Origin of the sequence: Winogradskyella sp. A2 (assembly GCF_046762865.1) — a bacterium.
Classification (GTDB): domain Bacteria; phylum Bacteroidota; class Bacteroidia; order Flavobacteriales; family Flavobacteriaceae; genus Winogradskyella.
Window position 1 is genome coordinate 115344 of sequence record NZ_JBKQXM010000001.1, and the last position, 230686, is coordinate 346029.

The window sequence follows — 230686 nt, forward strand, 5'->3', positions numbered from 1 at the left end:
ATGTATTTAATATTTGATACCGAAACTACAGGTTTGCCAAAGCGTTGGGATGCACCAATTACAGATACGGATAACTGGCCTAGAGCTATACAAATTGCATGGCAGTTGCACGACTCAATGGGTAATTGCATTGAGCATCAGGACTATTTAATTCAACCTAATGGATTTAATATTCCATTCGATGCGGAAAAAATCCATGGTATTTCTACTGAATTGGCGCAAGAACAAGGAGTTCCTCTAAATAAAGTATTAAATAAATTCAATGATGCATTAAATAGAGCAAAGTTTGTTGTGGGTCAGAATGTGAAATTCGATCTTAATATAATGGGTGCTGAGTTTGTTAGAGAGGATATTGTTAACCAACTTCAAGAACTACCGGTTTTAGATACTTGTACAGAACATACTGCAGTACTGTGTCAACTTCCAGGAGGAAGAGGAGGTAAATTTAAGTTGCCTACTTTAACTGAATTGCATGAATATTTATTTAATCAACCTTTTGCAGAAGCTCATAATGCTACTGCTGATGTAGAGGCCACTACACGATGTTTTCTCGAATTAATAAGACGAAGAGAATACACAAAAGAAGAATTAGATGTTCAGCCAGATTACTTTCAAGAGTTTTCTGAAGTCAATCCTAAGCCAGTTGAACTAATTGGTTTAAAACATATTAATCTAAAACGTGAAAGTGCAAAGATAAATGAGCGATTGCAAAAAGAAGAATCTGAAACCGTTTCGATTGAAACGAGTCAAGAGACAAAACAACAATTAGCCAATGTTGATTTTATTCACCTTCATAATCACTCTCAGTTTTCAATTTTACAATCTACAATTAGTGTTAAAGATTTAGTTGAAGTTGCGGCCAAGGAAGAAATGCCTGCCGTGGCATTAACAGATCATGGCAATATGATGGGAGCATTTCACTTTGTCAGTGCAGTTTCCAATCATAACAAAAATGTTAGGCAACAACATAAGATTGCTGAAGAAAAGGGTGAAGAAAAAGAAGGAAAAATCATTAAACCAATTGTTGGTTGTGAGTTTTTTGTTTGCGAGGATCATAAGGACAAGACTAGAAAGGATAACGGCTATCAGATAGTGCTTATAGCGAAGAATAAAAATGGCTATCATAATTTGGCAAAGCTGTCTTCAGCAGCATTTACCGATGGATTTTACTATGTGCCTAGGATTGATAAGACATTGATTGAAACATACAAAGAAGATTTAATCTGTCTTACAGGAAATCTTTATGGTGAAGTACCGAGTAAAGTACTTAATGTTGGTGAAAATCAAGCAGAAGAGGCATTGATCTGGTGGAAAGCGACTTTTGGAAATGATTTATACATTGAGTTAATGCGTCATAATCAAGAAGACGAAAATCGTGTAAATCAAATATTAATTCAATTTTCTAAAAAACACGATGTAAAGTTGGTGGCTACAAATAACACCTATTACGTTGAGCAAGAAAATGCTAATGCCCACGATATTTTACTTTGTGTAAAAGACGGTGAAAAACAAAATACACCAATTGGAAGAGGAAGAGGCTATCGTTATGGATTGCCCAATCAAGAGTATTATTTTAAGTCTTCAGAAGAAATGAAGGCGCTATTTAGGGATATTCCTGAGGCCATAATTAATATTCAAGAGGTTGTTGAAAAAATAGAACCATACCAACTTGCGCGAGATGTATTACTTCCGGCATTTGATATACCAGAAAAGTTCAAGGATTCACAAGATTTGGAGGATGGAGGTAAAAAAGGTGAGAATGCTTACTTAAAGCACTTAACCTATGTTGGTGCCAAGAAACGCTACGGTGAAATAACTCCAGAAATTAAAGAACGAATAGACTTTGAGCTAAGCGTAATTGAAAATACAGGATATCCAGGTTATTTCTTAATTGTTGAAGACTTTATAAGAGAAGCACGTAATATGGATGTGTCTGTTGGTCCAGGTCGTGGTTCAGCAGCAGGATCGGTTGTGGCTTATTGCCTATGGATTACAAATATAGACCCAATTAAGTATGACCTACTTTTTGAGCGGTTCTTAAATCCAGACCGTGTTAGTATGCCAGATATTGATATAGATTTTGATGATGAGGGTCGAGGTAGAGTTATGCAATATGTAATAGATAAATATGGAGCTAATCAAGTAGCTCAAATTATTACATATGGTACAATGGCGGCAAAGTCTTCTATAAGAGATACGGCACGTGTATTAGATTTACCTTTAAATGAAGCTGACCATATTGCCAAGTTAATTCCAAATATGTCAAAATTGGGTAAAATATTTGGCAAAAGTGAAAAGGAACTAGCACAAAAATTTAGACAAGAAGAACTACTAAAGGTCAATCAACTTCTTAATATATCAGAAGGTGATGATTTACAGGCTGAAACTGTTAATCAGGCAAGAGTTTTAGAGGGTTCGGTTAGAAATACAGGTATTCACGCCTGTGGTGTAATTATTACACCAGGTGATATTACAAACTACGTACCAGTAGCAACAGCCAAAGACTCTGACTTGTATGTAACCCAATTTGACAACTCCGTTGTAGAAAGTGCTGGTTTGCTGAAAATGGATTTCCTTGGTCTTAAAACCCTGACACTAATAAAAGACACCGTTAAAATTGTAAAAGCAAAACATGGTATTGAATTAGATCCAGAGAATTTTCCATTAGATGATGAGAAGACATATGAATTATTCCAAAAAGGAGAAACTGTAGGGATTTTTCAATATGAGTCACCAGGAATGCAAAAGCACATGAAACATTTAAAGCCAACGGTTTTTGATGATTTAATTGCTATGAATGCCCTTTATCGTCCTGGTCCGATGGAATATATTCCAAGCTTTATTAATCGTAAACATGGTAAGGAGGAAATCATTTATGATTTACCTGAAATGGAGGAATACCTAAAGGAAACATATGGGATTACGGTTTACCAAGAGCAAGTAATGTTATTGTCTCAAAAACTTGCTGATTTTACCAAAGGTGAAGCAGATGTGCTTCGTAAGGCAATGGGTAAAAAGCAGAAATCGGTACTTGATAAAATGAAACCTAAATTCATTGAGCAAGCCGCAACAAAAGGAATGGACAAGGAGAAGCTTGAGAAAATTTGGAAAGACTGGGAAGCCTTTGCAAGTTATGCGTTTAACAAATCGCATTCAACTTGTTATGCATGGATAGCCTACCAAACTGCGTATTTAAAAGCACATTATCCTGCCGAATATATGGCAGCTGTGCTTTCCAATAATATGAGTGATATTAAGTCTGTTACGTTCTTCATGGAAGAATGTAAGCGAATGCGTTTGCCTGTTCTTGGACCATCTGTAAATGAAAGTTATTATAAGTTCTCAGTAAATAAGGACAATGCCGTAAGATTTGGAATGGGTGCCATTAAGGGTGTTGGTCATGGGGCAGTTAAAACTATTGTTGAGAATAGAAAAGAAGATGGAAATTATAAATCCATTTTTGATCTAGCTAAACGGATTGATTTAAGAGCAGCAAATAAAAAGTCTTTTGAAGGATTGGCTAATGCTGGTGGATTTGATTGTTTTGAAGGCACGCATCGTGCGCAGTATTTTGCACATGATGGAGATGGGATAACATTCCTAGAAAAAGCTATTAGGTTTGGTGCTAAGTATCAAGAGAATGAAAACTCTGCGCAAGTAAGTCTTTTTGGAGATTCCAGTGATGTTCAAATAGCAGAACCACAAGTGCCACCATGTGAAGATTGGGGTACCATGGAGAAGCTTTCGCGTGAGAAGGAGGTGGTTGGCATTTATATTTCTGGTCATCCGTTAGATGATTTTAAAATTGAAATGCAAACGTTTTGTAATGGAAATATTTCAGTTTTTAATAATCTTGAAACGATTCTCAATAGAGAAATCACTTTTGGTGGAGTGGTTACAGATGTTCAACACAGAGTAAGTAAACAAGGTAAAGGATGGGCTCTATTTACAATTGAAGATTATACAGATAGTCATGAGTTTAGGATTTTTGGAGAGGATTATTTAAAGTTTAGACACTTTTTTGTCATTAATTCTTTCGTTTATGTTAGAGCTTATGTTAAGGAGGGGTGGACAAATAGAGAAACAGGTAAAAAAGGAGAGCCGCGTATTCAGTTTAACAACTTCCAGTTATTACATGATGTAATGGATACCTACGCGAAAAAATTGTCAATACAATTAAGTATAAATGATCTCGGCGAGAATAAAATATCTGAACTAGAAGAAATGATTAAAATGCACAGTGGTAATCATGCATTAAACTTTGTGGTTTATGATAATTCAGAGAAGCTAAAACTTAATATGCCAAGTAGAAAACAAAAGGTTAAGATTTCGCAAGAATTATTGAACGAGCTAAAAGAAAGTGACATAAAATATAAATTGAATTAGCATATAACCAACCAATAGTTGCATTGTCAAAACAAATATAGCCCATGTAAGGATTGGCATTTTTTTTGACTAATTTTGTATAATTAAAGTAGAATACAATAAATAGTAAATATTATGGCATTAGAAATAACAGATGCAACGTTTGAAGAAACAGTATTAAACAGTGATAAACCAGTAATGGTAGATTTTTGGGCAGCTTGGTGTGGACCTTGTCGCATGGTAGGACCTATTATAGACGAAATAAGCAAAGAATATGATGGGAAGGCTGTAGTTGGTAAAGTAGATGTAGATTCTAACCAAGAATTTGCTGCAAAGTATGGTGTTAGAAACATCCCTACTGTATTGGTGTTTCAAAATGGAGAAGTTGTTGGACGTCAAGTAGGCGTAGCGCCGAAAAACGCGTATGCAGACGCTATTGATGCGTTATTATAAACGATACTCTAAAAGAAATGATAAAAGGTTTGTCTATACGGCAAACCTTTTTTAGTTTCGGTATGTCATGGATTTACGATCAGAATTAAATAAAGTAGGCGGATTTAAGAATCTAGAGTTGCTTGCAAAACAGGTTGTAGAGGGATTTATTGCTGGAATGCATAAAAGCCCTTTTCATGGTTTTTCTGCTGAATTTGCTGAACATAAAATTTATAATCATGGCGAAAGTACTAAGCACATTGATTGGAAATTATACGCAAAAACCGACCGATTATATACCAAGCGTTATGATGAAGAAACAAATCTAAGATGCCATCTCATCGTAGATAATAGTAGTTCTATGCACTACCCAAAGTCGGCTGGAGCCACAATAGATAATCTGAATAAAATCGCCTTTTCAGCACTAGCTTGTGCATCTTTAATGAATATACTTAAAAAGCAGCGCGATGCAGTGGGCTTGAGTATTTACAGTGATGACTACAATTTTTATTCACCTGAGAAAGGTAGTGAACGCCATCATCAAATGTTGCTAACAAAATTAAGTGAATCAGTTGTCGCAAAATCAAATAGCAAGACTACAGAAACATATAGATATTTGCACCAAATAGCAGATAAAATTCATAGGAGGTCGCTAATTTTTATTTTCACCGATATGTTTCAAACATCAGAAGATGATGAGAAGTTGTTTGAGGCACTGCGACATTTAAAACATAATAAACATGAGGTCGTTCTGTTTCATGTTTTTGATAAGGAAAAGGAACTCTCTTTCAATTTCGACAATAGACCAAAGCGTTTCATAGACATTGAAACAGGAGACTTTATTAATCTCTATCCTGACAATGTTAAAGATAATTATGAAAAGGCCGTGGCAGACTACTTCAAGAACCTAAGATTAAAATGTGGTCAATACAGAATAAAATATGTTGAAGCCGATATAAATTCAGGGTTTAATAATATCCTTACGACCTACATGATAGAGCGACAAAAATTTGTTTAGATAAATACCTATTTTTTCTCTTTTTTGTTTGTGAAATTAAAAATGCAATGTATATTTGCCCTCGCAATTACGCAACGGTCTGGTAGTTCAGCTGGTTAGAATATCTGCCTGTCACGCAGGGGGTCGCGGGTTCGAGTCCCGTCCAGACCGCAAAAAGCTTCTCCATAAGAAGCTTTTTCAATATTAAGACGTTGTGTTGTGCTCAGATTAATTCTGAGACGTAGTAGAAATCCAATAAAATTGGATATTTACCAATGAAAGGCTTTCCTTTTTTCTAATAGAAAATCGGGATGCTTTTTTGTTTTGAGACTATGCTTCTCTATAAAATGTTAAAAAAACATGTAATTCAACGAATATAAAAGCATTTTAACGATAAAATATAATATTATTGTTATGTTCGTTACTGTAACTATTTGAATAACCCTTAATTATAAAAAAGTATGTAATAATGATTTGAGAAAGTCCCCTAAGATTAACCGCTATGAAAAACTTTATCCTAACAAAAAGTTTTAAATTTCTATTTACCCTATTTTTGTTTCTCCCATTTTGCGTTCAAGCCCAAGTAATGCATATAGAAATTACAGGTGGAGCAACCGTAACTCAGGGTTCAACAGTTACAGTGAATTCTGGTAACTTTATTCAGTTTACAATAACAAATGTAGAAACTAATAACTGCAAGAAATTAAAGATCAAGGATGTTGATATTTCTAATACAACCGATTTTGATATTAACCCAAACAATCCAAAACGAAATATAAAACCCGCAACTTGTAATGGTGGCTGGAAATATTTAGATTTTGACATTACTAAAATATCGGGCTCATGTAGCTACGCCAGTACTTTAGTCACAGTTGAGATAAGGAATCAACCCGATTTTACTTTTACTCTTGAGTTTAACGGTTCGCCCGAGATCTATGTTTTAGGAGGAGATCCATATACTGATATTTTTAATGGCGATACTGCAACTGACGAGGCGAATGGAACTTTTTTTGGTGTTGTAGATGAAGGCGCTTCTGAAACCAGAACTTACATAATAGCTAATATTGGTAGTTGTCCTTTAGATATTAATGCATTAAGCAGTTCTAATGGAGATTTCGTAGTATCATCACCATATCCTATTCCATTTATTGGATTAGATCCCTATTACTACATAATTTTCAATGTCACATTTACAGCTCCTGTTGGTGGCACCGGTGTACAAACTTCAACTATAACTATTGATAATACAGATACGACAACCTTTACTTTTAATGTAGAGGCAGAAATGTTTAATGAAAATATTCCAGGACCTGGTGGAATTACTGCAGATTTTAGGCTTTGGTTAAAGGCTACAAGAGGGATTAACGAAACAGCTTCAAAAGTTTCTGTCTGGAAAGATTTAGGCACAAATGGTAAAGACGCAATACAACCAGTAGGAACAAATCAACCTACTTTTTTAGATGATGCAACTTCAAATATTAATTTTAACCCAGTTGTAGAGTTTGAGAATGATGGGGCAACTATTGAGCAGTTTCTATACAATACAACAAATGGTTTTTATAGTCAGGATATTTTTATTGTAATGATCCCTGATGCTACAATTGACAATACTTCGACCCGAAATACAATTTTTGCTGGTACTTCTTCTGGTAATGCCAACGATATAACAGGAGTTGGATTAGGAGATTATTCTACTGAATTTAATAATGAAGTTATTTCTTATAATCAAGATGTAGCAGGAGGAGGAAATTTTAATGGTTATGCAGAACTAAATTCATCCTATGCAAACGCCGGAATAATAAATATTAGAAACAATGATCCAACTACTCCAACGGGACAGGATATTTTATATAATTCAAATCTTTTGACAACCTCAAGTGTAGATGATATTGCCTTTGCAAATGTTGGTACACCTGGGCCTCCAGTTGTACTTGGGACACCATATTGGATAGGTAAAAACTTTGATCAACAAGGAAGTCTTAATGGTCGAGTCGGAGAGATTTTTACGTTTGCTGAGCGTGTATCTGATGCTGATAGAAACAAAATAGAATCTTATTTAGGTGTTAAGTACGGCATAACTCTAGGACTAAACCAAGAAGCTACTAAGGATTATATAAATTCCTTTGATACAAAAATTTGGGATATTACTGCAAATAGTGGATATAATTATCATGTTGCAGGTATTGGCCGTGATTCTATTTCCGACTTAAACCAAAAGCAATCAAAGACACTTAATATTTTAAACGAGGTAACTATTGGTTTAAATAATATTTACGCTACAAATAGTGAAAACCCAAATGAGTTTAAATATGATGGAGATTTTTTAGTTTGGGGAAGCAATAATCTTGCTTATAATGGTTCTAGTACAAATACAATTAGTCTAGATAATGCAATAACTACTACTTTAACAAGAATAGATAGAAAGTGGAAGATAGTTGAAAGTAAAGAAAATATAGATGGTGATGTTGGTTTTGTATACCTCTCTGTTCCTGAAGCAGCATTTTCAGGTTTTGCAAAAGGTGCAAATGAGGAATATGCATTAGTTGTTTCTAGTGACGATACATTTGCAAATGATAAAATAATTGATGTTATACCTCTAAAATCTGATGGCTCAGGGAATCTACAAGTATGGTACGATTTTGATACGACTAAGTTCTTTTCATTTGCAAAAGCGCAACAGACTGCTGCTGATTATGCCATGAACATAACATCTGGAAAATATTTGGTAGGTGAATCTAGCTTAAATTTAAACAGTGATAATTTTACAATTTCTGCTTGGGTAAGAAGCAACCCTACTAATCAGATTAGAACTGTCATGTCTAAGGGTGATAAGTTACAATTAAGGTTGAATGCCTCAAATCAAGTAGAAGTTCTTATTGACGATGCTACCACACCTAGGTTTACATCTACAATTCAGATTAGTGACAGTAATTGGCATCATTTAACTTTTGTTTATAGAAGTGGTACAATATTCTTATATATAGATGGTATTTTAGATAAAACTGAACTTGATGTAGTTGCGCCATCGCCTAACTTCAATAGATTCGCCGTTGGTGCATTATATTTAGATAAATCTAATATTATCAATCCATTACTTGGTGAGGTAGATGAAATTTATGTTTGGGATGTTCCATTGACTCAGGATCAAGTGAGGTATTTGATGAATCAAGAAATAGAACGATTAGATATTTTAGGTGTAGATTATGTGTCTGGTAAATCATTACCAGGGAATTCAGATAGCAATCTGGTAAAAGATGTTACTTGGAGTCATTTAAGAGCATATTATAATTTTAATTCTTTTTATGGTTCAACCACAGAAGGACAAACTGATGCACGAAACTTTCTTAGAATTAACTATTTATCAAACAACAAAGAAGTTGTAGAAAACCAAACAGCACCATTACCTTATGTTACTGCCTCCAGTGGTTCTTGGGATAATGCCGCAACTTGGTTGAATAATTCTGTTCAAGCTATTCCTAATACTTTAGGGTTAGATGGAGCTACAACTATTGATTGGAATATTGTAGAAATAGATCATGATATTTCTTCTGGCGATAGAGATATAGAGCTATTGGCATTAACTAATACTACTAAACTTACTTTGGCAAATCCAAATGAGAGTCTTGATGAAAATAATTCAGGCCATTCGTTAACTGTTACGAATTATCTCGAAATAGATGGTGTTATAGATTTGGTAGGTGAATCTCAACTTATACAAACGGAGGGCAGTATTTTAGATGCTGATAGTGGTGGTTTTATAGAACGTGATCAGCAAGGAACTGCAAATAGCTTCAACTATAATTATTGGTCGTCGTCTGTGGGTCCTATAGTGGGTAACGTTGTCACTAGAGGAACAGGAGTTGCCTTAGCAGGACAAAACTCTAGTTTAGAGGATGTTTTATTTGATGGAACAGACTCATCCGCATATCAAAATATTAATTTTGACTCTTCTGCTTTTGCTTCAGATGGAGGTGTTTCAGACCCAATTATAGTAAGTGCTTACTGGCTATATGAATTTTATGGCCCTACGGATGATTATGATTCATGGAACTCAATTAATGAAACATCGAGTATTTTGCCGGGTGAGGGCTTTACTATGAAGGGTTCATCTGGTGCTGCAGATATTCTGAACGATTTTCAAAATTATGTATTTAAGGGACTTCCTAATAACGGAGATATTACAATAGCATTGAATAAAAATGTAACAGCTCAAAACCCGTCGGGAAATGTAGATAGGTTAATAGGTAACCCTTATCCTTCTGCATTAGATGTATCCCAATTTATATTGGATAACATGAGCGTTGCAGATGGAGGTAATAATGAAAACGGAACCATATTTAATGGTGCCATTTATTTTTGGGATCACTTTGGAGAGGAAAACTCCCATTTCCTTGGTGACTATGTAGGTGGTTATGCTACGAGAAATTTATTAGGTGGTGTTGCTGCCATTTCAAATGAAGCATTAATAAATAATACTTCAGATGGAGGCAATCCTGCCACAGGTACAAAAATTCCAGGCCCATATGTGCCTGTAAATCAAGGCTTCTTGGTTTCTACTGCACTTGATGGTTTTGATAATGAAAATGAAACACTAATATTAACAGTAGATGGAGGTGATGTCGTATTTAATAATGGACAAAGAATTTTTGAGCGTGAGTCTGTTGGTAATTCATTATTTATGAAATCAAACTCTTCAGACCTAAACACTGAAACACAGGTAGAAGATACACCTATGATCAGGTTGATTTTTAAATCACCAACAGGTTTTAAGCGTGAGGTAGCTATAGGTCTTGATCCAAATGCTTCAAATGAGTTTGATCTTGGTTATGATGCTTTTCTTGCCGATTTAAACCAAGAAGATATGTATTGGATTGTGGAGAATAACAAATTTGTAATACAAGGAGTTAACAATTTTAATATTAATCAAGAATTTCCACTAGGGATTGAGATTGCAGAGTCAGGAGTATTTGCCATTAAGTTACAAAGCATTGAAAATTTAGATCAAGACTTACCTGTATATGTTAAAGATAATTTAACAAATTCTACATTTCAGCTAAACAATGGTAATTTTCAGTTATTCTTAGATAGTGGTAATTACGAAAATAGATTTTCAATAACCTTTGACAGTCAGGAGAACCTTTCTACGGATAGTAATGATTTTAATGAAAACTCGATTAAGTTGTTTTTTAAATCTCAAATTGAGTCTATAGGGATATTTAATCCAAACAGTTTATACATTTCTGAATCGATAATATATAGTATTACTGGTCAAGAAGTTTTGAGAATTCAGTTGAATAGTTCAGACAGTTTGAATTATATACCTGTTAGTATAGCACGAGGAACTTACATTATGAAACTTAATACTGATAAAGGTATTAGGTCTAACAAGCTAATTATAAACTAATTACAAAACAAAACAGGTATTACATCGATAAAAAATAGCATTTTATCGGTAAAATTCTTTTTTTTAATGTTTATTATTATATATTTGAAGTCCTTCTTAAGCCCTCAAATCACTTATCAAGGAAAAATTAATTCATTTTACTTTTAACAATCAAACATCCCTCGTTTGTTAGTACGATTTTAGGCATGGCCTACAATAGTTAATTATCCATACCCTTCCCTCATTGTAACGATTGTCGTTACACAATTTAATGTTGACTATTTACTTAACCCTAAAATTTAAACTTATGAAAACCCTAAAAATTACTTTGACTTTAGTAGCAATCGCTTTGCTAACTGTTTCAGGAGTACAATCGGAAGATATTGTCGCTTCAGAAAATAGTGATAAGAATCAACCTGCAAAGATTGATTTATTAGCAAGTGGAAAGAAAAAGACCGAATTGCCTACACAAGGATAAAATTAAATTCAATATAAATTGAAGCCCATAACAATAGTTATGGGCTTTAAGTGCTTTAGGACTTTTAGTTTAATTATTCAAGTCTCTTTGTATAATTTATTATAACTTTGAAAGTAAATTAAAAGTTTACTGTTGAGGTTAATATTTCCCATTTTATTTCTTTTAATAGCGATACCTCAAAATTTGCAATCACAGCAAGAACGAAGGTTACTCGATTCTATCTTTATTTTAAGAGATTTATCAGCTGATAACACTTTATCGAAAGATCTTCGTATTAAATATGGTAAACAAGCTGTAGAATTGTCAGAAAAAACAAAATCTGATACAACCGCATTAATTAGCCAACGTAAATTGGCTTTTATTTATTTGCTAGTTGGCGAATATGATCTTTACGAAATCAATTCCTTGAGGAATTTAGATAAGGCAAAAGAACTTAAGGATTCTTTAGGGATTGCTTATATTAATTCTGGTCTAGGATATCTAAACAATGAAATTAAACTTGATAAAGCTGAAGCTTTCAAATATTATTTAGAAGCATTGAAATATTTTGATGCCTTGAATGATCAATATCAAAAAGCACTTGTTTTAGCCAGTATTGCTTCTATACAAGATGACGAAAAAGATTATTTGGGTAGCGAACAAAATGCAATTAAGGCCTTAAGAATCTATAATACACTAGATTTAGAAAATATAGATTCTAATAAGTATACAATACTAAATCTTTTAGGATTAGTTTCTCTAAAACTTCAAAATTTTGAAGAATCAATAGCATTTCACAACCAAGCTCTGGAATTAACTAAAAATTTAGAAAACGGTAAACAGAGTGCCATTGAATCATTGAATAATATTGCGTTTACATATCGTGAGAAAGGAGACTATGATGAAGCACTTGAATTGTTTTTAGAAATTATTGAAAATCCCTTGTTAAAAGAAGATATGTCTTTTTACGGTTTGGTTTTAGGTAATTATACTTTTACTAAATTTTTAAGTGGAAAATATGATTTTAATGATGTCGAAACTAATCTCAAGGAGTCATTAAGAATAAGTGAAGATTTGGAGGATGAGTATACAAAATTGGTAGTTTCCACTGACCTTGCAAAGTTTTATGAGGCTAATAAAATACCTGATTCCTCATTAAAATATGCCAAGCAGAGTTATAAAATAGCTAAGGCTATTCCAATAAATGAGTATTATTTAGAATCTATGATGATTCTAGCACGTTTAACTCAAGGTGAAGAAAGTAAATCCTATTTAGAGCAACATATTAATCTTAGTGACAGTTTGCTCGGTGTGGAGCGTACAACTAGAAACAAGTTTGCCAGAATTGAGTATAAGACTGATGAGCTTGAGGCAGAGAATGAACAAATCTCTAAAGAGAATTTGTATTTATTAATACTGTCTATAGGACTACTACTAACAGCTATTATTATCTATTTGGTGATTTCTCAACGTGCCAAAAACAGGAAACTGAGACTCATTCAAGTACAATCAAAAGCAAATGAGGATATTTACAATCTTATGCTAGACCAACAAGATAAGGTTGATGAAGCAAGAACATTAGAGAAAAGACGTATTTCAGAAGAATTGCATGATGGTATTTTAGGCCGATTATTTGGAACACGTTTAAGCCTAGATAGCATAAACTTTAAGGATGGCAAGGAGGCTATGACCACGAGGTCTAAATATATAAGCCAACTTAAAACCATCGAGGAAGATGTTAGAAAAATATCACACGAATTAAATACTGATTTTGTTTCTGGTTCTGGCTTTATGGACATTGTTTCAGAGTTAATTACAACTCAGACACAAGCTTATGCCTTGCAGTATGAATTTGATCATTCTGAGGATATTGATTGGGAGCTGGTGAATAATAGAGTTAAAATAAACATATACAGGATTATACAAGAGTCCATGCAAAATGTGTATAAACATGCAAATGCAAAAAAAATAAAAATTAGTATTTCACTTCAAAAAAATGTAATTTGCTTAGACATCATTGACGATGGTGACGGATTTGATACTTCAAAGAATCGAAAAGGAATAGGTTTGAAAAATATGACTTCTCGAGTTGAGAATATTGAAGGTGAAATTGAGTTTTCGTCACAAAATGGAAATGGTACAGTTGTTAATGTTAAGATTCCCTATTTAAACCAATCAACATGAAGCATATAAGCATTTTAATGGTAGATGATCATCCTATAATTATAGAAGGTTATCAGAACGTTTTAATGGCAACTAAAGAAGATGATCAAACGCTCTTAATCGATACTGCAAATAACTGTGATACAGCGCAACTTATGATTAATAGGGCATCAAATGGCACTCCTTATGATGTTTGCTTTTTTGATATTAGTTTACCAGCATCAGAAGATGGTAAATACGCCTCAGGAGAAGATTTAGCATTACTAACGCAAAAGGTAATGCCAGATGCTAAAATTATAATTCTAACAATGTTTAATGAATCTTTTAGGATTCATAACATTATTAAAGAGATTAATCCTGATGGATTTTTAATAAAGAGTGATTTAACTTCTATGGAGTTAGCTGATGCTTTTCAGCAAATATTGAGATTCCCTCCATATTATAGTAGCACAGTAAGTAATTATATTAAAAAGACTATTTCTAGCGAAATATATGTTGATGATATCAATAGAAAAATTATTCATCTGTTATCTCAAGGCATAAAGACTAAAAGCCTTAGTGAATATATACCGCTTTCAACAAGTGCCATAGAAAAACGCAAAAAGCAGCTCAAATTAATATTTTCTGTAAAAGACGGAAAAGATGAATCATTGCTTCAGGAAGCAAGAGAAAAAGGCTACCTGTAGTATAAATACCTAAAAAATGACGGTTTTTTCAATTCGAAAAAACTCCTGTAACTACTATCAATCCTAAAAACTACGGTTTTTCCGCATCAAGTTTGCGGATTTACCACAACAAAAAGTTAATGATGTAATATATATTTACACAGTCAGCAAGAATTAATTAATCCCTCTTAAGTCATTGTTGAGTTAATAGCAAGAAAATAAACCTGACAGCACTCGCTGTCAGGTTTTTTTTATTTTGGGTCTTAGTCTTAATTAAAACCAAGCAGAATTATGTTCTGATAGCTTCACTATAAAGAATCCAAGAAATACAATTGCTACAATAAATTTAAGGAATGAGGAGGCGATGAATCCTATAAATGATCCAAAAGCTGCCTTTAGTGCTTTATCTAAATCATTTCTATGAATCATCTCACCAATTAGAGCACCAATAAATGGTCCTATTATAATCCCAAATGGAATAGGAGAAAGCAATCCTACGATTAAACCCAACGTTGTACCAATCATACCAGATCTACTACCACCAAAGCGTTTTGTACCTATAGCAGGTATTATATAGTCTAGGACATAAATAAAAACTGCAACACAAAGTGTAGTTATTAAAAAGGTTTGACTTAATTCTACACCTTTCGTAAAATGTAAGACTAATAGACCAACCCAACTGGTTAGAGGACCAGGAAGAATAGGTAGAAAACTACCGATAATTCCTAAGAGCATTAAAAGGAAAGCTACAAATACTAGAAATAATTCCATTAATAAAAATTTAATTCAATTGTATGACGTAAAATAGACCCTTATGTTACATTTCAAACTAAATAATTAGTTCAAACTAAATAATTAGTTATATTTGTTACAAATTATAACTAAAACTTTAGTTCGCTATGAAGCAATTAACCAAGGCCGAAGAAGAAATTATGCAAGCACTTTGGCAATTAAAAAATGCCAATGTAAAATCGGTATTAGAAATATTACCTGAGCCAAAACCAGCATATAATACTGTTTCAACTATAATAAGGATATTAGAATCTAAAGGTTTTGTTGATTATGAAAAGCAGGGAAAAGGACATATTTATTTTCCTTTAGTTAAAAAAGAAGCCTATAGTAATCAATCTATAAATAAATTGGTAGATAATTATTTTCAGGGGTCTTTTAAAAGTATGGTATCATTCTTCGTGCAAAAAAATGATGTTGATGCTAAAGACATAGAAGGGTTGCTTAAGGAAATTAATCAAAACAAATAATTATGCTATATAATATTATTCAGATTGTAGCTTTTCAAGCTTTGTTTTTATTGGTTTATGATTGGTTTTTGAGAAAAGAAACCTTCTTTAATTATAACAGAGCCTATTTATTGATAACATCAATTTTGTCCCTAGTGTTACCTTTTATTAAGTTTTCTAGTTTAAAAGCCTTAACCACCAAGGATATGGTTATTCAGTTGCCAGAAGTATTTATTGGTACAAAAATACCAACTCAAATTGATATTCAAATTGCAGAGCAAGCCGGTATTATTATAGAGCAACCATCTACACCACTTTGGCAGATTATTTTATCAGTAGGATGCGTTATAGCACTATCTATATTCCTATTTAAAATTATAAAACTTTATTGGATGAGGCATCAAAACCCTAAACGCTGGAGGGGAAATGTGCTTATAGTAAAGCTTATAAAAAGTAGTGCGGCGTTCTCATTCTTTAATACCATTTTTTTAGGAGAGCGTATTCCCGAGGAGGAGCAACCAACCATTTATAAACATGAGTTAGTTCATATAAAAGAATGGCATAGTCTGGATCTGCTATATTTTGAAGTTATGAGAATAGTACTTTGGTTTAATCCATTAGTTTATATGTACCAAAACAGAATTAAGGAACTGCACGAATATATTGCTGACGCTAAAGCCATAAAGCAAAATGGAAAATCCAGCTATTATCAGACTTTATTAAATCAGGTATTTGATGTAAACAATGTGTCGTTTACCAATACATTTTTTAAAAAATCATTAATCAAAAAACGAATCGCTATGTTACAAAAATCAAGATCGAAACAAATGAATCTTTTAAAGTATGCACTTTTGATTCCATTAGTTTTAGGAATGCTAATTTACACTTCTACTGAAGTGAAAGCACAAGAAAAAGTTGGTGCACAAGAAGAAACAATTTCTCAGGAATTAACAGAAGAGCAGCTCATTAAAAAATACTATGAAGAAATTATTGTAATGGAGAAAAAAGGAGCCGCTTTTATAGAAATTGCAAATTACGCTGGTATGAGTAAAAATAGTAGTAGCAAGTATGTTATTTCGAAAGAGCAATTCTTAAAATCTAAGGCTTACAAGAAATATTTGGCTGAAAAAATGATTGAGCGAAAGTCTCAAGATGGTACACTCGCAGATAGTGATCTTGATTTGGCCGAAAACATGAAACTAAGGTCTACCTATGTGCAACATAGAGAATGGCTTAAAACACAAGAGGCTAAGGAACATTGGGAATCTTATGCTAGAGATGGTGAGTTACGTCTCGTTGTTGATGATTTAGCAAACAAAACAGTTATGGAGCAAAAACGCTTTGATGCTTTATTAAAACAGCTTACTGATGATGAAATTTTTAATAAGCTCATTGTTTGTGAGGTAAAAGGTGCCTCAGGAGTAGTACTTTATGCAGAAGATGTAGCCAAAAGCGATATGCAAATTCCAATTGTTGATGAGTCTGTTGAGGTTCCTTTTTCTGTAATTGAAGAAGTCCCAACGACAATAGATTGTAAAGAACTTGCAACAAATGAAGAGCGAAAACAATGCATGAGTCAGTTTGTAGCAAAGCACGTCAACAAGAATTTTAATATTGGGTTAGCAGACTCTTTAGGTATAACAGGAAGGCAACGCATATTTGTTTCCTTTAAAATTGATAAAGAAGGGTATGTAACCTCGGCTAAGGCGAGAGCATCTCATCCAGCATTAGAAACGGAAGCAGTCCGCGTTATAAAAACACTACCGCAGTTTAGTCCAGGTAAACAAAAAGGCAAAGCCGTAATCGTACCTTATGCCTTACCAATTATGTTTCAAATAGCAGGAGGCGAAACTGATTCTAAATCGCCAAAAAACGAGAAACTAGTAGATTCTTTAGGCGGTGAAACATATATAGCGCTTAAAGAACTAACGGAACAAAGAGATAAAATATTACAGAATTCTAGTGATAAAAACCCAGTAGTTATTCAATTAAACAGTAAAATAGATTCCCTTCGCAAGGAAATGTTGAAGTTGTTTGAGGTATATATGGAACAACGCAGTAAGATGACAGAATTAACAACTACAGTTCTTATAAATCGCAATGATGAATTTCTTATAAATGATAAAAAAGGCGACCTAGAGTATTTAGATGAGCTTTTACAATCAATATCAGCTGATAAGAAACATCTTGTGCGTATTGTATATGATAAAGAAGCATCACAGTCTGCTATTGATGGTGTTGTTAATCTGACTAAAAAATACCCATATGTAATTTTACAGCAAGAGGTAGGCGGACCACTGTCTAAAGATAATAAGAAACATGATTTGTTAGAAGTACCATTTAGCGTTGTAGATGTATCACCAACACATCCAGATTGTAAATCAATTGATGGTAATGAAGAACGCAAAAAATGTACATCAGCTAAAGTAAGTATGTTTGTAAATAGTAATTTTAATACGAAGCTTGCAAGCACATTAGATTTGCCAGATGGTAGACAAGAGATTTTTGGAGCTTTTACAATAGATAAGCAAGGTTTTGTGAAGAATGTAGAAGTACGTGCACCTCATCCAAAACTAGAAGAAGAAACAGCGCGGGTACTTAATTTATTACCTCAGTTTGTGCCAGGTATGCATAAAGGCGAAAACATAGATGTGTCGTTCAGTTTACCGATCGTATTTCAGCTTGCAAAGGATAAAAAGAAGAAGAATTAGATGAAGATAAATCTTTCAATACTTTTATTTTTTACATTAACAATCCTTGTCTTCGGACAAAGCAATGAGCAAACAGGAGACGATCTTTACGCCTTAGGTAATTATTCAAAAGCTATTGAAGCCTATATGTCTGAGGACTTTTCTCAGGACCCTGTTTATGATAAGATCGCAAAAGCCTATATAGCCATTGGTAATTATGGTGAAGGGTTGAATAATTATCAGAAAGCAATTAAAGCAAATCCAGAAAATAGCCTTTTACAATTTGAGTATGCTAAGCTTCTTACACGTACTAAAAAATACGATAAGGCCGAGCAATTGCTCCAAAATCTATTAGTAGCAGATAGCTTAAATCCTAATTTTCATTACGAATTAGGTTTGGTTTTGGAAAAACAGAATGATTCATCAGCGATAAAGGCCTTTATAAATACGTTTGAGTTAGACCAAACACATCAAAAAGCCATATTTAAAATTGCAAAACGCCATATTGTAAAACGAAAATTTGAATTAGCTCATTCTTTTATTGATAAAGGACTAGAGAATTATGAAAGCAATATTGAGCTGATTAGTCTAAAAGCACAAGCCTATTATTATCAAGAATATTACACACATTCTGTAGTTTGGTTTAATAAACTGCTAGATCTAGGTGAAAAGTCCGAATTTATTCATGAAAAGTTGAGTTTGAGCTATTCACAGAATTCCGACTATGAAGACGCTATTTTTCATAGAAAAGAAGCACTGAAATACAATCCATATAATGCAGATGCCATATTTGTAATTGGGACTTATTATGAGCGTTTAAGCAATTATGAAAAGGCAGAAGAATACTATAAAAAGTCGCTTTTATTAAAAGATGTTTCCTTGTCTAACGAATATCTTAGGTTGGGTAGAATTTTAAACCGACAGAAAAAGTATGATGAAGCAATAAAAGCATTTCAAAATGCCATTAAAGAGGACCCAACGGATATAATGGCGGAGTTCTTTCTCATAAGAACAAAAGATGAATATTATGCCGATGTCGATACTAAAATTAGTCTGTATCAAACTTTTATTGAAAAGCACAAGGATAATCCTTTTGTAAACTTTGCTGAAGAAAGATTAAAAGAACTTAAGCAAGAAAAGTTTTTACAACAAGATAAATTCTAAAAATATTGTACTTTTCGGTATCTTAATTGTGCTAATGAAACCGACTACTTTTCTTTTGTTACTGTTGTTTGTTACCTCTTGCGACTATTTTGAAAAGAAAAAAGTATATTCAGAAGATTTACTGGAGGAAGAACTACAAACTTTTAATTGGAATGAAGTTGATACTTATCCAACATTTAGCACTTGCGACTCTCTTACTGTTAAAGCCGATAGCAAAGTTTGTTTTCAAAATACTTTAGTGACTTCTGTAAATTCGTATTTAAGCAAGCAAAATTTGATAGTTACCAATGACGTAAATGATACCATAAGGCTCAAAATCATAATAGATAAAAAAGGTGAACTAATGGTGGAATCTATACTTTATAAACCCGAAACCAAATACGAAATTCCAGAAATTGATAGCTTATTGCTACAAAGTTTAAAAACGATACCAAAAATATATCCTGCTATTAAAAGAGGTCAACAAGTAACCACCGCATTTGAATTTCCGATTGTTGTAAAAATAGATTAAGTGCTAATTACTAAAATCTAATGGCCAATTTTTGCATAAAACGCAATACTTCAACGTATAACCAAATCAATGTTGCAAGTAGTCCCCAAGTTGCTAGCCATTCTTTATATTTTGGAGCCTTTCCTTTGTAGCGTTCTATGTAGTCAAAGTCTAATAGTAATGCAAATGATGCTACAATTGCGGCAACTACATTAAACACAATGGCAAACCAAGAGGTGCCCCATATATAGGCTTTAATACCAAAGAAATTGAGTATAAATGAAATTAGATAGACTACCATGATACTAATGGTTGCAGTAATAATTATACTTCTAAGCTTTTTTGTTACTACAATTATTCTTAATTGATATAAAATTAGCATAACAAAAAAAGTAACGATGGTAACACCTATTGCTTGATAAGGTAGTTCAGGAAAATTTCTATGTGCATAAGATGAAAATCCACCTAAAAAGAATCCTTTGGCAATAACATAAAGTGGTACTAAGAAGTGAGCCCAGTGTTTTCTAACAGAAATGACAATACTGATTACAATAGCGCCTAACATCCCACCTAATGTAAACCAACGCATTCTCATACCATCTTCATTAAGTTTCCATAGGTATGCTGTAATTGTTGCAATTACCAGTATCCCAATCACTGACTTAATGAAAATACCTGCTACTGACATTGTTTTTGAAGAAGACTTATCATCTTCCCAGAAATAGCCATTAAAAACTGGGTTTGAGGTTTTAAAATTTCGAATACTCATTAAAGATTAAATTTATAACCTACTGAGATATCCGTTGGGAAGTTGCCTTGGTTATCTAGGAACGCAGCAAATAGTTCTCCATAGATAAGTGTAATAAAACTATTTTCTCCAACTTTAATATCAGAACCAACTCCAAAAATTAGAGGTAAATCAAATGCAGTTTCACTTATTTCTAATTCTGAATTATTACTACCAATAACTTTGGCATTAGTAAAGTTTAGCGTGGCAACCTTTACCTGACCATAGATAGAAAAAGCTGATTTGTTAATAAATCTGTATCTATAACCCAATGAGAATTCAGTAGTGCTGAATTGAAATTCGTCATTCTCAAAAGCATGTCTAGCTTGTAAAAATCCGGAGTGTCGAGGTAAGTTAGTTTCTTCAAAAACTTCGAGTTCTGCACCAATTAAGGGTGTAATTTTATTTTCGGGATTTCCTATAAAAGGGTTGTTGGTAACACCGCCAGAAAAACCTAGTCTAAATTTTATTTTGCTTTCTTTTTGAACAGATATATAACTACTATCAACAGAACTGTTATAATTATCTATATATTTTTTTAAATCATATATAGTAAGCTTAAGCTTGTCAGTAGACATTCCGTTAGTTAAGTCACTTAATACGGTTTTATATTCTTCTTGGTACTTGTTGCTTGATCCTTTTGTGTTTTTTAGTTCTATTAATTTGCCAACTTCTGTTCTAGCAAAATAGCGGTATTCACCATTAAATGTGTTCCATAGCAGGTCTAGCTTACCATCTACTTCAGTTTTTAGTTCAAGTTGTTCACCATTAATCGTATATGTGTTTTGACAGAAGTTGATTTGAAAAGCACAACAAAAAAGAAGTACAAATAGTATTTTTTTCATTTTAAAATGATTTGGTTTTAGTAAAGCTACCAAAAATATTCAATATGTTATTTTTTAAAAGTTCGCCCTTTCCATTTATAGGGTATAAAAAAACTTAGCATAGCGATATATACATTGAAAAAGGGATAGAGAAAACTTGAAAAAACAAAAGAGGACAATTGATTTTCTTGTTTAAAAAAACGTGCCGATTTAAATAGTAATAAAAAGTCGATACTAACTTTTATTACCATTAAGGAAACGGCAATTCGTGTATTGATTGTACCGAACAAAAGCAACGCTAATATTAAGATAAAACTCAAATTACCTAGTAAAACAACTAATCCTATGTATTTTGAAAACCAATTTGAATAATTACTCGTTTTAGAAGCCCATCTCAGTCGTTGCTGAACAATTGCATTGAAGTTTTTCTCTCCTTTAGTGAGCACTATGGCTTTTTCTGACTTGAGATACTGAATTTTACTTTTGTATTGATTTTGAAATTTCTCTAAAAGAAATAAATCATCACCACTGGCAATACTATCATTTCCTTTAAATCCATCACATTTATGAAATGCTGATTTCTTGTAACAAAAATTTGCGCCATTGCACATTATAGGTTTATTAATACCAAAACTTCCTATAGTAGCACCTTGAAGTGCTAATATTTCTAATGTTTGAAATCTATTTATAAAGGAATTTTGCGAGGTTAAAGTTACAGGTCCAACAACACCAACAGAATCGCTAGCTTGAATAGTTTCATCAAAGGTGTCTAACCAAAAGAAAGGTAAAATACAATCAGCATCTGTGGTTATTATCCAATCGTTTTGGGATTGGTTTATTGCCAAGGTTATGGCATCTTTCTTTGGTGAATTAGTATGTCTTACATTATCAAAAACTCTAATTGAATTTTTCGGAAATGACTTTTGTTTTTTAAGAAATGCATTAATAAATTCTAGGGATCTATCACTAGAATCATCATTTATAAGTATTACTTCATAATGTGATTTGGTATAGTTTAATCTTGCAATTGATTCTAATAATGCTGTTAAATTGTTTGCTTCATTTCTAAATGGGATAACGACTGTAAACTTAGTTTTTGCTGGTACATCTTTCAATGAAAAATTCTCTATTCTGTCAAACCCAATTACTAATAAGCCAATTGAAACTAAATAGATAATAGTGCATACTATTAGGAAAGTTGTAATTGTCATTGCTCAGTTTTTGGGAGTTTAAAATTTAAAACATAATAACTACCAAAAATGCTAGGTAAAACAAAATTAAGAAGCCACATTGAAGTCGTAATAGAGAGCACCGTGAGTTCATTTACTTTCAAATAGCTAAATAAAAATACTGCTACACTACCTTTTATTACAACATCAAATATTGAGATTGAAGGTATAATTGAAGCTAATAAATACATGCTAGAAATAATTACCATGGCATCAATATATTCAATATTAACTCCAAATACTTTCAATAAAAAATAAAATTGAAATGAAAAGATAAGATATCTAAGCAAGGAGAAAACAAGTGTTTTAATATGAACATTTATATCTATGGTTTTAATAAAGTCTATAATATCTACAAAAGAATGACCTTTTACTCTAAACCGTTTGTGCTTCACTCCAAAAAAAGATATTATAGCAATTGCCAATAGAATAAAAACAAATCGGGTTACTCTATAATAATTAATATCTACGTCGTAACTATTTACTAAAAGTATTAAACCAATTATTCCAAACACTGTAGTAATAGTCATTTGATAAATGTTTCCAAGAAGATTTAAGAGTACAATTTTCCCTCTTAACCTTCCAGTGAAGTACATTATTTTAGCACCATATTCTCCTATTCTGTTTGGCGTAATTAATGACGCTGTTAAACCTCCTAAACTTTGTTCTAAGGCATTCTTGAATGATATTTTTTGTAATACCTGTACTAATTTTTGCCATTTTAATATTTCGAAAAACCAGTTAAAAATGGTCAAAATTATCAAAAAAGCGACATTTTTGGCTGAAAATGGATCGTTTTCAACTAAAAAGGCAATAAATTTACTAAAAAGCAGATTCTCGTTTTTGACGAGTTTTGTGTAGATGAAAAAACCTGCCCCAACTACAATACTTAATTTAATAAGTACAAACAAGAAATGCTTAGTTTTGTAGGGCACGTCATAAAACATGTTACAAAGTAAACTAAAAACTTAAAAATGCACCATAACTTAAAAAATTACCTGCTTATTTTTAGTGCTATTATTATTGTTTCAAATTGTAATGCTCAACTAAAAGTAACGAGTAAATGGAAGGCGCTTATAGCATTAGGTTTTAATAGCCCAAATGAAAGTGGGTTTGTGGAAGGAGGTAAGGCACAATCCTTAAATTTCCCTATGGTAAATTTAGGAATTGAACACATGTTGAAACGTCATTATGGTGTAAGATTAGATTTTGGTTTTAACCGTTTTAAAAACGAAAATGACGTACCAGAATTTAAAGTGAACTATTCAAGAGTCAATGCTCAATTTGTGTTTGATCCCTCAGATATGATAGGTTTCTTGCCACAACGAATGCGAACTATATTACATGCTGGACCAGGTTTGTCATTTGTAAAACCCTTAGGTACTCTTGGGGACAACAAACAGACTTATTTGAATTTTTTAGGAGGTTTAGAAATTCATTATGCGATAAAGGAGAGATTATCAATTTATACCGATATTAGCTATATATATGGATTAACATCTTTAGATGATTATAATCCAGCGTTAGATGGTTTAGGAGCATTTAATGGGGATATTTTTAATATATCTATTGGTCTTTCAGTGTCATTGAGTGGGTGCCAATATTGCGATTGAAACTATGGGTAAAGAAAAAATAATATTAGGAATTGATCCAGGAACAACTATTATGGGATTTGGTCTTATAAAAGTGGTTGGTAAGTCCATGCAATTTATGCAACTTAATGAGCTTCAACTAAAAAAATACGATGACCATTATCTTAAATTAAAGTTGATTTTTGAGCGTACGATAGAATTAATTGACTCCTATCATCCTGATGAAATTGCTATCGAAGCACCATTCTTTGGTAAGAATGTTCAGAGTATGCTGAAGCTAGGACGAGCACAAGGTGTAGCAATGGCAGCAGGTTTGTCTCGCGAGGTGCCAATTACCGAATATTCTCCAAAGAAAATAAAAATGGCCATAACTGGTAATGGAAATGCAAGTAAAGAACAGGTTGCGAAAATGCTACAAAGTTTGCTACAATTAAAAGAGTTGCCTAAAAACTTAGATTCTACAGATGGTTTGGCTGCTGCTGTTTGTCATTTTTATAATCAAGGCAGGGTTACTGTGGGTAAAAGTTATACAGGTTGGTCGGCCTTTGTTAAGCAGAATGGTGATAGATTGAAGAAGTAAAATGTCTGGTATTTACATCCATATTCCGTTTTGCAAACAAGCATGTTATTATTGCGATTTCCATTTTTCTACATCTTTAAAAAAGAAAAATGAACTTTTAGAGGCTCTTATTAAGGAACTAGAGCTTCGAAAAGAGGAGTTTAAAGATATTACGGTAGAAACTATTTATTTTGGTGGAGGAACACCTTCATTACTTTCAAATGAAGAGTTACAGTTACTAATTGATTCTGTAAATAAGTACTATAGGGTTAGTGATTATCCAGAAATTACTTTAGAAGCCAACCCTGATGATTTATCTGAAGAACGTACAGTAGAACTTTCTGATAGCCCAATCAATCGTCTATCCATTGGAATTCAGTCGTTTTATGAGACGGATTTAAAACTAATGAATAGAGCACATAATGCCAAGGAAGCAAGAACGTGCATTGAAGTAGCAAAAAAATATTTCAGTAACATATCAATAGATTTAATTTACGGTATACCAGGCGCATCAAATGAGCAATGGGTAAAAAATATTGAAATTGCCCTTAGTTTTGGTATTTCACATATTTCAAGTTATGCGTTAACGGTTGAACCAAAAACTGCATTGGCTTCATTTATTAAAAAAGGAATAATTGAAGATGTAAATGATGACCAAGCACATGAGCAATTTCATATTTTAAAGGATAAACTAGAAGAAGAAGGTTTTATACATTATGAATTGTCAAACTTTGGTAAAGAAGGATTTTTTAGTAAGAACAATTCTGCTTATTGGCAAGGGAAACCATATATAGGTATTGGGCCTTCGGCACATTCGTTCAATGGAAATCAACGTGGTTGGAATGTAAGAAATAACACAAAATACATTAAAGCCTTAGCAAAAAATGAATTACCTATAGAAATAGAAACATTGACCTTAACAGATCGTTATAATGAATATATTATGACAGGGTTACGTACCATTTGGGGTGTGTCGTTGGTAAAAGTTGAAAATGATTTTGGAAAAACATTTAAAGACTATCTAATTGAGCATGCAGATGTTTTTATAAATCAACATTTGTTGTATATTGATGATGAACATATACGGGTCACCCGAAAAGGACAATTTTTGAGTGATGGGATTTCATCAGAATTATTTAAACTAAACTTGGCGTGATTGCACAAATTCAATTCAACTCTAGAAAACTTAAAATAGATTTAACACAACCACTAGATATTTCCATTCCAATAATGGCAAGCAATAAAAATGTAAACGCTTGGTATATTGGACCACCTAAGATAGAACCAGAAGTTTTTGATGGTGATACGATAAGTGTAGAAAAGGGTGCTTCGGTAAATTTCAATACTATAACCTTTAATCCGCATTCTCATGGTACGCATACCGAGACTGTTGGACACATCACTAAGGAAGTGTATTCTATTAATAAATATTTAAAACAATTCTTCTTTTTAGCAGAAGTAATTAGTGTTGCGCCAGAAAAGAAGGGCGAGGATTATATTATTTCTGCAAAGCAATTGCAATTTGCAATTGGAAACAAAAAACGAGAAGCCGTTATTATAAGAACCTTACCAAATACTAGAGAGAAAACTTCTAAACAATATTCTCACACCAATTGGACCTATTTTGAAGAAGACGCAATAAAGCTATTGGTTCGAAAAGGTATAAAACATTTATTGGTTGATTTACCAAGTGTTGATAGAGAAGAGGATGGAGGCGAATTAAGAGGCCATAATGCATTTTGGAATACCAAGGGGAAATTAAGAAAGGATGCCACCATTACAGAGTTTATCTATGTATCTAATAAAATAGATGATGGTATGTATATGCTAAATTTACAAATTGCACCTTTTGAGAATGATGCCTCACCGAGTAAGCCCATCTTATATAAATTAGTAGAATAGCAGTTGTGACGAAATCAAATATAAAAGTGTCCTAATAATTACATATGGAAACATTTTTAATAATAATCATTAGCATCTTAGTAACCTTAGGTATCGTTACTATTTATAAGCAATGGCGAACAAAACAAGTAACCAATGCCCAATCTTTATTGCTCTTAGATAAGGTAAAACGTGTTTGTAAATTTATTACTGTAGAGGGTGATTTTGCTGAGATCTATCATTATGAAGATGTAAAGGAAAAGTTTTTAAAGCTTATTTCTAGCAAAAAAAAGGCACTTGTAGTAATAAACGCAAAGGCTCATGTAGGTTTTGATTTGAGCAAGGTTAAAATGACTTCAAACCTTAAGACTAAATCTGTGATACTATCTCACTTTCCTCAACCAGAAGTATTGTCTATTGAGAGTAATATTAATTATTATGATAAAAAAGATGGCATGTTCAATAAGTTCGATGCCTCAGACTTAACAGAATTACAAGCACAAGCAAAGGAACATATAAGAGAAAAAATCCCAGAAAGTGGTCTATATAGCATTGCAAGAGGTGAAGCTTTAGAAGCGATTCAACTTATTGAAAATATAGTACAAACCATCGGTTGGACCCTAGATTATTCATCTTTAAAAATTGAAGATGAAGACAACAAACTTCTTAAATGAACATAGAAGATTATAGAAACTATTGTATAGTCAAAAAGGAAGTCACAGAGCATTTTCCTTTTGATGATGATGTATTGGTTTTTAAAGTCTGTAATAAAATGTTTGCATTAGCTTCACTATCTAAATGGGAAAAGGGTGAGGGTTTCATCAACTTAAAATGTGATCCCGAGTATGCACAAGAGTTAAGGGCAGAATACAATAGTATTAAACCAGGATACCATATGCATAAGCAGCAATGGAATAGCGTTCATATTCATACGGGAGAACTCTCCCAAAAACTCATCTTCAAACTTATTGATCATTCTTATGATATGATTGTTAAAAAGCTTCCAAAAAAGGAAAGGGAGAAGCTAAATTAGAAATATCATATTTTTAAAATGAAGGATAATTACTATTAGACCTTTACGGTAGTTATTGTATTAGTTGTGAACTGTATTTGCATAGCGTGCACCAACCCAAATTAGCGTTAGTACTGGGATTATAATTAGAGCAGTAGTGATTCTGTGCCAATTCACCATCTTATAAATCTGTATTAATACTTTCTATATCTATACATCTACTTAGTTTATAAAAAAGAATCGTAATTTGTATGCAATATAAATTCAATAATATGGAAAAAAGAGTAGGTCAAACGGCTTCATTTATGATTAGGTTTAACCAAATTATCTTTGAGGAAGAAGGGGAATCTAAAGTGCAATGGCGTGGTAAGGTGTCGCATGTACAAGGTGGTAACGATCAAAGTTTTTCAGATTTTAACGATGCTGTAAAGTTTATCCAAGAACGGTTGGCAGAGTTAACACTAGAAGCGACAAAACATAAATCTCAAGAACAACAAGAATCCTTATTAACAAAGAGTTTGTCGTTATGGAAAACGGTGACAAAAGAAGGTCCTAAGGTAATTATGGAGACCATTAAAGATCCAAGAAAGCAAGTCGCTCATCTTCAAGATCAGATTAGTGAACTAGGTGAAGATCTTATGGAGAAAGTACCGATTGACGATTGGAGAAATGCATCTCGATCAGATTTTAATACAATTAAAGAGTCAATCGCGGAATTAATGACAGAGGTAAAAAAATTAAACACAAAAGTAGATGCCATAAATAAACCTAGTAAAACAAGGAGTACTTCAAAAACAAAAAAGACGACCACAGCCAAAAAGAAATAATCTTTAATGAGCCATCTCCAAAACAAATTACTCGAGCTAAAACAATTTCGGGAGAATGCGAAAATTCGTATTCAAACCTTGGGACAGTTTAACCTGTGGCGTGAAAAAGAAAAGGTTGATTCTAAACAATGGGGAAGGGATAAAACTGTTCAATTATTGCAATATTTAATTTCAAACCGACAACGCCATGCACTTCATAAAGAAAGTATTATGGAGCATCTTTGGGAGGAGGGAGACGATCGTGATTTTAAAGTTGCCTTACATGGTGTCAATAAAGTTTTAGAACCAAATAGGCCATCTCGTACCGAACCCAGTTTTGTAATTAGGCAAGGGGTGAGCTATCAACTAGATTTAGACAAGATATGGATAGATGTAGAAGCTTTAGAGCAATATATTATTATTGGTAATGAAGCCTATGGCGATGATATAGATATCTCTAAAGAGGCATATAAATCTGCTATAGCGTTGTATCAAGGTGTGTATTTACCAAATCGTATTTTTGAAGATTGGTCTTCTGAAGAGCGCGAGAAAATCCAAATCTTAATTTTAGGTGCTTATGTTATTCTTGCAGAAATATTGCTTAATGAAAATCCACTAGAAAGTATTCGATTAGCTCAATGTGCCATTGCTATAGATAAAACCTGGGAAGATGCCTATCGTTTACAAATGCAAGCTTACCTTATTAAGGGTAATAGACCACAAGCCATAAAAGCATATCAGAAATGTGCGGATGTCTTAGATGAAGAATACGGAATAGATCCGCTTCCAGCAACAAAAAAAGTACTTCAAGAAATTGAAAGTATATAATTCCACTTTTTTATTTGCATATAAAAAACTTCAATAACCCTTATAAACAAAGGGTTTTTAAGAATAAAACAGCTCCATGTAATCTTATTTTTTCTCAAAAATTATAGTTTGAACTAGTTTTTGCAACTCATTTGTAACTACGTCATTGTACGTTTGTACCAGAAATTAGAAATAACGCATTAAACATATACTATTATGGCAACTAAGAAACAAACAACAATTATTGATAATACGACAAAAAGAGTATTAGGAATAGCAACTAAAGCTAATAATTTGGCTTTAAATGCAACCGAAAAGGTTTTTGAAAAGTCATTTGACCTTACAGAAAAAGGTATTGGGCTTTCTTCAAAAATTGTAAAAAAAGGGTTGAAGGTATCAGCTAAAAACCAAAATATTGTTTTTGATACTTTAGATACAGTTAAGGGTAAGGCAGTAAAATATTTACCAAAATTTAAATAATTTAAAATGTAATTACTTCGGTGCAACTCATTTGTAACTCACTGATAGTATGTTTGTACCAGAATTAAAATTTATAAGACATTAAAAAAATAAATCATGGCAACGAAAACAAGAAAAACAACTAAGAAAGCAACTAAAAAGGTTAACAAACCAAATGTTGCTAAGAAAGTAAATGAAAGTTTAATCAGTGCATCATTGGCAGCTATTAATACGACAATTGATAATGGTGAGAAGTGGCAAAAACTAGCTTCTAAATTAATCAAGAAATCAGAAAAAATCAGAGAGCAACAAATCAATATGATTTTTGATACTGCAGAAGCTGTAAAAGGTCAGTTTATAACTGGTACTGAAAGAGTGAAAGAATTAGTAGGTTATGACCCTGAATTAGTTGAGAAAGCTAAGGACGCGGTAATGAAGCATCCTGTGAGTAAAAAAGTAGTACATGTCGTAGAAGATATTACAGAGACTGTATCTGAAAATCCTATGGTTCAGAAAGCAGAAAAGGCGACTGAGGATTTGAAAAATATGGGTGTAGCCAAATACAGAGAGATAAAAGAGGATGTTTTAGAACAGGCTTCAAAAATTGTTGATATAGCAGAACATAAAATTGAGGACGCTATAGAAGAACTTAGAAAAGAAGGGAAAAAAGCAACTAAAACAACTAAAGTTGATGATTTAAAAATGATCAACGGTATTGGTCCTAAAACAGAAACTGTCTTTAATAAAAACGGAATTAAAACTTTTGCTGGATTAGCGAAGCTTGAGACACCTGCAATTGTAGCAATTCTTGAAAAAGAAGGTGTAAGATTTACTACCATTCAAGTTGAACTTTGGCAAAAACAAGCTGAAGTCGTTGTAAAGGAAGGTGTTGAAGGATTATCAAAATGGATAGAAAATTATAAAACCTCTTAATTGATTAAGAAGGCCATTACATTAAAATAATTTAAAATGAGCAAGAAAAAAACCATGCTTGATGCACCAAAGAAAATGGTCGTTAAAGCACTAGACAGAACAAAGAGCACTTTAAAATCTGCTAACGGTTATGCACTTAATACAACTGAAGAGGTTGTGTCTGAAGGAATACTTGTGGCAGAGCAGTGGCAAAAGGTTGCTAACAAAGCAATAAAAGGCGGATTATCTTTAGCAGCAAAGAACCAAGACATAGTTTTTGATGCCTTAACAGGTGTTAAAAAACATATGATCTTAAGTAAAAAGAGATTTAATAAACTTACAGCATAGCTAAAAGTTTGTTTTAATTAAGCTATTAAGTAAAAGCCAAGTTACCTATATTGTAGCTTGGCTTTTTTGCTTTATACTTCTTAGGTTAACTCAATTCATTTTGTATTTTTAACTGAAATATAGCGCTAATGGCTAAGAAGACTAAAATCACAGATTCAGAAATTATTACTTTTTACATGGATTATGTGGTAGAACATCACAGTAAACCAGAATCGGTAGAAGATTTTGCTCAATTGCACCAATTTGATGATGTCATTTTTTACGAATATTTTACTTCATTCAAAGATCTTGAAAAAACCATTTACAATGTTCTTTTTGAGAATTCCTTGGTCATTTTAAAACAAAGCCCAGAATACTTTAGCTTTAGCAAAAAGGATAAGTTGTTGAGTTTGTATTTCACGTTTTTTGAAAACTTAGCTCTTAATGAGGAATTTGTAAAACAAAATTTAAAAGGATTAGAAAACCAGCTCAAAGCACTTTCAACTTTTTCATTACTAAAGAAGAGTTTTATAGCTTTCATTGACGAACTCAATTTAGAAACCATTAGTTTGAATGTAGATAGCATTGAGACCATTCAGCAAAAAGCTATTAAAGAATCAGCTTGGATTCAATTTCTATTTATAATGAAGTTTTGGTTAGATGATACGTCTGATGCGTCAGAAAAAACAGATATCCTTATAGAAAAATCTATTAACACAGGTATAGAGTTGCTCGATACTAAATCGCTTTATAATATTATTGATTTAGCAAAGTTTTTATATAAAGAAAAAGTGAAGTAGCAGAAATATGAAAACGCTAAAAAAGATACCTGTCTCTAAAATTCAACGTGCATCAAAACTGGTACAAACTGGAGCGAAAGTTGGTGTAAATTATCTCAAATATTACGGTGATAAAATAGTGAATTCAGAGGTTGATGCTAAGGAGCGTTTAGATGAATCTAATGCGACGGATATTTATGATAGCTTAAAAGACTTAAAAGGAAGTGCATTAAAATTAGCACAGATGCTAAGTATGGAGAAGAATATTCTTCCCCAAGCTTATGTAGAAAAGTTTTCACTATCTCAATTCTCAGTGCCTCCATTATCTGCACCTTTGGTAATGAAAACCTTTAAAAGTTCATTTGGTAAGTATCCTCATGAAATCTTTGACGAATTTAATTCTGAAGCTATAAATGCGGCAAGTATAGGTCAAGTTCACAAAGCGTCTAAAAATGGGAAACAACTAGCTGTAAAAATACAATACCCTGGTGTTGCCGATAGTATATTATCAGATTTAGCAATGGTAAAACCAATTGCTATGAAGATGTTTAACATTAAAGGTGAACATTCTGATGTGTATTTTAAAGAGGTAGAAGGTAAACTCATAGAAGAAACAAACTATTTATTGGAAATTCATCAAAGCCAAGAGGTCGTTGCTGCATGTAAGCATATTCCAAATATAGAGTTCCCAAAATATTATGCAGATTGGTCGTCGCGGCAAATTATTACCATGGATTGGATGGAAGGTATACACCTTTCAGAATTCACTAAAATTAATACCAACCAGGATATTGCTAATACATTAGGCCAAGCATTGTGGGATTTTTATTTATTCCAGATACATAAGTTAAAAAAAGTACATGCAGACCCACATCCTGGAAATTTCTTGGTGTCTGAAGAAGGGCAACTCATCGCACTGGACTTTGGTTGTATGAAAATTATTCCGGAAGAATTTTACGCACCTTATTTTGAATTATTTAATATAGACGTTTTAGAAAACTCTAAATTATTTCACGAGAAGTTATTGGAATTAGAAATCTTAAGAGAAGACGATAGCGATGCAGAGGTAGAGTTTTTCACAAATATGTTTCATGACGTCTTAAGCTTTTTTACACAACCATTTAGGGAAGAGACTTTCAATTTTTCAGATCCGGAATTCTTTGATAAAATAGTAGCAATTGGAGAGCGTTATTTTAAAGACACACGAAGCAATAAAATGAATGCTAATAGAGGGTCAAGGCATTTTATATATATGAATAGAACCTTTTTTGGACTGTTTAATCTCATGTTCGATTTAAAAGCAGAGGAGATTAAAATAAGTAATTACAATAATATATAATTATTTATAAAATCAATTTAATTCTACGTAATTAATATACTATGCATGCATAGTATAATTATAAAATTTCGTATCTTGCAGTAATTGAAATTCTGCTTTTTAACAACTATTTTATTAGCGTGGTAGAATGTTTTAAGCCTAGTATAAATACAACTATAATTAATGGCAAAAAAAATAGATTTAAAGGAAATTGTTCAGGATGCATTTGGAGATTCTATACAGCAGGTGTCAGGATATGATGCAGCATTTTTGTATGCAGAATCGGCAACAAGCCCAATGCATGTTGCAACTTTGAATATTGTAGAAGGTTCTTTAAAATATCAGGACTTTAAAGAAATAATTGCTTCTAAGCTTCATTTAATTCCAAAGTTTAGACAGCGTTTGTTGAATGTGCCCATGAATTTGGATTATCCATATTGGGCGGACGATCCAAATTTTGATATCGACTTGCATTTAAATCGAATGAAGTTACCGGATCCACCAAACTGGAAAACGTTAAGATACTTAACATCAAAGTTGTTCAGTGCTCCTCTAGATTTAAGACGTCCTTTATGGTCGGTTCATTTTATTGAAGGATTAGATGAAATTGCACAAGTTCCAAAAGGATCGGTGGCTATTTTTACCAAAGTACATCATGTAATGATAGATGGTAGCTCTGGTGTAGGTATTATGAGTGTCTTATATGATAAAGACAAGGATGGTAAAGAAAAAAAACGTAATAAACCTAAAGCATTTAATCCAGAACCCCTACCAGATGATCTTAGTTTGTTACTAAAAAGTGGGTACGGGTTTCTAAAAAATCCTTTTAAAATTCCAAAAACAGTAGCAGAGACAGCGTATAGTTTTATTAAAAGTCAAGCCACAAGAAAATTAAGCATTCAGAAAGAATTTAGTTCAGCTAAATTTCCAGTACCAATTACTGTTTTTAATGGTTCAATTTCGGCTAAACGAACTTGGGGAACAGCACTTTTATCTTTTGATCGTGTTAACGCGCTTAGAAAGACTGTTGGTGGTAGTTTTAACGATATTATACTCGCAATTTGTTCAGGTGCAATCCGTCGGTATTTATTGGAGAAAGAAAAGTTACCAGTACATCCAGTAGTAGCCAATGTGCCAATTTCAATAAGAACTGGTAGTAATACAAAAATGAATAATCAGATTGCCAACATGATGATTCAGATTGCGACGCATATTGAAGATCCTTTAGAACGCTTAGAGTACATACAAGAACAAACCATGTTAGGAAAGTCCAGACACAATACTTTAGGTGCTAAAACACTTTCTAAGATGGCAGATGTTGTGCCGTTTGGTGTGGCAAATTTAATAGCCGGTTTATATAGTAAATACAACATAAAAGATTTACATAGGCCACCATTTAATGTAACTATTACAAATGTACCAGGCCCAAGTAGTGTATTATATTTAAATGGTCATAAAGTTGTTTCTATTTTTGGGTTAACTCCGGTTGTAGATGGCTTTGGGTTAATTATTGCGGCATTTAGTTATAATGGTCAAGTGAGCATCACAACCACTTCAGATTCTAGGACCATGCCAGATGCTGATGTGTTTTCAAGATATATTAGAGAATCTGCAAATGAATTAGAAGGATTAGTTCAAAATTTACAAAAGGGTAGTTCTTCTGCAAAATCATCCAAAAGGCAGGAGAAGAGTAGGAGCACACTGATGTTTACGACTTTAAAAAAGTACCTCAAAGCAAATCCTAAACAGGTTAAGGCGCATAAAGGCATATATTATATAGAAGTTGGTTTAGGTGATAAAACAGAAGGTTGGGAAATTGATTTAAGAAAAGCAACGGCAGTAATTAAGAAAAAGAAAAACCTAAACCCTAAATTATTGGTAGAAGTTGAGGACGAGAGTCTTTATGCACTCTATAAAGGGAATTTGCTTCTAGACGAATTAAAAATACAAGGCCGAATTAAATTAACAGGGACCGAAGCAAATAAAACTAAATTTCTAAACTTACTTAGCACATTTTTAGATCGATAGTTAATGTATTATAATACTAACATATTAAAATCTACTGATGGAGAATCTATTTGTTATTACAGATGGGAAGCTAATCCAAGTGTACCGTTTAAAGGTGTAGTTCAAATTGTTCATGGCTTAGGTGAACATGCAGGAAGATATAACCATATAGCACACCTTTTGCAAGAAGAAGGCTATTCTGTATATGCCAATGATCATCGTGCCCATGGTAAAACTGCCGAAATGAAACGCCTTTTTGGATATTACAATGGTTCAGAATATTTTGATGATTGCATTGAAGATATGCATACCTTATCTAATCTTATGAGATCTGAATATCCAAACTCTAAATTTATCTTGTTTGGTCATAGTATGGGTTCGCTATTTAGTAGAAAATATGTTATGAAATATGGCAAAGATCTAGATGCCTTAATATTATCCGGAACGGCCAGTTTTATTAAAGTATTAGGGACCATTGGGCTCGTAACAGCATCAACCGTAAAAGCCTTTAAGGGTAGAGAACGAGGTAATGCTTTTTTAAAAGATTTTTTCTTTGGTGAATTCAATAAAAAATTTAAACCTAATAGAACAAAATTAGATTGGATAAGTACTGACGAAGAGCAAGTAGATATTTTTGAAAAAGATCCTTATCGTACTGAAGATTTTTCACTAGGTGTATTTTTAGATATTATTAAAAACTCTAAGAAAGTAAATTCGCCCGAAGCCTTTAAAGCAACTCCAGCCGATTTACCAATTTTAATGTTTTCTGGTGATAAAGATCCAGTTGGTGAAATGGGCAAAGGTGTTACACGTGTAGCAAAGCAATACCAAAAATTCGGAATTAATGATTTTACGTTTAAATTATATGAAGGAGGACGGCACGAAATGCTAAATGAAACTAATGCGGAAGTGGTGAAGCAAGAAATAATCGACTGGTTGAATCAGCGCATTTAAGATTAATAGCAAAATGGAAGATACCCAAGTTTTATATATAATATTCACGCGTTTAGCAACAGCATTAGGTGTTTTAAATGGCCTGTCTTTAAAAGATGCCAAGGCGTTAACGAAAATGCAGTTTAAGGCACATCTTTTTGAAGAAGAAATTGAAGTATTAATAAATAGCATTGATACAGCAGAACATGAAGATATTGAAGAATTACTAGATGAAACCATTTTGGTTTGTGATGAGTTAGGTGCAAGTAGAGATTACATTGCATTGGTAAAAGTACTTGAAAACATTGCCAAAGCCATTTCTGAAGGGCACGATCAGGATGAGTATAAATACACAAATTCTATAGTAGAAAGATTTAAAAAAGAAATCGAATCAATTAATAAGAAAATTCCATTGCCACCACTGTTTAATATGGTTATGGAGAGCAGATCTTTACTAGAATGGTCTTCTATTTATGCGTTATATCCATTTATTCCAAAACGCATTAAGGGAAAAGGTAAACCTGTTTTATTAGTGCCGCCGTATTTAGGTGATGATTTCTCAACATCATTTGTTAGAAAGTATCTTAAATCTCTTGGGTTTACTACATACAAGTGGCAATTAGGATTTAATATGGTAAAATCCCATTATATCCCAAGACTAGAAGAAAAGTTAGCAGATATATATGAGCAACACCAAGAAAAGGTAAGTATTGTTGGCTGGAGTGGTGGTGGTATTTTTGCAAAAATCATGGCAAATAGACATCCAGACCAAATAGAACAAATTATAACCATTGGCTCACCAGTATGGGGAGTTATGGATATGAAGACACCTGTTTACGGTGTGCTAGAGTTTTTTAGAGGAAAATCTTTAAAAGAGCGTAATGAACGTTTTTTAGCCGAATTGGAGCCCATACCACAATTACCAGTTACCTGTATATATACCAAAACAGATGGTTTAATACCATGGAAGCATTGTATGGAAGCAGCCACACTTAGAAAAGACATAAAAAATATCGAAGTGTTTGGTAGTCACTCTGGTATGGGTGCAAATGTAAGTGTACTTTTAGTCACTGCAAATATGCTAAGCGCCAATATTCAAGGTAAAAAAATAAGAGATGTTGGTTCAAATATAGAACGCTATTTATATCCTAATTTTTGGAAAAAAGCGCGAAGGGTGTTTAAAGCAAGAAGAGCATTAACACAAGCAGCAAAACAATAAGTTATGGATCATATTATTGAGCATCATAAATTTCAGGAAACATTAAAACAAATTGCTATTGAGCAAAAGTTAGATGTTGAAGATGTAAAAAAGCAAGGTGCACGATGTGTTAAAGAGTTGTATGCAGAGCAACATCCTATGGCAAAATTATTATCTGTAAAGAGTTTTGAATATATACTTTCAAGAGCCTACAATGATAAAATTGACGTAGATCCAAAAGGCATAAAAAAGCTCATGAAATTGATGCAGAGAAATTCTGTAGCTTTTATTATGACACATAAAACCTATTTAGATACTCTAGTATTAATCTCAACATTAGCCCGTTACGGTATGCCAATTCCCTATGCTTTTGGTGGCAGTAATTTAGCATTTCCAGGATTAAAGCAATTAGGAAATAATGCAGGCCTTATTTTTATACGTCGCAGTTTTAAGGACGATTTAATTTACAAAGCGGCCTTGCGTCACTATATTTCTACAATAATAGATGCAGGCGATCATTTAACCTGGAATATTGAAGGAACGCGATCGAGGACAGGTAAGATTATATACCCAAAAATGGGGATTTTAAAGTACATAAAAGAAGGAGAAGCCCAGAGTACTAGACCTATTAAATATGTACCCGTTTCTATTGTCTATGATTTAATTCCTGATGTAAAGGAAATGACTGAAGAAGGCAAGGGGAAAGAAAAAAAGTCAGAAAATGTAAAGGAAGCCTTCAATTATATTAAAAAATTGGGTAATGATTATGGTCGAGCTGCCATTCGATTTGGAGATCCTGTTGAGATTGAAGAAGATCAGCAAGCTATTATTCCAGATATGGAAGAAGATAGTTATGCAGACAAAAATACCTTACCTCGTTTTGCATTTGAGCTCATACATAAAACAAATGCCATTACACCAGTAACTACTGTGTCATTAGTTTGCCATGTTTTATTAAATGATTTTGCATTAACTAAAAAAGAGATTGAATTTAAAGTCAACCGATTAATGACCTTTATAGGTCAGAAGAAAGAAGATGTATTAATTGATCGTGGCAATAAGATTGGAGTTATTGTCCAAAAAGCCTTAAACCTTTTACAAGGCGCTCATATTATTCAAAAAAGCAGAGCAGGTCAACGTGCGCAGTACAGTTTAGTACCTACAGAATATTTACCGGCAAATTACTATGCTAATATGGCTTCTGGTCATTTATATCATCAGGCGTTTATTGAAATGGCATTAGTAAAAATTAAAGATGATAAGTCTTCTCATAGAATTAAACATTTCTGGGAAGAAATTATGCGGCTACGTAATTTATTTAAGTTTGAATTTTTCTACACTAATAAACCCAAGTTTAGTAGCGAAATTGAAGCCGAATTATTACGATTTGATAAAAATTGGCGAGCGATTATTGCCAACCCAGAAGGAGATATTGACGCTTTATTAAAAAGACAAGATTTATTTGTTTCAAGGGCCATTCTATTATCTTATTTAGAAGCTGATAAAGTTGTTTGCCATACATTAAATAGCTGGGATACAGATGATGATTTCAAGGAGCACGATTTTTTAGATTTAGCAATATTTAAAGGAAAAGAGCTCCATTGGCAATCTAAAATTATACGATTAGACAGTGTATCTAAACCCTTTCTATTAAACGCACTTCGTTTCGCTAAGAATGCCAATTTAGTGCCTGTTGAGCGACAAATAGATTATAAAGGACTAGAGACTTGGAGTAAGTACTTAGATGATTTATCGGAACGATTATTTTACTTAAAACAAATCGAAATCGTTGAGGATAAAGAAGGTTCTTCTGAAAAATCTGCGGCACATCCTATAGTTACAGAACCTGTTAATGATCATGCCCATCATTTAGAAGAAATGGAGGAGGGGCCACATATCACGGCATTTTTTGATATGGATAGAACACTGATCAATGACTTCTCTGCTAAGAAATTTATGACAACCCGATTGTTTAGTGGAGAAACAACGATTAAAGAATACTTAACCCAGTTTGCTACAGCATTGGTCTTTGCGACAGGAAATAGAGATTTTGAAATACTCACAAAAATAGCAGCACTTGGTGTAAAAGGCATACCAGAATCTGCATTTGAAGAATTAGGGCAACATGTTTTTGAAGACTATTTAGAAGAAACGATTTATCCAGAATCTAGAGAGTTAATACAAAAGCATTTTGAAAAAGGGCATAGAGTTGTTATAATTTCTGCTGCTACAACCTATCAAATTAAGCCAATTGCAAAAGCATTAGGAATTAAAGATATCTATGCTACAGAGATGGAGTTACGAAACGGCAAATTTACAGGTCGTGTAGCTGAAATGTGTTGGGGAGAAGGTAAAGCTAGGGCTGCAAGAATATCTGCTAAAAAAAATAAAACAGACTTATCTAAGAGTTATTTTTATACAGATAGCATTGATGACTTAAGACTATTAAAATTAGTTGGAAATCCTGTAGCTACTAACCCAGATCAGAGATTGTCTCAAACAGCTTTTGAGAATAATTGGCCAATTTTAAGATTTGAAGAACCTGTTGAAAAACCTTTAATAAATGGCTTTAGAACTGCATTGGCAGCTGCTACTATTTATCCTTCTGCAGTGAAAGGAATCCTTAAAGGAGTTATGACAATGTCTAGGCAAGAAGCTGCAAATACCACCTTTGCCACTATAGGTGATTTGGGTTCTAAAATGGCAGGAATGGATATTGCCATAAAAGGCAAGCATAATTTAGAAGAAATAAGACCTGCAGTATTTTGTTTTAACCATCAAAGTGCAGCAGATTTCTTCATAGTGATGAAATTAATTAGACATGATTTCACAGGAGTTGCTAAGAAAGAATTAGAACGAACTCCTATCGGTCCAATTTTTAAGGCATTAGGAGCTATTTATGTTGATAGAGCAAATAAAGAAAAGGCTATTGAAGCCATGAAACCAGCTGTAGAAGCATTAAAAAATGGTGTTTCTGTGGCTATTGCGCCAGAAGGTACACGAAGTGGAAGTAAAACTTTAGGGCCATTTAAAAAAGGAGCTTTTCATTTGGCGATGCAAGCAGGTGTTCCGATAATTCCTATTGTAATAAAAAATGCCTATATGGCAATGCCAAAAGGTTCGAGTATGTTTAGACCTACACATATTGAAGTTGTTGTTCTCGATCCTGTAGACACATCACTTTGGAAACGAAAAAACCTCAATAAGCATATTGAAGATGTTCGAAATTTGTACATTAATGAATTAGAAAATTAGACGACACATGAAACTAAATTTTGGGATATTAGGTGGTGGTTCATGGGGAACGACTGTTGCCTCATTAACAGCAAAGAACAACAATACTATTTTGTGGGCTAGAAATGAAGAAACAGTTAACGAGGTTAACGATAAGCATACGAATTCAAAATATTTACCTGGTGCTCAATTGAATGAAAATTTAAAAGCTTCAAATTCAATTGAAGAAACCGTTAAAAATGCAGATGTAATTGTTGTTGGTATTCCATCTCAACATTTTAGAGACGTAATAAAAATAGCAAAACCACATATAAGGCCTTGGGTACCAATAGTGAGTTTAGCTAAGGGCTTGGAGCTAGATACCAAGATGCGTATGACAGAAATTATTGAAGAAGAGCTTCCTGGTCATCCTGCAGGTGTTTTAACAGGTCCTAATTTGGCGAAAGAAATACATTCAGGACAAGCTGCAGCTGCTGTAATTGCCATGGTAGATGATACTATTGCCAAGGAATTACAGCATTCTTTTAGTTCAGGATTATTTAGAGTATACACTAATGATGATGTGGTTGGTTGCGAATTAGGAGGCGCCCTTAAAAACATTATGGCCATTGCAACAGGTATGGGAGATGGAGCGAATGCTGGTGATAATACCAGGGCCGCTTTAATTACCAGAGGTTTATCGGAGTTAACCAGGTTAGGTACGGCTATGGGCGGAAAAAGTAGAACCTTTTCCGGACTTGCAGGAATGGGAGATTTAGTAGCTACTTGCTCTAGTTCAAAAAGTAGAAATCATCATGTAGGATTTCAACTAGGACGTGGTAAAAGTTTAGAGGCGATTATTGAAGAAATGAATGAAGTGGCTGAAGGTGTAAAAACAGCAAAAGTTGTTATGGAATTGGCGAAAGATTATAATGTTGATATGCCTATTTCGCACGAAGTGTATAAAGTACTGTATGAAGGTAACTCTGTACATGATGCCTTTAGAGGCTTATTAAAAATTGAAAGTGGCTCTGAGAAAGAACCTGGATAAAATAGTTTAGGCATAAAAATTAATCATTAAATCCTAACATATCCTTTTCTATTTCTGTGATTAAGTAAACCAATTTTCTTTGATCTTCTTTTGTTAGTTGAGTAAATAGTTTATCACCTTCCGTGAGCATTTCAAGCCCAATTTCAAGGCCTCTGATTTGGCTAAAGGCATATGATTCCTCATTTTTTTTCATTGCAAGGATTAAATATTGAATAATCTCTTTGATTTTTTCAATTTGAACTCTATCATGCAAGATTTCAAACAAGGATTGTGAGATATCAATAAATTTTTCAATTTCTTTACGTGGCAATAATCTTATAAGTGCATTAATTTTAGAGGCATCATATGGTGCTTCTATTTTATTTTTTATGGCTTCATCTACAAGACCGTTTTCAAATCGTTCTGCAGCCTTGAAAGTTTTCATGGCTTTAAGCCCAGAGGTGAGTATTTTGGGAAGATGTCTTCCGTAATTAAAGATGAGTTTGGTGGCATCCAATAAAAGCCTTAACAGCTTTTTAGGATGTTTTATAAAATCATCTAAACTTGTGAAAGCTTCGTTTAGTTCTCTACGTTTATTACAATCTGGATAAATGTAATTTAACCAGTAATTCCTGAGGATATTCACTGTTTTCTCATCTATTGATTCTGGAATCTCGTATTTATCCTTGATATTTTGGTATTGATATCTTTGATGAATAGAGTTTCGATAGCCTTCAATTATCGCTTCTAAAATATTCTCTTTATTCATCTACTTTTATTTTTAAGCTGTCCTTCCGAAGTGCTCAAGAGATTTCTATTAGAATAATAGTGGTTTGTGGAGTAAAGTTCTATGAAATTAGCCATGCCTTTATTTTAGTATAGACTTTAGGGTTGTTTAATAGGTCTAAATGTTTGCTTTCATATGCAATCCATGTATTTTTCTTTTTAAATTCTAATTTTTTAGAAGGATTTCTATGTTGTCCTAAAGCACTTTTTATATCAACTAAACTATCTCCTACTATTTTATGTGATATGGGTTCTGTTGCTTTACCGATAACGGCTGCTATGCTATAACACTCTATCTGTTTAGGCAATGGGATATGTTGTCTTGGATCTTTTTGTAATTGAAATCGGTCTTTATCTTGCCAGTCTTCATCGATTAAATTCCCATGTCTTAAATCTGTTATACCGGCACTTCTAACTTTACCCAATCGAGCAAATGGCTTTGCATAGGGTATGGATTCAAGAATAACATCTAAATAATTTCCAGTCCGTTCCAAGGGAGCTCCATGGTGTGGTGTTCCTAAAAATACTACCTTCTTAAGGTATTTGGTCCATGTATTCTTTCCTTGGATACCATAATGTATAGCACTACGTGACACTAAACCGCCCATACTATGGGAAACGATGACCAATTCTTGGATAGGTACTGGCCATGTCTGTACTAAATTTTCTAATAACTCGTTCAATTCTTTTCCATTTGTAGAAATATGGCGACCACTATTGTAATGCAAATAAACAGGTGTTTTGCCTAATTCTTTTGCCAGTGCCTCGCCGTGATTGTGTTCTTTTCGCGTCCATTGAAGATCGTTCATACATGCACCATGCACCATTAGAAGAATTTTACCATTAATAGTTGGATAAATAGCATTAAGACTTTTATGATTTAATGTTATAGCCTTTGATAAATATCTAAATTGCATTGTAATTTTTAACGGATTTTCATTTTCTTCCAAATAATCACCCACTATTCCATTAAGGGCAGAACGTATTGCTTCTTTTTCAATTGTGGTTTTTATTTCTCCCAGAACAGTTCCTAATTCTCCTAAAGCTTTATCTAAACTTCCACCAATAAGTTTAGTGCTCCATCTGATATTTTTATAAGTAATACCGGCAATATTGGTAATAAGGTGCTGAATGGGAGTTGATGGCAATAAAGGTGGATGAACGACACGTTTGTGCATTGTTTCTACCAAATTTGTAATTCCAATCGTGGTATCAATTATTATACGTGTAACACCCTGTAAATAAGAACTTGTCTGTTTTTTATTTGGCATTTAAAATTTTAATAAAAAAGTTGTTTAATGGGACAAATAATGTGGTTGCATTTTAGTTGAAATGACAAGAACCAAGTTAGCAAAAGAAAACGAGACAGAGTAAAATTCTAAGGGTTTTCCGAGTAGAAATGTGCCGAGCAATAATCATAAACGTTTTTGTAATTGTGTTATATAAGATTCAATTTTTAAAAGAAGGATAATAACCATCCATCGCTTCCAGATGTTCACTCAACGAAAAACAAAAAAAGCATGGTAGATCAAAATTAGTTTTGTCTTCAGAATTACAATTTAATTAATCTACATTTATGGAATTATTTATCGGATACACATTATTTAGTGTTTTAGGTTTCACTATATATTTAATTAGAAAAGAGTATTTAATAAAGCAAGATCTTCTTTTTGCAAGAGAAAAACTTCATAACAAAAAAGAATTAAAACATAGATTACAGAATATTGGTTTTTACCAATTTGAAGAATTAGATGAAAAAAACCAATTTATCCATCCCAGTACATTAATGTTAAAAAGTCTGAGGCATTTAGATTTTATGTCACAGCTCGAGGAATATCTTGATTCTTCTGGCAATACTAGTTTAAAGGCCAAATACCATCAGGAATTTATGCAGAATAAAATTGAAACACAGCAAACTGTTTTAAAATCTGCCGAATTACTTAGTAAAGGCTTAAATATCGCAGCATAAATTACAAAGTTGTAAAAATTACCATTCGTCGACACTTAACCGTCGTCCAGCGACACTTAAATACCTACAACCGAAAATTATCTCCTGTTTTTCTATTAAGTACTACTTTGCTTGCCCAAGCAAAACCGCTCAAATATGAAAAATCTAAAAATACTGCTCATTGAGGACGATATGATTGAAGTTATGAAACTCAACAGGGCAACAAGTTCACTTGGGCTTAATCATAGTATTAAAGAGGCAGGTAATGGTGAAGAAGCTCTGAAATTATTGGAGCAAAAGGATAACCTACCTGATATAATTTTATTAGATTTAAACATGCCTAAGATAAATGGCATTGAATTTTTAAAAATTTTAAAAGCAGATGATAGACTAAAATACATCCCTACAATAATTTTAACCACATCAAATAACCAACGTGACTTGTTAGAATGTTATAAGATTGGTATTGCAGGTTATATTTTAAAACCTTTAAAATATGAGGAGTATGTTTCTAAAATAGAAAAATTATTGGCATATTGGAGTATAAATGAATTGATTACAGCATAATGAAAGGTATTATATTTACTGAGTTTTTAGAATTGGTTGAAGAGAAGTTTGGCTTAGGGATGGTTGATAAAATCATTAGTCAATCAGAGCTCAAATCTGATGGCATCTACACATCTGTAGGTACCTATGAGTTTGGTGAAATGCTTCAATTGATAACTCATTTAAGTGAAAATACCGATATTTCTGTTGACGATCTGCTTATGGTCTATGCAGAACATCTTTTCGCGGCCCTTATTAAAACACATCCAAATTTAGTGGAACATTATAAAGACCCTATGGATCTTTTGGCATCCATAGAAAATCATATCCACGTAGAAGTACAAAAAATTTATCCTGAAGCTCAATTACCTACCTTCGAATTAATAGAACGTACGGATAACAAAATGATTATGATTTATAAATCTGATAAGGCGTTATATATGCTTGGTAAGGGGTTAATGTTAGAGACATTTAAACTATTTAAAGTACCAGCAAAAATTGATTTTGAAAAGTTAAACGAAGAAGGAACTGAGGTTAGGTTTATTATCAATAAAGGATAATGGGTCAAGAAGAAATAGATATTCTCAAAAGAGCACTCGAACGCGAGCGCGCATCGCGCAAAGCGGCAGAAAGGATTCTCGAAGAAAAGTCAGTTGAACTGTATAATGTTAATAAAAAGCTTGAAGAATCTTATCAAGAGCTAACCGTACTATACAACAAGACCTCTTCCCAACTTCAAGGAGTATTTGAAAACATAGTTGATGCCTATGTTATTATGGATTTAGGTGGTAATATTCTTAAAATGAATGATGCTGCGGTAGAATTATTGGGGTTTAAAACCGTCCATGATAATGAAAATCTCAACAAACTAGTGCATCCCTCTAACGTTAACCTTGTAGCACCTGCTTTTAAAACCCTTCAAGATGAAGGAAAAATAACAGATTTAAAGATTAAAATTTTAACCAAACAAGGTGAGACTAAATTTGTACATATCAATGCAAGTATTATTGAAGAAAACGGTCAAATTGTAGCTGCACAGGGTATTGTAAGGGATATTACTAAAGAAAAGGAAGCGCAAGAAAAACTCATTGAATCCGAGAACAGACTCTCTACATTAATAAAGAATTTAGATACGGGTGTTTTATTGGAAGATGAAAACAGAAACATAGTATTAACCAATAACAAATTTTGTAATTTTTTTGGTATACCCGTAGCACCAGAATTATTGGTTGGTCAAGATTGTTCTGAATCTGCAGAACAGAGCAAGGCTATGTTTGAGGATCCTAAAGGTTTTGTTGCTAGGATAGATGACATATTGAAACAAAAAAAATTGGTTGTAGGTGATGAGCTTAAAATGGTTAATGGGAAAATTTTAGAACGGGATTATATTCCAATTTTCAGAGACACGGAATATCATGGGCATCTTTGGAGCTATAGAGATATTACCTTGCAACATCAATATAGTAAAGGTATTGAAGCTGAACGTGAAAAGTATAGAAGTATTATTGCTAATATGAATTTGGGTCTTGTTGAGGTAAATAACGATGATGAAATTCAATTGGTAAACCACAGTTTTGCCGAAATGTCAGGATATCAAAAAGAGGAACTTATTGGCAAAAAAGGAGGAAAATTGCTACAAGCTGATCAAAATGATGATATTATAACCATTGAAAACCTAAAACGCCAAAAGGGTCTGTCAAACTCTTATGAGCTTAAGGTAAAAACTAAAAACGGTGAGATTAGGTACTGGTTAATAAGTGGTGCACCAAACTTTGATATTAATGGTAATGTAACAGGTTCTATTGGTATTCATTTAGATATAACAGAATTTAAGAATCTTCAAGTTCAAAAAGAAAAATTACTGACCAAACTAGAAAAGAGCAATGAAGAACTTGAAGAATATGCGCATATCGTTTCACACGACTTAAAATCACCTTTGCGCAGTATCGATGCTTTAGTGAGTTGGTTAAAAGAGGATAATAAAGATAAAATTGATGAAACGAGTCTTCAAAATCTTAACCTTATCCAGACCACTTTAGAAAAAATGGAGCAACTTATCACAGATGTTTTAAATTATTCTAGTGTGTCATCAGATAATACCATAGCAGAACCGGTAGACACTCAAACTATGTTAGATGATCTCATTTCTATTTTATTCATCCCAAAACACATAAATATTTCTATAGAAAATCCATTACCAATAGTTAAGGGAGATAAAATTAAACTACAGCAAGTATTTCAAAATTTAATAAGTAATGCGGTAAAATTTAACAATAAAGATCAAGGCGAAATTAAGATTAATGTCAAAGAAGAACCGCAACAATACAGGTTTTCCATTTCAGACAATGGAATAGGAATTGAGCCACAGTTTCACGATAAGATATTTAAAATATTTCATTCGTTAAATCAACGGAAAGATTCCTCTGGGATAGGACTCTCCATAGTCAAAAAAATAGTCAATATCCATGGTGGTAAAATTTGGTTAGAAAGTACACCAGGTAAAGGCACAACATTTTATTTCACGTTAAAAAAATAACATGCTCATTTCGTCAACAAACAATACAGAGATCGTAAATGCTATCTCAAACCATATTAAAAACAACGCTGCCCTGATATCTATTGGAGAGCATACGGCTATTGATATAAACGGTCTAATTTCTGACTTAAATAAAACTGGTATTAAATTTATTGGTGGGCTTTTTCCAAAGGTCATCCACGATAACTCAATTTTAGATAAAGGTATAGTAATCAATACGCTTAATGAAATAGAGACCTTGTTCGTAATAGAAAATATCAGTACCAAAAACTTCAGTATACCAAAAGTTAACTTTAAAGAGAATCAAGATTATAGTTTATTTACTTATGTAGATGGTTTAACCTCCAATATTTCAAATTATTTAGGGGAATTATATGAAAATTACGGTATGCAAACCAATTATTTTGGCGGTGGTGCAGGCAGTCTATCTTTAGAGCAAAAACCATGTGTTTTTACTAATAAAGGTATTTATCAAGATGCGGCGGTGGTTTGTATAATGCGTATGGCCTCCAGAATTGGTGTTAGGCATGGGTGGAATAAGGTCGATGGTCCTTTTATCGTAACGAAGGCAGAAGGAAACGTTATCAAAGAAATCAATTGGAAAAATCCTTTTGAGGTTTATAAAACAGTTGTCGAAAAACATTCAGGTAAGACCTTTACAAACGATAATTTTTTTGAGATTGCGAAAGGGTACCCATTTGGTATTTTAAAGGAAGATGCGGAATGTATAGTAAGGGATCCTTTAATGGTAAACGAAAACAACGAGTTGGTTTGTGTTGGTGAGCTAGAAGACAATATGGTAGTAGATATCCTTAATGGTAATGAGAAATCCTTAATTGAGGCGGCCAAAACCGCTACTGAAGATAGTATTAAACAAACCACAGCGCCACGTAAAGCAATTTTAATAGATTGTATATCGAGAATTCTTTTCCTTGAAGACAATTTTAACAAAGAACTTAATACCATTACAGAAACCATTAAAGCAGAATTTCCGGATGTTTCTATTAGTGGTGCTTTAACCTTGGGCGAAATATCATCTTATGGCGAAGGATTTTTAGAATTTTATAATAAAACCGTTGTGGTAGGAATGTTTGAGTAATGAAAATAGAAAATCACGTTTTAAACATATTGCAGCTGTATGAATATGCTATGGCTATAGGTAAATCCTTAGATTATAAGGAAAGTTGTAATCTGTTTTTAAAATTGGTATTAAAGCGTAAAAACCTTAATGCAGCTTGGATTTTAGAACATGATAAATCAGCAATAAGGTCAACATACGCAATCCCTTTTGGTATTGAAGTGAAGAGCAGCTATAATGATCCACTTCGTGAAATGCTTCAAGATATTGAAGAAAGTAAAATTATTAAGACCAATAGTTTAATTTCATCCATCTCACCGTTTAAAGTTGAGGGTGGCTACAATGCTATTTTTAATTTAAAAGGACAAGGTTTCTTATTTCTATATTCAAAAAAAGACAATTTATCGCAAAAGGATTTATCACAGCTTCAACCTGTAATTGACAAGTTTTCTATGAACTTAAAGGCATGTAAGGCATTTAAGCAACAACAGGTATTATTACATGATTTAGAAGTACAAAATCAAGAGTTAAGCGAATATGCTCATATGGTTTCGCACGATTTAAAATCACCACTTCGCAGTATTGATACACTTACGACGTGGTTAAAGGATGATTATTCGGATGAGATTGGTGAAGCTGGCAAAAAGCAAATCAATACAATAAGAGAGAGTGTTGAAAAAATGGATACCCTCATTAATGGCATTTTAGAATACTCTACTATTGGGAAAAACAAAATTGAAGCTTATCCCGTTGATATAAACCTTTTGCTAAACGACATATTAAAAATAATAGAAGTACCTAACCATATTACCATTGAAGTTAGAAAGCTTCCCATTATAAATGGAGATAAGTACAGGTTACAGCAATTGTTTCAGAATTTAATTGGTAATGCAATTACATATAATGATAAGCCAAAAGGCATGATTGTTGTCGGCTACAAGGAAGAAGACGAGTCTTATGAGTTTTATATTAAAGACAATGGTAAGGGAATTGATGAGATGTATTATGATAAGATATTTAAAGCTTTCGAAAAATTAGAAAATAATGCAAATTCTACTGGAATTGGATTATCAATTGTAAAGAAGATTGTAGATTTATATGGAGGTAAAATTTGGTTAGAATCTCAAGTAAATGAAGGCACAACTTTTTTCTTTACCATTAAAAAATAAGTATGGAACAACCTAATTTGTCGTATATACATAGCATGTCAGGGGGCAATAAAGACTTTGAACAAAAGCTCATTGGCATCATTAAACAAGAATTTCCACTCGAAAAACAAGAATACATAGATAACATTACAGCTAAGAATTATAAGCTCGCAGCGAATAACGTCCATAAACTTAAACATAAAATTAGTATTTTAGGACTTGAAAAAAGTTATGAGGTTGCGGTAAATTATGAGGATAATTTAATAGACCATAAAACGGATGGTCAAGATGATTTTGAGACCATTTTACAAATCATGACCGATTTTTTAAAGACGCTATAATCTAAAATTATGAATTGTATTATCATTGATGATGAAGCTACTGCCAGAGCTATAATTACACAGCTTTGCACAAACATCCCGGAATTAAATGTATTAGAAGAATTCCCTAATGCAATTCAGGCTATAAAATATCTCAATCAGAATGAAGTTGATCTCATATTTTTAGATATTCATATGCCAGATTTTACAGGTTTTGATTTTATTGAAACCTTGAAAAGTCCACCTAAAATTGTATTAACCACTTCAGATCCAAATTTCGCCATCCAAGCGTTTGAATATGATTGTATTGTAGATTATTTGGTAAAACCAATAGGTTTAGAGCGCTTTAGTAAGGCTATTGAGAAGGCAAAAGCTGTGAAATCACCTACCAAAAAACCTTCAACTACTGATAAAGTAGAAACAAGCTCAGGGAATGATCTTTATGTAAATATTGATAGACGTCTAATTAAAATAGATATTCCAAGTATTTATCTCGTTGAAGCCAAAGGCGATTATATCCATGTTAAAACCGAAGATAAAAACTACACGGTACATTCGACCTTAAAGAAAATAGAGGAGAAGCTACCAGAAAATCTCTTCTTAAAAGTACATCGTTCTTATATTATCAACGTCGATAAAATTATAGATATTGAAGATAACAGTGTCTTGATTAAAAAAGATGTTATTCCTGTAAGTCGTTCTAACCGACCAGAGTTAATGAAGCGATTAAATTTATTATAGAATTACCATTTGTCGACACTTTTAGATTAACCAACGTTCCAATTAGGCATAGTATCGAAATTCATTATATAGTAAATTGACTTCTTTTAAATTTGAAGTATAATCATTCACTAAGAATTAGATTAATAGCGGTTAAAAGGCTTTAGAGAAATCTATAGCCTTTTTTTATACTGATGTTTTATTTACAAGCCAAAATCCATTCATCGACACATATTTGTCAACCAACGTAATAATAATATAGTCAAGCGAAAATTCTTAAAATAAGCTTAAGCCCAGCGTAGATTTGTTCTCAACTAGAATGAAAATGAAAAATTATTACGCTATGAAAAATATTTTACTCTTAGTAACAATTTTAATTACAGGCCTCCAAATTAAAGCCCAGGATGTGCCATTTAATTGTGATTATAATGCCTATTTATTTCAATTTAATGATGTCTACTCCATAGACCTTGCTTCAGGCAACTCATATCTGGTAGCTAAAGATGTTACACCAGGAAACATTAATGCAGCAGCATATAACCCTGCTGATGGTTTTATTTGGGGATCTTTATCTTCACCTTCAAAAACTATTGTAAGAATTGATAAGAACTTTGCAACAACAACCTATTATATAGAAGAATTGCCTACTAATAATCGTTATGTCGGCGATGTTAATGCAGAAGGCATTTATTTCTTAAAAGGAGGAGGAACTACCTATTATAAAATAGATTTGAACCCAGATTCTACTTATTATACCCAACATCAAGCAACAGCATCTTTGTCCCAGAATATTAGCATTCACGATTGGGCTTTTAATGCAGTGGATGGACAATTATACACTGTAGAAAAGAATACTAATAAATTATATAGAATAAATCCTGTTAATGGGCAAGTGACGTCTCTTGGCGTTGTTCCAATTTTAGAAGGTAACAATTATACCTATGGTGCTGTTTATTTTGATGCAGATGGTCGATTTTATGTATCAGCAAATCAAACCGGTACTATATATGTAATACAAAATGTACAAAATGTAAATGATGTAGAAGATATGGATTCAAACCTATTTGCATTTGGTCCATCTAGTTCAAGTAATGATGGTGCACGTTGTCCAACAGCACCAGTGCTACAAGAAATTTGTGATAACGGTATTGATGATGATGGCGATGGCTTAATAGATTGCCAGGACCCTTCTTGCTCTGGTTATGGTATGTGCGATATCTTGCAACCACCCACATCTGGTGGTAATGATGGTGGATTAGAAAGTAATAATAGGTTGTCAGAGCAAATCAATAAAAGAAACTTTAACAGAGTAAAAACAGGTTACAGTTTTGATAAAACTTCAGCCCCACGCATTACCAAAGGTCTAAGTTATGCCAAACGTAACGGTGATTTCACAATAGAGGATTTTATCCCTTTAAACATTATTGGTGAGACAGAAACAATAAATTCAACACCTGCAGATCTATTAAGTATAACTAATGCAACGGACATCTTTGCGGTAGATTATATGGATAATGATATACCCTATGCCTCGATATTGGCATTAAAAACCGAAGATGGTGTCTATGAGCATACCAAATACATCTGTGACCGACTGTTAGGTGCAGAATTAATTTCGGTTTCTACCATAGACATCAACGAGCAACCGTTTATAAAGTCTATCATAAAAAATGTAGATGGTACCTATGAATTTGTATTGAGTCTTTCTGCAAAAGTGGTTAACAATGATACTAATTTTGCCATAGAAAGCCACTGGAATCTCGATCAGTATGAGGAGAATGTTACTTTTTACAATTTTCAGATTTGGGCCAACACCGTAGACAATTTATATCTGTTAGGTGAAGAAGTTATTAATCTTTTGACAATTGAAAAACCAATTTCTGGTTTCAATAACTCAGCTCCTCCTACAGTATTTGTTAGAAAAGGGAAGTACAATAATGGCAATTTAGAATTACAAATAGTGAACACAAATGCAACTGAATCGGTAAGCCTAGATGCAGGCTATAGAACAACAGAAACAAACGAATTTGAAAATTTAAATAGTACCCTAACCTTAGGTGAGCAATACATCACCAATCACACCATAGAAACAGGTGGTTTATTTGATATTGGTTTTAGAATTGGTGATGGTATTGCTACACCAGATGATCTTTTCATGTCTGATGGACCGTGGGGAATAGACGCCTCACAAGAAGGAACTAATGTAAGCCAGTATAATGTTACTCAAAACACAATTGACTTTGAGGAAGATGAATTTCCTATTGAGAGAAACGTTGAATTACGTGCATCAACAAATAGTTATGTTGCGGCCTACAGAGCTTTAACACCAAGATTTAAAGCTGTAGACCTTACAGATTATAACAGTTTAAAGTTGAGTGCTAAAGGCACAGGAAACTTAGAAATCACCTTTGTTAAACAAGGTATTTCACAATGGGAAGATCAGTATAAAACCATTATTGCACTTTCTGGGCAAATGCAAGATTATGTTTTGCCAATTTCAGAATTTACATCTGCTACTTCAAGTAATTTATTGCTAGATGATGTGGTTACCATTGTATTTACTATGGTATCAGAAGATGGTACAGCTGTTAGTAAGTATGTAAGTTTAAATAATTTGAGACTCTCTCAAGACACTGTATTATCCCTTGAAGAAGAAGCCATAGTAGCAAATACAATTAAGGTATACCCAAACCCAATGTCAGCTCAGGCCGAAATCCAATTTACGGTATCGCAAAATGAAACGCTTCAGTTTGTTATTTATAACCAATTAGGCAAACAAGTCTTTAGTACAACGTTTAATGCAGTTGCAGGTCATAATAGATTAACAATACACAGAAATCAATTAAGCACTGGCTTATATTTCTGTAAACTCATTAGTAATCAGAATAATTTTAATTCCCTAAAACTGATTATTAATTAACCCTTTGATTTGTAGGTTAATTCTAGGGGAGAGGCAAAGGCTAATGCTTTTGCCTTTTGGTTTTATATGATAACCAACTATAATCTGAGTTAGGATTGTATTGAGTTGAAAGTTTAATTGCAATTTCTTGACTATAGAATTAAATGAATAAAAATTAAATTAATTAAATACTTTGTTGTTCTCTGTTATTATTTACTCCCAATTATCCATTACTTTTCGTAACGCAGAGCCTTCAACTGCTTCGATTATTTCAAAATAAATTCCATTTAAATCTTTGGCATGTGCAATATTAACCTGAGTAAATGGACTAACCTGTGATTTGGTACATTCAATTCCCAAGTTATGAAAATCACTAACTAAGGCTTCATTGTTATGAGTTTCTAAACCAAAGTGGTCTATTCCTTCTGGATGTTCTTTATTCGCTGGCATCAACTCTATAAATGTTGACTTATTGATTTGGAAATATGCAAATATGAGTTGACCATTTTTATCGTCAAATTTGTAAATCATAGGGAAACCCATAGTATTTGTATAAAAATTTGATGCTTTATCAAAGTCGGCTACTCTGATCCCTACATGATTCAGGCCAATAATTTTACCTTCTTTATTATTTTCGAATCCAATATACTGTCCAGTTATTAATCCTGAAAAAAATAAAATTGGAATAGCGAGGATTATAATAATTTTTGTTTTCATATCATTTGGTATAACCCTTGTGCTTAGTACTTATTTTGTTTGCGTTGTTTTTTAATGTTTTTAATCATTTTCCCAAAGTCTTTGTCCTTTTTTCTTTTTTCCGCAATACTTGATTCAAAAAAGGATCTTTCTTTTTCCATTTTTTGGAAATTATCATATGAATCTGAATCAATTTCACAATTTTCTATTGCATTTTGTATAGCACAACCTTTTTCGTTAGTATGAGTACAGTCATTGAATTTGCAACTTTGAGATAATTCAACAATTTTATCAAATGTAATTTCAAGTCCAGCCGAAGAATCTGTAATACCAATTTCCCTCATTCCAGGATTATCTATAAAAATCCCTCCATTGTCCAAAACAATTAATTCTCGGTGTGTAGTAACATGTTTTCCTCTGTCAATACTTTTACTTATTTCTGCTGTGTTCATTAGTTTCTTACCTGATAGTTTGTTTAAAAGAGTAGATTTTCCTACTCCAGACGACCCTAATAAACAATATGTTTTTCCCTTGTCTATAGAGGATTTTAAATTATCTAAACCGATATTAGATTGAATACTAATAGTAATTATGGAAACACCTTTAATACGTTCTTTTATTGCATTTAGAAGTTCATTTAACTTCTGTTGTTCCACTAAATCTATTTTGCTGAGAATAATAATTGGTTCTACATTTGAGGTATTACATATTGTTAAATAGCGTTCTAAACGATTGATATTAAAATCTCTATTTACTGATTGAACTATTAAACCATAATCAATATTTGTAGCAATTATTTGAGTTTGTGTAGATTTTCCGATCGCTTGTCTCTCAATGATTGAATGTCTTGGAAACACAGCATGTATTAGCGCTTTATTTTCGTCATATTCAGAAATAGCAACCCAATCTCCAACAGTAGGTAAATCGTTTCTACTTTCAGAAGTAAATCTTAAATTGCCAATAAGTTCAGCGTTAAATTCTGTAGTGCTTGTTTTGACCACATACCTATCTTTATGTTCCAATATAACTCGTCCAACTTGGAATTCAGCTAAGTTTTGTTGTATTCTATATTCTTCTAAATCTTTATTATAACCTAAGTCTTCAAGTTTCATTTGAGGTTTTTCGTATTAAGAACGGTCTCGGCTATGATTTCGTTGCGTTGAAAATTCCAGCGGAATTTTCGACCGTAGAAATCCAGCCGTTTAAAGTTAAACTAATTTTGGAAATAGGCGAGTATTAGCAATGAATTATAGCCATTGTTGTGCATAGTATTTTTTATTCCACTATCCATTTTTCATTTCTTTTGGCTTGGTCATTTAACGCCAAATAATGAATTGCTAAAATCAATTGAATATTCGGGTCATTCAGGTCAAAATATTTTTTATTTTTTGATATTTTTGAGTAGAGCAATTGTAAGGAATTAAAGTCTCCTGAAGCATTAATCCAATGCGCATATTCCTCTATTTTAGGATTCTGTTTTCCCAAATCGAAAAGATAATTGTTATATTCTCCAATGGCATTGGCACACAGATGTCTTTTTTCTTTTTCTGTTTTATTTTCAGTTGAGTTACAGAACGACCAAATTTTATCAAACGTTGATTTTGATATTTTTTTGTAAAGTTCCTTTTGTTCTTCAAAGTCAATATCTGTCCAAAATCCATTTCCTGAGGCTTCAAAATATTCGTGAGGAATTCGCTCATAACAAGTTTTAAAATCAGAGTCCTTATTTAGACACATTTGATTTTTAAAAAAGACAGTTATTTTTTTTAAATCGGTTATTTGTTCAGACGTAAAGTTGTTGTTTAATTCAGTTACAGAATATTGAGATTTACAAGCGAAATTCAATTGTAAAATTGTAATTCCAAATATTAATATTATTGCTTTTCTCATATTATGCACAACGGTCTCGGCTATGATTTCGTTGTGGAATCATCCGCAGGATTATTCCGCTTAGAAATCAGCCATTGATTAATACTTATACTTAGGTAAGGCACAAAGCCACAATGAATTATAGCCATTGTTGTACGCAGTTTTAATTTACTTGTCTATAATGCGCATCTATTTCAGATTCAGATAAATTCAGAAATCGAGCAGCGTTGTTATAATAAATATCTCTTTTTTGTTTTTCAGTTAGCCATTCCAAATTATAGATTATTTCAATGTTCTTTCTCACCGTTCCAAAATAGTCAGATGCAAACATTAATCTGTCTCCAAGACCCTCATTAAACAACTTCTTTACTTTGGGTTCCCAAACCTTTTTTGGGGCAAACATACTCACAGCAGAAATCTCACAATAGATTTGAGGGTATAATTTCATAAGCTCTAATGACTGCTCTGAATATCCTCCTCCATAATGCATTAGGTAAATTCTTAAATTAGGATGTTTTTCTAAAATGGGTTTAAGTAATTCTGGATTTGCGTAATCTGGATTATAATTAGGTCTTTCTTCCTTGTGCTTCTCTGGTCTTGGTCTAGAATCTGCATGAATTCCTACAGGTAAATTAAATTCTTCAGCAATCTTCCAGTAAGGTTCTAATCTCTTATCGGTTGGTGGAATACCATAGTAATTAAACATTGATTCTCCAAGGCTTTTGAAGTTCCCCGTTTTGTAAATTTCTCGCAGTTTAGATTCGCTAAAGAATTCTTTGTCACATGGTTCATCTTGTTTCACAGTTTTTATGCAGGGAAAAACCAATCCAGCCCAAAAAATACTATCGGCTTTTGCATACATTTTAGCATATTTTTCTGTGCCTCCACCTAAAACCAACACCACATTATTGTTATTAAAATCTTCAATAACCCAATCTAGTTTTGCGCTATCAATGTCTACTTTTCGTTGATTGTAAGTTTCATTGTCATCAAACCCTTTTGTAATGTGGAAATGCATATCAATAATAGGTTGATTCTTTAAAAATTGATCGATATCTTCTTGAGCAAAAACAGAAGAAATTGAAAAAATTAAAATGAAGATTAATGTTATTGAAAATTGATTTTTCATGTTTTTATCAAAATTGCGTACAACTTGTTATATCACAATAAATATAACTAATTAATAGGTGCTATTATGGGATAACAAAACTTTTAAGCCAAATCTAATTATTTCTTAAATCTTGGCTTGCTGGTTAGGATCCATTTAAATCGCAACCCAATTTCTGTAAAGGTAAAACCAGCAGCAGTGGCAGAAGCAATATTACTATGTGTGCCATAGATATTTAACAAGGTTTGCTCTGAGAACTTATAACCAAATGCGCCCTGTAAACGGTAAGCGGTTTGTTTTGGGTCGTCCTCAATATATTGGTAACCAAATGCTGTAGTAGCATTATAAAACCATTGTTTTGGCTTAGCAATATTTTCGTCTTTAATTAGATTTATAAATATCTCGTAGGCATTAAACTTCTCTGGGCTGAAATAAATATCAGGTACTTGATCCTTAAACGTGATGTATTGGTAATTAAAACCAACTTTTAGACTAGGTTTTGCCGATAGGTTGTAATATAAAGAAGTGAATAACAGGTTTCTTGTATTACCATCGTTTTGGGAAGTATAGATGTATTGCGTATACCAACCCAAATTAAAATTGGTACTTAGATTATAGTTTGCGTAATAATTGTTTTGTACCAATTCACGGTCTAAAAGATCTGCATTAAAGCTTTCTATTTGGCGCTTGTAGCCAATATCCAAGGTTTGTAGTTTAAAAGTCTTAATGTTAAGTACTACATCTGTTAGAAATTGTGTAAAATCTGTTGATTCTGCTTTTGCAGTACTCAGACCTGCACTACCTTTTAAAGTAATGTTAGGTATTAGCTCATAGGATAAGCCAAATGACAAATCATTAGATGATGCCATATTTTTGGTTACTGTATTGTTAGTGTTTCTGTAATTATAATTACCCAATACATTAAGTTTACTAGACAGTGGATATATCACAGTAGTATTAAATGCGAATGCCTTGTTATCACCATTATCAAATGTGTGTGAAGCTCTGCTCTCTAAACTTGGTGATAAATTGAGATTTATTTTATTTATAAAGTTAACAGCATCCTTTTGGTTGTTATAAAATTTAAGAGTGTTATTGGCAGAAGAAAGAGCATCATCTGTGCGTCCTAAGGCTTTAAGTACATTAGCCTTACCCAAGTTGCCATCAAATGATGTGCTGTCGTTGGCCAATATTTGGTTATAGTCTGCTAGACTCTGCTTAAAATTGCTTTTATATACATTTAGCGTAGCACGCAATGCTAAAACCCAGTTTTGGTTGGGATGTTTTGCAATTAGTTTTCTTATTAGATGCTCTGCTTGCTTGTATTTTTTATTCCAGATTAGAGCCTGTACATAGCGCTCTGAAGTTTGTTGGTTTACCTTTTTACTAGTGTTTACAGTTAAACTTTGAAAGGCTTCAGTACTTAAATTTAAGGCTTCCTTTTCGTTGCTTTTTAAATGTGCTACCAATGCCAAACCATTTAACGCTTGGATTTTGTTTTCTGGCTGTGTTGCTAAACGTGCATAAGTAGATTTAGCATCATTGTATTTTTCCCATATAAGATAAAGATTGGCAAGGTTAAGCAGTGTGTCTTTATCGTCATTGAATACACTTAGGTTTTTAATTAATAGCGCTTCTGCTATATCATAGTTTTGTGTTTGCTGGTTTTGGTAGGCATATCCTAAATAGATATACTTTTTTGAAGTTAAAGCATTGGCATTTCCTGGAGAAACCTCTAAGGCTTTATTTACTTGTATTAATGCGTCGTCATAAGACTTTAAATTAGACAGTGTATTGGCGTAGCCTAATAACGCAGCAAAATTTTGTGGCTGTTCAGTTACCAATTTACTATAGTAGGTCTGTGCTTGTTTAAAGTTTTTGTTCCATAATAAAGATTCACCATAGTTGAGCTTAACTTCAAAATCATTAGGGTAATCGTTTAACAGATCACTAAACAATAGATTTGCATCTTCCGCTTTACCATTTAGACCAATAGCTCGTCCATAACACAAACGTGCTGTTTTATTATTAGGATAGTCCTTAAGTATATTATTAAAGAATGTTTCTGCTTGTGCATATTTACCAGTTTCTAAATAGGTAAATCCTTCTTGCATATTCTGAGCAGAAGCATTTAATACTAGGATTAAAAAACAAACTTTAATAAGTGATTTTAATGTTCTCATGATAGTTTCATTTAACTATTTGCAAGTTACGGACATGTACTGCTTCACTCATCTACAGCAAACTGCCATCCGTCGAAATAGAATGCTCATACATGGAATTACGCTTGATATTTGCGTCAGAAATGAACAAAAACTAATTTAAAATTTACAAGATTATGGCACTAACAATTACAGAAAACAACGGCATTTTTAAAGTAGAAGGTATAGTTAATTCTACGACTTCAAATCAGTTAAAAAACCATTGTAAAACACTATTAAATGTCTGTGGTGAAGTTATTATTGATTTGAAAAATATAGCATTTATAGACATTAATGGTTTATTGACTATTCGTTCTTTATATGCCTATGCAAAAGCGTCAAACACATCATTTTATGTTATTGGTGATGGCAGCAAAATTGATCCTAAAAACAAAAAATTTAAAGTAGCAGCTTAATAATTTATAAAATATAAAACGTCATGCAGTTATTAGCGACAATAAAATCTAAAAAACTAACACCAGAACAATTGTTTATGGTCAGTGTATTGGCCGTAAATGGTGGTAATTATTTATATAACCTTATTTTAGGACGTATATTAGGACCAACAGCATTTGCTGATGCTGCAGTACTTATCACGTTTCTTTTGGTGCTGTCTTTTATTGCCATGACATTTCAATTGGTTACGGCTAAATTCTCAGTCTTATTTGAAAATATTGTTTTTACAAGTTTTGTTACCAATGTTTATAAGCAAGCACTTGCTACTGGTGTTCTTTTAGGTATTGGCATTATTTGTTTTTCTGGTGAGCTTCAAACACTTTTTAATACATCGTCAAAATCTATGTTCGTGATTTTTGGATGTGGTGTACCGCTCTACTTTTTAATGAGTGTTAATAGAGGAGCGTTTCAAGGTAAAAAAGCCTATAAATCACTATCCATTACTTATCAAGGTGAAATGCTTAGTAGATTACTAATAACTCTAGGTATAATTTTGGTCTTTAATATTAAATCTTCTGCAGTTATTGCAATTGGGATTTTATTGTCTTTTGTTTTTGGGCTCTTTCCTTTTAAGACCAGCCATATCAATCTTAAAAGCACTATTGTGTTGGAAAAGACGCACAACAAACAGATTAAGCGTTTCTTTTTGCTAACGGCATTCTATGAGTTAACGCAGATTATTATTAATAACAGCGATATATTATTGGTTAAGCACTATTTTGAATCTTATGAAGCAGGTTTATACGCTTCGCTAGCACTAATAGGCCGGATAGTATATTTTATAGCATGGATGTTTGTAATGTTGCTTTTGCCTGCAGTTGTACAATTGAAGAAGGAAAACAAGGAAACGGCATCTGTATTGTTTAAATACGTTGGCTACGTTGGCATAATCTCAACACTCATTATTGTAACCTGTTTAAGCTTCCCGGAATTGATTATTCAAATTTTATTTGGTAGCGACTATTTGGCTATGGCACCCTTATTATGGAAATATGCTATTGCGACATCTATGTTTGCCATCTCAAACATATTTGTGTACTACTATTTGTCCTTAGACAAATATGTTCCGGTAATTATATCAGGCGTATTTGGGATACTGCAAATGGCACTGGTTGTTTTTTTCCATGATTCTTTAGACCAAGTTGTACATATGCAAATAATTGCCATGGTCTTGTTATTAGTGATTCAATTCGGATTTTTTCAACATGAAAACCGTATTCAAAAAAAGGTTAATCTAAAGTAAAAAACCATTCGTCTACAGTAAAGGGCAAACCGCCTAAGGACAAGCATTTTAGTGGTTTTTAAAATGCAAATTTGTACTGTAATTAAAACATATAAAAATGAAATTAGCAATAGTAACAGCATATCCACCGAGTAAAGTCACTCTTAACGAATATGCATACCATTTAGTAAGGCAGTTTAGACAAAAGCAAGAGGTGACAGAGTTAATCTTATTAACAGATAAGACTGAAGGTGAAAAAGATCTTCAGTTTACAGAAGCTGGTTGTAAGATTATTGTAAAAGAGTGTTGGTCTTTTAATAGCTACAAGAATATTTTTTCTGTAACCAAAGCCATAAACCAAACACAACCAGATTCTGTTTTATTCAATCTTCAGTTTATGAAATTTGGAGATAAAAAAATTGCAGCAGCATTAGGATTATTGTTACCATTGGTTTGTAAGTTGAAGCGCATTCCAAACATCGTTTTACTGCATAATATATTGGAGGAAGTAGATTTAGGAAGTGCAGGTTTTACTTCAAATAAAATAATGCAGAAGATATACGGTTTTATAGGTACATCTTTAACAAAGCTCATTCTACAAGCAGATACTGTTGCAGTAACCATGCAGAAATATGTAGATATTTTAGAAGCAAAGTATAATGCTATAAATGTAAAACTAATACCACATGGTACGTTTGAAATTCCTGAACAACCAGATTATAGTTTACCTGATGGTCCATTACAGATAATGACTTTCGGAAAATTCGGAACCTACAAAAAAGTAGAAGGTTTGATAGAAGCTGTTGAACGTGTGAGACAATCTACAGGATTGGATTTGGAAGTTGTTATTGCTGGCACTGATAACCCTAATGTACCAGGTTACTTGGAATCTGTAAAAGAAAAATACAATCATGTGCCTCAATTAAGATTTACAGGTTACGTTGAAGAACAAGAAGTACCTAAATTATTTAAGGAAAGTGCAGTGGTGGTATTTCCATATACATCTACAACAGGAAGTTCAGGAGTATTACATCAAGCGGGAAGCTATGGTAAAGCTGTTGTAATGCCAGATTTAGGAGATTTAGCATTGCTAGTCAAGGATGAAGGTTATATGGGTGAATTTTTTGAGCCAACCAGTGTTGGTAGTTTAGCAAATGCTATTGAAGCTTTAGTTGTAAATGATGCCTACAGATTGCGTTTAGCTAAAACAAATTATAAGGCTGCAACAGCGCATCCTATGTCTCAGATTGCAGACATGTACTTAGATACATTTAATGAAATCATTAATACTAAAAACAGGGTTGAAACCAATACCTCCAAGGAAGTTATTCTTTAGATGAGGAAATATATTTAAACGATGCTTTTTTCGTCCCATTTTTATCGATAAAACCAAAATGCTTTTGAGCATTTTGACGCCAAGGAAGTCCACCTACGACTTCCTTTGGTATTTCGGTAAAGTCATATAAAGTCCAAGACATAAACTGTATGTCATTTTCGTTAAATATGGTTTGGATGTTTTTATGATATTTTGCTTGGTCTTCTTCTGTATTACCTAGTGGATTCCAAAACCCATTATAAGAGGACAAACCATATTCAGTGATAATAATAGGTTTAGCTTTAATTTTAGATTTAAGCGCATTGTACTGTTGCGACAAATTATCTAAGTTGTCATAATAATGAAATGTAATAAAGTCTAACTTATCTGTTAAGAGCTTAGCACTTTCAATATTAGACCAGCCAATTGTAATAGGATGATTTACATCTATAGATTTAACATGGTCTATCATTTTATCTAGCCATACTAAGACTAATGCTTTTCCTCTATTTTCAAAATCAAGGTTTGGTTCATTTTTAATGTCCCAGCCTAATAGTGCTTCATGATCTTTAATATGACTTACTATGACTGTTGCATGACGTTGTGTTAATGACCAATCTAATACAGAGTAGTCGCCATAAAAGTCAAAAAGCGTAATTAACACCTTAAGTTTTTGTTCTGTAGCAAGATCTAAAACTGTAGTTAATTTTTCTAATTTTTCAAATTTAACATTAGACTTTCCAAAATCTTCATAAGGCACAAATATTCTAATACTATTAAGGCCAGAAGATTTAATAAGTTTAAAATCCTTTGCAATAATGGTTGGGTCAAAACTATCACCAAACATATTCCAAGGTGTTCCTTTTGGATAATAATTAGTGCCTTTTAAATCACTAATTTTAAAAGCATTTGATAATGCTTTTGGATTGTAAAAATCACTTTTGGTTTTAACTAGATGTCGTATTCTCCAGAAACCATCTTCTAATAGCATTGTGATTTTGTAAGTTGAAATTTCATTTATTTCTGAAATGAGTTGCTCACCTTTGAAGATACGTTTGTATTCAACAACATTGTTGTCTGTAAGCACAACCATTTGTCCATCTTCGCTAAAAAATTCTAGGTTAGGGTTATGTGAAAGCGTAGTACCTTCAATTGATACTAGACTTTTTGAATTGAGGTCAATGATATTAAATAAATTGAGTCGTGCACTTTTGGTATAGTAATCCTTAATACCTGTTTTCGTATTGGATTTAAATGAGAGATGTTTTACGTACCAAGCGTCTAAATAATCGTTTTCAATAGTTTTGAGAGTTTGCTCATCTATTGATCGGCCTTCATTATTAATGGGTTCCCAGTTAAATTCTGGCAGGTACTGTTCAACTTGTTTAATCTCCGTATGCAACATTGTACTTCTGTCTGCACCAGTGTTTAGATAAGTAAATATCGCAGCAATACCATAAATTACTAATGCCGTTAAAAATAAATAGATTAAGAGTATTACACCACGCAATATGTTTTTGTTATAACTATTCATTGGTGATGTTTGTAAATGATTTAGTGAGTCCGGCAGTTTCTATTTCGAAGTCGTATGTACCTTGTGGATATTCATCTGTACTTAAATGAAACAAAGCAAAGCCATTAGAGCTTTGTTTCATTATTTCATTAACTAAACTATTGTTTTGATATAATTTTAATGTAATGGACAAACCATCAGGTACGCGCTGTTTCATAAAGCTTTGCAATGGTCCCACGGTTATGTGTCTTTTGTCTTCAGAAAATGCAACTTCAAAATTAGAAATAGCTTGTTTGTAGTCTAAAGTAATCGTATCACTATTTGCCATGCCTTCAATATATGCTTTTACCGACCATTGTTCTTCATGATCTGGATGTAATATTTTAGCTGTTGCCATGCCATTAATTGTTGTGCCAAATGTTTGAGTCTTATTTCCATTTTGGTCGGTGATATAAAAGATTACAAATGTACCATCACTAACTAAGTTATCATACCTGTCTTTAATTTCTGATGTTTTGAAGATGGTGATTTGATTGCCATCAGCATAATTATGAACACGCTCTGCTTTAATTGTAAAATCAGTTGGTATAGCCGGCATTACATTAACATCGTATTCTTTAGAATTTAAATCTAAACATTCTGAGCTAATGAGTATGCGACCACTTTGTTTATAGGAATTTATTGTTTTGTAAGCGAAACCGTGATCCGTAAATACATCATTAAAAATTTCATTATCTAAAAATTGATGCTTAATCTGTACTTTAGTACTATCTGCCATAGGATTATCTAAATCATCTGTTGGTATAACAATAAGCATTGTATAATCGGTGCCACCTGCTTCTATGCTTGGAGGGCCTAGATAACTTTCAATGGAGTTAATGGTTGGTTTTGGTCTTATAGTTAATTGTCCTTTTATAGCTTCTGAATTTGAGAGGAGTTGCCAATTTATAACACCAGATTTTTTTGAAACAGAATCTGGGATTAGAAAATTAAGAATGTTATCATCAATTTCTGGCTCTATTAAAAGAGAGCCATAACTGTTTGAACAGTATAATTGTACATCTGAGTCTGTACTAAAACTGAATTCTAAGCTTACTTTTTCACCAGCAATAAACACCGTTTTATTAGTATTCAATGTATAAGTTGCCTTTAGAGTCTTATTCTGAAAAGACAAAGCGTAAATCAGTATGAATGCCAATATTGATATGTAAATAGATTTTGTAGTCATTTAATTTAGGTTGCCTATATAAGTATTAATTTCAAGTTTTACATAGTTATATTCTGAGTGACTAATATATTGGTGCTCTAAGTTATTATGGTTTTGTATCCTGTCTGCTACAATTTTATTTGAAATGGCATCGTTTGGTAAACCATTGACATAACAATTGCGCATATCTTCGCTAATAATTTCAATAGGTGAATTATCTATTAATTTATATTTAAAATATTGTTGCCGTTGTTGTCTTAGCCCTTCCTCAATAAATAAATGGTCTACCCATTTTAATTTTTTATCTGCTGTATAATAAGACACCAAAAGTTGAGGTATGGTGACTTCTTCTGTGCCAGTATTAACAATTTTACCGTATAATAAACCCTTGTCTTTTTTAGAAACTGTAACAGAAGTGTTTTTAAATAAATCAGAACCAGAGACATTACCTGCTGCTTGCAAATTAAACTTTGTAGGTTGCTCCTCTAATTCAATAGGTGTAAATTCATCTGGGTTAAACGTTTTAGGAATTGAGTCTTGAGTTTTAGACCATGCAATACCTTCAAAATTTATTCTAAATGAACTCACTTCTTTTGGAAATAATTTGTGCTTTACATGGTACTTAGCGTTGTATGTAGCTAATTTTTTATTGTCATCATTATACAAGGTTCCTTTTAAAACTACATCGGATGGTACATTGTCTATATTTTGTATTTCACCAACAATAGCATAACTATTTTTATACTTTACAAGCTTAGCGTCTAATATTTCTAAAACAGGTTGTTTTAAAACATCTTCATGATGTGTCTGCTCGGTAGTAATGCGTCGCCTTCCTTGGTTAAAGTATTTAGTTATATTATCAGAATATAATTGATCTGGTGGAAGATCTACATTAATATCATCAGGTTGCAAATACCACTTATCATTAATTTTAATGAGTTTTTTATAATCTGTTTTTTTTATTTTTTCGAGAGGTGTAATCCAGTCCGTAAATACTTTTAAGCTTGCTAGGTTGTCCGTTTTGCTGATAGTTTTAGTGCTAATAGCATCTAATTTTGCATAAGAACTTAATAAACCATCTGTTACTGAAACCTCTAGCATGTATTGTGCAATAGAGATATCACTTTTTGGGTTGATTAGGCTATGGGCTTTTTCAAATTCTTTGAAATCTAAAGCATCATAGTAGGCTAGTATGGCGTTTTCTGGTGAATGGTGAGATTCATTTTTAATGTAGAAAAGGTAAATCCCATAGCCTATAATTAGGGCCAAAATTATAGACCAAATATGCATTACTTTTAATACACCTCCAGAGAATTTTGAATAGCTATTCTGAAACTTCATATATATTGGTGGAGCTGTGAACTTAGTCTTTAACGCATGCACCAATAAAAACTGAATATTTAGAATAAATGCTATGATTACCGTTAAAAAAGGAATTGTACCCCAAAGTACTTTTTGCCAGGTGCCAACATCCTCTTTTGGAAGGATGGAAGACAATGGTGGCACATTTAATTTTTCCCATACCATAATGCCATTTTCTAATTGACGTAGGCGTTGCCAGCCACAGAAGTAGAGAATAGGGTCGTAAAACTTGTCATTAGAAAAGATATACTTTAAGTTATATTTTTCTGGTGTGGTTAAGAACTGCTGTAATGAACCAATACCTTCAATACCTTTAAATTTTGAATTTTCCAAACGCTCTATTGGTCGGGTTGTTAATTCCGGAAGCCGTCTTGCGGAATGGTAGTTGCCATCTACTGATAACGCATTAATTTGTGCAGAAAGCCATGCCATCTGATCACCAAATCCTAAGGTCATATATCGCCATTGATCATGCTGGTCTTGGTTAAGGAAGTTAACAATGGGCAACATTTTAATTTTTTGAGGCTGTGAAGGCTTAAAATAGCCCAGACTCATGGTAAAAATTGTCATGAATAATAAAAGGCCAGACAAAATACCACCTGAAATTCTATGAAACACAGCACCAAATCTTTCCTGAATCAAAGCTTTTAAATCACCTTCTACAAAGCGAAAAGCAAATTCTCCAAATAAGGGTAAAGACATTATAGAAGCCCATAACGTAAAACGGTCTAGAGTTAAAATATTGAATGCGGTTTCGCCAAGAACCAATCTAGGAATCTGTGTAGTTCCACCAGTACCTAAAACAAACAAAATGGTGATTGATAAACCAAAGAATAAATATCGTTTGCTGTAATATCTATAAAAAATATAAGGTAAAAGCACAAGTAAAACACCCCAAGGAATTAAAAAGAACACCAATCCTGAGGAGGTAATCTCAAGGAAATTATCCCGAGATCCATGAGGAATAGGTACTTGGGTAATTGGATTGTTTTTGGAATTAATCCAATAAGGCAAAATACATCCTATAATAATGATTAAGGAAAGCATGCCAAAACTAATAATCCGTTTAAAAAGCTTAAAAAAACTATTGACAAATACCTTAATTGTAACTTCTTTGATGGATTGTACTTTATCTCTGGCATCGTCCATAATGACCATGCCAATTAATGGAAAAATGAAGAATACCATACCGAATATTGGTGTCACATGATGCGAGGTAACTGTAACTGCAATGAGTGATAAGGATGTGGCTAAATAACGCCATTTACCCTTTTTGAGCCATAAATATATTTCTGGTAAGGCGTGCATTAGTACTGAAATACCAATAATACTAGGTAGCTGACCAAAGATATGGAGTGTTTCTACAAATGATGATGAAAACACAGCAAGGACAGAAGCATAACCGGCAACAGTTTTATTTGATGTAATAAGTAATGAGAAACGATAAACACCAGTTATAAATAAAATGACGCCTATTATAGCTACAGTAAACATCCCAAATTTTAAACCACCGATATAAGAGAGTGCAGCAATAGATTGGTGTACTAGTGGCGGATAACTCATTACCGTAAAACCTGTATACCATTTATAGTTCCATGGCTCGAACCAGCTACCTGAATAGTGGTCTGCAAAAAACAAATGTATTAATGCATCATAGGTAGTTTCTAGTGCAAAGAAAATAGAAGTACCATGAAATGCAATACCAATGAGTAAAGCTACAATCAGATATTTATTTGAGGCATTTTTCATGTAAGACCTTGATCCTAATATCAATGATGTAAAGATATATAATTAAAGAGGTCATTCCATTTTTAATCATCTAAACCAATTAGCCATTCGTCTATACTAATAAGCGCATTAGTCTAAATTAAAAATTTTCGAATGTCAATAACGATACTTTTGAACGTAGAAATTACATAAAACAATTAATTATGAAGGTTTTAGCAATAGACGATCAACAATTAGTCTTACTTCCATTACAGAAACGATTAATGGACTTAGGATATGAAGTAGCAATAGAAACAGATGCTATAAAAGCATTAGAGACATATAACGAATTTAATCCAGATTTGGTCATAGTAGATTTAAATATGCCTAACATTTCAGGTTTTGAAGTTATAACACATATAAGAATTACAAAGGCATCATCAACACCAATAATGATTTTATCTGGAAATACAAAAGACGAAGCCATTACAACAGCTTTTGAACTTGGCGTAAATGATTATATGAAAAAGCCATTAAGTCTTATTGAGATTTGTGCAAGAGTAAAAAATTTAATTGGTGCACCTAAGATGAATTCCACTATTGAATCAGAATCGAAAGTAATGATTCAGCAACGCTGTGTGGGTGTTGTAATTCCATGTTATAATGAAGAGGAAAGACTTTTAAGTGAAGAGTTTTTAAGATTTGTAAACACAAATTCTGGATATCATTTATGTTTTGTAAATGATGGCAGTAAGGATAATACAATGGCTGTGCTTAGAGATCTACAAAAAGGAAGAGAAGATTACATAACAGTTTATGATTGTGAAAAGAATGGCGGTAAAGCTGAGGCTGTAAGACTTGGAATGTTGCACATGGCCAAAAAAGAAGATTTGGATTATATAGGTTTCTTAGATGCTGACTTATCAACAGATTTAGCGGATTTTGATGATTTGGTTAAAACCATTGAAAAGTCAAATTTTAAGATCGTAAGTGGTTCTCGTATCTCAAGAATGGGAGCTGATATTACTAAGGAGTCTGCAAGAAAAATAATAAGCTTAACTATCAATTTTATCATAAGAAAGATTTTATCCATGGATTTTAAGGACACGCAATGTGGTGCGAAGATTTTCCATAAGGATGTTATTGATATTGCTTTTAAAGAAAAGTTTGTTACCCAATGGATTTTTGATGTAGAAATCTTTAAGCGTATGGCCATTCACTTTGGTTTGAAAAAAGCCAAAACGCTTCTGTGTGAGCAACCGTTAAAACGCTGGATTCATGCTGATGGCTCTAAATTATCCATGAAAGATTCTGTAAAAATTGTATTGCAACTAGCACAAATTGCATGGATTTATAGAAGCCGTAAAGATCTTAAAACTCATAGTTTAAATTCTAAGTTAGAAGTAGTTTAATCCATTTATCAAATAAAATATGAAAATAGGTGTAATCATTATTTTCCACAATAATCAAGATGAAATTTATACGGATGAGTTAATTCAAACTATAAAGTCTATAGATGACATAGAACTCTGTTTTGTTGATAATGAAAGCAGGGACAAAACTTTAGAAAAATTAAGAGAGATTAAAGAATCTTGCAATAATGTCTCTATTGTAGAAATAAAAAAACACATTACCCAACAAGCGGCAAAACGAGCGGGCGCTAGGTACGTTTTTAACAACTTTGACTTGAGACACATTGGATATTTAGATGTCAATGTTTTAAAAGCCCATCATTATAATTTTAATGAGGTTGTGAAATCACTAAGCCGTGATAAAGAGGTGATAATAGAGTTTAACAAAGAAATAAAACGTCAACAAACAGTAAAACCAACATTATTTAAAAGTGTTTTTTCTCTTCTGGAATTCTTGAGAAGTAAAAACATAGATAAAATAGGTGCAACAATAAATTTAATCAAAGTTTAATAATCAATAGTTATGGAGGCATATCCGATAAAATTTAGACCAATACTAAAAGAAAAAATTTGGGGAGGAGACAAACTTACCAAACTATACAATAAAGATTCAAACTCTAAATCTTTAGGGGAAAGCTGGGAGATATCAGGAGTAGAGAATAATGTTTCTGTCGTTGCAAATGGTATTTATAAGGGCAAAACCTTAAATGAATTAATTCAAAATTTTAAAACTGAATTTTTAGGATTTGCAAACATCAGAAGCTTCGGTGAGAATTTCCCACTTTTGATTAAATATTTAGATGCAAATAAAAACTTATCCGTACAAGTACATCCAGATGATAAAATGGCTGAAGAATATCATAATTCATTCGGAAAGACCGAAATGTGGTATATTATGGATAATGAAAAAGATGCTGAAATTATTTTGGGGTTAAAAGATCAACAGCTTGATAAAAGCAAACTTGGAGATATTAACGCAAAAAATGTCAGAGAGATTTTTAATTCTGTAAAAGTAAATAAGGGAGACAGTTATTTTATACCTGCAGGCAAAGTGCACGCTATTGGTGAAGGAGTTATGGTTGCAGAAATTCAGCAAACTAGTGATATCACCTATCGTGTATACGATTGGGATAGAGTTGATGATAGCGGTAATACAAGAGAACTACATACGGATTTGGCAACAAAAGCAACTAAGGTATTTCCGTCGACAGGCAAAAGTAACTATGCATTGCAACAAGGCAAGTCTAGTAATTTGGTGAACTGTAACTTTTTTACAACAAACATTTTTAAAGTTAAGGGTGAAGAAACTAAAGATTATTCATTCTTAGATTCTTTTGTAATCTTTATGTGTGTTGAAGGAAGTGCAGAAATAATTCAAAATGGTTTATCTGAAGTTATAACTATGGGAGAAACTATTTTAATACCAGCAAATTCAAAAGATGTTTGTTTTAAAGCTAATGATGCAAAATTTCTAGAAGTTTATATTGAAGGAAATAGTGCGAGTTCAAAAAAATTAGCTTCGTAGACAAGTAATTTTCGAAGAATTGCCAATTGCTATTCTTATTTTTGTTGGCATAATTATTTATATGTCATTAGAAAAACAACTTCAGCAACGCAGTAGCTCAAAATGCGAGCTATGTGGCCAACAGGAACAGCTTTCGGCATATACTGTGCCAAATATCAAAGAAAACAGTCTTAAAACAGCTTTGTATGCTTGTAACACCTGTATTGAGCAAATGGATGATTCAGAAAAAATTGATTCTAATCATTGGAGGTGTCTTAATGATAGTATGTGGAGCGAACATGATGCTGTAAAGATTATGGCTTGGCGAATGCTACAAAGAATAGAAGAGGATTGGCCTCAAGATTTGTTGGGAATGATGTACTTGGAAGATGAGCTATTAGAACTGGCTAAAGCGTCTGGTGATGGTGAAGATGACGAGAATAAGATTATTCATAGAGATGTAAATGGCGTGGTATTACATACAGGTGACTCTGTAGTGCTGATTAAAGATTTAAAAGTTAAGGGGTCTAGTATGGTAGCTAAACAAGGTACTGCAGTGAGAAATATTAGATTAGATCATGAAAATGAATCGTACATTGAGGGTAAAGTAGATGGCCAGCACATTGTCATTATCACACAATATGTAAAAAAGACCTAATCGGTATCTTTTTTCTTAAACAAAAAACCAATCGGAAACATCAATACAAGAAATAAATACTTGCCTGTTATGATTCCATAAATTGTAATCGTTGCAAGTATTAGCATTAAGAATACTTTGTAATTGTATTTCATAATGCAAAAATAATTGACTAATTTCAAATAGAGAAAATAAACTTCAATGCTAGAAATTAGGCCTTCTTGTGAACATTGTAATAAAAACTTACCTTTTGATAGTGATGAAGCTATGATTTGTACATTTGAGTGTACCTTTTGTAAAAACTGTGTTGAACTTTTACAGCATGTTTGTCCCAATTGTGGAGGAGGTTTTGAAAACCGACCAATACGTCCAAGTAATATGCTAGAGAAATATCCTGTTTCTAAAAAGGTGGTTCACAAACCAATAGATATAGAATTGCATATAAGAACAATTAATAAGGATCAATAATCTGTTGTTCATCGACAAAAATGACACCCATATTCAACACAACAATTCTATTTTGCCGTTTGTCGATTTTATCATAAAACCTTCCATAATTATTACGAAATTTAGGTAATCCCTTAAAGATTATTAGCACCCAATTTACTGATTAATAGCCTTGAATTATTATTAATGAATTAACATTTGTGTATTATGGATTTACAAATTACCAGTTACAATAACCGCTTTAGAATAAAAGGGACGTTAAACAAACTTAGTTTAAAAACGTTCGATGCTCACTTTTCAAATATTTTTCAAAAACTTGATGAAGTCATATTAAATATTGAACATATTGAGAGTATTGATAGAGCAGGGGTAATGGCTCTAGCAAAACTGCATAATGAGTCCATTAATAGATCAAAAAAATTATCAATAATCGGTTTAGGTTGTAAGGAATTATACGATCATTTTAAATCCGAAGAAGAAACAAATACGGCTTCAATACCTTCAGGTTCTATTGTAGCCGCCTGATTAATATAGCTTTTTGATGTAAAGTGCAGTACAGTCCGCTTTTGGTGACAGATAAGTGGCTTTATTGCACTTTATTTTTTAGCAAGACATATCCGCAACAATTTTCCATTCCCCATTTATTTGTTTAAATATTATAATGAATATTCCGTCTGCATCTCCAATGTTGCGTTTTAGATGATATTCTCCCATTACCCAATAATTGTTCCCTTCAATTTTAGAAATGTCATTAATAACAAAGTTTAATTCTCCACTTTCTGTTTTGGTAGGATATCTTTTCTTATAGTTTGCTAAGGTTTGCTCCCAGCCTAAAGTTAATCCACTAGCACCATAGAACTTTAATTGGTCGTTTCTCCAATAGCCAGCCATAAACCCTTCTAAATCATGTTTGTTCCAAGCTGTTACTTGCTGTTGCAATACCAATCTTATACCAGCTTCCGCGAGCTCATATTCTGTAGATTCTTGAGTAGTGGTATTAATATCAGCTTTTACACTAATACAACTTGTAAATAATAAGGCGGCAAAAAGACCATTTAGATATTTCATAAGATTGAAGTTTTATTTCAATCCTAAAAATAGCAACTAATTACTTAAAGTGCAGATTTTTGGTTTTTAAAAAATGCATCCGCTTGTAATTGCATAAGTTCTCGTGCTTTTTTACGCTTGTAGTTCATTACTTCTTCCTCGTCTGCAATTTCTGTGTAGACTTTGTTATTAATATCATTATCAGTTTTTAGAAGCAATTTGCGTTCTGCTACCTTTTGCATCGTCCATGTTTTCACTGTAGTTTCCTGGTCTTCTAATCTAAAGTCATATTCACCTTTTGGTGAAATTAATTTTGCAAAAATAGGTGAGGTTTCAATGGCTAAAAACAATAAGAAAATAAAAAATGATGGTAACCATGGCAGTGCGCCCAAAGCATTAACACGTGCCATTAAACCATCAAAATTATCAATGATAGGTTGCGAATCACTAACATTGGCTTTATAATCACCTTGCAAACTTACTATTTCACTTTCTAAAGTGGTTATCTTGGCTTTATTTTCAGTTTTTAACTGCTGCAATTCAGCTAGTGCAGCATCGTGCTTTTCTCGCTTCTCTTTGTAAACAGGACCTTTACCAAGTAACATGGTGCCAGCAGTTCCTTCAGCCTCAGTGATAAAGGTGTCATAGAGAGCATTAACTTCTGTTTCTTTAGTGTCAACTTGAGATTCTAGGGCCGTAATTTGATTTTGTAAATCTGATATTTTTGGATTGTATTGCTCAGCAATCTGGTTCTGATTTGCTAAGGTTAATTCATTTTTTTGCTCTAATAAGACCTGATTTATTTCTTTTTCAAAAATCTTAAGTTCTAAAGGTTTTGAGATAACAACCGCAATAATAACTGCTAAAAGTATCCTTGGTATAGCCTGTAAAAATTCGTCAATAGAACTATCTCGTTTCTTAATTGTAGATACGATATAACGGTCTAGATTAAAAATTAAAAGGCCCCAAATAAAACCAAAGAAAATCGAGGTTAATAGATTGTCAAAAACTGTATAGAGAGCATAACTAGCAGCAATTGAAGCCATGAGTGCTGTGAAAAAAACAGTGGCACCTATACCAGCATATTTGTTTTGTTCACCATTAGAGCATTCATCTAAAATTACAGTGTCTGCTCCTGAGCAAAGGATAAAGAATTGTTTTAGCATGATGTTTTCTGATTGATGTATAGAGTATTAGAACGCTAAAACAATGTTTTTGTTACACTTTTTATAAAAAAAGCCTCATTCATTTGAGGCTTTTCTAATTTATGCAAAGTTGTTAGTTCCTTGATTTTTCTTTTACTTCTTTAATCATAGGCTTTTTAGAAATATAAACTAATGGCTTTTTGGAATCTGTTTTCTTTGAGTATATATTTAATTTAGGGTTATTTTTCACCAGTTCAATGGCTTCTTTTTTAGAAATAGATTTTCCTTCACTAAAAAATTGAGCGTTGGCATTTACCATTCTTTTAACAAATACAATAGGTTCTTCTGCCTTAGGAGGAGGAGGAGGTGCGGGTACCTCTTTTAATTCCTTAACTGTTGGCTTTGGTGGTTTTGGTGGAGCTGGTGGTTCTGGTGGCGGTGGAAAACTTGGAAATGGTTCAGCGTTTTGCCTTTGCTTCATCGACATTAGATTGTAAATATATTTGAGTTTTTCAACATCTTTCATTTTAATTCTAACCTTCTCGTCTTCTCTGATCATGGCATTGTAATACTTTGCCAATTTATTATATTCAGCAATTTGCTTTTTTGAGGCAATTTGTTGTTTTGATTCTGTTGATAATGAATTTTTTTCTTCAGTATTTCCTGTATCAAGACCTGGAAATGGGTATTCAACAGATTGCTTTTTCTGTTGCACAGACATTCTGTTATATATGTCTGAGTATGTTTTTAAGTCTTGCTGATCTATTGGTGGATACCAGGTCGCATCGCTTGAAAGTTTTTTACTTTCAGCATGTATTTTTTTAGCCCACACATTATAAGAGGCAATCTCTTTTTTTGTTGGTGATTTTTGTTGTACTGAATTATTGCTCTCAATAGCAAATGGTGTATTACCCTTAGCTCTATTAATTTCTTGATTAGGTGTTACAATGCGATAAAATCCATAGTCTTTAAGTGAATTATAGATAAACCAGACTTCCTTATTAGAAATGTCCTTAGATGAACTTACATGGATATTCATAACATTTTTTCGTAATTCTGGTGAAATGTCCTGATGTAATTGATTGAAAACTTTAACGAAAGAATTCTTAGTTGCCTTGATTCCATCTATTAAATAAGAATTGTCATCTATAACTATTAGTTCAATACTTCTTGCGTAATGGTTATAAACTTCGTGGCTGTTTTCAACATTTGGACCACCTCTTGATTTTTTCACAGGCGGAGGAGGTGGAGGCGGTATGGTTGCTCTTTCTTCCTTGGTGAGCTCACTTTTTTTCTTAAAATAGGTTTTACCATTAAGGGTGATTTTTGCATAAGGAAGAATTGGTGCTGTTGGCCTTTCTACTTTAGACTTATTTGCTTTAGACATTCTAAAATACATACCACCAAGGGCGGAAAACAAAGTTTCCATTTTCATTTGTTCTTCACCTGTTTTATTGATGTAATGTGGTGGTGTGTCTTGAAGTTTCTTGTATGCTTCATATTTTTTAAGGTATGCCTTTATTGGGTCATTATTGTCAATTTCTAATAGCTGATTATTGTTGCTTTTTTTTAAATTCTCCTTAATTTCCAGAGCGTCTTTTTCTATATATTCTCTTTCAGCAAAGCTGTAAAAAAGAATAGCAATTAGTGGTAGGAGCATAAGTGTACTCAACCAAATTCTGGTTTTTGATGTTTGTGTTTTCATAACTGTAAATCGTTTTTTGAATGATGAATAATTGATGGCACTAGATAATTGATAATCATTTGTGCTTGATGAAAATTGTAATAATATGTTTAGGTAATTTTTAGTTTCTATACCATTATTAAGTACGGCTTGATCGGCTAAAAATTCGTGATTAAGCTTTATGTGATGTTTTAAAATATAAATTAGAGGATGAAACCAAAATACAATTTGTAATAATTCAATAATTAAGATGTCCAAACTGTGCAACTGCTTTGCATGGGTTTCTTCATGAAGTATAACCTCCTCAGGAATGGAATTGGTTTCGAAACCCGTTTTATGCAAAAAAATGTATTTAAAAAATGAATGTGGTATACGGTAGGTTTTTAGTAATACATAAACAAACGATCGTCTATGAATTTTTGCATTAGCATTAATGTGCTGATACATTTTATAGAGGTTTGAAATAAACCTTGTAGCAAAAAGTAGGACTCCAATACCATAGACTATCCAAAGGATCTGTTCTATTTTTATAAAAGGTTGGATTTCAAAACTAGTCTGTATATAAGAGGGTTCCATTGGTAAAAATGAAACTGCATTTTCAGTATTGGTTATTTCAATGGGTTCTAAATATTGTGTAATTGTAAGCAAAGGGATAATAACAGCTATTGCCAAGGTACCTAGTAAGTAAAAACGCTTAAATATGTGATTCTTTTGGCGCTCTAAGAGTAAAACATATACAAACCAGAAGACAAGCAAACAAGCCGAGAATTTAAAAAGGTAAGTTTCCATAATTACTTGTTTTTAATCTGTTGGTCAATAATGGTTTTTAGGTCTTCTAGCTCCTGTTTGGTCAAATCTGTTTTACGGGTAAAAAATGAAGCGAATTGGGATGCACTATCGTTAAAAAAAGTTTTAATTATTCCATTAACATGTTTAGAGAAATAATCTTCCTTTTTTACTAACGGATAATATTCTCTCGATTTTCCATAAGTTTTATAAGCAACAAAACCTTTGCCAATCATACGCTTCAATAGTGTTGCAACTGTTGTCGTTGCTGGTTTTGGTTCTGGGTATATGTCTAGTAGGTCTTTCATAAAAGCTTTTTCGAGCTTCCAGAGGTGTTGCATTAATTGTTCTTCGGTTTTTGAGAGTTCCATCTTCTACATGTTTAGAATGTACTCTACAAATGTAGAATAAAAAAAGATAAAAACAATTTTGGTTATGTTAAAATTTAAAATTTGTACTTTGGTAAGGTTGTAAAGTATAATATACCATGAGAACAAAATTCCTTTCTTTTATTGTTTTTCTAGTTGTTTTAAATGTAGCAAATGCGCAGTCTATTCAAGATTTAATGGATCAAGTAAATACAGCGAATTTAGAAACTATGATTAAGGAACTAAGCGGTGAAGAAGTGGCCTTAATTAATGGAACTAATCAGACTATTACAAATCGAATCCATAGTAATAATGACTTGGCAACAACATATATTCAAGAACATCTTGAGGCATTACCTAACCTAAATGTTGAGATTCAAAATTTTAATTCTACAGGCAAAAATGTTATAGCGACACAATTGGGTACAACAAACCCTCAGAACATTTATATAATATGTGCACATTATGATTCTGTAACGACCTATTGTGCAGATGATAACGCAACAGGTGTGGCTGCAATTATTGAAATCGCAAGAATTTTATCAACCCAATGCATTGATAATACTATTATTTATGCGCTATGGGATGAGGAAGAAATTGGCCTATTGGGTGCAAATTATTATGCGCAACAGGTCGCTGATGAAACAGGTGGAAATACTAGAGATAATATTTTAGCTGTGGTAAATATGGATATGATTGGTTACGATGGTGATGCGCCTGGTACTGCAGGTGATAATGACTTTGATATTGATGTACGAAACATTGCAAACTCACTTACTATTAAAGACGAATTACTAAATATTTTAAACACATATACTTTTGATTTGAACCCAATTGTGGTGGACCCTGGAACAACGGCTAGTGATCATTCCCGTTTTTGGAACCAAGGCTATTCGGCAGTTTTAGTTGGTGAATCTTGGGAAACAAATGACCAAACTCCAGATTACCATACATCAAATGACAGGTCTGAAGATATTGATTTACCATACATGACCGAACTCACAAAATTAGTATTGGCCTATACTGCGACTGAAGCAAATCTTATAGCAATTGATAATACAGTGACTGAGAATTCAACGAGTCTAGTTTCTAATGAATCCACTGGTTCTTATCAGTGGTATAATTGTGATACAGATTCATCCATTAACGGTGCAACATCTCAAACATTTACACCAACTACAGATGGAAATTATGCCGTAGAAGTCAGTAATGGTAGTTGTGCTGAGATCAGTGACTGTGTGTCATTCACGGTTTTATCTATAGAGGAATTTACGAGTAATGAATTAAGAATTTACCCTAATCCGGTTGCTTCTATATTAAAGGTTGAAAATTATCTAGAAGCAGATTTGAGAATTACAATTAATGATATCTCTGGCAAGGAGATTAACATTATCAATTCTAGTTTGCCTAATATCAATGTTGATTTCTCATCCTTGCCTAAAGGGGTTTACTTCATAAATTTTATTACGGAAAGAAAATCTTCCTCCTATAAAATAGTTAAGGAGTAATTCAGCTTTTTAACTCTGTGTAATATTTGTAGAACCACGGAATGGTTTCAATTCCTTTGAGGTAGTTTCCGATACCAAAGTGTTCATTTGGTGAATGTATGGCATCACTGTCTAAACCAAATCCCATTAGTATGGTTTTACTACCCAGTTCTTGTTCAAACAGCGCTACGATTGGGATACTTCCACCACTTCGCTCTGGAATTGGGGTCATGCCAAATGTTTTTTCATATGCCATTGAAGCAGCTTTATAACCATCAAAATTCGTTGGAGTCACATAGCCTTGACCACCATGATGAGGTGTAACCTTAACTTTTACACCAGCTGGAGCTATACTTTCAAAATGTGATTTAAATAATTCTGTTATTTCTTCCCAATCTTGATGTGGTACCAAACGCATTGAGATTTTTGCATAGGCCTTACTTGCAATAACAGTTTTAGCGCCTTCACCTGTATAACCTCCCCAAATACCATTTACATCTAAAGTAGGACGTATAGAGTTACGTTCGTTTGTTGTGTATCCTTTTTCACCATAAACCGCATCAATATCTAGTGCCTTTTTATAAGCGTCTAGTGAGAAAGGTGCTTTCGCCATCTCTGCACGCTCATTATCCGAAAGATTCTCTACTTTATCATAAAAACCTGGTATACTAATATGGTTGTTCTCATCATGAAGAGAGGCAATCATTTTTGTCAATACATTAATCGGGTTTGCCACTGCGCCACCATATAAACCTGAATGTAAATCTCTATTTGGGCCTGTTACTTCAACTTCGACATAACTTAGACCTCTAAGTCCTGTTGTAATAGACGGTATGTCTTTTGCAATCATTCCGGTATCAGAAATTAAAATGACATCGTTTGTCAGCTTATCTCTATTTGAAGCTACGAATTTTCCGAGATTAACACTACCCACCTCTTCTTCACCTTCTATCATAAACTTAACATTACAAGGTAATTCGTTTTGTGATGTCATATATTCCATGGCCTTTACATGCATGTACATTTGTCCTTTGTCATCACTTGCACCTCTTGCAAAAATTGCACCTTCAGGATGTAAGTCTGTTTTTTGAATTACAGGTTTAAACGGTGGTGAATTCCATAGATCTAAAGGGTCTGGTGGTTGTACATCATAATGACCATAAACAAGCACAGTCGGAAGGTTTTTGTCAATAATTTTTTCACCATAAACAATTGGATAGCCCTCTGTCTCGCATATTTCTACATGATCACAACCAGCATTTTCTAAACTGGTTTTAATTACGTCCGCGGTTTTTAAAACATCGTTTTTATAGGCTGAGTCTGCGCTAATGGAAGGTATTTTTAATAAATCGATTAATTCGCTAAGAAAACGGTCTTTATTGTCTAAAATATAAGATTTAATAGATTGCATAGTTGTTGTTTGGTTTCTAACAAAAATAAGAAAACTAACACCATTATTTTCTTAAATGAAAGCTATTTGAATATTGAAAGTATTGTTTATATTTGCAGTCCTAATTTGCGGGCGTGGTGGAATTGGTAGACACGCTAGACTTAGGATCTAGTGCCGCGAGGTGTGCGAGTTCGAGTCTCGCCGCCCGCACCAAATTAGAATAAAGCTTCTCATTTTTGAGAGGCTTTTTTAGTTTTTATCCCTAAGTTCGGCACTACGCATTGGCATACCATCAATTAGGGCAAACAATTCCGATTTAGTTTTAAAGGTATTCTGATTGAGTTTAATGCCACCGTCAAGTCCAATGAGTATAATTTTGAAAGCTTCGTTTCTAGTATTGTAAGTACTATATAAATTCTTACTTGGTTTCCATTTTTGTGAATTGAGTTGGTATTTTGAAGGTAGAATTTTAAATAAAACTATTTTCCGTTCCACTAATTCTAGCAAGTCTTTTTCTAAAGCATTAATTTGTTTTTTGAAAATTTTTGAATCTTCAGTATTAGAAATGATGAGAACAATCCGATTTTTCCATTTATAGTCTTTTAAATTTTGGCTAAAAATATGCGTAGAAGAAAATATGATGATCACTGCAGTAATTACCAACCTAAGGCTGGAATTACCAACTGAAATGTATTCGGCACTTTTATTCAATTCTAATTATTTAAAGCTTTATTGTAAAATTTAATTCCTAAAGTTGCTTTGCCAGAATTATCAAATAGCGTGGCATTATCCCAATGAGAGCCTTGTGCCCATTGGGTAAAGCAATTTGTTGAAACCCATGCTGGCTCCCAATAGACCAAACCTTGTCCTCCTGCATCCTTTATAATAATATAAAGCTGATTTAAGTAATCTAATTGACCTTGTTCTGATGCAGGAAAATCACCAGTGAGTGCCTCTTCCCCAAGTATATTATTAGCACTATCTGCATTGTTTAATGTAAATGGGTAAGCTGTCTCGACAATCATTAATTTTTTATTGTAGGTATTAATTAATGTTTCTAGAGGAACTTGTACTTCATCTAATTCATATTCAGACCATAAAGGATAATAGGATAATCCTATCCAGTCAAAATCAGTAATACCATTAGTCGTAGCTTGCTCAAACCACCACAGACCATTTTCTGGTTGAGCAATATGAAGCATAATTTCAATGGGTTTATTTTTTAATTCAGAAATATCGCGTATTGCTTTAATCCCCTTATTAATTAGATATGAGTTTCTTTGCCAATCAATTGGTCCATTAGTTTCATCCTCCTGTAATATCATAGTATTAATTTCATTACCCACTTGAACAATTTCCGGAAGTAAATTTTCTTGAGATAACTCATTTAATGTGTTGTAGGTATAATTATAAAGAAGTTCTCCTAAGGCTTCAGTATTATTTAGTTCGCTTAACCAAGCTTCCGGAATTAATTGCCTTGAAGGGTCTGCCCAAGTATCACTGTAATGAAAATCTAAAAGGACTTTCATATTTGAATTTTTAGCACGTTGAATGGCTTTTTTTACATCTGAATAATTGGAATAATCTGTCCAATCAGGATTATGCCACAATCTCAATCTTACAAGATTTGTACCTTCTTGTTTAAATATAGAATAGACTTCTTTTTCAACACCACTTTGGTCTTTATAAACCGCACCGCAATCTTCCATTTCATTAACGTATGAGAGATCTGAACCAAAATAAAATTCTATTGAATCATTATCAGTGTTATTGTTGGTTTCTTGATTGTCACTTTCACACGAAGCACAGGAAATAACAAGTATTGATAGTATTAGGCATTGAAGTATATAAAAAGAAAAGTAACGCATTAGCAGACAAAATATTTAAATATTCGATGAGTTCTATTGCTAAATTAAACAAAAAAGGCTTCTATTAAAGAAGCCCTTTAGGTCAATTAATTTTAGGGAATTAGAGTTTTACTAATTTAGTTGTCATTAATTGATTGCTGCTATTTTCAATTTTAATGATATACATACCAGAATTAAGATTAGAAATATCAAATTCATCTGTCTGAGTAAATGAACCATTAAATTCTTTAACCATTTTACCAGAAATGTCGTAAACTTCAATCTGTGAAACATCTATATTTATACTGAAAGATGTAGTTGTTGGATTAGGGTAAATCTTAAATGTATTAAAAGCTTCATCATCAATACTTAAGGAAGCCACAGGTTGATTTCCGAAAATTCTAAATTCACCAGGTGTTAACGTAATTGAGGATGTTGTTTGTGCTTCAGTTGTAGAACCAGTGTCATCCATTAAATCGTACCAAGTTGAAGTAATTCCTGCAGGAAAATCTGGATCAACAGATTGATTCACTACATCAAAATTGGCAATTACAACTACATTATTTAGTTGTGAATTAGGAATTGCATTATCAAATACTTCTATTCTTGGTGTAAAATCACTAGCATCAATATTGTAATCTCCTTTAAATACTGCCTCATTAATTTTCAGCGCATTCAGTCGAGACCAATCTTGGTATATCTGACTTCTATTCGGATCAGAGGTCCAATTGTTCACCCATTGTGGTTGTGGTTTAGTATCTAATTTATTTTCTCCTGGTATGGCACCACCATCTTGATAATCACATTGCCCATCAGGTGAATTTACAACGCCATCTTGTCTTGTGAAAATAGAATTTTCCATTCCTAGTTCTCCAAAATGCCAAATCATTTTTGGACCAGGAACTGTTAATAGCATAGCACCAATAGCAGACATTGTTTTGGTTCTAGATTCAAATGAAGTAGCATCAGAACCAAATGTATTACCATTTATTAATGCATGATAAAGAAGACGCTCCTCGTCATGACTTTCAGCATAACCTATTAAACGTTTTCCTAAAAATGAAGGTCTACTTTTATGGCCAACACCTGTGATATTACCGTTACCCATATTACATCCAGCAAATTGGCCAGTATTTGGGTCTGGGTCAGTATAATAGCCCCTAGCCAAAACAGAATATGGACTTGTCATTTTACCCCACATCATTACACCTTTTCCTTCTGCCAAGCGATAATTTGCCCATTCTTTTTCCTCGTTTTCACTACCTAAATGTTCAAAAATAGAGTAGTGATCAGGGTCGATAGCCCATACATAGTCTATATATTCTTTAAGAACGTCAATTCTATCTTGTTGGTAATTTTGAGTGCAACCAAAGTTGCCATTATTTGTTCCGTCCCCACAATTTTGCGTAAATCCTTTTGTAAGGTCCCAACGATAACCGTCAATTTTAAATTCTTCCACCCAATAGGCAATTACTTGTTTTACGTAGTCTCTTGTGAAAGTAGAACTATGGTCAAAATCGCTTCCAACATTGAAAGCATGTTGTGGAACTACATTAAAGTATGGGTTTTCACTTGAAGGTCCTCCCCAGCCATCACCATCAGGATCGTCCATCCACATGCGTACTAATGGATTTCTACCAAAGGCATGATTAAATGCAATATCCAAAATTACAGCAATTCCGTTTTGATGACACACATCAACCAGTTCTTTGAATTTTTCTGGAGTACCGTAAAACTTGTCAAGAGCCATATGAAATGCCGTATTGTATCCCCAACTTTCATTACCTTCAAATTCCATTACTGGCATTAATTCAATGGCATTGATATTTAAATTTTTGAAGTAGTCAATTCTGTCAATTATATTTTGGTAATTTCTATCAGCATCAAAATCTCTCACTAATAATTCATAAACAACTAGATCTTCTTCGTCTGGCTTGTTAAAGTTGGTTATTTGCCAATTGTAAGGTGTTTGACCTGTTTGAAGAACAGTTACCTCACGTTCTTGTCCTACTGGATAGGTAGGGATATTTGGAAACGAGCTACTTGGAATAAATGGATCGTCAAAAGGAGATAAAACTAGAGTAGAATAGGGGTCTGCAGCTTTTACCAAACTAGGTGAGTTTGCAATCGGACTAGTGTCAAAAACCCAATATTGATAAGTTTCTATTTGGCCAGAAGTTAACCCGTTAATCTCTAACCAGAATTTATCTGTTGATGGGTCTTTTTTCATTAAATCATTACTTCCAGGTGTATAGCTATTCCAGCTACCAGCAATTTGTATAAAATCTTTACCAGGAGCTGTAAGAACTAGTGTTGCTTTTGTTGGGTCAGCATCGTAATTTATACCATCTACTAAACCAGCCGGTAATGCTTCTTCCGTAACAGTTGGTATCACAAAAACTTCTAATGTGGCTTCTGCTGACTCACCATCATTTGGTGAAGGTGGAGTCCCAACTACTCTTACGATGCCGTATTCTGTAATATTATTTATTTGGCCACTACAATTGGGAAAACTACAATTACCAGAATCCACCAAAACATCATTAAAATAAATTTCAAATGATCCTTGTACAGTTGTAGACCCTTGAAAATTAATAATTGAAATTATGGACAAATTATCGCCAGAATTTACAAATACAGAAGCTGTAGTTGGATCAGTTATTTCCACCACTACACGTCCTACATCCTGGAAATTATCACCACTTTGACTACTACCATTTTGAGATTTTATTAGGAAACCAATAGTCGCTATACCTGTATTATTGAAAAAATCAGTTGGTAGGCCAAAATCATAAGTATATGTACCGTCACCATTATTGGTGAATTTTGCAGTCTCTGGAGAATTACCAAAGTCATTTCCTGTTGCTGTTGGGTTATTAAATTGAGTACCGTTAGTATCTATGTGCCAAGCCCAAAGATATATATCAGAAACTCCCCATGATGCGTTAGGATCAAAATTGGAAACCGTTAGAGTAACATTTTCGTCTTCATTAAAAAATTGAGGGTTCCATGTAAATGTTTGAGAACTTAATGTTTGGAAACCACATGCTAAAATGAAGGTTAAAAATAATTGTAGATTTTTATTCATAGCATAAAAGTTAAAAAAGGCTATGTCATAAATAACATAGCCTTTTATTCAATTTAAATAGTTAATATTTAGATCGTGAGACTATTCTAAAGTAATGGTCTTATTTAAGGTGTCAATAGTTGTCCAGTATTGTCCTGTTGTTCCAACAAACCTAAAATTAGTATCATCATCCATATTAGCTTCTAACTTACTATCAATAGTATAACCAGCATCAGCATAGAAAGTATAATTCTGTCCAGAACCCCAATCAGTTGCTGTAGTAAAGAATCTAAAGTTTGCATCACCTTCAGCAAGGTAATTAACCCAACCAGCATATACACCATCACCTTCACACATCAATTGAACTGGAGTATCCCAAGACCAACCTGCATCTGTTAATCCGGCGCCCACAGCCCATAATTGATCTAAATCACAGTTTCCTTGTGGTGTTGGATCATCTAAAGTTATTGTTTTATTGATTGCGTCAACAGTTAAAAAATACTTACCTGAAGGTCCTGTAAAAACAAAGTTCGTATCGTCATCGTCATTTGGTCCAAACATGTCATCTATAGTCCATCCATTGTCGGCAAAACCAGGATAGTTTATTCCCGATCCCCAGTCAGTTTCAGTAGTAAAGAATCTAAAGTTACCATCACTGTCAACATTGTTTAATAAATCAACATTCACTGTATAAACATTTGTTCCTGTACAAACAACACTTTGAGGCGTGTCCCAAGACCATCCAGTAAACTTAATTCCTGCTCCAACTAAAAAGTATTGGTCGAAATCACAAACTGCAGCTTGTGTATCCATAACCTCTTGCATAACCAATGTTAATGCTTGTACTGAACCAAAATTTTCTAATCCACCATCACCTACGTATGAACGTAATCTAAAGTATACGTCACCAGTATTTGGAGCAGGTGTCTCAGGATCTGCATCTAAACCAGCTTGAGCTGCGTATGAAAGCATATCACCAATAGTTATAGAAATTTCGTTACCTGTTGTTGCACCAACAGTTTCTAAATCAGTAAAATCACCTGATATAGATTTTTGTAATTGGTATGTAATATTAGTAGGTACGTCTACATCAGCATTATCCCATGTGAATCGCTCACCCAAGTTACTCGCTGTCTGTGGTGTCAAAATATATTCTGCTGAAAAGTTATTTGTAAAAGACAACTCTCCACTGTTATCTGTTGTGAAAACTACGTCATCTTCAGTTTCACAACTATTAAAACTTATTAAGGCAAAGATGAAAAGGCCTAAAATTGATAATTTTTTCATTTTTATTTATCGTGTTAATTAGTATCCTGGATTTTGAGTTAAATTGGTATTAATACCTAAATCGGTTGCAGGTATTGGCATTATGTCTCTAAAAGACTCAGTAGTTGCACCTTGAGGTACATTTCCTTTCCATTGCCATATACCTTGGTCAGAGAATTCACCAAATCTTATTAAATCAGTTCTTCTATGTGCCTCAAAGAATAGTTCTCTTGAGCGCTCATCTATAATAAAATCGAGAGTTAGATCAGATTCAGCAACATTACCGGCTACATTACCATAAGCGCGTTGTCTTAATTCATTAATGTAATCAACAGCAGTACTTATTGAACCACCTCCACCTCTTAATACGGCCTCCGCATACATTAGATAAGCATCTCCTAATCTAAACATTGGGAAATCAATATCTGTATGGTCACCAGAAGCATCGGAACCAGGATTGCCATTTACATCAACATTTCTGTATTTAGCAACAGCATAGCCTTGGTTAAATGGACCTACTTCTTCAATGTCTTTGTTTTGCCCATCAGTGTAAAGCAATTCTCGTCCATCTATTGATGAATCAATCGAATAAGTTAGCGTGTTTAAATCAAGAGTTACCTTATATAAACCTGCTTCCACAGGAATATTAGGGCCATCTTGTGCAAGGGCAAAAGGATTTTCACTACTGTCATCAAGACCATAGTTAAGTGACCAATCATTGTTAAATCTAAACTTCATTTCTCCATCAACAAGATTTATATAACCTTGGTATACGTTAGTATCAATCTCTGCCATCGGAATGTCTGGACCATCCCATCCATTCGGAGTACCACTACCAATAAGTCCCCAATCAGATAATGTTCCAATAGCACTTGTAGCTGTTGCTGAATCAAAATTGTCTAGGTTAAATTGGTCAACAAATGTTGGTGTTGTTCTAACACCAAACCAACCACCGTTAATTCCAAAATCAGCAGGATTCATAGTACCTCCAACAGGAGCGTGTACTAAGAAAGTCATACCTCCAAATGCTTGAGTTCTTAACCCATCAAAAGGAATGGTGAAAATAACTTCATCTTGTGCACCATTAGAATCATTATCTGCTAAGAAAGAATGATAGTATGGTATTTCTGGAATTGTATAACCTGCACCAATAATATTGTTGACTTGTGTGATTACATCTGAATAGCGAGACGTACCAACATAAACTTCAGCATTTAAGTACATTTTAGCAAGCACCATCCATGCCGCAGCTCTATCTGCTCTTCCATATTCATTTTGACGTGGCGCTGCCATATCATCAAGAATTGCTAACAACTCTGATTCAATGAAATCGAATAAATCAGCACGTTGAATTTGCTCTGGAAGAAATGCTCCTGTCGGATCATCTTCTGTAACAAATGGTGGATTTGCAAATAAATCCATGGCGTGCCAGTAAGTCAATGCTCTCATAAAACGAGCTTCGGCTCTATAGGTTTGAATTTCTGTTCTTAAACTAGTATCAACACCTCGGCTATCTAATTTATCATCTGTTGTTTGTCTCAAAAATTCATTACATAATGTTACCTGATACATTAATCTTGTATACATCGTTCTAATAAATTCATTACCTGACGTCCAAACTTGACCATGTAAATCTTGTATTGTTCCGTCATTCCAACCAATAATAGCCTCATCAGTTGTTAGTTCTTGCATTTTCCAATACAATCTTAAATAGTTGGAAAACCCTTCATCTAATCCAGCTAAATCAGGTGCGCCTGCAGGCCCTTGCTGGCCACTTAAAGATATACCAGCATAAATCTTTGCTAGAAACTGCTCATACGCAGCAGGATCTTCAAATGCAGAATCAGCAGTAAGACGCTCATCTTCTGGCTGTAAGTCTAGTCTATCTTCGCACGATTGCATAAAGAATGCAAGTGTGATGATAACTAATAGACTTTTAATTGTTCTTAACATCATAGCTCTGTTGTTTTTATAATTATTCATCATTTCTTTAAAAGGTAAAATTTAATCCTAGTACAACATCTCTAGTTCTTGGATAGAAGTTATTTTCTATACCATTTCCTATTTCTGGATCTAAACCGTCATACTCAGTAATAACAAATAGGTTAGTAGCTGTTAATGACGCTCTCAACTTAACTTTTTCAAATGGAATTGTATATCCAAGAGAAATATTATCTAATCTCACAAAATCAGCACGTTGTATATATGCATCTGAGAATAAATTTTGTCCAGTAAACTCTGTGTCTAATACACTGCTGTGTGCATTGGCATTATAACCTGGTTGTCCAACAATTGCATTTAGGTTACCACGATCTGATGCCACGTTGTTATAAACATAGTTTCCAAAACTTCCTCTAAATGTGAAATTTAAATCTAAACTTTTATAACGGAAGTTATTAGTAAATCCAATGAACGCATCTGGTGTAGCTTTTTTGTAAGCTTGTCTATCTGCTTCAGTAATTTGGTTGTCACCATTCACATCTACATAGGCACCTTCAATTGGGTTACCATCATTGTCATATACTTGTCTAAACACAAAGAAGGTAGAAGGATCATATCCAGGTTTCCATATTTGAATATTGTTACCAACACCACCTGAAATTCCTCCTGTTTGTATAAAGAAATTAGGATCATCACTTAAGCTTAACTTAGTAATTTCTTGTTCCTGGAATGTAACGTTAAAGTTAGTATCCCATCCAAAGTCATCCTTTTGAGCGATAATTCCATTTAAACTAAACTCAATACCTTTACTAGTAATTGCACCAACATTAGTAGTGATTAAATCAGTTAGGTTAGAACCTGCAGGAACAGGTACTGTTGCTAAAAGGTCTTCAGTTTCTCTGTAATATGCATCAACTGTACCAGTTAATCTGTTATTGAAGAAACCAAAATCTAAAGCGACATTGTATTGGGTTGTTTCTTCCCATTTTAAATTCTCGTCAAATCCTTCTGGTCTTAATGTTTGAATGAAAATTGGTTCACCATTTACATTTGTACCAAACTGAATAAAAGCTGCATCATTTCTAGATGGAGTATATAGACCTAAGTAACCATAATTTGGTCCAATTTCTTGCTGACCTGTTACACCCCAACCAGCTCTAACTTTAAGGTTTGAGAAGAAAGAATCTTGCATGAAATCCTCATTCATAACCTTCCAACCTACAGATACACCAGGGAAAGAACCCCAACGATTGTCTTCACTGAATCTTGATGACCCATCACGTCTAAAACTAGCTGAGATTAAATACTTGTCAGCTATATCGAAACTTGCTCTGGCAAAATAAGATTCTAAAGCATTTCTATTGATGTCAGTATCAATTGTGATATTTGGTCCAGAGGCATTATCTATATTAGACTGAATATAAAATTCTTGGAAAGCATGACCAGCAGTAATATCTAAAGTTGTGTTTATAGATTCAACATTTTTCTTGTAGTTAAAGAAAAAGTCTAATGCTGTGTTTCTGTTTAGTCCATCTGAAAAACCTCTAAAAGCAAATGCATCTGGATTATTTGGATTTGCAGGTGCAAATCTATAACCATCATTTTCTGCGTAGTCTATACCAGCATTTAAATTGAATTTTAAGTCTTCTAAGAACCAGAATCTATAATCTATATTAAAGTTTGAAATAACTCTTTTTATAGTTTGTCTATCATTAGTGTTTTCTAATGTGAATAATGGGTTTGCAGGTGCTAAAGGGGCACCTAACTGAGTATAATCGCCATTTTCATCAAATACACTTTGAGTAGGGTCAAAAGCAACAGCTTGACCAATAGCGCCACCATCTGCATAATTATATTCATCTTGAATACCTCTTGCAACCAAGGTCAATTTTAGATCGTTATCTAAAAATCTATGAACGAAAGAAGTATTGAAACCATTTCTTTCATATAAATCACCTAATAAAGGACCTTCTTGCGACACATGGTTAAAATTAACTCTGAAGTTAAAATTGTCATATCCTTTAGATGCAGTAATATTATGAATTGCACCAATACCAGTTGTATAGATTTTATCTTGCCAATCTGTATTAGAACTGCCAAAAGTTGCTGGATCTACGCCATTGTCTTCTGCTAATTGTTTGTACTGACTTGCGTTAAGAACATCAACAGTGTTAGTTATTCTTCTTGTAGAAGCTTGTAAACCATACTCCACTTGTAAAGGCTGATTTGCTGAACCTTTTTTGGTAGTAATTAAAATAACACCATTTGATGCTCTAGAACCGTAAATAGCTGTTGCAGATGCATCCTTTAAGACAACAAAGTCTTCAATGTCTGCTGGGTTAATTGCATTTAAGGCATTTCTACTTCCTTGTGAACCACCTCGTTGGTCAATAGGCAGACCATCAATAACGATTAAAGGATTGTTGGTAGCAGATAATGATGCACCACCACGAATTCTAATTTCTCCACCTTCACCAGCTGCACCACCACCACTTGTAATACGTACACCAGCAGCTTTACCAGCAATAAGTTGTTGCGGAGCTACAATTGCACCACGGTTAAATTCTTCATCACCTACTTTTTCAACTGCACCAGTCGCATCTTGTTTGGTTGTTGAACCATAACCAATAAGCACAACTTCATCCAATTGTGCTGCATCTTCTTCAAGTGCGACATCAACTGTAGATTGTCCGTTGTAAACAATTTCTTGTGTTGTATAACCTAAATAAGAAACCATAATAGTTTCTCCTTGATTAATCTCTAAAGTATACTTTCCATTGAAATCTGTGGAAGTACCTCTAGAAGTGCCTTTAATAATGACGTTTACACCAGGTAAAGGCATTGCGTTTGCTTTGTCTGTAACTGTCCCACTAACGGTTGATTGTGCCATAAGTATTGTGGGCACCATTAATAGACAAAACAGTAAAGCATTAAAGATTGTTTTCATACAGTATTTTTAAATTAATTGCTTTAGTTAATTGATTTATATTTTCACTTCTCGGGTTAAATCTATGTAAAATTACTGTGTTCGGGATGTTAAAAAACATGACATAAGTCACGAAAACGTTATAGTGTTAAAAACTTTTTAATTTTGTTTAACTTTCTTAGGATTTTACTGAAAAACTGAGAAATTCTCAATTATTTACTGTTAAAGTAAAAATATGTCAACAGTGAAAAGATTTAATTTTAGATTATATTCGCTTTAAAGTTGGTAATATCATTTAAATATGAATAGAAAAATAACCCTTAAACAAATTGCACGAGAACTAGATGTTTCTATTTCAACAGTGTCAAAAGCACTCAAGGATAGCCCAGAAATAAGTGATGATACTAAGCAGAAAATTCAGGCGTTTGCCAAGCTCTATAATTATAGACCAAATAACATTGCCTTAAGCCTTAAAAACAGAAAGACAAATACTATTGGAATCATTATTCCAGAGATAGTTCATCATTTCTTTTCTAAGGTGATTAGAGGTGTTGAGTTGGTGGCTAACCAAAGAGGTTACAATGTTATTATTGGTTTATCTAATGAGTCGTTTTCAAAGGAGGTAATTAATATGGAAATGCTGGCCAATGGAAGTATAGATGGTTTTATTATCTCTATATCAAAGGAAACACAACAAATGCAAGACTATCACCATTTTAGCGAAACCATGAATCAAGGAATGCCAATTGTAATGTTTGATCGTGTAGTGTCTGAAATTAACTGTGATAAGGTGGTTGTTAATGATTTTAATGGTGCGAAAAGAGCAGTAGAAAAGTTAATCGAGACCAATTGTAAGAGCATTGCTTTAATAACAACCAAAGATTATGTTAGTGTCGGCAAGTTGAGAACTCAAGGTTACCTAGAAGCACTTCAGAAACATGGAATTATACCAGAATCCAATCTAATTCTGAAAATGGATGATACATTGGACTATGAAGAACATCTTGAAATTTTAGAGTCAGAAATTGTGCAGCTTTTTAAGTCAAATCCTAAGATTGATGGTGTATTTGCTGTAAATGAGTTATATGCATTGTCTGCTATGAAAGTTGCAAAAAAACTCGGTTTAGACGTGCCAAATGATGTTCAAGTTGTTGGTTTTACTGATGGTGTTCTGTCAAAACACGCCACACCAAGTCTTACTACAGTTAGTCAGCATGCACAACAAATGGGTGAGAAAGCAGCACATCTATTAATTGATAAATTAGAGATACAAAACAATGATGAAGAGGAGCAGTATCAAACTGTTGTAATTACTACGGATTTGATTGAAAGAGAATCTACTAAATAATGATTTGATATTGTCAATTTAAAAAAATAACTATCTTTACGGTCTAAATCAAAACTTATATTTTCACTTCTCTTTTAAGTTTTGATGAGTAACAGCTTATCAGAATAGTATTAATTTAATCATACTATTAATGGAAAAGCGTAGATTAAGCTTTTGGGAAATATGGAATTTAAGTTTCGGTTTTCTAGGAGTCCAAATGGGTTTCGCCCTACAGAATGCCAACGCAAGTAGAATACTTCAAATTTTCGGAGCTGATGTTCATGAACTGTCATGGTTTTGGATTGTTGCGCCTTTAACAGGCCTTATTGTTCAACCAATTATTGGTCACTACAGTGATAGAACTTGGACCAAACTTGGTAGAAGAAGACCGTATTTTTTAGTTGGTGCCATATTAGCCTCGCTAGGTCTGATTTTAATGCCAAATTCTGATATGTTTACTGCATTTATGCCAGCTTTATGGGTTGGTGCCGGAATGTTAATGATTATGGATGCTTCATTCAATATTGCAATGGAGCCATTTAGAGCTCTTGTTGCTGATGTACTGCCTTCAGATCAAAGAACGCTTGGTTTTAGTGTACAAACAATATTAATAGGGATTGGTGCAGTAATAGGATCTTGGTTACCATATGTTTTAACCAATTGGTTTAGTGTAACCAATGAAGCATCAGCGGGTGAAGTACCACTTAATTTATTGTTGTCATTTTTTATTGGAGCTGCAGTACTCATTGGAAGTATTTTAGTGACTGTTATAACAACCAAAGAATATTCTCCAGAAGAAATGGAGCTAATTCATGCTGCTGAAGGAGAAGCTGTTGCAGAAGAAGAATCGTCTAGTCTGTTAAATATATTTTCAGACTTTGCTAAGATGCCAGATACCATGCGTCAATTGGCATGGGTTCAATTTTTTTCATGGTTCGGACTTTTCGGTATGTGGGTTTTTGCAACACCAGCAATTGCATCACATATTTATGGATTGGATATAACAGATACCCACAGTAAAGGGTTTCAGGATGCTGGTGATTGGGTAGGTATATTATTTGGAGTTTATAACTTGGTATCTGCCATATATGCCTTCTTTCTTCCAGCAATTGCTAAAAAGATTGGCCGAAAGAAAACACATTCTTATTCATTAATCATTGGTGCATTAGGATTATTATCATTATATGTTTTGCCAGACAAGAACTGGCTTATATTTTCAATGGTTGGAGTAGGTGTTGCTTGGGCAAGTATTCTTGCTATGCCATATGCAATATTGGCAGGTTCAATTCCTGCAAGAAAAATGGGAGTCTATATGGGTATTTTCAATTTTTTTATTGTGTTACCACAGATATTAAATGCTTTAATTGGAGGTCCTATGGTAAAATATCTCTACAACGACAGGCCAATATTTGCATTGGTCTTAAGTGGTATTTCATTCATTATTGCCGCATTATTAGTATCTAGAGTGAAGGACGTAGATGATAGCGTTGTCACAAATTAAATTTTAATCAATGAACAAAAAAGGATTCATATTCGATCTCGATGGTGTTATAGTAGACACAGCTAAATATCATTATTTAGCATGGAAACAATTAGCCAATAGTTTAGGTATTGACTTTACTGAAAAAGAAAACGAACAACTTAAAGGCGTAAGTAGAGTTAGGTCTTTAGAAAAGATATTATCTTGGGGGAATAAAATTTTGCCAGAAGATGTATTTACACAACTTATGGCAACTAAAAATGAAGAGTATTTGTCCTATATAAATAAGATGGACGAATCTGAGTTATTGCCAGATGTTAAGAATATACTAGGATTTCTAAAAAATATAAACCAAGGAATTGCTTTGGGATCTGCAAGTAAAAACGCACGATACATTATTGATAAGGTGGATGTAAAAGACATGTTTGATGCTGTTGTTGACGGTACAGATGTTAGCAAAGCAAAACCAGATCCAGAGGTATTTTTAATTGCTGCGCAATTATTAAATATTAAACCAGAAGACTGTATAGTTTTTGAAGATTCTGTGGCTGGAGTCCAAGCGGCCAATACCGCAAATATGATATCAATTGGCATAGGAAGTGAAGAGGTGTTGGGTGAAGCAGACTATGTCTTTAAAGACTTTACGGAAATATCGGAAGAATTTATAAATACACTAATCAACAATTAAAATAGAATGCAATGATAGCATTCAAAGAATTAAATCAATGAATTTAGATTATATCATACCTAGCAAATGGTCCATCATTGAAGAAGGATTTGATCCAGACAATGTTAAAGCATCAGAAAGTATTTTCAGTATTGGAAATGGTGCTATGGGTCAACGTGCAAATTTTGAAGAACATTATTCCGGACCGACATTTCAAGGTAGTTATATTGCCGGAGTTTACTATCCAGACAAAACACGTGTGGGCTGGTGGAAAAATGGCTACCCAGAGTATTTTGCAAAAGTTTTGAATGCACCTAGTTGGATTGGAATAGATGTTAATGTAAATGGCGAACAAATCGATTTGTATTCCTGTAAAAAAGTGGAAAATTTCAGAAGGGAATTGAACATGAAAGAGGGTTGGCTGTCAAGAAGCTTCAAATATACACTTCATAATGGTGGTGAGATTCAAGTTAATGCAAAGCGCTTTTTAAGTTTAGATTTGGATGAAATTGGAGCTATAGAATATTCAATAACACCACTAAATATTGATGCAGATCTTGTAATTACGCCATTCATAGATGCGGCAATTACTAATGAAGATTCAAACTGGGATGATAAATTTTGGAATATATCAAATTTAGAAGTTGAAAACGGTCAAGCATTTATAGAAGCTCAGACTATGAAAACCAACTTTCATACCTGTACATTTATGCAATCGGAATGTTTTGTCAATGGACAAAGTGCTGGATTGCAACCGCAGGTTATTAAAACTGATAACAAGATAAGTTTCATTTATAAGATTTCGGTTAAGCAACAAGAAGTATTTTCAATCCATAAATTTGGAGGTTACACGGCGGACAGAAACCATGATAAGGATACTTTAATTGCAGAGGCCAAAATTGCACTAGAGAAAGCTACGCAAGCCGGATTTTTACAATTGTTGAATGATCAAAAGAAATCCTGGGCTAAAATTTGGGATATGGCAGATATTACCATTAGTGGCGATGTCAAGGCTCAACAAGGAATTCGATTTAATATTTTTCATTTAAATCAAACGTATTTAGGTACAGATCCAAAACTAAACATTGGGCCTAAAGGATTTACCGGTGAAAAATATGGTGGTAGTACCTATTGGGATACAGAAGCTTATTGTATTCCATTTTATATGTCTACCAAAGATCAGAGCGTAGCACGAAACTTACTAACCTATAGGTACAAACATCTAGTAAAAGCCATAGAAAATGCCGAAAAACTAGGTTTTAGAAATGGTGCCGCATTATACCCAATGGTAACCATGAATGGAGAGGAATGCCATAATGAATGGGAAATTACATTTGAGGAAATTCATAGAAATGGAGCAATAGCCTTTGCAATTTATAACTACCATAGATATACAGGTGATTACAGTTATATTCCAGAAAGGGGACTTGAGGTACTCATTGGTATTGCACGGTTTTGGCATCAAAGAGCCACATATTCTACAAATAAAAATAAGTATGTCATTCTTGGTGTAACAGGTCCTAATGAGTATGAGAATAATGTAAACAATAACTGGTATACAAATTATATTGCCCAATGGTGTATTAATTATACAGTTGAAAACATAGAAAAGATAGAATTAGAATTCACTACGGATTTCGCAAGGATAATGAATAAAGTAAAATTGTCTAAAGCTGAAATTTCTGAATGGAAATCTGTTGCTGACAATATGTATTTCCCTTATTCAGAAGATAATAATGTATTTCTTCAACAAGATGGATTCTTAGATAAAGAATTGATTACAGTTGCAGACTTGGATAAATCTCAAAGACCAATTAACCAGAAATGGTCATGGGATAGAATTCTTCGTTCACCATACATTAAACAGGCAGATACCTTACAAGGATTTTACTTTTTTGAGGATCATTTTTCTACAGAAGAATTAGGACGTCATTTTGATTTCTATGAACCTTTTACAGTTCACGAAAGTTCGTTGTCACCATGTGTTCATAGTATCCAAGCAGCCAAATTAGATAGAATGGAACAGGCATATACCTTTTATCTAAGAACATCAAGATTAGATTTAGACGATTATAATCATGAGGTACATGAAGGACTGCATATTACATCAATGGCTGGCACATGGATGAGTATAGTTGAAGGTTTTGGTGGTATGCGAGTTCGAAATAATCAACTGACATTTGAACCAAAAATCCCTGAGCAATGGGATGGCTATTCATTCAAAGTGAATTTTAGAAATCAAATAATAAAGGTAATCGTAAATCAAAATGAAACACATTTTGAATTAGAAGGAGATGAAGATTTACAGATTTTAGTGAATGAAAAGGAAGTAACAATAACACCTAATAATTTGGTAACTGTTTAATCATAATAATTACGCCTCAAAAATTTATTTAAAAAAATTAGACGTATGAAAAACACATTTAGAATTCTAACGGTATTCATATTAATTGTTTTGATGTCTTGTCAAGAGAGCGTTTCAAATTCTGATGAAGTTAAATCAACAGAGTTGCCAATTGTTGAATCAAATGAAATTGATAGGGTAGAACCACCTCATTGGTGGACGGGTCTAAAAAATCAAAAATTACAGCTATTGGTTAAACATCCAAATATTGGTTCTGCTGAGGTGGATATTTCTGATCAAGGTGTAAGCTTAGTAAAGGTCAATAAAGCTGATAGTCCAAATTATTTGTTTTTGGATTTAGAGCTTTCAAAGAGTGCAAAACCCGGCAAATTTAATATTGTTTTTAAGCAAGAAGACGGTTCAGAATTAAAGCAAACTTATGAATTGAAAGAACGACAAAAGTCTGCAGATGAATACGTAGGTTTTGACAGTTCTGATGCTATTTTTCTAATAACTCCAGATCGTTTTGCAAATGGAGATCCGTCAAATGATATTATCCAAGGTCTTAAGCAGATTAATATTGATAGATCCGAAGGCTATGAAAGACACGGTGGAGATTTAAGAGGAATGATTAATAGTATTGATTATATTCATGATTTAGGCTATACGGCTGTTTGGCCAACACCGGTTTTAATTAATGACATGCCAAATGGATCGTACCATGGTTATGCCATTACAGATTATCATAAAGTAGATCCACGAATTGGTACACTTGACGAATACAAAGAATTTTCTTCAAAATTAAAGGAGAAAGGTATGAAGTTGATTATGGATCAGGTAGCTAACCATTGTGGATTGGAGCATTGGTGGATGAAGGATTTACCATTTAAAGATTGGGTGAATTTTCAAGAACATTTTGAGGAAAATTTTGAAAATTGGGATTGGCAAATGGTTAAGCATTCTAATCATAGAAGAACAACCAATCAAGACCCATACGCTTCAGAAATGGACCACCAAGGTATGTCGGACGGTTGGTTTGTAAAGGATATGCCAGATTTAAATCAACGTAACCCATTTATGGCCAATTATATTATTCAAAATAGTATATGGTGGGTAGAGACTTTAGATCTTGGCGGAATTAGACAAGATACTTATCCTTATCCAGATAAAGATTTCATGGCAAAATGGGCGGGTGCTATTATGACCGAATATCCTAATTTTTCAATTGTTGGCGAAGAATGGAGCTATAATCCATTATTAGTTGCGTATTGGCAAGATGGTAAAGAGAATGCAGATGGTTACAAGTCAAACTTAAAATCTTCAATGGATTTTCCAATGCAAAAGGCAATTATTGATGGCGTAAAAGAAGAAGAATCATGGGATAAGGGATTGGTGAAAATGTATGAAGGACTGGCAAATGATTTTGCTTATGTCTCGCCAAAGAATATAATGGTTTTTCTTGATAATCATGATAAGAGTAGAATTTATACTGAGGTCGGTGAAGATGCTACAAAAGCGAAAATGGCATTAAGTTATATGTTGATGCTTCCAAGAATTCCACAAATATATTATGGTACTGAGATATTAATGGATGATACTGCAAATCCAGGCGACCATGGATTGATCCGCACCGATTTTCCAGGTGGCTGGGAAGGTGATACTGTAAATGCTTTTACAGGAGTTGGTTTGACTGCAGATCAAAGGGATATGCAACTCTTTCTAAAAAAAATATTGAATTATAGAAAGGGTAGTGAAGCCATACAGACTGGTGAAACCAAACATTTTGCACCAGAGAATAAAACATATGTATTGGCACGTTACAATGATGATGAGACAGTAGTGCATATAATTAATAAAAATGATGAATCCTTTGAACTAGATCTAACAAGATTCGAGGAGCTGGGGCTGAATGGTAAAACGCTTAAGAATGTTATTACTGGTGATACTATCATTTGGTCAGATAAATTGGTTTTAGATTCTACAGGAAGTTACTTGTTTACAACAAAAATCTAATATGAGATATTACATTATAATATGTCTGCTATTAATTCTTCCATTTTCATGCAAGGACAAGCAAGTTGATAGCGTGTCAACCAAGGAAGCCAATAATAAGCAATTGGAGACCCAAGAATTTGTAGAAATAAATATCAATTTGAGTTCGGGAAAATTACTCCGATTAGAGGCACTTCCATCAAATTTTATTAGGAGTAGACCTGTTGATGTTTGGCTACCCGAAAATTATACAACAAAAAATAGATACAGTGTGCTTTATATGCACGACGGACAAATGTTATTTGATGGTCCTTCAACTTGGAATAAACAAGAATGGGAAGTAGATGAATGGGCCACTAAATTAATGTTAGAAGAAAAGACAGAGAACTTTATTGTTGTTGCAATACATAACATAGCAGAAATCCGTTGGGAAGATTTATTTCCACAAAAATGTTTTGAGTTTATTCCAGAAGATAAAAGAGCTCAATTAAAAAGTATATCGGGTTCAAAAGAGTTTAAGCTTAATGGAGACAATTACTTAAAGTTTATTGTCAAAGAATTAAAACCAATAATCGATTCTACTTTTTCAGTGAGTAAGGATAGAGATAATACTTTTATAATGGGTTCAAGTATGGGAGGATTAATGTCCATGTATGCAATTTCTGAGTATCCAGAAATATTTGCTGGTGGTGCTTGTTTGTCAACACATTGGGTAGGGGCACTACCAGTTAATAATAACCCGTTTCCTCAAGGTATATTTAATTATATGCAGCAAAATTTTCCATTAGCTGGTAAACATAAAATTTATTTTGATTATGGGAATAAAACTTTAGATGCACATTATCCTCAATACGCACCTGAAGTGGATAGAATATTAAAGTTAAAGGGATATACAGTCGATGATTCTCGTAATCTGTTTTTTGAAGGAACCAATCATTCGGAAAACTCATGGAATCAAAGGTTAGATATTCCATTGACCTTCCTTTTAGGAAAAAGGACAGATTAATAGCAACCTTAAATCCTCACGAGTCAGTTTTGGTCTTGTGAGGATTTATAAATGAAAAGTGAAATTGGGTTCAATTTGCAATTTCACGATAAAAATTTAAAACAAATGACAAAACATTTTCTTAGTCTTTTATTCATTATAGCTGGCATCACATGTTTATTTTCTCAGAATCCTGAGAGAATTTATCAGTCACATTCTGAAGAAAATGGAATTTTTTCCGTGACTACAAATGATGGAAAATATCTATTTAAATATTATTCAACTGAAATATTAGAAACCACTTTTATACCTAAAGGTGAAGTATCCAATACAATCTCTCACGCTGTAATTATACAACCTAAAAAAGTTGAGACAACCTATAAATATATTGGGAATGATATAACTTATAGCTCTGAAGGCTTATCAGTAATTGTTACCACAGAACCCTTCAAAATCAGCTATTCGTATAACAACAATCCTTTGATTTCTGAAAAAAGAGGGTATTATAAAAGCACTCACGAATCTATGGAATTGGTGAAGGATCATATAATTGCCGAATTATCTGAAAAAATCGAGTTTAACCTATCTGAAGATGAGGTGTTATATGGTGGTGGTTCTAGGGCATTAGGGATGAATAGAAGAGGATATAGATTACCGCTTTACAATAGAGCACAATATGGGTATCAATCTTATGCTGAGTTGTTGAATTATACATTGCCTGTTGTATTATCTTCTAAGAAATATTTGCTTCATTTTGATAATTCCACAATTGGATACTTGGATCTAGATAGTAAAAGAGATAACACGTTATCCTATGAGACTCTATCTGGTAGAAAAACATACCAAATCATAGCTGGTAACTCTTGGTATGATGTTGTAGAAAATTATACAGAATTAACTGGTAAACAACCCATGCTACCACGATGGACACTTGGTAATTTTTCAAGCCGTTTTGGGTACCATTCTCAAAAGGAAACCTTAGAAACTATAGATAAGTTTAAGAAGGAGGAAATTCCCGTAGATGCTGTTATTATTGATCTTTACTGGTTTGGAGAGGAAATTCAAGGTACACTGGGAAACTTTGAGTTTTATAGAGATTCTTTCCCTGAGCCAAAACAAATGGTAGATATTTTAAAATCTCAAAATATAGAAACAACGCTAATAACTGAGCCTTACGTTCTTAAGACCTCAAAGCGCTGGGATGAGGCAGTTAAGCAAGATATTCTTGCTAAAGACTCAATTGGTAATCCTGCTGTATTTGAATTTTATTTTGGTAAAGGAGGAATAATAGACATTTTTAAACCAAAAGGAGAACGTTGGTTTAAAGATATTTATACAGATCTATCAGAATTTGGAGTCAATGGTTTTTGGGGTGACTTAGGTGAACCAGAGGAATTACCCAATTGGGTGAATTTCGAGACTGGTTCTGCTGATGAACTTCACAATATTTATGGCCATAATTGGGCAAAACTGGTGTATGAAGCAAGTTTAGAATCTAATCCTAGTAGGAGACCATTTGTACTAATGAGAGCAGGTTATTCTGGTTCTCAACGCTATGGCATGATACCATGGACAGGAGATGTTAGCAGAAGTTGGGGAGGACTTAAACCACAACCTGAAATTGCTTTACAAATGGGTATGCAAGGAATCGCATATATGCATAGTGATTTAGGTGGTTTTGCTGGTGCGAATTTAGATGATGAGTTATATGCACGATGGTTACAGTATGGAGTTTTTCAACCAATATTTAGGCCACATGCGGATGAAACCCTAGCCAGTGAACCTGTTTATAGAAGTGAAAAAGCTAAAAAACTTGCAAATTTCGCAATTCAGATGCGATATAGGATGTTACCATACAATTACCATTTGATGGTTGAGAATCATGTTGAGGGAAGACCTTTGATGCGTCCCTTATTTTTTGAAGAACCAGATAATAAAGATTTATTTGAGTATTCCGGTTCTTATTTATGGGGAAATGATATTCTGGTTTCACCTGTTTTAGAGGCAGGTAAGAAGATCCAAGAGGTTTACTTTCCAAAAGGTTCTATGTGGTTTGATATTGAGAATGATGAGGCTATTGAAGGTGGGCAAACAAAGACCGTAGCATTAAATGAAAGCTTTATTCCAGTTTATGTAAGAGGAGGCTCATTTATACCTCTAGCAAAACCAATGCAATCAACAAAAGAATACGATGATAGCTATCTTCAAGTACAGTATTATTATGATGTCACAGTTACTAAATCTCAACGTCACCTTTATATGGATGATGGAACAACAACAAATAATATTGTAAACGAAGCGTATCAAATTCTAAAATTTGATGCCGATATCGAGGATTCATGGTTAGATATAGAATTTGAATCAGATAATGGTAAGAATTATGAAGCTAAATCAAAAACAATAGATCTTACCATCCATAATCTAATAAAGAAACCAAAACAAATAAAGATTGGAAAGGATAAAGTAAATGGGACATACAATTCTGAAAATAAGACTTTAACTTTAAACCTTAATTGGGATACAAATAAGGAAAAACAAGTGCGTATTAAACTTAGAAAATAATCCATAAATGAAACACTATAAACTTGTCATATTTGCTATCAGTATAATTAGTGTAATTGGATGTAAGAATGACACAAAACAAGAGAAAACAGAAACTAATAAAGTTGAAAGTTTAAAGAAACATATGAAGAAAAAAGAAGTTGTTTATCAAGTTTTTACAAGACTTTTTGGAAATACCAAGACAACAAACAAGCCTTGGGGAACAATTGAAGAAAATGGTGTTGGTAAGTTTAGTGATTTTACTGAAAAGGCACTATCAGAAATAAAAGACCTTGGTGTAACATATATTTGGTATACTGGTGTACCACACCATGATGTTATTACAGATTATACAAAATATGGCATTTCAAATGATGATCCAGATGTGGTGAAGGGTAGAGCAGGATCACCTTACGCAGTAAAAGACTATTACAATGTCAATCCAGATTTAGCTGATAATGTTGAAAATCGTTTGGAAGAATTCCAGGCATTGATAGAAAGAACACATAAAGTAGGTCTTAAACTCATTATCGATATTGTTCCGAATCATGTTGCTCGTAATTACAAAAGCATGACCCTTCCAGAAGGAATTTCAGATTTTGGAGCTAATGATGATACCTCTATCACGTATGCTGTAAACAATAATTTTTATTACAACCCTGGAGAGAGCTTTCAAGTTCCGGACTGGAGAAATGGTTATTTACCCTTAGGTGGTGAATACCATCCTTTGGCAGATGGAAAATTCGATGAAAGTCCTGCAAAATGGACGGGAAATGGTTCGAGAGCATCCAAGCCAGATGTGAATGACTGGTACGAAACTATAAAAGTCAACTATGGAATTAGCCCAGATGGTAAAAAAGATTTTGATGAGCTCCCAATGGGTTTTGAAAATGAAGATTATAAAGCACATTTTAATTTTTGGAAGGACAAAACAGTACCAGATTCTTGGGTAAAATTTAAAGATATTGCCTTGTATTGGTTATCAAAAGATGTTGATGGTTTTCGTTTTGATATGGCAGAGATGGTACCAGTTGAGTTTTGGAGTTTTATGAATTCTCACATTAAAATGAAGAATCCAGAGGCTTTCATATTAGCTGAGGTATATCAACCACATTTATATAGAGACTATATCAAAAAAGGTAAAATGGATTACTTGTACGATAAAGTTCAGCTTTATGATACGTTAAAACATGTTATGCAAGGTCATGGAAAAACAGATAATATTCCACCAATTTTTGATGAACTTTCAGATATTGAACATCACATGCTTCATTTTTTAGAAAATCATGATGAGCAACGGATAGCAAGTCCAGACTTTGCTGGTGATGCATCTAAAGGAAAACCTGCGATGGTTGTTTCTGCAACGTCTACAACTGCACCTACTATGATTTATTTTGCCCAGGAATTTGGAGAACCAGGAGCTGAAGATTTAGGTTTTGGAGATCCAACACGCACAACGATATTCGATTATGGTTCAGTACCAAGTTTAAGGCGTTGGGTAAATAATAAAGAATTTGATAGTGGTCAATCAACAGATTCAGAATTAGAACTAAGAGATTTTTACAAAAGGTTATTAAACTTCACAATCAATAGTTCGGCATTAATGGGTAATTATCAAGACATCCATTTATATAACCAGCAAAATACAGAATGGTACAATGATAAAGTATTGTCATTTTTGCGATGGAGTGAGGACGAACAATTGATAGTCATTTCAAATTTCAATTCAGATAATACGTATGGGTTTGAACTTCAGTTGCCTGAAGATCTTATTAAAAAGCTTGGTTTAGACAATGGAGAATACAAGGTAGAAGATCAACTTTATAATCAATATAATTCAACCTTAAGGGTTTTAAATGGTAAAGCAGAAGTAAGAATTGACATTGGACCATTACAATCATTTATATTAAAAATCAACCATTAAAAATGAAACATATAATTTTAACAGTAGCTATTTGTCTATTAGTGATGACATGCAAAAACACATCTAGTCAAGAACAAACTCAAGCTAAAATTGAAAAGACAGCATCTTCTGGTACTCCCTTTGTTTGGGAAGGAGCAAATCTTTATTTTTTACTTACAGATCGCTTTAATAATGGTGATTCATCTAACGACGTTAATTTTGATAGAACTAAAACACCTGGCAAACTTAGAGGTTTTGAAGGTGGAGATATTAAAGGTATTACTCAAAAAGTCAAGGAAGGTTATTTTACAGATCTAGGTATTAATGCCATCTGGATGACGCCAATAGTTGAGCAGATTCATGGTGCAACTGATGAAGGAACTGGTTTATCATACGGTTTTCACGGATATTGGGCTAAAGACTGGACCAATATAGACCCGAATTATGGTACAAAGGAAGATTTACATGAGCTTGTTAAAGAAGCTCATGCTAAAGGGATTAGAATAGTCTTAGATGCGGTTATAAATCATACTGGTCCTGTTACTGAGAAAGATCCGGTTTGGCCAAGTGATTGGGTAAGAACAGAGCCACAATGTAAATATGATAATTACGAAAATACCATCACATGTACTTTGGTTAAAAATCTTCCAGACATTAAAACAGAAAGTAATGAGGAGGTAGACTTACCACCTCAATTGGCTGAAAAATGGAAAGCAGAAGGTCGCTATGACCAAGAGGTAGCTGAATTAGATGCCTTTTTTGAACGTACAGGACATCCAAGAGCACCTCGTTTTTACATCATGAAATGGTTAACAGATTATATTACAGAATTCGGAATCGACGGATATCGTTGTGATACGGTAAAACATACTGAAGAATATGTATGGTCAGAATTCAAGAAAGAATGCGATTACGCATTTGCTGAATTCAAGAAAAATAATTCAGATAAGGTAATGGATGACAATAATTTTTATCTGGTTGGAGAAGTGTACAACTATGGAATCTCAGGAGGAAAATTCTTTGATTTTGGAGATAAGAAAGTAAACTATTATGATGATATGTTTACACAACAAATCAATTTTGAATTTAAATGGAATGCCAAGGAATTAAAAACTGAGACTTTGTTTAGAAAATATAACCAAAAACTTAAGAACGATTTAAAGGGTTATGGAGTTTTAAATTATTTAAGTTCTCATGATGATGGTCAACCATTTGATCCTAAGCGTGAAAAACCAATCGAAACTGCCAATAAGTTATTGTTATCACCTGGCACATCACAAGTTTATTATGGTGATGAATCAGCACGATCACTGGTTATTGAAGGAACTGTTGGTGATGCAACATTAAGGTCTTTTATGAATTGGGATGAAATTGAGACTGATAATGCAAAGAAGACCGTTTTATTACATTGGCAAAAACTAGGAAAGTTTAGAGCTAATCATCCTGCAGTTGGTGCAGGTAAGCATCAAATGATTACAGCAAAGCCTTATTATTTCTATCGATCTTATCAAAAGGGTGACTATAAGGATTTGGTTGTAGTAGGATTGGATGTTCACAAAGGTGCAAAATCAATAGATGTCTCTAAAATTTATAAGGATGGAGATACTATTCACGATGCATATTCAGGTTTTAAAACCGAAGTAAAAGATGGTCGTGTTGTGATTGATTCAGAATATGATATTGTTTTACTAGAAAAAATATAAGCAGTGAAAATTTGGCTATAAAAAATCTATTTTTTCAAGTTCTTTTTTAAATCCAAGGCTTACTGTCTTTGGGCTTAGCTTTTGCTTAATAATTTTATAATCTATACTCGAAGTTTGTTTTTTGATATTTTTTAGATAGTCAACTATCTCATTTTCGTTTTCAAAAAGACAACCAATATTTTTATATTTAGAAAAAATATTATTGAAATAATCATTCTTTAATGATAATATTGGTTTTTCACTATCAATAGCATCATATAATGCACCACTTGCCCTTAATTTATAACCATCTTTTGGATATAAAAATAGGATATAGTCCAACATCGATATGGCCTTGTCCATTTCAAAACGACTTAAGCTTCTTTTATCAGAATCTGAAATTATTTCAATCCCCATTTTTTTCAATATGTTTTTGTCATGGTAAATTCGTCCGATTGAATAGAACTTGATTTTTTTTAAAGAGTCTAGTAATTTTGAAAATTTAAATAGATTATTAATAAACTGTTTTTCTTTTCTTAATTCCCCAAGGTGACCAATTCTAATAATCCCATCATTTATTATGATATCTTTTACATGTTCTCTGAAAATATATGAATGTTCAAAAAAAATAGTTTTTTGATAAAAGTTGTTGGAGACGTGCTTTTTTAAGTTCCTCTTAATACTCTCGCCTAACACGCAAAAATACGCTCCTTTTGACGGTGTAAATTTTTTTTGTTTTATTCTGTAAAGTGCTTTCTTTGAAAAAGAGTTCAATGGACTTCTTGAATCATATAAATATTCAAGATCACCGTGAAACATAAAAATAACTTTTCGATTTAATATTTTACTTAAAAAATTTTGAGCTGAAAATGCCCATAAAACGGTATAGTTAAAAAAAATTACATCCTTTTTGTTTGTTTTAATTAAAACAAAACAACTCGTCAGCATTGCAATAATAGCATACAAGTAACCGCTAATTCTTTTTTTTGCATTAATTACCGGTAAAAACTTATATGTAATGTTATTTGGTTTCTTTTTTAGAATTTTAAAGGTATTTTTTTTTACTGGTCTTGAAGCATAAAAGATTACATCATCATATATTTCCGAGAACATTTTTAAAGATGAAGCGTTAAACATTTCATGTTTTGAACCTATTGAAGTGTTATCTACATAAATTAATTTACTACCCATATAAAAGTAAGTTGAAGATATTCAAATATAAAGTTTTAGTTTCTTTACGCGATTTAATTTTCATTTTGTGGCTTAATACGCATTTTTTGTTATTCTTTTATTTTATTGAGTATTTTTATAAAGATATGGACACCATTCATTATGTATATTCAGATTTAAAAACTGAATTAAAAGATGGTCGTGTTGTGATTGATTCAGAATATAATTTTGTTTTATTAGAAAAAATATAATCATGAAATTAAGATTAATAATACTCGTTTTTGTGTGCGCATTTATTGGATGTTCAGATAATCAAAAAGAAATGCTTGAAGTTACATCACCAAAGTCAAAAGTCAAAGTAGTCTTTAACGTTAATAATTCTGGGCAACCATATTATTCGGTAATGTTTAACAATGGTGTGGTAATTGACACCTCGTATTTGGGTTTTGAGTTTACAAACGCTGAAGCTATTGGTACCAATTTAGAAATATTGACAGCTTCTGTAAATGCTTTTGATGAGACTTGGCAAATGCCTTGGGGAGAACAAATTGATGTTAAGAATAATTACAATCAATTAGCAGTTGAATTACAGGAAACGTCAACATTAAAAAGAAAACTCAATGTAGTTTTTAGAGTATATGATGATGGAATTGGTTTCAGATATGAATTCCCAGAGCAAGAAGGATGGGCAGAAGCCTTAATAATGGAAGAACATACAGAGTTTAATCTAACCGAAGATTATAAAACATATTGGATTCCTGGAGATTGGGATATTTATGAGCATTTGTATTCAGAAACAAAGTTTTCAGAAATCGATGCAATTAGTAAGCGTGATCACCCAAATCTTGCCCAAACCTATATTCCGAATAATGCCGTAAATACACCAACTACATTGGTTGGAGATAAAGGATTACATTTAAGTTTTCATGAAGCGTCCTTGGTGGATTATTCAGATATGACACTTGGAGTAGACAATGAGAATCTGAAGTTTAAAAGCATTTTGGTCGGAAGTGAAAATACAGAGTATAAGGTAAAAAGAAGCTTACCATTCAACACACCTTGGAGAACAATTCAGGTGTCAGAAGATGCACCAGGTTTAATTGAATCTAATCTTATTGTAAATCTCAATGAACCCAATAAAATTGGTGATGTGTCGTGGTTTAAACCAATGAAGTATACTGGTGTATGGTGGGAAATGCACCTTGGTAAATCGAGCTGGGATTATGGTATGGAACAGATTGATGGAAAATGGGTAGATACGGGTAAGGCTCATGGAAGGCACGGCGCAACAACAGAAAATGTAAAACGCTTTATAGATTTTTCCGCAAAAAATAATATAGGAGGCGTTTTAGTTGAAGGATGGAATACCGGCTGGGAGCGTTGGATTGGTTTTCCTGATCGTGAAGGTGTATTTGATTTTGTAACACCTTATCCTGATTATGATTTTGAAGAAGTAATCAATTATGCAAAAGAAAAGGGTGTTGAGATTATTATGCATCATGAAACTTCTGCTGCTACAGAGACGTACACCAAGCAATTGGATACGGCATATGCCTTAATGCAGAAATATGGCATGCATGCTGTAAAGTCTGGTTATGTTGGTAAAATTTTACCTGATGGTGAATATCACCATGGTCAGTATATGGTGAACCATTATAATAATGCAGTTAAGAAGGCGGCAAAATATCAAGTTGCCGTTAATGCACATGAACCAATCAAGGCAACAGGACTTCGTAGAACTTATCCTAATGCCATCTCTAGAGAAGGACTTCGTGGACAAGAATTTAACGCATGGTCAATTGAACGAGGTAACCCGCCAAGTCATTTACCTACGGTGGCCTTTACAAGAATGTTGGCTGGACCTATTGACTTCACCCCTGGAATATTCAACATTAAATTTGATGAATACAAAGATGAAAGTCAAGTAAATACAACACTTGCGCAACAATTAGCATTATATGTTGTGATATATAGTCCTGTACAAATGGCAGCAGATTTAGTTGAGCATTATGAGGCAAACCCAGCTCCTTTACAATTTATTAAGGATGTTGGTGTAGACTGGGAAAAATCTATAGTTTTAAATGGTGAAGTAGGTGATTATGTGACTATTGCAAGAAAAGAAAAGGGTACCGGCAATTGGTTTGTAGGTGGTATAACAAATGAAAATTCCGTATCTTTAAATCTAGCCTTTGATTTTTTAGATGAAAATCAAGACTATGAAGCAATCCTATATAAAGATGGTGCAAATGCACATTGGGATAAAAATCCGCTAGATATAGAGATAGTGAAGATGGATTTAAATAAGCAGTCTAGTTTAGATATTAAACTAGCTGAGGGTGGTGGATTTGCAATAAGCCTCAAGAAAAAAATCAACTAAAGGTTTTAGTTATTTGGTGCTTAATTTATTGTAACAAAATTAGTGTAAGTTAGTCTTATTCAAAACGACTACTGTTTAACTTGTTAATCACAACCAAAACAAATTAATACTATGGATGTTAATGAAGGAATAGAATCACCTTTGGTCATTAAAGTTAGTTTCAATAAGTTTTTAAACCAATACGAAAATTTAATAGAGGCAGATAATGATTTTATTGCGGCAAACGCACGTCGAGTCCTTAAAATTGCAGAAGATCATCCTATATTGCGTGATGGTTTTAGCGATTTAGCAATTTTACAAAAATTTGAAAAGGAAATTGAGGGTATTTTACAAGATGCTTTTAGTCCGGTCCTAACAAAAAATGAAATTAAAACGGCTTCCGTACCATTCCTTAATGTTATTTTTAATTCCTCACAACGCTTCAAAAGTATTCTAAAAACTGCTGGAGATGATTTTGAATTGGAGATAAAAAATATGCCTACAGACCAAAGGTATATTATTGCTTGTACTATAATCCTTAATTTCTGTTATGGCTATAATTTAAACTTTAAAAGACCATTTTTTTACGAAATACCAGATGCAAATGGTATAATGCGTTATTATAAAATACTTTATAATGCAGATTTCACAGAGATTATTCCTAAGAAAAATGCGCCTAAAATTACAGATGAAGATTATGCTCAATTACTTGATAATTTTGAGAATATTGATTTATGGAAAAAGAAGTTTCCACCAAACAGTTATGATTTTAAAGGCTTTGTAATTTCTAATATTTTTGATGTCACAGATGACCAATCCATTTCTAACATTAAATCTTCATTAATTGGTGAAGACAAACGTAAGAATGAAGGATTTATGGAAGATTTCCATGAAATTTTCCGATCTCTATTAGGTCTAAAGAATATTAAAGTTGGTTTTTCAATTTATAATAAGGATAAAGACACATTTGAGCGTGTTTATGGTGCTGGTATGAATAGTTTTCTGCTCAATAACCTGGAGGTTTCAAATTGCTCAGATGCACTTTGTCGGTGGTCTTATGATAGATTATTGCGCGAAAATAAATACTTTTCTATCTCAAATGTTGAGAAAGCATTTGCTAAGTCCCAAGGTCATGCTCCACATATAAAAGTTTTACATCAGCAAGGTATTAAAAGTGCCATTTTTGCACCTATTGCTAATGACGAGGGTTTAATGGGTATTTTAGAACTAGTATCTGAAAAACCAGAAGTATTGAATAGTATTAATGCGAACAAATTGGTAGACGTAATGCCTTTTATAGTTTCTGCAGTTGAGCGTTCTAAAAATGAAGAAGAAAATCTTATTGATGCCATAATTCAGCAAGAATGCACATCAATACATCATAGTGTACGTTGGAGGTTCGAACTTGAGGCAAGAAATTACATAAAGGATCAAATTAATGGCAATGAACCAAATTTCAATAAGATAGCTTTTGATGATATTTATCCATTATTTGGTCAAATTGATATTAAGGGCTCATCCGAGGCAAGAAATACTGCAACAAAGTTAGATCTTACAATTCAGTTAAGTGCATTACAGTCAATAATGCAAAATGCGATAAATCAGGAAGCTTTGCCTATTTATGAGCAGTATTTGTACCAAATAAATGAATGGTTGGAAACACTTGATAACAATTTTCAAGTTGATAGTGAGCAACAGATAAATACTTTTATTAAGTACGATTTAAATCCTGTATTAGACCATCTTAAATCATTTGAAAACTTAGAGGGAGAAATAGAAAACTATTTAAATTCTATTGACAATAAAGTAGGTACTGTTTATATAAATCGTAAAAATTATGACGAAACTATTGCCACAATCAATAAAAATTTGGCATCAGTACTAGATGAAAAACAGATAGGCGCTCAGGCTATGTACCCTCATTATTTTGAGCGTTTTAAAACAGATGGGGTTGAGCATAATATGTATATAGGTGAGTCGTTAACAAAAGAAGATAGTTTTAGTCCAATTTACCTATATAATCTAAGGTTATGGCAATTGCAGATTATGTGCGAAATGGAAAATTCGTATTATCAGATGCAACCAAATTTCCCAGTTAAACTAGATGTTGCTTCAATGATCTTAGTATTTAACCAGCCATTATCTATTAGTTTTAGAATGGACGAAAAACAGTTTGATGTGGATGGTACATATAATGCCAGATATGAGATTGTAAAAAAACGTGTAGATAAAGCTTTTATAAAAGGAACCAACGAACGCGTAACTCAAAAGGGCAAAATAAGTATTGTCTATTCACAAAAACAAGATGAAGAAGAATACCTGAGATATGTTAAGTTCTTGCAGTCAAAAAATTATTTAGACAATGATGTTGAGATATTAGACCTTCAAGACCTGCAGGCAGTAACAGGTTTAAAGGCAATACGAGTAAGTGTTCTTTATCACAAGGATAATAATGATAAGGAATATTACACCTATGATGATTTAATGAAAGAAATCAGTAACTAGGCTTAGTTTATAACAGATTCTGAAAGCCAAAAGGATACTCCAAAGGCTAATACACTTATCACAATCCCAATCACAAATACATTATAGGTTACGCGTAATAAGTTATATTTCCTATTCAGTACTAAACCGAGGAAGTAGAGATCCTTAGTTAAGGAACCATAGAGATAATCTTTATCCTTCATCATTTCTTCCATAGCCCATTCAAACTCGTTAAGTTTCATTTGATGAAAATTTCCAAAAAACAATAAGTTCACTTTTTTATTGGCAACATCTTCCTTTGTGAACTGGCCTTTAGTAACGTTAGGTCGTGTGGCAAGTACTGAAAGTACAATGCAAATCACCGTAAAAAACATAAAAATAAGCGTTGGATATATTAAATAGTCATTAGAAGGGTTATCTAATTTTGGTAATAAATTAGATAGTGCAACAGAAATAATAATAGCATTTACCGATAATAAAATATTAGCTTTTGTGTCAGCAATATCGCTTAAGGTAATGTGATTTCTTAGAGCAACCCTAAACATAGTTTCAATACCTCGATCTGGTAAATCTAGTTTCTCTTTTTTGAATTGTAATTCTGCTTTTTTATGTTTTAGTTTATCTGTGTCACTTTTTATTTTATTATAGCTTTGTAGAAGGTTAGCTAAATTCTTACCCTTGCGTTTCTCCCATTTACTAGTTGCAATTGCCGAGTTAAAGGTGTGATTGGTTAAGAAATTAATATTCTCCAATAACCAATCGTCTTTTGTTACACTTTTATTTAAGGTTAATTCCCACTCCTTTCTTAATAAGGAAGCATAGTCATCATAATTTTTACTTGAAATATGAGCTGAATCAGCATCTCTTATAATACCCTCTAATTTTGTTTTTGGTTGGTATGTCATTTCTGTTGCACGAATAATCTGTGCTATAATATCAATTTCAGTTTTTTCTAAATTATGTTTCTTTAAAAACTCAATAGCGATTTTTGCACTCTCCTCCTCATGACCATCAATGACTTTTGTAAATCCTGTATCATGAAACCATGCTGCTATAAGCAATTGTCGTTTTTCGTCTTCACTTACATTGTTGTCTTCAGTGAGTTCATTTATTTTTTCAACGACTCTTTGTGTATGAGCCAAATTATGATAAACAAATTTTGAGTCTAAATTTTCATTTAGGTAGTTTACTACGTATTTTTCAACTTCTGATAAGATATTTTCCATAGAGTTATCGCTAGAATGCTAATTTAAGAATTATTTATTATGAAATAATAGCTAATTAGTAACTTAGCCTAAAGTCTAATTGCATAAAATCAAAATTGTTTTTTAGATTAATAAATTAAACTTAATAATAGTGTGAAATTAAATATTTCCGATACATATAATAAGGAATTGCCATCCGATGATAATTCTGAGAATACTAGAAGGCAAGTATTTAATGCTGCATATTCATCTGTTATACCAAAGAAACCATCGAATCCGATTTTATTACACTCTTCGAAAGAATTAGCAAAAGAACTAGGTCTAGAAATTCAAGATTTGAGTTCCAAGTCTTTTTTGGAGGTCTTCTCTGGTTCATCAATTTATCCAAATACCAACCCATATGCAATGGCATATGCTGGCCATCAATTCGGAAATTGGGCAGGTCAACTAGGAGACGGAAGGGCAATAAACCTTTTTGAAATTAATCATAATAATAAGCAATGGGCCTTTCAACTTAAGGGTGCAGGAGAGACACCATATTCTAGACAAGGAGATGGTTTGGCTGTTTTAAGGTCCTCTATTCGCGAATATTTATGTAGTGAGGCTATGTATCATCTTGGTGTTCCAACAACAAGAGCATTAAGTTTGATGATCTCTGGAGATAAAGTTCTAAGAGATATGCTATATGATGGTAATTCTGCTTATGAAAAAGGTGCTATAGTTTGTAGAGTTGCACCAACCTTTATACGATTTGGTAATTTTGAACTTTTTGCTTCCCGACAAGACTTTAAGAATTTAAAAAAGCTCACCGATTACACCATCGCACATTTTTTTCCTCACTTGGGTAAACCAAATAAAACTGCTTATGTCAATTTATTTAGAGAGGTCACGCAAAATACCTTAGATATGATAATTCATTGGCAGCGAGTTGGGTTTGTACATGGCGTTATGAATACAGACAACATGTCTATCTTAGGCCTTACTATTGATTATGGACCATATGGCTGGTTAGAAGGTTTTGACTTTGGCTGGACGCCTAACACTACCGACAAACAGAACAAGCGCTATCGTTTTGGTAACCAACCAAATATTGGTCTTTGGAATCTTTTACAATTAGCGAATGCTTTATATCCACTTGTTGAAGAATCTGAACCATTTGAAACAATTTTAAAAAGTTATCAGAAAGATTTTGAAATAAAGTCATTAGAAATGATGAGGTCTAAACTTGGTTTGTTTGCAGAAAAAGATTCTGATTTAAAACTTGTGACTTCATTAGAAGATTGTTTGTTGGCTGTAGAAACCGATATGACTATATTCTTTAGATTGTTATCTAATTACGAAAAAGGAGAACCATTAAGAGGAATGTCAATTGTGAAAGATGCATTTTACGATTCAGATAAATTAGATGAAAATATTATAAGTGGATGGAACGATTGGTTTAAAGAGTATGATAATCGATTGCTTGAAGAAACCCAAATAGATTCTCAACGAAAAAAAGCAATGAATCTCACAAACCCTAAGTATGTGCTTAGAAACTATATGGCACAGCTAGCTATTGATGATGCTAATGATGGAGACTATAAATTAATTGGCGAACTATTTAATCTTTTAAAACATCCATACGATAATCAACCAGAACAAGAAAAATGGTTTGCTAAACGGCCTGAATGGGCACGTCATAAGGTCGGATGTTCAATGTTGTCTTGTAGTTCTTAACTAAAATACCTCTAATAAGTCCAATTGTGTGCTGTAAAAATCGGTTCAAATGCGAAATTTATAGATGCTCTGTTGTATTTCAATCAAATTTTGTGAGAAAAGTTAATACTTTATATATTTAGATTATTAACTAATCAATACTCCCTCATGAATTTTTTACGGAAATCAGTTCTTTTAGTCATAATCAGTCTTATTGTTTGTGCTTGTGCCACCCATAAATTACAAGTTGAAAAAAGCACAATTGTTGATTTCCCTGAAGACAAAACTATAAGACATTCTTTTTATTTGCTAGGCGATGCTGGTAATTCTGAAATGGGTCAAGTAGACCCAGCAATAAATGAATTTGGTATTGCTTTAAGTGAAGCTTCCTCGAATAGTACAGCAATTTTTTTAGGTGATAATATTTATCCAAATGGTCTAACTAAAAAAAAGGATAAAAAAGAGTTGGCAGAGCATAGGCTTAAAGTTCAAACGGATATAGCTAAAAATTTTAAGGGAAGAACTGTTTTTATTCCTGGTAACCATGATTGGTATAGTGGGATTAAAGGACTAAAACGACAAGAAAAATTTGTAGAAGACGAATTAGGCAAGAATACATTCTTACCTGAAAATGGATGTCCTATTGAAAAGGTTAATATATCTGATGATATTGTACTCATTATTGTTGACTCTCATTGGTATGTGACAGATTGGGATAATTATCCAACAATTAATGATGAGTGCGATATAAAAACAAGAATTGACTTTTTAGATGAATTAAGAAGTGAAATAAAGAAGGCTCGTGGAAAAACGACATTAATAGCACTTCATCACCCTATGTTTACTTACGGACCTCATGGAGGGCAATATAGCTTTGCAAGTCATATGAAACCATTGCCTGTTTTAGGTACAATTAAAAATGTTGCTAGAAAAACAGGAGGTGTAACCAATGTAGATCTTCAGAATAAGATGTATAATGAATTAAAAAACCGTGTGGTTAGTTTGGCTCAAGATAATGACAAGGTTGTTTTTGTTTCGGGTCATGAACATAACTTACAATACATTGTTGAGGGAGGATTGCCACAGATTGTAAGTGGTTCAGGTTCTAAGACATCTGCCACTAGGTTAATAGGTAATGGTAAATTCAGTTATGGAGCAAATGGTTACGCCAGATTAGATGTGTTTACAGATGGGTCTTCCTTTGTAAGATTTTATGAAACGGGTAATAATAGACCTGTTTATACTACTTCGGTTTACGATCCAATAAAATATGATATTACCAATTACCCATCAAAGTTTCCAGAAACAGTTACTTCATCTATATATAAAAAAGCAGACACTGAAAAATCAGGTTTTTATAAGTTTTTATGGGGTGACAGATTCAGAAAACAATTTGGGACACCTATCAAAGCACCAACTGTAAATTTAGACACATTGTATGGAGGTTTGAAACCAGTAAGGAAAGGAGGAGGAAACCAATCAAAATCATTAAGGCTTGAGGATAAAAATGGTACTCAATATGTAATGCGTGCATTAGAAAAGCAGGCGGCTCAATATCTGCAAGCACTTGTATTTAAGGATAAATATATTGGTGATAAATTAGATGAGGATTTCACAACCAAATTAGTTATGGATGTTTTCGCAGGGTCACACCCATATGCACCTTTTGTAGTAGGAGATTTATCAGATGCAGTTGGTATTTACCATACAAATCCAGTATTGTATTATGTGCCTAAACAAAATGCACTTGGAAAATATAACGGGGATTTTGGCGATGAGCTTTATATGATTGAAGAGCATACATCGGAAGGACATGATGACAAAGCAAGTTTTGGATATCAGAACAAACTTTTAAGTACGGTTGATATGCTAGATAAAATAAGAAAAGATGAAGATATTGTTGTTGATGAGGCATCGTATATAAAAGCACGTTTATTTGATATGTTAATTGGTGATTGGGATAGGCATCAAGATCAATGGCGCTGGATAGAATTTAAAGAAAATGGAAAAAAAATCTTTAGGCCAATGCCAAGAGATAGAGACCAAGCCTTTTCTAAAATGAGTGACGGGTTTTTATTAGGTCTTGCTGTAAGACTATTACCCTCTGCTGGTCTACTTAGAAAATATGATGAAGTTTTAGTTGATGAAAAAGAAATTAATGTTGAGCCATATCCTCTTGATATGGCATTAATTGAAGCATCCGATAAACCTATTTGGGATGCTCAAGTAAAGTATATTCAAGACAATATAACTGACGAAATTATTGAAAAAGCATTTCTAAATATTCCTGAAGAAGTTAGGGATGAAGATGTCGAGGAAATTAAAAGATTATTGAAAGCTAGACGTGGTAATCTTCAAGACATATCAGACAGATATTATAAGCTCATAAATAAATTTGCAGTTGTAAAAGGCACAAACAAAGATGATTGGTTTGATATAGAACGTTTACCAAATGGTAAAACAAAAGTATCTGTGTTCCGTATTAAAGATGGTAAAAAAGCAGATGTCGTATTAGAACGAACCTATAGAAAAGAAGATACAAGGGAGATTTGGGTTTATGCTTTAGATGACGATGATGTTTTTAATGTTTATGGTGAGGGTAATCAGTTAATTAAAGTGCGTTTAGTAGGTGGGCAAAATAATGACACATATGATATTAAAAATGGTAAAAAGCTAAAGTATTATGAACATAAAACAAAAAAGAATACTTACGTAACCAATAAAGGAAACAGAAAACTAACGGATGATTACGAAACCAATGTCTACAACTATAAGAAATTAAAAAATAGTACAAATAAAATAGTGCCAACAATTGGTGCAAACCCTGATGATGGGTTTAGTTTAGGTGTTACAAATGTATTGACAAATTATAATTTTGAGAGAAATCCTTTCTCATCACAACACACCATCGCTGCTAGTTACTTTTTCGCAACTCAGGGACTGGTGCTAAATTATAAAGGAGAGTTGGCAAATGTATTTGGTACAACCAATTTGGTATTTAACGTACATTATAATAGTCCAAATTTTGCCGTTAATTATTTTGGATTTGGTAATTCTACTCCTAATCCAGAGGTTGATAATGATAATATTGATTTTGATTTTAACCGAGTTAAAATCCGAACAATTAGCGCAACTCCTTCATTGGTTTGGAGAGGGCAATATGGATCAACCTTTGAGGCTGGTATTGCATATGAGTCGAATGAGATTGAACGAACTCCTGGGCGTTACTTGGAAACAGAATTTCCAGCTAATGATGAATTATTTGATCAGCAAGCATTTTTTGGTGCACAGGCGAAATATACCTATGATGTAAAGGATGACAAAACATTTCCAACATTAGGAATGATGTTTAGTTTTGAAGCTGGTTATAGAAATAATACAAATACAACAAAAGGTTTTGGTTATGTGATTCCAGAATTGGCATTTGATTATAAATTAGTTCCAGAAGGGCAAGTTGTGTTGGCAACGAAACTCAGAAGCCATATAAATTTAGGAGATGATTTTGAATTTTATCAAGCAGCTGTGTTGGGAGATCAAACAGGATTAAGAGGCTATAGAAGAGAGAGATTCTCTGGGAAAAGTGCTTTTGTGCAAAGTACAGATTTACGTTTCAATTTAAGACGTAAGTCTTCTAATTTTTTACCTTTTAATGTAGGCTTTTTTGGTGGATTTGATTATGGTAGAGTTTGGATAGATGATAGTATGGTTGCTGATCCTAGTTTTAATGAAGATCAATGGAATACTTCAATTGGAGGAGGTATTTTTGTAACAGCCTACAGTATGATAAATGCTAACTTATCGGCCTTTAATAGTGATGACGGATTGCGAGTAGCATTTAGACTTGGTTTTGGATTCTAAATTAAAATTTATCCCAGTCAATTTGTTAAGCCATAAAAATTATTTCAATTAAAATTAGAATACTTATTTAAGATGGAATACAATAAACAAATTGATTATCTCAATATTAATTTTTTTGTCATTTTTTCTGTAGAACTTATAATATTAATAACATAGATACCTTTTTCTAATCCGCTTACCTTAATATCTTGGATTCTAGTATTTAACTGTAGTGTTCTTGAAATAACTAGTCTTCCTTGTAAATCATAAAGTTTTACAATACTTGGCTTAGTAATTAATCCAGAAATTTTAATAGATTGATTTAGATAATCATTAAAAATATTCAGTCTATTTATTATTGAATTATCTCCTGATAGAGTAGGTGATGTAATTGTCCAAATAAAATTTTGAAAAACATCTTCAGACCCTGGTTTTGAAATAGTTACAGTAACTAAATGTATACCATCGTTGTTTGGTCCTCCTATAAGTGCTAATGCATCTACTGTTCCAATAATTAGTCCATTAGTTGGTTCAATACTTATTCCTGTAGGTTGACCTTCAATTGCATAAGTAATATTCCCATCTGGATCACCACCACTTGCAGATAATGTTAATGATACCGATTCACTAACTTGATTAAACTGATCTGAAATAGGATCCATTTCTAGTGTAGGAAACTCTTCTTGAATTGGTATCCATTGTGTAGTTTTTATTGGACCATTGATACCGTTAATTCCGCCATTTGCTACAATTAATTGGTCTCCGAATACTCTAGCAGCCGGTGCCAGTAAATTTTCTGGTAATTCACATAACTCAGCCCAAGTGTCATTTGCAATATCATATTCGGTAATATCGTCGTAGAAAAAGTATGGTCCATTTCTTCCACCAACAATTATAATTTTTCCATTATGTACAAAAGTACCAGGCTCAAAATGTGACCTAGGTGACGGTAAGTCCTCTAATGTACTCCAACTATTATTATCAGGATTGTAGACTTCTAATAAAGTTTTATCTTCTATTTCAGATTCATTATCATGATTAGTTTGACCACCGATAGCGTAAATTAATCCATTGAAACTCGCAGCACTCAAATGATTTCTTGCGTTAGGAAGTGGTGCAGCACTGACCCAACCCGCACCTTGATCATTTATGTCTAATACATAATGATCATCTACATCTGTTATTCTATCTGGAAGCAGACCTCCAAAATAATGTATCTTTCCATTGTTATAGGCAATAGCACCAGAACCACGTGGTACTGGCAATGGTGGTCCAACACTCCAGGAATCATTTATGGTATCATAGATTTGAACTTTATCTGTAGCAACTCCAGGATGATTTCCTAAAAAGCCAGAGACAATCCAAATATCTGATCCCACAACTGCTACACCCATATGTGTTACGGGATCTGGCATTGGTGCACCGTAGGACCACGTATTTGAAATAGTATCATAAATTTCTGTTGCTCCAGTAATTTGCAAACCAGCTAGAAATCCAGCAAACACATATAATTTATCACCTATTTTTGCGCTAGGTCCTTCGATTTTAGCTAAATCAGAATCTTCCAAAGAATTCCATTGACAAGGGTCTAAAGGTCCAACATTTATATCTATTGTGTTTTTATCGATATTTCCAACACCATCAGTGACAGTTAACGTTACTGTATAAGTTCCATTTTGAGTAAAAGCATAGCTAGAATTTACGCCAGTGGCAGTATCGCCATTACCAAAATCCCAATTATAATTGACAATGTTATCATTATCATCTGTAGAATCATTGGCTGAAAACATTACGTTTAGCGGTGCTTCACCTGAAGTAGGATTTGCAGATGCTACTGCAATAGGTGCTAAATTAACGTTGTTTGACAAACTTACAACTTCAATAGCATTGATAAGAGGATTTTCTAATTCATGATCAAATAAAATATTAAGTTCATTATCATCTACAGACACTGAATAAGACAACATTGAAGCTACTTGATGGCCAAATGAGGATACTAAATCTAGATTATCTTTTACAAGAGTACCTTCAATCAAGATATCAAAAATTCTTTCTCCTATTTGATTGGTACAAGTACAATTATTGCCTAAATAGAGATTTATTTTATAATTTCCATTAGAAATTGGAATTGAGAAAGCCATTTCTTCACCAGAAATTTCATCCCAGCGCTCCTGACTAAAAATTTCATCGAATGTTGCTTCATCAATATAATCCGGAATGGAACTATCTCTATTAGAATAAAGAAAATTTGTATTTGAAATATTACCGGTATTTACTGAATACGAAACACCACTATAAGAACCTTGAGATGGATTTGACTCCCAATCTGGGCCATTATCAGTACTATTAATTGTTGTTGGACTTCCAGCATTTATTCGAACGACTGGGGTTTCAACGAAAATTTCCGACGTTAAAGACACTATCAACGGACTATTAGAACCATTATGTGTTATTTCTAATGATGCAGATTTTGTGCCTATATTATTGTCTGGTGTAAAAGCAATTGGCAATAAAGCTTCTGTTTGAGGACCTATTTCTATAGGTAAACTTAAATTACTACTGAATAAATTGGCGTTGGTACCATTGAAATTGACTTGAGTAATCTCAATAGCTCCGTCAATTGGATTTCCTAAATTCTTAAGTCCAAGATTTAATTCATTTATACTTCCTCCAGGATCTGATTCACCAAAATCTAATAAAGTGGTTGATGGATCTAAAATTTTACCAATATCTTCGGTAATATTTATAAAGTCCCAAGTGGCTGTAAATACACTTCCCGAACTGCCAGATGTGCTTATTATTCCCACTGCCATTCCATTGCTGTCATTTGGATCTAAAAAACTCGCAGGTAGTGTTATTGATGTTCCTAAAGAGGCAATTGTAATACCATCATTAAGAGAATAAAAAACTTGAGCCAGATTAGTGCTGGGATTCACTGATATATATAAATTTACAGCTATAGCTTGTAATAAATTAGAGACATCATAGGTTGAAGTAGAGCTCACCCCATTGTCTTCTAATGTTACTTCAAAACCATAAGCGGAATCTCCATTTGTAGTACCATCCATGATGGCTATTTTTAGGTAATTGTCTTGATCGCCATTACCAATAAAAATTCCATAAGATTGAGTTGCTAGTGGAGCACTGCCATTGAATGGTGTTTCAATTTTTGAATAAATTGTAAATGGGTTTGAATTGGTATCCAAGTTAACTCCAAATTGAAAGGCATTTTCTTGAGTGTTAGTTCCATTTAGTGAATTACCCGATGAGACTTCATCAATAGTTGCTTTTCCTCCCGCACCACCAAAAGACAAATTATCAGAATTAAATTGATTGATATAAGCTGTGTTTCCAGAAGGATCTAATTGTAAACCAGTAAAACCTAAACCAAAAAAGCCTGTTCCCGGATCGTTATTCCAAAAAGGATAATTTATGGGTAGATTGGTGTTAAGTCCATTTTGAGCATCAATAGCGAACACGTCATTAACATCTAAAATCCCATCATTATCATCGTCAGGATCAGTCAGGTCCGAAATTAAATCACCATCATAATCATTTGGTTTACTCCCTGCAGAACAATGATTTGTTCCGTTGCTAATTTCGTCATCATTTGTATAACCATCATTATCATAATCATTGGAACCGACATAATCTCCATCGCCAGGTTGTGGACAATCAACAAAATCAGCAGGTTCAAAAACTGTTACGTCATCAGCTCCATAAGTTACTACCCATATTGTTCCAGCGTAAGGGTGCGAATCACCTAAAGCGATTAAATCTAGTGGTATACTCCCAAAACCATTTAGAAATCCATTATCTTGTGATAATAGAGTTATTCCATCTGTGTCAAATTCATATCTATTTATATTACCATTAAATGAAGCTGAGAGTATGTCACCTTGCATTGCACCTCCAAAATTAGTGGCAGTATATTCACAAATTCCATTTGTAGAAGAATTTACAATATCTAAAATATTCACATCTGGGCTGCTTAAAGATCTATTGTAATTACCTTGCCTTGGGTCATTTGGAAAATTAGACATTGTAAAACCTGAGGGATTGAAATATCCAGTAACTCCAACAATTAAATTTGACCAATCGTATGAACCATTCTCTACCCAATTGGAGCCATTATATTCATATTTGTATATTCCAGCTTTATCAGGAAATGCTCTGATTGGTACTGGATGTCCACCATAATATGTATTATTGGCGTCATTAGTAGTGCCAACAAAATGAAAGGCATCACCGAGTGACGAACCATTTTCAATGTTGAATTCATTAGTAACGTAATCTCCAGCACCTGAGTTGTATGTTGTAGAATTTTGAGTACCCTTTAGATTATCATTACTGTCATAAATCAATGGAGCTCCACCCCAACCACCGTTAGGGCCGTTGTCAGAAGTAAATACTCGTCCGTTTTCCGTAACCACTACATCATATGCATTTCTATAACCGGGTGAAAAAATCTGAACTGGCCCACCATCTTCAGGAAATGTTTGGTTTAGTCCATTATTTCCTCCAAAGGGGTCACCTAAATCTATGGTAGCATTATACAAAGGGTGTGACGAACTGTAAGGAAAACTTGGGTGGGTATTATTAATATCCTGACGATCTGGGTCGTTCAGTGAAGGTAAATCATAAATATATGCTGTGTTTCCAATTCGAGGATCTTGGTAAGGGCCTCCATTATTAGACTCCATTTGTTCTAGCTGCGTCAGATCAACAATAAGGAGTGCACCGCTTAAATAATATTCAGAAGAACCGGCAAAATTATTACTAGGTGCACCTTGATTAGTATTACCACCTTGTTGAATTAGTAAATATGTGTTAACACCACTTGTAAACATGTCTAGACCATTCGTAGAATGATTCTCTTCACACCTAGGAAGCCCTCTAACGAGATCAACTTTTTCCCAGGCACTACCGTTCCATTTAAGTCTTGATAAAACTCCTGAATTGGTATCAAGATTTACATCATTTCCAGCACTGCCCCCTCCACCTATGCGTGAATCTGAAGAGGTAACATATAAAATTGGATTGGAAGCTGAGCCTGTGGCTAGTATTCCTGTAATTTGCCTGGCTTGTGTTGAATTATTGGTGCCATCATCATTATGATTTGGGGTATTGTTCTTTATTAATGTAATCTGATTAGTATTGGTAATTGTATATGTGCCATTTCCTGGTGTAGCATCATCTCTTTCTACATCGTACTCCCAAATAATTCCATTTTGCTGTGACACATACAATTTGCCATTTGGACCAAAATCTATAGATGTAGGGTTAGTTATGTTCGTTCCATTTAAACCTGAAGAACCAAAGCTAATGGACTGGGAATTGACAATTCCATAGTTTAATAAGAATATGAAACTAATAAACGTTAACTTAAATTTGAGGCACATATCGAAGTTATTAATAGTTGGTGATAAAAATGCACAAAAAAGCCATTAAATCATTGAAAAATAGATAATTTACGAGATTAGTCGATGAAAAACTAGAACCATATTTGTTTAATTATTTACACCTATTCACTTATTGTATAGTGTAACTATAAATATTTCCACCTGTAGATCCATGGCGTTCATCGGTGATAATTAGAGTAGAGTCGTTTTTAAAACAGACACCTTCTTTTTGTGAATTGTGCTTAAATGTCAATTTTTCTTTATTACCTGAAAAAAAATCAGTGCCTTCATAATTTGAGTATTTCCAAATTCTTTTATGGTTTAATAATACTACGGATTTACCATCAGAACTGATATCAGAAGATGTTACTCTTGTGTCTTTACCATCTAGTTCAAATTTTGAAATAAAATTAGCTGTATGATTTCCTACTGCATTAGGAACTGTAAAAACACTAAAACCTTTGTTTTCTTTGCTGATTAAATAAAATACGTTCTGATGTATAAAGAATGCTTCAAAATCTTTAGGTTGATTGATAAAAGGCAGTGAGAATTCAATAAGGTGTGTTTCTGCAGTATCATTAATTAAGTCCTTATTATAAACTTTATAAATTTGAAAAATAGTGCGATTCTTGTTATTGTTTCCAAAGTCACCAATATAGATATTTCCATATTGGTCAGCGGTAATATCTTCCCAGTCTAAATTGTTCGAAGACTTTAATTCAATACTTTTTGAAATCTCACCTGTTGGTTTTAATCCATATAATACATTATCATTACCAGAATCTTCAATAACCCAAATTAATTCTGAATTTGGTATAATTTCTGTCGCAGAAACCTCTTTTAAACTGTTAGAAATATCTCCTATTACTAAGAGGTTACCAAAAGAGGTGCATGCAATTGTGATAAGTAGGATAAAAATTAGTCTTTTGGGTATTATCATAGTAATTTTATCATTTCAATTTATAGCGTTGAATTTACACAAAGATATTATAATTATTGGCGGTGGAGCAGCTGGTTTTTTTGCCGCAATTAATATTGCAGAAAAGTCAACTGACTTATCCGTTGCCGTATTAGAGCGCGGTAAAGTAGGACTGCAAAAGGTAAAAATATCAGGTGGTGGCAGGTGCAACGTTACTCATGCTGAGTTTATACCTTCAGAATTGGTAAATAATTATCCAAGAGGCGAAAAAGAGTTATTAGGTCCATTTCATACATTTATGACAGGTGATACTATTTCTTGGTTTGAAGAAAGAGGTGTTGAACTGAAAATTGAAGAAGATGGAAGAATATTTCCCGTTACAGATTCTTCTCAAACTATAATTGATTGTTTTTTGAATGAAAGTAAAAAACATGGCGTTGAGGTTTTTTATAATCAGTCAGTCAAATCATTCAAAATTATTGGCCAAGGGTTTGCAATTCAAACTAATAATGGCCAATTTACTTGTAATAAGTTGGTTATTGCAACAGGTAGCAATCCTAAAATCTGGAAATTACTTGAAGATTTAGGACATAACATTGTATCACCTGTACCATCATTGTTTACTTTCGATATTAAAGACAGGCGTATTACGGATATTCCAGGAGTTGTTGCTAAAGATGTTGAGGTAACAGTAATGGGAACTGATTTAGTTTCAGAAGGACCGTTGCTCTTTACACATGTTGGAATGAGCGCACCAGCTATATTGAAACTCTCTGCATTTGGTGCGGTTGAGCTTTCAAAAATGAATTACATTTTCAAAATTGAAGTCAATTTTATCAAACAAGATTTTGAATCGTGTATCGAACAACTTAAAGATTTTAAACTTGGGTTTGCAAAAAAGACGATTGTTAATTCAACACAATTCGACTTACCGAAACGACTTTGGAAACAATTGGTTTTGGCTTCAAATATTAACGAAACCGAACGTTGGGCAGATACTAATAAGCAACAATTAGAAGCTTTAACCCTTCAATTGACCAAGGCAGAATTTAATGTCACAGGAAAAAGTACTTTTAAAGAAGAGTTTGTGACTGCTGGTGGCGTAAATCTAAAGGAAGTTAACTTTAAAACCTTTGAAAGTAAGCGAATTCCGAATTTGTATTTTGCTGGTGAGGTCATTAATGTTGATGCTGTTACAGGAGGTTTCAACTTTCAGAATGCTTGGACAGGAGCTTATATCGTTGCTAAAAACATAAATAAATGAACATATTCATAGCACTATTAAGAGGTATTAATGTTGGTGGTCATAAAAAAATGCCTATGGCAGATTTACGAGCACTATTATCAAATTCAGGTTTAGAAAATGTTCAAACTTATATTCAAAGTGGAAATGTCGTGTTTCAATCTTCAATAACAGACAAATTTGAAATAGAAGCGTTAATTAAAAATTCGATTCTTAGTCATTTCGGATTTGAAGTGCCTGCACTTGTAAAAACACATCTTCAACTCCAAACCACAATGGATAATTGCCCTTTTGACGAAGAAAAGAAAATCAAAAGCTATTTTATTCTACTAGATTCTGTTCCCAAAAAAGAAGACGTCAAAGAGGCAACTAAAAAACAGTACGATGGTGAAGAATATCTGATTCTTAATAATTGCATTTATTATTATTGTGAAAAAGGGTATGGTAAAGCAAAATTCAATATGAGTTATTTTGAGCGAAAACTAAAAGTTGCAGCTACATCGAGAAACTATAAGACAATTATCAAACTAATTGAGCTGAGTTCTGCCAATTAATCAAACCAATAACCTACTGAGAACTGAATTAGCAGTATAGATGTACCTTCAGTATCTCCTGCATCAGCTCTTATTATATCAGAAAACCAATGATTAATACGAAATTGACCAAACCAATTGCTGTCAAAATTATATGTTGCACCGGCTGTTATACCAAGTGTTATGGTTTTTAATCTATCTATAGACTCTAAATTTTCATCTCTACGTTGTTTTTGATCAAGTGTGACCGCGACTTTTGGGCCAGCTTCAAAACTCCAGTCATTTATGGAATAAACTTGGGCCAAAACAGGAATATCTAAAAATGTAAAGCGCGTAGCAGTTTCCCCGTTTATTCTATTGCCAATTCTAGATATTTGAGGTTCCGCCTGAATTCCAAAATTTAAATTTGTTGGAATTTTTACAACTGCACCAATATTAATATCGGTTAAAAATGAGCTATTATCTCCCACATCACCAAAAGTATTTGAAAAATTCACTCCAGCTTTGGCGGCAAATTTAAACTTACTTGTTGATGAATTACTAGAAATTTTGTCCTCTTGAGCATATAGCAAAGACGAACTAAGTATAAGTATTAATAAAGTAATTTTTAAGCATTGAGTTTTCATAATAAAAGGATGATAGTTTATAAATCATCGTTGTCTTTAAATTTTGTCATCACAATAATGTAAAAATATTATTAATACATCCTAAGTTGTTAACTTTGCACCATATTTTAATAAAATGACAGAACAAGATTTTATTCTTAAATCCTACAATACCAATTTAGAAAGTGGATCTGTAAAATGGTCGTCTCCAAGCAATATTGCTTTAGTGAAGTATTGGGGAAAGCGCAAAAATCAAATTCCTGAGAACCCATCAATAAGTTTTACACTATCAAATTGTAAAACTATAACCGAAGTCACTTACACTAAAAAAGAAGGCAAAGATTTTAGTTTTGATGTCTTTTTCGAAGCTGAAAAAAATGAAGCGTTTAAACCAAAAATTCAAACCTTTTTTGAACGTATTGTAGACTATGTCCCATTTTTAAGAGATTACCATTTTAAGATAGAGACCATTAATACATTTCCTCATAGTTCTGGCATTGCTTCTTCAGCTTCCGGGATGAGTGCGCTGGCACTCTGCATAATAAGTATTGAGGAAGATTTAGGAGTAGATTATGCAGATGATTACTTTAATCAAAAAGCTTCTTTTTTAGCCCGTTTAGGATCAGGAAGTGCTTGTAGAAGCATTGAGGGAGAGCTAGTGGTTTGGGGAAAAAATAAGAGTACAGAAAGTTCAGATTTGTTTGGTATTAGGTTTGATGGTGATATTCACTCAAATTTTAAGGATTATCAAGATACAATACTTTTGGTAGATAAAGGTGAAAAACAAGTTAGTAGTACATTAGGTCATGAACTTATGCATGGCCATCCATTTGCAAAAGAAAGGTTTTCACAAGCTCATGATAATATAGCGAATCTTAAGAATGTGCTGGCATCTGGAGATCTTAAGACTTTTGTAAAAATTGTTGAAAGTGAGGCATTAACCTTACATGCTATGATGATGACTAGTATGCCATATTTCATTTTAATGAAGCCTAATACATTGGAGATTATCAACAGAATTTGGAAGTATAGAGAGGATAATAACTCAAATATTTGCTTTACCTTAGATGCAGGAGCAAACGTTCATGTGCTATTTCCTAAAGCTGAAGAATCAAAAGTTTATGACTTCATTAAGAGTGAGTTAGTTGCATATTGCCAAAACGGTCACTATATTTGCGATAGTGTTGGTAATGGTGCCAAGCGTTTGTAACCAGTCCCAACAACACAAAAACTATGAAAGGACCATTATTTTATTCTAAGATTCTGTTATTCGGAGAATACGGAATAATCAAAGATTCTAAAGGCTTATCGATTCCTTACAATTTCTATAATGGAGCCTTAAAAGTTGATGAAAACCCTTCAGAAATAGCAATAAAATCTAATAAAAGTTTAAAAGCATTTGTAGAGTATTTACGTCAAATTGATACAAACTTGGTAACATTTGATTTTAATACACTTCAGCAACATGTAGATCTAGGAATGTATTTTGACTCATCCATTCCTCAGGGTTATGGTGTAGGTAGCAGTGGTGCATTGGTTGCGGCGATATATGATAAGTACGCTAAAGATAAAATCACTGTTTTAGAAAACTTGACACGTGAAAAGTTATTAAAGCTTAAGATTATATTCTCTGAGATGGAGTCGTTCTTTCACGGTAAGTCTTCAGGATTAGACCCATTAAACAGTTACTTAAGTCTTCCTATTTTAATAAAGTCTAAGGATAATATTGAGGCCACTGGTATACCTTCTCAAAAAACGGAAGGTAAAGGCGCTGTTTTCTTATTAGATAGTGGAATTGTTGGTGAGACTGCGCCAATGGTTAATATATTCATGGAAAACATGAAAAACGAAGGCTTTAGAAGTATGTTAAAGGACCAGTTTATAAAACATACAGATGCATGTGTTGATGATTTTTTAAAAGGCGATATAAAATCTTTATTTAGCAACACGAAGAAACTTTCTAAGGTGGTATTGAATAATTTCAAACCAATGATTCCTAGGCAATTCCATGAACTTTGGAAAAAAGGAATTGAATCAAATGATTACTATTTAAAACTTTGTGGTTCTGGTGGTGGAGGATATATTCTAGGTTTCACCGAAAATATTGATAGAGCGAAGGAAGCACTCAAAGGACAGAAATTAGAAGTTGTATATAATTTCTAAATTTAGATTTTCCTGAACATATTTCAGGGTTTCATATCTTAATCCATGCTTTCAAGACGGCAAAAACATATACTTCTTAAATTTTTCAGTCTGTTTTCTGTAGTTCGTGGTTATAATATACTTGTTGTTGTTATCGCTCAATATTTGGCTTCAGTATATATTTTTGCAAATCATATTCCTGTTAAATCTGTACTTCTAGACATTAATTTATTAATGCTTGTTTTATCATCCTCAGCAACGATTGCAGCAGGTTATATTATCAATAATTTTTATGATTCTGAGAAGGATTTAATTAATCGTCCTCAAAAAACAATGTTAGATAGGTTGGTGAGCCAAAACACAAAGCTCTCATTTTATTTTATACTCAATTTCTTCGCTTTAGTATTTGCAAGTTATGTTTCGTTTAAGGCGGTTGTGTTTTTTGCTTTATACATTTTTGCTATATGGTTCTATTCGCATCGTTTAAAGAAACAACCCATGGTTGGTAATATTGTTTCGGCAGTATTAACTGTAACGCCATTTTTCGCCATTTTTATTTATTACAGAAATTTTGAGATGGTAGTTTTTGGTCATGCAATTTTCTTGTTTTTATTGATATCAATGCGAGAGTTAATTAAAGATCTCGAAAACATAAAAGGTGATTTAGCATTAAACTATAGAACAGTTCCTGTGGTGCATGGCGAAAGGATTACAAAAATGATGTTGAGTATAGTAGCCATTTTAACAATTCTATCAGCTATTGTACTAATTTTATTTTTTGATATTGGCCACATGTATATTTTCTTTTATTTATGTATAATTTTACTTTTAATATTTCTGCTTGTTTTATGGAAATCCGAGAAGAAAACTCACTATTTGCTTCTTCATAATATGCTGAAGTTTATTATTGTCGCCGGTGTTTTTTCAATCTTATTAATTGATGTTTCAATTGTTTTAAATCGTATATGATGCAGCATACCTTAAAAATTGCAATGGCTCAGATCGCACCAGTTTGGCTAGATAAGAGTGCCACTTTAAAGAAAATTGAAAAATCGATTCTAGATGCTGTTAAAGAAGACGTAGAACTCATAGTATTCGGTGAAGCACTTTTGCCTGGTTACCCATTTTGGTTGGCATTAACTGGTGGAGCTGAGTGGAATACTAATATTAACAAAACGCTTCATGCACATTACGTAAGTAACTCTATATGCATTGAAAAAGGGGATTTAAATTCTGTTTGCAAATTGGCGAAAGATCATGGGATTGCAATTTATTTAGGTATTATGGAACGTCCAATGGATAGAGGAGGACATAGCATTTATGCCTCATTAGTCTATATAAACGAAAAGGGAGAAATAAAATCTGTTCATAGAAAATTACAACCAACTTATGATGAACGATTAACTTGGGCACCTGGTGATGGTAATGGATTGCAGGTTCACTCTTTAAAATCATTTACAGTTGGTGGATTGAATTGTTGGGAGAATTGGATGCCACTGCCGAGAACGGCTCTTTATGGTCAAGGCGAAGACTTACATATTGCTGTGTGGCCAGGAAGTGATCACAACACAAAAGATATAACACGATTTATAGCTAGAGAATCTAGATCTTATGTTGTTTCGGTTTCGGCTTTAATGACAAAAGATGATTTTCCAGAGGAAACACCTCATTTTGCTGATATTATTAAAAATGCACCAGATACCTTAGCTAATGGTGGGAGCTGTATAGCTGGCCCTGATGGTGAATGGCTTATAGAACCTGTAATTAATAAAGAAGGTTTGATTTTTCAAACTATAGACTTTAATCGTGTGTTGGAAGAACGTCAAAATTTTGACGTTGTTGGGCATTATTCCAGACCAGATGTTACAAAATTAACAGTAAATAGAGATAGACAAACTACTGTAGAAATAAAATAGTTAATGTTAACTATTGTTATACCTTTGCAGCCTAAAAATTAATGGATTATGAGCAAAAACCAAGATGGTAGAGGAAAAGGGAAGGCTTCAGGTAAAAAAAATAAAAGAAGTAATGCAAAAGGTTTTTCTGAAAATAACAGATTTTCAAAGAAAAAGACTCAACCTAAAAAGACCTCAAATCCAGATGAGATTCGTCTAAATAAATACATTGCTAATTCCGGAATTTGTTCAAGACGAGAAGCAGATGAAAATATTGCTCTTGGATTAATTACAGTTAATGGAAAGGTAATTGTTGAAATGGGTTATAAGGTAAAACTGGGTGATGAGGTAAAGTTTGATGGCAGGCGTATAAGTCCTGAACCAAACGTATATGTACTCTTAAACAAACCAAAGGGATTTGCTACAACCACAGCTGAAGGTAAAGGGAGAACAGTTATGGATTTAGTTGCCAATGCTACAAATGCCAAGATTAAACCCATTGGTAGATTAGGAAGAAATTCACTGGGTCTATTACTGTTTACTAATGATGACAAAGTAGTTCAAAAATTCACCAATTCTAAAACAGGTGTAGAACGATTATTTCAGGTAGAATTAGATAAGAATTTAAAGTTTGAGGACCTTAAAAAAGTACAAGAAGGATTTAAGATTGACGGAAAACTAATAACGGTTGAAGAGATCAGCTATATACAAGGTGAATCTAAAAATAAAATTGGTATAAAAATTAAAAATACGGGTAACACCATTTTGAGAACAATTTTCGAATACCTCAAGTATGATATCGTAAAAATTGACTGTGTAGCTATTGGTCATTTAACTAAAAAAGATATTCCCAGAGGTCATTGGAAACACTTAACGACTCAAGAGGTTAATACACTTAAAATGCTCTAATTTCAACGAATCTAATTAGTTTTGAATAATTCTTTTAAAATTAATTTTCAATTAATATTTGTATTAATTTCATTTGTATCTTAGTAATAGTAATCAACCCAACCTAAGATGAAAGATAATCTAAAAAGAGTAATCGTAGATTTTAAGAAACTAACTCCAGAGATATTGGCTTTGTTGGTAGAAAGGTATCCAGATGGCTATGATGACGCTCATATTATTTCATTTAAAAATGCAAAAAATGAGCTAGTTGAAGCAGTAGAAGTAACAACAATGGATACAAAGTATTTAGTTAAAGTTAGTACTAAGTTGGCTGTAACTATGGAGAATTATGATGAAGATGATTATGAAGATTTTGAAGGTGATGATCCTGAAGCAATTCAACCACCTGACGATTTAGAGGATTAAAAGCTAATTTTTTTCTTCAAGACTACTTCCCAGATAAAAACCAAAAATACAATGAGGTACTCTAATGCTATTACCCATAAGTTTTCAGCATAATCAATGTTGGCATAAGCGAAATAGCTCAATATTATTATAACAGACCATACTAAAGCGTATTTGTAATTAGTAAATACAGAAAGTACTATCAAAGTTGTTAGGTACCAAGGATGTACTGTTGTACTTAAAAACAGATAGCAACTTAACACTAAGAGCATTGAAGTCGCCAATTTTGTAATTGAATTATTCGCTTTGAAAAAAGAAAAATAAAGAATAACAATAAAAGATATAGATGGGAGTATTTTTGTAATCATTTCTATTTCATTAAAACCGGTAATGGCGTATCCAATACTTCTGGCGAGATAATAAATACTTGCATTAAATTCAAAATTACCAAACCAGAGACCAACGGTTTTTGAGTAGTTGGAAATAAATTCAAACGAAAAAAAAGGAACAAAAAGAAGTACTACTGTCATTAGAATAATGACATAAAATGAGATTAGCTTTTTAAAATCTATCTTTTTATTTTCGGTTTTAAACCACTTTAAAAATAGTGGCAAAAACATTAATGGAATTAATTTTACAGATATAGAGCAAGCGAATAAAAATGCAGCCAATTTCCATTTACTTGAATGTAGTAGATATAAACTCCATACTAAAAAGAATACCATAACGCCTTCAAAATGTAAATTTCCTGTGAGCTCAATAATTATAAAGGGGTTTAAAATGTACCAAAAGATACTATTAGAAGGTAGTTTTAATCGTTCCAATAGCTTTTTGCCAAAATATAGAGTTCCAATATCTGCAGATATAATAAGTACTCTAAGTCCAATTATAGAACTCAAAATGCTTTGACCAGGAAAAAGATTTGCAATTGCAAAACATAATTGGTTTAAAGGTGGGTAGTTGGTGAAATTTGAAGCACTTAGTGCTCCCATACCTTCATGTAATTCTGATTGATTTGGGAAATTAGTTAATGTACCCAGTTCCATCTGAAAATCTGGTGTGGTCAAGTAGGGATTTATTCCTGATAATATCATCTGTCCATCCCAAATAAAGCGATAGAAATCTTGTGATAGATTCGGAATAGCAAATAAAAAAAGTAGTCTAAATATTATTGATGCAAGAACAAGCACTCTAAAGTAATAGCCAGTGGATTTAATAAATTGAATAGCACAAACAAATAATCCTAGATAAAGCAGTAGGAGTTTTAAGAAATCTGTTCTAACTAAATCATACGCAAATGATAGATATAATACGGAGCTTATAAATAGATAAAGTAGCGCTAGCTTTTTGTATTTGAAAATATTACCCAACCCAAGTTCCATTCCATCAAAGATAGAATTATTTAATACGGTGAAAATAATGTCTTTGTAAAAAGATTTATAACTTTAAAAGAATTATATAAATCATGAGTTACACTATTTACCATAATTTGATGATTAACAAGGATGTTGAAAGTGTTTTTAAGGCTGTTACGGATCCCGAACAATTGATTAATTGGTGGCCTCTGAAATGCACAGGAAAACCGAAAATAAATGAAGTTTATAACTATAATTTTACAGATAAGTATAATTGGTTTGCAATAGTTAACTTAATTGAAGATAAGCAGATTCATTTTAAAATGACCGATTCTGATGAAGATTGGAATCCAACAAAATTTGGATATGAACTAGAAGAAAAGGAAGATGGAACCTATCTTAGGTTTTTTCATAAAGACTGGCCAGAATGTAATGATCATTTTAAGCACTCATCATTTTGCTGGGCATTATTATTAAATGGACTAAAAGATTATTTGGAAAAAGGAATCATTATACCTTTTGAAAGTAGAGCCTAAACCTTGGAGCTTAAAGACTTAAAAAACACATAACCAAAACCAATAAACAACATTAAGTGAAATGGAAAAAGTCCAAAATCACCGCCTTGGTCTCCCACAATAAATGCGCTATACAATCCAAAACCGAAATAAAGCATCAGCAACCCTTCTAAAATTACATTCTTTGAAAGTGATTTACGCAAGTACTTATTGTTTTTCCAGTTGTCTTTAAATTTTTTAATATTGAATTTTGGAGTTCTAACAAATTCACTTTTCTTCCCAACATGTCCTTCAATAACGGCTATTGAGTTGTGCAATGAAAATCCCATGGCAATGGAGAAGAAGGTAAAGAACATTCCTATATAACCAAAGAATCTTTTAAAACCACTTCCATAAATATTCTTATACATAAACCAATAGCACACAAAAAATATCAGGGTGCTCATCACAAAGAAACTCATTACATAAAAATAATCTCTTAAATGGGCATATTCATTTTTAATGTAAAGCATTGGGATGCTTAATACCGCAACTACAAATATGCTCAAAAACATAGAGCTATTTAGTAAATGTAATAGACCATGAATCTTTGTTTTGGTAGAAATATTTTTAGATTTAATGACTCGCCAAAGCATTTTTCTAAAATTCTCAGCTCCTCCTTTGTTCCATCTAAATTGTTGCGATCGTGCTGCACTAATTACAATTGGTAGTTCTGCAGGTGTTTCTACATCTTCTAAGTATTTGAACTTCCACTTTTTAAGTTGAGCTCTATAACTCAGATCAAGGTCTTCAGTTAGCGTATCGCCTTCCCAATTCCCTGCATCTTCAATACACGTTTTACGCCAAATACCGGCAGTTCCATTGAAATTAATGAAATGTCCTTTTGAGTTACGACCTACTTGCTCTAAAGTAAAATGAGCATCAAGTGCAAATGCCTGAATTTTTGTTAATAATGAATAATTTCTATTAATATGTCCCCAACGTGTTTGTACCACGCCAATTTTTTTATCCTTAAAATAGGGTATGGTTCGCTTTAGCCAGTTTGGTTGAGGTAGAAAGTCTGCATCAAATATGGCGATAAATTCACCTTTTGCAATTTTTAATCCTTCTTTTAAGGCACCTGCTTTAAATCCTGTTCTATCAGTTCTTGTAATATGTTTAATATCTAATCCCTTGGATGCTAATTTTTCTACATGAGTTTTAGTAGAATGAATCGTTTCATCTGTAGAATCATCAAGGACTTGAATTTCTAATTTATCCTTAGGGTATTCAATCAATGCAATATTATCAAGAAGACGATCCATTACATACATTTCGTTAAATACAGGTAATTGAATAGTAACGTAAGGAATTTCGTCCGGATTATCTAAGTCAAAAGTTTCACATACTTCTCTTTTTCGTTTCGAGGATAAGTAATTAAACAACAAATTTAATTGCGCTAGTGCGTAAAGGAAAATGAGCACTATTGCTATAGTGTAAACTACAATTATGAAATACTGAAGATATATCACTTAAAACTATATTTAAAAATCCAAGAAAGGATTTTTACGCCAGCAAATATAGCACCTTTTATGGTACCTGAAACTTTTGAGACACCTATTCTGTTTCTATAGTTAACCGGAATTTCTTCATAGGTAAATTTTTGTTTCAAAGCTTTCAGTTGCATCTCTACTGTCCATCCATAGGTTTTGTCCCGCATTTTTAATTCCAATAGCTTATTGTACTTAATTGCTCGGAATGGTCCTAAATCTGTAAACCTAGATCTAAAAAATAAGCGCATTAAACTAGTTGCTAGCCAATTACCAAAAATTTGAGGGAATGTCATTGCGCCTTTTTCGCGCAATTCTTTTACACGCCCACCAACTACAAAATCAATATCATCTTCAATAATGGGTCTAACTATTTTTGTAAGCTCTTCAGGGTAATCGCTATAATCACCATCCAAGAAAACAATAATATCTGGATTTTCATTTTGTTTGTCTATATAGTCCATGCCTTTAAGACAGGCATAACCGTAACCCTTATGAAATTCAGTTAAAACTGTAGCGCCAGCTTTTTTGGCATTTGTTTCAGTATTGTCGGAAGAGTTATTACTTACTACAATAATCTCATTAACAATATCAGGAATATCATTTATCACATGATGAATAGAATCTTCCTCGTTAAACGCAGGAATAATGACTTTAATAACTGACATTAAATAATTTTGAAGTTGCAAAAATACAACTTCTTATTTCTCATTTACTAATTTCATCAAATCTACATCATTACCTAGCAATATCTCAGTTGGATTGATACGTCCCTTCAAGCTATCATTTTCGAGTTTAAGCACACCTCTTGGGCATACTGCTGCACAAATACCGCATCCAACACAGCTAGAACGAACAATATTTTCACCTTTTTGAGCATAGTGTCTAACATCAATTCCCATCTCACAACTATTGGAGCAATTACCACAAGAAATACATTGGCCACCATTAGTGGTAATTCTAAATTTTGAAAATAATCGTTGTTGAAATCCTAATATCGCAGCCATAGGGCAACCAAATCTGCACCAAGCTCGACTACCTAGAATAGGGTAGAAACCAGTACCAATAACTCCGGAGAATATGGATCCAATATAAATGCCATAAGCTGACCTTAAGCTACCAGACTTAATATAGAATAATTGATCTGTAGTGCCTGTAAAATGCATCGTTAATAAAAGAGAAATCACAACAAAAAAACCAATAGCACCATATTTTGAGTCCATTCCTAATTCTTTTCTTTTAAAAACCATAACACCAACAAAAATTATCGTTAAGAACCCAATCACTAATGAGATGAAGACACCTCTTGTTAACCAAAAATCATTGCTCTTATAACCTAAATACGTGTAAACCATTGCAGTTGTCATAACTACTGAAAAAACTAAAACGACATGTATTAACCAACGCTCTAGTTTCCAAGCAGACATTTTTTTAGAGGATAAATGTCTAAAAGAATCTCCTGCAGTTTCGGCAAGACCACCACAACCACAAACCCAGGAGCAGTACCATCGTTTACCAAATTTATAGGTTAGGATTGGAGTAGTTACAAAAATGGAAAGTATTCCAAATAGGATCAGCGTTAGTCCAATATTACCATTTGAGAGAAACGCTTTTACAGACCATTCATCAAAAATATAATAGTTGAGCGGCCAGATACTTTTAAGATCATAGTATGGTAAATCATTATTCATTACATACATAAACTCCGGTATCAAAAAAGCAAAACCTAATTGAAAGAACATTACAGAGACCGTTCTAATTTGTTGGTACCGATTATGCCTGTATTTTAACATGAACTTGTAGCCAAAAGCCAGTATCGCAATAGTGTAAAGTGTTCCGTAAACAAACCATTGGCTGGCATTTCTTCCACTTAACAATTGACTAAGAGGGTCAAATAAACTGATTAGACCAGTATTTTCTGCGCCATCTTTGCCTAATCCTAAATATTGTGGATAGAAGTAAAGAACAATATAAAATGATGTAAGTATTATGCCTACTGCCCAACCCCAAAATCCTCTTGAAGAGATAGATTTAAACCAAACACCATCATTTTTTATGCCTTCGAGTTTATTTAAATAAGCTTCTCTAGTATAAAGAATAGTTCCTATAACTATTAAACCTAATGCAAGTGTTAGAAATATACCCTTATTAGGAAAGTTGATATTCAATAACGCCAGTGTTAATATAAATAGACCAACAAGACCAAGGCCTAAAGCAATTTTTTGTTTTATGGTAATATTTAAAGCATCAGGTGTTGCTAAAGACATACTATGATTTAATTTATTGCTCATGTCTAGACTGTTTGGAGTTGATTGTTATAAGACTGGAGGATTTGATTTTCAAATTTTGCATAAAATTCTGGGTCAAAGTTGGCTTCTGAGAGATGATTAATTACATAATCAACATCCGTTTTTTCTGTTAGCCAAGTGTCAAATGTTTCATGTCGCATCCTTATTCCGAAGGTATTAATACCAAGAAATTCATTAGTGTCCTTATTGTAAGCTACCGTGATACATTTGGTGTCATCTTCATGTTTCCAATGAAAATGAGTTTCGTAATCTGGTCTTCCTTTATTACCATGAACCCAACCATAGGTTTGATATTCTATGTCTAAAAATTTAGCAGAGTTAAACCAATGGCCAGGATTGTATTCTATGCGATTACCGCATATGGTTTGTGCCAATGTTTCTCCCATCATACGACCAGTATACCAAACGGCTTCAATTGGTCTTCTGTTTCCAATTGCTTCATGTTGCTCAGCACAATCTCCAATAGCATAAACATCGGGAATATTTGTTTCTAAGTATCGGTTTACTTTAACACCTCTGCCAGTTTCAATTTCAGAATCTTTAATAAAATCAATATTTGGTGACACACCGGCAGTTAATCCAACGACATCACAAGGAATTTCTTCACCAGTTTCTTCAACTATTACAGATTTCACCTTCCCGGAATTATCCGATATAATTTCTTTTAAATTGGTAGAAAGGCGCAAGTCAATATGATGATTTTTAATATGTCTATTAATCATAGCGCTTTCACCTTCTGGCAAAACGCCATTCCAAAAGCTAGATTCTCTAACAAGAAATGTAACTGGTATGCTACGACTATTTAGCATTTCTGCAAGTTCAATTCCGATTAAACCGCCACCAACAATTACAGCACGTTTACACACTTTATTATTAGATGCATGTTTTTCAAGATTTTCTAAATCCTGTTTGTGGTACATTCCCATCACGCCTTCCAAATCTTGTCCGGGCCATCCAAATTTATTTGGTTTGCTTCCAGTAGCTATTACTAGCTTATCATAATTTAATGTTTCACCATGAGAAAAATGAAGTATTTTAGAATTGGTGTCTATGGTTTCAACAAAACCTTGTTTGAGTTCAATACGATTTTTATCCCAAAACCAATCCTCGTAAGGTTGGGTGTGCTCAAATTTCATATGTCCCATATAAACATACATTAAGGCAGTACGCGAGAAGAAATATTCTGTTTCTGCTGAAATAATGGTAATTTTTTTATCCGATAGTTTTCTGATGTGTCTGGCAAGTGTAACACCAGATATACCATTGCCGATAATTACGACGTGTTCCATATTGATTTTGGTTGTTAGTATAGACAATAGGTCGAAGGTTTTGTTAAAACCTTAACGGCCAAAGTTGAATTTCTTTAAATTTAGGGATTATTTAATACTATGAAACGTTTAATTTCTTTGATTTTCTCCATTTTATTATTTGGCTGTGCAGCTAGTGTATATAAGCCTGAGAAAATAAATGGGGTAAGTTTTGTTGCTATGAATACAGCCATAGATAGTACTAATATAGTTCCAGTGGTTGAGGTAAATGCTAATTATGCAGCAGTAATGCCATTTGGTTTTATTAGAGATTTAGATCACCCTGAAGTAATACATAATACAGATAGACAATGGTTTGGTGAGACTAGGGCAGGAGCACAACAGTATATTAACGAATTAAAGAAAAAAGATATATCTATAATGATAAAACCCCAAATATGGGTGAGTCGTGGTCAATTTACTGGTGAAATTATGATGCAATCCGAAGAAACATGGAAAGAATTGGAGGTATCATATACCAATTTTTTGTTGGAATATGCGGCGCTTGCTGAAGAGGTTAATGCAGAAATATTATGTATTGGTACAGAGTTAGAATTGTTTACAAAATACAGGCCTGATTATTGGAAGTCTCTTATAGACAGTATCCGTGAGGTATACAATGGAAAGCTAACCTATGCCGCTAATTGGAATGAGTATAGAAAAACACCATTTTGGGATAAATTGGATTTTATTGGTATTGATGCCTATTTTCCTGTAAGTGATACTAAGACTCCAAGTTTTGAAGATTGTATGGCTGGTTGGCAAAAACATAAACTTGAAATATTAAAATTATCAAAAACACATAAAAAGAAAGTTCTTTTTACGGAGTATGGTTATCGAAGTGTAGATTATGCTGGTGAAAGACCATGGGATTATTCTAATAGAGATGGTTCTGTAAATCTTGATGCTCAAGTAAATACAACAAAAGCACTCTTTGAAACATTTTGGGATGAAAATTGGTTTGCTGGCGGATTTGTATGGAAATGGTTCCATATACACGATAAAGTTGGTGGGCCAAATAACAACATGTTTACACCACAAAATAAGCCAGCCCAGGAAGTCATTAGAGTTCAATATGGATATTCAAACAATTATTAAATGAGAAACTTAGTTATTGGTGATATACATGGTGGATTAAAGGCACTTGTTCAATTAATAGAACAATTAAAAGTTAATGCTAGTGATAAGCTTGTATTTCTAGGTGATTATGTTGATGGTTGGAGTGAGTCGGCGCAAGTTATGCAGTATCTAATTGAGTTGTCTAATAATGCAGAATGCGTTTTTATTAAGGGTAATCATGATGTCTGGTGCGAAGATTGGTTGAGGGAAGAACTTGCCAATCCGGTTTGGTTGGCTCATGGTGGACAGGAAACCGTAGAGAGTTATTCTGATTTTACAGATGAAGAAAAAAAGCAACATCTTCAGTTTTTCCAGGCTATGGAGCTTTTTCATATTGATAACGACAACAGGTTATATGTACATGCTGGTTTTACTTCTATGTACGGTGTGCAACGCGAATATGAAGTAAGAAATTTTTATTTTGATAGAACACTCTGGGAAATGGCGTTGACTATGGATAAGCGTATAGATAAAAGCTCAGGGATATATCCGGATCGTTTAAAGCACTATAAAGAAATATATATTGGCCATACGCCAACTATTAATTATTTTAAAATGCATCCTATGAATGTTGCAAATGTTTGGAATATTGATACAGGTGCAGCATTTACAGGTAGGCTATCAGCTATGGATGTTGATACCAAGGAGGTTTTTCAAAGTGATATCTTGAAAGATTTATACCCAAATGAAAAGGGTAGAAATAAGTAACCTACCTAATATGTTTTTTATAGTAAGTGTAAATATCGTCGGCTGAAGCACCGAACCATCGTTTGACATAAATAGACCAGAAATGATACTGTAGTTTCCAAACACCCACTTTTTTGTATTGTCTCGCTGAGGTTCTGATTTTACTATTTATAACTACGAATTGTTTTCGGGCATATAGTTCATTAATCAAAATATTGTCCTCATAAATAACGTAGTCTTCATCATAACCACCAATATCTGTAAATAATTCTCTAGTGATGAACTGGCTTTGATCACCACCACGACATGGCCTTATATTAAATTGGGTAAACCAACTTGCTAATCGTAACCACCAATGCTTACTATCAAACTGCATTCTAAAACAACCAGCTTCATTTCCTTTGGATAATTCTTTAAGAATTAAATGATCAAAGTCTTTTGGTGGATGTGCATCTGCATGAAGAAAGTACAAAACACCAGCTTTTGATGTTTTTGCGCCAAGATTCATTTGTTTTGCCCTTCCTTTTTCCGAAGAACTTAAAACAATTTTTTCAAATGATTTTACGATTTCTTTTGTTCCGTCTGTACTACCACCATCAACCACTATAATGTCTGATATATTTTTTGAGCTGGAATGAGTTTCTATATGTTTTAATAACTCACCAATATAATTCGCCTCATTGAGAACGGGGATTATTATTGAAATTTTAGTCATTCAATTCCCAATTATAGTCTTTGTAACTTTTTTTTGCATTCTCTGAAATCGTAATTTCAGAATATTTATTTAGAAAATCGATCAGGCTTCCATTTTGCTTAAAGTCATTGGCAAACCATTTGAATATTTTAGACAGTTTTAAACTATTGCTATTTATCTCATTTTTTGATTTATCATTTAAAAAATCCTTTGTTGCCTTTGTGAGTTGTGATTCTGAGTCTGAAGCAGTATAAGCTTCATTTAGTAGTTTTGGACATGAATCTGAAGCGCAAACAATGGCAAAATGAATTCTTGGTTCATCCATTTTACGCAAAATATTGTGTTCAATATAATTAAGGTTTAACCATTTATCACCAAATTGCCAAAATCGCTGACCCCAAGGATCTTTAATGTCTTTAATACTCTTTATAGGATAATTACGAAGAATTAAATCAATTGTTAGTGCATTATAGGCATTGATCCAGTAGGCTAATTTTTCGGACTTAGTCCATGTATCATTTGGCATGGTATGGGTTATCATATCTATATAAACATCCAAATCCATGGAGTTTTTAATCCCTAAATAATCAACCTTGCCATTTTCTGAAACATGTTTTTGTAATATTTTATGCCATCTTGCATGGTCGAATTGATCTTTAACTGCAATTAGTTTTGGAGGTTCAGGAGGAGGTGGAATAGTATTATTTTCTTTTGGAACTTTTCCCACATTTTCTGATACTGATTGAGTCAGAGGAGGAGGAACTTGTTTCTCGGTCGCATCTGGTACCTTGGTAATAATTAAAGAATCAATAACTACCTTTTCAGGTGATTGTTTTTCAACAACAGTCTTTTTTGAACTACACGAAAATGCACAAAGAATTAAAAAGGCAATTATTACTCTCATTAAAAATAGGTTGTTTAACAACATCCACCACCATCATAGTGAAATGTAGATTCACTTATGTAGACGTCATTTCTACCCAAAGCTTTCAATGCACCTGCTGTTTTATCGCATATAGCCAATGGTTGGTTTTTAAGCAAAACGTGACCTGCTTCATCATCAAAATAATCATCTTCTCCAAAATAGATTGCTGCTTTACCTGTAAAAACACAAGGCCCATCTACTGGCATAGGGTCTTTTATAGCAGCAACTTCAATAGATTCTATATAGATTAATTCGTCTGTAGGATAATGTTTAGGATCCAATATTCTATAAGGTTTTCTAGCTCTTATTTCAATAGTGCCAAATCCTGCATCAGTAAGGGCTTTAACATATTCCGCAATTGGCAAACTACCGCTAAGGCACAATGCTCTTAATCTTTCGTCATTACGTAATGTGTCATTCATTGGTTGCTCACAGGTAGGATCGCTCATTACCAATCTACCGTGTGGTTTAAGTACACGGTACATTTCTGCGATTGCTTTTTTAAGATCATCCGCTTTAAAAATATTGAAAAGACAATTCTGTGCAGCAACATCTATACTATTATCTTCAACAGGAAGATTCATAGCATCACCTTTTTTAAGTTCAACAAAATCACTTTTAAACCATGGATTAAGTACTTCAGCTTCTTTAAAATTTTGCTTGGATGCTTCTAGCATTTCGTCAACTACATCAATACCAATAACACCAGCTGTTTGTCTGTTAAAATAAGCGAACTGTAAAAGTTCCATGCCTCCACCAACACCTACATAAAGCATTTTAGGATTATTTGTTAAATCGCGAGCATGTACAGTACTTCCACAGCCGTAGTTCATCTCTTGCATTATTCTAGGAATCCTTAATCCTGGTAATTCCCATATAGGATTTGTGGTACAGCATAATCCAACATCTGGTGTCAATGCAGCTTCTTTATATACATCGTGTGTGGTTTCTAAGTAGCTCATTATAAAGTTTTTATCAATTCTTTAAATAGTATTATCATATTCGGTTCAGCTTTATTTGCCATTTCTATGATTTCTGTGATATTTACTGGTTTAAGATTATCAGGATCGCATTCATCTGTTAATACAGAAATTGCTGATGCTTTTAGGCCTAAGTGGTTAGCAACAATAATCTCAGGTACAGTACTCATACCAACAGCATCTGCCCCAATAATTTTTAACATTCTATATTCTGCTCTGGTTTCCAGTTGAGGTCCTACAACACTGGCATATACACCTTTGTGAAGTTTAATATTATGTTTATTGGCAATATTCTCAATCCTATCGTTAATCTTGTGGTCGTAAGGCGCACTCATATCATTAAAACGCTCACCAAGCTCAGAGACACCTTTGAAAGCTAAAGGAGAGCTTCCTTGCAAATTGATATGATCATCAATTAACATTAATTCACCTTTTTTGAAATTCAGGTTTATAGCTCCTGCAGCATTAGAAACCAAAAGTGTTTTTATTCCTAGTTTTTCCATTATTCTAACTGGGAAAGTAACATCTTGTAAAGTATAACCTTCATAAACATGAAAGCGACCTTGCATAACAATAACTTTTTTGCCAGCTAATTCACCAAAAATGAGTTTTCCTTTATGGAACTCTACAGTAGCAGTCGGAAAGTTTGGTATATGATTATAACTTGCTTTTGCAATGATATCAATCTCGTTAATGAGTTGGCCCAGACCAGTGCCTAAAATTATTCCGATTTCTGGATTGTCAAATCCTTTACTCTTCAAATATTCTGTACTTTCAGTTATATATTTAATCATTTAACTGTTGTATTTTTTCTTGTAGTTTAATGTTTGATTTATAGAATTCTGAAGCTATTAAGTCTTCATAAGTATCTATATCATTTAACGTCTCTAATTTACTAACAGATACGTTTAGGTTTTGTAACTCTTGTATCGTTGTTCTTAATAATTCGGGTTGACTCCATGGCTTATTTTGGAAGATTTGTGGTACCATGGATTTAAGACCAATTAAATAATAACCACCATCTTCAGCTGGTCCAAATACCGAATCTGTTTTATCTAGTGCATCCAAACCTTTCATAATATGATTTGAATTTATTGTAGGTAAGTCAGAACCAATGAGTACTATCTTTTTATAACCTGCTTTAAAACCATCCATAAATGCATTGAACATTTTTTCTCCTAAGTCATCACCTTGCTGAACTGCTTTGGACTCAATTGGCCAATGAGATTCTGAAATTGAATTGGAGAAATAAATGTGTTTGTCACAATTAAGGTTCTGAGTTGCTTTTTCTGTGACACCAACCAATTCTGAATATACTTCAAATGCGCCAACATCACCAATGGTCTTTGCTAGCCGGGTTTTAACGGTGCCTAGTTTCATGTTTTTTACAAAAACTATTACTAATGCATCAGTCATAAATCTTATTACCTTTTAAAAGCCATTGGCTCCATTCTTTTGAAAATGCATGCACATCTTCTGTTGCTTTATCATCTGAATTATAAACCGTGAAGTTATTATTTTTCCATTCGAATATTCCACCGAATAGATTATATACATTCCTATAACCTTCCTTCTTAAGTTTTTCTGCAATATCTTCAGATCGAACACCTATTGAGCAATACACAACGATCATGATATTTTCATCATGTAAAAGGCTTTTGGTTTTTTCGATATTAAAATCATCATAGCCTACATATATTGCGTCCTTTATATGACTCACTTTAAATTCGTTAATTTCCCTTGCATCTAATATTAAGGCATGGGTTTTTGGCATTGCAAGCTCCTTCACAGAAATATAGGGTATACTTTCAGTATTATATTGCTTTAATACATCAGACAAACTTTCTTGAGAACAAGAAATGAAACCAAAAAAAAGAGTAAGGATTAAAAAGAAATTTTTCATAAAATTAAGCGACGGTTCCTTGGCAACTACTACCAGCACCAGCTGTACACCCATAACAGTGCTGAGAAATTACAATATTTCTTCCTTCTAGTAAGTCTTCATTATACTCTGAAATGTGCTTCACCTTACTATTTACAGGTAACTCTAACATCTGGTTAAAATCACAGTCGTATAGATAGCCATCCCAGCTTACTGATAAGGTGTTTGTGCACATCACATTAGTTACTGCATCTGGATTATAAGCATCTACTAATTGATACATGTAATCTTCATAATTCTCAGAAGCAATTAGGTAATCTAAAAAGCGACTAATTGGTAAATTAGTTATAGCAAAGAGATTGTGAAATTGTATACCAAAATCTTCTGATAAAGCCTTCTTAAAGTCTTTTTCCATTGAAGCCTGATTTCCTGGCAAAAACGCACCAGATGGATTGTAAACTAAGTCTAATCTTAAACCACTATCTGGCAAGCCATAACCAATAGCATTTAATTCTTGAAGTGCTTTTATCGATTTATCAAAAACACCATCACCTCTTTGTTTATCAGTTTTACCACGTGTCCAGTGTGGCATAGAACTTACAACATGAACATTATGATTTTTAAAAAATTCTGGAAGATCGTAATACTTTTTATTTGCTCTAATTATGGTTAAGTTAGATCTGACGATGAAATCTTTAATACCAGCTTTAGAGGCCTCATCTACAAACCATCTAAAATTAGGATTCATTTCAGGAGCGCCTCCTGTGAGATCTAAAGTATGCGCACCTGTATTTTTTATTACCTCTAGACATTGAAGCATGGTCTCCTTGGTCATAATTTCCGTTCTATCCGGACCAGCATCGACATGGCAGTGTTCACAAACTTGGTTACACATGTAACCTACATTGATTTGTAATATTTCTAGTTTTTTAGCCTTAAGCGGAAACTGATTTGTATCGGCAATTTTATCTTTAAATTTTGGTAATTCTCCATTTTGAAATATACCGTTAGATAGAATTTCTAATTGCCTTTTACTTTGTGCCAGCGCGCTATCGCGCTTATGAAGAGATTGGGATTTAACTTTTATCATCTAAATTATCCGTCAAGTTTATTCACTTTGTTCATCATTTGTACACCATGTACTAATGTTGCGCCACTTTTTATGGCTGCACCAACATGAATGGCTTCCATCATTTCTTCTTTGGTAATGCCTCGCTCTAAACCATCTTTAGAATATGCATCTATGCAATATGGGCACTGCTCAGTATGCGCAACAGCGAGAGCTATTAAAGATTTTTCTCTTCCTGTTAGAGCCCCTTCTTCAAAAACTTTTCCGTAATACTCAAAGAACTTGTTACCAAGTTCCTCGCCCCATTCCGTGATTTTCCCAAATTTTCTAAGGTCTGCAGGATCGTAATATGTTTTAGACATTAAATAGTTTCTTAAGCGTTAGTACAAAAAATCAAGATAATATTTTTTGTCGAAGTTAATTCTTAAAGATTACAGAAAATTATGATAAAGTTTATTTGGAAAATTTAAGTCGAATTAAGAAATAAAAAAACCCGAACATAATTAACGGGTTTTCAGATTAATAGCACTTTATAATCAGGCAACGTACTTTCGTTGCTGTTTGATTTTCTTCATATCTATTTTAAAAACAGGCTTTAAAAATTTCGCCAATTGGTCAAATTCTATCAAAAATGCATCATGACCATCAATTGATTTTATTTCGTGTATGGTCACATTATCTTTAACCGTTTTAAGGTCAACAAAAGTAGACCAGTTTTCTTCTGGTTTAAAGAATAAGTCAGAATTGATCGTTACTATATGAATGTTTGAAGAAATGTTTTTTGCAATTTCTAAAAATTCACCTCTACCTTCGGTAATATCAATGGTCCTTAAAATTTGGTTCATCATTTTATAAGCAGACAAAATAAATCTATCATTCAATTTATTGCCATGATGATTCAACCAAGATTCTACATTAAATAGGCCAGACGATTTTTTAGTACGTTTAAACTTATCCTTAAGAGACTCTGGCGTTCTATACAAGGTCATAGCATGCATTCTGGCATCCTCTAATGGTTTTTTAGAATTGTTGAGAATAGCGTCTTGAATATGACAATTTGCAATAAGCCAATCTGTAGATTTCCAATCAGTAGCAATAGGTATTAAATGCTCAATAAGATTTGGTTTTAGTGCAGCCAGTTCCCATGCTATTCCACCACCTACCGATCCACCAATTGCAGCGAAGAGTGTATTGATTTTAAGTTGGTCAAGACCAGCCACAAAGATTTGAGCAATATCTCTTGCCGTGTAGTCTTTATAATTGTCTATGAGATTATTGTTGGATTTATCAAAACCATTTCCAGGTATATTGAAGGCCAAAATTGTAAATACATTGGTGTCTATACACTTATTGTCACCAATTAAATCATTCCACCAACCAAATGGACCAATAACATTAGAATTTCCCGTAAGGGCATGAATAACCAATACTACAGGTCCTTTGCCTAGTTCAACACCAAAGGTTTGGTAAGACAACGAAATATTCGATGCCTTACCACTTTGGGTTTTGTAGTTTGAAATGGTTATATGTTCTAATTTACTCATTAAACGTGTTATGAAACATTGTATTCTTTTTCTACAGCAAGTGAAATTGGTGTACTATTTTGAAGATTATCCTTGACAGGGCAACGATCTTCAACAATTTGCAACCATTTGGTTAAAGTTTCAATATCTGCATCAGTATCAGGAATTAAATGAAGTTTAATGGACTTAAAACCAGCTCTTTCCTCATTAGAACTTCCTAAAAACCGGTTAGGATTTAGTTCTCCATTAACTTCAATTTTAAGATTGTTAATGGTAAATCCTAACTCTTTGGCAACAACATGGCCAACTACATTTACACAGCCTGCAAAACCAGCTAAAATATATTCCACTGGATTTGGAAAATCATCTGTTCCACCTAATGCTTCAGGCTCGTCAACGATTAATGTAAACTGCCTTGTATTTCCTATAAATTTTGTTTCAGAAGAACTTTCTCCAGAAACACTAAATTTTAAATTACTCATCTTTTCTTTTTATTAAATTGTGAATTACTAACAGTTGCCCTTTTTTAAGGACACCTGTATCAAATAAACTGCCCTAAAGGCTAATTTTGAAGGGCTTTTTGCTCTTTTACAATTGCAAATGCTTCTTTTAAATCAGCTTTTAAATCTTCAATATTTTCAATTCCTACAGAAAGACGAATAAGGTCTTTAGTTACTCCAGTACTTTCTTGTGCTTCATCACTTAATTGTTGATGGGTTGTACTTGCAGGATGAATGATCAATGACTTTGTATCTCCAATATTTGCTAAGAGAGAGAAAAGTTTGGTTTTGTCTGCAATTATTTTAGCAGCATCATAGCCACCTTCAACGCCAAACGTTACAATGCCGCTTTGTCCTTCTGGCAAATATTTCTCTGCCAATGCTCTGTAATTGCTAGTTTTCAATCCTGGATAGTTAACCCAAGTCACTTCTGGTTGAACTTGCAGCCATTTTGCTAATTCTAAAGCATTTTCACTATGCTTTTTAATTCGTAATTCTAGTGTTTCTAATCCTTGAATAATTTGAAAAGCATTAAATGGACTTAATGCGCCACCGTAATCTCGTAATCCTTCAATTCTTACTTTAGCAATAAATGCTGCTGCTTCTAGTGCTTCGCTATAAACTAAACCGTGGTAACCAGCAGATGGTTCAGTAAATTCAGGGAATTTACCATTGGTCCAATCAAATGTGCCAGCATCAATAATTACACCTCCTAAAGCGGTTCCATTACCATTGATGTATTTTGTTAACGAATGGATTACAATATTTGCTCCATATTCTATTGGGTTAAGCAAATAAGGTGTTGCAACTGTATTGTCTACAATTAAAGGAACTTTATAAGCTTTAGCTTCTTTAGAAATAGCTTCAATATCTAATACATCTAGCTTCGGATTTCCTAGTGATTCTATAAAGAATGCTCTGGTATTTTCTTGAGCCGCTTTATTAAAATTTTCTGGGTCTGAAGGGTCAACAAAAGTGGTTGTGATACCATGTCTTGGCAGGGTTACGCTCAATAAATTGTAGGTACCTCCATACAAACTGCTAGATGCCACAATATGATCACCAGCTTTTAATAACGTTAATAACGAAGTTGCAATAGCAGAGGTGCCAGAAGCGGTAACTACTGCTGCAATTCCTCCTTCTAAAGCAGCTAAGCGTTGCTCTAGAACATCGTTAGTTGGATTGTTGATTCTGGTATAAATATTACCAGTTTCTGCTAGGGCAAAAAGGTTGGCTGCATGATCAGAATCGTTAAAGACATAAGCCGTAGATTGATAAATAGGAACAGCCCTGGTTCCTCCATTGTTTTGGACATCGTGTCCTGCGTGCAACGCTTTTGTTGCGAATTTTTGTGTACTCATTTTTCTAAGTTTTTGAGTTAATAAATAATTAAAACAAAAGCCAAATAAGCCTCGTTAGAAGCGTACTTAATAGAAAAATGTTATAAAGAAAATGCTAATTACAGATGAGTAATTAGTCTTGAGTTATCTATCCGAACTTGCAAAAAATGACTTGCTCATTCAAGTAGAATTTAGCACCTTCTCAGTAAATCTGAGGGTTGCTAAGGTTTCATAGGGTCTATTCCCTCCACCTTTCTTGATAACATTTCAGTAAGTTTTTGAACTTTGTGAGTACAAATATTGCATTACAAAAATTTAAAAACCAAATTTATTTTAAGTTTTTGTGCTTTTTTTATGAATTTCAAAAATTCAAGGTGCATATTTTGTCAAATATTTATTTTTAATAATCTCACCAACAGATTTGTTTTCAATTTTGCTTTCTAGCCACGAAATAATATCTAAATAAAGGAAGGATCTTCGCTCAAACGGGTGATCTTCATATTTTTTTAACCTTTCCAATAAATCTTTGAACGCATTTTTTAAATCATGCGGATAAATATCTTGAAGACCACGAATAAATTTTATCATTTCTTTTTGGACTTCATGTAGGTCGTTCATTTTTATGAGGAACTTATATGTACTTCGCAATAAGGAATCTAAATGATAATCTATGCCTGCTTCATAATGTGCTACCAGATTTAATACTCTTGAAAAGCAAAGCAAATCTTCTCGCATGGAAAGTGATTTGTTAGAAATGATCCTGTTGAGATATTTTATGCATGCTTTATTATTGCCAGCACCAAATTCTAAACTAGCAAATTTGTAATAAAATATCATTTTGTGATGTGGATCAATCTTATCTTGAAAATTCACTAATTCTGTCTCTATTTTAGGGATAATCTCAAGCCCTTGCTCAAAACTACCATCAATAAAATATTGATTAATACTGTGAAAATTGGTGTATAAAAAAACTAGAGTTGATACATTTTGATCCTTTATAAATTTTGGATTATTTACAGTTGTTTTAAGGTCATTTAGTTTTTCAACAAATTTTGGCTTGTTTCTTAAATAAAATATGGATTCTAGCAGATAATTGTTACCCTTTAAAAAGAAAACCGGGTTAAGGTTTATCATTTTTGGATTTTCGTAAAATAGATTTACCAGCTTAGAAGAATATTTATAGCAGCTTAAGAAATCTTGCATTAAAAAGCTATACCAAAGATGTGCTTTGTATAGCCATAGTTTTTCCCTGAATCCTATTTTTTTAATATTAATTTTAGGTAATCTATCCTTAAAATATTTTGTAACTATTTTACTTTCCTCTTCGTTTTTTACATAACCAGTTTTTAGCATTATACTATACAATTGGAGAGAAAGGTTGGATAGCTTTGATGCAATTACATTTAATGAACTAATTTCTTTAGCTTGAACAGCTAGCTCATCTGCGCGACTACCTATGCTTCGAGTAATATATTGGGATTCGATAATTTTTTCGAGCTCAATAATTTCGAAAGCCATGTTTTTTTCTTCGTTCGCAATAGCTAAATCTTTTGCCTTGTCTAATATTTTTAAACTTTGTTTATAAAGTCCTTTATGATATAGAATTGAGGCAAAATCTAATTGTTCTCTTATTTGAGATCTAACATTTTGATGAGACGGGTTTAATTTAAGGCTTATTAATATTTGCTTATAAAGATGAGCTTTTACGTTAGCAAGTTGTTGTTTTTTTACAATACCAGTCTTGATTATTGACGCCTCATCATAGATCTTAGCTTTATCTAAAAGATTAAATAAATTCAAGAATTTTGAGTCCGTATTCACACCTAGTCTGCCTACATAAAGTTTGAATTGTCTTTTTTCGGACTTATTCAATGATTTTACGAGTAAAAATAAGTTGTCTTTTTGGTCTTTAGTTATCAATTGAAAATGGACTTATATAGCTGACTATCAAATATATAATATACAAATATGAATTTGGACATCGTAAAATCAAAATGCATGTAATATACTTAGTTAGTTTCAAGGTATAAATTCGTATAACAATACTAAACTTTATTTTGATAAATGTCAAAAAACAATATTCAAATATTTGATACAACATTACGTGACGGAGAGCAGGTACCAGGTTGTAAACTTAATACAGAACAGAAAGTTGTCATTGCGTCAAAATTAGATGCTTTGGGTGTAGATGTGATTGAGGCGGGATTTCCTGTGTCTAGTCCTGGTGATTTTAAATCTGTAGAAGCTATTTCTGAAATTGTAAAAAATGCTACAGTTTGCGGTTTAACAAGATCAGTTGAAAATGATATAAAAGTTGCAGCAGCAGCATTGAAAAAAGCAAAAAACCCTCGTATCCATACAGGGATAGGAACATCAGATTCTCATATTGTACACAAGTTTAAAACTACTAAGGAAGATATATTAGAAAGAGCTTACGCTGCGGTAAAATATGCTAAATCTTTTGTTGAGGATGTAGAATTTTATGCAGAAGATGCTGGCAGAACTGACAACGAATACTTGGCAAGAGTTTGTGAAGTAGCAATAAAAGCTGGTGCAACTGTATTGAACATTCCAGATACTACAGGTTATTGTTTGCCAAGTGAATACGGAGCAAAAATTAAGTACCTCATGGAAAATGTGAAAGGTATTGAAAAAGCGATTTTATCTTGTCACTGTCATAATGATTTAGGTTTGGCAACGGCGAATTCAATAGAAGGGGTCATCAATGGTGCAAGACAGATTGAATGTACAATAAACGGTATAGGAGAGCGAGCAGGTAATACGGCTTTAGAGGAAGTTGTAATGATTTTAAAACAGCATCCATATTTAGATCTCGACACAAATATTAATACATCAATGCTTTATGGTATTAGTCAATTGGTGAGTGACAGTATGGGTATTTATACGCAACCTAACAAAGCAATTGTTGGTGCTAATGCCTTTGCGCATAGTTCTGGTATACACCAAGATGGTGTGATAAAAAATCGTGAAACATACGAGATTATTGATCCGAAGGATGTTGGTGTAACGGATTCAGCAATTGTACTTACGGCGCGCAGTGGACGCGCGGCCTTGGCATATAGAGCCAAGAAAGTTGGTTATGAGTTAACTAAACTTCAGTTAGATGATGTTTATAGTAACTTCTTAAATTTTGCTGATAGAAAAAAGGAAATCGATGATAACGACATCCATCAAATAATAGAAACGAGCAGAGTATACCAAGAAATAATATCCGCATAAAGTATGGGAAAAACGTTATTCGATAAAGTCTGGGATGCGCATGTTGTAAGTAGTATTGAAAATGGTCCTCAGATATTATATATAGATAAACATTTAATACATGAAGTTACAAGTCCTCAAGCTTTCAATGAATTGAAAGAACGAGGAATTCCTGTTTATAGACCAGATCAAATTGTAGCGACTGCAGATCATAATACACCAACGTTAAATCAAGATAAACCTGTTAAAGACGAACTGTCTAGAAAGCAGTTACAGCAACTATCAGAAAATTGTAAAGCTAATAACATTACATTATATGAGTTAGGACATAAGTATAATGGAATTGTGCATGTAATGGCTCCAGAGTTAGGTATAACACAACCAGGAATGACAATGGTTTGTGGAGACAGTCACACGTCTACCCATGGTGCGTTTGGAGCCATTGCTTTTGGTATAGGTACAAGTCAAGTAGCACAGGTATTTGCTAGCCAGTGCTTGTTACTAACTAAGCCAAAAAGTTTGAGGGTTTCGGTTAATGGAAAGCTTAAACCTGGTGTTCTTCCAAAGGATGTAATACTGTATATCATATCAAAATTAGGTACTAATGCAGGTACAGGATATTTCTGTGAGTATGCAGGTAATGTATTTGAGGAAATGAGTATGGAAGGCCGAATGACGGTTTGTAATATGAGTATAGAGATGGGAGCACGTGGCGGTATGATTGCGCCAGATGAAACAACATTCAACTATGTAAAGGATAGAGAATTTGCACCAAAAGGTGAAGAATTTGATAAAAAACTTACTTATTGGAGAACATTACCAACTGATAAAGGAGCTGTGTTTGATAAGGAGTACTTTTTTGATGCAGATGATATTGAACCAATGGTAACATATGGTACAAACCCTGGGATGGGTATTAAAATTAATGGCAACATCCCAATTGATAATAATCCATCTTTCAAAAAATCATTAGAATATATGAATTTCGAGGCTGGTGAAAGTTTACTCGATAAGCCTATTAATTATGTCTTTATTGGTAGTTGTACAAATTCTAGAATTGAAGATTTTAGAGTTGCGGCAAATTATATAAAAGGTAAAAGAAAGGCTAAGAATGTCACCGCTTGGTTGGTGCCTGGGAGTAAACAAGTAGAGGCCCAAATTGTTGAAGAAGGCCTTAAGGATATTTTTGATGATGCTGGTTTTGAGCTCCGTCAGCCAGGTTGTTCTGCCTGTTTGGCAATGAATGATGATAAAATTCCGCGAGGTGAATACTGTGTATCAACATCAAACAGAAATTTTGAAGGTAGACAAGGGCAAGGCTCAAGAACAATTTTAGCTAGTCCTTTAGTAGCAGCAGCTACTGCAGTTGAGGGGAAGATTATTGACATAACAAAACATTTAAATTAATGGAGAAGTTTACAGCACATAGGTCAACAGCTATTCCATTGAATATAGAAAATGTTGATACAGATCAAATTATACCAGCACGATTTTTAAAAGCTACTGACAAAAAAGGATTTGGTGATAACGTTTTTAGAGATTGGAGATATTATAAAGATGGATCTGTTAATGAAAGTTTTGTTTTAAACAATTCTGATTTTGAAGGAAGCATATTAGTTGCAGGCAATAATTTTGGTTGTGGTTCTAGTAGAGAACATGCAGCTTGGGCAATTGTAGGTTATGGATTTAAAGTAGTCGTCTCAAGTTTTTTTGCAGATATCTTTAAAGGAAATGCATTAAATAATGGTCTATTACCAGTTCAGGTTTCAGAATCATTTTTGAGTGACTTGTTAAATGAAATTGAGTCTAATCCACAAACGGTTGTTGAAGTTAATTTAGAAGATCAAACTATTTCTGTTGAGGGTAAAAATCTTTCAGAAAAATTTGATATTGATCCATACAAAAAAACGTGTATGATCAATGGTTATGACGATATTGATTACCTTATTAATAATAAAGAACTAATTGAAGCATTTGAAGCTGAAAGAATATATTAAATAATTAGATGAAATTAAAAATAGCAGTATTGCCAGGAGATGGTATAGGGCCAGAAGTAACAAATCAAGCGGTAAAAGCACTTAAGGCAATTGCTTCAGAGTACAATCATAATTTTCAATTTACTCATGCAGATGTAGGAGCGATTGCAATAGATAAGTCTAATGATCCGTTGCCAGAGAAAACACTCAATTTATGTAAATCTAGTGATGCGGTTTTGTTTGGTGCTATTGGCCATCCTAAATATGATAATAATCCTTCAGCTAAAGTAAGACCAGAACAGGGTTTATTAAAACTAAGAAAAGAGTTAGGACTTTTTGCTAATATCAGACCAGTTAAAGCTTATCCTGTATTGTTGAATAAATCGCCTTTAAAAAAGGAAATTATAGAGGGAACGGATATTTCAATATATAGAGAATTGACAGGTGGCATTTATTTTGGAAAAAAAGAACTGAGTGAAGATGGAAATGTAGCATCGGATTTATGTGAATATTCAAGGCCAGAAATTGAACGTATTGCTCATTTAGCATTTAAATCTGCCCAAACAAGAAACCACAAAGTAACATTGATTGATAAGGCTAATGTGCTAGAAAGTTCTCGATTATGGAGGCGTGTGGTGACAGATATTGCTAAAGAATATCCTGAGGTTACATTAGACTTTCTTTTTGTGGATAATGCTGCAATGCAGATGATACTTAACCCTAAACAGTTTGATGTAATTTTAACTGAAAATATGTTTGGTGATATAATAAGTGACGAAGCAAGTGTTATTGGTGGATCTATAGGTTTATTAGCTTCAGCATCTGTGGGAGATAAATATGCAATGTTTGAGCCAATTCATGGGTCATTTCCACAAGCTACAGGTAAAGGAATTGCAAATCCAATTGCGTCGATTCTCTCTGCGGCAATGTTATTGGATCATTTTAATTTAAATACTGAAGCGGAATTAATTAGAGAGGGTGTTGAGAAATCGCTCAAACTTAAAATTTCAACACCAGATATAAACCCAGCTTCCGATAAAGTTACAACTTCAATTGTTGGTGATTTCATAGAAGATTTTATCTTTAATCCCAAAGACACAAATCTAAATTTTATGAATATCCATTTGGGTCAATCAACAATAATTTAAACTATGCCAACAGAGCCAAAACTAAAACGTTTTAACCAAAGCGTTTTATCGAAATATCATATATACAATAGTATATTTATGACACTCCCTTTTGATACGTTGTCTAAAACGGTGGCTTTATTGCCGCTCTTTTATGAGACATGCAAAAAGGGATTTGATCATCATGAAGATCCTACAACAATTGTTAATTCATTTTTTAATAAATATCAAGCAAGGCGATCGCCACAAAGTCAGATAAATCTTTTGTTTAGGTTTATTCAATATATAGAGCGACAAGTTGTATTGTTTGATGCTGTTGAAGATGCGGCTTTCCCTGTTGTAAATAATATGGAAGGTATTGGAACTTTAAGAAGTTTAAAGGAAAATGCACAAGCTGAAAATAAGGTTGAATTACTTCGTGAATATTTAGAAGCCTTCAAAGTAAGAATTGTATTAACTGCTCATCCGACTCAGTTTTACCCTGGTACTGTTTTGGGTATAATAACTGATTTGGCAGAAGCAATTAAAGTTGATAATCTTACTGAAATTCGTAGTTTACTTGGTCAGTTAGGAAAGACACCGTTTTTCAAGGATAAAAAACCGACACCATATGACGAAGCTGTCAATCTTATTTGGTACTTAAAAAATGTATTCTATCATTCATTTGGTGATATATACGATTATGTTCAGAATAATATTTTTGATGATAAAGAAATAGATAATTCAATTGTAAATATTGGATTTTGGCCCGGTGGAGATAGAGATGGCAATCCGTTTGTTACACCTCAAATAACGCTAGATGTAGCTCGTAAACTTAAGGAGTCGATCATTAAAAATTATATTAAAGATGTAAAGTATTTAAGACGGCGACTTACATTTAAAGGCATCAGAGAAAGAATTGTTGATTTAAATCATAGGCTTCATAATACGCTATTACATAAAGAACATTCTAGTAGAATTACACTTTCTGAGTTTAGACAAGAGCTTTATGATATTAGGGAAGTGCTTATAAATGAGCATCAGTCATTATTTGTTGATAATGTAACAACACTTATTAATAGAACTACTCTATTTGGTTACCATTTTGCAAGTTTAGATATTAGACAAGATAGTCGTGTACACGATGCTATGTTTAGAGCACTTGTAAAGGAATTAATCGCAAATAAAACTGAATTCTTTCCAGAAGACTTCTTTGAATTACCACTTAATAAGCAGCTGAAGCATCTATCTGAGATAAAAGGTGTAATTGGGGATGATATCGAATTAAAAGATGAAATGGCAATAAATATTGTTGAAACAATAAGAGCCATGAAAACCATACAAGAAAAGAATGGTGAAATAGCCTGTAATAGATATATAATTAGTAACAATCAAACAACATTAAATGTACTTCAGTTGTTTGCTATGTTGAAAGTAATTGCCTTTGGTGATGATTTAACTGCAGATGTAGTGCCACTATTTGAAACAGTTACGGATTTAGTGGCATCACCTGCTGTAATGGAAGAGTTGTATACAAATCCAAATTACAGAAAACACCTTGAGGAAAGAGGTAATAAGCAAACTATAATGCTTGGTTTTAGTGATGGTACCAAAGATGGTGGTTATTTGATGGCCAATTGGGCGATTTTTAAAGCAAAAGAAGCTCTTACTACATTATCTAGAAAATATGATATTGATGTAATATTCTTTGATGGTAGAGGTGGTCCACCTGCACGTGGAGGAGGTAAGACACACCAATTCTATGCATCATTAGGCCCAACAATAGAAGATAAAGAGATACAACTGACAATTCAGGGACAAACTATTAGTTCTAATTTTGGCACAGTTGAGTCTTCTCAGTATAATATGGAGCAATTGATTAGTTCTGGCATTTCTAATAGATTAAATGATAAGAATTTAGAAATGAATGAAGAGGATAAATTGGTCATGGATAACCTGGCCAATCTAAGTTATGAGACCTATATCAATTTTAAAGAGCATCCGAAATTTTTGTCTTATTTAGAAAGAATGAGCACGCTTAAGTATTATGCAAAAACGAATATAGGTAGTAGACCATCTAAACGAGGCAAATCTGATAGTTTAGTTTTTGCAGATTTAAGGGCAATACCATTTGTTGGCTCCTGGAGTCAGCTTAAACAAAATGTACCCGGATTTTATGGAGTGGGTACAGCACTTAAATATTATGAAGATAAAGGTGAATTTGAAAAGGTGCAACATTTGTATCAAGAGTCTAGATTTTTTAGAGCTTTAATTGCAAATAGTATGATGTCCTTGTCTAAATCATTTTTTGATTTAACAAGATATATGTCTGAAGATCCTGAGTACGGCGATTTTTGGAAATTGATTTACGAAGAGTATTTAACTTCAAAACGATTGATATTAAAGCTTACTGGCTTTAAAGAATTAATGGAAGATGAGCTTGTGTCAAAGGCATCTATAGATGTTAGAGAATCAATTGTATTGCCTTTGCTTACTATTCAGCAATATGCGCTTAAGAAAATTCAAGAATTAGAGAAGGAAGAAGTTAAAGACGAAGCACTGATAAAGGTATTCGAAAAAATGGTTACAAGATCATTGTTTGGTAATATCAATGCAAGTAGAAACTCAGCTTAAGAATAACTTATCTAAAGTGAAAGGCCTAATGGAAACTTCCATTAGGCCTTTTTTCTTTTCTTTTATAAAGTGAATGCATTAAAAAACCCTCCAGAACAAAATGTCCTAAAGGGTTTTAACTAACAACTAATTATCTAAACAATCAATTTAAAACTTATAATTAATGTTCGTTCATTCTAAAATCAGGGTATGCATCCATACCATGTTCATGACCGTCTAAGCCCTCTAACTCTTCGCGTTCAGGAACTCTGATTCCAACGGTTTTCTTAAGTATAAATAGTATAATGAAAGATGATACAATACAAATGGCAGCGTAAGAAGCTACACCTATAAGCTGGCTAACAAATTGAGCACCACTAGCGAGCGCTCCAAAAATACCAACAGCTAATGTTCCCCAAATACCACAGATTAAGTGTACAGCAATTGCTCCTACAGGATCGTCTAATTTTAATCTATCAATTAAACTAACTGCAAAAACAATTAGTGCACCTGCAACTGCTCCAATTATAATGGCATCTGTTGGACTCATTTGATCTGCACCAGCAGTAATACCAACTAAACCACCTAAAATACCATTTAAGAACATTGTTAAGTCTAGGTTTTTGAACATTAAACTAGATACTAATGCAGATACAACTCCACCTGAAGCTGCGGCTAAACATGTTGTAACTAAAGTTAAAGATGTCAATTCTGGATCTGCAGATAAAACAGAACCACCATTAAATCCGAACCAACCTAACCACAGAATTAAAACACCTGCAGTAGCTAATGGTATATTATGACCTGGGATTGCTTGTGGCTTACCATCTTTAAATTTACCAATTCTAGCTCCTAACAAGAAAACTGCAACTATGGCTGCCCATCCACCTACAGAGTGAACTAATGTTGAACCTGCAAAGTCATAAAAAGGTGTTTCTAGGCTATCTAAAAATCCACCTCCCCATTTCCATGATCCAGCAATTGGGTAAATAATACCAACATATAATACTGTAAAAAGCATAAATGGTCCAATTTTAATACGTTCTGCAACTGCACCTGAAACAATAGTGGCGGCTGTTGCTGCAAACATCCCTTGGAATAAGAAATCAGTCCAATAGGTATAACCTTCATTGTATGCAAGATCTAAAGTACCTGCATCAGTCAATGGAGAATCTAATCCAAAACCTGCGAATCCAATAAAGCCATTAAAATCCCCCGGGTACATTAAGTTAAAACCAACTAAACAATAAAGTAATAGGCCAACTGTAATGATAAATATGTTTTTAAATAAAATGTTTATTGTATTCTTTTGACGCGTTAATCCAATTTCTAAAAATGCAAATCCTAAATGCATAAAGAAAACTAACGCTGTACAGATCATCATCCATACGTTATTTGTAGTAAGTAATTCCATGTTTATTATTTTAAAGTATTTCCTCCTTTTTCTCCTGTTCTTATTCTATAGACTTCTTCGATATTTGAAATAAAGATTTTACCATCACCAACATCACCAGTGGAACCAGCTTCAAGTATGGCTTTAATGGTTACTTCTTCAAAATCATCGTTAACAACTATTGATAAATAGCGTCTTTGGATATCGCTCGTGCTATACGAAATGCCACGGTATACATGACCTTCCTTTTCATTTCCAAGTCCAGTTACGTCCCAGTAAGAAAAGAAGTTTACACCAACTTCGTGCAAGGCAGCTTTTACTGAAGAAAACTTAGATTTTCTAATAATTGCTTCTACTTTTTTCATTGTTTTATAGTATTAGTTAGAATTTATATATCGCAGCAACCAAGAAAGAGGCTAAGCTCTTTGTAGCGGCTAAATCATTATCCAAAAATGCATCGTCAGAGGCGCTGTCAAGTCTTATCTCAGGCTTAATAATTAAGTCGTCAATTGTGTAGCTACCGGTTAATGTAGCAGCAAATACACTAGAGTCTGCAACACCAGTACCTATTGCACCAAAGTTTTCATCTTCTGCGAAATACTCACCTCTTAATCCAATGGCAAAAGCATCAGAAACTGTATATTGAGGATAAAGAGCAGCACCTAAGAATCCGCCGGCATCATCTTCTAAGCTTAAATAGGCGGCGTTAATACCTAAAAAGAAGTCATCAGACACGTCAAAACCTCCTGTGAAATCAACCTCAAAGAAAGAGGGATCGTATAACACATTTACGTATTGACCAGAGAAACCTAATTGAGCACCAACAGCATAATCACCTGTAGCATTAAATTCTGTTAAGTCAGTATCATTAAAAACACCGAGCATTAGGCTAATATCTTCTCCCAACGCAAAATCAGCTTTAAGACCTGTATGACTGAATGGTCCGTAAGAAAATAAATAAGAGGTACTGTAATTGAAGTTAGGTACTGGTGAAATCACCTCATAACCTAAAAAGGTATTAAAATTTCCTAAAGTTAATGTTACGCTTTCGCTCACATTCCAGTATGCATATAACTGGTTTACAATATTACCAGTAGCTGAATACATTGGTGATGCAAAAATGGCATCTGTACCTCTAGGCCCAAATACTAAATCTGCTACAAAACCAACTTTTTCACCTTCATAAGAGGCAATAACGTTAGCCATACCTAATGCAAATCCTGGTAAATTAGCAAAAGATGATCCAGGTGCAATTGCATTCTCGTCATTCGGTCCAGTTATATTAGCTCTATAATAAGCATCTATACTTCCTGAAATAGTAAATTTTTTGTCATTTGTTTCTTCCGATTCCTGAGCATTAATTATTAATGCTACGAAAAGTAATGTTAAAGTAAATAATCGTTTCATAAAATTTTATCTTTTATTAGTTAGATGGGTCAAATCTATATAAACATTATTTACTACCCCATAAAAAAAAGGGATAAAAACTCATTTTTACGAATTTATTATAATTAACCCCCTTTTTTTTGAGGGTAATATATTTTAAGATGCTAAATTTGATGAATTGATAATTACAAAATTCAATAATTTATAATAATATTATTGATTCAATATCGAATTATTAATTAAGCGTATTTATCGCAATCGTTTTCGTAAAGAACGTGCGTTATTATTGAAAAAAACTCTATTGAATAATTAGCATTTTATAGCCTAAAATTTGTTATTCTTTCATTTATAATTCACCTTAATTATCGATATGGGAAAAGTGTTTTCACTTTTTTTTTTATCCAATATCTGGGTCTATATTAGAGGAATAATGTGTGGAAAAAAACCCTCGAAAATTTTGAATTATGCTGAAGAAACAAGGACTTTATTTACCGGAATTTGAACATGATAATTGTGGTGCTGGATTTATATGTAGCTTAACTGGTAAACGATCAAACGATATTATCCACAAAGCTCTCGAAATATTAGTAAAATTAGAGCATCGTGGTGCTGTTAGTTCTGACGGTGTTACAGGTGATGGTGCTGGAATTTTAATAGATATTCCACATAAATTTTTTAAGATATTTTGTGAGTTTGAATTGCCTGAAACTGGTGAGTATGCTGTCGCTAATGTTTTTCTTCCTAGAAAGGAAAATCAACGTCAATATTGTATTGATGTTTTTGAGAAGGAAATAGAAAATCAAGGCTTAAAATTAATAGGATGGAGAGACGTACCTGTTAATAACGAGATTTTAGGTGAAATTGCTAGAACTACTGAACCTTCTATTAAGCAAATATTCATTGGTAAATCTGACGAAAACATGTCAGATAGAGACTTTAATCTAAAGCTTTTTGCCGCTAGAAAAATTGCAGAGCATACAATATATGATTCTAAATTATCTGAGGCACAGTATTTTTATTTACCGAGTCTTTCCACTAAGATTATTATTTTTAAGGGTCTGTTAAAGCCAGAACATATTAATGAGTATTATCTCGATTTATTCAATTCTGCTTTAGATACGAGGCTGGCTTTAGTTCATCAAAGATTTTCTACAAATACATTTCCAACTTGGGACTTAGCACAACCATTTAGATATATATGTCACAACGGCGAGATTAATACATTAAGAGGTAATGTGTCACGAATGTTTTCACGTGAGGAGATTATTAAAAGTGACGCCTTTGGTAATGATATTAAAAAGATTATCCCAACTGTTTTAAAAGGAAAATCAGATTCTGCTACATTAGATATGGTTGTAGAATTGCTGTTAATGACAGGTCGTTCTTTACCAGAAGCTATGATGATGTTAGTACCTGAGGCTTGGGAGAAAAATACAGATATGTCAGATGCTAAAAAAGCATTCTATGAGTATAATTCTTGTTTAATGGAACCTTGGGATGGCCCTGCATCAATTCCATTTACAGATGGCAATTATATTGGTGCAGTCTTAGATAGAAATGGTTTAAGACCTTCCAGGTATACTGTTACAAAGAACGGTAATGTTATAATGTCTTCAGAAACTGGTGTAGTAGATGTAAAACCTGAAAATGTAGAATTTCATGGTAGATTAGAACCTGGCAAGATGTTCTTGGTAGATATGAATGAAGGTCGTATTGTTAATGATGAGGAGATTAAAGAAAAAATTGCTAATAAACATCCATATCGTGAATGGTTAGACAAGAATCTAGTTCACTTAAAAGATCTTTCTGCAAAAAAAGGACCTATCCTATATGAAGAAATTGATCTTAAAAAACGTGAGATTATTTTTGGTTATACTCAAGAGGATTTAAATACCATAATTAGACCAATGGCACAATTGGGCAAAGAACCAATTGGCTCTATGGGCAGCGATACACCAATTGCTGTTTTATCAGAACGTCCTCAGCTAGTCTACAATTATTTTAAGCAACTATTTGCACAGGTTACTAACCCACCTTTAGATGGAATAAGAGAGGAATTAATTACCGATATAAGTCTTACTTTAGGTAAAGATGTCAACTTATTTGACATTACTGCTGAACATTGCAAAAAACTAAAAATCCAAAATCCGGTTATATCCAAACATGATTTAGATAAAATAAGAAATTATGATTCTAATCCTGATTTTATAGTAGAGACAATTTCAATGCTTTACGAAGTAAATCGTGGATTAAATGAATTAGAGATTGCATTAGAAAATTTAGTAAATAAAGCCTCTAAAGCAATTGATGAAGGCACAAATATTATTATTCTTTCAGATAGGTATGTGGATGAAAACCATGCGCCAATACCTGCTTTGCTTGCCTGTTCTTATGTAAATCATGCTTTACATAAATTAAAAAAACGATCTCAAGTTAGTTTAATAATTGAGTCGGCAGAACCACGAGAAGTACATCATTTTGCTCTATTGTTTGGTTTTGGTGCAAGTGCCGTTAACCCTTATATAGTAAACGAAATCGTACAAGAACAGATTAATACTAATGATGTTACCGATTTAGAATATCTAACAGCTATAAAAAACTATAATAAGGCAATAGGTAAAGGAATTCTTAAAGTGATGAATAAAATTGGGATTTCAACATTGAATTCTTATAGAGCGTCTCAACTTTTCGAATGTATAGGTATTAACACATCAACTGTAGAAAAGTATTTCCCTAATACACCAACTCGTATTGAAGGTATTGGTTTACGAGAGATTGAACAAGAAATCGTAAAGCGTCATAAAAAAGCATTTAAGGTAAATGAGGTTGATTTAGATATTGAAGTAGGTGGTGATTATAGATGGAGACGTGGACAAGAAAAGCACATGTTCAATCCATTAACAGTTGCAAAACTTCAAGAATCAGTTAGAACAAATAAAGCATCTACATTTAAGGAGTATTCGGAATTGGTGAACAACCAATCAAAAAGCTTAATGACCTTACGTGGATTATTTGAGTTTGATCAATACGATCCAATACCTTTGGAGGAAGTAGAGTCTTGGACCGAGATTGTAAAACGATTTAAAACGGGTGCGATGTCATATGGTTCTATAAGCAAAGAAGCACATGAGAATTTGGCCATTGCAATGAATAGAATTGGAGGGAAATCCAATTCTGGTGAAGGTGGTGAAGATCAAGAGCGTTTTTACAAAAGTTCTCAAGGAGATTGGAGAAATTCTGCTATCAAACAAGTTGCATCAGGACGATTTGGAGTTACATCCAATTACCTGACAAATGCTAATGAAATTCAAATAAAAATTGCGCAAGGTGCTAAACCAGGAGAAGGTGGTCAATTGCCAGGACCAAAAGTGAATCCTGAGATTGCCAAAACAAGAAATTCAACGCCATATGTTGGATTAATATCGCCTCCACCACATCACGATATTTATTCTATTGAGGATTTATCACAGCTTATTTATGATTTAAAATCAGCAAATAGAGAAGCAAGGATTAATGTGAAATTAGTATCAGAAGTTGGTGTTGGAACGGTCGCGGCAGGTGTGGCAAAAGCCAAAGCAGATGTTGTTCTAATTTCTGGTTTTGATGGTGGTACAGGAGCTTCGCCATTAACATCATTAAGGCATGCAGGTCTGCCATGGGAATTGGGGATAGCAGAAGCACAGCAGACTTTAGTAATGAACGATCTAAGAAACAGAATTGTACTAGAATGTGATGGCCAACTAAAAACCGGACGTGATGTTGCAATTGCTTGTTTATTAGGTGCAGAGGAATTTGGATTTGCTACGGCACCACTAGTTGCTTCAGGTTGTATTATGATGCGAGTTTGTCATTTAAACACTTGTCCGGTCGGAATTGCAACCCAAAACCCAGAATTACGTAAAAAGTTCAAAGGAAAACCAGAACATGTTGTTAATTATATGTATTTCGTAGCCCAAGAATTAAGAGAGATAATGGCCAAATTAGGATTTAGAACGGTTGATGAAATGGTTGGGCAGGTTCAAAAATTAAATCGTAATAAGGCTATTGAGCATTATAAGGCTTCAGGCATAGATTTAACACCAATACTGCATCAAGTTGAAGTAGGTGAGGAGGTTAAATTATACAATACAGATACTCAAGATCACAATTTAGAAACTCATTTAGATTTTCATATTATACGAAAGGCACATCAAGCGCTCTTTAGAAGACAGCGAACACATCTAAGTATGCCAATTACTAATATAGACAGAGCGGTAGGGGCGATTGTAAGTAATGAAATTTCTAAGATTTATGGTGCTCAAGGATTACCGGAAGATACTATTAATATAGATTTTAAAGGCTCTGCTGGTCAGAGTTTTGGAGCATTTGCAACGAAAGGTGTTAGCATGACGGTTCATGGAAATACGAATGATTATCTAGGAAAAGGACTGTCAGGTGGGAAGCTTACTATTAAAGTACCAGAAGAATGTACAATTATTCCTGAGGAAAATATAATAACAGGTAATGTTACTTTATATGGTGCTACATCTGGTGAAGTATATATAAATGGAAAAGCAGGAGAGCGATTCTGTGTTAGAAATTCTGGAGCAACTGCTGTTGTTGAAGGTATTGGTGATCATGGTTGTGAATATATGACAGGAGGTGTTGCTGTAGTTCTTGGAAGTGTTGGAAGAAACTTTGGGGCAGGTATGAGCGGTGGTATTGCTTATGTGTTAGACCTGGAGAATACATTTATTGAGAAATGTAATGCTTCAGATTTAAATATTGATCCAATTACTTCAGAAGAAGACGAAAATCAGTTGAAACAATTGATTGAGAATCATTATGTAGCAACAAATAGTCCACTTGCAAAACGGATATTGACAGACTGGGAATCCTATTTACCGAAATTCAAAAAAGTATTACCAGAGGAATATAGACAGGCATTATTGAGATTAGAACAAGAACAATTAAAATTAGCTTAAGACATGGGAAAGATAACAGGATTTTTAGAGTATGAGCGTCAGAACGAAAGTTATATAGATCCAAAAAAGCGAGTTAAGAATTATAAAGAATTTACGGTTCCGTTAGAGGAAAGTAAACTTAAAAATCAAGGAGCGCGTTGCATGGATTGTGGAATTCCTTTTTGTCACAGTGGTTGTCCTCTAGGCAATCTAATTCCTGACTTTAATGACAAAGTATATAAAGGGAAATGGAAAGAAGCTGCAGAAATATTACATAGAACAAATAATTTCCCTGAATTTACAGGCAGATTATGTCCTGCACCTTGCGAGGAAGCTTGTGTTTTGGGTATAAATGAAGATCCGGTTACTATAGAAAATATAGAAAAAAATATTGTTGAAACGGCCTTTAATGAAGGGTGGATTACAGCTCAACCACCAACGAAAAGGACTGGTAAAACAGCAGCCGTTATTGGGTCAGGACCTGCTGGATTAGCTGCAGCGCAACAATTGAACAGAGCCGGACATAGTGTTACCGTGTTTGAACGAGATGAAAAGATAGGAGGGTTGTTACGCTATGGTATTCCAGATTTTAAAATGGAAAAACATGTTATTGATAGACGTTTAAAAGTATTAGAGGAAGAAGGAATTGAATTTAAGATTAATGCACACGTTGGTGAAAATATTGATGCGAATCAATTAAAAGATGAGTTTGATGCCATTGTATTATGTGGTGGTGCTACTGTAAGAAGAAATATTCCAATACCAGGAGCAGATTTAAATGGTGTTGTTCAGGCAATGGATTTCTTAAAAAAGAACAACCAGTATGTAGATGGATTAAGAGAATTTGAAGATGTTATTTCTGCAAAAGATAAGAATGTTATTGTGATTGGTGGAGGAGATACAGGTTCTGATTGTATTGGTACTTCCAATCGTCATGGTGCAAAAAAAGTAACAAATTTTGAAATTTTAAGTAAACCAACTGAAGGTCGTCCCGTACACCAACCATGGCCATATTGGCCTATGCGGTTAAAAACCTCTTCTTCTCATCAAGAAGGTGCTGAACGTTACTTTAGTGTGTCTACAAAAGAGTTTATCGGTGATAAAAATGGTAATTTAAAAGCTCTAAAAACCGTAGAGGTAGAGTGGATTTTTAATAAAGGTGAAAGGCCACAATTAAAAGAATTACCAGGAACTGAGAAAGAATGGGAATGTGATTTAGCACTGTTAGCATTAGGATTTACTGGCGCTGAAAAAACATTGGCTGATCATTTTGAGTTGGAGATGGATTTTAGAACCAACATTAAAGCGTCAACTAAAGATTATGCCACTAATGTACCGGGAATATTCGTTGCAGGAGATATGAGAAGAGGTCAGTCATTAATAGTTTGGGCCATATCCGAAGGTAGACAAGCGGCACATCACATAGACGCTTATTTAATGGGAGAGTCGTATTTACCTCTTAAGGATAATAGCGATTTACCAAGAGTATAGCTATATTTGTAATACTAAGAGCATGCTACTAGAAAATTATTAGGGTTAGGGCTATTAAGTAACTAGTAGAGTTCGAAAAGCATCTGGAAACAGATGCTTTTTTTATATTGGAAATTTTGCTTTTATTTCTTCTAAGCACAAATTATGAATACTACCTATATGAGTATGTTCTTTACCTAAATCTGGTTTGTAGCTGCCAGACTGCACTTCATCACCAACTTGTTTATATGCATCCCTAAAACTCATACCCTCAACAACAAGGTTATTTATACTATCAACCGTAAAAAGATATTTGTATTTATCATCATTAAGATCAATATCGTTGACAATAATTTGTTTTATTGAATAATTGAAAATATCTAAAATGTCTTTAATACTTTCTATCGCATCAATCATATTTTCTTTCAATAATTGATAATCTCTATGATATCCACTTGGTAAATTATTGGTTATTAATAGCATTTCAGAATGTAGGGCTTGAATTTTGTTGCACTTACCTCTAATTAACTCAAATACATCTGGATTCTTTTTATGGGGCATAATGCTGCTTCCTGTAGTTAATTCATCTGGGAATTTAATAAAGTCAAAATTCTGACTCATATAAAGACAAATATCCATTGCAAATCTCGATAGTGTATTACTTAAACTCCCTAGTGCACTTGCCATTGAGCGTTCACTTTTACCACGACTCAATTGAGCTGCAACAACGTTATATTTTAGTGTCGAAAAATGAAGCTCGTTAGTGGTAACAGATCTATCAATAGGGAAGGAGCTACCGTAACCCGCAGCAGAACCCAAAGGGTTTTGATCTACAATTTTTTTAACTGCATTGATTAAGTGCACATCGTCAATTAATAATTCCGCATAGGCTGAAAACCACAAACCAAAAGAAGATGGCATTGCCACTTGCAAATGTGTATAACCTGGTAAAAGTTTGGATTTATGTAGGTCAGCTAACTCAATTAATGTGTCAAAAAGAGATTTTACTTTTTCATTAATAATGTTTAGACTGTCTTTGTAATACAGTTGTAAAGCCACTAATACTTGATCGTTACGAGACCTTGCAGTATGTATCTTTTTACCAATATCACCTAATTTTTCAGTGAGTTCATGCTCAATTTTTGAATGAATATCCTCAAATGTATCTTCAATTAGTAATTCTCCTTCATCAGCTTTTTTAAACAATAAATTAAGTTCAATCTTTAAACTTTCTAATTCTTCCTCATTAAGAATACCAATTGAATGAAGCATAATGGCATGCGCTATAGAAGCTTGTATATCATATTTGGCAATATGTAAATCTATAACCCTGTCTTTTCCAACAGTGAAGTTTTCTATTTTTTTATCTATTGAAAATCCCTTATCCCAAAGTTTCATAACACATTTTTTAATAATTCAATATATATTTTTACACCTTCTTCAATTTCCTCAATAAAGATGTATTCATCTGCTGTATGTGATCTTGTACTATCACCTGGCCCAAGTTTTAAAGAAGGACAATTCAATGTAGCTTGATCTGACAAAGTTGGAGAACCATAAGTGTCTCTTCCAAGTTCTACGCCAGCTTTCACGAGTTCGTGGTTTTTTGGTATAGAAGACGAATTTAATCTAAGACTTCTTGGTTTAATGACATCACAAGGTGATTTTTTCTTTAGAATCTTAGAGATTTCATCATTACTATATTTATCATTTACACGTACATCAATTACCAAATCTACTTCAGAAGGTACAGCATTATGCTGTTGACCAGCATTTATTTGTGTAACTGTCATTTTAACATCTCCTAAAACAGGAGATTTTCTTTCGAATTGAAAATTCTTGAACCAATTTAAAACATCAATAGTATTATATATGGCATTATTGCCATTTGGATGTGCTGCATGGCTGGCAGTTCCTTTTACTTTAGCGTCAAAAACAACTAGACCTTTTTCGGCAATGGCTAAATGCATTTGTGTAGGTTCACCAACAATTGCCACATCAATTTCAGGAATAATAGATAACATACTGTTTAAGCCATCGGGACCACTACTTTCTTCTTCTGCAGATGCTACTATTATTACATTGTAATTAAGATTCTTTTTTGAATAAAAGTATGTGAAACACGCTAACAAAGAAACTAAGCATCCTCCTGCATCATTACTCCCAAGACCATACAGTTTACCATCTTCAATTATAGCTTTAAAAGGATCTTTGGTATACCCTTTATTTGGTTTTACCGTGTCATGGTGAGAATTTAGCAGCAAGTTTGGTTTAGATTCATCAAAGAACTTATTTGTTGCCCAAACATTGTTTTTGGTTCTCTTATAATCTATATCATGGTTTTTAAACCAAGTTTCTATTAAAAAAGCGGTATTATCTTCTTCAGAAGAGAATGATGGTGTTTCAATCAATTCTTTTAATAATTCTGTAGCTTCTTGGATTAATTTCTTCTTCATTTTACAATAGTTGTATATCCTTTTTTATGTGAAAATAATCTGTCCTGCTTACCGATGCATACCTTAGTGACATTATGGTTAACTGCATTTATACAATTATTTAGTTTTGGTAACATGCCATCTGCAATTATACCTTCGGAGATTAGGTTTTTGTAAGACTTAGTATCTATTTGTTCTATTACGGATTCATCATCTTTGATGTCTTTTAAAACGCCATTTTTTTCAAAACAGTAATAGAGTTCTACTTTGTTGCTGTTAGCAAAACCAATGGCAATTTCTGTAGCTATTGTGTCTGCATTTGTGTTGAGTAATTGGCCTTTTTTATTATGTGTTATCGCACAAAAGACAGGTGTTATATTATTTGAGATTAAAAGCTCTAAGGTTTTGGTGTTTACTTTTATAACATCACCTACAAATCCATAATCAATAGCTTTTACTGGTCTTATATTGGCTTCAATTGTATTTGCGTCTGCACCAGTCAGTCCTATGGCATTGCATTGATTGAATTGCAATTTTGCAACGATAGATTTGTTGATTTTGCCTGCGTATACCATGGTGATGATGTCTAAGGTTGCCTCGTCAGTAATTCTGCGACCATCTTTCATTTTTACAGGGATATCTAATTTTTTAGCCATTTCAGTAGCAATTTTACCACCACCATGTACCAATATTTTTGGACCTTCAATATTAGAAAACAGTTCTAAGAATTTATCTAGACTCTTTTGATCATCAATTATATTTCCACCTATTTTTATAACTTTAATAGTTTCCATTTTACAATTTCTCTAAAATAGTTTTTAATACAATTTGAGCAGCAAATGTTCTATTATTTGCTTGTGGTATTACAATTGACTGATCACTATCTAATACATCGTCATCAACTACTACATTTCGTCTCACTGGTAAACAATGCATAAACTTAGCTTTGCCTAGCTTTTGCCTAGTAATTTTCCAATTGTTATCATGGTTTAGAATTTCACCATAATTGTGATAACTGCTCCAGTTTTTTGCATAGACAAAATCTGCATCTTTTAGTGCTTCATCTTGATTGTAACTAATCTCTGAATCCTTAACTATTTCTGGATTTAATTCATAACCTTTTGGATGTGTAATGGTAAAATCAACATCCATTAACTGCATGGTTTCAATAAACGAATTTGCAACTGCTTGTGGTAATGCTTTAGGATGAGGTGCCCATGTTAAGACAACTTTAGGCTTTTTCTTTTCTGAGAATTCTGAAATTGTTATGGCATCCGTTAAGGATTGTAATGGATGACCCGTAGCACTTTCCATACTTAAAATCGGTACGGTAGCGTATTTCATAAAGCTTTTTAAAATTAACTCGGACTCGTCCTTCTTTTTATCTGTTAATGTTGGGAATGCTCTAATGGCAATAATATCTGCATATTGTGAAATAACATGTGCGGCTTCTTTAATATGTTCAGTAGAATTCATATTCATTACGGTGCCATCTTCAAACTCTAATTTCCAAACATTGCTTATGTCTAATGTCATAACTGACATACCTAAGTTCTTAGCAGCTTTTTCTGTACTTAATCTCGTCCTTAAGCTCGAATTAAAAAACAACATCATTAAGGTTTTGTTTTTACCAATTTTTTGATGTTTAAAGGGATCCATTTTTAGTAAAATAGCATCCTTTATTGTACTTTTTAAATCAGAGATATCATTTATGTGCGTATAGTGTTTCATATTAATTAAGTTCTGCTTGCAATGCATGAATTAAACTGTCTACATGTACTTTCTGAATAGTAAGTGGTGGTAAAATTCTAAGTAGGTTCGGATTTTTAGAGCTTCCTGTAAAAATCTGATGTTTATATATAAGCGTTTTTCTCAATTCTGCGATTGGAAAATCAAATTCTAACCCCAACATTAATCCTCTACCTTTAATTGTTTTTACCTCTGGAATATTACTGAATTTATCTTGAATGTACTGTGAAATTTCTAAAGCATTACCCATCAACTCTTCTTCTTCTAATACCTTTAATACAGCTAATGTTGCAGTGCATGCAAGGTGATTGCCACCAAAGGTCGTGCCCAACAAACCAAATGATGCTTCGATTTTTGGATGTATTAAAATACCACCAACAGGGAATCCATTACCCATACCTTTGGCAATTGAAATAATATCTGGCTGAATATTGTGAGCTTGAAAAGCAAAAAAATCACCTGTTCTACCGAAACCTGATTGCACCTCGTCTGCAATGAGTAAAGTATTATACGTTTTGCAAAGTTTTTCTAATCCTTGATAGAAATCTGTTGTGCTTTGGTCTAAACCACCTACACCTTGAATAAATTCAACAATTATAGCACAAGTCTGGTTGTCTTTTAAAATTTCCTCGACTTTTTTTAAGTCTCCAAGAGCAACAAAATCTACTTGCTGTTGTGCATTAACTGGTGCTATTATTTTCTTATTATCTGTTGCTGCAACTGCAGCAGATGTTCTTCCGTGGAACGAATTATGAAAGGCTAATAGTCTCGATTTATTATTATAAAATGAAGCGAGTTTTATGGCATTTTCATTGGCTTCTGCACCAGAGTTACAAAGGAATAATTGGTAATCAGAACACCCCGAAATTCTATTTAATTTTTTACAGAGTTTATTCTGTAATGGATTTTGAACAGAATTGCTATAAAATCCAATGTTATCAATTTGATTCTTAATTGAATTCACATAATCTGGATGAGAATGGCCTATTGAAATTACCGCATGACCGCCGTATAAATCAAGGTATTTTTTACCATCATCACCATAAACAAAGACATCTTTAGCCTTAACAGGTGTTACCTCGTACAATGGGTATACATTGAATAAACTCATATTTGTTCTTTTTTGATGGTGTTTATTTTCTTAAATGAAGCCACCATTCCTTGTATTAATGAAGAGCTTAAACCTTTATGTTCCATTTCGTTAAGTCCTTCTATGGTACATCCCATTGGCGTGGTAACCTTGTCAATTTCTTCTTCTGGGTGATTACCATTTGTTATTAACAAATTAGCAGCACCTTCTGATGTGTACATAGCCAATTCTTGTGCTTCCTTTGCATCAAAACCTAATTGAATGGCTGCTTGAGTAGTTGCTCTTATTAAACGCATCCAAAAAGCAATGCCACTGGCGCATACAACAGTTGCAGCTTGCATTTGTCCTTCTGGAATTACAATAGAATTCCCTAATCTGTTGAATATTGATATTGCAACTTTTATACGGCTTTTGCCTTTTTCATTACTGCATAAACATGTCATTGATTTACCTACGGCAATAGCAGTATTAGGCATGGCTCTGATTATGAAATTGTCTTTACCAATAATACTTTCGATTTTAGATATTGTAAATCCGGTAATAGTAGAAATGATAACATGATTTTCGTTCAAAAAAGGTTTTATTGAAACCAAAATATCTTCTAGATGCGCTGGTTGTACCGCCAAAATCAATATATCCGAATTTTTTACAGCTTCAGTATTGTCAGTTGTTAGGCTTACATTTTTATAACCTTCAAATTCAGACAGTTCTTCTAAATTCCTTTTTGTAAGACATAAGGTAGTAATGGCATTATTAATTATAAGTCCATTAGCGATTGACTTGCCCAAATTACCTGTTCCTATTATTGCGATTTTCATAATTCTTAACTTTAGAAATAATTAGCTTTTAGTTTTAATCCTTCGGATTCTTCAAATCCAAACATTAGATTCATATTCTGAATAGCCTGACCTGAAGCACCTTTAAGTAAATTGTCTATGATACTGCTTACAAGGAGTTTGTCATTATGTTTATGTAAATGAATAATGCATTTATTAGTATTTACAACCTGCTTAAGATGTATTGGCGACTTTGAAATAACTGTAAATGGTGCATTATTGTAGTAAGTCTCAAAAAGAGAATAAGCATCTTCTAAGCTACCGTTATAATTAGTATATAATGTGGCATAAATACCTCTTGAAAAATTCCCTCTATTCGGCATAAAATAAACATCAGATTCGTAGTTGTCTTGAAGAATGTTTAAGGTCTGATTAATTTCACCTAAGTGTTGATGAGTAAATGGTTTATAATAGGAATAGTTATTATCTCTCCATGTAAAATGAGTTGTTGGAGATAATGAAGTTCCTGCGCCAGTTGCGCCAGTTACTGCATTGATATGTGTGTCGCTTTCTAATGTATTAGCATTAGCCAATGGTAATAAACCAAGTTGAATCGCTGTTGCAAAGCAACCAGGATTAGCAATATGTGTTGCCTTTTTTATATTCTCTTTTTGAAGTTCTGGTAAACCATATACGAATTTTTTTCCTTGAAAAACATGATCTTTTTTAAGTCTAAAATCATTGCTTAGATCAATAATTTTGGTAGTTTTTGAGAATTCAATTTTGGATAAAAAATCTTTGGAATTTCCATGTCCTAGACAAAGAAATAAAACATCGATTTCTTTATTTACGGCAGATGAAAACTTTAGTTCAGTAGAACCAATTAAGTCTTGATGGACTTGATAAACATAGTTGCCAGCGTTTGAAGTACTGTAGATGAAATCGATAGTTACCTCTTTATGATTAAGTAATAATCTTATCAATTCACCAGCAGTATAACCTGCTCCTCCTATAACTCCTGCTTTAATCATATCTCTGAGTTTGTTAGTTGATAAATTTTGTTGGCATTGGCGTTAATTTTAATAAATCCTTTTGCCTCATCTGCAGTCCATCCTTTATTTTCTTCACCGTAACTTCCAAAATTGGTATTCATTAAATCATGTTTGGAAGAAATACCATTTAAGTTAAAATGGTATGGTTTTAATGTTATACTAACTTCTCCTGAAACCATTTTCTGGCTACTCTCTAACATTGCTTCCATGTCTCTCATTACCGGATCTAAATATTGACCCTCATGAAGATGCATTCCATAAAAATTAGAGATATAATCCTTGTGCTGTTGTTGCCATTTCGTTAGTGTATGTTTTTCAAGTAGATGATGAGCTTTTATAATTATTAATGATGCAGCTGCTTCAAATCCAACTCTACCTTTAATTCCAACAATGGTATCACCCACATGAATATCTCTTCCTATGGCATAAGCAGATGCAATATCATTAAGTATTTCTATGTTTTTTTCTGGTATGTTTGTTTTTCCATTAATAGCTACTAGTTCGCCTTTTTCAAATGTTAGTTTTATCTCTTGTTTATCCTCTTTTTCTAATTGCGATGGATAAGCTGATTCTGGCAAAGGAAGCTCAGACGTTAAGGTTTCGGCGCCACCAACACTAGTTCCCCAAAGCCCTTTATTAATTGAATATTTCGCTTTGTTCCAAGACATATCAATTCCATTTGCAACGAGGTAATCAATTTCTTCTTGTCTTGATAATTGCTGGTCTCTTATTGGCGTAATGATTTTTATTTCTGGAGCAAGGGTTTGAAAAATCATGTCAAATCTCACTTGGTCATTACCTGCACCAGTGCTACCATGTGCAATAAATTCTGCGTCTATTTTTTTAGCATATTCTATAATTTCAATAGCCTGTATAATTCGTTCTGCGCTTACTGACAATGGATAGGTATTGTTCTTAAGAACATTACCAAAAACTAAGTATTTAATTACTTTGTTGTAGTAGGATTTAATTGCATCTATATTTTTATAGGTTGAAACACCCATTTTATAAGCATTAGATTCAATCTCCTTGATTTCTTTATCTGTAAAGCCACCTGTATTAACCGAGACAGCATGGACTTCGTAACCAGCTTTACTCAAACTAAGTGCACAATAAGATGTATCTAATCCACCACTATATGCTATGACTAACTTTTTCATTTTTTATCTTTTTTTAAAAGGATAGACTGTTTGATATTTTTTAATCGTGTCCACACTTTTTTATCGTAGTTATGTTTTTGTTCTTTTTTATTCAATTCTTTTGCTGGGTCATAAAGCATCCCAGTACATAAGCACATCTTTTGTTCGGTACGTTGTAAAACATCATAGTTTTTACAAGTTTGGCAACCGTCCCAGAAGCTTTGGTCATCTGTTAGTTCAGAAAAAGTCACAGGCTTATAGCCAAGCTCACTGTTCATTTTCATAACGGCCAAACCAGTAGTTATACTAAATACTTTTGAATCTGGAAATTTCTTTCTAGAATGTTCAAAAACTACTTTTTTTATTTTTTTGGCTAGCCCCATTTTTCTAAAATCAGGATGAACAATTAAACCAGAATTTGCAACGAATTTTCCGTGTCCCCATGATTCGATATAACAGAAGCCTGCAAAATTATCGTCATCTAATGCAATAACGGCATTACCATTTACCATTTTATTAATTATATATTCTGGTTGTCGCTTAGCAATACCAGTACCTCTAACTTGTGCGGCTTCAGCTATTGTTTTACAGATGATCTCTGCGTAAATGCTATGTGATTTGTTTGCAATAACAATTTGCATTGTAATTGAATTTGAATTAAAAACTTTGTTTAGATTTTTGTCTTGAAAGGGAACCGGACTCACCTAAGTTCCATAAATGAACGCATACCCTTACGGGCGACGTGGTGAAAAGCGACGAATCAAAATCTGGTTATCTCCTTGGATAACTGTGATTTGTAATTGATATGTAAAACTTGAATTATGCACAATAAAAAAATGATTAATTAATAGAGGTTTTAGTTACTAATTAGTGTATTAGCGACGGCGATTTCTAGCAGTATTCCCAAAGGGGATGTGTTCTCTATTGATATTAAATTGTACAATCATAAGACTAAACTACATATTATATTTTTATTGGCAATACTATTAAGCAACATTTTACTTAAAATTATGGATTTGAAAATTATTCTTTATCAATATTATGAAAATCACATTGTTAGCCTTCCGTTAAAGGATGTAATCTGTACTTACAAAATTTGAAACTTTAGTGTCTAACAATTCTTTTAAAATTGCATTATTATACTCATTGTCTTTTGATGCGACAAAAGTTCTAATTGAAAATGATCGTAGAGCATCATGAACACTAAGGGTTGCAACCGCAGAGTCCTTTCTTCCAGTAAATGGATATACATCAGGTCCTCTCTGACATGAACTGTTCAGATTTACACGACAAACAAGATTTACTAAGGTATCAATCAAAGGTGCCAACGTTTTAGTGTCTTTACCAAAGAGACTCACTTGCTGGCCGTAATTAGAGGATGCCATATCGTCTAAAGGTTTCTCAATATCTGTAAATGGAATGACAGGTATTACTGGTCCGAATTGTTCTTCCTCATATACTCTCATATCCTTTGTTACTGGGTATAATACAGCAGGGAAAATATAATTGTCTGTTGTTTCGCCACCTTTATTATTAATTATTTTAGCTCCTTTAGAAGTAGCATCATCAATTAATTCTTGGATGTAAGCTGGTTTATCTGGTTCTGGTAGAGGCGTAAGTTTAGCGCCATCTTCCCATGGATTACCAAATTTTAAACTATCTACTTTTTCAGAAAAAAGAGCATTAAATTTTTCAATTATCGCTTCATGAACATATAATACTTTTAATGCCGTACAACGTTGCCCATTAAATGAGGTCGTTCCTGCAATGCATTCATTAATAGCAAGTTCTAAATCTGCATCTGGTAATACTATTGCTGGATTTTTAGCTTCTAATCCTAGCACCATCCTTAAACGGTTACTTTTAGGATGTTCGTTCTGTAATGCGTTTGCCGATTTACTATTACCTATTAATGCCAATACATCTACACGACCATCTCTCATAATTGGAGTTGCAACTGTTCTTCCTCGTCCATAAATAATATTGACAACACCTTTAGGGAAACTACTCTGGAAAGCTTCTAACAATGGAGTAAGTAAAAGAACCCCAAATTTCGCAGGCTTAAATATCGAAGTATTGCCCATCATTAAGGCAGGAATAAGCAAAGCAAACGTTTCATTAAGTGGATAGTTGTATGGTCCTAAACATAGAACAACGCCTAAAGGACCTCGTCTAATATGTGCATGGACGCCATCGTGTTTTTCAAACTTAGCACTATCACGATCCATTTTTTTATAGTCTTCGATGGTATCATAAATGTATTCTACTGTTCTGTCAAACTCCTTTTGTGAATCAGGTAGGTTTTTACCTATTTCCCACATTAAAAGTTTTACTACCTCTTCACGTTTGGTTTTCATTTGTCCAACAAATTTTTCCATACATGAAATCCTGTCAGCTACCTTCATAGTTGGCCACAACCCTTGGCCTTTACCATAGGCTTTTACAGCGGAATCAAGCGCTTCGAGCGCTTCACTTTCTCCTAATGTTGGTATGGTGCCTAATAAAGTTGGTTGATAGTTTTCAGTTGACGAAATGGTAGAATATACTTTTGAAGTATCTCCTGTCCAAGTTTTTAATTCGCCGTTAACTAAGTAAGTATTTTGATTTAATATCTCTTTAATTTGATACTGTTCTGGTATAGTCATTTTAATTTTCTTTAAACTAAGAATTGAAATAAATCGGGTTTATCATTAAGATAATCTCCATAAAAATTATGAAGCTTCATTTTAGTAATTAACGGTTCTAAATCGTCTGGATGTTTTAACTCTAGACCCACTACGGCAACATCATTTTCGCGGTTTGCCTTTTTTGTGTATTCGAAATGAGTAATATCGTCTGTAGGACCTAAAATATCTACAACAAAATCTCTTAAAGCTCCTGTACGTTGTGGGAATTTAACAATGAAGTAATGTTTTAAATTTGCATATAGCAATGCACGTTCTTTAATCTCTGCGGTACGTGTAATATCATTATTGCTTCCGCTAATGACGCAAACTACATTCTTACCTTTTATTTCTTCAGAAAACTGTTCTAACGCACAAAGGCTCAGCGCTCCAGCAGGCTCAACAACTATGGCATCTTTGTTATATAAATCTAAAATAGTCTGACAAATCTTGCCTTCATCTACTTCAACAACACGATGCAAGGTCTCTTTGCAAATCGCAAAATTTAAATCACCAACGCGTTTCACAGCAGCACCATCGACAAAGTTGTCTATTTTATTTAATGTAATATTTCTATTATTTCTAATAGAGTTTAACATTGCAGAAGCACCTTTTGGTTCTACACTAATAATTTTTGTTTGCGGAGATAAAATTTTGAAAGCTGATGACAATCCTGCCGCAAGCCCACCACCACCAACGGGAACAAAAACGTAATGAATAGGATGTTCTTTGGCCTGATCAATAATTTCCAGACCTACAGTTGCTTGCCCTTCAATAACTTTTTCGTCATTAAATGGGTGAATAAAAGTTTTGTTGAGTGATTCAGATTCTTCTAGTGCGGCATGGTAAGCATCATCAAAAGAATCACCCACTAAAATTACATCAATATAATCTTCACCAAACATTTTCACCTGTTCAATTTTTTGATTAGGTGTTGGTGAAGGCATATAAATAGTACCTTTTATTTTTAAAAGCTTGCAGGAAAGAGCTACGCCTTGTGCATGATTTCCTGCACTAGCACAAACAATTTCGTTTTCAGTTTGAGATGCACTTAATGATGAAATCTTATTATAGGCACCACGAATTTTGTAAGAACGGACTTCTTGTAAGTCCTCTCTTTTAAAATATATATTAGCACCAAAATGCTTCGAATACCGTCCATTTTTAGTCAAAGGTGTAACCGATGCAATGCCTTTTAATTTCTCGGCAGCAGCTTCAATTGCCTTTAATGTTGGTCTGTATATCGTTGTGGTTTCTTTCATGTTTCCTGAGATTCTGAATCGTTTTCAGAATGATAAGAATTTATTATGCTAAGACAGAATCTTTAGTTTTCACATCTGATTTTATAACTTTCATTGCTGTCATTGCAGCTCGTAAACGTTGACCTACTGCTTCAATAGGATGATTTCTAATGGCATCGTTCACAGTAATTAGTTCTACATTGTCCACGCCATTGGTATCTGAATATGACTTTCCAATGATATCAGTTTCAACCGTTTTCATAAAATCAGTCAATAATGGTTTACATGCATGGTCAAATAAATAGCAACCATACTCAGCAGTATCAGAAATAACACGATTCATTTCAAATAACTTCTTACGCGCAATAGTATTGGCAATCAATGGTAATTCATGTAATGATTCGTAGTATGCGGAATCTTCAATTATACCTGCGCTAACCATAGTTTCAAAAGCAAGTTCTACACCAGATTTTACGAAAGCTACTAATAATGTTCCATTATCAAAATATTCTTGTTCTGAAATGTGATCTGTTGTTAGAGCCGTTTTTTCAAAGGCTGTTTCACCGGTTGCTTCACGCCATTTCAATAAATTTATATCATCATTAGCCCAATCTTTCATCATAGTGGTTGAAAAATGACCTGAAATAATATCATCCATATGCTTTTCAAATAATGGACGCATTATATCTTTAAGTTCTTCTGATAATTCAAAAGCTTTAATCTTGGCAGGATTAGATAATCTGTCCATCATATTTGTGATGCCACCATGTTTTAACGCTTCCGTAATTGTTTCCCAACCAAACTGAATAAGTTTAGCAGCATAACCAGGCTCGATACCTTCTTCTACCATTTTATCAAATGACAAAATTGCTCCAGTTTGAAGTAAACCGCAAAGAATGGTCTGTTCTCCCATTAAATCAGACTTTACTTCAGCTATAAATGAAGATTCTAAAACACCCGCACGATGACCTCCAGTTGCAACCGCATAAGCTTTTGCTTGGGCCCAGCCTTTACCTTCAGGATCATTCTCTGGATGCACTGCCGTTAACGTTGGTACCCCAAACCCTCTTTTATATTCTTCTCTAACTTCAGTTCCTGGACATTTTGGTGCTACCATGATTACAGTGATATCTTCACGAATCTTAGTGCCTTCTTCTACAATATTAAAACCATGTGAATAGCTCAATGTTGCTCCTTTTTTCATCAACGGCATTACTGCTTTTACAACGTTAGTGTGCTGCTTGTCTGGTGTTAAGTTTAAGACTAAATCTGCTGTAGGAATTAATTCCTCGTATGTACCCACAGTAAATCCGTTAGAGGTTGCATTTTTGTATGAATCGCGCTTTTGATCAATAGCAACTTGGCGTAATGTATACGAAATATCTAAACCAGAATCTCTCATATTTAACCCTTGGTTAAGCCCTTGTGCTCCACAGCCTACAATTACAATTTTCTTTCCTTTTAATGCATCAACGCCATCTTCAAATTCTGAAGCATCCATAAAACGACACTTTCCTAATTGCTCTAATTGTTCTCTTAATGGTAACGTGTTAAAATAATTTGACATGATTTTATTAGTCTTTTAATTAATTTCTTGTAATAATTCTGATATCGCCATTTTTGGTCTAGTTATGGCAATTCGTCCTGAACGAACAAATTGCAACAAACCATATGGTTTTAATTTTTCGTACATATTATCTATATCATCCCTTAAACCAGATGCTTCGATAACAAAATAATTTTCTGTTATTGATATAATATGTGCGCGTCTAAACTTCATTTTATTCTGAATGGTTTCATCATACAAATGTTCTGAAGATATTTTAAATAATGCAGTTTCGTTATATATGATTTCATCTTCTGTATGATAAAAGGCTCTAATAACTTCAATTTGTTTTTCTAACTGCCCAACTACTTTTCGAATTAACGTTTTTGGAACAACTACCACAAACGTGAATCTATAGACGTCATCAATTTCAGATTTTGAAACAATCATACTTTCAATATTTATATGACGTTTTAAAAATATTGCAGATAAACGGTTTAATATCCCTACATTGTTTTCGGTATATACCGAAACCGTAAAATTTTGTTTCACTTCCATACTTATTTTAATCTTATATCTGAAACAGTAGCTCCTGATGGTATCATCGGAAATACATTATCTTCTTTCTCTACGCAAACCTCTAAAAAATAGGCCTCTTTACTTTCTATCATTTCTTTTACTGCATCTGCTAATTCTTCACGTTTTGTAACTTTCCTTGCTTTTATATAATAACCTTCTGCGATGGCTACAAAATTTGGGTTTGTCATTTCTGTTGAAGCGTAGCGTTTATCAAAAAACAATTGTTGCCATTGACGTACCATGCCTAGGAAATCATTATTTAACACAACCACTTTTACTGCTGCCTTTTGCTGAAAAATGGTGCCCAATTCCTGAAGTGTCATTTGGTAACCACCATCACCAGAAATAGAAATGACTTCGCGTTCTGGTGCTGCCATTTTTGCTCCAATTGCTGCAGGAAGACCAAATCCCATGGTTCCTAATCCTCCAGAAGTAATGTTGCTTCTTGTGTTTTTAAATTCCGCATAACGACAAGCAATCATTTGGTGTTGCCCGACATCTGAAACAATTGCCGCTTCTCCGTTAGTTTGCGTATTTATTTCTTTTAAAACTTCACCCATGGTTAACCCTTCTTTGGTTGGATGTAAGTCGTTTTTTATAACTTCATTATATTCAATGGCATATAAATCTTTGAATTTTTGATGCCATTCAGAATGTTTGTTTTCATTCAATAAAGGTAATAGTTGTGTTAAGCTTTCTTTAGAATCACCTAAAACGGCAACATCTGTCATTACATTCTTATCTATTTCTGCAGGATCAATCTCAAAGTGAATAATCTTCGCTTGTTTTGCATAGGTATCTAAATTACCTGTTACACGATCGTCAAATCGCATACCGATAGCGATTAGCACATCACATTCGTTAGTTAATACATTTGGTGCATAATTACCATGCATACCTACCATACCAATATTTAAAGGGTGAGCTGTTGGAATTGCAGAAGCGCCAAGAATTGTCCAGGCAGAAGGAATTCCTGCTTTTTCAATTACGGCTGTTAATTCTTCTTCGGCTCCACCTAGAATGACTCCCTGTCCCCAAACAATCATTGGTTTTTTTGCAGTATTTATTAATTCTGCAGCTTCTTTTACCTTAGAAATGTCAGTATCTGGAACAGCTTTGTAGCTTCTTACCTTTGTACATTTTTTATATTTAAAATCAAACTCTTCAAATTGAGCATCTTTTGTTATGTCTACTAGAACCGGACCAGGACGTCCACTTTGAGCAATATAAAATGCTTTAGCCATGATTTCAGGAATCTCAGACGCCTTTGTGATTTGATAATTCCATTTTGTAACAGGTGTAGAAATACCTACAATATCTGTTTCTTGAAACGCATCGCTACCCAATAAATGAGAACCTACCTGACCTGTAATACAAACCATAGGTGTAGAGTCTATTTGGGCATCTGCTATCCCAGTAATTAAATTGGTCGCTCCTGGACCAGAGGTTGCAATGCAAACTCCTACTTTACCAGAAATACGAGCAAACCCTTGGGCAGCATGTGTGGCTCCTTGTTCATGACGTGTTAAGACATGATGAATTTTATCTTGATACTTATATAATTCGTCATAAACTGGCATAATCGCTCCGCCAGGATATCCGTATAGAATATCAACGCCTTCAGCTAGCAAACATTTTACAACGGCTTCGCTACCAGCTATACGTTCTGTAGTTTCTGTATCTGTAGTTTGACTTTGTATGGTAAGAGTTTCTTTCATATTCTCAGTCTTTTAAAATTCATCAGTTACACATCCTTTAGATGCTGATGATACTGTTTTTGCATATTTATAAAGCACGCCTCTTTCAAACTTCAATTCTGGTGCTTTCCAATGTTGTCTTCTTTTTTGTAATTCTTCTTCAGAAACTTCAACTGAAATTGTATTGGTTTCTGCATCTATAGTAATAATATCTCCGTCTTTTACAAAAGCAATGGTACCTCCTTCTTGCGCTTCGGGTGTGATATGTCCAACGACAAAACCATGAGTTCCCCCTGAGAATCTACCATCAGTAATTAAAGCGACATCTTTTCCTAAACCTGCTCCCATTATTGCGGCAGTAGGTTTAAGCATTTCTGGCATTCCTGGACCTCCTTTTGGACCTTCGTAACGAATAACAACAACATCTCCTTTTTCAACTTTTCCATCTCTTATACCATCATTTGCATCATATTCGCCTTCAAAGACTTTTGCTTTTCCTTTAAAACTTAAGCCTTCTTTTCCGGTTATTTTTGCAACACTACCCTCCTCAGCAAGGTTGCCGTAAAGCATACGTAAATGGCCAGTAGTTTTAATAGGTTCTTCAATTGGTTTTATAACATCTTGGCCTTCGGTTAAATCTTCAACATCTAATAAGTTTTCTGCAAGCGTTTTTCCTGTTACTGTCAGGCATTCACCATGTAACAATCCTTTCTTTAAAAGGTACTTCATTACAGCAGGAATTCCTCCAACCGCATGAACATCCTCCATGAGATATTTACCACTAGGTTTTAAATCTGCCAAGAATGGAGTGTTGTCACTTATATCTTGAAAATCTTTAAGTGTAAAATCAATTTGAGCTGCTCTTGCTATAGCTAGAAAGTGAAGTACAGCGTTAGTAGAACCACCAAGAATAGTTACAAGCCTTACTGCATTTTCAAGCGATTTTCTAGTAATAATATCTGAAGGTTTTATGTCCTTTTCAAGTAACACTCGCATTGCTTCACCTGCCCTTATAGATTCTTGTTTTTTAGAGTCACTCAATGCTGGATTGGAAGAGTTAAAAGGCAAAGCCATTCCTAGCGCTTCAATAGCACTTGCCATAGTATTAGCAGTATACATACCACCACATGCTCCAGCTCCTGGGCAAGCTTTCTCAACTATATTTTGAAATTCATTTTCTGTCATGGTACCAGCAACCTTACTTCCCCATGCTTCAAATGCTGAGACTACATCTAATTTTTTACCATTATGACAACCAGAATCAATGGTGCCACCATAAACTAATATAGACGGTCTATTTAAACGAATCATCGCCATTAAGGCACCAGGCATATTTTTATCACAACCTACAACTGTAACTAAGCCATCATAACTCATCGCTTGTACAACGGTTTCCATAGAGTCTGCAATAACATCTCGAGATGGTAAGGAATATCGCATACCTGGCGTCCCCATTGATATGCCGTCACTTACACCAATAGTGTTGAATATTAACCCAATAACATCTTCGTTTTGTGTACCATTTTTAACAAGTTTTGCCAAGTCATTTAGATGCATATTACAAGGGTTACCTTCATAACCAGTGCTGGCAATTCCTATTATTGGTTTGTTAAAATCTTCTTTGGTTAAACCAATGGCATGCAACATGGCTTGTGCTGCTGGTTGCGTTGGATCTTGAGTAACAGTTTTACTAAATTTATTTAATTGACCCATAGAATCATTTATACATATTGTGATTATCTATGACTAAATTACTTTTTGCACATTCCAAAGCTGATTGAGTTTTTAAATAGTATCTAAAGTCAGAGCACTTTATAAGTTTTTAAGTAACTGATAAACATGTGTTTAAGACTATTTTTATATGATGTTCAAAAGTGTTAATATTTCAATATTTTTTTACGGATTATCAAAAACCTTTAGACGATTTCTGCCGAAATGCTTTTCGGAACCTAAAAAGTGTGTTTTTAATGATAAATAATTATTACTAAATAAAGATTTATATCTTAATGCATTATAAAACAATATGAATCATGGATAAACGAATTTTATTATGGTCAATTACGGCTGCACTTGCAGGTTTTTTATTTGGTTTTGATACAGTTGTAATCTCAGGGGCAGATAAAAAATTACAAGCGCTTTGGCAATCCTCTGATGGGTTTCATGGTTCTGTTGTTATGGCAATGGCATTATGGGGAACTGTTTTTGGAGCGATTTTTGGTGGCATACCTACCAACAGATTAGGTAGAAAAACAACTCTAATATGGATAGGAATATTCTATTTAATTTCGGCAATTGGTTCAGCATTGGTTAATGACCCTTACAGCTTTGCTTTTTTTAGATTTTTAGGTGGTATAGGAGTAGGAGTGTCAACTATTGCAGCACCTGCTTACGTTTCAGAAATATCACCAGCTAAAAACAGAGGAAAGTTAGTAGCCTTATATCAATTTAATATTGTTCTTGGAATATTAATAGCTTTTCTTTCCAATTATTTACTCAGAAATGTTGGTGAAAATGCATGGCGTTGGATGATTGGTGTAGAAGCATTCCCAGCCTTTATTTATACACTTTTAATTTTTACCGTTCCGAAGAGTCCTCGTTGGTTAATTTCTAAACAACGAGAAAGTGAAGCAAAAAAGGTGTTAGGATTAATAGATTCAGATGCGGACGCGGATGAGTTTATTCAGACAGTTAAATATGAGACTGAAAACCAAAGTTCAGGTGAAAATATATTTATGAAGAAATATAGATTCCCTCTTATGTTAGCATTTTTAGTTGCAATGTTCAATCAATTTTCGGGTATTAATGCTTTTTTATATTATGCACCAAGAATTTTTGAAGAAGCTGGGCTTGGAGAAAGTACCGCCTTGTTAAGTAGTATTGGTATTGGTGTTACTAACTTGATATTTACGTTATTAGGTGTATTTTTAATTGACAGATTGGGTAGGAAGGTCCTAATGTATATTGGTTCTATAGGATATATTATTTCATTAAGTCTAGTTTCCATAGCATTTTTTCTTAATTGGGAAGGACTAGCTGTACCGATTTTTTTGTTCCTTTTTATTGCTTCTCATGCTATTGGTCAAGGTGCCATAATATGGGTTTATATTTCTGAAATATTCCCTAATCATTTAAGAGCTAGTGGTCAGTCTTTTGGTACTTCGACGCATTGGATATTAGCGGCAATAATTCCTTCATTAGTTCCAGTTTTGTTTTCATCAATAGGACCAGGGACTGTATTTTTGGTGTTTGCCATAATGATGGTGTTCCAGTTGTTATTCGTGATTTTTATGATGCCTGAAACTAAAGGAATATCACTCGAAGAATTAAGCAAAAAACTTATTAGAAATGATAAATAAATTCAACTTGAAAAAGGGTTATAAATTAAGTCTGATATTACTTTTATTCGTTTGCTTCAGTTGTAAGGAGACCAAGGAAGAACCTTCAAAAGATTTTGTGGTCACAGAAAACCTCAGTGAAGATGAATTAAAGTACCGACCTCTTTATCACTTTACGCCAAAGAATAATTGGATGAACGATCCAAACGGAATGTTTTATCTTAATGGTAAATATCATTTGTATTTTCAGTATTATCCAGAGGATAATGTATGGGGTCCAATGCATTGGGGACATGCAATTAGTGAAGACTTAATCAATTTTAAAGAACAGCCCATTGCCTTATATCCAGATGAGCTGGGACTTATATTTTCTGGAAGTGCTGTGGTAGATTATCATAATACCTCAGGATTTGGTATGGATGGTAAAGTGCCTGTAGTAGCCATTTACACATACCATAATATGGAGGGTGAAAAAAGAGGAGATTTAGATTTTCAGACTCAAGGCATTGCTTACTCATTGGATGAAGGTATGACTTGGGTTAAATACAATGAAAATCCTGTTATTTCAAATCCTGGAATTAAAGATTTTAGAGATCCTAAAGTTATTTGGGATACAAAAACTAAGCGATGGATTATGTCTCTTGCGGCAGGAAATAAAATAATGTTTTATAGTTCTTCTAATTTAAAGGATTGGGATTTTGAGTCTGATTTTGGAGAAGAGAAAGGCGAACATGGTGGTGTTTGGGAATGCCCAGATTTATTTCCAATTAAGGTAGAAGGCAGTGAAGAATATAAATGGGTTTTACTAGTAAGTATCAATCCATCTGGACCAAACGGAGGCAGTGCAACACAATACTTTATTGGTGATTTTGACGGTCAACATTTTGTGCTCGATGATAATTTTTCTAAGCAATTAGATCAATATAATTCAATTTGGTTAGATTATGGTAGGGATAATTATGCTGGAGTAACCTGGTCTAATATTCCTATGATAGATGGTAGAAAATTATTTATTGGTTGGATGTCTAATTGGGATTATGCCAGAGATGTCCCAACCTATAAATGGCGAAGCACTATGACAATTCCAAGAGAATTGAATCTAATAAGAAATGATGAGCAATATACTTTATTAAACCAACCCGTAAAGGAACTGAATAATTTTATTTCAAGGAAGATTGAAAAAGATATGTTAAGTAGTGGTGAAGAATTATCAAATATCTTAAATGAAAGAGATATTGACTTCAATAAATTGAATCTTAAATTTCAATTAAAAGGACTGGGAGAGAATGAATATCGGTTTGTTTTTAATAATAATTCTGATTCGCTAATAATTGGTATAAATAATTTAACTAAGACTCTTTTTCTTGATAGAACAAAATCTGGAAAGGTTGAATTTTCCGAGAAATTTGCGTCTCACATTTCAAAAGTTAATTTGCCTGAACCACTTGAAAAAGTTAAAGTTCAAATTCTTTTAGATAAAACCTCCGTAGAAGTATTTGTTAATGATGGAGCAATTGTTTTGACCGAATTGTTTTTTCCTAAAGAACCATTTGATGAATTCTTTATTGAAAGTGAAGACTCTGAGTTTAAAATTAGTAATGTTGAGATTGCAGAGTTAAAATTTGATTAATTGTGAATAAGATAGTTTGTTTTGGTGAAGTTTTATGGGATGTTTTTCCAACACTGAAAAAAGTTGGTGGTGCACCCTTAAACGTTGCATTAAGACTTAGTTCTTTTGGAAATGACGTTGCTATGATTAGTAGTGTAGGTAATGATAAAGATGGTGAGCAGCTGTTGCGGTTTATTGAAAACAACGAGATACATACAGAAGGTATTCAGGTAAGCAATAAGTATAAGACAAGTCAGGTTTTGGTTTCTTTAGATAATGGTGGTTCTGCATCTTATAAAATAAAACAGCCCTGTGCTTGGGACGCAATAGAATATTCGGACATATTAGAATCAATTACTGAAGAATCGGAGGTATTTGTATACGGAAGTCTTGCTTCTCGCATGGAAACATCTAAAACTACACTATTAAAATTAATGCCCTTTGCAAGATTTAAAGTCTTTGATGTAAATTTAAGAAAGCCTCATTTTAATATAGAAAGAATAATGAAGTTAATGATGCATGCTGATCTAATTAAGTTTAATGACGAAGAACTATTTGAAATATGTGATTACCTAAAATTCAGATCAGAATCAATTGAGAGTCTTTGTAGTTATATCTCAAAGCAAACAAACACAAACCATATTTGTGTCACTTTAGGTGATAAGGGTGCTATTTATTTTAAGAATAATAAAGTATTTAGTAATACTGGCTATAAAGTTGAGGTTAGGGATACCGTTGGTGCTGGAGATTCATTTTTGGCCACTTTTATTAATGGTTTAATTAATCACCATGGTGAACAAATGTCATTAGATTTAGCATGCGCTGTAGGTGCTTTGGTTGCATCAAAGGAGGGAGCAAATCCTATAATTGAACAATCTGAAATTGACAGTCTTATAGAGTCTTAAATTGTTTTAAGTTGAGTTTCGCAAAATTAGTTGCGTATCTATTGTTATTGTTTCATGTTTAAAAGGTATTCCTTTTTGTTTGCTCTCTATTTCATTAAATAATAATTCAACACATTTTTCACCTGTTTCATAGGCATTCTGTTCTACAGAAGATAAAGAAGGAGTTATTACAGAAGACATAAACCAATTACTAAATCCAAATACTGCAATTTCCTCTGGTATTTTTATATTTTTCTCATTTAAATAATTAATGACACCAATCGCATTTAAATCAGTAATGGTATAAATAGCATCGACATTGGCCTTGTCTTCTTCTATTAATTTTTTTGCATTTGCATAACCTTCATCAAAATTTGCAATAGGGCTTGAGTAAACAAGAGATGAATCGTATTTTATTCCATTATCCTCCAAGGCCTTTTTATATCCTAAAAAACGATCGATGGAATTTTGAGGATTTAAATCTCCTCTAAAATAAGCTATGCGTTTATAACCTTTATTAATTAAATGTGTTACTACATCGTAGGACGCTTTAATATCATTGATGATTACTTTAGAGCATTTTAAGAGTTTTGTAATCTTATCAAAAAGCACAAGTGGTGTACCATAATCTATTACTCTTTGTAGGTACTGAAAATCTTTTGTTCTATTTGAAAGCGAAATTAATATTCCATCGACACCTTTATCTAATAGTAGTTTAATTTGTTTTTTTTCAAGTTCGTGGTCCTCGTTAGATTGCATTATTATAACCATATAACCTTTTTTTTCAGATTCCTTTAAAATTGCATCTAATATGCTCGAAAAATAATAATGAACCATACTAGGAATAATTACTCCAATTGTTTTAGATTCTTTACTTCTCAAACTTTGAGCAAATGTATTAGGAGTGAAATTTAAGGACTGAGCCAAATCAATAACACTTTTCTTTGTTTTTGCACTAACATCCGGATAATTTTTAAGTGCTTTTGAAACAGTAGAAATTGAGATCCCAAGAGTTTCAGCAATTTGTTTTAAAGTGGGTTTTTTCATTTTAAGTATCGATTCTGTAACAAAATCAGGGGATTTTGAAAATCTAAAAATAAGGTAAAACCGAAAACTTTCGAAAACCTTTTCGTAAATTATTTTAAGTTTTTTTTAAGTTTTTTTTGCAGTTGTCTTAAAAAAGAGGCATTTTAGTTCCTTAATTAATATTTATTTAACTTTTTTTTGTTAATCTAATAACTTATCTAACCAAATACTAATTAAACTAACTAAGTATGACACAAAATCTATTAAGAAAAATTTTATGTAGTTTTTTCTTTGTTTTGGGAGGTATTCTATACTCTCAAACAGTAACAGGTACTGTCTCAGATGCCGCAGGTACTTTACCTGGAGTTAATGTGATAGTAAAGGGGACCACTAATGGTGCTCAGACTGACCTAGATGGTACGTACACCTTAGACGATGTAGCTTCAGATGCTGTTCTTGTTTTTAGTTATCTCGGTTTTAAAACCCAAGAGATAGCTGTAAACGGACGTTCTGTAATTGATGTAATTCTTGAAGAAGATGTTGCACAATTAGAAGCTGTTGTTGTTGTAGGATACGGTAATCAGGTCCGGAAAGAAATCACCACCGCTGTAACAAGCGTTAGTGAAGAAGAATTTAACAAGGGTGTGATTAATAATGCATCTCAGTTATTGCAAGGTAAAGTAGCTGGACTTTCTGTCTACAACAAAGGTGGTAACCCTAATGACAACGGTATAATTAGACTTAGAGGTCTTTCTACTGTTGGTGGTAACACTGAACCTTTAGTAGTAATTGACGGTGTACTTGGACAATCCTTAAACAATGTGGATCCAAGTGATATTAAAAATATTACGGTATTAAAGGATGGTTCTGCAGCAGCGATTTACGGTTCTAGAGCATCGAGTGGTGTAATTTTAGTTACTACAAAATCGGGTAGGAGTAACCAACCTTTTTCTGTGGAATATAATGGTCAGTACGGAGTTTCTGATGCAATTAATGAAGTAGAAATAATGAATCGTAGTCAGTTCCTTGCAACCGGCGGTACAGATTTAGGAAGCGATACAGACTGGGTAGACGAGGTAACAAGATCTGCTTTTTCTCAAGTTCACAACATTGCAATGTCTGGTGGTGCGGAGAATACTAACTACAGGGTAGCAGTAAACTACAGAGATACTGAAGGTATATTACTTAATTCTGGTTTTGAGCAATTGAATGTTAGAGGTAACTTTACTGGTACGCTGTTTAATGATAAATTAAGAATTAATTTCAACTCTGCATTTACGCAGAGAGATAGTGATTTTGGTTTCAACGAAGCATTACGTTATGCAATTGTCTATAACCCTACTGCTCCTGTATTTGGTGATGATGCACCTTTTGCATTTAACTCAGATCAGTTTGGTGGATATTTCGAAACTCTTGGTTTATTTGACAGTTTTAACCCAGTGTCAATTGCTGAACAAAATAGAAATGCAGGTGCGACGACAACCATTAATTATAATGCAGATTTCAGGTATTCATTTACGGACGAGTTAACCGCAACATTAAATGTTGGGCAACAAGTCTCTAGAACAGATAATAATCAATATTACCCAACGACTGCATTCTTTAGAGGTGGAGCTGTAAGTCCTTTCAGAAAAGGTAGAGCTGATTTCTACAGTAATGAGGCAAGAACTAAGACTTTAGAATTATTTGGTTCTTATAATAAGACATTTAATGATTTCTTTAGAATGAAGTTAGATGGTGGTTACTCTTTCCAAGAAAATGATTTTAATGAGAATTATTTACAAGTTGGAGATTTCCCTCCAGGTGTAGATTTTGATTTTAGTAATGCAATTGAGGTATCTCAAGATTTAAACGAAGCAGGTAGGATAATTGCGAATAGTGGGAGAAATGACGATGATAGAATTATTGCATTCTTCTTAAGAGGAAACTTTACTTTTGATGACGCTATTTATTTAAGTGCATCTCTAAGACGTGAAGGATCGAGTCGTTTTGGTGAAGATAATCAATGGGGTACATTCCCGTCTGTAGCAGTTGGTGCAGATTTAAATAACTATCTTCAATTAGATAATGTGTCCTTGTTAAAAGCACGTTTAGGATATGGTGTGACAGGTGCAATTCCTCCAGGTGTAGGTTTATCACAAACAACATTTAATGTAACAAATGGTGCTGGTGGCTTTGGATCATCTTCTACAGGTATTGGTACAAGACTTGCTAATCCAGATTTAAAATGGGAGGAAAAAAGAGAGCTTAACTTCGGTATTGAATTCGCAATGGACAGATTATCTGCTACAGTGGATTTATATAACAGAGATATTGTAGACTTTATTACTTCGGTACAAATTGATGCAGCTTCTAACAACGGATTTACTTCTCAGTTTCAAAACTCTGGTGAGTTAAATACAAAGGGATTTGAATTGACGGTTAATTATGATGTTGTAAGAAACGACAGAGTTAATTATAATATGGGACTTGTTGCTTCTACCTATGAGACTGTTCTTGAAAAGAATGTTGGTGGAGATAGAACGATTGCTAACTTAGGTGCTCCAGGGCAAAATGATACGGAAGTAATTCTTGTAAGAGAAGGTGACGAAATTGGTCAAATTTGGGGACCTGTATTTACAGGCGAAGTTGATGCCAATGGAACTCCTATTCTTGCAGATATTAATGGTGACGGAAATGTAGTTGCAGATCAAGGTTCTGCGCTTGCAGAAGATGGTGACTTCAAAGTACTAGGTCAAGGTTTTCCAGATTGGGAAATTGGTTGGACACATCAAGTACAGTTTGGTAACTGGGATGTAAATGCATTCTTTAGAGGTGCGTTTGGTCATAGCATGGTAAATACGTTTAGAGTATTTTATGAGCCAAGAATTGGATCTCAGTCGTCTTACAACTATGTTAACACTGATTTAGCTAGAGACGATATTAGAACTGCTCAGTTCAGTTCTTATTATGTTGAGAAAGCAGATTTCTTAAGATTAGATAACTTAACTGTTGGGTATAACTTTGATTTAAATGATGATTCGTTCATTAAGAGTGCAAGGGTGTCTTTAACAGCACAGAACTTATTTACTATCACCGATTACACAGGTGCTGACCCAGAGCCAGCATTCCAAGATCTTGGAGCTGTTGATAACGGCGGTAATACGGGCAATCCAGAAGTTTTAGCTCCTGGTATTGACAGACGTTACAATTATTTCCAGAATCGTACTATTACACTGGGCTTAAATGTTAAATTTTAATAAAAATTGAAAATGAAAAAAATGAAAAAATTCTTATTATTATTTCTGGGTGTGATATCTATGATGTTTTACACCTGTACAGATCTAGAAGAAGTATTAGAAGATGAGTTATCAACTGAATTTTCTGATGACGGAGTACCAGACAACTCTGGTGAGACGGCAGGTGGTGTTTTCCCTTCAGGGGCATTAGCTGCGGCATATGGTAGACTAAGAAACGGTTCTGCTGGTCACGGTAGTTACTATTCAGTACAAACAGTTTCTTCTGATGAGATGGCAATTGGCCAAAAAGGTGGTGACTGGTTTGATGGTGGTATTTGGTTAGATATGCACAGACATACTGTGAATTCTTCAAATGGACCGCTTAACGGAACCTGGGTTGATGCCTATGGTGGTATTGCAGAAACTAATCTTGCGTTAGAGTCAGCTTTATCTCCAGGTGAAGCTGCACAAGCCAAAACTATTAGAGCATTCTTCTATTGGAGATTGTTAGATTTATATGGAAGAGTAAAGCTTATTACCTCTTCAGGTTCAGATGCTCCACAATCAGAGCGTACTGCTGTATTTAACTTTGTTGAGCAAGAATTATTGGATGCTTTAGGTATACCGGCCGTAACAGGAAGTATGGATTTATCTGGTAGTGATTTAGGTACTGGTTCAGAACCATACATTGTAAATCAATTTGCAGCCTTAGGTGTATTAGCTAAGCTATATTTAAATGCTGAGGTTTATTCAGGTACACCGAGATGGGAAGAAGCTATGTGGGCAGCGAGCTATATTATAGACAATGGTCCTTACCAATTATGTGAAGATGGTTGTTCAGTATTAAATCTTGCAAAGCGTCCAAATGTTGCTTCAGATCCTGATCAACTATCAGGATACGCTGCAGTTTTTGCACCTAACAACCAATTCAACCCTGAAATGATATGGTCTATATACTATGATGAGTCAAATGCTGGTGGGATGAACTTCTCTCAGATGAACTTACACTATAGTTCTCAACAAACATTTGCTTTAGATGCACAACCATGGAATGGTTACCAAGTTTTAGAAGAATTCTATAACAGCTATGATAATGGAGATTTAAGAAAAGAAGCTAACTTCTTGGCAGGACCACAAACTGATTTTGATGGTGCTGATTTATTAGATTATGCTTCTGATGACCCAACAATTGTTGTTGAATATACACCTGAAATTAGTGAGCTAGAACCTAACTCTGTTAGACAGAGTGGTGTAAGAGCCAAAAAGTTCAGTTTCCAATTATTTGGTAGACCAGATATGAACAATGATTATCCAATCGTACGTTTAGGAGATGTGTATTTAATGAGAGCTGAAGCAATGGCAAGAAATGCTGGTAATTGGAATATGGCATTAGGAGATGTAAATACTATTAGAGCTAGAGCTGGTCTTTCTCCATTAGCGTCAATCGATGCTGACGGTTTCTTCGATGAAAGAGGAAAAGAAATGTTCCAAGAATCTAGTAGAAGAACTGACTTGATCAGATTCGGAAAATGGGGAGATTCATGGTGGGAAAAAACAAACAGTGATGCATTTAGAACTGTAATGCCAATCCCTCAAGAACAAATTGAAGCTAGTGGCGGTACACTAACGCAAAACACTGGTTATTAATTTAATTATTAAGTATTTTATTTGAGTAAAAAGGGGTACTTTTAAAGTACCCCTTTTTTATAATATTTTTTAGTGCTTAAATGAAAAACTTGTTTATTATCCTATTTGTTAGTGTTACAATATTCTCCTGTAACTCTGATAAAATGGAATTTCCTACCTTATTTCAATTAAAAAAAAGCACCTCTACTGGTGTTATATTTAATAATGCTTTAGAATATAACGAGGCATTAAATCCTTATACGTATAGAAACTTTTTTAATGGTGGTGGTGTTGCTCTAGGTGACATTAATAATGACGGATTATTAGATATATTCTTCACGGGTAATTTGGTAGACAATCAGTTATATTTAAATAAGGGTAACTGGAAATTTGAAGATATAACATCAAAAGCAGGTGTATCAAGCGAGAATGTTTGGTCATCTGGTGTGTCATTTATAGATATAAATAGTGATGGTTTATTAGATATTTATGTTTGTAAAGCTGGGCCACCTAGTGAGATTAGTAATAGGCATAATGAGTTATTTATCAATAACGGAGATTTAACATTTACCGAACGGTCTAAAGAATATGGACTTGATATAGTTGGACTCAGCGTTCAAGCGAATTTTTTTGACTATGATAAGGACGGAGATTTAGATTGTTATTTATTGAATAATTCTATAAAGGCAGTTGGAAATTTTGATTTTGTGAAAGACCAAAGAAATGTACCAACTGAATCTGGAAATAAGTTATTACGTAACGATAATAACGTTTTTGTAGACGTAACGGAAGAATCTAATATATATTCCAGTGCCATAGGTTTTGGATTGGGTATAACAGTAAGTGATTATAACAACGATACTTGGCCAGATATATTCATTTCTAATGACTTTTTTGAACGTGATTATTTATATATAAATAATCAAGACGGTACATTTAATGAAACTCTAACTCAACAATTCGGCTCTATTTCAATGGGTTCCATGGGAGCTGATGCCGCTGATTTAAATAACGACTCATTTTCAGATATTATGGTAACAGAAATGTTACCAAGAACCATTGAAAGACAGCGAACAAAGACCATATTTGAGTCGTGGAATAAATATGATATGGCCAAAAGCAAAGGCTATCATCAACAATTTTCAAGAAATGCCCTTCATCGTAATATGGGAGGCAAAAGTTTTTTTGAAATTAGCAGGCTCTCTAATGTAGCAGCTTCAGAGTGGAGTTGGGCTTCTTTGCTATTTGATGCAGATAATGATGGACTGAAAGATATCTTTATAAGTAATGGAATTTACAAGGATCTGTTAGATAGAGACTATTTGATATATATGGCAAATGAAGATAAGATTAGGGATATGATTAAGTCTGAAGGAGAAATTATGAACAAATTAGTTGATATGATGCCTTCTCAGGCTGTGCCCAATGCGGTTTTTAAGAATAAAGGTGATTTTGAGTTTGATGAGATGACCTCAAATTGGGGATTTGAAACACCCAGCTTCAGTAACGGTAGTGCATATGGCGATATAGACAATGATGGTGATTTAGATTTAGTTATCAATAATGTAAACATGCCAGCATTTATTTATGAAAACACAACTGATACTTTAACTAATAAAAGTATATCCATTGAATTGAAAGGTGTTGGCAAAAACACATTTGCAGTTGGTGCAAAAGTTGAGATTTATTACGGACAGAATAAATATGGTAGTCTTGAAAATTTTCCCTCTAGAGGCTTCCAAAGTTCAATATCATATAAAATGCTATTGGGTACAAATACTTCGGATACAGTGGATAGTCTTTTTATCACATGGCCTAATGGTTTGAGAACAAAAAAATACAACATTGAAGTTAACAATACCTACGTTTTTAATCAAAGTGATGAAGATTCATTTTTGGAATCTAAGGATATTAAAGTAGGTGAAAGTGCATTTACTGCGATTGAAGATATTTTCAGGTTTAAGCATGAGGAAAATAATACGGTAGATTTTAATAAAGAACAATTGTTACCTGAAATGTGTAATAATGAAGGTCCTAAAATTGCCACCGCTGATATTAACAAAGACAAAATAGTAGACTTTTATGTAGGTGGAGCTAAAGGACAATCGGGCCGATTATTTCTTTCTCAAGGTGATGGTGATTATATTGAAATTACTGAGCCCTTTAATCTTAGTATAAGGTCTGAAGACACCGATGCTGTATTTTTTGATAGCGATAATGATGGTGACTTAGATTTATATGTTACTAGTGGTGGAAAATCGTTCTCAAAATTTGATTTTGCATTAAATGACAGATTATATATAAATGATGGTCAAAATAATTTTAAACTCAGTATGGAGTCCTTAAAGTTTCCATTTGCAATAAGCACTTCTACGGTTTCTGCCTATGATTATGATAATGATAACGATATCGATTTATTTATTGGCGAACGCTTTAAAGTAGATACTTATGGTATACCAACTTCAGGTTATATTTTGCAAAATTCAGGAAATAATAATTTTGATTTTCAGCAACCAACAGAGCTTAAGGATATTGGCTTAATTACAGATTCTCATTGGGCAGATATTAATAATGACAGTATTAAGGATTTAGTTGTTGCTGGTGAATGGATGCCTATATCTATTTTCATCAATAAAAATGGAGAATTGGTTAATGAAACAGAAAAATTTGGACTATCAGACACTTCTGGTCTATGGAAAACCATAGAGGTTAAGGACCTGGATAATGATGGTAATCTAGATATTATTGCAGGTAATAAAGGGAAAAATTCATTCTACAATTCAGGTATGCGAATGTACTTATCGGATTTTGATAATAATGGCACAACGGAACAAATCATATGTCAAAAACAAGATGGTAAATACTATCCTATTGTGGATAGAGACGAGTTAGTTACCCAACTGGCAAGTCTAAAACAAAAGCTACTATATTATAAGGATTATTCAAATGCTACGATTGAAACCATTTTCACAAATGAACAGCTGAAAAAGTCAAAAATTTTAGATATTAAAATGCTAAATACAGCTATTTTTTTAAATAAAAATAAGACCTTTGTTAGTCAAAATTTACCAAGCGAAATCCAGTACTCTAACGTGTCTGCAATTGAAACCGTGGATGTCGATAGTGATGGGTATTTAGATGTTCTTTTTGGTGGCAATCAATACCTTATTAAACCTCAATTTGGTATAGATGACGCTTCAAAAGGATGGTTGTTATACGGAGGGCAAAACAATGAATATAGTGATGTGGTTTCACTTAATATTGATGGCCAAATAAGAGATTTTCAAATTGAAAACATAAATGATGAAATAGTATTGATTACATCAATAAATAATGATAGTTTACAATTTTTTAAAGTAGAAGAAAAAAACATAAAGAATGAGAATAAGAGTTTGTAAAACAGCATTACTTTTTTCAATTATTTTTTTAGTAGCGTGCCAATCAGAATACACAAACCTAGTAGAAGATGAATTAGCAAGTGGTGTAAGAAATGATTCAATATTCTACAGTTTTAAATTCGGTCAGTCAAAGACAGAATTTTATAATGCATGTTGGGAATACAATAGGAAGAAAATATTTACTCATGGACCAAGTAATAATTATGTACAGGCTATATTGAATCCGAAGGATTCAACCGATGTTAAAGGTAAAATAAGAATGCTTTTTTATGCAAAGTTCAATCCTAAGGACGAGATAATTGCAATGGATGTTAAATTTTCTCATGTAGCTTGGGCACCTTGGAATAAAGATTTGTCTGCGGATAAATTATTGCCTAAAGTTAAGGACACCTTACTAAAATGGTATCCAGGAAATGATTTCCTTATTGTTAAAGACGTTTTGGTAAAGGTTGATGGGAATAGACAAATTAGATTAAAGGTAGAATCTAATAAGGATGTTTCAGTTGTGATAGAAGATATGGAGTACAGGTATAATCAATTAAGCAAATAGAAATGAAAAAGTATACGTATTTTATTTTCGTTTTATTGCTGGTGATGTCATGTAATGAAGACAATATAGAAAGTCTATCAGAAGACAATTCACCTCAATTTAAATTACTTGATGCAGAGACAACTGGGATTAACTTCAGCAACGATTTAGTGTCAACAGACGACTTTAATGTATATAAATACCGAAATTTTTACAACGGTGGTGGTGTAGCAATTGGTGATGTAAATAATGATGGCTTACAAGACATTTATCTAACCTCTAATCTTAACCAAAACAAGCTCTATTTAAACAAAGGAGATTTTAAGTTTGAAGATATTTCAGAAAAAGCAAAAATTGGAGGTAAAAAAGCTTGGTCTACAGGAGTTTCAATGGTTGATATTAATGCTGATGGGTATTTAGATATATATGTATGCAATTCTGGTGATGTAAAAGGCGATAATAAACAAAATGAATTTTTTATTAATAATGGTGACCTAACATTTACTGAAAAAGCGAATGAATTAGGTCTTGACGACAAAGGGTTTTCAACACATGCCTCTTTTTTCGATTATGATAATGATGGAGATTTAGATGTGTATCTTCTGAATAATTCTTATCAGGCGATTGGTAGTTTCAACCTTACTAAGAATGAACGCCCAAAAAGAGATGTACTTGGAGGTGATAAATTATTTGAAAACAGAGACGGCCTTTTTGTAGATGTTAGTGAAAAAGCTGGTATTTATGGAAGTGTTATTGGCTTTGGATTGGGTGTTACGGTTGGAGATATGAATAATGATGGTTGGCAAGATATATATGTATCTAATGATTTTTTTGAAAGAGACTATTTGTACATCAATAATCAAGATGGAACTTTTAAAGAATGCCTTACGTCATCTATAAATTCTATTAGTGGTGCATCAATGGGTGCTGATACGGCTGATATTAATAACGATGGTTATAATGACATTTTTATTACTGAAATGTTGCCTAGTGAATACGATCGTTTAAAAACCGTAACCACTTTCGAAGATTGGAACAAATATCAATACAACGTAAAAAATGATTACTACCATCAATTCACGCGTAACATGTTACAGCTAAACAATAGCGACCTTACATTTACAGAAGTTGGTCGTTTCAGTGGAGTTGAAGCTTCAGACTGGAGTTGGGGTGCATTGTTCTTTGATATGAATAATGATGGTTTGAAAGACCTGTTTATTGCAAATGGTATCTATCAGGATTTAACAAATCAAGATTATTTAAAATACATTTCTAATCAGGAGGTCATAGAGTCAATAATAAAGGATAATCAAGTCAATTATAAAAAGTTAATTGATATCATACCTTCAAACAAGGTAAAGAATCATTCATACATTAACACAGGAGATTTAAAATTTGAGCGTACGAAAAACGGTCTTGATACAGAGGGTTTCTCTAATGGATCAGCTTATGGAGATTTAGATAATGATGGTGATTTAGATGTTGTAGTCAACAATGTAAATATGCCATTATTTGTCTATGACAATCAGTTGAAAGATTCAGATAGTCATTACTTAAAGGTAATTTTAAATGGTGAGGGATTAAATAAAGATGCCATTGGGTCTAAATTAAAGCTGTCAAGTGATGCAAATACTTATTATTTGGAGCAACAACCTGTTAGAGGATTTCAATCTTCAATGGACAAGCGACCAAATTTTGGATTTAAAGAAACAGACAACTTAACTTTAACGGTTAACTGGCCTTCTGGTAAAGTGACAAAGTTATCAGTAGCGGAAGTTGATAAAACCATAACATTGGATGAAAAAGATGCTAAAGATGCGTCTGAAAAGCCAATAGATGAGAAAGAGCAACTGTTTTTTGAAGATAATTCTACCATCAACTATACACATAAGGAAAATAACTATGTGGACTTCAATGTAGAGCGACTGTTACCATTTATGAGAAGTACTGAAGGTCCAAAAATGGCATTTGGTGACGTAAATGGTGATGGCAATGAAGATGTTTTCATTGGTGGTTCTAAAGGTAATTCTGGCAAGTTATTTATAAATAGAAATAATCATTTTGTTGAAGGAAATAATTCAATATTTAATACCAATAAAGTTTCAGAGGATGGAGAAAGTGTATTTTTTGATGCAGACGGTGATGGTGACTTAGATCTTTATGTTTGTAGTGGAGGTATAGAATTTTCAAAATTTAGCCCTAACTATTTAGACAAACTTTATATAAACGATGGTAAAGGTAACTTTACCGTCTCTCAACAAATATTACCTACGGTAAACGGTTATCATAGCAGTAGTACCGTAACTGTGGCTGATGTGGATAATGATAATGATTTAGATTTATTTGTTGGTGAACGTTCTATCCCTAAGAAATATGGAGATCCTGCTTCAGGTTATTTATTGATAAATGATGGTAATGGTATCTTTTCTGAAAAATCAGCAGACTTGGCTTCAGAATTCTTGACCTTAGGTATGATAACTGACGCCCAATTTATTGATATTGATAATAACAGCTCACAAGACTTGATTGTTGTTGGTGAATTTATGGGTATTAGAGTATTTAAGAATACAGATGGGTCATTTAAAGAAATAGAAAATAATAAATTATCAAATTTAAGAGGTTGGTATAATACCATTGAAAAAGCTGATATAGATGGTGATGGTGATGATGATTTAATAGTTGGTAATCATGGTCTAAATAGTAGGTTTAGAGCTTCAGCTGATAATCCAATAAAACTTTATGCTAACGATTTTGATGGCAACAGTTATGTAGATCCTATTCTAACCTTTACAGCCGAAAATGGTAGGCAATATCCATATGCATTAAGGCATAGCCTAGTTGATCAATTAAAGTTTTTAAGTAAAAAATATCCAGATTATGAGTCATTTAAGGATGCAGACATCAATGATATATTTACAGAATCACAGTTAAATACAAGTACGGTAATCGAAGCCAATAATTTAAGAACAATACTGTTGGTAAATAATGGAGAATTTAACTTTGAGGTTAAGGACTTACCCAAGGAAGTTCAGTTTTCGCCAATATATGCGATAGCCACAGCGGATTTTGATAAAGATGGCGATTTAGACCTGCTACTAGGCGGAAACCTTAATGGCGTAATGCCAGAGTTTGGTAGATATGACGCATCTTATGGAAACTACTTAGAAAACTTGGGTAATAACGAATTTAGAAACCATACAACTGGTAAGGGAATTAAAATTAACGGTGAAATAAGAGACATAGAAATACTAGGAAATAGAATTTTTATTGCCAAGAATAATGATGCTCTAGAGGTATATAAGTTTTAATATGAAAAAGAAGATTGGTTTAATATTACTGTTAATATTTGCCTGTGCAAATGAAAAAGGAGAAGGTGGTATTAATGATATTAGTGATAAGGCACCCTTTAATAACATTACTTCTGCAGATTCAGGTTTGTTTTTTTCTAATGATTTAACAGATACAGGAGATCTTAATATTATTGAGTTTCTCTACTATTATAATGGAGGAGGTGTTGCCTTAGGCGATATCAATAATGACGGATTAGACGATGTTTACCTAACCGCTAATCAAAAACCAGATAAACTCTTCCTTAATTTAGGTAACTTAAAGTTTAAGGATATATCAGAAGAGGCTGGTATTAGCCAAAATAGCTCTTGGTCAACAGGAGTTACAATGAGTGATGTCAACAGCGATGGTCTACTAGATATCTATGTATGTAAAGTGGGTGATTACAAAACACTTAAATCATCTAATGAACTTTATATAAATAGAGGTAATAACACATTCGAAGAACAGGCAGAAAAATACGGTATTAACTTTTCAGGATTTTCAACCCAAGCATCCTTTTTTGATTATGACAATGATGGTGATATGGATATGTATTTAATGAATCATTCCATTCACACCGTATATTCTTATGCTAACTCAAAAACAAGAACTACTAAGGATGAGTTATCAGGCGACCTTTTATTTGAAAACACCAATGTTAATGGAGAAATAAAATTTATTGACGTCACTGAAGAAGCAAATATATACAGCAGTGCGTTAGGATATGGATTGGCTTTGGCAACTTCAGATGTCAATAACGATGGTTATATGGATATTTATGTTGGTAATGATTTTCACGAAAATGATTACTTATATATCAATAATGGTGACAAAACCTTTAAAGAATCTAGTACAGATTATTTCAACCATACAACTAGATTTACCATGGGAGTTGATATTGCTGATGTAAACAATAATGGGAAATTAGATATTTTCAGCCTTGATATGATGCCTTATGATTCTGAGATATTTTTAAAATCCGGAGGTGAGGATACAGATAAAATTAATCAAATAAAAAATTCATTTGGTTTTCAGCAACAGTATGCTCGGAATCATTTGCAGTTAAATCAAGGGAATTATTTTGTAGATGCGGCATTAATTACAGAAACACATGCCACCGACTGGAGTTGGTCACCATTACTTTTAGATTATAATAATGATGGTCTAAATGACATTTTTGTTACCAATGGTATTTATAAAAGACCCAACGATCTCGATTATATAAAGTATTTAAGTACTGTAGAATTTGCAAATTATAACGAAACCAATCAAGATAGTGTTGAGTTAAAACTCATCGATCTTATGCCAACTGTAAATTTGCCAAACAAGTTACTAACCAATAAAAGCAACCTTGTTTTTGAACCATCAATTGTAGATTCTGACAATAAAGGAACCTATTCAAATGGTGCGGCATATTCAGATTTAGATAATGATGGCGATTTAGATATTGTGGTAAATAATATTAATGAGAATGTTACACTTTTAGAAAATACAAGTGAGAATAATTTTTTAACCGTTAAGCTTTTTAATGCCAATAATGGCATTAATACAAACGGTACAAAAGTATTTGTTTATGCTGGTGATGAGGTTTATTTCAAAGAGCAAATTTCTGTGAAAGGATATTTGTCAAGTTCAACAACTGACATTCATTTTGGATTAGGTGAAACTTCTAAAATTGACTCTCTTAAAGTTGTTTGGTTAAACGGAACTGAAACGATCAATACATCTGTAGCTATTAATTCTAAAGTAACTGTACAGAAAGAAAATACGAAATCGTATAAATATGAATCGTCAATGGAAACTAAATATGAAGAATTTGCATTCAGACACTTTGAGAATGTATTCCTAGACTATGAACAAGATGCATTGGCGCCAGAGAATTTATCTAGAGAAGGGCCTTCTGTAGTACACGCAGACTTTAATGGCGATGGCCTTAATGATTTATTTATTGGAGGAGCGCGAAATCAAAAACCAGTATTGTTTTATATGAATGAAGCTGGTGATTATGAAAAAAGTACAACTGAAGTTTTTAATACTGACTCTAAATACGAAGATACTGATGCTATTGCTATAGATATTGATAATGATAATGATCTTGATATCTATGCCTTAAGTGGTGGAAATGATTATAGTACTGGCCACCCTTTATTAGAAGACAGGGTGTATCTAAATGATGGTAAAGGTAATTTTTCAAAACTAAAATCTAAGTTGATTAGTACTAATGGAGGATCAGTGTCTAGTCATGACTTTGATAATGACGGTTTGGTAGATTTATTTATTGGTAATAGATCTGTACCTGGAGCCTATGGATTGTCACCTCATAGTTACATTCTAAAAAATAAAGGAAATAATGTTTTTGAAATCTATGCGAAGGCACGCTTTGGAATGATAACAGATTCTAAATGGGCAGATTTAAATAATGACGGTTTAGTGGAATTGATTCTTGCAGGAGATTGGATGCCAATTACCGTGATGTCATTCACCAAAGATGGTAAGTTTATTGATAAGACCAAAGACTATGGTCTTGGAAACACCAATGGTATGTGGAATACTATTGAAATATCTGATCTGAACAAGGATGGTAACCTCGATATAATTGGTGGCAATGTTGGATTGAATTTTAAGTGGAAAGCTTCAGAAGATAAGCCGGTAAAAATGTATTTAGATGATTTTGATGAAAACGAAAAATTAGATCAACTCATATTTTATGATTTCTTCGGTACTTATGTTCCGTTTGCGTCTAAAGATAAATTGGTAGAACAAATGCCTTATCTGAGAAAAAAATATACAGATTACAATTCGTTTGCCAACGTGTCCAGCATTAGTGATTTAACTGATAAACCAGAAGACGCAATCATAAATATTAAATACATTTACGAGTTAAGATCTATGGTGTATTTAAATGATGGTAGTACTTTTTCGTCAGTTCCATTACCAAAACAAGCACAATTAAGTACCTTAGAGAATATTTTAATTGATGGTGATAATCTGGTATTTACAGGTAACCATAATGGGTACGTAACAGAATTGGGTGAAGCATCCTCAAATTCTGGAGGAATACTTAACTTTAGCGATATAGATAATATGACCTATGAAAACCTTAATTTGCCAAGAGGTATTAGAGGAAGAAGAATTATTAAACTAAAAGAAAAGGAATATTTAATTGTTACGAATAATGGTAAGTCCTATACGACAAGCCAATAAAAAGAAGAATTGAGAAATGAAGAGATTTAAGCATTATATATACATTTTTAGTATTGTATTTGCATTATCAAGTTGTAGTAAACCTGCTGAGCCTATTGAAATAACGCCTGAAGTGTTTCATGCATCAGTAGACAAAGTGATGGATATTCAAATCCATGATATATTTTCACCACCAGTTGCGAGTAGAGTTTTTGTATACCCAAATATTGCGGCATATGAAATATTGGCCCAGCAAACTCAAGAAATGGAATCTTTAGAGGGCAAGATTAAAGAGCTATCAGCAATACCTTTAGCAGATGATTCTAAGAATATAAACCTAGAATTATCAGCAATTATTGCCCATATGGAATTAAGTAAAAGTTTAATTTTTTCAGAAGAAAAAATGGAAGTTTTGCAAGATAGTTTATATGCAGACTGGGAGTCGAAGAACGAATCTGAATTCAAAACAGCAAAAATTTACGCATTTGAGGTTGTAAAACATGTGAAACAGTGGATGGATAAGGACAACTACAATCAAACTAGGACGATGCCTAAGTTTACCGTAGATACAGACGATCCATCAAGATGGCAACCAACACCACCTTCTTATATGGACGGTATTGAGCCTCATTGGAATAAAATAAGAACATTCGTATTAGACTCTGCAGCACAGTTTAAGCCAAATAAACATCCAGAATTTTCATTAGAGAAAGGATCTAAGTTTTATGAAGAACTTATGGAAGTTTATGATGTGAGTATGGAGATTACTGAAAAAGGTGATGATTCTGAAGAGATTGAAATTGCTCAATTCTGGGATTGTAATCCTTTTGTGTCTGTGACTAGAGGTCATTTTATGTTTGCAACAAAGAAAATTTCTCCAGGCGCACACTGGATTGGAATTGTGAAGATAGCTTCCAGAAATACAAATGCTGATGTTGCTCAAACAGTTAATGCTTACACAAAAACGTCCATAGCAATAGCTGATGCTTTTATTAGTTGTTGGGATGAAAAATACAGAAGTAACCTTATAAGACCAGAAACACTTATCAATCAACATTTAGATCCAGATTGGTTACCAATATTGCAAACACCACCGTTCCCTGAATATACCAGTGGTCATTCGGTAGTATCAGGAGCAGCATCCACTGCACTTACGGCAATTTTTGGAGATAATTTTGCTTTTGATGACGATACCGAAGTTCCTTTTGGACTTCCTGTTCGTTCATTTAAATCGTTTAACCTTGCGGCCGAAGAAGCAGCTGTAAGTAGATTATATGGTGGAATTCACTATAGAGCTGCAATAGATGAAGGATTAATTCAAGGAAGAAATGTGGGGAATTTTATAGTAAACAATATTAAAATGAAGTTTGAATAAATGATATGATAGGTGATAAGCTTACATATCATTCCAGTTTTCAAAAAACTAACAACGAAATAATTGAAAAATTAAAACCACAATTTTTATCTAAAAAGCGAATTTGTATTGCTGTTGGTGGTGAATCAGGATCAGGTAAAACATCCTTGGCCTACGCATTATTCGTTGATATTGAAAATAAACTAGGGTTAAAAGGTTTTCTTTTTCATGGTGATGATTATTTCTTTCTGCCACCAAAAGATAATCATAACCAAAGACTTGAAGATATAGTTAATGTAGGTCCATCTGAAGTTAATTTGAAACTTTTAGATAATCATATAAACGCCTTTATTAGCGATAAAGGCGAAATAGAAAAGCCTTTGGTACATTATGATAATAATTCTATCGGTACTGAAGCAATTGATTCGAATTGTTATGATTTTTGTGTAGTAGAAGGAACCTACACCATGCTCCTTAGAGCGCCTACTTTTAAAGTTTTTATTGAAAATTCATTCATAGACACAAAATTGAATAGAGAAAAACGTGCGAGAGATATAATGGGTGATTTTAATGAAAAGGTTCTAGAAATAGAACATAATATTATCAGTGAGCATAGGAAATATGCTGACATGACTGTAAAAAATGACATTATAGATTAGTTTATTATAACTGAGTAATAAAGATTAGTCTTGCTGCTTACAGAATACAGTGAATGCGTTAGTGCCTTCAGTTCATTTTGGTAATATTTTTAAAAAGAAACTAACTAATAACAACAATATGAAACTAACCAAACCAAGATTGTCCTTTTGGCAAATCTTTAATATGAATGTTGGGTTTCTCGGCATTCAGTATAGTTTTGGATTACAACAAACAGCAATAAATCCAATTTTTTTATATCTCGGTGCTCCAGAGGATATGCTGCCTATTTTAAATATTGCAGGTCCCGTAACAGGTTTAATTGTACAGCCAATTATTGGAGCTATGTCAGACAAAACATGGTCACCACGTTGGGGAAGACGTAAACCATACTTTCTTATTGGAGCATTAATAGGTAGTCTTTGTTTATTTGCGTTTCCCAATAGTCCAATTTTATGGTTTGCTGTTGGATTGTTATGGCTATTAGATGTTGGCAATAATATGGCAATGGAGCCTTACCGTGCATTTGTTGGAGATAAATTGCCTGAGAAACAACTTAGTCTTGGATATCAAATGCAAAGTTTATTTGTTGGTGCTGGTATACTATTAGCAAATGGGTCCATCATTTTATTTCAAAATTGGTTTGGTGGAGATATCGAAGTTGCTGGTAAAATACCGCAATGGTTGTACTATTCATTTTATATAGGTGGTATACTCTCGATAACCACAATTTTATGGTCGGTTCTTAAAACACCTGAAATTCCGCCTACGGAAAAAGAACTAGCCGAGATTAATCACATTAAAAGTCTTGGTTTTGCAAACCGAGTAAAAGAACCATTTAATGAAATTATTGCTGCAATTAAAGATATGCCAAAATTTATGTGGAAGATTGCAGGTGTCTATTTATTTCAATGGTATGCCTTATTCATTTATTGGCAATTTATAACGCCATTATTTAGGCAAACCTTAAATTATTCAACTTCTGAAGCGGCAGCACAGGCTGCAAAAATGAATACCACTTATAATGTAGTGACTATGCTTGTGGCATTGGCATTAGTGCCATTGACTATGAAGTTTGGTGGTAAAAAAGTTTATGCATTAAGTTTAGTTGGTACGGCAATCGCTTTGTTCTCAATTCCTAATATCCAAGATCCTAATTTAGTATTAGTACCTATGGTTTTATTTGGTGTTGGTTGGGCAGCTATGATGGGAATACCTTACACTATGGTTTCTAAAGTAGTATCTCAAGAAAGGCGTGGTGTTTACATGGGAATACTTAATATGATGATTGTAATACCAATGGGAATTCAAACTTTATCATTTGGGCCAATCTATAAATATTTATTAGGTGGTGTTGCAACAAATGCTATCATGTTCGCTGGTGTGTTCTTTGTTATTGCAGCAGTTTTGGCAATGCGTCTAAATGAACCCAAGACAGCAGTTGATGAGATAGAGGTAAGTGAAGAATAATAAAAATTGAAACATGAAAAATTTAGGTATAAAAATTTCGTTATTCCTTATCTACTTTGTTTTTGCAGCTTTGCTTAATAGTGTTGGCATTCTTGTTGAGCGTTCACAAGAAGTATATGATGTACTCAAGGAAGATGCCGCTATTCTAGAACCTTTCAAAGATCTTTCAATTGCTATTGTATCTTTTGTAATCGGTTCTTTTTTACCGAAAATTGGATATAAAAATGGTATGCTAATAAGTTTAGCTGTTGTTTTTTTAGGTTGTATAGGCATGTATTTTGGTAATTCCTTTTGGGCAGTTAAGATATTATTTGCAACAGTTGGGATGAGCTTTGCAGTCGTCAAAGTTGCTGTATACGCCTTAATAGGATTTGTCACAGATTCTAAGAAAGGTCATAGTCGTTTTATGAGTCTGGTGGAAACGGTATTTATGATTGGTATAATCTTTATGTACATTGTATTTCCACTATTCTTTGATGAACATGATGAAAATGCCTGGTTAAGAGGCTACCTCTTAATGTCCGTTATAATCGCCATATCATTTTTTATAATCTTGTTCTCGAAATTTGATATTGAAGTTGAAAAAAGTGGAAAAAGCTTAAAAGAAGATTTGAATACCATGTTTAAACTTCTCCTAAACCCAGTAATTTGGACCTTTGCTATTTTTGCTTTTTTCTATGTAATGACAGAGCAGGGCATTATGACCTGGTTACCAACTTTTAATAAGGAGACATTGAATTTAGTCCCTAAACTAGCAACTCAAATGGCTGTAATTTTAATGATGTCATATGCAGTAGGCAGGTTTATAACGGGAATTATAGTTAAATATGTAAAATGGATTTATATAGCTATTACCGGATTGATCTTAGCAGCTGTTTTGGTTTTAATTGTATTACCTATGGCTCAAAATTTGGGAGAAATCAAAGTAAGTGAATTTGCAGATTTGCCGTTAGTGTCATTCTTGTTTCCAATGATTGGTCTGTTTTTAGCTCCTTTATATCCACTTGTAAATTCATCTGTTTTATCGGCTGTTGAAAAAGATCAGCATAGTCCACTTGCGGGAATTATCGTTTTTTTCTCAGCTATTGGAGGTACTTCGGGATCACTAATTATTGGTTATATGTTTGACAAGTTTGGTGGTGATAAAGTATTCTATTTATCATTAATTCCTATGGCAATAATTTTATTTTCATTAATACGATTAAATAAACTAGCAAAATCAAATGGTAATGAAGTTTCATTTAACTCCTCAGGACACCATTGACAAACTTCTTCTTCTAGAAGATACTGATGGTGATAAAAAAATAACAATTGAAGACAAAGGCCCAAAGTCTTTTAGTATTGTATCAACGGATGGAGAAAGATATATGGTAAAAGGGACTTATCATTTATCCAATTTATTGCAGGAATTAGTTATAGCTAAAAATGATAATCAAACTCATGCATCAATTGGACTGGATAAAATTGTTGAACTTCCTGTCAATAGAGTCACCAGAATGATTAGGGATTACTATTGGAATGGTTTAACAAGACGCATGGATAAATCTGGTATTGAAGCACTAATTTCTGATACTAAAAATGATGCATTAACAGCGGATATTCTCCCGGTCTATGTTCCACATACAGATGATTTGGCTTTTGATTATTATAAAGGTTTAGAAACAAAACTGCCAATAAAAGCAGTTAAACTTCCAGCTGAAATTTCACCTGTTTATGTTAAATCAATAAATGATCAGCCAGGTATTTTAAGTTTAAAACTAGAGGTGGAAAATGATGAGGTAAAAGGTGTGCCTTTTGTTGTGCCAGGTGGCAGATTTAATGAAATGTATGGTTGGGACAGTTATTTTGAAGCTGTTGGTTTAATATGTGATGGTAAGGTGTATTTGGCAAAAGCTATGGCTGATAATTTTCAATATCAAATTGAACATTATGGTAAAATCCTCAATGCAAACAGAAGCTATTATTTAACACGAACCCAACCTCCTTTTTATAGTAGCCTTATTTCCGAAGTATTTGAGGTTACAAAAGATAAAGATTGGTTGGCGAGCCACTTGAAAACTGCAATAAAAGAATATGAATCTGTTTGGATGGTTGAGGGCAATCGACTTACAGCCAACGGACTCAATCGCTATAGGGCAGAAGGAATTGGAATTCCTCCTGAATGTGAGGAAGGACATTTTGATGCAGAATTGAAAAAGTATGCAGAAAATGAAGGGGTATCTACAAGAGATTTTACAAAAAAGTATCAAGATGGTTCAATTAAGAATGAAGAACTAGATCGCTATTTTATTCATGATAGAAGTTTGAGAGAATCTGGTCATGATACGTCTTGGAGACTCGATGATGTTTGTGCAGATTTAAATACGGTAGCTCTAAATAGCCTATTGTATAAATATGAATCTGATTTTGCGCATTTGATAGAATTGCATTTCGATGGTGAGTTTAACGGATATCATAGTACCTATTGGTTTCAAGTTATGCATGCACGCGCTGAACGTATGCATGAATTAATGTGGAATGAAGAGCATAGTCAATATTTTGATTACGATTTTAAGAAAGAAAAGCAGACCTTTTTTGAAAGTGCTTCAAATTATTTTCCACTTTGGGCTGGTTTAGTTGATGCAAGAGAGGCATATAAAATTGTAGCAACTTTAATGCAACAATTAAAAGAAAAAGGTGGTATTGCTGGGACATCAAGATCAATGAATGTTAAACTACCAGATGGCGCTATGCAAAGACAGTGGGATTACCCTAATGGTTGGGCACCTCATCAAATGCTCATATGGGGCGGATTAAAAAACTATGGATTTCAAGATGAACTACAAGAATTAGTTTACCGATGGTTGTTTATGATTACTCGCAATGCAGTGGATTATAATGGTACTATCCCAGAGAAATATGATGTTGTAGAAGCTACTCATAAGGTGTTTGCAGAATATGGTAATGTAGGGACAGATTTTGAATATATAACTCAAGAAGGTTTTGGATGGATGAATGCGTCGTATCAATATGGACTTCAATTATTAGATGAATCTTTAATTGACCAATTGAATCAACTCGAAGAACCAGAAACTCTTTTTAATTCCTAAAACCTAGTACATGTATTCATTACGACTAATTTTATCCAACTGGCGATACTTCTCTGTGGTTTGGGTTTTTAGTTCATTGAATATAATGATAGGTACATGGGTGTTATACATTCCAAGAGTAAAAGAGAGTTTACAACTTACGGATTCTGAAATTGGTTTTGCCTTATTTTGTTTGGCACTCGGTCTGCTGTTTTTTATACCAATAGTACCAATTATAACAAAGAAGTTTGGTTTAGGTAGGTCTACAATTGTGGGCGTTTGCATTTTTAGCATAGCCTTTATAGGCCCTTTAATTGCGCCTTCTTATGAAACCTTATGTGCATCATTATTTATTGTTGGTATTTTTTCAGGGCTAACAGATATTGCAATGAACACTCTGGTTTCTGAAATGGAGAAAAGAGATCGGGTAAATATTATGTCAGCAGCACATGGTTTTTTTAGCTTAGGAGGAGCTATAGGTGCTTTGGTCGGTACTGGTTTAATGAGTGTGTTTAAAATTCCCTTTTATCATGTTGTAATCATGACCATTATAGTGATTGTTACCAATCTTATTTTATCGCATCAATATGTAAGAATTAAGGAATCAGAAGAAGAGGTAAAAAAAGAAAAAGGACAGCTACCTATAAAGATTTTTAAACCATTATTTATACTAGCATTTTTAGCTATGGTTACTATGGGTAATGAAGGTGCAATAGAGCATTGGAGCTCTATATATTTAATTGATGTTGTTGAGGTGTCTTCAGAAAATTATGCTGGCTTTGGTTTTACTATTTTTTCAATCATGATGACAATTGGCCGTTTTTTTGGTGACGGAATTAGTGCAAAAATAGGATCTGCTAAAATAGTCTTCCTTGGTTGTTTAATGGCGTCATTAGGTTATTTATTAGTACTTTCAAGTGGATTGCTTTTAAGTCTTTTGGGATTTGGTATTATTGGTTTAGGGCTTTCGGTCATTATACCAGAATTGATACGAATGGCTGGCAAAACAAAAGGTATCGCAGCTTCGAAGAGCATATCCTTTGTAACAGGTGTTGGGTTTTTAGGATTCTTGTTGGGTCCTATAATTCTAGGTTACATTTCAGATAGTTTTACACTTAAAATGAGCTTCGTATTTTTATTGATTATAACCATAATAGCCTTATTGATTTCTATCTTTAAATTAAAAGCTAGGTAAACTTAATTATCCGAATAGTATGAAAAGAAGAGAATTTGCAAAAAATATAGCTTTGGCGTCAGGAGCAGTAGGTGCTAGTTCATTATTAATAGGTTGTGATGAAGATAAGGTAGCAAAGAAAGTATCAACAGAGGTGAGTAATGAATTGGCCGAAAACATGTATAAAACAGCTTTAGAGATAACAAAGAAAAAGGTTAGAGGTGGTGATAATGAACCCTTTTTTAAAGCACCTTTTATAGATGCTGCTTTTTCACCTAATATTTTTCTGTGGGACACCTGCTTTATGTGTTGTTTCGCCAAATATCATTTGGATGAATTACCGGTTTATCAAGCACTTGATAATTTTTACGACCGTATAGAAGACGATGGGTATATCTGCAGAGAATATCGTCAAAACGGGGAACCTTTATGGTCAAAAGAACATCCCGTATCCATTAATCCGCCATTGTTAGCATTTGCAGAATCTGAAATATTTAAAATCTCTAAAAATGTTGAGAGAATCAAAAAAGTATATCCAATCTTAAAAAAGAACTTTCAATTTCATGTAAATAACTACATGATGGAGGATAATCTGTTTTATGGCGATACCTTGGGCATGGGAATGGACAATATTCCTAGAGCACCAAGAGATTGGGAGCCAATAGAAGGCAATGGTATGACCCATCATGAACTTGGACAAAAAATAAGTGGAATGAATGCCTCTGATGAAACAAAACTAAACACCTTTATTTCGGAATATGTGAACACTAAACAAGGTGTTTGGAATAAGCAAGCTCGTTTGGTGGATTTTTCAGCACAAATGGCTATGTTCAGTCTTCAACTAAAAGAAATGGCAAAAATGATTGGCGAAAATGCAGATATTGATACGTTTGACGAATTTCATTCCAAAGTGGCAAAAGCAATAAATGATAAATGTTGGAGTGAGGCAGATGGATTTTATTATGATTTAGGATTTGATAAGCAAGTTGTGCGCAGGCATATAGGTATGTATTGGACACTTTTAGGTAAAGTGGTAACTGAAGATAAACTTGAGAGGTTCCTCTCTTATTTGACCAATGAGGATGAATTTAGTCGTAAAATGCCATTACCTGCATTATCTGCTGCAGATCCTGATTATTTAGGTTGGGGCGATTACTGGTTAGGAGGTGTTTGGGCACCAACAAGTTATATGGTATTAAGAGGATTAACTGCTTACGGAGAGGATGAATTGGCAAAATCTATAGCTAAAAAAACTTATGAAAATGTAGCTACCGTATATAAAGCCACTGGAACATTTTGGGAGAACTATGCACCTGATTTAGTATCCTACGGTATGCCTGCAAAGAAGGATTTTTGTGGCTGGACAGCACTATTTCCGATAGCGATGTATAATGAATATATAAAAGATGCATAATTAATGTTTAACAGAGATGAACAGATTAAGCTATTAAAAGCTACAACGGAATTTGATATTGTTGTGATTGGTGGTGGTGCAAGTGGCTTAGGTATTGCAGTAGATGCAGCATCTAGAGGATTTAAAGTTGCACTATTTGAAGCCTATGATTTTGCGAAAGGGACTTCGAGCAGAAGTACCAAATTAGTTCATGGAGGTGTAAGATACTTAGCTCAAGGAAACATTAAGTTAGTGATTGAGGCCTTACGAGAAAGGGGTCTTCTAGAAAAAAATGCCAACCACTTGTTTAAAAGGCTAACCTTTTTAATACCAAGCTATAATTGGTGGTTTAAATATTATTATGGTTTTGGTTTAACTATTTATGATTGGTTATCAGCTAGACTATCACTAGGAGGTTCTAGGATTATTTCTGCCAACAAAGCAAATAAAAAAATAAAAAATTTAAAACCAAAAGGACTTAATGGTGGTGTAACGTATTTAGATGGTCAATTTGATGATGCGAGACTTGCGCTTAATCTTGCCCAAACCGCTTGTGAATTAGGTGCTGTGGCTTTGAATCATTTTAAGGTAAACGATATTTTCAAAGATGAAGAAGATCAAGTCAATGGTGTAAATGCATTAGATACAGAAACAGATGAAGAGATTTCTGTAAATGCTAAGGTGGTTATTAATGCTACAGGTGTTTTTGCCAATAAGATTTTAAAACTAGCTGGCAGAAAAAAGAAAAGCCTTAAAATCGTACCGAGCCAAGGGATTCATCTTGTATTAGATAAATCATTCTTAGAAGGTGAAACAGCATTAATGGTGCCTAAAACAAGCGATGGTCGTGTGCTTTTTGCAATTCCATGGCATAATAAAGTTGTTGTAGGTACTACTGATACACCAATTAATAAACCAAGTTTTGAACCTAAACCACTCGAAGAAGAAATAGATTTTATATTAGAAACGACTCAGGAGTATTTTACTAAGGCTCCAACTCGAGAAGATGTAAAATCCGTTTTTGCTGGTCTTAGACCACTAGTAGCACCTGAAGGGGATAGAAGTAATACCAAGGAAATTTCAAGAGGTCATAAAATTATTCATTCAGAGAGTGGATTGATCACAATTGTTGGTGGCAAGTGGACGACTTACCGGGAAATGAGTGAAGATGTTGTTAATGATGCCATAGAGACCCATAGTTTAAAAAAGAAGCCATCGAAAACCAAATCACTTTCAATTCATGGTAATATTTCATCTAAAGAAAAGATGAGTTTAAATGGTGTTTATTGGGTATATGGAAGTGACGCAAAGTTATTGGCAGAGTTTATGGAAGGCGATTCAAGCCTGAAAGAGTTGTTGCACAATGATTATCAATATACAGTAGGGCAAGTCGTTTGGGCGGCACGTTTTGAAATGGCCAGAACAATTGAAGATGTTCTTGCAAGGAGATTAAGACTATTATTCTTGGATGCCCAAGCATCTTTGGATTGTGCTGAAAAAGTGGCAACTATTCTTCAAAAGGAGCTGAATAGAACTCAGGATTGGAAAAACAGTCAAGTCGAAGAATTTAAAAATCTGGCATCAGGCTATTTAATTTAAGGTATTATGTCAAAGAAAGTCATTTTAGCATTAGATCAAGGTACTACATCAAGTAGAACCATCGCCTATAATTCTGAAGGAAAACCTATAGCATCTGCACAGCAAGATTTTGAACAAATATTTCCAAAAAATGGTTGGGTAGAACATAATCCTGAAGCTATTTGGCAATCACAATTTAAAACTATAAAATCAGTACTATCAAAAGATATATCTGCTAAGACAGTTGCAGGAATTGGTATAACCAACCAGCGAGAAACAACTATTGTTTGGCATAGAGAAACAGGAGAACCAATTTATAACGCAATTGTTTGGCAAGACAGAAGAACTGCTACATTTTGTGACGAACTCAAAACCGACGGCTATGAGGAATTAATACAGGAAAAAACAGGATTAATAATTGATGCTTATTTCTCAGCGACAAAACTTAGATGGATATTGCATAATGTTGAAGGCGCTATGGACCTTGCCAAAAATGGGAATTTATGCTTTGGTACAGTTGATACTTGGCTGATATTTAAATTAACTAGAGGTAAAGTATTCGTGACGGACGTAAGCAATGCTTCTAGGACCATGTTATTTAATATTCATTCTCTTAAATGGGATGATGAACTATTGAAACTTTTTGATATACCAAATACTATTTTACCAGAGGTAAAGTCTTCATCAGAGATTTATGGATATACTGAACTGTTCGATGTAAAAATTCCTATTTGTGGTATTGCTGGTGATCAACAAGCAGCGTTATTCGGTCAGCTTTGTGTAAAGAAGGGAATGGTTAAAAACACTTATGGGACTGGTTGTTTCTTGTTAATGAATACGGGTGAAAAACCTGTTGCTTCGCAGAATCAGTTATTAACTACAGTAGCTTGGCAAATTAATGGAAAAACGCAATACGCACTAGAAGGGAGCGTGTTTGTAGGTGGTGCGGCAGTACAATGGTTAAGAGATGGAATTAATTTAATAGATGATGCTAAGGAGATTGAAGCATTGGCCAGTTCTGTGACAGATAGTGATAATGTAGTTGTTGTTCCTGCATTTACAGGATTAGGAGCACCTTATTGGGATCCATATGCAAGAGGAAGTATTTTTGGCATATCTAGAGGTACTAGCAAGGGTCATATTGCAAGAGCAACTTTAGAAGGAATTGCGCTTCAAGTTTATGATATCGTAAAGGCTATGGAGAGCGATTCAAATACGAGAATAAAGGAATTACGGGTAGATGGAGGTGCATCTGCAAATAACTTATTACTTCAAATACAATCAGATATTTTTGACTGTGACGTTGTTAGACCAACTAATTTAGAAACCACAGCATTAGGTGCCGCATATTTAGCGGGTTTGGCAGTAGGGATGTTTAAGAGTAAAAAGGAGTTAAGAAAACAATGGGAAATAGACAAAACCTTTAAGCCAAATACTAATAAAGAAGGTCAACTGAAGCTCATTAAATTGTGGCATAAAGCCGTAAATAGGAGTAAAAATTGGTTAGATGATTAATTTAGTAGTCTACCAATTCTAAAAGCTCAATATTCTTAAATTCAATTGGGTGACTCTCACTCTGTAAAGAAATATAGCCTGATTTTACTCGTTTCCCCTCTAGTGATATAGACAAATCAGAGGAATACTCGCCACCATAAGCAGGTTTGTTATACTCCATAACCTTTTTTCCATTTATGAAGTGTCTAATAATAGAATCGTGGTAAACTTCAATTTCTAAGTGAACCCATTGCTCATCATGATATGTCTCTGAAGTAGAATTAATACAATGATCAGTAACTAATTGATTATCAATTTCTACATGAGTTCCTGGTGTACATAGGTTGGCAGTAGGTCTTTCATCTGTACCATTACCACCAAGTAACTGCACTTCTATAGAAACGGGAAACCCTTGATCTAAAGGGATATTTCTGGGATCTTCACAATGAATCATTACGCCACTATTTTTGTATGCCCAAGCCTCACCATCCGCTACTTGATTGTCAAGAAACCTATAATCTAATCGAAGTTTGTAATTGGAATAGGGCTCTTTATAATAAATATGACCAAAGGTGTTATTAAAAGTGTCTAAATATTCAGTATAATCAACTTTGAGTACTTGATCTTCAACTTTGAATGTGTTATTGAAATTATACCCAACAGGATGACCTTTTATTTTTACTATCCAGTCATCCAAGTTGTTTTTAGATACTAAATTCACCCATTGATTTTCAATTTTAACCTTTCTTGTAGTTTCTTTTTTACAAGCCAGAATGCTTATAGCAAGAGCACAAACAAGTGTGAATCTTATAAACTTGGACATTACTAAATATTTGATTTTACCAGAATAACGAATATGCTTTGCCATCCGTTTCGCTAAGGTCAATACAACCCTCTTGTTTGCCAGGTACAGGTTTATAAACCAATATCTCTTTACCAACAGTCTCAGAATTGGTATACGCAAAAATACATAGCCCTCGTATATCGTTTAGTGCAACGTAAGTAGCCATTACATCAGAAATTGGTTTTTCGTTTTCTATGGCCTCTTCAAAAGATTCCCAAAATACTTTCTCTTCCTCTTTGCTAATCTTTAATGTTTGAGCTAATACAGTTTCTATGTCTTCTGGTTTAACATCACTAAGGTCTTCCAATTCAGTATTTTTCATGAGAACATTACAAAGATTAGTAAACCCTTGTTTAAAGACGTCTTGGGCTTCGACCTCATATGCTTCCTTTATAAACTTATCGATAAACTGCGGAACATTTACTTCGGTTGCACTGGGAGAATCGACAGTTTTAGGCAATATGATATCCGTTATCTTATTAAGCAATTGTGTTTGATTTTTATTAAAATACACGGGTTCCCATATTGGACCTGTTTCTTTGGAACAACTTTGTAATAAACTCAATGCACTTGATCCAACAAGCAAAGCTCCAAAAGATAATCCTAAACCTTTAATTGCATCTCTTCTTTTCATGATTCTGATATTTTTATAATGTCCCTTTTTTCAGTTCGTTAGTAGCATGTTCAGCCGCTCTTGCTGTTAATGCCATATAAGTTAATGATGGATTTTGGCAACCTGCCGAGGTCATTGCTGCACCATCAGTTACATAGACATTTTTCACACTATGTACTTGATTGTGTTTATTGAGAACTGATGTTTTTGGGTCTCTTCCCATTCTCGCTGTACCCATTTCATGAATTCCAAGACCTGGAGCACCTATTGAGTCCATTGGTTCTATGTCTTTGAAGCCAGCTTTCTCTAGCATCTGCATAGCTTGTGCTATCATATCCTTTCGCATTTTGATTTCATTTTCTTTAAATTCAGCATCAAAGGTCACAGTAGGTAATCCCCATTTATCCTTTTTATCATAATCTAAATACATTCTATTCTCATGGTAGGGTAATGTCTCACCAAACCCAGTGAGTCCCATAGTCCATCCACCAGGTTTTAAAATGGCTTCTTTTAATTCTTTACCATAACTAAGTTCTCTTATACTTTCAGACCAATCACCACGACTTGCGCCACCTTGATAACCATAACCTCTAATAAAATCTTTTGTATCGGTGTCACCACCTAAATTTCTGAATCTTGGAATATAAACACCATTTGGCCTGCGACCGGAATAATACTTATCCTGGAAACCATCAAATTTACCATAGGCACCAGCCTTAAAATGATGATCCATTAAATTATGACCAAGTTCCCCTGAGTCATTTCCTAATCCATTCGGGAATCTATCAGATTTTGAATTCATCAAAATATATGTCGAAGCAATTGCAGACGCACATAAGAAAATGACTTTAGCTTCAAACTCAAATGTTTCATTAGTCTCAGCGTCAATCACTCTTACTCCAGTTGCTTTTTTTGTTTTGTCGTCATAGATTACCTCATGAACAATTGAAAATGGTCTTAGGGTCATGTTCCCTGTTGCTTCTGCAGCAGGTAGCGTCGAAGAATTACTACTAAAATAAGCACCGAAAGGACATCCTCTCATACATCTATTTCTGTATTGACAATTCATTCTACCTTGCCCAGGTTTAGTACCCTCAGTGATATGAGCCGTTCGACCAATAGTAAGCACTCTATCATCAAAATTATCTGATATGCTTTCTTTTAAATGGGTTTCTACACAGTTAAGTTCCATTGGCTTTAAAAACTTACCATCAGGTAACTGTTTTAGACCTAAATTTTCACCACTTACACCAATGTAATCCTCAACATAATCATACCACTTTTCTAAGTCTTTGTATCGTATAGGCCAATCAACACCATTGCCATCTTTCATATTTGCCGTAAAGTCAATATCACTCAGTCTATAACTCTGTCTTCCCCACATCAATGATCTTCCACCAACATGATAACCTCTCATCCAATCAAAACGCTTATCCTCATTATAAGGATGGTCCATATCATCAACAAAGAAATGTTTACGAGATGGTCGTGTTGTGTAGCCAGTTCTGTGTTGTTTTTCTTGTCTTTTAACATCCTCTTGAGTCGGTCTATCTCCATTAGGTAGATCCCAAGGGTCTAAAGTGGCCGTTGGGTAGTCCTCAATATGTTTTACCATTCTGCCTCGTTCAAGAACTAATGTTTTTAGTCCTTTTTCACATAGTTCTTTGGCGGCCCAGCCTCCAGAAATTCCTGTGCCAACAACAATTGCGTCATATTGGGTTGTACTCTTATTAGTGTTGTTCTTCATATTGTTAGTTTAGTCCAAAAATCGAATTCATAAAAATAGCTTAATAATATTGTGGAATGCTCAGAAAATATCAAAAATATTTTTTGAAAAAAGAAAATTAGTTAATTTACAAGTTATATTTGTTTAAAATATTTCAGTGAAAATAAACATACAGAAAATTGAGCCATTTAGAGCGGATGGTGTTGTCTATCATGCCGATACATGTCTTCCCTTAATTGATGCATGCCAAAGGAATAAATTAAAGTTTAAAGCATTAGCACGTCATACGTATCCTGGAGACAGATTAGATGACAATACTTTAGGTTTAAATAGTATTGGGTATTGGGATGCAAATGAACCACAGGATTGGGGTTTGGATTGGCATAGAAATGAGGGTATTGAATTTCATTTTTTGGAGTCAGGTACTATGCCGTATTCACAAGAAAATAAGGAGGTTCTTTTAACACCTAATCATTTAACAATTACTAGGCCTTGGGAAGCCCATAAAGTTGGTAATCCAAATATTGGGATGGGCAAATTTTATTGGGTTATTATTGATTTAGGTGTTAGGCGACCACATCAGGAATGGGTTTGGCCTGATTGGATTACATTAACTCAGGAAGATTTAAAACAACTGACTATTTTTTTAAGGCAAAATGAAAAGTCAATATTAAAGACGGATGATAAGATCCGTAGCTGTTTTAAGAGAATAAATGTTGCAGTAAATACTGATAGAAATGGCAGTAATGCTTCAAGAATTAGAATACTGGTTAATTATTTACTTATCTTAATATTAGACTTGCTTAAGACTGAAGATATTGTGTTAAATGAGTCTCTAACCGATAGCTCAAGGAGTGTTCAGTTTTTTTTAAAAGAACTTGATAAAAATTTATCAGAAGATTGGAATATTGAAAAAATGTCAAAGAGTGCTGGTGTTGGATTGACACGCTTTACTCATCATTGTAAACAGCTTACTAATCTTACACCAATGCGGTATTTAACTATGAGAAGGCTGGAGATGTCAAAAAAGATACTTTTAGAAAAGGGTAATTTAACCGTGAGTGAAGTTGCTTACATCTGTGGATTTACAACAAGCCAATATTTTTCAACGGTATTCAAAAAACATGAGAAATGTTCACCTAATGAATATCGAAAGCGAAATCTTGTTAAAATGTCATTGTCAGCATATCCAGAATCATAATACATTTGTATAAATTCTTTCACTGAATAAAAATAAACAGAAATACTTGCTTAATTGAGTATTTTTCATTGCTTAATTCTAATTATCAGTTCATGAAAAGATATATTATTATTCCTCTTGCCCTTTGTTTATTTATCTTAATGGGTTGCCAAAATCAAAAAAAAGAAACCGAAATGAAAGAAGAAAAATTGGTAGAAACCAATGAAGCTAAAGGGTATTCATACTCATTGGCCCAATGGTCACTGCATAGAGAAATTGAAACGGGCAGATTAGATCCTTTTGATTTTCCCAAAGTGGCAAAAGAACTTGGATTTGATGCTGTGGAATGGGTTGATCAATTGTATGAGAAACAAATTGATAGTTTGGGATTTGATGTAGTTATTGAGCGATGGAAAAAAGAGAGCCAAAAATATAGTATTGATAATGTTTTGATAATGGTAGATCTTGCAGGTGATTTATCTCATTCTGATGAAGAAAAAAGAAATAGAGCTGTAGAAATTCACAGAAAATATATAGATGCAGCAGCCTATTTAGGATGCCATGCTATCAGAGTTAATACCTTTGGTTCTTATAATCCTGAAGAGTGGTCAGAAACAACTTATGACGGCTTAAAAAGATTGTCTGAATATGCAGCTACAAAAAACATTAGTGTTCTTGCTGAAAACCATGGATGGTACTCATCTGATCCAAGATTATTAATACCTGTAATAGAGAGAATAAATCTTCCTAACTGTGGTACACTTGCAGACTTTGGTAATTGGTGTATTAAAAGAACCAAGGATGAAAATTGGGGAGATTGTGCTGAAGAATACCCTGATAAGTATGAAGGATTCGGAAGATTGATGACTAAGGCAAAAGCAGTCAGTGCTAAAGCTTATGAGTTTGATGAAAATGGAAATGAAACCACCCTAGATTTTGATAGATTAATGCAGATAATAAAAGATTCAGGTTATAATGGATACATTAGTGTTGAATATGAAAATGAAATATTAGATGAGCGCCAAGGAATTATTGCCACAAAAGACCTATTGATAAAATCAGCAAATAAACTCAACTAACTATGAAATCAATTACATCAGCAAAACTGTCCGTAATGATGTTTCTCGAATTTTTTATTTGGGGTGGCTGGTTTGTTACAATGGGTTCCTTTCTAGGAAATAACCTCAGTGCATCTGGCGCAGAAACGGCCATGGCATATTCAACTCAATCTTGGGGAGCTATTATAGCGCCTTTTATAATAGGATTAATTGCTGATCGTTTTTTTAATGCAGAAAAGATTTTAGGTCTACTTCATTTAATTGGAGCGATTCTGATGTATTTAATGGCTCAGTCTACTGATTTCAATGCATTTTATCCATACGTTTTGGGTTATATGATAGCCTATATGCCAACCTTAGCATTGGTTAATTCAGTTTCTTTTAATCAAATGGACGATCCGGCAAAACAATTTCCATTCGTAAGAGTTTGGGGAACCGTTGGATGGATTATTGCTGGTCTTGTTATCAGCTTTGTTTTTAAATGGGATTCTATTGAAAATATTGGTAAGGGCATGCTGTCCAATACATTTTTAATGGTAGCGATAGCATCTACGATTTTAGGTTTGTTTAGCTTTACGCTTCCAAAAACACCTCCTATTAGGAGCAAAGATGAGGAAGTGAAGTTTTCCGATATTCTGGGATTAGATGCTTTAAAGCTGCTTAGAGATAGAAATTTCTTAATTTTCTTTTTGTCTTCGGTTTTAATATGTATTCCACTTGCCTTTTATTATCAAAATATAAGTCCGTATTTAACGGAGTATAAAGTAGAAAATTCAACTGCTTGGGCTTCATTAGGTCAGATGTCTGAAGTGTTGTTTATGTTGCTCTTACCTTTCTTCTTTAAAAAATATGGTTTTAAGAAAACTATATTGTTTGGTATGTTGGCATGGACCATAAGGTATTTATTATTCGCATATGGAAATGCTGGAGAGTTGTTTTTTATGATAATTCTGGGAATTGCATTACATGGTATATGTTATGATTTTTTCTTCGTATCTGGACAGATCTATACAGATTCTAAGGCAGGTGAAAAAGTTAAAAGTGCAGCTCAAGGATTAATAACATTGGCAACTTATGGAGTTGGTATGTTAGTTGGATTTTGGGTGGCAGGACAAATTGTAGATCAAAATTTAATTAGTGAAGGTCTGCACAGCTGGAAAGATATATGGGTGTTCCCTTCTATTTTTGCGGCAGTTGTTTTAGTACTTTTTGCCCTTTTATTTAAAAATGAGAAAGTTGAATATAAAGATTCATAGAATAAATGAGTAATAAAATTAGACTAGGAATTTTAGGAGGAGGAGGAGATTCCTTAATTGGTGTTTTGCATAGAGTAGCATCTGCAATATATGACAGGTATGAACTTGTAGGAGGTGTTTTTAATGTGTCGTTAGATGAAAGTGTAAAATTCGCTAATCAAATAGGTATTTCTACCGAACAGGTTTATAGAGATTTAGATACCTTAATTGAAGAAGAGTTAAAGCTTTCAAAGGATAGAAGGATTGAAGTTGTTTCAATACTTACACCAAATTTCCTTCATTTTTCGATGGCAAAGAAATTATTGGAAAATGGGTTTAATGTTATATGTGAAAAGCCAATGACAACTACTTATGAAGAAGCAAAGATTCTTCATGAAACATTAAAATTGGCAAAAACAATATTTGCTGTTACCTATACTTATACAGGTTATCCGATGGTAAGGCAAATGCGCCATATGATAGCGAATGGTGAGATAGGAAAAATCCAAAAGATAGATGCGCAGTATTATCAAGGATGGATAAATCCCATAATTCATGATAAGGAAAAACGTAAATCAACATGGCGTCTTGATCCTGAAAAATCTGGTATTAGTTGTTGTATTGGAGATATTGGTACACATGCCTTTGATATGGTAGAGTATATGTCTGGGATAAGAGTTAATTCAATTTTAGCAGATCTCAACTATCTATATGATGATAACCAAATGGATATTGATGGAACTGTGTTAATACGTTGCGATAATGATGTAAAAGGGGTAATCAGAGCAAGTCAAATTGCAACAGGTGAGGAGAACAACTTCACTGTTCAGATTTATGGAGATAAGGCAGGTTTAAAATGGGAACAAGAGAATCCTAATTACTTGTATTTGTTGGAAGATGGACACCCATTGAGAGTGTTGAAACCTGGCCATACTTACAATAGTGATCTCTCACTAGATGGTACAAAATTGCCACCTGGCCACCCTGAAGGTATTTTTGACTCTATGGGCAATATTTACAAAGGTGTTGCTAGGGCTATAAGAAATGAAGATTATGATCATAGTGAGTACCCAACTGTAATAGATGGTTTACGAGGCGTACACTTTATAGAAAAAGCTGTAGAGTCTCATAAGAAAGGAAATGTCTGGGTAGATATTGACACAGAATAAAATATTGATATAAGCATTTTTATAAAATGAAAACAATAAAAGGACCTGCAATTTTTCTTGCACAATTTATGGATGAAAAACCACCATTTAATACCATAGATGGTTTATGCAAATGGGCAAGCGGCCTGGGTTATAAAGGTGTTCAGATACCCACACTAGATAAGCATATTATCGATTTAGATATTGCAGCTGAAAGCGATGTGTATTGTGATGAATTTAAAGGTAGAATCAATAGTTATGGATTAGAAATCACAGAATTTAGTACACATATTCAAGGGCAACTGGTTGCAGTGCATCCTGCGCATGATATTATGTTTGATGTTTTTGCACCAAAAAATTTGAAAGGAAAGTATAAGGAACGTACGGCTTGGGCAACAGATCAGATGAAAAAAGCAGCAATAGTTAGCAATAAGTTGGGCTTGACCTCCCATGCTACTTTCTCAGGATCTTTACTTTGGCCATTTATGCATCCTTGGCCTCAACAACCGACTGGATTAATTGATTTAGGATTTAAGGAACTAGCGGATAGATGGTTGCCAATTTTAGATGTTTTTAAAGACAAGGGTGTAGCCGTGTGTTATGAGGTGCACCCAGTAGAGGACATCCATGATGGTGATACTTTTGAACGTTTCTTAGAAGCAACAGGTAATCATAAGAGTGTGAGTATCTTATACGATCCTTCACATTTTGTTCTACAACAACTAGATTATATAAAATATATAGATCATTATCATGAATTTATTAAAGCTTTTCATGTTAAAGATTCAGAATTTAAACCAACTGGTAAAAAGGGTGCATTTGGTGGTTATAATGATTGGAAAGATCGTGCTGGTAGATACCGTTCACCTGGCGATGGACAAATAGATTTTAAATCAGTATTTTCAAAACTAACGGAATATGGATGCGACGTTTGGGCTGTTTTAGAATGGGAATGTGTGATAAAAAGTCCGGAACAAGGTGCTCGTGAAGGCGTTAAATTTATTCAAGATCATATAATAGAAGCGACGACAAAATCATTCGATGATTTTGCTGGAGGTGATGATAAAGACGAAAATCAATTAAGAGAAATATTAGGATTAAATTAAAATCTATGAAAATTAAATTAATAGCAGTAGTAAGTGTACTTTCAATTGGGCTAATGCAATGTAATGACAGTACAAAGACTACAAAAGGAACAGTTGAAGAAACAATAGAGATTACCGAAATGGAAAAAAATGAAAATGAGTGGGAAATTTTGTTTGATGGAACATCATTAGATCAGTGGAGAGGCTATTTGGCAGAAGATATGTATCCAGAGTGGGCAATTGAAGATGGAGCTTTGGCATTTACACCTGGAAAAGAAGGTGGTAAGAATATAATCACTAAAAATACTTACACTAATTTTATTCTCTCACTGGAATGGAAGGTTTCAAAAGGTGGAAATAGCGGAATTTTTTGGAGTGTACATGAAGATAAAAAATACACTGAAGCCTATATGACAGGTCCTGAAATTCAAGTTTTAGATAATGAACGCCACCCTGATTCATTCGTTGCAAATGGTACGCACAAAGCAGGTTCTTTATATGATATGATTGCTTGTCCTGATGAGCATATCAATCCTGCAGGAGAGTGGAATCTATGTGTAATTGAAGTTAATCAAGATGCAAATATTGCAGAAGTATCAATGAATGGTACTCAAGTCATGGATTTTCCTCTGCATGGTAAGGGCTGGGATGATTTGGTAGCCAATTCTAAATTCAAAGACTGGGAAGGATTTGGAAAATATAAAACCGGTCACATAGGACTGCAAGACCACAGTGATAAGGTTTGGTTTAAAGACATAAAGATCAAAAAGCTATAATAAAAGTTTTCTCAATTGAGCCTCCCAAGGTCTTAGATTATAAAAAGAGTGATTATCGTTATAATTTGAAATAACTAAATGTGATTCTTTAATATCTGAATCAATGTGTTCTGTTGTTTGAGTTTCATCGCTGAAATTTAAGAGAACGATATAGGAATCTGATTTATCCCAACGTTTGTATACAAACAGTTTATCATCTGCTTCATTTAGGCAAAGATATTCGCCATATACTAGTACATTATTAGTCTTCCTAATTGCAATCATTTTTCTGTAAAAATTCAATATAGAATTAGGGTCGTTTTCTTGATTTTCAACATTTATTTTTTTATAATTTGGATTAACTTTTAGCCAAGGATTAGCTTGCGAAAATCCAGCATTTATTTTGTTGTTCCAATGCATTGGAGTTCTGGCATTATCTCGGCTTTGCCTATGAACTAGTTTTAAAAATTCATCCATTTTTTCGCCTCTCTTAATGGCTTCATTCCAACTACCCAAAGTTTCAACGTCATTATAGTCTTCTATAGATGGATAAGCAACGTTCGTCATTCCTATTTCATCACCTTGATAGATGTATGTTGTTCCTCTCATGGATAGTAATAACATGGCGAGTAATTTTGCCGAATTCACATGGTGTTCAATACAATCATTCCCAAACCGAGAAACCATTCTAGAAAAGTCATGATTTCCTAAAAAGATGCTTCCCCAACCTTTATCCTTAAGTTTTTTATCCCAATCATTAAATACTTTTTTAAACTTTGGTAGTGGTACATCTATTGGGTCGTATTTACCGCCAACACCATTATCAATAAACATATGGTCGAAATGAAAAATCATATTAAGTTCATCCCTGTCTTCATGCACGTAATCTAACCCATTACTCAAATCAATACCGGGACCTTCACCAACAGTCATAATATCATATTTAGACAATACTTTTTTGTTGAGTTCATTTAGGTATTCATGAATATGTGGACCGTTGGCATAGTAGTTTTTTATGGTTTTACCATAATCCTCAGGATATTCGGTATCTGGGAAATCGAGTTGTTTAGATATAAGGGATATCACATCCATCCTAAAACCATTTACTCCTTTTTTGCACCAAAAATCTACAATTTCATGTATTTCCTTGCGGACTTTGGGATTTTCCCAATTCAGATCAGGCTGTTTTTTAGTAAATAAATGAAGAAAGTATTCATCAGTGAAATCATCTTTTAACCATGCAGGTCCACTAAAAAAAGATGTCCAATTATTCGGTTCTTTTCCATTTTTTGATGGTTTCCAAAAATAGTAGTCTCTATAAGGGTTGTCTTTAGATTTACGCGATTCCTTAAACCACTCATGTTCGTCAGAACTATGATTTAGAACCAAATCCATGACCAATTTAAGTCCTTTTTCGTGCATTTTTTCTAATAGCTCATCAAATGCCTCAGATCCACCAAATTCTTGAGATATTGCTCTATAGTCGGATATATCATAGCCATTGTCATCATTTGGCGATTCGTAAACTGGGCAAAGCCAAATAATATCAACACCCAGCGATTTGATATAGTCAAGCTTTTCAATAATACCAGGAATATCACCTAGACCACTACCAGTGGTATCATTAAAAGATCTAGGATAAATTTGATAAACAATACCTTCTTTCCACCAAGTCTTCTTCATAACTAATATGCTGAAATTTTAGAAAATAAAGTATGTTGTTAATACTAATATTGCAATTATGATACTGACCGTTATGGCATGTTTCCAAGGTGTAGTATCTATGACTTCTGTTTGTTTAGGTGTATACTCATCTTTCTTTGGTCTTATTTTACCAAGAATGAGCATCACTAATATATTAACAACAAACAATATGCCCATAACATGAAGATAATGCGGATAGGCATTTGCTTTTATAATAC

At 33.4% G+C, this 230686-nt stretch carries 175 protein-coding genes, 2 tRNA genes and 1 riboswitch (1 of these 178 running past the window's edge); of the genes, 105 read left to right on the plus strand and 72 right to left on the minus strand.

The window, feature by feature from the left end:
• The 8 genes from dnaE to ACFWV9_RS00600 all read left to right on the plus strand — a co-directional run bounded on the left by dnaE (position 1) and on the right by ACFWV9_RS00600 (position 14483).
• Entirely contained in the window at positions 1 to 4386 is a 4386-nt protein-coding gene (gene dnaE / locus ACFWV9_RS00565) for a DNA polymerase III subunit alpha (RefSeq protein WP_411893283.1), read from the plus strand.
• 114 nt (positions 4387 to 4500) lie between these two features.
• Entirely contained in the window at positions 4501 to 4818 is a 318-nt protein-coding gene (gene trxA / locus ACFWV9_RS00570; protein WP_411893284.1) for a thioredoxin, read from the plus strand.
• A gap of 67 nt (positions 4819 to 4885) precedes the next feature.
• Positions 4886 to 5815 carry a DUF58 domain-containing protein gene (locus tag ACFWV9_RS00575; protein ID WP_411893285.1) on the plus strand — a complete coding sequence of 310 codons (930 nt, stop codon included), beginning with the start codon at positions 4886 to 4888 and terminating at the stop codon, positions 5813 to 5815.
• 76 nt (positions 5816 to 5891) lie between these two features.
• A tRNA-Asp gene (locus ACFWV9_RS00580) sits at positions 5892 to 5965 on the plus strand.
• A gap of 415 nt (positions 5966 to 6380) precedes the next feature.
• Positions 6381 to 11198, plus strand: a complete 4818-nt coding sequence (locus tag ACFWV9_RS00585) for a LamG-like jellyroll fold domain-containing protein (protein ID WP_411893286.1) — start codon at positions 6381 to 6383, stop codon at positions 11196 to 11198.
• A 286-nt stretch (positions 11199 to 11484) separates the two neighbouring features.
• Positions 11485 to 11655, plus strand: coding sequence for a hypothetical protein (locus ACFWV9_RS00590; RefSeq protein WP_411893287.1), 171 nt, complete (start codon positions 11485 to 11487; stop codon positions 11653 to 11655).
• A 183-nt stretch (positions 11656 to 11838) separates the two neighbouring features.
• Complete coding sequence (locus ACFWV9_RS00595; protein ID WP_411893288.1) at positions 11839 to 13818, plus strand: sensor histidine kinase; 1980 nt, start codon at positions 11839 to 11841, stop codon at positions 13816 to 13818.
• A complete protein-coding gene (locus ACFWV9_RS00600) occupies positions 13815 to 14483 on the plus strand; it encodes a DNA-binding response regulator (RefSeq protein ID WP_411893289.1) in 669 nt (222 codons plus the stop codon). The genes ACFWV9_RS00595 and ACFWV9_RS00600 overlap by 4 nt, the downstream gene beginning before the upstream one ends.
• A gap of 252 nt (positions 14484 to 14735) precedes the next feature.
• On the opposite strand, the gene ACFWV9_RS00605 is transcribed toward ACFWV9_RS00600, so the two are convergent.
• Complete coding sequence (locus ACFWV9_RS00605) at positions 14736 to 15233, minus strand: DUF456 domain-containing protein (RefSeq protein ID WP_411893290.1); 498 nt, start codon at positions 15231 to 15233, stop codon at positions 14736 to 14738.
• A 128-nt stretch (positions 15234 to 15361) separates the two neighbouring features.
• Between ACFWV9_RS00605 and ACFWV9_RS00610 the strand changes: the two genes are divergently transcribed.
• Genes ACFWV9_RS00610 through ACFWV9_RS00625 form a run of 4 tightly spaced genes read left to right on the plus strand, consistent with a single transcriptional unit; the run spans position 15362 to position 20065 of the window.
• Positions 15362 to 15721, plus strand: coding sequence for a BlaI/MecI/CopY family transcriptional regulator (locus ACFWV9_RS00610; protein ID WP_411893291.1), 360 nt, complete (start codon positions 15362 to 15364; stop codon positions 15719 to 15721).
• 2 nt (positions 15722 to 15723) lie between these two features.
• Positions 15724 to 18411, plus strand: coding sequence for an energy transducer TonB (locus tag ACFWV9_RS00615; RefSeq protein ID WP_411893292.1), 2688 nt, complete (start codon positions 15724 to 15726; stop codon positions 18409 to 18411).
• On the plus strand, positions 18412 to 19554 hold the full coding sequence (locus ACFWV9_RS00620) for a tetratricopeptide repeat protein (protein ID WP_411893293.1): 1143 nt from the start codon (positions 18412 to 18414) through the stop codon (positions 19552 to 19554).
• Positions 19555 to 19588: 34 nt separating this feature from the next.
• Complete coding sequence (locus ACFWV9_RS00625; RefSeq protein WP_411893294.1) at positions 19589 to 20065, plus strand: hypothetical protein; 477 nt, start codon at positions 19589 to 19591, stop codon at positions 20063 to 20065.
• 10 nt (positions 20066 to 20075) lie between these two features.
• On the opposite strand, the gene ACFWV9_RS00630 is transcribed toward ACFWV9_RS00625, so the two are convergent.
• Genes ACFWV9_RS00630 through ACFWV9_RS00645 form a run of 4 tightly spaced genes read right to left on the minus strand, consistent with a single transcriptional unit; the run spans position 20076 to position 23795 of the window.
• The gene (locus ACFWV9_RS00630; protein WP_411893295.1) at positions 20076 to 20813 is read right to left on the minus strand and encodes a Bax inhibitor-1/YccA family membrane protein; all 738 of its coding nucleotides are present in this window, start codon (positions 20811 to 20813) and stop codon (positions 20076 to 20078) included.
• Positions 20813 to 21676, minus strand: coding sequence for a hypothetical protein (locus ACFWV9_RS00635; protein ID WP_411893296.1), 864 nt, complete (start codon positions 21674 to 21676; stop codon positions 20813 to 20815). Before ACFWV9_RS00635 ends, ACFWV9_RS00630 begins: the two co-directional genes overlap by 1 nt.
• A gap of 47 nt (positions 21677 to 21723) precedes the next feature.
• Positions 21724 to 22866 carry a glycosyltransferase gene (locus ACFWV9_RS00640; protein WP_411893297.1) on the minus strand — a complete coding sequence of 381 codons (1143 nt, stop codon included), beginning with the start codon at positions 22864 to 22866 and terminating at the stop codon, positions 21724 to 21726.
• On the minus strand, positions 22863 to 23795 hold the full coding sequence (locus ACFWV9_RS00645) for a lysylphosphatidylglycerol synthase domain-containing protein (protein WP_411893298.1): 933 nt from the start codon (positions 23793 to 23795) through the stop codon (positions 22863 to 22865). Before ACFWV9_RS00645 ends, ACFWV9_RS00640 begins: the two co-directional genes overlap by 4 nt.
• A gap of 63 nt (positions 23796 to 23858) precedes the next feature.
• Between ACFWV9_RS00645 and ACFWV9_RS00650 the strand changes: the two genes are divergently transcribed.
• The 18 genes from ACFWV9_RS00650 (at position 23859) to ACFWV9_RS00735 (ending at position 41738) form a co-directional block, all read left to right on the plus strand.
• Positions 23859 to 24497, plus strand: a complete 639-nt coding sequence (locus tag ACFWV9_RS00650; RefSeq protein ID WP_411893299.1) for a cell envelope biogenesis protein OmpA — start codon at positions 23859 to 23861, stop codon at positions 24495 to 24497.
• Positions 24498 to 24501: 4 nt separating this feature from the next.
• Positions 24502 to 25056: a crossover junction endodeoxyribonuclease RuvC gene (gene ruvC, locus ACFWV9_RS00655; RefSeq protein WP_411893300.1), complete on the plus strand. Its 555-nt coding sequence runs from the start codon at positions 24502 to 24504 to the stop codon at positions 25054 to 25056.
• Between the two features lies 1 nt (position 25057).
• Entirely contained in the window at positions 25058 to 26191 is a 1134-nt protein-coding gene (gene hemW, locus ACFWV9_RS00660) for a radical SAM family heme chaperone HemW (RefSeq protein ID WP_411893301.1), read from the plus strand.
• A complete protein-coding gene (locus tag ACFWV9_RS00665) occupies positions 26188 to 26937 on the plus strand; it encodes a cyclase family protein (protein ID WP_411893302.1) in 750 nt (249 codons plus the stop codon). Before hemW ends, ACFWV9_RS00665 begins: the two co-directional genes overlap by 4 nt.
• Positions 26938 to 26981: 44 nt before the next feature.
• A complete protein-coding gene (locus ACFWV9_RS00670; protein WP_411893303.1) occupies positions 26982 to 27590 on the plus strand; it encodes a DUF4230 domain-containing protein in 609 nt (202 codons plus the stop codon).
• Positions 27587 to 27949, plus strand: a complete 363-nt coding sequence (locus tag ACFWV9_RS00675; protein ID WP_411893304.1) for an MmcQ/YjbR family DNA-binding protein — start codon at positions 27587 to 27589, stop codon at positions 27947 to 27949. The genes ACFWV9_RS00670 and ACFWV9_RS00675 overlap by 4 nt, the downstream gene beginning before the upstream one ends.
• Before the next feature lie 251 nt (positions 27950 to 28200).
• Positions 28201 to 28755, plus strand: coding sequence for a hypothetical protein (locus ACFWV9_RS00680; RefSeq protein ID WP_411893305.1), 555 nt, complete (start codon positions 28201 to 28203; stop codon positions 28753 to 28755).
• A 6-nt stretch (positions 28756 to 28761) separates the two neighbouring features.
• Positions 28762 to 29562, plus strand: a complete 801-nt coding sequence (locus ACFWV9_RS00685) for an AfsR/SARP family transcriptional regulator (RefSeq protein WP_411893306.1) — start codon at positions 28762 to 28764, stop codon at positions 29560 to 29562.
• Between the two features lie 195 nt (positions 29563 to 29757).
• Complete coding sequence (locus ACFWV9_RS00690; RefSeq protein ID WP_411893307.1) at positions 29758 to 30021, plus strand: hypothetical protein; 264 nt, start codon at positions 29758 to 29760, stop codon at positions 30019 to 30021.
• A 96-nt stretch (positions 30022 to 30117) separates the two neighbouring features.
• A complete protein-coding gene (locus tag ACFWV9_RS00695; RefSeq protein ID WP_411893308.1) occupies positions 30118 to 30933 on the plus strand; it encodes a hypothetical protein in 816 nt (271 codons plus the stop codon).
• A 36-nt stretch (positions 30934 to 30969) separates the two neighbouring features.
• Positions 30970 to 31260, plus strand: coding sequence for a hypothetical protein (locus ACFWV9_RS00700; protein ID WP_411893309.1), 291 nt, complete (start codon positions 30970 to 30972; stop codon positions 31258 to 31260).
• 128 nt (positions 31261 to 31388) lie between these two features.
• Entirely contained in the window at positions 31389 to 32039 is a 651-nt protein-coding gene (locus tag ACFWV9_RS00705; RefSeq protein ID WP_411893310.1) for a TetR family transcriptional regulator C-terminal domain-containing protein, read from the plus strand.
• Positions 32040 to 32046: 7 nt separating this feature from the next.
• The gene (locus ACFWV9_RS00710) at positions 32047 to 33357 is read left to right on the plus strand and encodes an ABC1 kinase family protein (RefSeq protein ID WP_411893311.1); all 1311 of its coding nucleotides are present in this window, start codon (positions 32047 to 32049) and stop codon (positions 33355 to 33357) included.
• Positions 33358 to 33519: 162 nt separating this feature from the next.
• Positions 33520 to 35364 (plus strand): WS/DGAT/MGAT family O-acyltransferase, encoded by a 1845-nt coding sequence (locus tag ACFWV9_RS00715; protein ID WP_411893312.1) that lies wholly within the window; start codon positions 33520 to 33522, stop codon positions 35362 to 35364.
• A 3-nt stretch (positions 35365 to 35367) separates the two neighbouring features.
• The gene (locus ACFWV9_RS00720; RefSeq protein ID WP_411893313.1) at positions 35368 to 36297 is read left to right on the plus strand and encodes a lysophospholipase; all 930 of its coding nucleotides are present in this window, start codon (positions 35368 to 35370) and stop codon (positions 36295 to 36297) included.
• Between the two features lie 13 nt (positions 36298 to 36310).
• The gene (locus ACFWV9_RS00725) at positions 36311 to 37495 is read left to right on the plus strand and encodes an alpha/beta hydrolase (RefSeq protein ID WP_411893314.1); all 1185 of its coding nucleotides are present in this window, start codon (positions 36311 to 36313) and stop codon (positions 37493 to 37495) included.
• Positions 37496 to 37498: 3 nt separating this feature from the next.
• Complete coding sequence (locus tag ACFWV9_RS00730; RefSeq protein WP_411893315.1) at positions 37499 to 40729, plus strand: HAD-IB family hydrolase; 3231 nt, start codon at positions 37499 to 37501, stop codon at positions 40727 to 40729.
• A 7-nt stretch (positions 40730 to 40736) separates the two neighbouring features.
• Complete coding sequence (locus ACFWV9_RS00735) at positions 40737 to 41738, plus strand: NAD(P)H-dependent glycerol-3-phosphate dehydrogenase (protein ID WP_411893316.1); 1002 nt, start codon at positions 40737 to 40739, stop codon at positions 41736 to 41738.
• Between the two features lie 19 nt (positions 41739 to 41757).
• Here ACFWV9_RS00735 and ACFWV9_RS00740 read toward each other — a convergent pair whose 3' ends face one another.
• Both ACFWV9_RS00740 and ACFWV9_RS00745 read right to left on the minus strand, forming a co-directional pair.
• Positions 41758 to 42486 (minus strand): hypothetical protein, encoded by a 729-nt coding sequence (locus ACFWV9_RS00740; protein ID WP_411893317.1) that lies wholly within the window; start codon positions 42484 to 42486, stop codon positions 41758 to 41760.
• A gap of 79 nt (positions 42487 to 42565) precedes the next feature.
• Complete coding sequence (locus tag ACFWV9_RS00745) at positions 42566 to 43774, minus strand: esterase/lipase family protein (RefSeq protein ID WP_411893318.1); 1209 nt, start codon at positions 43772 to 43774, stop codon at positions 42566 to 42568.
• Positions 43775 to 44079: 305 nt separating this feature from the next.
• Here ACFWV9_RS00745 and ACFWV9_RS00750 point away from each other — a divergent pair, with 305 nt between their 5' ends.
• From ACFWV9_RS00750 to ACFWV9_RS00790, 9 genes are all read left to right on the plus strand, one after another.
• On the plus strand, positions 44080 to 44472 hold the full coding sequence (locus ACFWV9_RS00750; RefSeq protein WP_411893319.1) for a hypothetical protein: 393 nt from the start codon (positions 44080 to 44082) through the stop codon (positions 44470 to 44472).
• A 135-nt stretch (positions 44473 to 44607) separates the two neighbouring features.
• Positions 44608 to 45018 (plus strand): response regulator, encoded by a 411-nt coding sequence (locus tag ACFWV9_RS00755; protein WP_411893320.1) that lies wholly within the window; start codon positions 44608 to 44610, stop codon positions 45016 to 45018.
• Positions 45018 to 45557 (plus strand): heme NO-binding domain-containing protein, encoded by a 540-nt coding sequence (locus ACFWV9_RS00760; protein ID WP_411893321.1) that lies wholly within the window; start codon positions 45018 to 45020, stop codon positions 45555 to 45557. The genes ACFWV9_RS00755 and ACFWV9_RS00760 overlap by 1 nt, the downstream gene beginning before the upstream one ends.
• Positions 45557 to 47533, plus strand: a complete 1977-nt coding sequence (locus ACFWV9_RS00765; protein ID WP_411893322.1) for a PAS domain S-box protein — start codon at positions 45557 to 45559, stop codon at positions 47531 to 47533. The genes ACFWV9_RS00760 and ACFWV9_RS00765 overlap by 1 nt, the downstream gene beginning before the upstream one ends.
• Position 47534: 1 nt before the next feature.
• Entirely contained in the window at positions 47535 to 48632 is a 1098-nt protein-coding gene (locus ACFWV9_RS00770) for an FIST signal transduction protein (protein WP_411893323.1), read from the plus strand.
• Positions 48632 to 49780: a sensor histidine kinase gene (locus ACFWV9_RS00775; protein ID WP_411893324.1), complete on the plus strand. Its 1149-nt coding sequence runs from the start codon at positions 48632 to 48634 to the stop codon at positions 49778 to 49780. The genes ACFWV9_RS00770 and ACFWV9_RS00775 overlap by 1 nt, the downstream gene beginning before the upstream one ends.
• 2 nt (positions 49781 to 49782) lie before the next feature.
• Entirely contained in the window at positions 49783 to 50100 is a 318-nt protein-coding gene (locus tag ACFWV9_RS00780; protein ID WP_411893325.1) for an Hpt domain-containing protein, read from the plus strand.
• Positions 50101 to 50109: 9 nt separating this feature from the next.
• The gene (locus tag ACFWV9_RS00785; protein WP_411893326.1) at positions 50110 to 50820 is read left to right on the plus strand and encodes a LytR/AlgR family response regulator transcription factor; all 711 of its coding nucleotides are present in this window, start codon (positions 50110 to 50112) and stop codon (positions 50818 to 50820) included.
• A gap of 322 nt (positions 50821 to 51142) precedes the next feature.
• Positions 51143 to 53719, plus strand: a complete 2577-nt coding sequence (locus ACFWV9_RS00790; RefSeq protein WP_411893327.1) for a DUF6923 family protein — start codon at positions 51143 to 51145, stop codon at positions 53717 to 53719.
• A gap of 192 nt (positions 53720 to 53911) precedes the next feature.
• Here the strand turns inward: ACFWV9_RS00790 and ACFWV9_RS00795 are convergent, their stop codons facing one another.
• The 5 genes from ACFWV9_RS00795 to ACFWV9_RS00815 all read right to left on the minus strand — a co-directional run bounded on the left by ACFWV9_RS00795 (position 53912) and on the right by ACFWV9_RS00815 (position 59554).
• A complete protein-coding gene (locus ACFWV9_RS00795; protein ID WP_411893328.1) occupies positions 53912 to 54415 on the minus strand; it encodes a VOC family protein in 504 nt (167 codons plus the stop codon).
• Positions 54416 to 54438: 23 nt separating this feature from the next.
• A complete protein-coding gene (rsgA, locus tag ACFWV9_RS00800) occupies positions 54439 to 55506 on the minus strand; it encodes a ribosome small subunit-dependent GTPase A (protein ID WP_411893329.1) in 1068 nt (355 codons plus the stop codon).
• Positions 55507 to 55669: 163 nt separating this feature from the next.
• On the minus strand, positions 55670 to 56284 hold the full coding sequence (locus ACFWV9_RS00805) for a hypothetical protein (RefSeq protein ID WP_411893330.1): 615 nt from the start codon (positions 56282 to 56284) through the stop codon (positions 55670 to 55672).
• A gap of 142 nt (positions 56285 to 56426) precedes the next feature.
• Positions 56427 to 57392, minus strand: a complete 966-nt coding sequence (locus ACFWV9_RS00810; protein ID WP_411893331.1) for an amidohydrolase family protein — start codon at positions 57390 to 57392, stop codon at positions 56427 to 56429.
• A gap of 98 nt (positions 57393 to 57490) precedes the next feature.
• Positions 57491 to 59554 (minus strand): tetratricopeptide repeat protein, encoded by a 2064-nt coding sequence (locus ACFWV9_RS00815; RefSeq protein ID WP_411893332.1) that lies wholly within the window; start codon positions 59552 to 59554, stop codon positions 57491 to 57493.
• 155 nt (positions 59555 to 59709) lie between these two features.
• Between ACFWV9_RS00815 and ACFWV9_RS00820 the strand changes: the two genes are divergently transcribed.
• The 3 genes from ACFWV9_RS00820 (at position 59710) to ACFWV9_RS00830 (ending at position 62586) form a co-directional block, all read left to right on the plus strand.
• Positions 59710 to 59988: an STAS domain-containing protein gene (locus ACFWV9_RS00820; protein WP_411893333.1), complete on the plus strand. Its 279-nt coding sequence runs from the start codon at positions 59710 to 59712 to the stop codon at positions 59986 to 59988.
• A gap of 23 nt (positions 59989 to 60011) precedes the next feature.
• Positions 60012 to 61271 (plus strand): oligosaccharide flippase family protein, encoded by a 1260-nt coding sequence (locus ACFWV9_RS00825; RefSeq protein ID WP_411893334.1) that lies wholly within the window; start codon positions 60012 to 60014, stop codon positions 61269 to 61271.
• A 97-nt stretch (positions 61272 to 61368) separates the two neighbouring features.
• A complete protein-coding gene (locus tag ACFWV9_RS00830) occupies positions 61369 to 62586 on the plus strand; it encodes a glycosyltransferase (RefSeq protein ID WP_411893335.1) in 1218 nt (405 codons plus the stop codon).
• Here the strand turns inward: ACFWV9_RS00830 and ACFWV9_RS00835 are convergent.
• Genes ACFWV9_RS00835 through ACFWV9_RS00845 form a run of 3 tightly spaced genes read right to left on the minus strand, consistent with a single transcriptional unit; the run spans position 62576 to position 68396 of the window.
• Positions 62576 to 64099 (minus strand): glycoside hydrolase family 2 TIM barrel-domain containing protein, encoded by a 1524-nt coding sequence (locus ACFWV9_RS00835; RefSeq protein WP_411893336.1) that lies wholly within the window; start codon positions 64097 to 64099, stop codon positions 62576 to 62578. The two genes, ACFWV9_RS00830 and ACFWV9_RS00835, sit on opposite strands and share 11 nt — an antisense overlap.
• The gene (locus tag ACFWV9_RS00840) at positions 64092 to 65306 is read right to left on the minus strand and encodes a hypothetical protein (RefSeq protein ID WP_411893337.1); all 1215 of its coding nucleotides are present in this window, start codon (positions 65304 to 65306) and stop codon (positions 64092 to 64094) included. Before ACFWV9_RS00840 ends, ACFWV9_RS00835 begins: the two co-directional genes overlap by 8 nt.
• Positions 65307 to 68396 carry a hypothetical protein gene (locus tag ACFWV9_RS00845; protein WP_411893781.1) on the minus strand — a complete coding sequence of 1030 codons (3090 nt, stop codon included), beginning with the start codon at positions 68394 to 68396 and terminating at the stop codon, positions 65307 to 65309.
• 182 nt (positions 68397 to 68578) lie between these two features.
• On the opposite strand from ACFWV9_RS00845, the gene ACFWV9_RS00850 reads away from it, so the two are divergent.
• The 6 genes from ACFWV9_RS00850 to ACFWV9_RS00875 all read left to right on the plus strand — a co-directional run bounded on the left by ACFWV9_RS00850 (position 68579) and on the right by ACFWV9_RS00875 (position 72879).
• Complete coding sequence (locus tag ACFWV9_RS00850) at positions 68579 to 69766, plus strand: response regulator (protein ID WP_411893338.1); 1188 nt, start codon at positions 68579 to 68581, stop codon at positions 69764 to 69766.
• A 19-nt stretch (positions 69767 to 69785) separates the two neighbouring features.
• Positions 69786 to 70277 (plus strand): glycosyltransferase, encoded by a 492-nt coding sequence (locus tag ACFWV9_RS00855; RefSeq protein WP_411893339.1) that lies wholly within the window; start codon positions 69786 to 69788, stop codon positions 70275 to 70277.
• A gap of 12 nt (positions 70278 to 70289) precedes the next feature.
• A complete protein-coding gene (locus ACFWV9_RS00860; RefSeq protein WP_411893340.1) occupies positions 70290 to 71291 on the plus strand; it encodes a type I phosphomannose isomerase catalytic subunit in 1002 nt (333 codons plus the stop codon).
• 61 nt (positions 71292 to 71352) lie between these two features.
• On the plus strand, positions 71353 to 71928 hold the full coding sequence (locus ACFWV9_RS00865) for a PhnA domain-containing protein (RefSeq protein WP_411893341.1): 576 nt from the start codon (positions 71353 to 71355) through the stop codon (positions 71926 to 71928).
• Between the two features lie 180 nt (positions 71929 to 72108).
• Entirely contained in the window at positions 72109 to 72375 is a 267-nt protein-coding gene (locus ACFWV9_RS00870) for a DUF1272 domain-containing protein (protein ID WP_411893342.1), read from the plus strand.
• Positions 72376 to 72561: 186 nt separating this feature from the next.
• On the plus strand, positions 72562 to 72879 hold the full coding sequence (locus ACFWV9_RS00875) for an STAS domain-containing protein (RefSeq protein ID WP_411893343.1): 318 nt from the start codon (positions 72562 to 72564) through the stop codon (positions 72877 to 72879).
• Positions 72880 to 72957: 78 nt separating this feature from the next.
• Here ACFWV9_RS00875 and ACFWV9_RS00880 read toward each other — a convergent pair whose 3' ends face one another.
• The 4 genes from ACFWV9_RS00880 to ACFWV9_RS00895 all read right to left on the minus strand — a co-directional run bounded on the left by ACFWV9_RS00880 (position 72958) and on the right by ACFWV9_RS00895 (position 77387).
• On the minus strand, positions 72958 to 73422 hold the full coding sequence (locus ACFWV9_RS00880; protein ID WP_411893344.1) for a YybH family protein: 465 nt from the start codon (positions 73420 to 73422) through the stop codon (positions 72958 to 72960).
• Between the two features lie 44 nt (positions 73423 to 73466).
• On the minus strand, positions 73467 to 74567 hold the full coding sequence (locus ACFWV9_RS00885) for a DUF4407 domain-containing protein (RefSeq protein ID WP_411893345.1): 1101 nt from the start codon (positions 74565 to 74567) through the stop codon (positions 73467 to 73469).
• 112 nt (positions 74568 to 74679) lie between these two features.
• Positions 74680 to 77019: a M56 family metallopeptidase gene (locus ACFWV9_RS00890; RefSeq protein ID WP_411893346.1), complete on the minus strand. Its 2340-nt coding sequence runs from the start codon at positions 77017 to 77019 to the stop codon at positions 74680 to 74682.
• A gap of 2 nt (positions 77020 to 77021) precedes the next feature.
• Positions 77022 to 77387: a BlaI/MecI/CopY family transcriptional regulator gene (locus tag ACFWV9_RS00895; protein WP_411893347.1), complete on the minus strand. Its 366-nt coding sequence runs from the start codon at positions 77385 to 77387 to the stop codon at positions 77022 to 77024.
• Positions 77388 to 77503: 116 nt separating this feature from the next.
• Between ACFWV9_RS00895 and ACFWV9_RS00900 the strand changes: the two genes are divergently transcribed.
• Positions 77504 to 78892, plus strand: coding sequence for a M28 family peptidase (locus tag ACFWV9_RS00900; protein WP_411893348.1), 1389 nt, complete (start codon positions 77504 to 77506; stop codon positions 78890 to 78892).
• A 1-nt stretch (position 78893) separates the two neighbouring features.
• Here ACFWV9_RS00900 and ACFWV9_RS00905 read toward each other — a convergent pair whose 3' ends face one another.
• A complete protein-coding gene (locus ACFWV9_RS00905; RefSeq protein ID WP_411893349.1) occupies positions 78894 to 80282 on the minus strand; it encodes a dipeptidase in 1389 nt (462 codons plus the stop codon).
• Positions 80283 to 80389: 107 nt separating this feature from the next.
• On the opposite strand from ACFWV9_RS00905, the gene ACFWV9_RS00910 reads away from it, so the two are divergent.
• A tRNA-Leu gene (locus ACFWV9_RS00910) sits at positions 80390 to 80474 on the plus strand.
• A gap of 36 nt (positions 80475 to 80510) precedes the next feature.
• Here ACFWV9_RS00910 and ACFWV9_RS00915 read toward each other — a convergent pair.
• From ACFWV9_RS00915 to ACFWV9_RS00940, 6 genes are all read right to left on the minus strand, one after another.
• Complete coding sequence (locus ACFWV9_RS00915) at positions 80511 to 80972, minus strand: DUF4174 domain-containing protein (protein ID WP_411893350.1); 462 nt, start codon at positions 80970 to 80972, stop codon at positions 80511 to 80513.
• A gap of 2 nt (positions 80973 to 80974) precedes the next feature.
• Positions 80975 to 82129 (minus strand): arabinogalactan endo-beta-1,4-galactanase, encoded by a 1155-nt coding sequence (locus ACFWV9_RS00920; RefSeq protein ID WP_411893351.1) that lies wholly within the window; start codon positions 82127 to 82129, stop codon positions 80975 to 80977.
• Positions 82130 to 82229: 100 nt separating this feature from the next.
• The gene (locus tag ACFWV9_RS00925) at positions 82230 to 85196 is read right to left on the minus strand and encodes an alpha-amylase family glycosyl hydrolase (RefSeq protein WP_411893352.1); all 2967 of its coding nucleotides are present in this window, start codon (positions 85194 to 85196) and stop codon (positions 82230 to 82232) included.
• A gap of 81 nt (positions 85197 to 85277) precedes the next feature.
• On the minus strand, positions 85278 to 86462 hold the full coding sequence (locus tag ACFWV9_RS00930) for a SusE domain-containing protein (RefSeq protein WP_411893353.1): 1185 nt from the start codon (positions 86460 to 86462) through the stop codon (positions 85278 to 85280).
• Positions 86463 to 86480: 18 nt separating this feature from the next.
• Positions 86481 to 88394: a RagB/SusD family nutrient uptake outer membrane protein gene (locus tag ACFWV9_RS00935; RefSeq protein WP_411893782.1), complete on the minus strand. Its 1914-nt coding sequence runs from the start codon at positions 88392 to 88394 to the stop codon at positions 86481 to 86483.
• A 37-nt stretch (positions 88395 to 88431) separates the two neighbouring features.
• The gene (locus ACFWV9_RS00940; protein ID WP_411893354.1) at positions 88432 to 91329 is read right to left on the minus strand and encodes a SusC/RagA family TonB-linked outer membrane protein; all 2898 of its coding nucleotides are present in this window, start codon (positions 91327 to 91329) and stop codon (positions 88432 to 88434) included.
• Between the two features lie 280 nt (positions 91330 to 91609).
• Here ACFWV9_RS00940 and ACFWV9_RS00945 point away from each other — a divergent pair, with 280 nt between their 5' ends.
• The 9 genes from ACFWV9_RS00945 to ACFWV9_RS00985 all read left to right on the plus strand — a co-directional run bounded on the left by ACFWV9_RS00945 (position 91610) and on the right by ACFWV9_RS00985 (position 106250).
• The gene (locus ACFWV9_RS00945) at positions 91610 to 92656 is read left to right on the plus strand and encodes a LacI family DNA-binding transcriptional regulator (RefSeq protein ID WP_411893355.1); all 1047 of its coding nucleotides are present in this window, start codon (positions 91610 to 91612) and stop codon (positions 92654 to 92656) included.
• A 130-nt stretch (positions 92657 to 92786) separates the two neighbouring features.
• Positions 92787 to 94136: an MFS transporter gene (locus ACFWV9_RS00950; protein WP_411893356.1), complete on the plus strand. Its 1350-nt coding sequence runs from the start codon at positions 92787 to 92789 to the stop codon at positions 94134 to 94136.
• 10 nt (positions 94137 to 94146) lie between these two features.
• Complete coding sequence (pgmB, locus tag ACFWV9_RS00955; protein WP_411893357.1) at positions 94147 to 94803, plus strand: beta-phosphoglucomutase; 657 nt, start codon at positions 94147 to 94149, stop codon at positions 94801 to 94803.
• Positions 94804 to 94840: 37 nt separating this feature from the next.
• Positions 94841 to 97147: a glycoside hydrolase family 65 protein gene (locus tag ACFWV9_RS00960; RefSeq protein ID WP_411893358.1), complete on the plus strand. Its 2307-nt coding sequence runs from the start codon at positions 94841 to 94843 to the stop codon at positions 97145 to 97147.
• 45 nt (positions 97148 to 97192) lie between these two features.
• Positions 97193 to 99139 (plus strand): alpha-amylase family glycosyl hydrolase, encoded by a 1947-nt coding sequence (locus tag ACFWV9_RS00965; protein WP_411893359.1) that lies wholly within the window; start codon positions 97193 to 97195, stop codon positions 99137 to 99139.
• Between the two features lies 1 nt (position 99140).
• The gene (locus ACFWV9_RS00970) at positions 99141 to 100124 is read left to right on the plus strand and encodes an alpha/beta hydrolase (RefSeq protein ID WP_411893360.1); all 984 of its coding nucleotides are present in this window, start codon (positions 99141 to 99143) and stop codon (positions 100122 to 100124) included.
• A 105-nt stretch (positions 100125 to 100229) separates the two neighbouring features.
• Positions 100230 to 102665, plus strand: a complete 2436-nt coding sequence (locus tag ACFWV9_RS00975) for a TIM-barrel domain-containing protein (protein ID WP_411893361.1) — start codon at positions 100230 to 100232, stop codon at positions 102663 to 102665.
• A gap of 7 nt (positions 102666 to 102672) precedes the next feature.
• Positions 102673 to 104568: an alpha-amylase family glycosyl hydrolase gene (locus ACFWV9_RS00980; protein ID WP_411893362.1), complete on the plus strand. Its 1896-nt coding sequence runs from the start codon at positions 102673 to 102675 to the stop codon at positions 104566 to 104568.
• Positions 104569 to 104570: 2 nt separating this feature from the next.
• A complete protein-coding gene (locus ACFWV9_RS00985) occupies positions 104571 to 106250 on the plus strand; it encodes an alpha-amylase family glycosyl hydrolase (RefSeq protein WP_411893363.1) in 1680 nt (559 codons plus the stop codon).
• Positions 106251 to 106265: 15 nt separating this feature from the next.
• Here the strand turns inward: ACFWV9_RS00985 and ACFWV9_RS00990 are convergent, their stop codons facing one another.
• Positions 106266 to 107420, minus strand: coding sequence for a hypothetical protein (locus tag ACFWV9_RS00990; protein ID WP_411893364.1), 1155 nt, complete (start codon positions 107418 to 107420; stop codon positions 106266 to 106268).
• A 232-nt stretch (positions 107421 to 107652) separates the two neighbouring features.
• Between ACFWV9_RS00990 and ACFWV9_RS00995 the strand changes: the two genes are divergently transcribed.
• Positions 107653 to 109776 carry a glycoside hydrolase family 97 protein gene (locus tag ACFWV9_RS00995; protein ID WP_411893365.1) on the plus strand — a complete coding sequence of 708 codons (2124 nt, stop codon included), beginning with the start codon at positions 107653 to 107655 and terminating at the stop codon, positions 109774 to 109776.
• Between the two features lie 111 nt (positions 109777 to 109887).
• Positions 109888 to 112260, plus strand: coding sequence for a GAF domain-containing protein (locus ACFWV9_RS01000; RefSeq protein ID WP_411893366.1), 2373 nt, complete (start codon positions 109888 to 109890; stop codon positions 112258 to 112260).
• A gap of 2 nt (positions 112261 to 112262) precedes the next feature.
• Here ACFWV9_RS01000 and ACFWV9_RS01005 read toward each other — a convergent pair whose 3' ends face one another.
• Complete coding sequence (locus tag ACFWV9_RS01005; protein ID WP_411893367.1) at positions 112263 to 113465, minus strand: Pycsar system effector family protein; 1203 nt, start codon at positions 113463 to 113465, stop codon at positions 112263 to 112265.
• 132 nt (positions 113466 to 113597) lie between these two features.
• Between ACFWV9_RS01005 and ACFWV9_RS01010 the strand changes: the two genes are divergently transcribed.
• Both ACFWV9_RS01010 and ACFWV9_RS01015 read left to right on the plus strand, forming a co-directional pair.
• On the plus strand, positions 113598 to 115160 hold the full coding sequence (locus tag ACFWV9_RS01010; protein ID WP_411893368.1) for a protein adenylyltransferase SelO: 1563 nt from the start codon (positions 113598 to 113600) through the stop codon (positions 115158 to 115160).
• Positions 115161 to 115307: 147 nt separating this feature from the next.
• On the plus strand, positions 115308 to 118997 hold the full coding sequence (locus tag ACFWV9_RS01015; protein ID WP_411893369.1) for a metallophosphoesterase: 3690 nt from the start codon (positions 115308 to 115310) through the stop codon (positions 118995 to 118997).
• Between the two features lie 95 nt (positions 118998 to 119092).
• On the opposite strand, the gene ACFWV9_RS01020 is transcribed toward ACFWV9_RS01015, so the two are convergent.
• Together ACFWV9_RS01020 and ACFWV9_RS01025 are read right to left on the minus strand one after the other, a co-directional pair.
• A complete protein-coding gene (locus ACFWV9_RS01020) occupies positions 119093 to 124378 on the minus strand; it encodes a malectin domain-containing carbohydrate-binding protein (RefSeq protein WP_411893370.1) in 5286 nt (1761 codons plus the stop codon).
• Positions 124379 to 124508: 130 nt separating this feature from the next.
• Entirely contained in the window at positions 124509 to 125318 is an 810-nt protein-coding gene (locus ACFWV9_RS01025; RefSeq protein WP_411893371.1) for a hypothetical protein, read from the minus strand.
• 28 nt (positions 125319 to 125346) lie between these two features.
• On the opposite strand from ACFWV9_RS01025, the gene ACFWV9_RS01030 reads away from it, so the two are divergent.
• Both ACFWV9_RS01030 and ACFWV9_RS01035 read left to right on the plus strand, forming a co-directional pair.
• Positions 125347 to 126561: an NAD(P)/FAD-dependent oxidoreductase gene (locus tag ACFWV9_RS01030; RefSeq protein WP_411893372.1), complete on the plus strand. Its 1215-nt coding sequence runs from the start codon at positions 125347 to 125349 to the stop codon at positions 126559 to 126561.
• Positions 126558 to 127094 (plus strand): DUF1697 domain-containing protein, encoded by a 537-nt coding sequence (locus tag ACFWV9_RS01035; protein WP_411893373.1) that lies wholly within the window; start codon positions 126558 to 126560, stop codon positions 127092 to 127094. The genes ACFWV9_RS01030 and ACFWV9_RS01035 overlap by 4 nt, the downstream gene beginning before the upstream one ends.
• On the opposite strand, the gene ACFWV9_RS01040 is transcribed toward ACFWV9_RS01035, so the two are convergent.
• Positions 127091 to 127699, minus strand: coding sequence for a porin family protein (locus ACFWV9_RS01040; protein WP_411893374.1), 609 nt, complete (start codon positions 127697 to 127699; stop codon positions 127091 to 127093). The genes ACFWV9_RS01035 and ACFWV9_RS01040 overlap by 4 nt on opposite strands.
• A 115-nt stretch (positions 127700 to 127814) precedes the next feature.
• On the opposite strand from ACFWV9_RS01040, the gene ACFWV9_RS01045 reads away from it, so the two are divergent.
• The 6 genes from ACFWV9_RS01045 (at position 127815) to ACFWV9_RS01070 (ending at position 133029) form a co-directional block, all read left to right on the plus strand.
• On the plus strand, positions 127815 to 128888 hold the full coding sequence (locus ACFWV9_RS01045) for a diphosphomevalonate/mevalonate 3,5-bisphosphate decarboxylase family protein (RefSeq protein WP_411893375.1): 1074 nt from the start codon (positions 127815 to 127817) through the stop codon (positions 128886 to 128888).
• A gap of 23 nt (positions 128889 to 128911) precedes the next feature.
• Positions 128912 to 129841, plus strand: a complete 930-nt coding sequence (locus ACFWV9_RS01050) for a mevalonate kinase (RefSeq protein WP_411893376.1) — start codon at positions 128912 to 128914, stop codon at positions 129839 to 129841.
• A 45-nt stretch (positions 129842 to 129886) separates the two neighbouring features.
• Complete coding sequence (locus tag ACFWV9_RS01055; protein ID WP_411893377.1) at positions 129887 to 130789, plus strand: geranylgeranylglycerol-phosphate geranylgeranyltransferase; 903 nt, start codon at positions 129887 to 129889, stop codon at positions 130787 to 130789.
• Positions 130789 to 131736 carry a carbon-nitrogen hydrolase family protein gene (locus tag ACFWV9_RS01060; RefSeq protein WP_411893378.1) on the plus strand — a complete coding sequence of 316 codons (948 nt, stop codon included), beginning with the start codon at positions 130789 to 130791 and terminating at the stop codon, positions 131734 to 131736. The genes ACFWV9_RS01055 and ACFWV9_RS01060 overlap by 1 nt, the downstream gene beginning before the upstream one ends.
• Positions 131737 to 131784: 48 nt before the next feature.
• On the plus strand, positions 131785 to 132624 hold the full coding sequence (locus ACFWV9_RS01065; protein WP_411893379.1) for a pseudouridine synthase: 840 nt from the start codon (positions 131785 to 131787) through the stop codon (positions 132622 to 132624).
• Positions 132625 to 132732: 108 nt separating this feature from the next.
• Positions 132733 to 133029: a hypothetical protein gene (locus ACFWV9_RS01070; RefSeq protein ID WP_411893380.1), complete on the plus strand. Its 297-nt coding sequence runs from the start codon at positions 132733 to 132735 to the stop codon at positions 133027 to 133029.
• On the opposite strand, the gene ACFWV9_RS01075 is transcribed toward ACFWV9_RS01070, so the two are convergent.
• Positions 133026 to 134390: a mannosyltransferase gene (locus ACFWV9_RS01075; protein WP_411893381.1), complete on the minus strand. Its 1365-nt coding sequence runs from the start codon at positions 134388 to 134390 to the stop codon at positions 133026 to 133028. The two genes, ACFWV9_RS01070 and ACFWV9_RS01075, sit on opposite strands and share 4 nt — an antisense overlap.
• An 83-nt stretch (positions 134391 to 134473) precedes the next feature.
• On the opposite strand from ACFWV9_RS01075, the gene ACFWV9_RS01080 reads away from it, so the two are divergent.
• Positions 134474 to 134899 (plus strand): SRPBCC family protein, encoded by a 426-nt coding sequence (locus ACFWV9_RS01080; RefSeq protein ID WP_411893382.1) that lies wholly within the window; start codon positions 134474 to 134476, stop codon positions 134897 to 134899.
• Here ACFWV9_RS01080 and ACFWV9_RS01085 read toward each other — a convergent pair.
• The 4 genes from ACFWV9_RS01085 to ACFWV9_RS01100 are packed head-to-tail and all read right to left on the minus strand — an operon-like array spanning position 134896 to position 140005.
• Positions 134896 to 136386, minus strand: a complete 1491-nt coding sequence (locus tag ACFWV9_RS01085) for a cellulose synthase family protein (RefSeq protein ID WP_411893783.1) — start codon at positions 136384 to 136386, stop codon at positions 134896 to 134898. The two genes, ACFWV9_RS01080 and ACFWV9_RS01085, sit on opposite strands and share 4 nt — an antisense overlap.
• The gene (locus ACFWV9_RS01090; protein ID WP_411893383.1) at positions 136386 to 137075 is read right to left on the minus strand and encodes a glycosyltransferase family 2 protein; all 690 of its coding nucleotides are present in this window, start codon (positions 137073 to 137075) and stop codon (positions 136386 to 136388) included. Before ACFWV9_RS01090 ends, ACFWV9_RS01085 begins: the two co-directional genes overlap by 1 nt.
• A gap of 33 nt (positions 137076 to 137108) precedes the next feature.
• Entirely contained in the window at positions 137109 to 138698 is a 1590-nt protein-coding gene (locus ACFWV9_RS01095) for a 4Fe-4S dicluster domain-containing protein (RefSeq protein ID WP_411893384.1), read from the minus strand.
• Positions 138699 to 138700: 2 nt separating this feature from the next.
• Positions 138701 to 140005, minus strand: a complete 1305-nt coding sequence (locus ACFWV9_RS01100) for an NAD(P)/FAD-dependent oxidoreductase (protein WP_411893385.1) — start codon at positions 140003 to 140005, stop codon at positions 138701 to 138703.
• Between the two features lie 99 nt (positions 140006 to 140104).
• On the opposite strand from ACFWV9_RS01100, the gene ACFWV9_RS01105 reads away from it, so the two are divergent.
• Entirely contained in the window at positions 140105 to 141121 is a 1017-nt protein-coding gene (locus ACFWV9_RS01105; protein WP_411893386.1) for a glycoside hydrolase family 113, read from the plus strand.
• Complete coding sequence (locus ACFWV9_RS01110; protein ID WP_411893387.1) at positions 141122 to 141850, plus strand: metallophosphoesterase; 729 nt, start codon at positions 141122 to 141124, stop codon at positions 141848 to 141850. It abuts the gene before it with no gap.
• Between the two features lies 1 nt (position 141851).
• Here the strand turns inward: ACFWV9_RS01110 and ACFWV9_RS01115 are convergent, their stop codons facing one another.
• From ACFWV9_RS01115 to ACFWV9_RS01170, 12 genes are all read right to left on the minus strand, one after another.
• Complete coding sequence (locus ACFWV9_RS01115; RefSeq protein ID WP_411893388.1) at positions 141852 to 142544, minus strand: TIGR04283 family arsenosugar biosynthesis glycosyltransferase; 693 nt, start codon at positions 142542 to 142544, stop codon at positions 141852 to 141854.
• Entirely contained in the window at positions 142537 to 143427 is an 891-nt protein-coding gene (locus tag ACFWV9_RS01120) for a DUF547 domain-containing protein (RefSeq protein WP_411893389.1), read from the minus strand. The genes ACFWV9_RS01115 and ACFWV9_RS01120 overlap by 8 nt, the downstream gene beginning before the upstream one ends.
• A gap of 14 nt (positions 143428 to 143441) precedes the next feature.
• Positions 143442 to 144410, minus strand: coding sequence for an arsenosugar biosynthesis arsenite methyltransferase ArsM (gene arsM / locus ACFWV9_RS01125; RefSeq protein WP_411893390.1), 969 nt, complete (start codon positions 144408 to 144410; stop codon positions 143442 to 143444).
• Positions 144410 to 145222, minus strand: coding sequence for a purine-nucleoside phosphorylase (locus ACFWV9_RS01130; RefSeq protein ID WP_411893391.1), 813 nt, complete (start codon positions 145220 to 145222; stop codon positions 144410 to 144412). The genes arsM and ACFWV9_RS01130 overlap by 1 nt, the downstream gene beginning before the upstream one ends.
• Positions 145215 to 145844, minus strand: coding sequence for a TIGR04282 family arsenosugar biosynthesis glycosyltransferase (locus tag ACFWV9_RS01135; protein ID WP_411893392.1), 630 nt, complete (start codon positions 145842 to 145844; stop codon positions 145215 to 145217). The genes ACFWV9_RS01130 and ACFWV9_RS01135 overlap by 8 nt, the downstream gene beginning before the upstream one ends.
• Complete coding sequence (locus ACFWV9_RS01140; protein ID WP_411893393.1) at positions 145837 to 146331, minus strand: rhodanese-like domain-containing protein; 495 nt, start codon at positions 146329 to 146331, stop codon at positions 145837 to 145839. Before ACFWV9_RS01140 ends, ACFWV9_RS01135 begins: the two co-directional genes overlap by 8 nt.
• Before the next feature lie 4 nt (positions 146332 to 146335).
• On the minus strand, positions 146336 to 147400 hold the full coding sequence (arsS, locus tag ACFWV9_RS01145; protein ID WP_411893394.1) for an arsenosugar biosynthesis radical SAM (seleno)protein ArsS: 1065 nt from the start codon (positions 147398 to 147400) through the stop codon (positions 146336 to 146338).
• Between the two features lie 5 nt (positions 147401 to 147405).
• A complete protein-coding gene (locus ACFWV9_RS01150) occupies positions 147406 to 147741 on the minus strand; it encodes an arsenosugar biosynthesis-associated peroxidase-like protein (protein WP_411893395.1) in 336 nt (111 codons plus the stop codon).
• Positions 147742 to 147915: 174 nt separating this feature from the next.
• Positions 147916 to 148923 (minus strand): alpha/beta fold hydrolase, encoded by a 1008-nt coding sequence (locus ACFWV9_RS01155; RefSeq protein ID WP_411893396.1) that lies wholly within the window; start codon positions 148921 to 148923, stop codon positions 147916 to 147918.
• Between the two features lie 8 nt (positions 148924 to 148931).
• A complete protein-coding gene (locus ACFWV9_RS01160) occupies positions 148932 to 149384 on the minus strand; it encodes an OsmC family protein (protein ID WP_411893397.1) in 453 nt (150 codons plus the stop codon).
• Positions 149385 to 149464: 80 nt separating this feature from the next.
• Complete coding sequence (locus tag ACFWV9_RS01165; RefSeq protein ID WP_411893398.1) at positions 149465 to 150763, minus strand: O-acetylhomoserine aminocarboxypropyltransferase/cysteine synthase family protein; 1299 nt, start codon at positions 150761 to 150763, stop codon at positions 149465 to 149467.
• A gap of 120 nt (positions 150764 to 150883) precedes the next feature.
• Positions 150884 to 151008: riboswitch (SAM riboswitch) on the minus strand.
• A gap of 103 nt (positions 151009 to 151111) precedes the next feature.
• The gene (locus ACFWV9_RS01170) at positions 151112 to 152659 is read right to left on the minus strand and encodes a hypothetical protein (protein WP_411893784.1); all 1548 of its coding nucleotides are present in this window, start codon (positions 152657 to 152659) and stop codon (positions 151112 to 151114) included.
• Between the two features lie 147 nt (positions 152660 to 152806).
• Between ACFWV9_RS01170 and ACFWV9_RS01175 the strand changes: the two genes are divergently transcribed.
• The 5 genes from ACFWV9_RS01175 to ACFWV9_RS01195 are packed head-to-tail and all read left to right on the plus strand — an operon-like array spanning position 152807 to position 159677.
• Entirely contained in the window at positions 152807 to 153982 is a 1176-nt protein-coding gene (locus tag ACFWV9_RS01175; protein ID WP_411893399.1) for a 2-isopropylmalate synthase, read from the plus strand.
• A 3-nt stretch (positions 153983 to 153985) separates the two neighbouring features.
• Positions 153986 to 155368, plus strand: coding sequence for a 3-isopropylmalate dehydratase large subunit (gene leuC / locus ACFWV9_RS01180; RefSeq protein ID WP_411893400.1), 1383 nt, complete (start codon positions 153986 to 153988; stop codon positions 155366 to 155368).
• Positions 155368 to 155958 (plus strand): 3-isopropylmalate dehydratase small subunit, encoded by a 591-nt coding sequence (gene leuD / locus ACFWV9_RS01185; RefSeq protein ID WP_411893401.1) that lies wholly within the window; start codon positions 155368 to 155370, stop codon positions 155956 to 155958. The genes leuC and leuD overlap by 1 nt, the downstream gene beginning before the upstream one ends.
• Before the next feature lie 8 nt (positions 155959 to 155966).
• On the plus strand, positions 155967 to 157085 hold the full coding sequence (gene leuB / locus ACFWV9_RS01190) for a 3-isopropylmalate dehydrogenase (RefSeq protein WP_411893402.1): 1119 nt from the start codon (positions 155967 to 155969) through the stop codon (positions 157083 to 157085).
• Positions 157086 to 157088: 3 nt separating this feature from the next.
• Positions 157089 to 159677: a phosphoenolpyruvate carboxylase gene (locus tag ACFWV9_RS01195; protein ID WP_411893403.1), complete on the plus strand. Its 2589-nt coding sequence runs from the start codon at positions 157089 to 157091 to the stop codon at positions 159675 to 159677.
• A 160-nt stretch (positions 159678 to 159837) separates the two neighbouring features.
• Here the strand turns inward: ACFWV9_RS01195 and ACFWV9_RS01200 are convergent, their stop codons facing one another.
• Genes ACFWV9_RS01200 through ACFWV9_RS01210 form a run of 3 tightly spaced genes read right to left on the minus strand, consistent with a single transcriptional unit; the run spans position 159838 to position 162456 of the window.
• Complete coding sequence (locus ACFWV9_RS01200; RefSeq protein ID WP_411893404.1) at positions 159838 to 161070, minus strand: ammonium transporter; 1233 nt, start codon at positions 161068 to 161070, stop codon at positions 159838 to 159840.
• Positions 161071 to 161075: 5 nt separating this feature from the next.
• Positions 161076 to 161414 carry a P-II family nitrogen regulator gene (locus ACFWV9_RS01205; RefSeq protein WP_411893405.1) on the minus strand — a complete coding sequence of 113 codons (339 nt, stop codon included), beginning with the start codon at positions 161412 to 161414 and terminating at the stop codon, positions 161076 to 161078.
• A 16-nt stretch (positions 161415 to 161430) separates the two neighbouring features.
• On the minus strand, positions 161431 to 162456 hold the full coding sequence (locus ACFWV9_RS01210; protein ID WP_411893406.1) for an outer membrane beta-barrel protein: 1026 nt from the start codon (positions 162454 to 162456) through the stop codon (positions 161431 to 161433).
• A 443-nt stretch (positions 162457 to 162899) separates the two neighbouring features.
• Here ACFWV9_RS01210 and gltB point away from each other — a divergent pair, with 443 nt between their 5' ends.
• Entirely contained in the window at positions 162900 to 167399 is a 4500-nt protein-coding gene (gene gltB / locus ACFWV9_RS01215; RefSeq protein WP_411893407.1) for a glutamate synthase large subunit, read from the plus strand.
• 3 nt (positions 167400 to 167402) lie between these two features.
• Complete coding sequence (locus tag ACFWV9_RS01220; protein WP_411893408.1) at positions 167403 to 168869, plus strand: glutamate synthase subunit beta; 1467 nt, start codon at positions 167403 to 167405, stop codon at positions 168867 to 168869.
• Between the two features lie 102 nt (positions 168870 to 168971).
• Here ACFWV9_RS01220 and argH read toward each other — a convergent pair whose 3' ends face one another.
• The 15 genes from argH to ilvD all read right to left on the minus strand — a co-directional run bounded on the left by argH (position 168972) and on the right by ilvD (position 186528).
• Positions 168972 to 170246 carry an argininosuccinate lyase gene (argH, locus tag ACFWV9_RS01225; RefSeq protein ID WP_411893409.1) on the minus strand — a complete coding sequence of 425 codons (1275 nt, stop codon included), beginning with the start codon at positions 170244 to 170246 and terminating at the stop codon, positions 168972 to 168974.
• Positions 170243 to 171304, minus strand: a complete 1062-nt coding sequence (locus ACFWV9_RS01230) for a M20 family metallo-hydrolase (protein ID WP_411893410.1) — start codon at positions 171302 to 171304, stop codon at positions 170243 to 170245. The genes argH and ACFWV9_RS01230 overlap by 4 nt, the downstream gene beginning before the upstream one ends.
• Entirely contained in the window at positions 171301 to 172077 is a 777-nt protein-coding gene (gene argB, locus ACFWV9_RS01235) for an acetylglutamate kinase (RefSeq protein WP_411893411.1), read from the minus strand. The genes ACFWV9_RS01230 and argB overlap by 4 nt, the downstream gene beginning before the upstream one ends.
• Before the next feature lies 1 nt (position 172078).
• On the minus strand, positions 172079 to 173014 hold the full coding sequence (locus tag ACFWV9_RS01240; protein WP_411893412.1) for an acetylornithine carbamoyltransferase: 936 nt from the start codon (positions 173012 to 173014) through the stop codon (positions 172079 to 172081).
• A 1-nt stretch (position 173015) separates the two neighbouring features.
• Positions 173016 to 174143, minus strand: coding sequence for an aspartate aminotransferase family protein (locus ACFWV9_RS01245; RefSeq protein WP_411893413.1), 1128 nt, complete (start codon positions 174141 to 174143; stop codon positions 173016 to 173018).
• Positions 174140 to 174940 (minus strand): pyrroline-5-carboxylate reductase, encoded by an 801-nt coding sequence (gene proC / locus ACFWV9_RS01250; protein ID WP_411893414.1) that lies wholly within the window; start codon positions 174938 to 174940, stop codon positions 174140 to 174142. The genes ACFWV9_RS01245 and proC overlap by 4 nt, the downstream gene beginning before the upstream one ends.
• Positions 174941 to 174951: 11 nt before the next feature.
• Positions 174952 to 175929, minus strand: coding sequence for an N-acetyl-gamma-glutamyl-phosphate reductase (argC, locus tag ACFWV9_RS01255; protein ID WP_411893415.1), 978 nt, complete (start codon positions 175927 to 175929; stop codon positions 174952 to 174954).
• The gene (locus ACFWV9_RS01260; protein WP_411893416.1) at positions 175926 to 177110 is read right to left on the minus strand and encodes an argininosuccinate synthase; all 1185 of its coding nucleotides are present in this window, start codon (positions 177108 to 177110) and stop codon (positions 175926 to 175928) included. Before ACFWV9_RS01260 ends, argC begins: the two co-directional genes overlap by 4 nt.
• Positions 177107 to 177730, minus strand: coding sequence for a GNAT family N-acetyltransferase (locus ACFWV9_RS01265; protein ID WP_411893417.1), 624 nt, complete (start codon positions 177728 to 177730; stop codon positions 177107 to 177109). The genes ACFWV9_RS01260 and ACFWV9_RS01265 overlap by 4 nt, the downstream gene beginning before the upstream one ends.
• Before the next feature lie 426 nt (positions 177731 to 178156).
• Positions 178157 to 179734, minus strand: coding sequence for an NADP-dependent glyceraldehyde-3-phosphate dehydrogenase (locus ACFWV9_RS01270; RefSeq protein ID WP_411893418.1), 1578 nt, complete (start codon positions 179732 to 179734; stop codon positions 178157 to 178159).
• Between the two features lie 11 nt (positions 179735 to 179745).
• Positions 179746 to 181014, minus strand: coding sequence for a threonine ammonia-lyase (gene ilvA / locus ACFWV9_RS01275; RefSeq protein ID WP_411893419.1), 1269 nt, complete (start codon positions 181012 to 181014; stop codon positions 179746 to 179748).
• 43 nt (positions 181015 to 181057) lie between these two features.
• Positions 181058 to 182560 carry a ketol-acid reductoisomerase gene (ilvC, locus tag ACFWV9_RS01280; RefSeq protein WP_411893420.1) on the minus strand — a complete coding sequence of 501 codons (1503 nt, stop codon included), beginning with the start codon at positions 182558 to 182560 and terminating at the stop codon, positions 181058 to 181060.
• Positions 182561 to 182575: 15 nt separating this feature from the next.
• Positions 182576 to 183097, minus strand: a complete 522-nt coding sequence (gene ilvN / locus ACFWV9_RS01285; protein ID WP_411893421.1) for an acetolactate synthase small subunit — start codon at positions 183095 to 183097, stop codon at positions 182576 to 182578.
• A 2-nt stretch (positions 183098 to 183099) separates the two neighbouring features.
• Positions 183100 to 184836 (minus strand): biosynthetic-type acetolactate synthase large subunit, encoded by a 1737-nt coding sequence (gene ilvB / locus ACFWV9_RS01290; RefSeq protein WP_411893422.1) that lies wholly within the window; start codon positions 184834 to 184836, stop codon positions 183100 to 183102.
• A gap of 12 nt (positions 184837 to 184848) precedes the next feature.
• Complete coding sequence (ilvD, locus tag ACFWV9_RS01295; protein ID WP_411893423.1) at positions 184849 to 186528, minus strand: dihydroxy-acid dehydratase; 1680 nt, start codon at positions 186526 to 186528, stop codon at positions 184849 to 184851.
• A 317-nt stretch (positions 186529 to 186845) separates the two neighbouring features.
• On the opposite strand from ilvD, the gene ACFWV9_RS01300 reads away from it, so the two are divergent.
• Genes ACFWV9_RS01300 through ACFWV9_RS01310 form a run of 3 tightly spaced genes read left to right on the plus strand, consistent with a single transcriptional unit; the run spans position 186846 to position 190664 of the window.
• Positions 186846 to 188171, plus strand: a complete 1326-nt coding sequence (locus tag ACFWV9_RS01300) for a sugar porter family MFS transporter (RefSeq protein ID WP_411893424.1) — start codon at positions 186846 to 186848, stop codon at positions 188169 to 188171.
• A complete protein-coding gene (locus tag ACFWV9_RS01305; protein WP_411893425.1) occupies positions 188161 to 189780 on the plus strand; it encodes a glycoside hydrolase family 32 protein in 1620 nt (539 codons plus the stop codon). Before ACFWV9_RS01300 ends, ACFWV9_RS01305 begins: the two co-directional genes overlap by 11 nt.
• A 2-nt stretch (positions 189781 to 189782) precedes the next feature.
• A complete protein-coding gene (locus tag ACFWV9_RS01310; RefSeq protein ID WP_411893426.1) occupies positions 189783 to 190664 on the plus strand; it encodes a carbohydrate kinase family protein in 882 nt (293 codons plus the stop codon).
• Positions 190665 to 190670: 6 nt separating this feature from the next.
• Here ACFWV9_RS01310 and ACFWV9_RS01315 read toward each other — a convergent pair whose 3' ends face one another.
• Entirely contained in the window at positions 190671 to 191690 is a 1020-nt protein-coding gene (locus ACFWV9_RS01315) for a LacI family DNA-binding transcriptional regulator (protein ID WP_411893427.1), read from the minus strand.
• A gap of 227 nt (positions 191691 to 191917) precedes the next feature.
• Here ACFWV9_RS01315 and ACFWV9_RS01320 point away from each other — a divergent pair, with 227 nt between their 5' ends.
• From ACFWV9_RS01320 to glpK, 15 genes are all read left to right on the plus strand, one after another.
• Positions 191918 to 194908 (plus strand): SusC/RagA family TonB-linked outer membrane protein, encoded by a 2991-nt coding sequence (locus ACFWV9_RS01320; protein WP_411893428.1) that lies wholly within the window; start codon positions 191918 to 191920, stop codon positions 194906 to 194908.
• A gap of 21 nt (positions 194909 to 194929) precedes the next feature.
• A complete protein-coding gene (locus ACFWV9_RS01325) occupies positions 194930 to 196534 on the plus strand; it encodes a RagB/SusD family nutrient uptake outer membrane protein (protein ID WP_411893429.1) in 1605 nt (534 codons plus the stop codon).
• 143 nt (positions 196535 to 196677) lie between these two features.
• Entirely contained in the window at positions 196678 to 199911 is a 3234-nt protein-coding gene (locus tag ACFWV9_RS01330; protein WP_411893430.1) for a VCBS repeat-containing protein, read from the plus strand.
• A complete protein-coding gene (locus ACFWV9_RS01335; protein ID WP_411893431.1) occupies positions 199892 to 200461 on the plus strand; it encodes a hypothetical protein in 570 nt (189 codons plus the stop codon). The genes ACFWV9_RS01330 and ACFWV9_RS01335 overlap by 20 nt, the downstream gene beginning before the upstream one ends.
• A 2-nt stretch (positions 200462 to 200463) precedes the next feature.
• Entirely contained in the window at positions 200464 to 203748 is a 3285-nt protein-coding gene (locus tag ACFWV9_RS01340) for an FG-GAP-like repeat-containing protein (RefSeq protein ID WP_411893432.1), read from the plus strand.
• 1 nt (position 203749) lies between these two features.
• Positions 203750 to 206974: a VCBS repeat-containing protein gene (locus ACFWV9_RS01345; protein ID WP_411893433.1), complete on the plus strand. Its 3225-nt coding sequence runs from the start codon at positions 203750 to 203752 to the stop codon at positions 206972 to 206974.
• 16 nt (positions 206975 to 206990) lie between these two features.
• Complete coding sequence (locus ACFWV9_RS01350) at positions 206991 to 208328, plus strand: vanadium-dependent haloperoxidase (protein WP_411893434.1); 1338 nt, start codon at positions 206991 to 206993, stop codon at positions 208326 to 208328.
• Positions 208329 to 208333: 5 nt separating this feature from the next.
• Complete coding sequence (locus ACFWV9_RS01355) at positions 208334 to 208966, plus strand: hypothetical protein (RefSeq protein ID WP_411893435.1); 633 nt, start codon at positions 208334 to 208336, stop codon at positions 208964 to 208966.
• 118 nt (positions 208967 to 209084) lie between these two features.
• Entirely contained in the window at positions 209085 to 210413 is a 1329-nt protein-coding gene (locus ACFWV9_RS01360) for an MFS transporter (RefSeq protein WP_411893436.1), read from the plus strand.
• Positions 210414 to 210426: 13 nt separating this feature from the next.
• The gene (locus ACFWV9_RS01365; protein ID WP_411893437.1) at positions 210427 to 211677 is read left to right on the plus strand and encodes an MFS transporter; all 1251 of its coding nucleotides are present in this window, start codon (positions 210427 to 210429) and stop codon (positions 211675 to 211677) included.
• Positions 211643 to 213502, plus strand: coding sequence for a trehalase family glycosidase (locus ACFWV9_RS01370; RefSeq protein WP_411893438.1), 1860 nt, complete (start codon positions 211643 to 211645; stop codon positions 213500 to 213502). The genes ACFWV9_RS01365 and ACFWV9_RS01370 overlap by 35 nt, the downstream gene beginning before the upstream one ends.
• Before the next feature lie 10 nt (positions 213503 to 213512).
• Positions 213513 to 214676, plus strand: coding sequence for an MFS transporter (locus ACFWV9_RS01375; RefSeq protein ID WP_411893439.1), 1164 nt, complete (start codon positions 213513 to 213515; stop codon positions 214674 to 214676).
• 19 nt (positions 214677 to 214695) lie between these two features.
• A complete protein-coding gene (locus ACFWV9_RS01380; protein WP_411893440.1) occupies positions 214696 to 216069 on the plus strand; it encodes an MGH1-like glycoside hydrolase domain-containing protein in 1374 nt (457 codons plus the stop codon).
• A gap of 3 nt (positions 216070 to 216072) precedes the next feature.
• A complete protein-coding gene (locus tag ACFWV9_RS01385; protein ID WP_411893441.1) occupies positions 216073 to 217647 on the plus strand; it encodes an FAD-dependent oxidoreductase in 1575 nt (524 codons plus the stop codon).
• A gap of 6 nt (positions 217648 to 217653) precedes the next feature.
• Positions 217654 to 219141 (plus strand): glycerol kinase GlpK, encoded by a 1488-nt coding sequence (gene glpK, locus ACFWV9_RS01390; RefSeq protein WP_411893442.1) that lies wholly within the window; start codon positions 217654 to 217656, stop codon positions 219139 to 219141.
• A gap of 1 nt (position 219142) precedes the next feature.
• Here glpK and ACFWV9_RS01395 read toward each other — a convergent pair whose 3' ends face one another.
• From ACFWV9_RS01395 to ACFWV9_RS01405, 3 genes are read right to left on the minus strand one after another with little or no spacing between them, the layout of a single operon-like run.
• Entirely contained in the window at positions 219143 to 219943 is an 801-nt protein-coding gene (locus ACFWV9_RS01395; protein WP_411893443.1) for a DUF1080 domain-containing protein, read from the minus strand.
• Positions 219944 to 219959: 16 nt separating this feature from the next.
• Positions 219960 to 220598 (minus strand): gluconate 2-dehydrogenase subunit 3 family protein, encoded by a 639-nt coding sequence (locus ACFWV9_RS01400; RefSeq protein ID WP_411893444.1) that lies wholly within the window; start codon positions 220596 to 220598, stop codon positions 219960 to 219962.
• Positions 220599 to 220611: 13 nt separating this feature from the next.
• A complete protein-coding gene (locus tag ACFWV9_RS01405) occupies positions 220612 to 222324 on the minus strand; it encodes a GMC oxidoreductase (RefSeq protein WP_411893445.1) in 1713 nt (570 codons plus the stop codon).
• 136 nt (positions 222325 to 222460) lie between these two features.
• Here ACFWV9_RS01405 and ACFWV9_RS01410 point away from each other — a divergent pair, with 136 nt between their 5' ends.
• The 6 genes from ACFWV9_RS01410 to ACFWV9_RS01435 all read left to right on the plus strand — a co-directional run bounded on the left by ACFWV9_RS01410 (position 222461) and on the right by ACFWV9_RS01435 (position 228785).
• Positions 222461 to 223504 (plus strand): helix-turn-helix transcriptional regulator, encoded by a 1044-nt coding sequence (locus ACFWV9_RS01410; protein ID WP_411893446.1) that lies wholly within the window; start codon positions 222461 to 222463, stop codon positions 223502 to 223504.
• Positions 223505 to 223596: 92 nt separating this feature from the next.
• Positions 223597 to 224562: a sugar phosphate isomerase/epimerase family protein gene (locus ACFWV9_RS01415; protein WP_411893447.1), complete on the plus strand. Its 966-nt coding sequence runs from the start codon at positions 223597 to 223599 to the stop codon at positions 224560 to 224562.
• Positions 224563 to 224564: 2 nt separating this feature from the next.
• Complete coding sequence (locus ACFWV9_RS01420) at positions 224565 to 225797, plus strand: nucleoside permease (RefSeq protein ID WP_411893448.1); 1233 nt, start codon at positions 224565 to 224567, stop codon at positions 225795 to 225797.
• Between the two features lie 5 nt (positions 225798 to 225802).
• On the plus strand, positions 225803 to 226945 hold the full coding sequence (locus tag ACFWV9_RS01425) for a Gfo/Idh/MocA family protein (protein WP_411893449.1): 1143 nt from the start codon (positions 225803 to 225805) through the stop codon (positions 226943 to 226945).
• Positions 226946 to 226971: 26 nt separating this feature from the next.
• Positions 226972 to 228030 (plus strand): sugar phosphate isomerase/epimerase family protein, encoded by a 1059-nt coding sequence (locus ACFWV9_RS01430; RefSeq protein ID WP_411893450.1) that lies wholly within the window; start codon positions 226972 to 226974, stop codon positions 228028 to 228030.
• A 5-nt stretch (positions 228031 to 228035) separates the two neighbouring features.
• Entirely contained in the window at positions 228036 to 228785 is a 750-nt protein-coding gene (locus tag ACFWV9_RS01435) for a DUF1080 domain-containing protein (protein WP_411893451.1), read from the plus strand.
• Here the strand turns inward: ACFWV9_RS01435 and ACFWV9_RS01440 are convergent.
• Entirely contained in the window at positions 228780 to 230447 is a 1668-nt protein-coding gene (locus ACFWV9_RS01440) for an alpha-glucosidase (protein WP_411893452.1), read from the minus strand. The genes ACFWV9_RS01435 and ACFWV9_RS01440 overlap by 6 nt on opposite strands.
• 18 nt (positions 230448 to 230465) lie before the next feature.
• A protein-coding gene (locus tag ACFWV9_RS01445; protein ID WP_411893453.1) for a solute:sodium symporter family transporter crosses the window boundary here: on the minus strand, positions 230466 to 230686 show its final stretch. It continues 1429 nt past the right edge of the window; 221 of the gene's 1650 nt are visible here — the last part of the coding sequence; its start codon lies off the right edge, out of view — the gene reads right to left on this strand; it ends in the stop codon at positions 230466 to 230468.

Excerpts from the sequence above, each read along its gene's own strand:
- ACFWV9_RS01075 (WP_411893381.1), bottom strand. The coding sequence starts at position 134,390 with ATGGAACTTGGGTTGGGTAATATTTTCAAATACAAAAAGCTAGCGCTA.
- ilvN (WP_411893421.1), bottom strand. The coding sequence starts at position 183,097 with ATGGAAGTGAAACAAAATTTTACGGTTTCGGTATATACCGAAAACAAT.
- ACFWV9_RS01050 (WP_411893376.1), top strand. The coding sequence starts at position 128,912 with ATGAAAGGACCATTATTTTATTCTAAGATTCTGTTATTCGGAGAATAC.
- ACFWV9_RS00825 (WP_411893334.1), top strand. The coding sequence starts at position 60,012 with ATGCAGTTATTAGCGACAATAAAATCTAAAAAACTAACACCAGAACAA.
- ACFWV9_RS00670 (WP_411893303.1), top strand. The coding sequence starts at position 26,982 with ATGGAAACATTTTTAATAATAATCATTAGCATCTTAGTAACCTTAGGT.
- ACFWV9_RS00790 (WP_411893327.1), top strand. The coding sequence starts at position 51,143 with ATGAAAAATATTTTACTCTTAGTAACAATTTTAATTACAGGCCTCCAA.
- glpK (WP_411893442.1), top strand. The coding sequence starts at position 217,654 with ATGTCAAAGAAAGTCATTTTAGCATTAGATCAAGGTACTACATCAAGT.
- ACFWV9_RS00755 (WP_411893320.1), top strand. The coding sequence starts at position 44,608 with ATGAAAAATCTAAAAATACTGCTCATTGAGGACGATATGATTGAAGTT.
- ACFWV9_RS01360 (WP_411893436.1), top strand. The coding sequence starts at position 209,085 with ATGAAACTAACCAAACCAAGATTGTCCTTTTGGCAAATCTTTAATATG.
- ACFWV9_RS01130 (WP_411893391.1), bottom strand. The coding sequence starts at position 145,222 with ATGATTAAATATATAACTGAAAGTACAGAATATTTGAAGAGTAAAGGA.
- ACFWV9_RS01245 (WP_411893413.1), bottom strand. The coding sequence starts at position 174,143 with ATGAGTTTATTCAATGTATACCCATTGTACGAGGTAACACCTGTTAAG.
- ACFWV9_RS01095 (WP_411893384.1), bottom strand. The coding sequence starts at position 138,698 with ATGAGCAATAAATTAAATCATAGTATGTCTTTAGCAACACCTGATGCT.
- ACFWV9_RS00775 (WP_411893324.1), top strand. The coding sequence starts at position 48,632 with ATGAAAATAGAAAATCACGTTTTAAACATATTGCAGCTGTATGAATAT.
- ACFWV9_RS00700 (WP_411893309.1), top strand. The coding sequence starts at position 30,970 with ATGAGCAAGAAAAAAACCATGCTTGATGCACCAAAGAAAATGGTCGTT.
- ACFWV9_RS01080 (WP_411893382.1), top strand. The coding sequence starts at position 134,474 with ATGAGTTACACTATTTACCATAATTTGATGATTAACAAGGATGTTGAA.
- ACFWV9_RS01420 (WP_411893448.1), top strand. The coding sequence starts at position 224,565 with ATGAAATCAATTACATCAGCAAAACTGTCCGTAATGATGTTTCTCGAA.
- ACFWV9_RS00650 (WP_411893299.1), top strand. The coding sequence starts at position 23,859 with ATGCACCATAACTTAAAAAATTACCTGCTTATTTTTAGTGCTATTATT.
- ACFWV9_RS00710 (WP_411893311.1), top strand. The coding sequence starts at position 32,047 with ATGAAAACGCTAAAAAAGATACCTGTCTCTAAAATTCAACGTGCATCA.
- ACFWV9_RS00880 (WP_411893344.1), bottom strand. The coding sequence starts at position 73,422 with ATGAAATATCTAAATGGTCTTTTTGCCGCCTTATTATTTACAAGTTGT.
- ACFWV9_RS00575 (WP_411893285.1), top strand. The coding sequence starts at position 4,886 with ATGGATTTACGATCAGAATTAAATAAAGTAGGCGGATTTAAGAATCTA.
- ACFWV9_RS00685 (WP_411893306.1), top strand. The coding sequence starts at position 28,762 with ATGAGCCATCTCCAAAACAAATTACTCGAGCTAAAACAATTTCGGGAG.
- ACFWV9_RS01300 (WP_411893424.1), top strand. The coding sequence starts at position 186,846 with ATGGATAAACGAATTTTATTATGGTCAATTACGGCTGCACTTGCAGGT.
- ACFWV9_RS01340 (WP_411893432.1), top strand. The coding sequence starts at position 200,464 with ATGAAAAAGTATACGTATTTTATTTTCGTTTTATTGCTGGTGATGTCA.
- ACFWV9_RS00985 (WP_411893363.1), top strand. The coding sequence starts at position 104,571 with ATGAAACATATAATTTTAACAGTAGCTATTTGTCTATTAGTGATGACA.
- ACFWV9_RS00900 (WP_411893348.1), top strand. The coding sequence starts at position 77,504 with ATGAGAACAAAATTCCTTTCTTTTATTGTTTTTCTAGTTGTTTTAAAT.
- ACFWV9_RS01005 (WP_411893367.1), bottom strand. The coding sequence starts at position 113,465 with ATGGAAAATATCTTATCAGAAGTTGAAAAATACGTAGTAAACTACCTA.
- ACFWV9_RS01200 (WP_411893404.1), bottom strand. The coding sequence starts at position 161,070 with ATGGAATTACTTACTACAAATAACGTATGGATGATGATCTGTACAGCG.
- ACFWV9_RS00770 (WP_411893323.1), top strand. The coding sequence starts at position 47,535 with ATGCTCATTTCGTCAACAAACAATACAGAGATCGTAAATGCTATCTCA.
- ACFWV9_RS01380 (WP_411893440.1), top strand. The coding sequence starts at position 214,696 with ATGAAAAGAAGAGAATTTGCAAAAAATATAGCTTTGGCGTCAGGAGCA.
- ACFWV9_RS00780 (WP_411893325.1), top strand. The coding sequence starts at position 49,783 with ATGGAACAACCTAATTTGTCGTATATACATAGCATGTCAGGGGGCAAT.
- ACFWV9_RS01405 (WP_411893445.1), bottom strand. The coding sequence starts at position 222,324 with ATGAAGAACAACACTAATAAGAGTACAACCCAATATGACGCAATTGTT.
- trxA (WP_411893284.1), top strand. The coding sequence starts at position 4,501 with ATGGCATTAGAAATAACAGATGCAACGTTTGAAGAAACAGTATTAAAC.
- hemW (WP_411893301.1), top strand. The coding sequence starts at position 25,058 with ATGTCTGGTATTTACATCCATATTCCGTTTTGCAAACAAGCATGTTAT.
- ACFWV9_RS00720 (WP_411893313.1), top strand. The coding sequence starts at position 35,368 with ATGTATTATAATACTAACATATTAAAATCTACTGATGGAGAATCTATT.
- ACFWV9_RS01365 (WP_411893437.1), top strand. The coding sequence starts at position 210,427 with ATGAAAAATTTAGGTATAAAAATTTCGTTATTCCTTATCTACTTTGTT.
- pgmB (WP_411893357.1), top strand. The coding sequence starts at position 94,147 with ATGAACAAAAAAGGATTCATATTCGATCTCGATGGTGTTATAGTAGAC.
- ACFWV9_RS00995 (WP_411893365.1), top strand. The coding sequence starts at position 107,653 with ATGAAATTAAGATTAATAATACTCGTTTTTGTGTGCGCATTTATTGGA.
- ACFWV9_RS01115 (WP_411893388.1), bottom strand. The coding sequence starts at position 142,544 with ATGACTAAAATTTCAATAATAATCCCCGTTCTCAATGAGGCGAATTAT.
- ACFWV9_RS01315 (WP_411893427.1), bottom strand. The coding sequence starts at position 191,690 with ATGAAAAAACCCACTTTAAAACAAATTGCTGAAACTCTTGGGATCTCA.
- ACFWV9_RS00695 (WP_411893308.1), top strand. The coding sequence starts at position 30,118 with ATGGCAACGAAAACAAGAAAAACAACTAAGAAAGCAACTAAAAAGGTT.
- ACFWV9_RS00885 (WP_411893345.1), bottom strand. The coding sequence starts at position 74,567 with ATGCTAAAACAATTCTTTATCCTTTGCTCAGGAGCAGACACTGTAATT.
- ACFWV9_RS00845 (WP_411893781.1), bottom strand. The coding sequence starts at position 68,396 with ATGAAAAATGCCTCAAATAAATATCTGATTGTAGCTTTACTCATTGGT.
- ACFWV9_RS01210 (WP_411893406.1), bottom strand. The coding sequence starts at position 162,456 with ATGAAACGATTATTTACTTTAACATTACTTTTCGTAGCATTAATAATT.
- proC (WP_411893414.1), bottom strand. The coding sequence starts at position 174,940 with ATGAAAATCGCAATAATAGGAACAGGTAATTTGGGCAAGTCAATCGCT.
- ACFWV9_RS01165 (WP_411893398.1), bottom strand. The coding sequence starts at position 150,763 with ATGAGTACACAAAAATTCGCAACAAAAGCGTTGCACGCAGGACACGAT.
- argH (WP_411893409.1), bottom strand. The coding sequence starts at position 170,246 with ATGAAACTTTGGGATAAGGGATTTTCAATAGATAAAAAAATAGAAAAC.
- ACFWV9_RS01260 (WP_411893416.1), bottom strand. The coding sequence starts at position 177,110 with ATGAAAAAGTTAGTCATAGCATATAGTGGTGGATTAGATACATCTTAT.
- ACFWV9_RS00975 (WP_411893361.1), top strand. The coding sequence starts at position 100,230 with ATGACAAAACATTTTCTTAGTCTTTTATTCATTATAGCTGGCATCACA.
- leuD (WP_411893401.1), top strand. The coding sequence starts at position 155,368 with ATGGAGAAGTTTACAGCACATAGGTCAACAGCTATTCCATTGAATATA.
- ACFWV9_RS01040 (WP_411893374.1), bottom strand. The coding sequence starts at position 127,699 with ATGAAAACTCAATGCTTAAAAATTACTTTATTAATACTTATACTTAGT.
- ACFWV9_RS00620 (WP_411893293.1), top strand. The coding sequence starts at position 18,412 with ATGAAGATAAATCTTTCAATACTTTTATTTTTTACATTAACAATCCTT.
- ACFWV9_RS00990 (WP_411893364.1), bottom strand. The coding sequence starts at position 107,420 with ATGGGTAGTAAATTAATTTATGTAGATAACACTTCAATAGGTTCAAAA.
- ACFWV9_RS00905 (WP_411893349.1), bottom strand. The coding sequence starts at position 80,282 with ATGCAATCTATTAAATCTTATATTTTAGACAATAAAGACCGTTTTCTT.
- dnaE (WP_411893283.1), top strand. The coding sequence starts at position 1 with ATGTATTTAATATTTGATACCGAAACTACAGGTTTGCCAAAGCGTTGG.
- ilvB (WP_411893422.1), bottom strand. The coding sequence starts at position 184,836 with ATGAAAGAAACTCTTACCATACAAAGTCAAACTACAGATACAGAAACT.
- ACFWV9_RS00785 (WP_411893326.1), top strand. The coding sequence starts at position 50,110 with ATGAATTGTATTATCATTGATGATGAAGCTACTGCCAGAGCTATAATT.
- ACFWV9_RS01385 (WP_411893441.1), top strand. The coding sequence starts at position 216,073 with ATGTTTAACAGAGATGAACAGATTAAGCTATTAAAAGCTACAACGGAA.
- ACFWV9_RS01270 (WP_411893418.1), bottom strand. The coding sequence starts at position 179,734 with ATGACTATACCAGAACAGTATCAAATTAAAGAGATATTAAATCAAAAT.
- ACFWV9_RS00925 (WP_411893352.1), bottom strand. The coding sequence starts at position 85,196 with ATGAATAAAAATCTACAATTATTTTTAACCTTCATTTTAGCATGTGGT.
- ACFWV9_RS00590 (WP_411893287.1), top strand. The coding sequence starts at position 11,485 with ATGAAAACCCTAAAAATTACTTTGACTTTAGTAGCAATCGCTTTGCTA.
- argB (WP_411893411.1), bottom strand. The coding sequence starts at position 172,077 with ATGGAAACTATTAAAGTTATAAAAATAGGTGGAAATATAATTGATGAT.
- ilvC (WP_411893420.1), bottom strand. The coding sequence starts at position 182,560 with ATGTCAAATTATTTTAACACGTTACCATTAAGAGAACAATTAGAGCAA.
- ACFWV9_RS01035 (WP_411893373.1), top strand. The coding sequence starts at position 126,558 with ATGAACATATTCATAGCACTATTAAGAGGTATTAATGTTGGTGGTCAT.
- ACFWV9_RS00635 (WP_411893296.1), bottom strand. The coding sequence starts at position 21,676 with ATGAAAAAAATACTATTTGTACTTCTTTTTTGTTGTGCTTTTCAAATC.
- ACFWV9_RS00980 (WP_411893362.1), top strand. The coding sequence starts at position 102,673 with ATGAAACACTATAAACTTGTCATATTTGCTATCAGTATAATTAGTGTA.
- ACFWV9_RS00630 (WP_411893295.1), bottom strand. The coding sequence starts at position 20,813 with ATGAGTATTCGAAATTTTAAAACCTCAAACCCAGTTTTTAATGGCTAT.
- ACFWV9_RS01025 (WP_411893371.1), bottom strand. The coding sequence starts at position 125,318 with ATGATAATACCCAAAAGACTAATTTTTATCCTACTTATCACAATTGCA.
- leuB (WP_411893402.1), top strand. The coding sequence starts at position 155,967 with ATGAAATTAAAAATAGCAGTATTGCCAGGAGATGGTATAGGGCCAGAA.
- ACFWV9_RS01045 (WP_411893375.1), top strand. The coding sequence starts at position 127,815 with ATGACAGAACAAGATTTTATTCTTAAATCCTACAATACCAATTTAGAA.
- ACFWV9_RS00935 (WP_411893782.1), bottom strand. The coding sequence starts at position 88,394 with ATGTTAAGAACAATTAAAAGTCTATTAGTTATCATCACACTTGCATTC.
- ACFWV9_RS00820 (WP_411893333.1), top strand. The coding sequence starts at position 59,710 with ATGGCACTAACAATTACAGAAAACAACGGCATTTTTAAAGTAGAAGGT.
- ACFWV9_RS01440 (WP_411893452.1), bottom strand. The coding sequence starts at position 230,447 with ATGAAGAAGACTTGGTGGAAAGAAGGTATTGTTTATCAAATTTATCCT.
- ACFWV9_RS00795 (WP_411893328.1), bottom strand. The coding sequence starts at position 54,415 with ATGAAAACAAAAATTATTATAATCCTCGCTATTCCAATTTTATTTTTT.
- ACFWV9_RS00810 (WP_411893331.1), bottom strand. The coding sequence starts at position 57,392 with ATGAAAAATCAATTTTCAATAACATTAATCTTCATTTTAATTTTTTCA.
- ACFWV9_RS00830 (WP_411893335.1), top strand. The coding sequence starts at position 61,369 with ATGAAATTAGCAATAGTAACAGCATATCCACCGAGTAAAGTCACTCTT.
- ilvA (WP_411893419.1), bottom strand. The coding sequence starts at position 181,014 with ATGAAAGAAACCACAACGATATACAGACCAACATTAAAGGCAATTGAA.
- ACFWV9_RS00740 (WP_411893317.1), bottom strand. The coding sequence starts at position 42,486 with ATGAATAAAGAGAATATTTTAGAAGCGATAATTGAAGGCTATCGAAAC.
- gltB (WP_411893407.1), top strand. The coding sequence starts at position 162,900 with ATGCTGAAGAAACAAGGACTTTATTTACCGGAATTTGAACATGATAAT.
- ACFWV9_RS00690 (WP_411893307.1), top strand. The coding sequence starts at position 29,758 with ATGGCAACTAAGAAACAAACAACAATTATTGATAATACGACAAAAAGA.
- ACFWV9_RS00850 (WP_411893338.1), top strand. The coding sequence starts at position 68,579 with ATGAAGGTTTTAGCAATAGACGATCAACAATTAGTCTTACTTCCATTA.
- ACFWV9_RS00890 (WP_411893346.1), bottom strand. The coding sequence starts at position 77,019 with ATGGAAACTTACCTTTTTAAATTCTCGGCTTGTTTGCTTGTCTTCTGG.
- ACFWV9_RS00805 (WP_411893330.1), bottom strand. The coding sequence starts at position 56,284 with ATGAGAAAAGCAATAATATTAATATTTGGAATTACAATTTTACAATTG.
- ACFWV9_RS01395 (WP_411893443.1), bottom strand. The coding sequence starts at position 219,943 with ATGTCCAAGTTTATAAGATTCACACTTGTTTGTGCTCTTGCTATAAGC.
- ACFWV9_RS00930 (WP_411893353.1), bottom strand. The coding sequence starts at position 86,462 with ATGAAAAAATTATCAATTTTAGGCCTTTTCATCTTTGCCTTAATAAGT.
- ACFWV9_RS01205 (WP_411893405.1), bottom strand. The coding sequence starts at position 161,414 with ATGAAAAAAGTAGAAGCAATTATTAGAAAATCTAAGTTTTCTTCAGTA.
- ACFWV9_RS01230 (WP_411893410.1), bottom strand. The coding sequence starts at position 171,304 with ATGAAGAAGAAATTAATCCAAGAAGCTACAGAATTATTAAAAGAATTG.
- ACFWV9_RS00760 (WP_411893321.1), top strand. The coding sequence starts at position 45,018 with ATGAAAGGTATTATATTTACTGAGTTTTTAGAATTGGTTGAAGAGAAG.
- ACFWV9_RS01150 (WP_411893395.1), bottom strand. The coding sequence starts at position 147,741 with ATGTCTAAAACATATTACGATCCTGCAGACCTTAGAAAATTTGGGAAA.
- ACFWV9_RS01175 (WP_411893399.1), top strand. The coding sequence starts at position 152,807 with ATGTCAAAAAACAATATTCAAATATTTGATACAACATTACGTGACGGA.
- ACFWV9_RS00855 (WP_411893339.1), top strand. The coding sequence starts at position 69,786 with ATGAAAATAGGTGTAATCATTATTTTCCACAATAATCAAGATGAAATT.
- ACFWV9_RS01090 (WP_411893383.1), bottom strand. The coding sequence starts at position 137,075 with ATGTCAGTTATTAAAGTCATTATTCCTGCGTTTAACGAGGAAGATTCT.
- ACFWV9_RS00640 (WP_411893297.1), bottom strand. The coding sequence starts at position 22,866 with ATGACAATTACAACTTTCCTAATAGTATGCACTATTATCTATTTAGTT.
- ACFWV9_RS00750 (WP_411893319.1), top strand. The coding sequence starts at position 44,080 with ATGGAATTATTTATCGGATACACATTATTTAGTGTTTTAGGTTTCACT.
- ACFWV9_RS01155 (WP_411893396.1), bottom strand. The coding sequence starts at position 148,923 with ATGAGTAAATTAGAACATATAACCATTTCAAACTACAAAACCCAAAGT.
- ACFWV9_RS00960 (WP_411893358.1), top strand. The coding sequence starts at position 94,841 with ATGAATTTAGATTATATCATACCTAGCAAATGGTCCATCATTGAAGAA.
- ACFWV9_RS00940 (WP_411893354.1), bottom strand. The coding sequence starts at position 91,329 with ATGAAAACAATCTTTAATGCTTTACTGTTTTGTCTATTAATGGTGCCC.
- ACFWV9_RS00730 (WP_411893315.1), top strand. The coding sequence starts at position 37,499 with ATGGATCATATTATTGAGCATCATAAATTTCAGGAAACATTAAAACAA.
- ACFWV9_RS00875 (WP_411893343.1), top strand. The coding sequence starts at position 72,562 with ATGGATTTACAAATTACCAGTTACAATAACCGCTTTAGAATAAAAGGG.
- ACFWV9_RS01350 (WP_411893434.1), top strand. The coding sequence starts at position 206,991 with ATGAAGAGATTTAAGCATTATATATACATTTTTAGTATTGTATTTGCA.
- ACFWV9_RS00870 (WP_411893342.1), top strand. The coding sequence starts at position 72,109 with ATGCTAGAAATTAGGCCTTCTTGTGAACATTGTAATAAAAACTTACCT.
- ACFWV9_RS01120 (WP_411893389.1), bottom strand. The coding sequence starts at position 143,427 with ATGAGAGTAATAATTGCCTTTTTAATTCTTTGTGCATTTTCGTGTAGT.
- ACFWV9_RS01425 (WP_411893449.1), top strand. The coding sequence starts at position 225,803 with ATGAGTAATAAAATTAGACTAGGAATTTTAGGAGGAGGAGGAGATTCC.
- ACFWV9_RS01325 (WP_411893429.1), top strand. The coding sequence starts at position 194,930 with ATGAAAAAATTCTTATTATTATTTCTGGGTGTGATATCTATGATGTTT.
- ACFWV9_RS01160 (WP_411893397.1), bottom strand. The coding sequence starts at position 149,384 with ATGAGTAATTTAAAATTTAGTGTTTCTGGAGAAAGTTCTTCTGAAACA.
- ACFWV9_RS01140 (WP_411893393.1), bottom strand. The coding sequence starts at position 146,331 with ATGAAAAATTTCTTTTTAATCCTTACTCTTTTTTTTGGTTTCATTTCT.
- ACFWV9_RS00615 (WP_411893292.1), top strand. The coding sequence starts at position 15,724 with ATGCTATATAATATTATTCAGATTGTAGCTTTTCAAGCTTTGTTTTTA.
- ACFWV9_RS00965 (WP_411893359.1), top strand. The coding sequence starts at position 97,193 with ATGAAAAACACATTTAGAATTCTAACGGTATTCATATTAATTGTTTTG.
- ACFWV9_RS01400 (WP_411893444.1), bottom strand. The coding sequence starts at position 220,598 with ATGAAAAGAAGAGATGCAATTAAAGGTTTAGGATTATCTTTTGGAGCT.
- ACFWV9_RS01435 (WP_411893451.1), top strand. The coding sequence starts at position 228,036 with ATGAAAATTAAATTAATAGCAGTAGTAAGTGTACTTTCAATTGGGCTA.
- ACFWV9_RS01345 (WP_411893433.1), top strand. The coding sequence starts at position 203,750 with ATGAAAAAGAAGATTGGTTTAATATTACTGTTAATATTTGCCTGTGCA.
- ACFWV9_RS01065 (WP_411893379.1), top strand. The coding sequence starts at position 131,785 with ATGAGCAAAAACCAAGATGGTAGAGGAAAAGGGAAGGCTTCAGGTAAA.
- ACFWV9_RS01265 (WP_411893417.1), bottom strand. The coding sequence starts at position 177,730 with ATGCAAATTGTTATTGCAAACAAATCACATAGCATTTACGCAGAGATC.
- ACFWV9_RS00735 (WP_411893316.1), top strand. The coding sequence starts at position 40,737 with ATGAAACTAAATTTTGGGATATTAGGTGGTGGTTCATGGGGAACGACT.
- ACFWV9_RS00895 (WP_411893347.1), bottom strand. The coding sequence starts at position 77,387 with ATGGAACTCTCAAAAACCGAAGAACAATTAATGCAACACCTCTGGAAG.
- ACFWV9_RS01355 (WP_411893435.1), top strand. The coding sequence starts at position 208,334 with ATGATAGGTGATAAGCTTACATATCATTCCAGTTTTCAAAAAACTAAC.
- leuC (WP_411893400.1), top strand. The coding sequence starts at position 153,986 with ATGGGAAAAACGTTATTCGATAAAGTCTGGGATGCGCATGTTGTAAGT.
- ACFWV9_RS00600 (WP_411893289.1), top strand. The coding sequence starts at position 13,815 with ATGAAGCATATAAGCATTTTAATGGTAGATGATCATCCTATAATTATA.
- ACFWV9_RS00715 (WP_411893312.1), top strand. The coding sequence starts at position 33,520 with ATGGCAAAAAAAATAGATTTAAAGGAAATTGTTCAGGATGCATTTGGA.
- ACFWV9_RS01100 (WP_411893385.1), bottom strand. The coding sequence starts at position 140,005 with ATGGAACACGTCGTAATTATCGGCAATGGTATATCTGGTGTTACACTT.
- ACFWV9_RS00765 (WP_411893322.1), top strand. The coding sequence starts at position 45,557 with ATGGGTCAAGAAGAAATAGATATTCTCAAAAGAGCACTCGAACGCGAG.
- ACFWV9_RS00680 (WP_411893305.1), top strand. The coding sequence starts at position 28,201 with ATGGAAAAAAGAGTAGGTCAAACGGCTTCATTTATGATTAGGTTTAAC.
- ACFWV9_RS00950 (WP_411893356.1), top strand. The coding sequence starts at position 92,787 with ATGGAAAAGCGTAGATTAAGCTTTTGGGAAATATGGAATTTAAGTTTC.
- ACFWV9_RS00945 (WP_411893355.1), top strand. The coding sequence starts at position 91,610 with ATGAATAGAAAAATAACCCTTAAACAAATTGCACGAGAACTAGATGTT.
- ACFWV9_RS01110 (WP_411893387.1), top strand. The coding sequence starts at position 141,122 with ATGAGAAACTTAGTTATTGGTGATATACATGGTGGATTAAAGGCACTT.
- rsgA (WP_411893329.1), bottom strand. The coding sequence starts at position 55,506 with ATGAAACTTGAAGACTTAGGTTATAATAAAGATTTAGAAGAATATAGA.
- ACFWV9_RS01305 (WP_411893425.1), top strand. The coding sequence starts at position 188,161 with ATGATAAATAAATTCAACTTGAAAAAGGGTTATAAATTAAGTCTGATA.
- ACFWV9_RS00745 (WP_411893318.1), bottom strand. The coding sequence starts at position 43,774 with ATGCCAAATAAAAAACAGACAAGTTCTTATTTACAGGGTGTTACACGT.
- ACFWV9_RS01070 (WP_411893380.1), top strand. The coding sequence starts at position 132,733 with ATGAAAGATAATCTAAAAAGAGTAATCGTAGATTTTAAGAAACTAACT.
- ACFWV9_RS00585 (WP_411893286.1), top strand. The coding sequence starts at position 6,381 with ATGCATATAGAAATTACAGGTGGAGCAACCGTAACTCAGGGTTCAACA.
- ACFWV9_RS00705 (WP_411893310.1), top strand. The coding sequence starts at position 31,389 with ATGGCTAAGAAGACTAAAATCACAGATTCAGAAATTATTACTTTTTAC.
- ACFWV9_RS01240 (WP_411893412.1), bottom strand. The coding sequence starts at position 173,014 with ATGAAACACTATACGCACATAAATGATATCTCTGATTTAAAAAGTACA.
- ACFWV9_RS01105 (WP_411893386.1), top strand. The coding sequence starts at position 140,105 with ATGAAACGTTTAATTTCTTTGATTTTCTCCATTTTATTATTTGGCTGT.
- ruvC (WP_411893300.1), top strand. The coding sequence starts at position 24,502 with ATGGGTAAAGAAAAAATAATATTAGGAATTGATCCAGGAACAACTATT.
- ACFWV9_RS00815 (WP_411893332.1), bottom strand. The coding sequence starts at position 59,554 with ATGAGAACATTAAAATCACTTATTAAAGTTTGTTTTTTAATCCTAGTA.
- ACFWV9_RS01135 (WP_411893392.1), bottom strand. The coding sequence starts at position 145,844 with ATGACTGATGCATTAGTAATAGTTTTTGTAAAAAACATGAAACTAGGC.
- arsM (WP_411893390.1), bottom strand. The coding sequence starts at position 144,410 with ATGAGCTACTTAGAAACCACACACGATGTATATAAAGAAGCTGCATTG.
- ACFWV9_RS01430 (WP_411893450.1), top strand. The coding sequence starts at position 226,972 with ATGAAAACAATAAAAGGACCTGCAATTTTTCTTGCACAATTTATGGAT.
- ACFWV9_RS00605 (WP_411893290.1), bottom strand. The coding sequence starts at position 15,233 with ATGGAATTATTTCTAGTATTTGTAGCTTTCCTTTTAATGCTCTTAGGA.
- ACFWV9_RS01375 (WP_411893439.1), top strand. The coding sequence starts at position 213,513 with ATGTATTCATTACGACTAATTTTATCCAACTGGCGATACTTCTCTGTG.
- ACFWV9_RS00625 (WP_411893294.1), top strand. The coding sequence starts at position 19,589 with ATGAAACCGACTACTTTTCTTTTGTTACTGTTGTTTGTTACCTCTTGC.
- ilvD (WP_411893423.1), bottom strand. The coding sequence starts at position 186,528 with ATGGGTCAATTAAATAAATTTAGTAAAACTGTTACTCAAGATCCAACG.
- arsS (WP_411893394.1), bottom strand. The coding sequence starts at position 147,400 with ATGATAAAAGTTAAATCCCAATCTCTTCATAAGCGCGATAGCGCGCTG.
- ACFWV9_RS00675 (WP_411893304.1), top strand. The coding sequence starts at position 27,587 with ATGAACATAGAAGATTATAGAAACTATTGTATAGTCAAAAAGGAAGTC.
- ACFWV9_RS00970 (WP_411893360.1), top strand. The coding sequence starts at position 99,141 with ATGAGATATTACATTATAATATGTCTGCTATTAATTCTTCCATTTTCA.
- ACFWV9_RS01195 (WP_411893403.1), top strand. The coding sequence starts at position 157,089 with ATGCCAACAGAGCCAAAACTAAAACGTTTTAACCAAAGCGTTTTATCG.
- ACFWV9_RS01415 (WP_411893447.1), top strand. The coding sequence starts at position 223,597 with ATGAAAAGATATATTATTATTCCTCTTGCCCTTTGTTTATTTATCTTA.
- ACFWV9_RS00840 (WP_411893337.1), bottom strand. The coding sequence starts at position 65,306 with ATGACTACAAAATCTATTTACATATCAATATTGGCATTCATACTGATT.
- ACFWV9_RS00835 (WP_411893336.1), bottom strand. The coding sequence starts at position 64,099 with ATGAATAGTTATAACAAAAACATATTGCGTGGTGTAATACTCTTAATC.
- argC (WP_411893415.1), bottom strand. The coding sequence starts at position 175,929 with ATGATTAAAGCAGGAGTTATAGGAGGAGCAGGTTATACTGCTGGTGAA.
- ACFWV9_RS01060 (WP_411893378.1), top strand. The coding sequence starts at position 130,789 with ATGCAGCATACCTTAAAAATTGCAATGGCTCAGATCGCACCAGTTTGG.
- ACFWV9_RS01370 (WP_411893438.1), top strand. The coding sequence starts at position 211,643 with ATGAAGTTTCATTTAACTCCTCAGGACACCATTGACAAACTTCTTCTT.
- ACFWV9_RS01220 (WP_411893408.1), top strand. The coding sequence starts at position 167,403 with ATGGGAAAGATAACAGGATTTTTAGAGTATGAGCGTCAGAACGAAAGT.
- ACFWV9_RS01015 (WP_411893369.1), top strand. The coding sequence starts at position 115,308 with ATGAATTTTTTACGGAAATCAGTTCTTTTAGTCATAATCAGTCTTATT.
- ACFWV9_RS00920 (WP_411893351.1), bottom strand. The coding sequence starts at position 82,129 with ATGCGTTACTTTTCTTTTTATATACTTCAATGCCTAATACTATCAATA.
- ACFWV9_RS00865 (WP_411893341.1), top strand. The coding sequence starts at position 71,353 with ATGTCATTAGAAAAACAACTTCAGCAACGCAGTAGCTCAAAATGCGAG.
- ACFWV9_RS00725 (WP_411893314.1), top strand. The coding sequence starts at position 36,311 with ATGGAAGATACCCAAGTTTTATATATAATATTCACGCGTTTAGCAACA.
- ACFWV9_RS01330 (WP_411893430.1), top strand. The coding sequence starts at position 196,678 with ATGGAATTTCCTACCTTATTTCAATTAAAAAAAAGCACCTCTACTGGT.
- ACFWV9_RS01000 (WP_411893366.1), top strand. The coding sequence starts at position 109,888 with ATGGATGTTAATGAAGGAATAGAATCACCTTTGGTCATTAAAGTTAGT.
- ACFWV9_RS01335 (WP_411893431.1), top strand. The coding sequence starts at position 199,892 with ATGAGAATAAGAGTTTGTAAAACAGCATTACTTTTTTCAATTATTTTT.
- ACFWV9_RS00610 (WP_411893291.1), top strand. The coding sequence starts at position 15,362 with ATGAAGCAATTAACCAAGGCCGAAGAAGAAATTATGCAAGCACTTTGG.
- ACFWV9_RS01020 (WP_411893370.1), bottom strand. The coding sequence starts at position 124,378 with ATGTGCCTCAAATTTAAGTTAACGTTTATTAGTTTCATATTCTTATTA.
- ACFWV9_RS01320 (WP_411893428.1), top strand. The coding sequence starts at position 191,918 with ATGACACAAAATCTATTAAGAAAAATTTTATGTAGTTTTTTCTTTGTT.
- ACFWV9_RS00860 (WP_411893340.1), top strand. The coding sequence starts at position 70,290 with ATGGAGGCATATCCGATAAAATTTAGACCAATACTAAAAGAAAAAATT.
- ACFWV9_RS01055 (WP_411893377.1), top strand. The coding sequence starts at position 129,887 with ATGCTTTCAAGACGGCAAAAACATATACTTCTTAAATTTTTCAGTCTG.